The sequence below is a fragment of the Atlantibacter subterraneus genome, assembly GCF_007570865.1.
GTDB classification, from domain to species: Bacteria; Pseudomonadota; Gammaproteobacteria; order Enterobacterales; family Enterobacteriaceae; genus Atlantibacter; species Atlantibacter subterraneus.
Map to the genome: position 1 here is coordinate 173015 of NZ_VLPS01000009.1, position 226430 is coordinate 399444.

Sequence of the window (226430 nt, forward strand, 5' to 3'; positions counted from 1 at the left end):
AGGCGAAGCAACATGGAGCCGGCAATGTTGGCATTGCCCAGAACAGGGATATTGCCGCCTGCCACGCCCGTGTCGCGCGTTGCCACACTGCCGAGCTGAAGCCCTGTGCGCGCAGCTGCTGGCGTTGTGCCGCCCGTTCCGCCCTGCTCAACCGGTACCGCGCCGCCCACGCCGCGCTGCGCAAGTTTGCCGAGAGCCGGAATGCTGACAGCAACGCCATTAATTGTGACATTGACGGCCTGGTTGGCAGTTGTACCAGCAAAAGTCTCCCACGCATCGCTGCTCGCGTCGTAGTCCCGGACAAGCTGCGCAATACTTTGCGCCAGGCCATCAACAGACAGTGCGTCAGTAGTCAGGATGGCGTATTTCGTGCCAGCCGCGAGCCAGGGATTTGCTGCTGCGGTGAGGGTCAGTGCGGTCGGGCTGTTCACAGCTGCAATCTGGAAAATCTGGGGCGGACTGGTCAGCGCTATCAACGTCTGACCAGGCCGGATTTGGTTAGCAGCTGCTGTGAAGTTTGTACCGGTGCCTGTTACACCTGCACCTGCAATCGCAATAGTACCTGCGTTGTAAATCATAATTGCTCCAGTAAAAAAACCCGCCGGATGGCGGGTCAGTTGTTAGTTTGTCTGGTTAATACATGGCGGGTATGCATGGCACGGGGATGTTTGTCAGGCGCTGGCCAACGAGTGCGTATCTGTCAGTCCAGCGCCAGCGCACGCGACCGCGCCCACACCGGACGGCGTTTCCTGACCTGACGATGCCCGCCAGTTTCATATAGTCCCACCCGCCATTGGTGTTGCTGTCGTAGCCGTAGACGCCCAGCATAATCATGTTGTCGCCGATGTCCGTCCATGACCATGACGGCGTCCATGTCTTCCGGTTATAGATGAACGGCCGGCTCGTTGTTGAAAACACACACGCACCGTTTTTAACAAAGTTGAGGCCGCGCCCGGGTGATGGCGCAACACCAGACGCAAATATCGCGATTGTTATCGCCACTGTCGCCGGGACGTCCTCGCCGTTCCTGTCCTCAAATGCTGTAACAACGGTGCCGTCGCACTCAACCGTGGCGCTCGGGTGTGACCATTTTCCAAACACCATGTAGTTGGATTTTGGTGCAATAGTGTCAGGCAGAGCCCAGGTCCCGGTGAATGTTACAGAACCACGCCAGACGCAGAACCCGGCCATAGTATTTAAGGCAATGCTCATGAAATCGGTTGAGTCCTGAATCAGCATGCCGCTGCCCGAGCTCGCGGGCAGTATTTGCCAGACAGAAGCATCGAATCCCCTGACAAGCTTATCCCCCTTCGAATCCCAGTAGGTCTGGGTAACCGTCGAGCCTGACTGTGTGAACCCGGTTAAAACACCAACAGAGGGAACAAGTGAGGTCCCGACCGGCGGAGAATATGCAGCGCAGACACGGGGCAGCAAGATAACATCACTGCCGGGAACGTAATTCGCTATATCCAGCGACAGGGATGTCGATGCTGTTGTCCATTGCCCGCTAAATGTCGGGAATCGCAGACCAGATGTAATTTCCATCCGGGGTCCGCCATCGTTGAGATCTATCAGTAATCCTGCCGGCATCACCACATCCCCAGTCTGATCATGCCGCCACCAGGCAGATTAACGGTTACGCCGTTGCCATCGATGACCACAGTATTATTCGCGCCGTTAAAACTGAAATTGCCCGAAGTGGCGTAAAGATTGCCCCGCACCGTCACATTATTGAGCGTTGCAAATCCCGATTTATTGATATGCCAGCCCACATTACCGGTACCGTCCCAGTCTGCAGACTGGATATAGTTACCGATTTTGGTGTTGCTGATGGTGCCGTCCTGAATGAACGTATCGCGGATAAAAGTCTGCCCGTTCTGGATTACGAATGGCAGCGTAACAGCGGCGCCAGCCTGGCTCATCACAGCAAAGCGATCGGCCAGGAAAATCACCTGGCTCTGCATTCCGGATGGAGTATTTTGTACGCCCACGCCCATCCCCGCCGCGTACTGTACACCGTTCGAGTCGACAGCCACTTTAATGCTGTACATCGCGTTGAGATTGCCTGCCATATCTGCTGTTGCCTGAGTGTTGGTCGTAATGGCCGCGGACTGTCCATTTACTGTTACCGTCAGGGAGTTAATTTTCGTTGCCGAAGCCTGCGTGAAATTAGCCAGGGTCTCGGTCAGATCGGTCGCGTTTGAGATGTTGCCGCCAGCTGAAGCATCCAGCGTCACCAGTGCGCGAGCCACCGACTGACTGGCATCCGCAATGGTGGTATCGATACGGTCGATGCTGGCGCTGTTCCCGGCGTTCGTTGCTGTCTGCCGCCGCCGGCTGGTCACTTGAGCCAGGCTGTTCTGGATTACCGCGATGGCTGAGTTTTTAACGCCACCCGTCATGCCATCCAGCGCCGCTGACGTCTCGTCAATTTTCACCGCTGCCGCCGCCAGACCGTCGGTATTCTGCTGTATCGCCAGCGCCTGTTGTTCGAGGTCGTCAGCGTTCTGCTGCACATCTGCGACAATCCCGGCAATTTTTGCGCTGCTGTCAATCGCACTTTCAACGACATCCTTGAACAAGTCGGTCTGTTTCATGTCCTCCAGTATGGCTTCAGTGATGTCAGAAACATCAATGCTGGACTGCCCTCGAACAAAATCAGTCCAGCCACTCTGATTACCGATGCGATCCACCAGCCGCGCGCGGTACCAGAATTCCTGCCCCGCTTTGAGCCCCATTTGCTGATAGAGTTTCTGTGGGTACGGTACCGCCGCCAGCAGCATCGGATTCGAGCCGTCGGCTGCGAGACTGTATTGCAGCTCAGTACTCAGCGTGTCGCCGGTATCGGCGGGGAATGCCCAGGTTACGTTGATGCCGAATACTACATCGTCAGTTGCAGCGAGCCCGACGGGTTTTGGCACATCACCGATCCTGCCTTTGAGATGAGTTAGCGCCGACGTCGCCCAGAGGCTGGACGCCCCACCTGAATTGATGGCGCGTACGCGCACCAGGTAGTCGCCCTCGAAAATCCCAGGCACTTCGATATTGCGCAGGCCTGTCTCCGGCACGTTGATCCATTCGTTATCCCCGCGCTTCCACTGCACCCGGTAGGCGATAACATCCGCTTGCGGCTTGCCATTTTTATCCAGCGGCGCGTCCCATGTAGCGACCAGTGTCGCCACACGCTGACCCTGGCGTACCGCGTCGTAACTGGTGACAGCGACATTGCCTGGCTGCGCAACCAGTCCGGTCGGGATTAGGCTGATCGGCGGTATATCGAGGCGGGCGTTATTATCTACTGCATCATATTTTGATGAGTTGTACTCAGCACCGGTGATGGTGAACGTATTTTCAGCATCGTTAAACGTCAGATTCGTTACCCGGAAGTACTGCAGGCGCAACTGCCCGGCATCGATAACGAATATAGCGTTCGGTAACGGGGCGGCTATAAACGGCGTGGCCACTACCAGCTGCGTGCCGTTTACCGCCTGAATAACCCGACTTTCCACGGTGCCGTCCTGCGTGCGGATCATCAACGTGTCGCCCGCGACTGCGCTGGTCCCGCGGTCAGTGGTCACAGTTTTGAGTCCCGCGTCATACCCGGTAATGCGCCCGCCGTATATGCGTCCTGACAGGCGTTCGTCGGCAAACGCAAATACCGTGCCCGGCACGTAGACAAAACCATCGAGCCCGGTCTGCAGTGTGATGATGCGGTCAAGTGAGTTGGAATACACCGCCCAGCCGCCCCGCCGCTGCGCCTCGCTTTCGCGCGTACAGCCAATGGCAGTAATTTGCGTCTGCTTGAATTTGAACTGCTTCACCAGCTCAGGAAACATCACTGCCGTTGTGCGGTCCTGGTAGTGGTTGCCGGGGTCACTGAAATTAATCAGCGCAGAGCTGTAACGGTTTTTTTCGCTACCACTGGAATAGACCGGCTTCCCCACCACAGAAGCGCGGGTGAGGATCTGCAGTTTCGAGGTGTCTGCTGGCATGTCTGAGACAACGTTGAACATGTTGTTACCCCAGAACGTCATGCCGTTGAAGCCTGCCGCGATGTCTTTAATCACCTGCCAGGCGTCGGCCTGCGCCTGGATGTACACGTCAAACAAAAAACGCGGCTCGGTTCCGCTACCACCCAGGCCATCCGGGACCTGTTGATCGCATCGCTGTGCAATCCGGTACAGCTCCCACTTATCCAGCATATCCGGCGTAACGCGGCGACCAAGACCAAAGCGCGGCTCCGTCAGGATATCGAACCAGATCCACGCCGGATTGTTAGTCCATCCCCATTTGAATGTGCCATCCCACGTGCCGCCATATGTCCGGTTAATCGGGTCGTAATTTTGGGGAATACGGATTATGCGCCCCTGCGGTTTACAGGATATTTTCGGGATATTGCTGAATGCCTTGGCGCTGAATGACACATACAGCAGCGCTGTATGGGGGTAGCGCAGTCGGGCGTCGATCACTTCAGTAATAGCCTGGACCTGTGTTTTGTTCTGCAGCATCTGACTGGTGCTGTCGGCGGTATCGCGCACAACGCGGATCTGCCAGCCGGTATTAGCCTTAGGCAAGTTGATGCGGTGCGTTAGCTCGTACAGTGAGCTGAGTTTTTCCGTTACCGTTTTGGTAAGTACGGTACTGTATGCGCCGCCATCTACCGCAATGTCGATGTGGTATGCGACGGTCGTGCCGACGATATCGGCGTCATTCTCCTGCTGCTGCAGACCGGTAATGCCGATGCGCACCAGCACAGCGTCAATCTGGGTGTTGCTGATAGCGCGAGTCCAGGGAGTGGCCTTCGTTAGCGATACGCCGATGCTGGTCTCATTTTCCACAGCGGGAAAGCCGGGAATTGGGGACTGAGTTTGCGTGCCGGGGCGAAAATCCCAGGAGACATTCTCAAAGTTCATTGAGCCGTCGGCATTACCGAGCGGCGTGTTATCCAGGAAAATTTTGGTGACATCGAGCCCGCCTGCAAATTCCCCTTCACCCAGCGCCAGAAGCAGACGGCAGCGCGCCATGGACTGAGCTGAATCAGGTTGCTCAACGGGAGTATGTTGCTTCTGTTCGCCGCCCTTTGCTCCAATGATTGTTGCCATATTGCATCCATAAAAAAACCCGCCGTAGCGGGTTATAGGAATAGAGAATTTATAAAGAGATTATTTAAAGACCTTTTTCAGCTTGAGATTTTGAATCATTTTCCTGCTCATTAAGAACATTGCTGAACAAAACGGATTCATAGTCGATAGACAGGTATCCCTTACCTCTACGCTCCCCTTTCAAAGACACGGCAACATCTCCTCCGCCTACTGGCTTGAAGAACGAGCTGTAAGTACCACACCCTTGGTATGCAAGGCATTGATAAAACTCATCATTATCTTTATAGAGTTCTCTTCCAATATATTCATATTTTGAACTGGGCTTTCCATATTTCTTGGCTATCACTTCTTTGATTTTCTTATACTCTTCTAATCCCTTAGAGCCATATGCGTCACCGTCAATATTTTCAATAACGATGACTTTGACCAGGCCATATTTGTCATCAATAACACCATAAAACTCGTCAAATCCCGAAACTTTTATAGGAGGGTTACTTATCAAAAATAATTTTAAACGAGTGTCATTTTTCCCAGCCGGCGTGGCACCATAGTCCTTAGTAAGGGTCTCTTGACTTTGCCCCCATTTTAAACCAAGAGGAGCTGAAAAGCCCTCATCAGCCACTGCGCCAGAAGAACAAAACAAAAAAAACAATGAGGCAAAAAATCCAGTCAATTTCATATCCCTGTCTCCTGTAAAAAAAATTCAGACTAATCTTAACACCCCGATTTTTAAAGATCAGCAGTTCCCTCTGGTAGGGAAGATTAAATATCTTCAGCTACAATGCCTGCGCTGATAATGGCTCCGCCAATTTCGCGCTCGCCATAAAGCACCGCGACCGGATTGCCCATTGCCAGAGTGTTTACTGAACCGCCGAAAGCGTAGCTGGGTTTGTTGTCGGGATCATCACGGCCTTGCAGCCCTTTAGGCTGCGGTGAAAGCATCTGGTAAATGCCGCCAGCCATCATGCCGACACCGCCAGCGGCTAGACTGGCCCCGAATACAGACAGAGTCCCTGCACTGAAATACGAAATTGCGATACCGACAACAACCATGACAGCACCAAGGATCGTCTGGAACACTCCCGCCTTTTTCGCGCCCTCCATGATCGGCGCTATGCGGATATCACTGTCGCCAGCCAGTTCCCGGTAATCCTGCAGACCGATATTGCGCTTGCCGCGGAACACGGCGAAGGTCATCCCGTTTTTTTTGGCGTTCATGAGGTAATCTTCCATCCCATCGAAGTTAATGCACAAGGCTTTTACAGCTTCCGCTGATGTCTGAACCGCCAGTTTATGCGCACGCCCGAACTGCGCGCCCAGCGCGCCATACAGCCGAATAGTGGTTAAACGCGCCATGGTTTTATCTCCTTTTTTAGTTCTTTATGGCGGACGCAAATCATCGTCCGGTCTTTGAAATAGCCGCGGGCGTAAGGCGTGATGCAGGATGGCTGCCCGTAGAGGTGATGAAGTAGTTCGCCTTCTTCGGTGATGACTCCGGCGTGATTCCACTTAGCGGATTCGACCTGCATGATGACCATGCAACCGGGCACCGGATCGCATTCAACGAACCCTTCCCGCTCCCAGTTCTCAAAATAGAGGTTGTCCGGGTACTGGCTTTCCCACCATGGATAATCGACGCGAAAATCAGTCAGCGTTATACCCTGGGTGGCATGCCAGTCCATAATCAGTCCCCAGCAGTCGTGCGAGCCCAGAATGAACGGGCGGCCAATCAGCGGGATGGCATCCGGCGTGATTTCAGCGTATTCATCGCAGTCTGGCGCATAAATACCCCAGACCACACCAGACTGATTACACTGCTGGCGATCGAGGTCTGACGGAATAGGTCGCGCGCCATCACCCGGATGCGAGTGAACGACGCGGATAATCGTCCCTGCATCCTCAGCATTTGCCCAGTGCTCGCCGTCAATACGGAAATGCTCCGTCGGTTTTTCATGGCTGTTCGGCACCGGAATATAACGTTGACGCCGCCCTGACTGAATGACGAAGCCACAGCACTCGCGCGGGGATTCCTCCAGCGCATGCGCCCGGATCGCCGCCATAATTGTTTTGTTCATTGGTATGTCCGGTTATCGATTGAAAAGTACTGTGGCCGGAAAGCCCCCGAAATCGAGAACGGCAGTATTTGGCTCCGCCAGGCCAGCACCAAACCGCTTACGACAGTCGCTGAGGCATCCCCCGCACGCGTCCAAAGCCGGGTCGGTAACCTGGTTACCTTTTGCGTCGAAATAAGCCGTACCGTTGTAGGTGCACCCGTCGCCGCTGCGGTACTGGCCGCGCAGCGCCCACTCGCAGAGCGATGTGATTTGCCGGGTAGGAATAACCAGGCTCTGAAGGTCTGCCGGGCTGCTCATTGACCACGTCACAACCTCATCATCCTCCGATGTTTTGGTGTCCAGCCAGAATGTCTGGAGGGCAAACATTGTCGGATCTGCCGTTGGGTTGACCCCGCCCGGGAAGTTCGCCGCGTCCAGATAAATGGAGTAGGTGTCAATGATGCTTACCTTCGCGTTAACCATATCTTTGAACTGGAGGCAGAGCGCGGTAATGTGCCCGTCCAGATTCGATACGCTCAGCTTCGGCTCTGCCGCCTGGTCCGTTGAAAGGGAAAGGTCTGTCATCTGGAAGGGCCAGAATTCGTATGTTTTGCCACCCCAGATTATGGGCTTTGGCCCGAGCGCGTTTTCGTCGCCGTTCGCGGCATCTATCTCTGCCGGAGTATGTGGGAACGGGCTGTAATGGAAGCGATGTATACCCCCGCTGAACTCTGAGGCGTCCACTTCGACCAGGCGAATCCTGCCACCCGGTGCCAGCATCGCCGCCTGATCGACAAGTGCCATTATGCGTAAACTCCGTAAGCCCGTTTAATAGTGAAGGTAAGCTCCGCGAACTTGCTGTTTAGCTGATTCTTTCGCACTGAATCAGCAACGACCCGGTAAAGCCCCTTCTCTTCGCCCGGCGGTGTGATAATGAACGCCTTGACCACGTGAGCAAGAAGAAAAGCGCGCACCGCGTTTACCTCCGCCTCGCTGCCAACATGTTTCATTGGCACCTGAATTGCCGTTGAATTAATACCATTATCGGCAATCTGTTCGTAGCCATCACCGAACTGGGCTGCGCGCACTGTCTGGTTATATTCAACCGCACCCGCGCCAAGCTGCGATCTCCAGATGTAAGTTTCAACGGCCATATTTGCTCCATAAAAAAAGCCCCGCTGTTGCGAGGCTAGGTATTGGCTAAGGCTTGAAATTGGTTAAATTGTAATGCCTAGTTATTTAATTCTCCACATTCGATACTGCCCCCAAAATCCATTTTCAACGATGTATTCTTGATCTCCACCATCTGCAACAATTTCTAATGATTTACGCATCCCCATTGATGCGACATCACATTCATTGCTTACTCGCAAAAGATGCGTTCCATTATCAAGGTAGGCGGTTATAAATTGATTTTGACGCAGTTTAGCTATGTCTTTTCCGTCTATTTGAACCAAAAATCGACACATACCACCACTACCGCCACCAATAAACTGCTTGTTGCGCGTGACCGTAACCTTAGTTTGAGGAATATTCGGCTTTGGTTCGACAATCTGCTTATTTATGATCGTTTCGGCCGGACCATATGGGCGCGCGCAAGCAGTTAATAATATCGCGCCTGAAACTAACATCACTGTTTTGAACATCATCGTCCCCTACAAATATTGATTAATTGCCAATCATCTCTTCAACTTTATAATCAGCTTTGCCATCTTTATCTTCGATGCAAACCGCTCTGAACTTCTGCTCAAGACCAAATTTGTTTTTGGCGCTAAATTCTTGCGTTGCGTAAAACTTACCGTCATTGCCCTGCCATCTCTTTGCGCTAAACACCGACATATCCAGTGTGCTTTTATTAATGACCGATCTTTTGATGTAAGCCTCACACGAGCTCCGAAGCTTATCCAGTTTCTTGTTAGAAAGCTCCTTGACTTCTTTTTGTTTTTCCTCTGCCTCATTTGGCTTGTTCACTACGGCGGCTATACCTATCACCACAAAAAGAAGAAGCAACAATCCAATGGTTTTAAGCATCTTCATCAATATTTTTTTAAGCACCATCACCCCCTTGATTATCGTGGTTTTGAATATGATAACCAGGGGATGCATTGGTGTAACCAGTAGCAGATGATATTGTCATCTCAGAATTGCAACGTCAGACCATTATTTGGTCTGAAATTGTCTACCCAGCAACCCATCACTTCGGACTGCTCGCATCAGAATCTCTGTGACTTTGGCTTCAATTTCACTTCCCAGCGCTCTTGCCGCGGCGCTGCCATCTCCAGACGTATTAGAAGTCGCATTACCTTTGTTATCGACATAAATATCGATATTTACCTGAGGTGCAGACCCGCCCCCCTGAGCTCTTACGCCAAGCCTTCCAGCAGAATCGCGTGTGAGCGGCATAATAGCCTCTGGCCCCGCTTCGCCGAAAACGCCGCCTTTGGCAAACTTCGACGCACCCTGGAAGGTGAAGTATTTTGGTGAGTCGTATACGCCATTGGCATACTGGTGGAGACCAGCAGATTCATAAACATTGCCTTTGGCGCTGAAGGTCAGTCCTGCCGCAGCGTTATTATACGCTCCCGAAGGTGTGCTTCCGCCGCCTCCGCTTGCACTACCACTGACCCATCCCATAGCCGCCTGAATGGCGTAAGCCACCATCAACCGGTTTGTCACATCAATAATCATCTTCAGCATAGACTTGCCGAATTCTTTGATTGAAGCTTTACCAGTTGTCATGAGGCTCGTCAGCATGTCTGATAGGCCTGTTAAAGCCGACCCCGCAACGTTTTTCACCGCGCTATAAGTGTCAGTTGCCGCTTCCAGGTATTCATTCCACCCACTAAGCGCACCAGCCTTCCAGTCAGCCCGAAGCTTGTCCTCTTCATCGTAGTAGTTATGAAGCGCCGCCAGTTCCTTCTGGTAACCAGCGTCTTCCAGATCGCCACCGCCATTTAACCATCCCTGACGGAGTTGGGCCTCTTCACGCAAACGCTGTTGCTGGCGTGAACTAAGCCCAGCCCCTTCACGCAAGGCTGTGGTTTTTTCCACCATTTGCGTGGCATATTTATCCGCCTGCTCTGCCAGCGCATTGATTTTCTGCTGGGCCTCGACCTCCTTGTTTTTCTGATCCACCACCGCGGCGGCGTTCAGAATAGCTTCCCGGCCTGACAGTAGAGATTTCTCCTGCGCCGTCAGCGCGCGATGTTTAGCGGCTTCTTCGAGTACAGAAAACTGCGACTGCATTTTGCTGTATTCAGTGTTTTTGACCTGCACTTCACCAGTGCGGCGAAGGGTTTCAAGCGTGTCAGTGAGCGCTATGGCCTGTGCGCGGTAGTTTTCCAGGGTGCGATCGCCAGCATCAAGCGTGGTTTTCGCTTCTTTGGCTTTTTTAGAGGATTCACTGGCGAGTTTGGAAACTGCTTCTCTGGATTGCCGATCCGTTGCTCCAGTACCAGTTATTCCACCAGCGGGTCCGTTGCGTGCCTCTTCTTCATAATTAGCCTGGGCATTCGGGGCTGTAATGCGTTTCCAGAGTTCGTTATAACGCTTTTTATTTGCCTCAATCTCTTTATCTGCCTCTGCGCCAGCCTTTTTCATCGCCTCGACATCCATACCGAGGAAATTTACCAGCGCTCCGCCGCCGGGAATTTTTTCAGCCCACCCGGCAACAGTGCTCGTGAATTTGGCGTCAAGTGATGTGAGGTTTAGAAACAAATCACTGATGGATGCTTTCAGCAATTTAAAGATATCAATGATTTGATTACCCCAGGCGCGCACAGTAATGCCCATTTGACCAAAGGTATCGGAGGCAAAAGCTTTTAGCCCCTGCCATGCCTGGCCAATATTATCTGTGGCGTCAACTATCTGATTGCTGCGCTCCTCCATAGTGCTGGCAAATAATGTGATCGCTTCATTGGCAGCAGCTGTTTTTCCCTGGGTTTTCTCCAGCGTGATGATGTGCTTCATCATGGCTTCATCAACGAAACCATATTGCTGATTAAGGCTGGCTAGCGCCTTAACCGGGTCGTTAACTATCCGTGAAAAATCTGACAACGCGGCCTTCGTATCCAACCCGGCATCACCCATAGCCAGTATGGACCTGGCTATTTTCGACATTTGGTCAGCGGTATATTTTCCGGTGTCGTTTAGCTGAACCAGAATTTCAACCGAATCCGCCAATGATGCTCCGGCGTCATCCGCAACATCTTTTGCAGCATCGTTCAGTTGTTGCATTGACGAGAAGCCAGCACCACCCATAAGAATAAGGGATCTCGCTACACTGTCGAACTGCTGAGATGAGTTGTACGCTGCACCGGCGAGAACTGCCAGTAATGCAGCAGAGCCAGCCAGGGCAAGGTTGAACGTGTTTAACAGGCCGCCAGCCCTACCTAACTTTTCAGCCGCCTCGCTGGTATTGTTAAGTCCTTCAGCTGCTTCACTGATGCTCGCCGCAGATTCAGAAGTCTCGCGGCCCTCTTCGTTGAAGCCAAATAACGCATCTCTGAGCGCCTGCAGCATCGGACCGAGGCCGCCGAATGAATCCTTAATCTGCCCGCCCTGCTGGAGCATAATCAGGAAAGGTGATTGCCCGCCTGCCAGCTGTGTGGCGATGTCGGTAAACTGCGCCGGAAGTTGCCGTACGGCATTGCTGTATTGTCCAACTGAGATGCCCGCGCGCCGGGCGGCGGCCTCCTGCCGTGATAATGCTTCAGGCAGAACGTCCGCAACGCTGGAGAGACGCTGGCGGGTCTGGTTCAGAATATCATTAAAGTGCTCGAACTGAGCGCCATTGATGCGGCCCGCTTCGAAGTGCGCCACCAGCTGAGCATGCTGTTCATCCAGCGCGTTGAAGGCGCGGATATTCGGGTCGATAGAACCCAGCAGGTTTTTCAGCGCGGCTGATTGCTTCTCAGCGGCCTGAGTTGCTGCCAGTTCGGCCTGGGCGCGCGCTGCGGCCTCACCGGTATCTGTCAGCTTCAGCCGGGTGTCGTCGAGGATTTTGTTGTAGTGCTGAAAATCATTGGTATCCAGGAAGCCTTTGGCCTGAAAGTTACGCAACGCGGCTTGCTGTTCATCCAGGCGGTTCAGCGCCTTGTTTACTGGGTCGATATTCTCCAGCAATCCCTTGAGCGCGTTCTGCTGCTCCTTAATTCCCGCGCTGCCCTGCTTCGCGGACTCAGCACCAGCACGAAATACGCTGTTTAGATCATCGGCTTTGCCAACCGCACTGGCCGCTGCCTGGCCGAGTTTATCCAGTTCATTGCTGGCTGATTTCAGATCGGAAACATCGGCCCGCAAAGTAATCGAGGCGATCTGGTCAGTCATTATTTCGTCTCCTTATGCATTACCTTGAGAGCCTCGCTTTCCATAATCTGAATATCAGCCATGCAGGCCGCCGCATCCTCTACCCCATGTAACTTGAACACCCAGGGGAGAACGTTGTAATCGAGTCCGGTAGCCCCGCTCGCGCCGACGCGCCACTGGGTCGCCAGCGCAGAGAAGACGGTAAAGGCCTGCCAGATTGATGGCAGGATACTCACCTCTTCTTCCACGTCTTCAGGCGTCAAACCAAAAGCGCTCAGCTCCGCGAGCGTCGGCCCCGGCGTATACAACGCTGCGGCGACCTGCCTCAGTTTTTTTCGCGGATGCCCATCAGCTCTTTGGTGTAGGCCAGGCCGATGCTGTCGAACGCGCGCGGGTAATTATGCAGGAGGACGATCACGTTATCGCGGGTGAGCTCGTCCGGTAGCGCCCAGCCTTCGACGATTTTCATCAGATAGTCGGCCTGTGGCTCAACAGCGGACGTCTTGCCGTCAGCTTTTTTCTGAAGCTCGGTATCCATATCGCGCAGCTCTTCCAGCGTCTTGTGGCGGAAGGTGAGCGTCAGCTTACCGTCTTCAGCGCCAGCGCGCGGGATGCTGGCGGTTACAGAAAAGGTAGGGTTGGGGATCAGGGAGAATTTGGTCATTTCGGTTCCTTAGAAAAAAAGAAACCCGCCGGAGCGGGTTGAGTAATCGAGTGCATAAGGGGAATTTAGCGGCTGTACAACAGGCCGCCGGGCTTCAGCGCATTGCGGATTGCATCGTTTACCGCATCGTGCATCGCTTGTTGCAGACCGGCCGTGGGAGATTGGAACAGATCGCTTTCGCGCACGGCATCAATCACGGCCTGCTTCATTTCATCGCAGAGCACGGCCTTCGTTTTTATGTTGGTTGCCTCGGCGTTTTCGATGATGGATGAAGCAGCTTCATGCACCTTAAAGCGATCGGCTTTAAACTCTACCTTGCATTGCTCGCCCTCAGCGCCGATAACCATGCCGGATGTATATTGTTTTTCGCCGCAGTCCACGCCCATCTTCACGCTGTAATTCGCAGATGCTATGCCATCGCCAATCACCGCATCATTGATGAGCTCCTGACCGGATTTAGCGATAAACCAGCCATCATTAAGATCATTAAGTGCGCGGCTGTTACGGATCTCTTCCGTCAGCGCCTCAATCATTTCTCCGGCATCGACAGAAGATACCGCCTCGTTCCAGTCACTGGTTCGCCAATCTCGCGCTGAACCATCCGCAGCAATTGGACGCAGGCGCACCTGTAATCGCTCACCAGCTTTGAGGCCAGAAATCATGAGCTCAGTAACCGGCCAACTGATTACCTCTTTTACAAGACGTCCATCAGCAAGGAGATATTGCAGCTCAAGCCGGGAACCCCAGAAGCTTAAATCAGGCCATTTCCATTCGACGTTTACGCCAAAAGGTTTCGATGTCGTTGTTACATGAGGGATGCTTTTAGGTTCAGACATTTTATGTTCCTTTTAGGCGTGAGCCTGTCGCACGGCAAAGCCGCCGAAAGTAATCGGTTTGCCCAGGCTCACAGCTGAAAGACTTTCTTTGATGTGCGCGTGCGATGCGCAATAAAGAGCCCGGCGAACCGGGCTTAAAGGTTTAGCTGACAGTAACGGTGCACGCTGCAGAAGTAAGGGTCTTGCCTGCGGCGTCGGTGACTTCGCAGGTATAGACGCCAGCATCGCTGGATGCGACCGACGGAATGTTGAACGTTGAGGCGGTCTTACCAGGCTGAGCGGTGCTGCCTTTCTTCCACACATAGGTGTACGGCGCGGAACCACCCTGCATAACCACAGCCAGATCCAGTGCAGCGCCAGTTGCGAGTGCTTTAGTGGATGGCAGGTCAGTCAGGAACGCCAGCGGCAGCACGGATGAATCAGCGATCGGGTAAATCTGCATATCCGATTCGAAGTTCATACGCGCTTCGTTGCTCTCAACGGCGTTGATTTCGGTACGCGGCACGCGCTGGAAGGACACCTTGGCGGAATAGTAACGATCCGCTTTGCCGCGCGGGTTGTGGAACCATACCGCCGTGGTGTCGCTGGAGTCATCCAGGTCGATGAGGCGTTTGTAGATCGCCAGTTGAGGGTCATGCGCAAAGGTGTAGACCTGAACCACCGCGTTTTTGAAAGTTGGGATGGTGCGCGCTTTGTCATCTTCCAGGAACTGAACGCTAATGGTCTGCTGGTCACCGCCCTCAGTGGACAGCGTCATAACCTGCGGCATGGTGATCCACGAATCGACTTTGCGCAGCGTACCCGCGCCGGTGCCCGCCGGGAATTTCTTTGTGTCGGTGGTATCAAACGCTTCTAACACGATTTTGGTGCCGGTCACCGATTTAACGCGCAGCACCATATTATCGAGCTTCAGCCAGCCAGAGTTAACCTGGACAACATCGCCCGCGAGGATCCCGGCAGCCGAGGCAACGGTCAGTTCGCATTCCGTCGCGTTGGAGGCTGCAGTGAAGGTGATCGGAGCCTGATAGGCTTTGGCCACGTTCACACGCGAGCCGTTAGGGATTGCGAATGCCATAGCACTCTCCTGAATTTAGGTAATAAAAAAACCCGCCAGACGGCGGGTCAGTAATCAGCGCGGTATTGCATGCTGACGGGAGTTGTGAAAGTTATGGAGCCGCTACTGCCATTGGGTGCTGATGTGGGGCGATCCTGTATCGGCGTGCGCACCTGCGGCGGTCCGTTTATGTAAACCGTCAGATCGCCATCCACCAGCGGCAGACCTTCGGGGAAGGCATCAGCGACAGACTTAGCCAACCCTCTGGCCTGCGTCACGCCGCTGCCGGCAGGAGCGATGATATTGATCTGGAGAATGCCCTGGTAGGTTCGCATCTGACCTTCCAGATCCTGCCCAACGGTTTGCGCCGGCAGAACGTAAACACGCCCGTAAGGCGCATTTTCCGGTGGAGAAAATACGATGTTCGGCCAGGCCACTGGCAGACTGAGCGAAGAGCAGATAACCGCGACGCGACTTTCCAGCAGGTCAGCGATACGCATTGACTGATCACCGGCCATTGCGCACCTCGCTCATAGCCTCACGGAATAGTTGCGCGGCATCTAGCGCGGTGATGCCCACCATGCCGCCTGGGGCCTGGCCGGAATGCCCGTTCTCTAGTGCTGCCGCATATGGCAGGTTATTGGTGAAGAAAATCGAGCTGACCTGGCCCACCCTGAACACCTCGAGCACTGCCAGGCCGCGGGAGTTGGAACCCTGACCGGAAGCGTCCGGTGTATCGTTGGACTGGCTCGGCTGGCTATCGAACCCCACATACCAGTTGTTCTTGAAGCGCCCGCCGACATAGCCATCAGGCTTTTTGATGTCCATTGAGTCGTTGACGCGCAGCCCGCGCTTAAGCCGTCCGGACCTGGTCAGGTTGTCCGGATTATCACGCAGGGCAGCGTTATGATCCCGCACAGCATCGTTATATGCCGATGCCGTTTGGTTCACCCGCCAGATATCAGGGTTACCAACAGGAGACATCTCAACCAGTTGAGCGAGGATTTTAATTCCCGTCCGGCGCACCACCTCGTCCATCTCCTGCTTCGAGCTATCCACGAACAACTGAATGGCAGCCAGGAACGGCTGATTAGCAGAACTAGCCATACCTACGCCCTCAGTTGGATGTTGTAGGAGATCAACACATCGGCAGGCTTAACGGGATTCGGCTCTACCACGCGCCATTTCTTGCCGTCGATTTCGATGCGGTCATCAATGCGCACTTCCGTTTCGAACGTGGCCGCCAGCTTCTTATCGCCGGTGGCGATCAGGGAGCCGTCGATTTCTCGGGCGGAGTATTCAGTGACAACGCCAGTGACGGTCGCAGTGATAGCCGGGGTGGTTACCTCTTTGCCGAACTGATCGCGGGTAGTGCCGCCACCGCGGGTAAGCTGGTAGGTTTTGCCATTCTCAGTCAGCAACCGGGTCGCCGTGGCGCGCATACGTCGATAGTCGATTGGCATATCAGCGCGCCTCGATGTTGGTATGGATGAAGTCCGCTTTTAGTGCTTCGATAGCGCCGATCATGACATATGGCCTGCCGCCGCTATGCCAGCAATCAATCTCACATCCGTCATCGCTAAGCATGATAATCGCCAGGCTATGACAGTTGCCGTCGCGCGCCATTTGTAGCGCCTCTTCGAGTAGCCTTATCACCTCCTGGCTGTCATGCCCAGGTTGCGCTTTGCCGGAGAAGGGAACCACTTTCAGGTCAGACATATCACCCCCTTTCGATGCGGATCTGATTGCCGCCCACCACCAGCCCGCGCAGCGATGAATAGAACCAGGGGAATGACGGTGCAGCTTTGTTCGTGCCCGGCTCATACTGAACGGTTACCGCGCCCTCGACGCGCTCCATGACCACCGCCCCGCCACCAGCGACCGACGGCGTGAGGTCAATCTCCTGCGATTCGATAGCCAGGCGGCACTGCGCATCAACCAGGCGCTGTGGGATGGCGTCATCCGGCAGGTCAACGCCATCAAAGCGCACGCCGGAGCGCGGCCACGACAGCGGCTGCGATGTGCTGGAGCGCTGACCGCGCCAGGTCTTCCCTTCCAGATAGTCCATCGCCTGCATCAGCATCCGGCCGCACTCACCATCATCGGCAGGTACGGTGTAGCCGCGCCCCGACGCGAACGCGCGCAGGTCGACAACGCTGGCATAGCTGTTGAAATCGGGCGAATGGGGATCGGCAACCAGCATGGTTATTCCTCCAGACGCCAGTCCAGCGCCAGCCAGTTATCCACTTCGTCAGGATGAACGTCAGCACGCAGCGGGCCGTCAGGGAACTCTGGTTGGTCACGAACCATAATGACCAGGTCGCTCGTCTTTTTCTCGGCCTCACGCTGCGCGCGCTGCTCTTTGGTTAATCCGGCCATTGGGCCTCCTGAAAAACAAAGGGGCCGAAGCCCCAGTGGTTAGCCCATGATGATGGTTGAATGCTCAGGCTGCACGGATGCAACACCCCACGCCACACCAACTTCATAACGCACCTGGCGGTACTGGCGATACAGCGCGATCTGGAAGGTGATACCGGATACCGGGTCGGTCACGTTCATAACATCGTCGGCGGTGTCGCCGCCTTTTGGCATTGCCGGGGTGCGGCACGCCAGCAGGAATGCGTTGCGATCGAAAGCCATGTTTGGCGCAAACTCGCTAAGCACAGTGACGGCCGCCTGGTCTGCCAGATCCTGACGCAGGCCTGGCGCAGCAATAGTGATGCTGGAAGAGGTTGCCGCTACGACCAGATACTGATTGTCGTCACCGTCGAATTTCACTGCGGTACCGACAGCGATACCACCGGTACCCGCAGAGATAGCAACGATAATGTCGCCCTCTTTCTTCGCGCCGTTGACCTTGTAGCCAGCAGCAGTGCTCTTTGCGGTGCGCTTGATGTTGGCGGATTCATGCAGGTTGAAGCCCATTACGCGACCGATGATGCCTTCTCGCAATAGCTGGTCGGTACCGGCTTCATTCGCTTTGAACAGCACGGACTGCTTACCACGAATGGAGGCCATCGCCTCACCGCCCAGAACCATACGCAGGTCGGTAGTTGGCGCACCATTATCCACCAGAATCTGGCGGGCCAGCGCTGCATCAGACAGATCGTCTTTAATGCTGAATGGGGTGTCTTTAGGCGTACCGACAGCGCGAGATGATTTGTAGAACAGCGCTGCCAGGTCAGCGTCCATCTCATTGCTCAGCGCACGGAAGGCCTGAGAGAACTGGTCAGCCAGGATGACGTCGTAGTTACCTGATGGCCCGATAGCCAACTGCTCTTCACCGTTCCATTTGACCGGGGCCATTTTGGATTTGGTGATTTTGACATCCACGGTGCCAATGTTCTGATCGCCGTCGTTTGGTGCAGTTGCTGCAGGGGTGATATCAACGGTGGTGGTCGGCGGCGCAACCGGTGCGGTGACGGTCTGGTCTTTAGCCGCAGCATCAGCTTTCGCGTTGCGCGCCACAGCAGGGATGAAGCCGACCTGCTCGCGGGATACGCGGTTCAGTGCGGTGTACAGAGTAGGAATTAACCCAGTAAGCGTGTTGCTCATATTCTAAATATCCTTTCGATTAATCGACGATGCTGACGCCGTCGCTTAGCGCAGCCTGCTTGCCTGCACCATCCAGAGCGTCAAACGCACCGCGTTTCATGGTTTTTTGCCCGGCCTGATGCTGCGACTGGAGGAACCCACCGCCGCTGTTGCCGGACGCTTTGAGGATGTAGTCTTTCTGCGGATGTGACTCGACCAGGGATTCCAGCGCTTCATCGAAGCCAGCCAACTCGCCGGGCTTGGTGCGGGAGAACACCTTATTCCCCTGCCCGTCGTAAGCCACCACCTGGCCGTCTTCGATTTTGAAGTTCTGGCCGAAGTAGGAACGCACGAACTCTGTCGGGATTGCCATCTTCTCGGAGATAAACTTGGAGCCACCGAAGCGGCCGCCGATCATCTCGTCGTAGAGTTGGTTTTCCAGCTGTTTGGTTTTGCCGTTCGCTTCGTCCAGCTGCTGCTGGTAAACCTTGGTGATCTCGGCCTTTACCTGGTCAACCGCGCCCGCGTCGATCAGTTTTTTCTGGTCGATTTTGGTCATCATTTCCAGGGCTTCAAGTGCCTTGGTCGGGTCGCTGATGCCAGCGAATTTCGCGAGACTGGCTTCCGCCGCTTCCTTCGCCTCGCGGTGAGTTTTGGCTTCACCGTTCAGGGTGGTGATTTTTGTCATCGCTGCGACCGCGTCGAACGGGATTTCTTTGCCGTCGGCATGGACGTACACAGGCATACCGTTTTCAACGACCACATTGCCGTTAGCATCAAGTTTGAGTTTCATTGTTTAGCTCCAGCCTTCCGGCCATTGGTAATAGGTCATCCGACCCGGTCACCGCGTCGCATCCGCTCAGCGGCAGGCATAAAAAAGGCCGCCCGGAGGCAGCCTGATGTTGATGAGGTTTGTATTACTCGAACGCCGACGCATCCACGCGGCGCAGTTCGTCCAGGGTCAGAAACTCCCCGGCATCATTGAACATCTCCGGCACGGTGATTTTGCCGTCGCGAAGCATCATGGCGCGGGTGACGCCCAGTACTTGCTCCTGCCGCGCGTACGGTTGCCGGGTAAGCCAGTCAGCATAACTGGTATGAGCTGGCACCTGTCCGTCCATTGAGGCGCGTGTGGCGCTGCTCAGTTCGCCTGAGGCTATCTGCAACTCCTCCCACGATTTCGTGATCAGGATTTCACCAGAGCGGCAGCAGAAGTGGATTTTGCCGGGGCCGCGCAGGTACGGCACCACATGGCCCAGCGGCTTGCCGTCGAGGGTGTAGAGCTTGCGGTCGCGGATAATGCACCACTGGCTGGTATGCGTATCGAGCGTCGAAGACCACTGCTTGGCCTTCACGATATCGCTGTTGGCCTGGGCGAACTCCTGGCGCGCCGTGGCGGCCATATGGTTCACTGCAGTGCGGGTCACCACCGCCAGGTCGCGGCGGGATGCGTTGATAACCCCATCTTCACGGTTGAGTTTCGGCGTGCCGGCAACGCGCCGGACAATCTGCTCTACCGTTTCGCCCTGGAGGAAACCGGAGCGCACAGCGTTGGTGATTTTGTCCAGCCGGTCGGCTTCAAGCTTCTGTCCCCACTCTTTCAGCAAACGCCCCTGGAACGGCTGCGCCACTGCTGCGGCATAAACCTGCTCAGGTGCGATGCTCTGTAGCGGCACATGCTTAAGGATCTGTTTCGGAATGATGCTGCTGAACAGGTCCAGTTGATACCCGGCTTCATACTCAACGTAGCGCGTCAGCTCTCGCGCCAGCGCATCATTGACCGGTTCATAGGCCTGTTGGTTCAGGTCACGTACGCCAGCCAGCAGCGAAGCGAGGCGGCGGGCACTGTAGGTATCGGCACGCTTGCCGTCCAGCAGCACCAGCAGTTTGGCGGCCAGGTCATTATCCATTTTATTCAGCAGCGCCACCATGCGCCGGGCAACGCCATTACCGTAGCGGGTCACATACAGGCCATGCGCTATCGTCTCGTCCTGGAGCCTGGCATTGACGGAGCGGGCCATATCACACCTCGCCTGGTGGCGGTTCAGTCAGTGAGGCTGATTCAGCGAGCAGCTCGCTCAGCACCACATCGGGGTCTGCATCAGCATCAATGATGTTCAGCTTCTGTAATGACTTAATCGCATCCACCCGGCGAATATCACCGCCCTGGCGCAGCGACTGAATGGCCAGCGCCGCAGGAGGGTTGAACTCCTTCGACTCAACATCCAGTTCAGTGCGGACATCGACACTGCCGCCGTCTTTCTCGCCGATGTACTCGGCCATGATTTGCAGGATGTTGTCGATCGCGTCTTCCAGGCTGGTTGCCATCGTGTAGAGGGGCGACTGTTCCTGCATCTTCTCTTCCGAGGTCTGGTCAACAGACTTGGTCGAGGTGTTATCGGTACGCAGTAACTTAGCGCCCGCCTGGCGCATCTGTTCCACCAGGTCAGTCAGTGACTCTTTGCCGGCACCGATCGCTGCTCCAGAATGCTCGGTGTATTCCATTCCCTGTTTTTGACGATCGGAGAATGACGTGGCCGAGGAGGAGCCAATCACGAGTTCCTCTCCCTCCTCGAGTCCAAACACTGACAGGATTGGAACACGCACCACGTGCAAAATGTTGTCCTGCTCGCTCTGGCTCTGCCAGTGCTTGACGTTCAGCAGCGCCATATTCAGAAGCGGCGGAGAGCCGCACATAAAACCGGTGCGCTTGGTGTAGAGCGTGACCAGCGTTATGTCCTTGCGGGATGTGGTCCATTCGTCGTGCAGCGCCCAGTTCACCTGACCGTCGGCACCAGTGGCCTTGCGGTAAATCCGCACCTGCCCGGGCGTCAGCAGGCGAATCTGCTCGACCTTTGTCTGCCCAAAGTCGTCACCGTGCTCGACCACCACCTCTTTGATGCGCAGCTCGGTGAGCGTAACCTTGCCGCCGGTCATCTTCGACTTCCAGCCGATCACCTGGCGGGGATTCAGCATGGTGACGTATGGGCGTGCGCCGGTGGCCTTTTCGTCGGCTTTCGTCCTGACCTGCTCTGCATCCACCCGCGGATAGTCCACCAGCGCATGAGACAGGCCATATTGCATCGCCAGGCTGAAGAACGCCTGCGCCCATACATCGAGGCGACTGCCCTCCAGATCCACATTCTTTGCGAACTCACGAAGCTGGTCCGGGACGTTCTCGCCCAGTTGGATAGGCTCAGCGAATACGCGACCAACGTTCTGGTTGATGGTCTCTTCGTAGGCAGGAAGAAGCGTGGCCACAGCCAGGCGCTTTTTGTAATCCTCTTTATCCTCTTTCGGCCAGCGGGGCAGATAAGCCTCGCCAAGCTGGCGCATGTATAGCGTGCCCCCCATCAGGGCGTCGTTAATGTCCCACGCCTGCACCATGTTCCCATAGTCCAGATTGGGTGTTGAAATATCAGGCATGGGTTAAAGCCTCAGGCTGGTGACTTTGCCGACTTTCTTCGGCGGTGAATGCAGGACGGCGTATCGCGTGCCATCCCAGTCGTGATCTTCCTGCTGGGTGTCTACATCGTCAGGGTTCTTACTGTCGCGAACGAGCACCGGTACGCGGCTTATCCAGCCCCGGCAGTAGTCGAATACGTAGAATGCTGGCTTCTCAGGCATGCCTGATTCCAGCTTCTTACCTTCAATGACAGCCTCAAGCATGTCAGCAAACAGGGCCGCGCCGTTCACGCGCGATCCCGGTTTCTTGTTGGATGGAACCCACTTAACGCCCTGCGATTCCATTTTCTGGGCAATGGAGAGTTCTTCATCTCCAGTGTTGTAGATAGCCCCGTCAGCCGGGCCAGGTAGAACCTTCTTGCAGATGCCGGGCATGATGTTCAGTTGCCCCTGAGTTAGCCCGTTGAGTTTTATCTCCTCGGGCTCAGCAAGCTCTTCGCCCACCAGCCGCTTATCCACCCACGCTACGCCTTTGGCGACATTCGTGGATGACATGTTCAGGCCCTTGTTCAGCTCGTCAGGAGGGCAGCCATACCATTCGCCAATCAGGATCAGAGACCCGGCAGGCGGGCAGAACTGGCGACCATCCGGCAGCTCGGCGGCGGTGCCGTCGGCACGCGCCCACCAGAGGTTGGAGAACGGCTTCGATTCTCCCCAGTCATGCGAGCGGTCAACCGTCCAGCTATCCGGGATGCGGAACGGCTTGATGACATGCAGCGATGCGTTCCACAGATGGTCAAACCGCCCGCCGCTGGTAACGTCCCAGGAGCCCTCTACCCACGCCTTGCGCCGGTTCGGGTCTTTGATAGCCATCAGCGTCGCGATGTACTGCGGATCCAGATATGGGTTTTCTTTGAACGAGCCGTGAATCGCAACGCGGGTTAGCGTCACATCCTCTTCGCGCTCAGTCTGCGGGTTAAATACCTTCTGCGTTTCGCGAATGATGGTGCCGCGTGGCGCTGGCTCGATGAAACGCTTCTTCACCCAGGTATGGCCGATGCCGAACGGGTTGGTCGTGCTGAACGTTTCTAGGGGGATCGGCTTCAACAAACTGCCGTCCGGCAGCGGGTAGTTTTCCGGGCGGAACGACGAACGTCGGCAGGAGAACATCATTTCGTAGAACTCAGCCGACTGCTGCTTGGTCAGCTCGTTGAAGCCGATAAACGGGAACTCCTGACCGTGGTAGTCCCAGTAATCGCCTTCTTCTTTCCCGAAGCGAAACAGCAACTCTTCGCCGGTTGGCCACACCCAACGTAATTCACTGGCTGATGCCAGATAGCGCGCGCCGTCGTTAAACAGGCGGTACATACGCTTTGACTGCGTAATGATATCGGTGAGGTTTTTATACTCGGTATCGAATATTACGCCGCGCCAGAACGAGCCATAGCCCAGGCCGACCAGGCGACGGAAGCGCGCCAGCTGCGCGGCAGTTTTACCCGGCCCGCGCGTACCCTCATAGAGGATTTCGTTACACGGGCAGCTCAGGGATAGAGATTGCGACCCCGGCAAAGGTTTCCAGACGGCTTTGTAATTCATCCACCAAGAACCTCGCTCTGCTGTTTCTGTGCTGCCGCTTCCCAACTGTCCACGTTGTCGCTGGTCGGTACCAGCATGACGTTGTGAGTGACGTCCTTAACGGGCTCTTTCTCACCAATGTCATATGCCTGACGTTCAAGGCCCACAAGGTTTTTCATCGCGTCACTCAGCGCTTTCAGTGCTTTGACTCGTTCCGGCATGCTAATAATCGAGTGATAAATCTCGTTGAGCTTATCGCGTCCATTCTCGTCCGGTTCCAGCATCAGTTCGCCGAGCTTACGAAGAGAAGCTACGTCGGCACACTCAGCATCTAACTCATCAAACAATGCGTTGGTTATCTCCCTGGCCCGGCGGATATCACCGCGGTGCTCCATGCGTACCGTGGCGATAACCTCGGCAGTGGCCTCTATCAGTACGCGCTCAGAAAGCACTGTTTCGCTGCGTACCTGTTTGCGTACCTCTGCTTTGCGTACCAGATCGTCGGCGCGTTCTTTCACCTTTGCATTCAGATCGCGTGACCATTCATCACGTTTGGCACGCTTACGGATAGCGCCTTCGCTGATACCGTGTTGTGATGCTATCTCTCGGAGGGACATCACTCCGGCCCGGTAAGCCGATTCGATAGCCTCCCAGTCCGGTTTGCTCATTCGTTACTCCAGTGTTTGTTACGCCATTACGATGGGTCTGCCCATGATGATCGCAATAAAAAACCGCCCGGAGGCGGTTAGCTTTGTTATGGCTGTTTATCACCAGATTCAGGTGCTGAGCCAGTATCGTCTTTCTGGTCTCTACCGGCTTGCCCTGGCTGGTCGTTTTTAACGTTATCAGGAACAGGGCTGTAATCAGGATGGTCCCCTTCGACTGGGCGATCGGTCATACAAACCTCCTTTCTGGTTAGAAAGTCTTAAGTGTAGACAATCGGTGAGCCTTATCTGCAAGAAGGGAGATGATCTTCTTTAATCATATATAAAATAAGTGAAATTTATCACGGAAGCGCTTATGGGAGATATCTCATATCAGGGCAGCGGTCCATTGCTAAGTTTAAAAGGTAACGAAAATGCATTTGCATACCCTCTGAAGAATCTGGATTTCCTTCCGTCTGAGGGTTTTTTTTAAATTTCATGGCAATAAACCAGGATTCTTCTTAATCACCCTCGCTTACGCTTGTTAATGAAAGGTTAACGCCCATAATCAAAGTTCCTGCCACGACAGGAGCTGAAAAACCAACGTAAGATCTTTGCCATTAAGAAAACAATAACAGTACTAAGTACTGATAGCCCTACTCCGACTCGCCCCATGCACGGGGCTTTTTTTTGCCCGAAACACCGGTTAACGGTTCACGGCGTTATACCAGGCCTGCCAGCGGTACTTGTCGAGTCGCAGCTGGCGCAGGCATTCTGCCGTTTCGATATCCGCCTGCAGGTCTGCGTCGCTATTGGTACCCGCGTTACTTGCCCTGCACGGCTCCTGCATCAAATCCGCTGATGGAGTTGGCAGCGTCGATGGCACGCTGGCGCAGCTGCACAGCAGTATCGTCAAACTGGCACACAGTACGATCCGGAGACTGAACATATTTCACCACGTCGCGGGTTATGGTCCGGTAAATCACCTTCGCCCCGGCACTGGCCGCAGCGGCTTTCTTCTCTACCGGCTGGATGGTTTTCTCGGCCTTTTGCTTTTTGTCCGCCGCCAGCGCGTTAATGTGGTCAGCGTGAGCATTCCACCCGGAACGCCAGGCGATAAGTGCCGTGGCAGAGATGCTGACCACCAGCGCCAGCAGCACATATCGCCACTTCATACCAGCGCACTCCGCGCCCGGTTATAGCGCTGCCGGCGGTCTTCAATGCCGTTATGGCCACCATTGATAATCTGCGTGACGCGCGCCAGGTCGCCGGAGTAAAGCAAACAACCGCTGGTGGCGTAGAACCATGCCGCTGAACGCGCCGCGTTGCGGTCCTGCTCCAGCAGCTCGGGACTGGTGACCAGATCGAGTTTCAGCGCGGTACCGCATTTTGTGTAATTTGCCTGACCGGTGATCTGAATCAGGCCGCGTCCGCGATATTTCCAGCCATCACCCGGTGCTTTGTTGCCCAGGCGTTTGCTGTACACAAGATTTGCGATGGCACACTGGCGCTCCAGCGGTAACACCTTTTCATACGAGCGGCGGCCCAGCGCATTAGCCTGGTCTTGGGTGAGTCGCCCGGCGCGGACGAAATCGACGAGGCCTGCCACGCTGTAGTTCATGCTCTCCACCAGCCGGGAGAAACTCACGGACTCGTGTCCGGTCTGGGCGATAAACATCGCCTGATCAGTCGGTGCAGTGATGCCGAATTCTTTCATCGCCGCATCGATGTGCGGAAACCAGCGCGCAGCTAATCCGGCGCTTATACCAGCCGCCTGCTGAAATTGTGATTGTTTCATTCAGACCTCAGGACATAGAAGAGCCGCGCCACATTCCCCCGTGCCCTGAACACGGCAGCGCAGATAATCAGATTGATAGTCACGGTTGCCCAGTGGGTATGCAGGTAGGAGTCAAACAGATACCGGAACGGCACCGATGCATACGCAAGAATAATCAGGTAGGCCAGCCATGACGCCCACGGGTTATGGCGCCCGCCAGGCTTACGGAACATCATCAGGCGCAGAACAATGGCGGCACAGGCCACCACGTTTGTCAGCACCAGCGGATCGTTAGTTACCATTGGTTCCCCCTCTCCAGCGTGCCAGCAGCTTCAGCGGGTCCTGTTCACTGAAAAACGTCAGTGTTTTGATGGCCACGGCAGAAAGAATCACCGCGCCGAGCGCATCCAGCGGTTTGTCGGCATAGCCGGTTATGCTCGCCAGCCACGAACCCACCAGCCCGGAGCCATAGACACCAGCAAAATACGACACGACGAAATACGCGGAACGGCGGAAAATCGTCAGGTCGGCAGCGGTGGCCACGTAGAACACGGCCCCGGCAAACGCGCCGAACACCACGCCGTAATCAGTGCCGGTAAGCAGTCCATAAATACTCGCGCCGGTCAGCGCACTGCCGGCAGCCGCGGTACCGGAAAAAGGTTCGGACATTACGCCCCCTCGCTATTGATGAGTCCTCTCGAATGAGGGGAAATAAAAAAGGCCCACCGAAGTGAGCCTCAACTGAGAATGATTTTGAGATGTTAATGCAGCATATCGCGTTTAATAACCTCTTCCGGAAGAGGTGTTGCCGCAAGATTGGGAAGATCTGCTTGGGCAAACTCAAGCTGAATAAAACGTAATTCTGACATACGCACTTCAGCTCCATTCGGGTACCTTGCGTACCTGGTACCCTCAGAGTCTGTTACATCAGAGACCAGAACTGGATAAAGTTTTTCCAGTCCTGATGGCTGGATGTGCTTGATAAGCATCGGGATTGGATAGAAGGTACGGGAAGTTCGCATTGGAATGCCTGATAAAGGATAGGTACCTGAGCCTAGCACTTACCCCATGAATAGATAGTTTTTATCTATAAAAACTTATCAATTAATAAGAATTACCTAAATAAAAAATTTTTATCAAATTTTACGAAATTATGCTGCTCGAAAAGCAACCGAGCTGATAGTCATAAACGCTCGCGTGGATCAAAGCCCTGGATGCACTGCAGAAAAACCCCTCTCTGATATTTCTGCGCCATCAGCACATAAAAAAAGACCTGCTCGGACGAACAGGTCATATCAGGTAGAACATCTCTCGACGGCGCCAGGTGCCTCCCGGTGAAACGCTGACTGGATGCATCGTTTCGCATGCTTAATCAATTACAGGTTATCCAGTAATGCCCCTCCGCTCAGGGGGATTCGCCATCATTTTTTTATTTTAATGACTGTCAAAGAATGCTCTTTAATCATAGTGCCCGCTTCGATGATTTCAACTCTGACAGTTCATATTTAGCCACTCTGCAGACATGATCACAAACCGGCAATATGGGTTCCGCGTCACTCCCCGCACTTTGTCTTATTAGCGTAGGGAGTCGAGTCCATAAAGTAAAAAACCCCGCCGCAGCGAGGTTCTTAATCTGGTTAACGTCACGGGCGTAATATCCCATCGTTGAGACGAGATTAGCCAAATTCCGCCACGTTTGCAACATGCTAATTTAATGCGTCACCCTCCTTAAAACACTTTGTGCGAGCGATTCCTCAATGTGACACTGCTCAACGAGTCGATCGAACAACAATTTATAGTTTCGCCGCCAGGTGGTTTCTGTTACTCCGAGCGCCTTAAATACCTCCGTATCTTTAAGTCGGGGGAAGCCGCGCCCTTTGCATCTGGGGCACTGTTTGTAAACCGGCACCCCCTGTAGCTGTGATTTCTTTTTATCGAGCACTTCGCCACGTCCACGGCAACGGCATTCGTTCTTCACCTTTCCTTTCCCGTTACAGGGCTGGCAAATCACCCGCACCTGTTCGCGTACCGGTTTCCATTCTTCCCAGTCGGAAGGTGAGATCCCTTTTGTGGTCCTAACCCACTTCGGCGGTTTGCCGTCAGGCCAGGTAACCTTGTTGGTAAAGACCTCTGCATCAATAAACCCCTCCCCAGCACAGCTGTGGCATGTCACCAGACTTGCCGCGCTCAGTGAATAGTCGCGGAATACAAAACCAGCCAGAATTCGCAGGAAGTTTTCTCGCTCTGCTGCCGTCATTTTCTGAAGCGACTGGTTACGGCTGGCGCGCCGTTCTGCCAGTCGGGTTAAAAACGCAATGATGTTATCCGGTGCCAGCACCCCTGCTTTGGCGAGATACAGTTCGATACCGACAGATGCTTTTGAATTCGCCAGGCCCAGCGCGGCCATCACATCGGTTATTGAAAGTGCGTCGCCGCTCGTCCCACATGAAACGGTGCCGGGAACCATTGATTTTGGCGCAAAATACTTCGGTAATGACTCAAGCTTCATCCCGCAATCCTCATTGCTGTTTTAATGTAATTTCTCAATATTCGGTAATCCGTCAGCACCGATCCGCGAAAGCGGTAAATTCTCAGGCGCTGCCAGTGGAGGCGGATAACGTCTGTTTTGTAATTTTCTCTGTTCACCGCTTTCCCTCTCTCGTTGCGTACCAGTCACGTACGTACCCGAGCGCCAGCAGGGCGATCCAGCCAATCTGGTAATAATTTTCGGTAGTCATGAGGCCTCCTGCTGTTTGAGTTGTCTGAGCTTTGCGCGGTATTCATCGCGAATTCGGATGAAGTCTTCGCGGCGATAGTTGGTCATCGGGTGCGGGCCATTGAGCCAGTCGACAAAGGCCTGTCCGTACCGGGCCACCAGCCCGGCTTCATAGTTTTTCGCGACAGTGGCTTCTTTCGCCGTGTACTTCCCGGCACCGCCGTTGCAGCGCTTGCACTGCTTGTGGGCGTTACGCTCTTCAAAGCGAAGTTCAGGGTTTGCACCCACGGTTTTGTAATGACCGCAGTCCCACTGGCCGCCGTGCAGGTCAGGCGGGTTTAATTCCCCGCAACTGATGCAGGGCAGATGCCGGTCCCGGTACCGGATATAGGCATTGAAGGCCTGCTGAGCCTGAGCTTTGAAATAGGAAGCTGGCCTGAGTTCTTCGCGTTTCGCGCGGCGGCGCTGACGCCCGGCTTTCTCCTCGTCGCGCTGAAGCTTCAGGGCCTTGCGCTGTGCATCAGCCTGGTTCTTTGCGGTCTGCTCTTTGCCTACAGCGCTGGCGCATTCGAATGAGCAAACGACCTGCTCGTTCCGTACCGGGTGAAACCACTCCCTGCAGTGGATGCATTTTCGACGAGGTTTTTTAGCCATACTCACCCCGCAAAATTCATCAGCTGCGCAGCGGCGTTCTCGGCCTCACGCTGATCGCGAAACACGCGGGACAATATCCAGCGCCAGAGCACATCCAGTGCGGCACGGTAGAGCTGCTGGAACTCTGTCTCGTCCATGCTGGCGAAAGAAATGCTGCGGGGGTGTTTGCGGAGGGTGCCGTCAGGCAGTTGGATAGTGTCGAAATGCCCTGACTCGATGGTGACCCAGGCGCGATACGCATCGAAGGATTTGCACAGGCTGATGCCGTTGGTAATGCGGCGGCTGGCCACCTGTTCCAGATACTGCTCAGCGGCATCCAGCAGCGCGGTTTCGCTCCCGCCGAACGATGCCAGGTACTTCGCATAGCCGGTTACCAGCCTGCGTTCGTTGGATGAGATAGCGCCGCCGGTTGGCTCCCAGTATTCGAAGCCGAGATTCAGCAGAGCAAAGAAACGACGGTGAAAGGCCGGGTTACGGACCTGTTTGAAGTCGGCCACCAGCACGGCACCGAGCTTGATTTTTGATTGCAGAAAATCGCTGGTCTCCGGCGTAGCGGGGATCAGGATTCCTGAGGACTGCTTGATGAGTTGTAACTGCGCCATGGTGTTCACTCCGTGGCGCAGCAGGTTTACCGGCTGTTCAGACCGATGAGATCATATTATCAGATGGTCTTTGGATGCGGTAGCCGAGATCTGTGAGAAACTGCACAACAGCGGTTGGGGTGAAAATAATTTCTTCATCAAGTAAAGGTCGCATGGAAATAAGCCCCCCACTTTTATAAACAAGAAAACGATCACCTCCCGGAAAACTACATAGCACCGCGCCATCCGCCCTTCTGACAACGTCATACCAGTCAGGATCAGATGATTTTGAAACACATTTTCTCACAGCTTCCCCCTGTTCAGCTTCAGGATATAGTTCAACGTTCAATCAGTAGAACCACTCGTCAGCACTTTCCCAGGTTTCCTGCAGAATATTTGCGACCTCGTCTTTATCGCCTCCGATAACACTGAGCCCATCATTAGGTGCCCGGCGAACGGTGAGCTTGCACCCATCGAAGCGTTTGTTTAATCGTTTTAAAAGCTCGTTTTCTAACGCCGGGATCGCGCCATCAGGCAGTTTTTTTGTACGTTCGATAGTGACTTCAACCTTCATGATCATCCCTCTCATAAAAATACTGTATAAACAAACAGTACACCCATGCGTGAGAATTATCAATCCCAGAAAAGCATTTTTTGTGAAAGTTACACCGTTGTTTCTACAGCATTTTATATCAGCAACAAAAAACCCGCCGTAGCGGGTTTGATTTTATTAATGCTTAGTTCTTACAGGAAAAGACCAGCATTTGTAGCCGTATGCGTGAGCATCCAAAACTCGGCGCTCCGAGTCAGGAGTCCCCGCTTTAGCTCGCGCCTTGCGAAAACGACATTTTACCCAGCGGAAACCAGGTGGGAGCGGCTTTGTTGCAATTTCTTTTAATGCCATAAATAAACCCTGTCTCAGGTGAGCACTTCCCTGAAACTTGATAAAAATATGGGGATCCGCTAATGTACTGTTGTCTAGGCAGTACAGATTGCGGGTGCTCTAGCATCCCCAATCCGGGCCCTTCCTCGCCAAAGGAAGGGCTCAAATTCATTTTACGACCGCACATACGCCTTCAAAATTGATAGCACACGCTCGGCTTCTTCCATCGTAATATCAGTAGGTAAACCCTGAACTGTAATCATCGTTCCTGTTTCTGGTCGAACAACGATCGGCAAGTTAAAGGTTTGCACTTTCTCATTTCTTGCCCCTTTAGCTTTTTCAAGCTTCTGTTCTACCGCATCAAAGCCATCTAAATTTCCTTCGGTATCTGCCGTGTTGATTAAAGTCCCCACTCGCGTGTACTCCTCAAATTTATTGACAGCACTTTTGAATCGACTTCGATAGTTATGAATGGTGGATTCGCTGGGTTTGTTTGTCTGAGTTTCAGCATAATGAGTAATAAGCTCTTCAACATTCAAATCACGAACGTCATCACTATCACTCGTATCAATAACTGATAACAGCAGCAGCGCCGAATTCTTTAGATTGCGAGCGGTTGATTCGTTGATAAGCCCCAAATTAGGCAACTTCATCAAAAAATTGAAGAATGCTTGTGTTGAGTAATTATCGTTCATAAGCATCTCTCATAAGTGTTCATATGCGTAGTGTAGATTCAGAGGTTTTACCGATCAATGTTTTTTTATCGATCGATCAATCTTTTTTGCAATCTAACAAATCCCACACTTAAAAAAAGCATTATCATGCTTGTATCAACTCGTCCAAAAATTAAAAAAACAACTTATTTTCATTTACTTATACAGATCTACCATTCTGACAACCTTATTAAATAACATTTTAAGCACACTGAAATTAGATACAGCTCAGCATAGACCCCTCTCCACATGATCTGAGTTAAAAGCCATTAACTGCTTGCTTAAGCTACAAGAGACGCCTTACAAAATTCTGGTAGATTCGCCCGCACCAGAGCCTCGGCGAACGGCGGCGGTACCGCATTGCCGCATCTAGCTACCTGTTTATCTTTGGCATACTTCACGCCGCGATAGTCGCGGTCGATGATGTACCACTCCGGGAAGCCCTGCGCCCGGTATAGTTCGTGCGGTTGCAGCATGCGCATACCGATATCGACGATGCGGTAAGTGATGCCGTCAACGGTCACCAGACCGTCGCAATCCTCACCGCAGTATTCCCGCAGGAACGCCAGCACCTGCGCCGCGCGCTGCTCGTCATACCCTTCTGCTGCCAGTGTGGTTTTCACCTCCCCTACGTGCTGGCCACCAGCAGTGACCGTTGGCGTAGGTTCGTCTGTACGCTGCCCGTCCCGGCACGTGCCGCGTAACTTCACCAGATGTGATGTGACCAGACCATGGTGATCCGTGGTAGTGACCGTATGCGCTGGCTCATTCATAGCGGCGCCGGGCCCGGAATAATTGCCGCCGTAGTGTTTCGCCAGGAACGCGCTTACAGTGGCAAATTTATTGCCGCCGGCGGTAACGGTACCCAGTGGGTTGTCCAGTTGCAGCACGCGCGGTTCCTGCCCTGGGCGCTCTCCATATCCCATCTGAATGAGCGTCGGGGTCACCAGCTGAGATTTGCCGCCACCGCCCGCCGTGATAGTCGCGCTCGGCTCGTCGACGCGGTGTCCAATGCTGGCACCGAACTGGCGGGCGATCACCGGCGCAACGACGCATGCTCGTGACTCTTTCAGGATGGTGTGCATAGGTTTATCCAGCGGGCGAGGCTTTGCCTGGTACTCGCTGCCGCCGCTGCCAGCCAGGAACGGCGCAAGCGCGGCTTCCACCACACCCAATGCATGCCCATTGCCGCCCGGGCGCGTTGACGTACCGGCAGTGATTGTCGGTACCGGTTCACAAACCTCCTGCCCGGTTGCGCCGGTACGGAATTTTGTCAGGTGCGGTACCGCGACGGCATAGCCATGCGTTTTAGTGATCGTCTGCAGCGGTTCCGCCAGCGCCTGCCCACGGAAGCAGTCGTATTTTCCCTTCGTCGTGGTGTGGTTGCACTTCACGATAAACGGCGAGGCGCTATCAATCACGAACCGCTGAATGCCTCGAGCAATACGTTTGAGCGTGTTTTCTGCCAGCGGCTTTTTGCGATCGAAAATCGACGGCGCGGCGATTGACCAGTCGATACATTCCACCGCGGTGCGCCAGGCTTTCAGCTTGCCGCCCTGCACTGCTGGCGATTTTGGGTCTGCGTGCGTAGCCTGCGGCCAGGACACCGGCACGCCGTCGCACCGCATCACCATGAAAAAGCGTTTTCTGATTGTCGGCGCGCCGTAATCACACGCCCGCAGCTCGCGGTGATCAACAGCATATCCGAGCCCGTCCACCAACTGCTGCGCCTGTTCGCCATCGACGGCAATGCCCAGGAACTCACAGCATTCTGCCAGCGCCGGATGCCCGGCAGGTATCCCGCCGGACAGCATCCCGTAGAACGCCTCAAAGGTTTCGCCGGAGCGAGCCGGATCAGGACGCATCTCTGCAGCGAGCAGTGGCCCCCACGTGCGAAACTCCTCCACGTTCTCCAGCATCATCACGCGTGGCCGCACCGTTAGCGCCCAGCGGATAACGATCCACGCTAAACCGCGAATTGATTTTTCTACCGGCTTCGCGCCTTTTGCTTTCGAGAAGTGGCGGCAATCCGGGCTGAACCATGCCAGCCCCACCGGGCGACCTGCTGTTGCCGCCACCGGGTTAACATCAAATACCGATTCGCAGTAGTGCAACGTATCCGGGTGGTTGGTGGTATGCATCGCCACCGCGTTCGGGTCGTGGTTAATGGCAATATCCACGCTGCGGCCAGTCGCCAGCTCAATTCCGGTAGACGCCCCGCCGCCACCGGCAAAATTATCAACGATAATTTCTCTCACGCGTAGTTCTCCATGGCAGCGGCCAGCGAACGGGCCGCAGTGACTATCGCCGGTACCGGCATTTTTTCCAGCCACATGCGGTTGATGTGATGTTTTAGGCGACGCTGGTGGTGCGCCGGGAGATCCCCGGCGATTTCTACCTGCGAATAAACCATGCCGACTTCAGCGGGCCAGACGGTTTCCGCCACATCCACCAGCAGCAGGCTTTCCAGTTCAACAATGCGCTTTGTGGCGTAATGCATTAGGTGGTCTGGCTCGCCGCTTACGGCACCAGCACCGCTCTTAACGAAAATTAGCCAGTGCGTTTTGTCGTTTTTTCCCGTCTTCTGCCATACGGCGGGTTTCTCATCAGTGAGCGCTACGACCTGGCTCAACGGGATTTGCGTCTCGTTCCATTTAAAAATCAACACCCCGTTGGGCTTCAGAACGCGGAAAGCTTCCCTGAAGCCGGCGCGCAAATCCTCGCGCCATGTATCACGGTTAAGCTTCCCGTACTTTTTGCCCTGCCAGCCGTTGGGGCCAACACGTTCAAGATGCGGCGGATCGAACACCACCACCGGAAACGTAGCGTCGGCGAACGGCAGCGCGCGGAAATCAGCGATAACATCCGGGCTAATAACCAGACGGCGCTCATCGCACAGCACGTGCTCTTCGGCGCGAATATCGCAGAAGACGGCACGCGGGTCGGCTTTGTCGAGCCAGAACATGCGTGAACCGCAGCACATGTCGAGGATGACATGCTCAGTCATTCCAGGCCTCCAGCTCGTTCTGAATTTCTTCGTCGACTTCATCAGTGGTCGCATCTTCGTTCAGGTAATCACGAGCTTCTCTCAGATACTTCTCGCGGCGCTCGTCATACCAGGCTGAAAACTCTGGTGACCAGCCGAAGGTGTCGCCATCAAAATCAACTTTGGCGTTGTCTTCTGCCATTCGTTCAACCATGCAATACGCGGTGATTAATCCGCATTCCCGGATGTAACCGCGCAGATCACGCTTGCGCCACCACGGGTTTATTTTCGAATCGCATACATCGCGCATCTGCAATTCCCAGCGGCGGATGCAACGGGCGTTAAGTGATTTGCTCATACCCGCCCCTCCCGCAGTTGTGAGGCAAAACCGAAAAGCAGATGCTTAACCACGCCGGTTGATGCGACTGTATCCACGTTCAGTACGTTCTGGATTGCCAGTTCAACCCCGATTGCTCGCTGTTCTCCAGCTGCGGACTTCAGCGCTTCAATCGCGCTAACCACATCGCCAACGCCGTCTTCACCAACAGCCTGCATCATGGCTTTTTCCCACTCGATTTCGGCTCTGACAGAAGCGTCACGTTCCATGCAGGCAGTTCGGGCCGCTGCAAGTGCACCGTCCAGTCGCCCAGCCAGTTCAGTCAGCAGTTGCGCGGTCTGCGCGCTTTCATACTTTGCGGCCACGTAGGTGGCGCGAATTAACTGCTTATGGGTCATGTCTTTCATGCGCGGGCACTCCCGAAGATTTTATGTAGGTGATAGCCCTGCCAGTTCTGGCGGCATTCATCGCAGACGACGTTTACTGAGGCCGCTGGCTTTTCTGACTCGTTTGCTCTTGACTGAGCCTTTCGTGCTTCGCGGTATGCGATGCTGGTTGCCCTGCGCTTAGCATCACTGCGGCGGGCGCTTTCCTCGATATAGGCCTCGTAATCCTGAAAGGTCAGGAAGAAACCCTGCTTACCCTGTTTGAGAAACTCACCGTTCTTACAGGCCTCCTCAAGGAAAGCGCGGGTAATCCATTCGCTTTCGCGAAGCAGATTTTTCACCTCGGCGAAGGTTAGTCGATGCTGTTCTGCCAGCGCTGCCTGAACAGCTTTAACCCGGGCCTGGTAGATTTGCTCCGGAGTGCGGAAGTCCTGCGCCAGCCGATAAACGTATTTCCGCATGCGCCCAGAGCGAACCACGGTCCCGCTACGCAACAGGCCACCCAGCAATGTGGATGTCCGCCCCGGCTCCATATCGATCGCCGCTGCAATTTCATGGAGATGTCCTTCCCGGTTATCCAGGAAGTTGATAACGGCGTTCACTGAATTCGTTGTCATGATCACGCTCTCCCTGTTTTGAGCCCAAACTTCGCCCGGATTTCCTGAATTTTCGCCATCCCCTGCTCACGCGTAACTGGTTTGCTGCCCAGCACAGGCAAACGCGCAACCGGCTCAGGAATCACTTCACCAGCGCGAATGCGTTTCACCATTTTCGCCAGCTCCTCGCCAGCTTTGCGGTTAAGTTCCATGTCGGTGAGCCCGTATGAACGCATCTGCTGGTACAGGGTTGTGACCAGCCAGTAGCTGGCGCGGTATTTCACGGTGCGGGGGGTGATATCGTTGTCAGGCCACGGATAGGACTCCGCGTCGCTGTAACGGCTGCGGTTGCGGCAGTACTCGTAAACCAGCTTCACCAGCTCGTTCTGGTCAGGCAGACCCACGGCGGCGCTTTCCTCGGCGCGGCACCATGCCACGAACTGACCGGGCGACGGCATGAACGGTTTTTCCTGAGTGCGGGCAATGCGCATACCAGCGTCGACCTGGGCGAAGCTGGTGATCCCGTTTTCCGCAAAAGCCAGCAGCCACTGCCGACGGAACTCGTCGATATCAGCCTGGGTTTTAAAAACGGACATGCTGGCCGGGAACGCGGCGCGCAGCTGGCGAAACAAATCGTTGAATACCTGGGCGGCATGCTCCTGGCGGGGTTCGGATTGCTGCTCTGGCATACCCATAGCAACACGGCGCATCTGCTCACGATCGAAATTTCGCATCTCGGTACCAATGTTTTTCATGGCAGCAGACCCTCCGCCCAGTCGGTGTTATCGAAATCCAGCGGCGCTGCGCTGGCACGGGAGTTTTTCGGTTTACGTGCGCGTTGCGTGGTCAGCGTGTCCCAGTGCTTGCGAAGGCCGGACGGGCTCAGGATATTGCTGTCCCAGAAATCGTCCTCGCTGGCCCACACGAGCAGCTCACAAATCTCGCGGTGAGTCCGACGGTCAACCGTGCGCATCAGGCGAACAGTGTTTGCCCATTCAACCCATTTCGGTTCTGAAAGACTGGCATTGACCACCAGGAGTTTCTGGTAAATCCAGCGCGCGGCTTTGAGGTCGTCAGCCGTTCCCCAGGATTTGCCTGCCGGGGTGTAAATTCCGTCAGTGGCTTCGGGGTGACGGGAGAGAAATTTTTCAGTGGCGTCGTTACGGGATTCGTCAGAATTCCGAAACGAAGATCTTTTAATGTTTTTATTGTTGTTATTACCTTGTTGTTCATGATGCGCGGGTTTAAGCGCGGCTATTTGCTCGGGGTTATGCGCGGCATCAACCTCCAAACCCGCGCCGTTACTGGGTTCGCTATGCTCGGGGTAATGCTCGCCGTTATGCTCGGCTTTATGCGCGGGCAAATTGTCTATTTTTTGAGCGTAAAGCACATAATTTGTGATAGTGATCACCGTGCCTTTCCGACGTTCACCGGCGGTGGAAATCATCCCTTCTTTCTCAAAAAATGAGAGCATCCGATCCACCGCATGGCGGCTCGCTGGCTCTCCGTTCCGGTCGCATAGATTCAGCCCCAGATCGGCTGAGGTGGTCACCAGTTGTCCGGTTTGCAGTGGCCATTCACGCCCCTTAAAACTCGCTGTGTACGGCTGTCGGGCGGCGTTCAGCAGAAGGTTGTCCCACAGCGTTCGCAGGAAAACATCTTTAGACCAGGGTTGTTTAAGCACACTCCGGTACAACGGGATGAATCCGGTCTTCTGGTTTTCCATCCGGTTGCTCCTGGCGGCGGAATGCGCCGCGAAATTAGCGTAGGCGACATTCGACATAGCTATGCCTCCCGCGCCTGGTAATTTAAAATGGTGTTTGTCATAATGACCTCGCAATGACTACCCGTTTTTGCACCCGAAGGCCGTTGCTGTTCCACCAGCACGGTCTTCAACCTTTCAGAAAAGGCCTCGCTGTTCGGTGCGCTTAACGCGCTTTTCTTCAAACCTGTCGGCAGAAGTGGTTTGTTTCTCTGCCCACAATTTCGCGTGTCGTAAAACATCATCGAAAATTTTCCCCTTACGGCTTGCCTGAGACATGCGCCGGTATAAGTCCACAGCCTGGAATGCCCCCCCTGAGCCACCGGCACCGGAAAACCCAGGCGGATAAGCTCTTCGCGGACGTGCTTCTCGATAAACTGCTCATGGTTCATAAGCGTCCCCGGTTACATGACGCCCAGCATCGACGTGACCATTGTCATCAGCGGCCCGACCTGCTCGGGCATCAGGCGAAATAACGACGCGATCCCCTCGCTCACCTCTTTCAGCTTCTGATGTTCAGGCGCTTTCATCAGCACAGCCTGTTTGGCTTCCGCGCACTCTTTCATCGCCGTCGCTACGCGCGAAAGGACGTCTCCCTGTGGGATAAGACGTGTACGGAACTCGAGCGGGAGAACGTTAAGAATTGCCGGAGTTAACTCGCAGATGTTGTCGCGAGCGTAAGCGGTGTCGCCGTCCAGCCAGCGGAATAGCTTTTGGCGCTGGCGGTTGATTTCGGTCGGGAACTCCAGCCCACCGCCGCTGAGTTGATATTCCTCAACAATCAGTCCGGCTACCACGTCCTGGTTATCGATTGCAGCCGCCCATGCACGAACAGCCGCACGAAGCTGCTGGTGGGTAAACTCGGGCTTCGCCTGAGAACGATTTATCATCGCTACCTGAATTGTTCCGGTACTCTGTTGAAATTGAAGTGATTGCATGGTTACTCCTGTTTCGGAAGACCATCGGTTGGGTTGGGGTATAGATCGGGACGCAGTTCGTGTGGAGTGACTTTCCAGTCAATGGCACGTGCAACCTTCACAACTAACTCCCCGGGAACTTTGTTTTTGAACCAGCCATTGACCGTCTGAGCTCGGCGACCAAGGCGTCTCCCCAGCTCTGCCTGGCTGCAAACGGATAATAGTTTTCGTTGAATGCGTAACTTCATGGAGGTTTCTCTTGTAGTTAATTATGGCGACATAAAAGCAAATTAAATCGATAGTGTCAAATTATATCGATAATCATAACCTACAGAAAAAATCTGTATACTTGATTACTAGCCAGCAGATTTCCTTGTTGTGCAGACAGGTAAATGGGATGGGTAATGAACTTCGGAAAACGTCTTCAGCAGGCTATTAACGAACTTGGCATTTCACAGGCTGAACTTGGTCGACGAGTTGGCGCTAAAGCTCAATCCGTTAATGGTTGGTGTTCTGCAGGCATATTGCCGCGCGCAGAAATCTTGGAGCAGTTGCCAGCAGCAACAGGCCGACCGCTTTATTGGTTTTTCATGACCGATGAAGATGAGCTCGCGCTGAGTAAAGGATACTCAGCATTACCTGACCTCACTGAAGACCAAAAGCGAATGCTCATGCTGTATGACATGCTTCTGCCAAATGATCGCGAAAACATGCTCCGAATTTATCAAAACCGTATAGATGAGATGAAAGCTTGGGCTGAAAAACACGTAGTTGGAAAAATTTAGCGCCCCCACATTACCTTCCTGATCAACCCGCCTCGAGCGGGTTTTTTTACGTCTCAAAAACCCCTCTATATCGTTCACAGCAACCGATACAAATTTAAACATCAATTTAAATTGACAGCTATCGATTGAATCGATAATACTAACCACATCAAAACGCAGTAGCGACCACCAAGGCAGGACGCCCACGAAGTAGCGGCCCGGAGCATACGAATACCGGGATGAGGTGGAGTCATTAACACGCAGCAGGTTTACAAACGTTCCGCCAGCCGGGCGATAACGGCAGAGGATGAGATGGTTAATCAACACTACGGCACGATGCACATCATTCGCCAGTGTGTGGCACCGGGAATGCTGGCAAAGCACGACGGGCACACCTGGAGTGTGTCAGCGGTTCGCGGCAAATACGTTTACCTGCGCACCATGCGCGGCGCCACACGTATTAACGATTGTCTTGTGGAAGTTTTACTGAATGGCTGGGGTGATCCGATGATACACGGACAGGAAACTACCGGCGCGAAATGCGACTACTGCAAAAGCCCTCTTCAGCCTGGTGACGAAGTAAAAAGCACCCTGCTTTTACTGCGCGGCAATATGCTAGCCCGCGAAGAACGGCAGTACTGCTCCAGGCAGTGCGCCGAGCACGACCAGATGGCTCACGAGCCATAAACGCAAAAACCCGCCGAAGCGGGCCTTACGTCCGGTAACACCGACCAAAGCATACCGGAATTTTTCACCTAAACCGAAGGCGGCTCTTACAAGCGCCGGGGATCTTACAACCCAAAGGAGCTCAGACGCAATGAACACCTATGCGTTTCTCATTAAGGCAAAAGCGAAGTCAGGAGCAAAAAACCTGTTTTGCTGGCTCTCTGCAAAATCCGACTCACGCGCCCAGCGTGAAATCGAGAACATCCTGGAAGACTCCGAAATTGAAACTGGACGCGGCGCGAATTACCAGCTGCCGGTCCGTACAAACTGGCATGTTGTTGACGACCTGCCCGCCGAAGGCGTTCTGGATGATACCTGGTGCGATCGTTATGAACTCGGCGACGACGGTATTTCCTGGATCAAAATCATCAAAGAAGCTAAATCCGTGAATATCCAAGACGAGCGCGCGCAGCTGGAGGAAACAGCCGGAGGTAATGAATCAGGGCTTCAGGAACGCGCCGCTTCACACCAGTCATACACATTCGAACAGCGTGTACTGGGTACATGGCTTTTCGGCCTGTTTGATGAGCTGAGCGCTGAGCAAACAGGTGAAATTACTCGCCTAAGCATGGATAGGGACGCTACCTATCCCCAAAACGTATTGCTGGCCTGTCGCAGTCATGACCTTCGCCAGCTTCAGCATGTTTTCCCGGAAACCCTGGCTGACCTGCTCGCTGAGACAAAATCTGTCTGGCCTCTGGACGGCAAAGCTCCTCAGTTAGCGCATCTTGTCGCCTTTTTTGGCGAATGGATTAACGCTCATAACAACGCATGCGATACCGGCGGACATGGCAATCACCAGGTCCGTAGCGATGTAACAGCCAAATGGCAAAAGAAAAGCGGAACCGTAGTTACCCAACGCACTGACGTGGGAACAAACGCTGGCGGCGGCATCGTGACAGATCGCAACCCGGATTATGAGCACACTCTGGAAACACTGGATATTGAAATTGCAGCCGCGACGCTGCCGATGGATTTCGATATCTACAACATCCCGGGCGCTATACATCGTCGCGCCAAAGAAATCGTTCAGAAAAAAGAAAGCCCGTTCAAGGAATGGTCTGCCGCGCTGCGCAAAACAGCGGGCATCCTGGACTATTCACGCGCTGCTATTTTCGCCTTGATCCGTGGCGCCGCCGAGAACGTCCATCATTTCCCGGTCAGCCTACAAACCTACATCAGCGCGAACCTGAAAGAACACCAGCATGCCAAGCCAGATGCTGCAACTGTGGAGGCTGCGCAATTCAGCCGTGAATCCCTGGATAAACAACTTGCCGCTGACCGCGGCGAATATGTTGAGGGTATCAGCGACCCGGCGGATCCGAAATGGGATGAAACGCCACGTAAATCTTTCTGTACTCACGAAGAGAACTTACAGCGAGTCCGTGAAGAAGGGGCGCGCCGCCGGGCTGAAGAAGCGGCCGCACAGCCGAAGGTCGAAAACCTCGGCGCTGGAGTGTTCTCCATCGAAGGGCTGACTGGTAACACTCCGATTAATCCGGACAACGGCCCGGGAATGGGTGACGCCACTTATCAGGAAATGGCCGAAGGCCTGCGAGAAGAACTGGAGATTACCGAAGATGTGCAGATGGAAACGGCTGTCAGTAACGAAATCCCGGCTGGTACACCGATTTCAGCAGGCGAAAGCGCTGATGCAGATCATTCGCAGGCAGATGCCGTAACGCCGTCAGAAATTTTCGCGGCCGCAGCGCCGAGTCTGGCGAAACATGATCAGGAGAATGTGAAACAAAAACCGGAAAATTTTCATCAGAATGACGATCCTGCGCATCAAGAAGCCGAAAAAGTGAATCACATCGAGCAAGAAGAACATCAGGAGCCACCAGCGCCAGAATACCCTGCGTACTTCGAGCCGGGCCGCTATGAAGGCCTGCCGAATAACGTTTATCACGCAGCGAACGGGATCAGCAGCACCCAGGTGAAGGATGCGCGCGTCAGCCTGATGTTCTATCACGGTCGCCATGTAGCCAAGACTATCCGCCGCGAAAGCAGCGAGGCGCTGACGTTCGGTAGCCTGTCTCACACGATGGCACTGGAACCGGAGAAGCTTCACGAAGAGTTCGCGGTGTTTCCTGGCGTTCCAGAGGGAGCATTCACCACCACCGACTCCATGAAGGCGTTCATCCGCGAATTTAATGCGGATAAGCCAAAGGCCGAGCAGCTGAAGCTCACAGGCAAGAAAGAGGAACTGCAGGCGGCGATCCGCGCGGTGAATCCTGATGCCATTTTCGCTGATGAGTTCGAGCAGGAGTGGCGCGATAGCGTTGCCGGGAAAACCATCCTGTCAAATGAACAGCTGGCGCTGGCCACGGCAATTCAGCAAGCCCTGCTGAACCATGAATCGGCAGGAAAACTACTGCGACACCCTTCCCGCTCTGTCGAAACCAGTTACTTCGGCATGGACGACGAAACCGGTCTGGAAGTCCGTGTTCGCCCTGACCTTGAGGTTGAAATCAACGGTGTTCGCATCGGCGTTGACCTGAAGACGATCAGCATGGGCCGCGTTAAGCAGGACGGGCTGCGAGCCAGGTTGCACCGGGAAATCATCGACCGCGATTACCACCTCAGCGCGGGCATGTACTGCGCGGTTGCTGACTTTGACCAGTTCTTCTGGATCTTCGTCAACAAAGACGAGGGTTACCACTGGGTGGCGGTTATTGAGGCGTCGGATGATCTGTTGGCGCTGGGCACTCAGGAGTATCAGAAAACCATGCGCGCCCTGGCTCAGGCTTATGACACCAACTGCTGGCCAGCGCCAATCACAGAAGACTACACCGACGAACTGAACGACTTCGACCTGCGCCGCCTTGAAGCGCTGCGCACTCAGGCATAAGGGGAATGACGATGGAAAACATGAATATCGTGAACGCTGAGCAACAGACACCAAACACCATTTCAGCGAGCAATGCCATTTTCAATGTGCAGGCGTTAACCCAGCTGCAGGCCGTTGCCGGTTTGATGGCGCAGGCCGCCGTTACGGTTCCTGAACATCTTCGCGGTAACCCAGCCGACTGCATGGCCATCATCATGCAGGCTATGCAGTGGGGCATGAACCCTTACGCTGTGGCGCAGAAAACGCACCTGGTCAACGGCGTACTGGGTTACGAAGCGCAGCTGGTCAACGCGGTGATCTCGAGCTCAAACGCAATCGTGGGACGCTTTCACTATGAGTACGAGGGTGACTGGTCGAAATGCGCCAGCAGCCGTGAGGAGGTCGTTAAGAAGCCGGCGAAAGGCGGCGGGACATACGACAAAAAAGAAATGGTACGCGGCTGGACTAGTGCTGACGAGGAAGGCCTGTCGGTTCGTGTGGGTGCCGTCATTCGTGGCGAAAGCGAGATCACCTGGGGCGAGCCAGTCTTCCTTTCAAGCGTGATCACGCGTAACTCTCCACTGTGGATTTCTAACCCCAAGCAGCAGATCGCTTACCTGGCCCTTAAATACTGGGCGCGCTTGTACTGCCCTGCGGTCGTTCTCGGTGTGTATACGCCTGATGAGGTGGAGCAGCGCACCGAGAAAGAGATAAACCCGGCGCCAGCGCGGGTAAGTCTGGCTGAAATCTCAGATGACAGCGTAACAACCACAACCAGCGCGCGGGAATCCGCTGTAAATGTCGACTCGATCGCCGACGAATTCCGGGACCGCATTGAAGCAGCCGAAGACGTGGATGGTGCGAAAGCAGTACGTGTAGATATCGAATCCGCAAAAGCCACCCTAGGTACCGCTCTGTTTACTGAACTGAAAAATAAAGCCGTGAAGCGCTATTACCTTGTGGACGCGCGCAACAAAGTCGAAGCGGCGATCAACTCACTGCCACAGCCGGATGAGCCGGATGCCGCAGAAATATTCGCGAAGGCTGAGCAGACCCTGACGGTGGCGAAACGCCACCTGGGCGATGAGCTTTACGAGAAATTCAGCATCACGCTGCTGGATATGAAACCTGAGTATGTCGGCTAAGGGAGGCGGGAGGGTTCGCCTTCCCGGTTAACGATGAGACTAATTAACAGAGGCAGCAAACAATCTCCGGTGGCCCGACAGGCCTGCGCCGCAGCGCTTCAGGAACATTACGAGCGTTTCGGAGATTACGGCATAACAGGCAAAAGCGTGGATTACATGATCCGGGTTGACGGAACCAAACTTCGTGTCGAGATCAGAAACTGCCAGCACAGTTACATCGCGACGCCGATGGATAAACCGCGTCGGTTACGTGCACTGGCAAGCCCTGTGATGGGTTCAAGGGGAAAACCATGATCTGTTGTTTTAAAGAGGTACCGAAAGCGCAGTGGCCGGAAAAACTCCACGACCCCAGCCGAACCAGCGTCTGGATAAATCCGCGCTTTCTGGTGCAGGAGTTTCAGGAAAAAGGGGGCGTTATCCGCCTGACCGTTAACACAACCGGCATGGGGATGAACGGGCGCTGGAAGGATGGCATCACCTGGGATGCACTTCAGGAAATTAAAAACGCCGTTGGCTATGCAGACAGGGATGCGGTCGAGATTTACCCGGCTGAACGCGACGTGGTGAACGTGGCGAATATACGCCACCTGTGGATTTTACCTGAACCGTTGCCATATGCATGGCGTCGTGACAGTTGATAACGAATTATCAATGGCCCCGGCCCGGGCTACTGGAGAGAAGTATGCAGACAACAGTTAATATCCAACCCATTTTAGTAAATCGCGAGCGCGTTCAGGAAATGCTGGGAGGGATCTCGCGCACCACTTTTTACCGTAAACGTAAAGAGTGGGAAAAGGTCGGCACCCCTTTCCCGGAGGAAGTCAAAGAACTTCATCCGCCTAAAGGCGGCGCACTCTTTCGCTACGTTGAAGTAATTCAGTTTTGCAAAGATAAGGGGCTGCTGCCAGAGGCACACAACTGAATTTTCTCAGCCCACTTGTCTGCTGCTTCCTGCTGTTCGGGGATGTAATCGTACTGGTCGTAAATAGCCAGCATCCCCGTCAGTTTATGCCCCAGAATTTTTTCGGAAACATGGGGCGCAACACCCATCTCAGCCATTTTGGTTTTGCATGTTCGTCTGAAATCGTGGTTCGACCAGTGAGGGCATCCCATAATTTGTTCCACCTGCTCAGCAAACGATATCAGCGTACTTGCCGCCATTGGCCTGTCTTCCTGTATTTTGGCTGGAGGAAAAACGATTTGTAGATTCGGATAAAGGTTGAAAATCTGTTCCAGATACTCAGCAGCAAGCCTGGAGATCCCGCGAACGAATCGTTTTCTGGTCTTCGAATTTTCCTTTGGGATCACCCAGTATCGCTCTTTCAGATTGAAGTCGGCTTTGCGAGCAAGTCTTAACTCAACGCCGCGGCATCCGGTTAGAAAAATCAGCTTAATCATCAGCTGATTCTGCCAGGCCATTTTCGTTTTGCTCACTGAATTCCAGAACAGGCCGATCTCTTCATCGTTCAAATAGCGCTCGCCGTCCTCCGGGCGTTTCGCCACATCATTCAGTTCAAGAAGCATTAGTGCGTTTGAGGTGATCCGTTTTCTGCGCAGGGCGTACCGCACAACTTGTTTCATTTTTACCAGGACGTTACCAGCCTGTACCGGCGACCCTGCTTTGCTAATGGACAGAAAAATCTTTTCCCAGTGTGTGGGATCCATATCATCAACAATCATCCTTCCATATTTGTCTGTGACGTGAAGCTTAAGCATCCTTGTCCAGTACTCGTATTTGACCAACTCTTTCACAGACGGGCTTTCCAGCCATTCATCCACCAGCACACTAATGCTTGGCGAACTTGCCGCCTGCTCTTTCACCAGTTTGCGTTGAACGGCGGGATCTTTACCTTCTTCCAGCCATTTTTTGCATTGCTCCATTGCTTCACGGGCTTCTTTGATGGATAGCTTCCCGTACGTGCCAAGCTTAAGGCGCACAGGCTTTCCGTTAAAACGGTACCGGTACTGAAAAGTTATCAGGCCCTTCGGACTTATTCTCGCAGACAATCCTCCACCATCCGGGAGCTCGTCCGGACCATCGTAAGGCTTTCCGTCGATACGTCTTAGTTTAGTGTCGTTAAGGGGCATTCTGTTGCCTGTTAGCCGTTAGTTTTTGGTACACGATTTGGTACACAAATATTACGGCACGAACCTAATCAAGGTGAACTAATTTGAAACGGGTAATTTTGAAAAAGTGAGGCATGGCGCGGAAATAGTGAAACGGATGCAAACGGAAGTGAATAGATTGAAATAGCGGAAGTTACTTACACGAAAGATCACATACGAAACAGTAATATTTAATCATTATCAACAGGTTATGGGCAGATTCCCGCTGCACTCTGCGAAATATGGTCCTTACGCGTACGAAACGCTGTAAACACCTCGGCCCGCCAGTTGATAACACCGCTTGCAATATTACACATCATCAGCAAGGGGTTAAAGGCTCTATCGATTCATCGCGCATGATTAAGCCATAACCACGACGGTTAATCACAAAAATACGGCGTTGGTCAGGACTATTTTGACCAGATTGAAGGCATCAAGAGGGGTAAAGAAAGCAGGCCGGTATTAACCGGCCTGATAATCACATTTTATAGCCCAGCGTTACAGAAGTGCGGGTATCGGTGTGATCGGGCGCGCTGGCCGGCGGGTTGGAGTTCCAGGTGACGTTATAAGCGACTTTCAGTCCAAAGTGCTCGTTAATCGCAACGTTCAACGCGGTTTCGGAGTTCACGGTGGTGTCGTCCGCGCCGAACACGGAAACGCCCTGGGTGAATTTCGCGTTATCGGTGAACTGCCACGCGTAAGCGCCGGAGGCATAGCCCAGCGCCTGGGTTTTGTCAGTGCCGTCGGTGTATTCGTCGTAACGCACACCCGGACCGAATTCAAAACGCAGGCTGTGAACCGGCCCGTTGAGGAACTGGCGACCGTAACCGGCGGTGAGCACATCGCGCTCATGGTAACCGTTGTAACGATCCGTCAGCCAGCTGCCCTGCCCGAACAGATAGTCGACGTCAGTCATGTTGTAACGGCTACGACCGCCCAGCGCGTATTTCTCGGAGGAACGTTCGTCGTTGGAGGAGTTGTTGCTGGCATTTCCCCACAAAGACCACGCGGTGGTGCTGCCGTACCAGGTCAGCGCGCTATCTGCGGTCAGAGAGGAACTCTTGGTATTACCAGACTGCGCCAGATAACCACCGTTGAGATAGCCTTCGAAAGGCTTTTTCGCACTGGAAGGATCATCCATGACAGTAAAAACGGAATCATCAGCGGTTGCGAAATGACTGAACAACGCGCTCCCCGCCAGCATAACCACTGCGGGTACTGTCTTTAAAAGCTTCATTTAATTTTTAAGGTCCGCACAACAAAAAAAGAGACCATAACGGTCCCGGAAACTCTCCACGGGATCAACGAACCGGTCCACGGGAAAGGTAACAAATTATAAAAAGCCACGAATTACATAGCAATGAGTTCCTGAATCATTTTTTGTATAAGAGAGATCTGAAAATCGCTTTTATTTCATAATGATAAAGCGTCAGCCTTAAGTGCTATTCATATTAAAAATCATAGTGTTAATTGACACTTCCTCACGCCATGAGTGCTACGCTTAGGTCAGCCCATTCAAAAGGAGGTTATATGGTTCCGGTATTTACCCTGACGCTCGCCCCCTCACTGGACAGCGCGACAGTCACGCCGCAAATCTACCCTGAAGGGAAATTACGCTGTACCGCTCCGGTATTCGAACCCGGTGGCGGCGGAATTAACGTTGCCCGCGCCATCAGCCATTTAGGCGGGAGCGCCACGGCGCTGTTCCCCGCTGGCGGCGCTACCGGCGAGCATCTCACCGCCCTGCTTGAAGAAGAAAACGTCAGCGTTGACACCATCTCGTCTCATGACTGGACGCGCCAGAATCTGCACGTACACGTTGAAGCCAGCGGCGAACAGTACCGCTTTGTGATGCCCGGCGCGCACCTGTCGCAGGACGAGTTTCGGCAACTGGAAGAAAAAGTGCTGGCCATTGAATCCGGTGCGCTGCTGGTGGTGAGCGGCAGCCTGCCACCGGGCGTTGATCTGGCTGATTTTACGCAGTTGATCGCCTGCGCCCAGCAAAACGGCCTGCGCTGCATTATCGACAGCTCCGGCGAGGCGTTGGCCGCCGCGCTGGATATTGGCGGCATTGAGCTGGTGAAACCCAACCAGAAAGAGCTGGCCGCGCTGGTAGGCCGTGATTTAACCCAGCCTGACGATGTGCGCCAGGCAGCCCAGGAACTGGTGCGCAGCGGTAAAGCCAAACGCGTGGTGGTGTCGCTCGGGCCGCAGGGTGCGCTAGGCGTCGACGAGACAGATTGCGTGCAGGTGGTGCCGCCGCCGGTTAAAAGCCAGAGCACCGTCGGCGCAGGCGACAGCATGGTCGGCGCAATGACGCTGAAGCTCGCCCAGCAGGCTTCGCTGCTGGAAATGGTGCGCTACGGCGTGGCGGCCGGGAGCGCAGCAACGTTAAATCAGGGAACGCGTCTCTGTTCCCATGAGAATACGGAAAAGATTTATCAATATTTGCAAAGCTAACCGCAGCCTGGTCATTAATTGCGCGATTCATCAGCGCATCGGCTATGCTGACATCTTTCGGGTAAACAAAGAGGTGAATGATGGCTACTGGAGATATTAAGCGTTACGTTGTCACGTTTCGCTTTCATGAGGAAAACCTGACGGATATTAATGAGCTCAACAATCACCTGACCCGCGGCGGTTTCACGCTCACCATGAGTGACGACGACGGCAAAGTACATGAGCTGGGCATCAATACTTTTGGGTTGATCACCGCCCAGGATGAGCAGGAAGTCCGGGAGCTGGCGGAAGGCTTAGGCGAGTCGGCCCTCGGTAAGAAACCGGAAGTGGATATCACCACCTGGGAAGCCTGGCAGGCGGATGATTCCTGATATAAAGGCAGGTTGTCGCGTCGGGATGTGCGCCAGTTCCTGTTTTTAACCGGTAGTAATGCGCTAAGGTAATGAAATATCAGGCAACCTGGGGAGAGACATTATGTGGCAAGCCATCAGTCGTCTGTTAGCAGAGCAGTTCGGCGAGCAGGAACTCACGCAGCGCACCGAATTACCCGGCGGAGAAATCCACGCCGCGTGGCGGGTGCGTTATGGTACCCATGAGGTATTCGTAAAGTGTGACGATCGCGAGCTGTTGCCCATTTTCACCGCAGAGGCTGACCAACTCGCCCTGCTTGCCCGTAGTCAAACCGTTCGGGTGCCTGAAGTATGGGGCGTCGGCAGCGACCGGGATTACAGCTTTGTGCTGCTGGAATACCTCGAACCGCGCCCGCTCGATGCCCATAATGCCTTCCTGCTGGGCCAGCAACTGGCGCGCCTCCACCAGTGGAGCGACCAGCCGCAATTCGGCCTCGATTTTGACAACGATCTCTCCACCACCCCGCAGCCCAACGCCTGGCAACGCAAATGGTCGACCTTTTTCGCCGAGCAGCGTATCGGCTGGCAGCTGGAGCTGGCGGCGGAAAAAGGCCTGGAATTTGGCGATATCGATCTGATTGTCGATGTTGTGGCGGCGCAGCTGGCATCCCACCAGCCGCAGCCGTCGCTGCTGCATGGCGATTTGTGGTCAGGCAACTGCGCGCTGGGGCCGGATGGTCCCTATATCTTTGATCCGGCCTGCTATTGGGGCGACAGGGAGTGCGATCTGGCGATGCTGCCGCTCCACCCCGACCAGCCGCCGCAAATCTACGACGGCTACCAGTCCGTTTCTCCCCTGCCCGCTGGCTTCCTGCAGCGCCAGCCGCTGTATCAGCTGTATACCCTGTTGAACCGCGCCATTTTGTTTGGCGGTAATCATCTGGTGGCAGCGCAAAAGGCGCTGGAGAGGATCCTGGCGGCTTAACAATAACGCTCCCAACCGGGAGCGTTTTTTTACATAAAGCCCAGTAATGTAAAGAAGAAATACCCGGCAATAATCACGATCACCGGCAGGATATACAGCGGGAATATCTGAAGGAAAATAGTGTGGCGAGGGACCACAATGCGCTCCTCAAGCTGCGCTTTGGTCAGCCCGTCGGCCCCTTTCGCCTGTTCCAGAATCAGCTGATCCTGAATCCCCTCGCGCAGGAAACGCGCCTGGCGGCTCATTCGCGCGCCGGAAGCCTGCAGCGCCAGCCCGACAAAAATCAGAATAAAGATGATCCAAAAAGTGATATTAGCCTGATGCTGAAAATCAGGCAGCGGCGAGTTATACCAGAAAAAATTCAGAAACGGCGTATTGAAGCGCATCATATCAATCATGATATGGGCGAAATCCAGCATAACGGCATTGATGCCCGGCTGTTTTTCGCTGTGCTCATACATAAATTTCAGTACTGAAATCAGCGTTGAAATAACCGCCGGTATAAAGATAATCCACCCGGCAAGGCGTTTTACAACAGCAATGCGTCCAGCTTGTTGATACGTCATTTTTTCCCCTTGTAAGACGCTACATTCTCGAAACAAGTCTACCTGCTCAACCACTATTCCGCCTGAAGTTTACTGCGAAATTCACAAAGCGGTAGCGATAAGCTGATTTTCAGGCTATTGATAACACAACATGTTAACCACAGGAGTGATGACTGATGCCTGATTCGCGCCCGATCCTCGCCGCGATTTTCGATATGGATGGCCTGCTGATTGATTCAGAACCGCTTTGGGATAAAGCGGAGCTGGAGATCATGGCGACGCTTGGCGTGGATGTTTCCCGCCGCCATGAACTGCCTGATACATTAGGTTTACGCATCGATTTGGTGGTGGATCTCTGGTTTATCCACCAGCCCTGGAATGGCCCGTCGAAAGCGGAAGTGACCGACCGCATCATTACCCGGGCGATTACCCTCATTGAAGAGCAGCGCCCTGCCTTGCCTGGGGTAAACGAGGCGGTAGCGTTGTGCAAAGCGCACGGGCTTAAAGTCGGCCTGGCGTCGGCGTCCCCGCTGCGCATGCTGGAAAGCGTGCTGTCGATACTCGGTTTGCGCGACCAGTTCGATGCTGTCTCCTCGGCGGAAAAACTGCCTTACAGCAAGCCGCACCCGCAGGTCTATCTGGATGCCGCGGCTAAGCTGGGCGTCGACCCGCTGTGCTGCGTCACGCTGGAAGACTCGGTCAACGGGATGATTGCCACCAAAGCCGCGCGGATGCGCTCGATTGTGGTTCCCGCCGCCGAAAACCGCGCCGATCCACGCTGGGTATTAGCCGACGCCAAACTCGACTCGCTGGAGCAGCTCACCCTCAGCCATTTAATTGGCTAACTCCCCGCCATAAAGACGGCTCAGGCCGTCTTTTTTATACCCTCATCATATTTTTGAAACATTGTTTTATTTTTATCTGGTTATTTTCTTTTCCCCGCCTATGATCGTATCGATAACATCCAGCAGATAACGAGGACATTATGATTCTTGATGCATTTAACCTTGCGGGTAAGGTCGCGATTGTGACGGGTTGTGACACCGGGCTGGGCCAGGGAATGACGCTGGGGCTTGCTCAGGCGGGATGCGATATCGTTGGTGTGAACCGCAAAATCCCGCACGATACCGAGCAAAAAGTCACGGCGCTGGGGCGGCGCTTTACCGCTATCCAGGCTGATTTAAGTCGTCAGGATGATATCGGCGCTATTGTACAGACCGCCGTAGAACGCATGGGTCAGGTAGATATTCTGGTTAATAACGCTGGCACCATCCGCCGGGAAGACGCGTTGAATTTCAGCGAGCAGGACTGGGACGACGTGATGAACCTGAATCTCAAGTCGGTTTTCTTCTTATCCCAGGCGGTTGCCCGGCAGTTTATCGCCCAGGGCGGCGGCGGCAAAATCATTAATATCGCCTCGATGCTCTCTTTCCAGGGCGGCATCCGCGTCCCCTCCTATACCGCCTCGAAAAGCGGCGTGCTGGGTTTAACCAGGCTGCTGGCCAATGAGTGGGCAGCGCATCACATTAACGTTAACGCCATCGCGCCGGGCTATATGGCGACCAACAATACCCAACAGTTGCGCGAAGACGCCGTGCGCAACCAGGAAATCCTCGATCGCATCCCCGCTGCGCGTTGGGGCAAACCGGCGGATTTGCAGGGCCCGGTGGTGTTTTTAGCCTCCGAAGCGTCGGCCTATATCAACGGTTACACGATTGCCGTGGATGGCGGCTGGCTGGCGCGCTAACACAATGACGATTCGGTGACAAAGAGTTACACCGTCACCGCTTCCGTCTACTGTATAAAAACCCTATACTGGATGAATCGACAGTCAGCATTTTTCTGGGTTTTTAACATGACGGCGGAAGGCCACCTCTTTTTCTCCATTGCGTGTGCGGTGTTTGCCAAAAACGCCGAACTCACTCCTGTGCTGGCGCAGGGGGACTGGTGGCATATTATTCCGTCGGCAATTTTGACCTGTCTGCTGCCAGATATCGATCATCCTAAGTCGCTGCTCGGCCAGCGGTTGAAGTGGATTTCTAAACCCGTCGCCCGTGCCTTTGGCCATCGGGGCTTTACCCATAGCCTGCTTGCGGTGTTTATCGCCCTGACGCTGTTCTATCTGAAAGTGCCCGATAGCTGGATCATTCCGGCGGACGCCATTCAGGGCATGGTGCTGGGCTATCTGAGCCATATTCTGGCGGATATGCTGACGCCTGCGGGCGTGCCGCTGCTGTGGCCCTGTCGCTGGCGCTTTCGTCTGCCGATCCTGATGCCGCAAAAAGGCAACCAGCTGGAGCGGGTGCTGTGCATGGCGTTCTTTGTCTATGCGGTATGGATGCCCCAGGGCCTGCCAGAGAATAGCGCTATCCGCTGGTCTTCCCAGATGATTAATTCACTGCAAAACCAGTTCGATCGCTTTATTCATCACCAGACCGAGCGTTAAACCAGCGGAAAACCACTTTTGGATATAATCAATTCCATTTGATTATAAGAACGTTCCGCGTCTTCTGTTACCCTTTGCGCCATAAAGACGGGCCACTTCGAGCCTGTCAGTGAAACAGGAGAACGGGGATGAATTTTCCATTAATAGCGAACATTGTGGTGTTCGTTATCCTCTTGCTGTTGCTGGCGCAAACCCGCCACCGGCAGTGGAGTCTGGCAAAAAAAGTATTAGTAGGTCTGGTGATCGGCGTGGTATTTGGCTGCGTTCTGCATGCCATTTACGGCGCGGATAGCCCGGTCCTGAAAACCTCTATCCAGTGGTTTAACGTGGTCGGCAACGGCTATGTGCAACTGCTGCAAATGATCGTGATGCCGCTGGTGTTCGCCTCCATCCTGAGCGCGGTCGCCCGTCTGCATAACGCCTCTCAGCTCGGTAAAATCAGCCTGCTGACCATCGGCACTCTGCTGTTCACCACGCTGATTGCAGCGCTGGTGGGCGTGCTGGTGACCAACCTGTTCGGCCTGACCGCAGAAGGTCTGGTGCAGGGCACGGCGGAAACCGCCCGTCTGAGCGCCATTGAAACCAACTACGCCGGTAAAGTGGCCGACCTGAGCGTACCGCAGCTGCTGCTGTCGTTTATCCCGAAAAACCCGTTTGCCGATCTGACCGGCGCGAACCCGACCTCGATCATCAGCGTGGTGATTTTTGCGGCGTTCCTCGGCGTGGCGGCACTGAAACTGCTGAAAGACGATGCGCCGAAAGGCGAGCGCGTATTGATCGCCATCGACACCCTGCAAAGCTGGGTGATGAAACTGGTTCGCCTGGTAATGCAGTTAACCCCGTACGGCGTGATGGCGCTGATGACCAAAGTGGTCGCCAGCTCCAACCTGCAGGATATCATCAAGCTGGGCAGCTTCGTGGTCGCCTCGTACCTTGGCCTGGGCATTATGTTTGTGGTGCATGGCCTGCTGCTGGCGGTAAACGGCGTCAGCCCGCTGAAATACTTCCGTAAAGTGTGGCCGGTGCTGACCTTCGCGTTTACCAGCCGCTCCAGCGCCGCGTCGATTCCGCTGAACGTCGAAGCGCAAACCCGTCGTCTGGGCGTGCCGGAATCCATTGCCAGCTTTGCCGCCTCCTTTGGCGCGACCATCGGCCAGAACGGCTGTGCGGGCCTTTACCCGGCGATGCTGGCGGTGATGGTGGCCCCGACCGTGGGCATCAACCCGCTGGATCCGATGTGGATTGCCACCCTGGTGGGCATTGTGACCGTGAGCTCCGCAGGCGTTGCCGGCGTGGGCGGCGGTGCCACCTTCGCCGCGCTGATCGTGCTGCCGGCGATGGGTCTGCCGGTGACCCTGGTCGCGCTGCTGATCTCCGTTGAGCCGCTGATCGACATGGGTCGTACCGCGCTGAACGTGAGTGGTTCGATGACTGCCGGTACCCTGACCAGCCAGTGGCTGAAGCAAACCGATAAAGCGATCCTCAACAGCGACGAAGAAACCGAACTAGCACACCGTTAATCGCTTCCCAGAAGCAAAAAACCGCATTGAGAAATGCGGTTTTTTTTTATTTCAGAAATAGCCGAAAGCTAAACCATATCCTGCCTGACCTGTGACGCCCAGCGCTGCGCCGATTCAGGAACAGTGAACGTGGGTGAACGTAAAAAGCCGTCATTCACCAGCACAAAGGCCACATATTTCCCCCGCAGCAGCCAGACGTCTTTGAACCCTTCCATGCGTACCGCGTGCTCTGGCGGTGCGGGTTCAATCCGTGGCGTGTAAGTGATAACAGGACGATTTTGTTGGCGTAAAGGTTTCATCAGCAGCAATCAATATCAGACATTCAGATTCGTGCCTCTATGATAACGGATCTCTCGTCTCCCTGCAGCCCGACCTCTGGCACTGAAAAGCAGTACGGCGGCATTGTTCTATAGTTAGAAGGGTTTTGACCTTACAACAAGTCAATTTTCAGCAATGAAATCAGGAGACGAGTTCAATGTCGCATAACGATAAGCCCTCACACCAGGCGCCGATCCACGACGCCAGTGAATCACAACCCGGAATGGATTCTTTGGCTCCCGAAGACGGTTCGCACCGCCCTGCGCCGGTTCCCAGCGCGCCTGGCGAATACCCAACCGCCCCCGGTAGCCTGAAAGCCCCGGATACGTCGAATGAAAAACTCAAAGCGCTCGATAATTTCCGCAAAGGTAGCGAAGATTTCCCGCTAACCACCAACCAGGGCGTGCGCATCGCCGACGATCAAAATTCGCTGCGCGCCGGGACCCGTGGGCCAACCCTGTTAGAAGACTTCATCCTGCGCGAGAAGATCACCCACTTCGACCACGAGCGCATCCCGGAGCGCATCGTCCACGCGCGAGGTTCGGCAGCCCACGGCTATTTCCAACCCTATAAGAGCCTGAAAGACATTACTAAAGCGGATTTTCTGAGCGACCCGGAGAAAATCACGCCGGTGTTTGTGCGCTTCTCAACGGTGCAGGGCGGCGCGGGCTCGGGGGATACGGTGCGTGATATCCGCGGTTTCGCCACCAAGTTTTATACCGAAGAAGGGATTTTCGATCTGGTGGGCAACAACACGCCGGTGTTCTTTATTCAGGACGCCCATAAATTCCCGGACTTTGTTCACGCGGTCAAACCCGAGCCGCACTGGGCGATCCCGCAGGGTGCCAGCGCCCACGATACCTTCTGGGACTATGTTTCCCTGCAGCCGGAAACCCTGCATAACGTCATCTGGGCGATGTCGGATCGCGGCATTCCACGCAGCTATCGCACCATGGAAGGTTTCGGCATCCATACCTTCCGGCTGATCAACGCCGAGGGTAAAGCCACCTTTGTGCGCTTCCACTGGAAGCCGGTGGCGGGTAAAGCCTCGCTGGTGTGGGATGAGTCCCAGAAGCTGATTGGTCGCGACGGCGATTTCCACCGCCGCGAGCTGTGGGAATCCATTGAAGCCGGCGATTTCCCGGAATATGAACTGGGCCTGCAGTTGATCCCCGAAGAAGACGAGTTCAAATTCGATTTCGATCTGCTCGACCCGACCAAACTAATCCCCGAAGAGCTGGTGCCGGTGCAACTGGTGGGCAAAATGGTGCTCAACCGCAACCCGGATAACTTCTTCGCCGAGAATGAACAGGCGGCGTTCCATCCGGGCCATATTGTCCCCGGTCTGGACTTTACCAACGATCCGCTGTTACAGGGGCGTCTGTTCTCCTACACCGATACTCAAATCAGCCGTCTTGGTGGGCCAAACTTCCACGAGATCCCGATTAACCGCCCGGTCTGCCCGTATCACAACTTCCAGCGCGACGGCATGCACCGCATGGATATTGATACGAACCCGGCGAACTACGAGCCAAACTCCATCAACGACAACTGGCCGCGCGAAACCCCGCCCGGTCCGAAACGCGGTGGATTCGAATCTTATCAGGAGCGCATCGAGGGGCATAAAATCCGCGAGCGCAGCCCGTCGTTCGGCGAATACTACTCCCATCCGCGCCTGTTCTGGCAAAGCCAGACGCCGGTGGAACAGCAGCATATTATCGATGCCTTTAGCTTCGAACTGGGTAAAGTCGCCCGCGCCTATATTCGCGAGCGCGTAGTGGATCAGCTTTGCCATATCGACGTCTCCCTGGCCAGTGCGGTGGCGGAAAACCTGGGCATCACCCTCACCGATGAGCAGATCCATACCGCCCCACCGAAAGACGTCAACGGCCTGAAGAAAGACGCATCGCTTAGCCTGTATGCGGTGCCGAGCGGCACCATAAAAGGGCGTGTGGTGGCGATCCTGCTCAACGAGCAGGTCAACGCCGCGGATTTGCTGGCGGTTATGCAGGGGCTGAAGCGCGAAGGCGTCCACTGCAAACTGCTCTATTCGCGGATGGGTGAAGTGACGGCGGATGACGGCTCGCAAATCACCGTAATGGGCACCTTCGAGGGCGCGCCGTCGCTGACGGTGGATGCGGTGATTGTCCCCGGCGGCGCGGTGAGCGGCCTGCTTAATCGCGGCGATGCGCGCTACTACCTGCTGGAAGCCTATAAGCATCTCAAGCCGATTACCCTGCTGGGCGATGCCCGCCAGTTTAAATCGGTGTTGGGCGTGGATGCCCAGGGCGAGGAAGGCGTGATTGAAGCCGACGACGCGCAGGGCAACGCGGTGGATACACTGATCGCGCTGCTGCATAAACACCGCGTCTGGTCGCGCACCAACAAAATCCCGGCGATTCCGGCGTAAAAACTGCGCCACGGTGGCAGCACCGTGGCGTGTTTTTATTAACTGGCGACGTAAAAAAACCTGCCGGAGCAGGTTTTTTATGCGGGAAGCAAAACTTACTGTTTCGCCTTCGGTGCCTGTGGATCGGTGTCGTATTCAGCACAGGTCTGGTAGCCGGAGTTCATCACGTGACCGGTGTCATCCAGCGCGACGAAGTAAGTTTGCGCTTTACCATCGCGTTGACCCAGAATGTAGGTCTGGCAGGTCCCACGTGCGTGGATCATGCTCACTTCAGAAGAAGGCTGGCCGGCAACCTGGCGGACCTGCTCACGGCTCATGCCTTTTTTAACGTCTTTCACTACCGGTTCGGTAATTTGGTCTTTGGTACGATCGTACGCCGTACAACCAGCCAGCATTGTCATCACAGCTGCCGCACCCAGTAATCCTGCAAACTTGTTATTCATTATGTCTTCCTCTTGTTTCTGCGTGTGAAGTAAGCCTGGAAGAGAAATTAACATTTTTCAAGTCGTTAAAGCGTAACGGCTTTTTTTAGGACGATTCTACTGTTCGGCTAAATCGCTTTAATTTGCGCCATTCAGGCGTGGAAAGCGCCGTGCGCCTTGTCGTTTCCGGCACATCGGGTTAGTTTTAAGGATTAAACTTTACCGATATGAATTCAAATCAGACAGGTTGTGACTGGAGGGGTAAATGGCTCTACAACAAGACATTATTCAGGCACTCGGCGTGAAACCGCAGATCGACGTACAGCAGGAAATTCGCCGCAGCGTTGATTTCCTGAAAGCGTATCTACAGGCGCACCCGTTTATTAAAACACTGGTGCTGGGCATCAGCGGTGGTCAGGACTCCACGCTCGCTGGCAAGCTCAGCCAGCTCGCCATCAGCGAACTGCGCGATGAAACCGGCGACGCCAGCTACCAGTTTATTGCCGTGCGTCTGCCTTATGGCGTCCAGTTCGACGAGCAGGATTGCCAGGACGCGCTGGGGTTTATCCAGCCGGATCGGGTGTTAACCGTAAATATCAAAGCCGCCGTGCTGGCCAGCGAGCAGGCATTGCGCGACGCGGGCATTGAGCTTAGCGACTTTGTGCGCGGCAATGAAAAAGCGCGCGAGCGTATGAAAGCCCAGTACAGCATCGCCGGGATGACCAAAGGCGTGGTGGTGGGCACCGATCATGCGGCGGAAGCGGTCACCGGATTCTTCACCAAATACGGCGACGGCGGCACCGATATTAATCCGCTGTTTCGCCTCAATAAACGCCAGGGCAAACAGCTGCTGCGCGAATTAGGTTGCCCGGAGCACCTCTATACCAAACTGCCGACGGCGGATCTGGAAGACGATCGCCCTTCTCTGCCGGATGAAGTGGCGCTGGGCGTGACCTATGAAAACATCGATGACTATCTGGAAGGCAAAACGCTGGATGAGAGCATCAGCAAAACTATCGAAGGCTGGTATCTGAAAACCGAGCACAAGCGCCGTCCGCCGATCACCGTGTTTGATGATTTCTGGAAAAAATAACGCCAGCCGCTGTGCGTAAGTTTCACCTTTGGTCAGGCGGCGCTGCCGCCTTTTTCACGGATTGACTATGCAAACCCCCGTAGCACGCGCCACGCTGATTGGCCTGATCGCGATTTTACTCTGGAGTACCTCGGTTGGGCTGTTTCGCAGCATCGCTGAACATTTCGGCCCGGTGGGCGGCCCTGCCCTGATTTACACCCTCAGCGCCTGCTGTTTATGGCTGGCCCAGGGACGTCCGCGTCTCGAAGGCTTGCCGCTGCGCTATTTGCTGGTGGGCGGCGGGCTGTTTGTGGCCTATGAAATGTGCCTGGCGCTGTCCATCGGCTTTGCCCATAACCGCAGCCAGTCGCTGGAGCTGGGGATGATTAACTATCTGTGGCCGAGCTTAACGGTACTGTTCGCGCTGTGGATGAATAACCAGCGCAGCACCTGGCTTATCTGGCCAGGGCTGCTGCTAGCCATCGCGGGCGTGGCGCAGGTGATGAAAGGTAACGGCGACTGGTCGCCGGTGATGATGTGGCGCAACATTCTTGATAACCCGCTGGCCTACGGGCTGGCCTTTGCCGCCGCCATCACCTGGGCGCTGTATTGCAACCTCACCCGACGCTGGAGCAACGGAAAAAGCGGCGTCACGCTGTTTTTTTGCGCCACCGCGCTGGCGCTGTGGATCCACTACGCCTTATCCAGCGAAGGGCCGATTACCTTCACCCTTCCCGGCACCCTGCAACTGTGCTTTATGGGGGTTTCCACCGCCGTGGCCTACTCGGCCTGGAACCACGGGATCTCCCATGGAAACATGACGTTACTGGCAACTGCGTCGTACTTTACGCCGGTCTCTTCCGCGCTGCTGGCCAGCCTGTGGCTGGGGTTAACCCCGGGCATCAGTTTCTGGCAAGGGGTGGCGATGGTGGTGGCCGGATCGCTGCTTTGCTGGCTCGCCACGCGACGTTAACGGCGATTGCTGCTTTTTCAACCCATAATCCCTTGTTATACTGGATAAGCAACCAGTATCAGGAGTTATATGTGGTCCGACGCAGCATGAGCCCGCGCCTCGACTTTGAAGCCGAGGCGATTTATCAGTATCCCGAACATTTACGCCCGTCGCTGGCCGAGCTGCCACGCGCGCCCGGCGTGTATATTTTCCATGGCGAAAGCGAAACCCTGCCGCTGTATATCGGTAAAAGCATTAATCTGCGCGCCCGGGTGATGTCGCATCTGCGCACCCCCGGCGAAGCGGCGATGCTGCGCCAGGCGCGGCACATCACCTTTACCCGCACGGCGGGCGAACTAGGCGCGCTGTTGCTGGAAGCGCAGATGATCAAAGCCCAGCAGCCGCTGTTTAATAAGCGGCTGCGGCGCAATCGCCAGCTCTGTTCGCTGCTGCTCAGCGGTTCCCGTCCTGAAGTGGTGTATGCCAAAGAGGTCGATTTTTCCCACACGCCACATCTCTATGGCCTGTTTGCCAATCGCCGGGCGGCGCTGGAAAAGCTGAAAAGCATCGCCGATGAACAGCGGCTGTGTCACGGCCTGCTTGGGCTGGAAAAGCTCAGCGCGGGCCGCGCCTGTTTTCGCGCGGCGCTGAAACGCTGCGCCGGTGCCTGCTGCGGCCTGGAGCCGGTGGATGACCATAACGCGCGTCTGCTGGAGTCGCTGTCCCACCTTCAGGTGGTGTACTGGCCGTGGCGCGGGCCGGTGGCGGTAAAAGAGCAGACTGAGGATATGGTCCAGTATCTGATTATTGATAACTGGGTGTGGCTGGGTACGGTGGACAGTCTTGAGGATGCGGCGCGCTTAACCCGGGCCTCGCCGGGTTTCGATCATGACGGCTACAAGATACTGTGCCGCCCGCTGATCCGCGCCGAACAGGAGATTATCGAACTGTAGCGTTACAGATAGGTGATCTCGCTGAACAGCAGCCGCCCTTCCGCCTTGAGCAACCGCAGCGTATGGCGTCCCGCTTCCCACCATGCGCCCTGATCGCTGGTAAGCAGCTTATCGCCCAGCTGCCATGCGCCGCTCAGCACGTAGATAATGCCGCCGCGCGGCGCAAAGGTGGTGAAGGTGCGATCGGCAACGCGCACTTTTGCGCGGCAGCGATCCCGGTGGGTAATAATGTTGAAATCCATCGACATGCGCCCATCGCTCAGCTCGGCGCGTACCGGCTGTTCGCCGGAAAAACTGAACGGCTGGTAGTGTTTCAGCGTATGGCGAAAGGCGTTGCCGCCGTCCAGGGTCAGTTCACCGCCTTCCAGCAGCGTGACGGTGCGTTCCACCTGAGGGATTTGGCTGAATTCGCCGTTGGCGGAGAGTGAAGCGATACTGGCGCGCCAGTTAAAATCCCGGGTCGCGGGCGGGAAACAGCAAATTTCCCGGGTTTCCCCTGCGCCGTTTCGCCAGAGATTCACCTGCATTTTCTGTAAATCGAAATACTCCATCACCACTCCTGAGCGCGCTAAAAGAGCGAACGCCGCGCACGCAAAAAAATGTCACCCCTTCGTTATCGGCAATAAACGCGCGGGCTTCAGGCCTCGGCGTTCAGGTTAGTAAGATAGTGGGGTAACGTTCTGATTAGACATATGAAGTTATCATTACGCGCGACTGGAAGGAAGAGGAGTGGCGATAAGTCGTGACGGGAAAAGTAAAACCGCCGGTACTGTCCAGAGCACCATTTCTGCGCTATGGACAACACCGGCGGTCTTGTGTGGATTGGCTGAGCTGTTATTCAGCAGCCACTGGCATCTTACCCGGTTTAGCCGGACGTTCTGTCAGACGCTTCTCAAAATTGGCATTAAACTGTTTTTTCTGCTCAGGCGTCAGGATGTTGTAGATTTTGTTCTGGGTTTCCATGCGAGACAGCATCATCTCTTTATGCTGTTCTGCCATCTTGTTGACCGCCTCTTCCGCCTTCGCGCGGTCAAAGGTATCGGAAGCTACCAGCGAATGCATGGCGCGGCGCTCATCCAGGGTTGGGCGTTTCATTTTGTCGCGCTGCGCTTTCATGATTTCGCGAATTTGCTGCTTCTGCGCATCGGTCAGGTTGAGATCTTTAAACATCATGTCATGGTGCGGGCCACGCATACCTTTATGGTACGGCTGCGTGGTGGTGGTATCCGGCGCGGTGGCAGTGGTTGCGGTTTCTGCCGCATGCGCCAGATTCGCTGCGCCCAGCGCCAGAGAGGTAGCCATTACAATCGCAGTTAATTTACGCATATCACTATCCTTTATTTCAGTTTATTTTTCGGCACGTTTGCCGTGTTGACGAGAATAAGTGTACGTGGTGCAACGTCAAGTATTCAGAGCCTGGGTAAAGCATTGAAAGTGTAAAAAACAATAATTGTTCAATTATGGAGAAAATATGAAAAAAACAAGGAGAGTGGCAAGAAAATAATTCAACTGGCTGATAAAGCAGGAAATGTGCAGAGAGTATACGTATTGCCCGCTGATAAATAAAGCGCTTACCAGGATAAATCCGGATAAATTGACTCACCGTTGAAAATTAAAAATGTATTACGGCTGTACCGGTGCGTAATAGCCATCCGCACCGGCAGAAATAATCCCGTCAGGTTATCTCTTTGAGCATCAACCCGGCCCGCAGGCCGAGCGCCACATTAGGATTCGGGAACAGGACATACTCGGTGTCGTTTTCCACCCGATAAACCGTTGCGCCATCCTCCGCCAGCACCGTGCCTTTGGCAAAGGCGGTGAAGTTCTGGGTCTGGGCCGACATATGCAGCACAAACGCCTCGCTTTGCCGGGTAATTTGCTGGGCCACTTCATAACGCAGCGGCTGGGCATTCAGGTGCTCCGAGGCTTCCCCCGCCAGCAGCGCCCGCAGTGCCGCTTTGGTGACATCAAACTGGGTGAGATCGTTTTGCCCGAACGGCTGCGCTTTCCCCAGTTCCAGGGTGCAGCTTTGCGCGTCAAAATGATCGCTACTGAAGTGGGTAAAGGTGCCGCCGGGGGCGCGATGGAATACCAGCGCCTGCAATCCGGCATCGCCCATCCAGCCTAAGAACGCCTGCGCATAGGGCGTTTTGCGCGCCGGGAAGACGCCGAAGCGCGGATGATACGAACTGCGGATCGCGGTATGCATATCCAGATGCCAGGCCGGTCCGGCGCAGGTCAGGAAGCGTTCCACGCAGTGCTCCAGCACGCAGGCGCGTCGGGTTTCGCCGCTTTCCGGGAAATTCTGCCAGCGGCCGCTGAACATGCGGTTCATATCGTCCGTGAGATAGCGCTTGCCCGCGCGTAAGGCTGCCGGATTACCTAAAATCACCAGCAACGGGCGCACCAGGGGGATATCGCCGTGATGCAACGCCTCCATCAGCGCATCGAGCATTTCCACCGGAGCGGTTTCGTTGCCGTGAATACCCGCCGATAGCACCAGCGCGGGGAGCGTGGCGTGATGCGGCACCAGCTCGACGACCCCTTCGTCCCACCACGTCCAGCGAAACTGCGCCGTCTCGCCACACCGTCTGGCAGGGGTTTCCCCTGCCAGGGTGTATGCCAAAAACTCCTGCATAACTTCACCTTAGCGCTGGAACGGGTACACCGGCCCCAGCTTTAATATCTGCGTTAATTCATCGAGCGCCTCGCGCCCTTCACGTAACAGTTGCGGATCGATCAGGTCACTTTGCACTAACCGATCGCGATAGTGCTTATCGACCCACTGATTAAGGGTAGTAAAAAGCGCGTCATTCATCATTACGCCAGGATTAACCGCCGCCTGCTCGGCATTATTCAGCACCACCCGCAGCCGCAGGCAGGCCGGGCCGCCGCCGTTGGCCATACTTTCCCGCAGGTCGAAAACCTTAAGTTCGTTGATCGGATTATCCGGCGACTCTACCAGCTCGGTCAGATAGCCCCACACGCCGGCATGGTTGCGGGATTCATGGGGCAGTACCAGCATCATATCCCCCTGCTCGCGGCTCAGCAGTTGGCTGTTAAACAGATAGGTTTCCACCGCGTCCGCCACGCTGACCCGATCGTCCGGTACTTCGATGGCCTGAAAGCCGTCCAGCTTCTGCGCCAGGGTCTGGTACAAGCCCGCCTGGTTAACAAATGCCGACTGATGGGCGAACAGCACCTGACGGTTGGTCACCGCGATAACGTCGTTATGGAACACGCCCTGGTCGATCACCGCCGGGTTTTGCTGGGCGAACACGACCTGTTCAGGGTTGACCTGATTGAGGCGCGCCACGGCCTGAGAGGCTTGCAGCGTCTGGCGCGCCGGGTAGCGCTCGGGCGTATGTCCGCCCGTCGCATTACGGCCATAGACGAACAGCTGAATGCCCGGATCGCCGTAATCATGGGAGAGCCGGTTATGGTTGGCCGCGCCCTCATCGCCCAGCATCGCTACCTGCGGCAGCGCCTCGTGGACGCTGAAATAGCGCGAGTCATTAAAAATCGCGTTCAGCACCCGCTCGGTGGTAGCCGCCTCGCTGGCGCGGTGCAGTTTATTATTCAGGTTGGCAACGGTGAGATGCACCCGCCCGTCCAGCGCGTCGGCGGAGGGGCAGACCGTGGCGGCGTTGGCCACCCACATTGACGAGGCGGAACAGGCGGCGGACAGCAGGTCCGGGGCCAGTTTCCAGGCCTTTTCCACTACCTGCTGATCGGTGCCGTCAAAACCGAGCTGGCGCAGCAAGCCAACATTTGGCCGCTCCTGAGGCGGGATGATCCCCTGCGGGTAGCCCATATCCGCCAATGCTTTCATCTTCAACAGCCCCTGCTTCGCCGCCAGCTTAGGGTTGGAGACCTGAAAACGGTGTTTGGTGGAAGCTTCATTACCAAACGACAGCCCGGCGTAGTGGTGGGTCAGGCCCACCAGTCCGTCGAAATTCACTTCACGCGCGTTCATGCCTGCTCCTCACGACCAAAATCCAGCCCCGGGCTTAAGGTTTCCGGCAGGGCAAAGGTGGGGCTTTCCAGCGTCGCCATCGGCCAGGCGCAGTAATCCGCTGCGTACCAGGCACTGGGGCGATGGTTGCCGGATGCCCCCACGCCACCAAACGGCGCGGTGCTGGCGGCCCCGGTCAGCGGTTTGTTCCAGTTGACGATCCCGGCGCGCGCTTCCAGCAGCAACTGGTCAAAATGCTCGCGCTGGGGGGATATCAGCCCGCTCGCCAGTCCGTAGCGGGTATTGTTAGCCAGCGCGATGGCCTCGTCGAAATCATCGTAGCGGTAGACGCACAGCAGCGGGCCGAAGACTTCTTCATCCGGTACATCCGCCACGCCGGTCAGTTCGACGATGCCAGGCGTCAGCAGCGAGCTGCCGGGCTGCACCAGTGCCGGTGTTAACAGCGCTTTCCCGCCGCGCGCCAGGTGTTCCTGCCAGGCGGCGATCACCCGCTCGGCGGCCTGAGGCGATATCAGCCCGCCGATAAACGGCTGCGGTTCGGCATCCCACTGCGCCGGACGGATCCGCGCGGCAACCTCAACCAGGCGGGCCAGGAACAAATCCCCCTGCGCGCCGCGTTTGACCAGCAGACGGCGTGCGCAGGTGCAGCGCTGCCCGGCGGTAACAAACGCCGACTGAATGGTTAAATGCACCGCGCCGTCGATATCCGCCGGATCTTCGACGATCAGCGGGTTATTGCCGCCCATCTCCAGCGCCAGAATTTTTTCCGGCTGTCCGGCGAGCTGGCGATGGAGCTGATAACCCGTGTGGGCGCTGCCGGTAAACAGCAGCCCGTCAATGTCCGGAGACGCCGCCAGCGCCTGGCCGGTGTCGCGCGCGCCCTGCACCAGGTTCAGCACGCCGCGGGGCAAACCCGCTTCCTGCCACAGTTTGACCACGCGATCGGCGGTCATCGGCGTCAGTTCGCTGGGCTTGAATACAATGGTGTTGCCCGCCAGCAGGCCCGGCACGATATGGCCGTTAGGCAGATGGCCAGGGAAATTATACGGGCCGAAGACCGCCAGTACGCCGTGGGGCCGATGGCGCAGTGAGGCCGCGCCGTCCGCCATCGGCGTGATCTGTTCGCCGGTGCGCAGGTGATACGCCTTCACCGAAATGGCGATTTTGTTGATCATCGCCGCGACTTCGGTGGTGGCTTCCCAGCGCGGTTTGCCGGTTTCCCGGGCGATAATGTCGGTGAGTTCGCTTTTATGGCTTTCCAGCAGCCCGGCGAAGCGCTCGATAATCGCCTGACGGGCGCTAAACGGCTGGCGCGCCCAGGCCGGGAAGGCGTTGCGCGCCGCGTAGCAGGCCTGCTGGACCTGTTCACCGCTGGCGGCAGTACCCTGCCACAGAGGGTCGCCGGTGACCGGGTTGTGTTTTTCCAGCGTTTCGCCCTGGCCTTCAATCCATTCGCCATCAATCCACAGACTCATCATTTTTTCTCCTCGGCGCATAAACGCACCAGCCGCACGGTATCGCCGGGCTGGCATTTCAGGGCATCCAGCGTGGCGGCATCCAGCACCAGACGCGGGGTGTCCGGGTTGGCGCGGATCAGCATCACGCGGAACATGTCGTATTTTTCATTGGCGACCATGCAGGCGGGCAGATCCTCGCCCACGGCAGGCTGGCCTTCCGCCACTTCAACCAGGCGGCTTTTGCGGATCGCCCGCACCCGGTCGATATCGCACTCCAGGGTCGGGCCGCCGTCGAAGATGTCGATGTAGTCGCGATAGCGGAACCCCTCTTTCTCCAGCACCGCACGAGCGGGCGCGGTTTGCGGATGCACCTGGCCGATCACCGCCTGGGCCTCCGGCGTCAGAAAGTGGGTGTAAATGGGGTGCTTGGGCATCAGCTCGGCAATAAAGGCTTTTTGCCCGGTGCCGCACAGATAGTCGGCGCGGCTGAACGCCATCGAGAAAAAGCGCTGACCGAGGCTTTCCCAGAACGGCGAGTAGCCATCTTCGTCTATTACGCCGCGCATCTCAGCCACCACTTTGTCGTTAAAACGGTCACGAAACGCAGCCATAAACATAAAGCGCGATTTAGAGAGCAGGTAACCGTTGCCCTCTTTGCGCCAGTCCGGGTCGAGGAACAGCGAGCACAGTTCGCTGCTGCCGGTGTGGTCGTTGCTGAGAAACAGCGTCGGCAGCGCGTTATACACGTTAAGCTCTTTGGAGGCGTGTACCAGAGTGCCGACCCGATAGTTGTACCAGGGATCGTTCAGGCCGACCGCCACTTCAATGGCGCAGATGCCCACCACGCTGCCGGTGGCGACCTCTTCCAGCACGAATACGTAACCCTGATCGCCCTTCGGCAAACTGCCCTGCCAGGTGGCGAGGGAGCGCTCGATACGCGCGCTCAGGGTGGCTTCGTCCTCCGGCAGCGAGGTCAACCCGCCGCCGGTTTTCCCGGCCAGTTTCAGCAATGGCCCCAGGTCATTGCGTTCAATGGGGCGGATCACCATCATGTTGGCGTCTTCGCGATCAGGCGCTCGCAGGCGCGGGCAAAACGTTCCAGACCGGTACTGATTTCCTCAGCGCTGATAATCAGCGACGGCGCGAAACGCACCACGTTGGCCCCGGCAATCAGCACCATCGCGCCCTCTTCTGCCGCCAGTTGGGAAATCTCTTTGGCGCGACCGGCGTAGTTGTCGCTCAGCACGCAGCCAATCAGCAGACCAACGCCGCGCACCGCTTTAAACAGCCCGTGCTGACGGTTGATGGCCTCGATTTGCTCCACGACGGCGTCATGGCGCTGTTTGACGCCGTTCAGCACTTCCGGGGTGTTAACGATCTCCAGCACTTTCCCGGCTACCGCGCCCGCCAGCGGGTTGCCGCCGTAGGTGGTGCCGTGGGTGCCGACGGTCATCGAGCGGGAGAACTGTTCGCGGGTCAGCATCGCGCCAATCGGGAAACCGCCACCCAGCGCTTTAGCGGTGGACAGCACGTCCGGCGTCACGCCGTAGTGCATATAGGCGTACAGCGCGCCGGTGCGGCCCACGCCGGTTTGCACTTCGTCAAAAATCAGCAGCGCATTGTGGCGATCGCACAGCTCGCGCAGCCCCTTCAGGAAAGCCGGCTCTGCGGGTACCACCCCGCCCTCGCCCTGAATCGGCTCGACGATCACCGCGCAGGTGTTGTCGTCAATCAGCGCGGCGGCGGATTGCAGATCGTTGTATACCGCGTGGGAGATATCCGGCGGCAGCGGCGCAAAGTCCTGTGAATAAGCGGGCTGGCCGCCTGCGGTGACGGTAAACAGGGTGCGGCCATGGAAGGCGTTTTTAAACGCCACGATGCCGCTTTTCTGCGGGCCGTAGACGTCGTGGGCATACTTACGCGCCAGCTTGAGCGCCGCCTCGTTGGCTTCCGCGCCGGAGTTACAGAAGAAAACCCGGTCGGCAAAGGTGGCGTCAATCAACTGCTTCGCCAGCCGCAAAATCGGTTCGTTGGTGTAGCCGTTGCCGGTGTGCCACAGCTTCCCGGCCTGCTCGTCCAGCGCCTTGCGCAGTTCCGGGTTGGCGTGGCCCAGGGCGTTTACCGCGATGCCGCCGGCAAAATCAATGTAGGATTTGCCCTGCTGATCCCACAGCGTGGATCGCTCTGCCCGAACCGGCACAAAAGGCGCCGGTGCGTAAACCGGAATCATCCATTCATCAAAGTTCTGGCGGGTGATTGACGAAGACATAGCGACCTCACTGGTAAATTAATGGTTGTTTAAATGTTAATAAATATGATGTGTTTGCACCCTGAATGTAGATTGCAGGCTTCGTGCCAGCCAGCGGTAAAAATGCATAGCGAGGGATTTAAGAAGCAATATCAATAACTTAAAAACCAGCATTATTCACTTAAACTGCATAAATAGTGAATAAATATCTGATAAAGCGGCCTGCGCATCACGATTTGCCGAGATATTATTCATCGATAAAATATAATTCTGGATTTGTGATCGCAGATGGGATTTGCTCAGGTGGTAAGCGCTTTTTTAGGGCAATACGCGCCATTTTGGTGCTCTGCGCGCCCGAAAAAGGGCGTTGCACAACAGCAGGCATACGGCCTCGATTTCTGCTACCATCCAGCCACTTATTGCTCTTGTAACGGCAGCGACTATGAAATTCGTCTCTTTTAATATCAACGGCCTGCGCGCCCGTCCCCATCAACTTGAAGCGATTGTTGAAAAACACCAGCCCGATGTGATTGGTTTGCAGGAAACCAAAGTCCACGACGATATGTTCCCCCTCGAAGAGGTGGCGAAGCTGGGCTACAACGTGTTTTATCACGGCCAGAAAGGCCATTACGGCGTGGCGCTGCTGACCAAAGAGACCCCGATTGCGGTGCGTCGCGGCTTCCCGGATGACGACGAAGAAGCCCAGCGCCGGATTATTATTGCCGAAGTCCCCTCGCCGCTCGGCAATCTGACGGTGATTAACGGCTATTTCCCGCAGGGCGAAAGCCGCGACCACCCGACTAAATTCCCGGCCAAAGAGAAGTTTTACCAGAACCTGCAACAGGTGCTGGAAACCGAGCTAACCAAAGAGAATCCGGTGCTGATTATGGGCGATATGAATATCAGCCCCACGGATCGGGATATTGGCATCGGCGAAGACAGCCGCAAACGCTGGTTGCGTACCGGGAAGTGCTCCTTCCTGCCGGAAGAGCGCGAATGGCTGGGCCGCCTGTTAAACTGGGGTCTGGTGGACACCTTCCGTCACGCCAACCCGGAAACTCAGGATCGTTTCTCGTGGTTTGATTACCGCTCGCGCGGCTTTGATGACAATCGCGGGCTGCGTATCGACCTGCTGCTGGCGAGCCATCCGCTGGCCCAGCGCTGCGTGGAAACCGGCATCGACTACGATATCCGCAGTATGGAAAAGCCGTCCGATCATGCGCCGGTGTGGGCGACCTTCAAGTTTTAACGGCCCGGCGGAGTCACTAATGAAAGAAATCGATGTGGTGGCTGCCATTCTGGAGCGCAACGGGAAAATCCTGCTGGCCCAGCGCCCGCCCGAAGGCGACCAGCCTGGCCTGTGGGAATTTCCCGGCGGTAAAGTAGAAGCAGGCGAAAACCAGCGTGAGGCGTTAATCCGCGAACTGCGTGAAGAGCTGGCGATTGACGCCTCGCCCGCGCGCTACGTGGCAAGCTACAGCTGGCCGGTCAGCGGGCGAATGATTCATCTTCACGCCTGGCATGTGCCGCAATGGGAGGGGGAGTTGCAGCAGCTAAGCCACAGCGCTCTGGTATGGTGCTTGCCCAACGAAGCCAGCCGTTACCCGCTGGCCCCGGCGGATATCCCGCTGTTGAAGGCGTTTATGGCTTCACGCGCCGCCACACCAGCGGATGGGTGCTGATGGTTTTATCATCCCGCTGGCACTGCAACAGCACGCCCTCTGCTTTGATGACCGCCCCTTCGGAATAGTTTTGATCCTGATAGACGCAGCACTGATTGCAGTGCTGCGCCCGCTGCCCGCCGGAACTGAACACCTCGGCGGGCACGTTAACATCCACATCCGGGCGATAGCGATCTGCCGCCGCAGGCAGTGCCATAGTCAGCGCTAAGGCCGCCGCTAATACCATCTTCATAGTCTGTTCCTTTTTTACTGCCGGTTAACCCCGCGTTATTGCTAATAATATAGCCGCAGCGTCCCCGCCTCGTGGGTCGAAAAGCCGCGTTTTTTTCCATCATTTTTTCTAATGGCTGGCTGAAAAAAATCCCGTCCCGGGGTGAATTTTTGCTTGATTTAAGGCCGACCGTCGATGGTATAGTCTTTTGTGCTGCATTTTTATGCAGGAATATTACAAATAAAATCAATCCTTCATAGCAGGAGCTTATGGTTTATGGGACAGACTTTATCATTGGCGCAGTTTCTCAATACCGTTGCCGCACGCGATCCGCACCAGGTTGAATTTGCACAAGCCGTACGGGAAGTCATGACCACGCTGTGGCCGTTTATTGAACAGAACCCGCGCTATCGCAACAACGCGCTGCTGGAGCGTCTGGTAGAGCCGGAGCGCGTGATCCAGTTCCGCGTGGTGTGGGTGGATGACCGCAACCAGGTGCAGGTTAACCGCGCATGGCGCGTGCAGTTTAACTCCGCGATCGGCCCGTTCAAGGGCGGGATGCGTTTTCACCCGACGGTGAACCTGTCGATCCTCAAGTTCCTCGGCTTCGAGCAAACCTTTAAAAACGCCCTGACCACCCTGCCCATGGGCGGCGGCAAGGGCGGCAGCGATTTCGATCCGAAAGGCAAAAGCGACGGCGAAATCATGCGTTTCTGCCAGGCGCTGATGACTGAGCTGTATCGCCATCTGGGCGCGGATACCGATGTGCCTGCGGGCGATATCGGCGTCGGTGGCCGTGAAGTGGGCTATATGGCGGGGATGATGAAAAAGCTCTCCAACAACACCGCCTGCGTGTTTACCGGCAAAGGCCTGTCGTTCGGCGGCAGCCTGATTCGCCCGGAAGCCACCGGCTACGGATTAATTTATTTTGTCGATGCGATGCTCAAACAGCACGGTCTGGGGATGGAAGGGATGCGCGTAGCGGTCTCCGGCTCCGGCAACGTGGCGCAATATGCCATTGAGAAAGCGATGGCATTCGGCGCGCGGGTGATCACCGCGTCGGATTCCAACGGCACCGTGGTGGACGAAGCCGGTTTCACTCAGGAAAAACTCGACCGCCTGTGTGAAATCAAAGCCAGCCGCGATGGCCGCGTCGCCGATTACGCCCGCGAGTTTGGTTTGACCTATCTGGAAGGCAAGCAACCGTGGGGCGTGCCGGTGGATATCGCCCTGCCTTGCGCGACCCAGAACGAGCTGGATACCGATGCCGCGCGCACCCTGATCGCCAACGGCGTGAAAGTGGTAGCGGAAGGCGCGAACATGCCAACCACCATTGAAGCCACCGATCTGTTCCTCGAAGCGGGCGTGCTGTTTGCGCCGGGCAAAGCCGCTAACGCGGGCGGTGTGGCGACCTCTGGCCTGGAAATGGCGCAAAACGCCGCGCGCATGGGCTGGAAAGCGGAAAAAGTCGATGCCCGTCTGCACCACATCATGCTGGATATTCACCAGGCCTGCGTGGCGTGGGGCGAGCAGGATAAGCAGGTTAACTACGTGCGCGGCGCGAATATCGCCGGGTTTGTGAAAGTGGCCGACGCGATGTTCGCTCAGGGCGTGATTTAATCATAATGCCGCCTGCAACCCTGCAGGCGGCTCAACGCCGTCATGCCGCGGGCGATGGCGCGTCTGGTTTCTTTTTCCGTTTCGCGTAGCGCGGTTTCCCTTCCCCTTTTCCCTTAGTTCCCTGTGGCGCAATCAATCCCCGAAACTGTTTCACCGGCGTCACGCGCGCCTGGTCAATCAGCGAGTACAGGGTTTGCACCAGCGGCTCCATAAAGTCCTGGTAGCGACGCTGTTTTTCGCTGATCTGCGTCAGCACCGACTCCCAGTGCGCGGTCATATCCGGCCTGGCGGCCTGTTCCGGCAGGGAGTGGATCAGCGCGCGTCCCGCTTCGGTCGAGTGAATATAGCGGCCCTTTTTCACCAGAAAGCTGCGTTTAAACAGCAGTTCGATAATCCCGGCGCGCGTCGCTTCGGTGCCTAATCCATCGGTGGCGCGCAGGATCTTTTTCAGGTCTTTATCCTGCACAAAGCGCGCGATACCGGTCATGGCCGACAGCAGCGTGGCGTCGGTGAAGTGGCGCGGCGGCTGGGTTTGCCGCTCCACCACTTCGCCGTGCTCGCACAGCAGCTGGTCACCTTTCGCCACTACCGGCAGCAGCGTACCGTCGTTATCCTCATCGCGCTCTTTGGCTCCCAGCAGCGTGCGCCAGCCCGCTTCCGCCAGGAAACGCGCTTTGGCGATAAACTTGCCGCCTGCGATATCCAGCTCGATGGTGCATTTGCGGAACACCGCATCGGCGCAAAACTGCATCAGATACTGGCGGGCGATCAGGTTGTAGACCTTCGCCTCATCCTGGGACAGCGACACGTTAGAACTGCGCGCGGTCGGGATAATGGCATGGTGGGCATCGACTTTTTTATCGTCCCAGCAGCGGTTACGGATTTCGGTATCCACCGCAGGCTGCGGCAGTAAATCTTTCGCGTGAACGCTGATGGCGTTGATCACCGCGTGGCGTCCGGCAAAATGCTCTTCCGGCAGATAACGGCTGTCGGAGCGCGGATAGGTAATCAGCTTGTGGGTTTCGTACAGCTTCTGGCAGATATCCAGCACGTTCTGGGCGCTCAGGCCAAAGCGTTTGGCCGCCTCGATTTGCAGTGCCGAGAGTGAAAACGGCAGCGGCGCGGGTTCGCTTTCGCGCTTGTCGGCCCAGGACGTGACGTCCGCCGGCTGGCCTGCAATGCGCTTTACCACGTGCTCGGCCAGCGCCCGGTTGAGCAAACGCCCCTCTTCATCCTGATGCGGCTCGCAGGCTTCGCTGGGCTGCCACACCGCCACAAAGCGTTCCTCTTTCGGCGTGACGATATGCGCTTTCACTTCGAAGTAGTCTTTGGCGACAAAATTCTCAATCTCTTCATCGCGCCTTACCACCAGCCCTAACACCGGGGTTTGCACCCGACCCACCGACAATACGCCCTGATAGCCCGCGTTGCGGCCCAGCAGCGTCCAGGCGCGGGTCATATTGATGCCGTACAGCCAGTCGGCGCGGGCGCGGGCCAGCGCTGAGACGCACAGCGGCACAAACTCGCTGTTGGAACGCAAGCGGGAGATTGCCCGCTCCACCGCCTGAGGGTTGAGATCGTTAATCAGGCAGCGCTGCACCTGTTTACGTTTCTCCGGGGAGAGCGCCAGATAATCCAGCACTTCATCCACCAGCAGTTGCCCTTCGCGATCCGGGTCACCGGCGTGGATCACTTCGCTGGCATCGGAGAGCAGTTTCTTGATCACGTTAAGCTGTTTCGCCACCGACGGACGCGGCTGAAGCTGCCATTTCTGCGGGACGATAGGCAGATCGGCCAGATTCCAGCGGGCGTAGCGGCTGTCATACACGTCCGGCTGCGCCTGCTCCAGCAGGTGGCCCACGCACCAGGTCACCACCTGATCGTTGCCGCAGGCGATAAAGCCCTCGCCCCGTCGATGGGGTTTGGGCAGCACATCGGCTATGGCGCGGGCGAGGCTGGGTTTTTCGGCAATAAATAACCGCATTGTGTTAGCGGATCTCGATCATCGGACGGCCGCCACGGGCGGTTTTCAGTTCACCGATAGCGGTCAGGGTGATGCCGTGGCGGGCAGCGACTTCGGCGACGTCCCGTTCACAGCCCGGCTCTACTGCCAGCAGCAGCCCGCCGGAGGTCTGCGGATCGCACAGCAGATCGCGCCAGTGCGGCGGCATGTCGCCCATCAGATGACCGTAGCTGGCGAAGTTGCGGCTGCAACCGCCCGGCGCGCAGCCTTTAGCGATGTATTCTTCCACGCCCGGCAGCTTCGGCACGTCCTGATACCAGATTTCAGCTTGCAGGCCCGCGCCCTGGCAAACTTCGCTCAGGTGGCCCAGCAGGCCAAAGCCGGTGACGTCGGTCATGGCCTTAACGCCGTCGATTTCGGCGAAATCCGCGCCGGCCTTGTTCATCTGGCACATCACTTCCGTCGCCAGCCCGGCGTGCTCTTCGCGCAGCAGGTTCTTTTTCCCGGCGGTAGTCAACACGCCGATACCCAGCGGTTTGGTGAGATACAGTTTGCAGCCCGCCGTGGCGGTGCTGTTGCGCTTAACGCGCTCGGTGGGTACTACGCCGGTGACCGCCAGCCCGAAAATCGGTTCCGGCGCGTCGATGGAGTGACCGCCCGCCAGGGCAATCCCCGCCTGCTGGCAGGCGTGGCGACCACCTTCAATCACCTGGGCGGCGATTTCCGGGGCCAGTTTATCTACCGGCCAGCCGAGAATAGCGATCGCCATAATCGGCTTGCCGCCCATCGCGAAAATGTCGCTGATGGCGTTCGTGGCGGCGATGCGGCCAAAATCGAACGGGTCGTCAACGATCGGCATAAAGAAGTCGGTGGTGCTAATCACGCAGGTGCCATCCCCCAGATCGTACACCGCCGCGTCGTCGCGGGTTTCATTGCCCACTAAAAGTTGCGGATCAATAAATTTGGCCTGGTTGCTATGCAGAATGGTTTCCAGCACTTTCGGGGAAATTTTACAGCCGCACCCAGCGCCGTGGCTGTACTGGGTTAAGCGAATAGCCTGGTTCATGGACATCTCCTGTCGATAGTTGACGCTTCATGTCATACAGGGCGTCTATACCCTAAATAATTCATGTTACAGGAAGGCGGCGACGCAGCGAGACTCAGGAGCTTACATAAGTAAGTGACTGAGGCGAGTAAGGAAGCCAACGCGCCTGTAGCATGAAGTATGACGGGTATATGGTAGCGCCAGAAGTATCTGGAGGTAAGTAGCTCCGTCTGAATTGCGAGGCTTTCGCTCACAATCCAGACAGATTGGTCAAAACTGGCGGACGAACGGCGAGGTGTCGGGGATGCTGGTGGTGGTAGAGGCTTTCAACTGCGGCGTACCGAGATACAGGAAACCGACGATTTTATCCTGCTCGCGGCATTCAAAGGCTTCACGCACCTGCGGGTTGTCGGTCATCGGGCCGCTGCGCCAGATACCGTTAAAGCCCTGCGCCAGCGCCGCCATCTGCATCGCCATGACCGCGCAACCGGCAGACAGCAGTTGTTCCCACTGCGGCACTTTATGATGCTCTTCGCATTTGGCGACCACGGTGACGATCAGCGGCGCGCGAAACGGCCCGCTGCGCGCTTTTTCGATCGCTTTGTCGTCCAGCCCGCTGTCGCGCGCCGCTTTTTCCAGTAGCTGGCTGAAGCGCTCGCGGCCTTCGCCCTCGATCATAAAGAAGCGCCACGGCTGCAGCGTGCCGTGATCCGGTGCGCGCATCGCGGCGCGGATAATGTTTTCACGCTGCTCGCCCTGCGGGGCGGGTTCCGCCAGGCGGGAAGCGCTACGGCGGTTAACTAACAGGTCTAATGCATCCATTTTCCGGCTCCATCAGTGATTTTCTTACACAAAATTAACACACGCCCTTAGTTTGTTACAGCTTAGCGGGTGATTGCTGCTGACAAGCGCGATCTCAAAATTTAGGATACCCTTCTTGCTAAACGTTCCGCATAGTGCGAACCGAGATCTTGTTAATCACCTTCAGGGAGAATCCATGCGCACCCTTTGGCGTATTTTTGCCGGTTTTTTCAAGTGGACCTGGCGTCTGCTTAATTTCATCAGGGAACTGGTGCTCAATTTGTTCTTTATTTTGCTGGTGCTGGTGGGCGTCGGGATTTGGCTGCAAATGAGCAACTCCCCTGCCGAGCCGTCGCGCGGCGCGCTGCTGCTGGATATCAGCGGCGTGGTAGTGGATAAACCCTCGGTGAGCAATAAGCTCGGCGTGATTGGCCGCCAGCTTTTTGGTGCCTCCTCCGACCGGCTTCAGGAAAACTCGCTGTTCGATATCGTCGACGCCATTCGCCAGGCGAAAGACGACCGCAACATCACCGGCATTGTGCTCGATTTGCGTGATTTCGCCGGGGCCGATCAGCCTTCGATGCAGTATATCGGCAAGGCGCTGCGCGAATTCCGCGACAGCGGCAAGCCGGTGATCGCCACCGGCGACAGCTACAGCCAGGGGCAATACTACCTGGCGAGCTTCGCAAATAAAATCTGGCTCTCCCCGCAGGGCACCGTCGATTTGCACGGTTTCGCCACCAACGGCCTGTATTACAAATCGCTGCTGGACAAGCTGAAGGTCACTACTCACGTGTTCCGCGTCGGCACGTATAAATCGGCGGTGGAGCCGTTTATCCGTGACGATATGTCGCCGGAAGCCCGCGACGCCGACAGCCGCTGGATTGGCGAGCTGTGGCAGAACTATCTGGCGACCATCGCGGCAAACCGCCAGATCCAGCCGAATCAGGTGTTCCCGGGCGCGGCGGCGCTGCTGGCTGGCTTGCAGCAGAACGGCGGCGATACCGCCAAATATGCCCTCGACAATAAGCTGGTGGATGCGCTGGGCTCGAGCGCCGAGGTGGAAAAATCACTCACCAAACAGTTCGGCTGGAGCAAAAAGGACAAAAATTACAGCGCCACCAGCTTCTACGATTATCAGCTGAACAAGCGTTCCGAACAGGGCGATGCGATTGCCGTGGTGTTCGCAAACGGCGCAATCATGGACGGTGAAGAAACCCCGGGCAACGTGGGCGGCGATACCACCGCCTCGCAGATCCGCGAAGCGCGTCTCGATCCGAAAGTGAAAGCGATAGTGCTGCGGGTTAACAGCCCTGGCGGCAGCGTCTCGGCATCGGAAGTGATTCGCGAAGAGCTGGCGGCAGCGAAAGCGGCGGGCAAACCGGTGGTGGTTTCGATGGGCGGTATGGCGGCATCCGGCGGTTACTGGATCTCCACACCCGCCAACTACATTATGGCCAACCCGAGCACGCTTACCGGCTCCATCGGCATCTTCGGCGTGATTAACACCGTGGAAGACAGCCTGAGTTCCATCGGCGTACACACCGACGGCGTGGCAACGTCAGCGTTGGCGGACGTGTCGGTAACTAAAGCGCTGCCGCAGGAAGTGCAGCAGTTAATGCAACTGACTATCGAAAACGGCTATCAGCGCTTTATCAATCTGGTGGCCCAGTCGCGTAACAAAACGCCGCAGCAGATCGACAGCATCGCCCAGGGCCACGTGTGGACCGGCCAGGACGCGAAGGCCAACGGTCTGGTCGACAGTCTGGGGGATTTCGACGATGCGCTGCACAAAGCGGCGGAGCTGGCGAAACTCAAGCAGTGGCATGCGGATTTCTATCAGGACGAGCCGACCTTTATGGATACCGTGTTCGCCAGCATGACCGGCTCGGTGCGCGCCATGCTGCCTGAAGCGCTCCAGGCCTATATCCCTGCGCCGGTCGTGCAGGCGGCCAGCGCGGTGAAAACCGAAACCGATAAACTGGCGGCGTTTAACGACCCGCGCCACCGTTACGCGTTCTGCTTAACCTGCGGCGACGTCCGCTAACTTCATCCAGCCCGGCGATGCCGGGCTTTTTTTCACGTCCAATCCAGGGCGCGCATCGTATATACTTCGCGTGTTTATCCTTAACGAACTCAATACCATGTCCAAGAAATCGATTTACGTTGCCTATACCGGCGGCACCATCGGTATGCAGCGTTCCGAACAGGGCTACATTCCTGTTTCCGGCCATTTGCAGCGCCAACTGGCGCTGATGCCCGAGTTCCATCGCCCGGAAATGCCCGACTTCACTATCCATGAATATCAGCCGCTAATGGATTCGTCGGATATGACGCCGGAAGACTGGCAGCACATCGCCGATGACATCAAAGACCATTACGACCAGTACGACGGCTTTGTGATCCTGCACGGCACCGACACCATGGCGTTTACCGCCTCGGCACTGTCGTTTATGCTGGAAAATCTCAGCAAGCCGGTAATTGTCACCGGGTCGCAAATCCCGCTGGCGGAGCTGCGCTCTGACGGGCAGATTAACCTGCTGAACGCGCTGTACGTGGCGGCGAACTACCCGATCAACGAAGTGACGCTGTTCTTCAATAACTGCCTGTACCGCGGCAACCGCACCACCAAAGCCCACGCCGACGGATTTAATGCCTTTGCCTCCCCTAACCTGTCGCCGCTGCTGGAAGCGGGCATTCATATTCGCAAGCTGAACACGCCTGCCGCGCCGCACGGCGACGGGCCGCTGGTGGTTCACCCGATTACCCCGCAGCCGATTGGCGTGGTGACTATTTATCCGGGGATTTCCGCCGATGTAGTGCGCAACTTCCTGCGTCAGCCGGTAAAAGCATTAATTTTACGCTCCTATGGCGTCGGCAACGCGCCGCAGAATCAGGAGTTTTTAAAAGAGCTGCAGGAAGCCAGCGAGCGCGGGATCGTGGTGGTGAATCTCACCCAGTGCATGTCCGGTAAAGTGAATATGGGCGGCTACGCCACCGGTAACGCGCTGGCCCAGGCGGGAGTCATTGGCGGTTTTGATATGACCGTGGAAGCGACGCTGACCAAATTACATTTTTTATTAAGCCAGGGATTAAGCGCATCGGCTATTCGGCAAGCGATGATGCAAAACCTGCGAGGAGAACTCACGCCTGATGAATAACGTCACCATCATGACCCAGCGTGCTCTGCTGCTAGTGGATTTACAGAACGATTTCTGCGCGGGCGGCGCGCTGGCGGTCGCAGAAGGCGACAGCACGGTAGATATCGCTAATCGCCTGATCGAATGGAGCCGCACGCGCGGCGACGCGATTTTAGCCAGCCAGGACTGGCACCCGGCGGATCACGGCAGTTTCGCCAGCCAGCATGACGCCGAGCCGTTTACCCAGGGCGAGCTGGACGGTTTTCCGCAAACCTGGTGGCCGGATCACTGCGTACAGTTCACCGAGGGCGCGGAGCTGCATCCGCTGCTGAATCAGAAAGCCATTGACGCGGTATTTCACAAAGGCGAGAACCCGCTGATTGACAGCTACAGCGCCTTTTTTGATAACGAACATCGCCAGAAAACCGCTCTCGACGAGTGGCTGCGTCATCACGGCATCAAAGAGCTGATCATTATGGGGTTGGCGACAGATTACTGCGTGAAGTTCACGGTACTGGATGCGCTAAAGCTCGGGTATACCGTCAACGTGATTACTGACGGCTGCCGCGGGGTAAACCTGAATCCGCAGGACAGCGCCCACGCGTTTATGGAAATGGCGGCGGAAGGCGCGACGCTGTTTACGCTGGATGACTGGCTGGAAACGCAGGCTTGATCAATGGCCCCTGCGAGGGGCCATTTGTTATTCAGGGCGCATCTTCGCAATAGTCGGCGGAACAATCCCGAACTCTTCTTTGAACTGCTGCTTACTTTTCATCACAATCTGGCCGTCGGTGCCAATCGACATATGGTCCGGGTTGTGATTGTGGCGCGTCTGCCACAGCATCACCAGTTGCATACTGTTGGCTTTTTGCTCGTCGGTTAACGCCACGCCATCAGGCCATTTGCCCAGCTCCACGGCGGTGACCAGCCGCTGATACACTTCCGGCGTCATGCTGTTAATCAGGTCATCAATGTTCATTTTCGCGCTGCTCCACTGGAATAGTTTGCTGAATCGATTTTTCAGCCCTTTGTTTGTGCGCCGTTCTCATCATCGGTGAAGCTCAGCGAGGCGGAATTCACGCAGTAACGTTCGCCGGTGGGCTTCGGGCCATCCGGGAAAACGTGGCCTAAATGCGCATCACAGTTGCCGCAGCGGATTTCGGTGCGCTGCATACCGTGTGAGTAATCATTCAAATAGCGGATCGCGTTTTCGCTCACCGGTTCGAAAAAGCTCGGCCAGCCGCAGCCCGAATCATACTTGGTTTGCGAGTTAAACAGCGCCGCATCGCACACCAGGCAATGGTAAACGCCCTCGCGCTTATTATGCAGCAAACGCCCGGTAAATGGCGCTTCGGTGCCATGTTGCTGAGTAACGTAGAACTGAACGTCGGTCAGCGTTTTCTTCAGATCTTCCGGGGAGTTGTTGTTAGCCATAAGTTCACATCTCGGCAGGGTTAAACAGATCACATTATCTGCCAGATTCTAACAAAACATTAACAGTACGGTGCTAACTTTTGATCTAAACTTAGTGCCAGGTAAACGGCAGCGGGTTGTTTGTGACTCACATCACAATTTTCATCTCGCTGTTCTTTAAAATGTCCCGCGGCGTCCCCATGTGGGATGGCAGCACAAAAGGAAATGTTTGACGTGTTATTCGCGCAAAGGTTGTTCACCAGATTGATTTGTCGCAATGATTGACACGATTCCGCTTGACGCTGCGTAAGGTTTTTGTAATTTTACAACCAACCTTTTATTCACTAACAAATAGCTGGTGGAATATATGACTATCAAAGTAGGTATCAACGGTTTTGGCCGTATCGGTCGCATTGTTTTCCGTGCTGCTCAAACTCGTTCTGACATCGAAATCGTTGCAATCAACGATCTGTTAGACGCTGAGTACATGGCTTACATGCTGAAATATGACTCCACTCACGGTCGTTTCGACGGCACCGTTGAAGTGAAAGACGGTCACCTGGTCGTTAACGGCAAAAAAATCCGTGTTACCGCTGAAAAAGATCCGGCTAACCTGAAATGGAACGAAGTCGGTGTTGACGTTGTTGCTGAAGCAACCGGTATCTTCCTGACCGACGAAACCGCACGTAAACACATCACCGCTGGCGCGAAAAAAGTGGTTCTGACTGGCCCGTCCAAAGATGACACCCCGATGTTCGTTAAAGGTGCCAACTTCGAAAAATACGCTGGCCAGGACATCGTTTCCAACGCTTCCTGCACCACTAACTGCCTGGCTCCGCTGGCTAAAGTTATCAACGACAACTTCGGCATCATCGAAGGCCTGATGACTACCGTTCACGCGACCACCGCTACTCAGAAAACCGTTGACGGCCCGTCTCACAAAGACTGGCGCGGCGGCCGTGGCGCAGCTCAGAACATCATCCCGTCCTCTACCGGTGCTGCTAAAGCAGTAGGTAAAGTACTGCCGGAACTGAACGGCAAACTGACTGGTATGGCGTTCCGCGTTCCGACTCCGAACGTATCCGTGGTTGACCTGACCGTTCGTCTGGAAAAAGCCGCTTCTTACGAAGACATCAAGAAAGCCATCAAAGCCGCTTCTGAAGGCGAAATGAAAGGCGTTCTGGGCTACACCGAAGACGACGTTGTTTCTACCGATTTCAACGGCGAAATCTGCACTTCCGTGTTCGATGCTAAAGCAGGTATCGCACTGAACGACAACTTCGTGAAACTGGTTTCCTGGTACGACAACGAAACTGGCTACTCCAACAAAGTACTGGACCTGATCGCTCACATCTCCAAATAAGTTGAGATGAACGATTGATCCTGAGAGGGCGACGATGGTCGCCCTTTTTTTTGGTCTGAACAGAGGATGATGGACATGATAAATCGTATTTTCGCACTGCCGGTAGTAGAGCAAATCACGCCCGCGATTTCGCTGCGCAAGATGGACGAGCTGGATGTGGTGGTGATCGACCATCCCAAAGCCCGCGCATCGCTGACTCTTCAGGGCGCGCATCTGCTCTCCTGGAAACCGGCTGGCGAAGACGAAGTGCTGTGGTTAAGCGACAACACGCCGTTCAGCAAAGGCGTAGCCATCCGCGGCGGCGTGCCGATTTGCTGGCCGTGGTTCGGCCCGGCGGCGCAGAAAGATCTGCCTTCCCACGGCTTCGCCCGTAACCTGCCCTGGACGCTACAGGCCCATAACGAAGATGAAAACGGCGTTGTGGTCACCTTTGAACTGCAGAGCAGTGACGTTTCTAAGCAGTACTGGCCGCACGACTTCACCCTGTACGCGCGCTTTAAGCTGGGCGCAACCTGCGAGATGGAGCTGGAAGCTCACGGTGAGTTTGAAACTTACTCCGCACTGCACACTTACTTCAACGTGGGTGATATCAGCGCGGTGAAAGTGAGCGGCCTGGGCGATCGCTTCATTGATAAAGTGAACGACGCCAAGGAAGACGTACTGGCTGACGGCGTGCAAACTTTCCCGGATCGCACCGACCGCGTGTACCTGAACCCGGAAGCGTGCAGCGTAATCCACGATGGCGCGCTGAAACGCACCATTGACGTGCTCCATCATCACCACTGCAACGTTGTGGGCTGGAACCCGGGCCCGGCGCTGTCTAAAGCCATGGCAGATATGCCGGACGACGGCTACAAAACGTTTGTCTGTGTTGAAACCGCCTGCGCCACCGTGGCTCAGAAAGCCAGCGAAGAGAAACCGTCTCGCCTGGCGCAGTCTCTGCGCGTCGCCAAAAAAGCGTAAGTTCAACCCCCTCCCCTTGCCCGGCGGTAAGGGGAGCGGTGTTACACCACATCCAGCGGCATTTTTCTGCCCGGTGGCGGAAATGCGGCATCCAGTTGTTCAATATCCTGCGCGGTTAATTTCACATCCAGCGCGGCGGCATTCTCTTCTACATGTTCAATCGTCGAGGCTTTCGGAATGGCGAGTACGCCAGGACGACGGATCACCCATGCCAGCAGCACCTGCGCGGCGGTTACGCCTTTATCACGGGCAATGGCATTCACTACCGGGTCATTCATCAGGTCGTCACGCAGTCGCCCGGCCTGGGCCAGCGGGCAGTAAGCCATTACCGGCATATGGCGTTCGGCGCACCACGGCAGCAAATCGTATTCAATGCCCCGGGAACCGAGGTGGTACAGCACCTGATTGGTTGCGCACTCCTTGCCGCCTTGCAGCATCCACAGGGTTTGCATATCGTCGGCGTCGAGATTTGACACGCCCCAGCGGCCAATCTTGCCCTGCGCCATCAGCGATTCCATGGCGGCGATGGTGTCTTCAAAGGGGATATTGCCGCGCCAGTGCAGCAGATACAGGTCGAGATAATCGGTGCCGAGCCGTTTCAGGCTGGCCTCGCAGGCGGCCTGGGCTTTTTGCCCGCCGGCATTCCACGGGTAGACTTTCGAGACCAGATAAACTTCATCACGCCTGCCGCGAATCGCCTCGCCGACCACGTGTTCCGCGCCGCCTTCCGCGTACATTTCTGCGGTGTCGATCAGCGTCAGCCCCAGGTCGATGCCCCGTTGCAGCGCGGCGACTTCCTGACGGCGCTGGGCAGCGTTTTCACCCATATACCATGTGCCCTGCCCGATTGCCGGGATCGGCGAAGGATGAGAAAAGAAATAACGCAGTTGATGGCTGTTCATAAGCATCCTTATTTAGTGAGCATCTTCATTCAAGCCTAACCCACCCTGGTCATTGTCGCAGCCCATTTCTGCGCGCGCGGCATGGCGCGTAGCCTGTGTCACCGTCCCGCAATCACGCATTGTTCCCTGCAACAACAGGTTATAGACCGGTGCCTCAGGGCGGTTGAGCCGATTTTGCAGTACATGAACCGCTTCAACACCCAGTTCCCGACACGGCACCGCGATCCCACTGAAGCGGGTATCCAGAAGGTTCTCAAGATTCCAGGCAAAGTCGGTGGTGATCAGCGACATATCCTGCGGGATGCGCACGCGATGCTGTTCCAGAACGCGTATTACGCCTGCGGCCATCCCTACGCTGCCGGGAAAAATCACCTCCGGCCATTCGCTGGACGGGCGCTGATTCAGCCACGCACGTAGCGACTGTTGCGTTTCGTCGGCGGAAAATCCTTCCGTGACAATCAGCGCCTGTTGCGGGTTAAACGCGACGTGATGAAAGCGGTACGCGTCTTTAACGCCGTTTAACCGATCATAAAGCGTTTCCCGCCGCAGAGAGGTGATGGTTAATATTCGTCGGTGACCGCGTTCAAATACATTATTCAGCGCACTAAAACCAATAGCGTAATGATCGGGAGAAACGGCATCAAGCCGCATTTCACGATCGTGAGTATTAATTAATACGCAGGGTTTATTGAGCGTTGCGGCAAGATTAAGGATTGTCGGATCATCCGTACCGATAATAATGATGGCGTTAATATCTTTATGACGCGCCTTATCGAGAAAAACACTCACATCGGCGCGCTGTTCTTCCAGCCCGCACCAGGAAAGATAAATATTCCAGGGTGCCAGCGCATCGGCGATCCCTTTGGTCACTTCCCGATAGAAAATATCGCCGCGGGCATTAAAGGTTCGCGCCGGGGCAAATACCGCAATTCCTTTTATCAGCAATCGTCCAAAAGCCAGTTCATCCAGCACGCCCAGTTTGCGTGCGCATTGAATGATAGCGTTGCGCGCCCGATCGCTGGTGTAGGCTTTGCCACTGAGCACCCGCGATACGGTGCTCACGGAGTACCCGGTTAGCGCGGCGATATCATCCATTTTCAGCTTGCCGGACATAATGTGATCTCCCTCGCAATCACTTTCTGCAATTTTTTGCCGTTCCAGTTTGCTGATTTTTAGAATATTTATTTGCGGCTTAATGCTTTTCTTATTTTATTTGCGAGTCTTGTCAGAGATTCACTTTGCCGCAGTCGCCCCCTTTTTTTATTTTCTGCCTGACCGCTTCAGAAAATAATAAAGGTGAAAAATGGATAAAGTACGCTTTGGCATTATTGGAATCGGTAATATCGGTACCGTACATGCGCGCTATTTACTGGCGGGCGAAATAACGCAGGCTTGCCTTACCGCCGTCTGCGATAACAATCCGGATAAACATGCCGCGATACGCCAACTGGTGGGTAATGACGTGCCCATTTTCAGCGAGGCGCAGGCGCTGCTGGAAAGCGGCCTGATCGATGCCGTTATTGTGGCGACGCCCCATTACGATCACCCCGCTTTATCGATGATGGCGATGCGCCGCGGCATCCACACGCTGTGCGAAAAACCGGCTGGGGTCTATACCGCGCAAGTGGAAGAGATGAATGCCTGCGCGCGCGAGTGCGATGTGGTGTTCGGCATCATGTACAACCAGCGGCCCAATCCGCTGTACCAGAAAGTCAAAGATCTGATCGACAGCGGCGAGTTAGGCGAAATCCGCCGATCAAACTGGATTATCACCAACTGGTATCGCTCACAAAGCTATTACAACTCCGGCGGCTGGCGCGCTACCTGGAAGGGCGAAGGCGGCGGCGTGTTGCTCAATCAGGATCCGCACCAGTTAGATCTCTGGCAGTGGCTGGTCGGCATGCCGGTGCGGTTGCGCGCATTCTGCCAGTTCGGCAAACACCGGCAAATCGAAGTGGAAGACGAAGTCACCGCCTACGCCGAGTACGCTAACGGCGCAACCGGCGTCTTTATTACCACCGTCGCGGAAACGCCTGGCACCAACCGCCTGGAGATCGTTGGCGACCGGGGCAAAGTGGTGGTGGAAAACGGCACACTGCAATTCTGGCGGTTGCGCGAGTCGGAGCCAGCCTTTAACGCCCGTTGGGACCAGGGTTTCGGCGAACCGGAATGCTGGCAGGTCGACATTCCCACCGGTCCGGAGTGCAGCGATCATCAGAAAATTACCGCCAATTTTGCCGCCGCCATCCTGCATCACACCCCGCTGATTGCGCCAGGGCTGGAGGGGATCCGCGGACTCACGCTCTCCAACGCCATGCATCTTTCTACCTGGACTGACGACTGGGTAGCCCTCCCTTTCGATGCGCAACGCTATCTGGCGCTGCTACAGGCGCGTGTCGCCAGCTCGCAAGAAAAGCACGTGCAGAGCCGCACGCTCGACGCATCCGGCAGTTGGTAAACCCGGGCACGCCGCGTTGTGCGTAACAGGCTACTTCGCTTGCCAGGCCGATCGAAAGCGAAGCGACTCTCTCCACCATCCTTAGATAAGGAAATGAGCTTATGAATCACACTGACGGAATGAATTATGCGCCCAAAGGCAAACCGCATCCGGTAGTAAAACCAGGCGAATTCATCTTTGCTGCCGCCGCCCTCGATCACGGTCATATTTACGGCATGTGCAACGGGTTGATTGAAGCAGGTGCCACGCTGAAATGGGTCTGGGACCCCGATCCGCTGAAGCGTGACGCTTTTATCAGGCAATACCCCCAGGTACAGATCGCCGACTCGCTGGAGATTATTTTAGCCGACAGCCAGGTGCGGCTGGTTGCGGGTGCTGGTGTGCCTTCGCAGCGTTGCGCGCTGGGATTAAAAGTGATGGCGGCAAATAAAGATTACTTTGTTGATAAAGCCCCGCTCACCACCCTGGATCAACTGGCCGACGCCAGAGCCATGGTCAAAAAAACCGGGCGCAAATATGCGGTCTATTACAGCGAACGTTTGCATGTCGAAAGCGCGGTATTCGCCGGGCAACTGGTAGAACAAGGCGCGATTGGCCAGGTTATCCAAACGATGGGAACCGGGCCGCACCGCGAGGGAAAAAATCGCCCGGCATGGTTTTACCGGCATCGTGAATTCGGCGGGCTGTTATGCGATATCGGCAGCCACCAAATCGAGCAGTTCCTGTTTTTTACCGGGAATACCGATGCGCGCATCATCGCCAGCCAGACGCGGAACGTCGCCCATCCCCAGTATCCCGAGTTCGAGGATTATGGCGACGCGCTGCTGTGCGGTGAAAACGGTGCCAGAGGTTTTTTTCGCTGCGACTGGTTTACCCCTGACGGACTGCCAACCTGGGGAGATGGCCGACTGACGCTGTTAGGCACTCAGGGTTACATCGAAATCCGCAAATACATTGATTTGACACACGATGAACAGGATGTGGTCTATCTGGTGAATCAGGATGGCGTGTTCCGCTACCCGGTGGCCGGTAAAGTCGGCTTTCCGTGGTTCGGCCAGTTTATTCTGGATTGCCTGAACCGGAGTGAAAACGCCATGACCCAGGCCCACGCTTTCAAAGCCGCTGAACTGTGCATTAAGGCGCAGATGCTGGCCAATGCGGCGCACTAAGGGGGCGTGATGACAATCAATAGCGCCATTATCGGCTGCGGGGCCATTCATCACCGCCATGCGGCGGCTATCCACGCCCTGCCGGAAACCACCCTCAGGGCCGTGGTGGATACCGATCCCGCGCGCGGGCGACAGTGGGCATCACAGTATGGTTGCCATGGTTATCAGGACTATCGCGAGATGCTGCGCGATCCGGCAATTGATGTGGTTCACATCTGCACCCCGCATTATCTGCATAAATCCATGATCATTGCCGCGCTGAAGGCCGGCAAACACGTATTCTGCGAAAAACCGATTGCCCTGAATACCCATGAAGCTGCAGAAATCGCCCAGGCCGCCGCCAGCGCCCGGGGGCGACTCGCCGTCTGCTATCAAAATCGTTACAACCCCACCAGCCAGGCGATGGCCGAGTCGCTGCGCCACTCCTCTTGCGGAAAAATGTTGAGTATCAAAGCGGCGCTGACCTGGTCGCGCTCAGAAACCTATTACACCGCCAGCGGTTGGCGCGGGATCTTCAGCACCGAAGGCGGAAGTTTGTTAATCAATCAGGCAATTCACACTCTGGATTTGATCCAGTGGCTGGCGGGCGGTGTGGTCAGGGTTAAAGGCGTGACCGACAGCAGCTGGCTGGCAACGGCAATTGAAACGGAAGATAGCGCCATGGCGATGCTGGAACTGGCGAATGGCGCACGCGGCCTGTTTTACGCCACCAATTGCCACACCACCGATTCGCCGCTGGCGCTGGAGATTCATTGTGAACGGGGAACGCTGCAATTGCGGGATAACACCCTGTGGCGCATTACCGATAAAGGCCGCGAACAGTTAGCCAGCGACAGCGTGCCGGAAGACACGAAAAGCTACTGGGGCAGCAGCCACCAGTTGGCTATCAGCGATTTCTACCAGGCGATCCAACACCCCGGCACCGCGCAGTATTGCAATGTCAAACAGGCCTGCCAGTCCTTACAACTCGTCGAGGCGATTTATCGATCCTCGCAGTTACGGCAATGGATAACGGTTTCGGGTTAATTACCGGGCGCTGCCCGTCAGCGACAAATATGTTATCTCACCAGGGAATATGATTATGGTCAAACCAACGGAACGCAGAGTTGGCTATGGGATTGCCATAGGCTATGGCGTCACCGATCTGTTCGGCGGCGGCGCTTTTGCCATTATTGGTTCATGGTTACTCTATTTTTACACCACGTATTGCGGATTAACGGTATTAGAAGCCGGTTCAATATTCGCTATCGCCAGAGTGATTGACGCATTATTAAGTCCCATCATGGGATATATCACGGATAATTTCGGCGGCACCTGGCTCGGCAGGAAATTTGGCCGCCGCCGTTTCTTTTTATTGCTCAGTTCCCCCCTGATGCTGCTTTACGCCTTATTATGGGTGACCGGCATGAATTACGGTTATTATCTCGGCACCTATTTATCGATAGAATTACTGTCCGCCATGGTGCTGGTACCCTGGGAAACGCTGGCGGCGGAAATGACCAACCGCTATGAAGAGCGTAACCGGCTGTCAGGAATGCGGATGATCTGCTCGCAGCTCGGCGGGTTTCTGGCGGTATCGGTACCCGGCGTGATTATGCAATTTACCGGCAAGGATAATTCCCTGACCTATACGCTCAACGGCCTGATTTTCTCGATAGTGTTTTGTATCGCGGTGTTTATTACCTGGCGCTGTACCTGGGAGGCAAAAGATATTGAGCATCCCTCGTCGGCGCTGCCCTCTCCTGCCCGCCGCTCGGGTCTGCTCAACCATTTAAAATATCTGTTTCTCGATCTGCTCTCTTCATTTCGTATTCGCGCCTTTCGACTGCATATCATTATTTATATTTTTTCTTTCACCGCGATGGATGTTTTCGGCGCGGTCTTTGCCTGGTATGTGATTTATTGCCTGCATCAGGATGCCGCGTCAATTTCCGGTTGGTTAAGCGTCGCTGCGTTTGCCTCGGTACCCGGCACGTGGGGTTTTATGCAACTGTTGAATAAAACGGGCATGTCGCCCGCAGCGGCTTTACGCCTGGCCTATGGCTCGATTCTGGCGGTGCTCGTCTTTTTATTTGTGGTCTATTTCGCCGATATTACCGTACCCAGCCTGGCGTTCTCCGTGGTATTTATTGTGCTCGGCGCAGCCCGCGCCGGTCTTTATTATATTCCGTGGAATATTTACAGCTTTATTCCCGATATTGATGAAATGGTCACGCAACAACGCCGGGAAGGCATATTTGCCGGCGTGATGGTATTAACCCGCAAAAGCACCGTGGCCCTCGCCATATTACTGATCAGCATGGTTCTGGAAGCCAGCGGCTTTGTAAAAGGCAACGGCGTTCAGCCAGAAAGCGCGCTGCATGCGATTATCGGGTTAATGGTCTTCGCCACCGCCGCGCTGCTTATAGTGAGTTTTCTGGCTACCTGGCGCTTTGCGCTGAACCGCGATACCCATAAGTTGCTGATAAAAGAGATCGCCCGGCGGCGGATGGGCGGCCAGCCCGGCGACTGCGATACCCAGACCCGATGGGTAATAAAACAGCTCACGGGCTATGAGTATGACCAGGTCTGGGGGGGTAACGTCACGCGTCGCCGCGCCGGAGAAATAACATTTTCTGATGTGCCATAAGGACATCCCATGAGCAAAAAATGGAGCGGTGAAAAGGCGCGCGCCTGGTATCAACAACATCCCTGGGGATGCGGATTTAACTACCTGCCGCGTACGGCGGTGAACTGGACAGAGATGTGGCAGTCAGACACCTTTGACCTGACGACTATCGAACAGGAGCTTGGCTGGGCCAGAGAGTACGGCTACAACCAGTTGCGGACCAACCTTCCGCATATCATCTGGCTGAACGATCGCGACGGGTTAATTTACCGTATCGATCGGTTTCTACGCGTCGCCGACCGCTGCGGCATGCGGGTAGTGTTAACACTGCTGGATGACTGCGCATTTTCGGGGGATGAGCCCTTCGCCGGACCGCAAAAGCCGCCCATTCGCGGGCTACATAACAGCCAGGCGGCAGGCAGTCCAGGACGCGACCGGGTGGTCGACCCTGCCTGTTGGTCGGATATCGAGCGCTACATCAGCGATATTGTCGGCCACTTTGCCGCCGATACGCGGATTTTGCTGTGGGATCTTTACAACGAACCCGGCAACCGCGGGATATTTTGCCCTGACGGCGAATACCGCCAGTACGATGCAAAGCTGGAAATTTATGCATTAACGCTTATGAGCCACGCCTTTGGCTGGGCGCGCGCCCAAAACCCGTCGCAGCCATTGACGGTGGGTGCCTGGCATATCGAACCGGGAAGCGCCCCTTTTAGCCACCCTGTGGACCGCGTGGCGCTGCATCTTTCCGATGTGGTGAGCTATCACGCCTATGTCGATACCCCGACCCAGCTTGAGATCCTGACGGCGCTGTTGGCATTCAACCGTCCGGTGCTGTGCACCGAATGGCTGGCGCGGCATGTCGGCAGCGTGCTGGCGGAACAGTTGCCGCTGTTTAAAGCGTTGCGCGTCGGCGCATTTCACTGGGGGCTGGTGCAGGGGAAAACCCAGACCTGGCTCCCCTGGCCGGCAATCGCCAGCCGCCACGGCGATGATGCGCTCTGGTTTCACGACGTTTTGACGGCGCAAGGCCAGCCGTACAGCCGGGATGAGATGGAGAGAGTGCGGCGTTTGTGTCTGGCGGGATAAGCAAACGGGGCGTTGCGCCCCGTTTTCATTGATCAGAAGCTGTAGGTGATCCCGGTAGAGAATACACCGCTCCAGTTTTGCCCCACCATCGGGCTGTCGGTGACTTCGCTGTCCAGGCGGGTGTAGCGACCGGTGCCGTACACATTCCAGCTGTCGGTGAGTTTGTAGTTCACCGTCAGTTCCAGGTACGGGTTCCAGCCGCTGTCCGGATCGTAGGTTTTCAGCCCGCTGCGGCGGGATTCAGACTTGCTGACGCCGTAGTAGTATTCATTATGGTTGTCGCTGGCCCACTGTGCGCCGATGCCCGGCGTCAGGGTCAGTGCCCCATTAGTGTAGCGGTACAGCCATGCCATATCCCACAGCACGCCGTTGCTGTTATCCAGGGTGTCCCCGGTCAGCGCGGTACGCAGGAAGCCATACTGGGTGTGGTGCACGTAAGAAAGACCGGCCATCAGCGTCGCTTTACGTTTGTCGAGCTGGCGCAGCTGGTTATTGTCGCTGTTTTTCGGTTTGAAATACTGCGGAGAGTAATAGGCCATCACCGACAGCTTGTCGGATTCGTCGTTCCACAGGTAGTAACCAGCGCCCAATGCACGGACCCAGACATTTTCGCCTTCATAGCCAATCACCGGGATCGGTAAAACATTGTTGTCGTATTGCTTATACGGGCCTTCCACATAACCCGCACCCGCGCCCAGCGTCCAGGGCCCTTCGGCGTGAACAACCGATGCAGCAGAGGCCAACGCCATTCCCAATGCAAGAAGTTTGAATTTGGTCACAGTCCATTTCTTCCTTAATCAAATAATCAGCGCCACGAAGTGTAACCGTCTTTAACCATCACCCCAAATTTTTTACTTAAGTCTTACAAAGCAAACCATTTACCCTGGCGCGCTAACATGACGCCGGGTTTGCATTTTTATGGCGACGTGATGACACCCTGACAATCGCCTTGGGTAAAAAACGGGAAATTAAGGATGAGTGATTGATATGTCATTGAAATTCGCAATTTGCTTCAGCAAGTTTTCTAAATGCCATCTACGCTTAATTTTGAGAAGGCAAATACCCTGACCGCAGTAGCGCAGTGCAACGCGCGTTAACGCAAAAGTTGGCATAAGGGTTGCTGTATCAGAAATGTCTTCCGGGGGCCTCTACTACTCATATGAACGGCCCTTATCCTGTGCTAAAAAACGAAAGGACGGCATGCCATGAATATATTCGATCACTATCGCCAGCGTTATGAAGCTGCCAAGGACGAAGAGTTCACACTGCAGGAGTTTCTTGCTGTATGTAAGCAGGATCGCAGTGCCTATGCTAACGCGGCAGAACGGCTATTGACGGCCATTGGTGAGCCAGTGATGGTGGACACTGCCCAGGAGCCTCGGCTTTCCCGTCTCTTTTCGAATCGGGTGATATCCCGATATCCGGCATTTGAAGAGTTCTATGGTATGGAAGAAGCCATAGAGCAGATCGTCTCTTATTTAAAACACGCGGCCCAGGGGCTGGAAGAGAAGAAACAAATTCTCTATCTGCTGGGGCCGGTGGGCGGCGGTAAATCTTCACTGGCCGAGCGCCTGAAGTCTCTGATGCAGCGCGTACCGATTTATGTGCTGAGCGCCAACGGCGAACGCAGCCCGGTTAACGATCATCCGCTGTGCCTGTTCAACCCGCGTGAAGATGCCCAGATTCTGGAAAAAGAATACGGCATCCCGAACCGTTATCTCGGCACCATCATGTCGCCATGGGCGGCCAAACGGCTGCATGAATTTGGCGGTGACATCACCAAATTTAAAGTGGTGAAAGTATGGCCGTCGATCCTGGCGCAAATCGCCATCGCTAAAACCGAGCCGGGCGATGAAAACAACCAGGACATCTCCGCGCTGGTGGGTAAAGTGGATATCCGTAAACTGGAGCACCACGCGCAAAACGATCCGGACGCCTACGGTTATTCCGGCGCGCTGTGCCGCGCTAACCAGGGTATCATGGAATTCGTCGAGATGTTTAAAGCGCCGATTAAGGTGCTGCATCCGCTGCTGACCGCCACCCAGGAAGGTAACTATAACGGTACCGAAGGCATTTCTGCCCTGCCGTTTAACGGCATCATTCTGGCGCACTCTAACGAATCGGAATGGGTGCAGTTCCGTAACAACAAAAACAATGAGGCGTTCCTTGACCGTGTGTATATCGTCAAAGTGCCTTATTGCTTACGGATCTCCGAAGAGATCAAGATTTACGAAAAACTGCTTAACCACAGTGAGCTGACCCACGCGCCGTGCGCACCGGGTACTCTGGAAACCCTGGCCCGCTTCTCGATTCTCTCGCGCCTGAAAGAGCCGGAAAACTCCAGCATCTACTCAAAAATGCGCGTGTACGACGGGGAAAGCCTGAAAGACACTGACCCGAAAGCCAAGTCTTATCAGGAATACCGCGACTATGCCGGTGTGGACGAAGGGATGAACGGGCTGTCGACGCGCTTCGCGTTTAAGATCCTGTCCCGGGTGTTCAACTTTGACCACGCTGAAGTGGCGGCTAACCCGGTTCACCTGTTCTACGTGCTGGAGCAGCAAATAGAGCGCGAGCAGTTCCCGCAGGATCAGGCGGAGCGCTACCTGGAGCACCTCAAAGGCTATCTGATCCCGAAATACGCGGAGTTCATCGGCAAAGAGATCCAGACCGCGTATCTGGAGTCCTATTCGGAGTACGGGCAGAACATTTTCGACCGTTATGTCACCTACGCCGATTTCTGGATCCAGGATCAGGAGTACCGCGACCCGGATACCGGCCAGCTGTTTGACCGTGAATCCCTGAACGCAGAACTGGAGAAAATTGAAAAACCGGCGGGCATCAGCAACCCGAAAGATTTCCGTAACGAAATCGTCAACTTCGTGCTGCGCGCCCGGGCGCATAACAGCGGCCGTAACCCGAACTGGACCAGTTACGAGAAGCTGCGCACCGTGATCGAGAAGAAAATGTTCTCGAATACCGAGGAGCTGCTGCCGGTCATTTCGTTTAACGCCAAGACTTCAACCGACGAGCAGAAAAAGCACGACGATTTTGTCGATCGCATGATGGAAAAAGGATACACCCGCAAACAGGTGCGCCTGCTGTGCGAATGGTATCTGCGGGTACGGAAATCCTCATAACGATAACGCTGACGCCGCAGGTTCGCCTGCGGCCATTTCTGCGCGGCATCTATGCAGTCTGGGGGAAATATGGCCTATTTCATTGACCGGCGACTGAACGGTAAGAACAAGAGCACGGTGAACCGCCAGCGCTTCTTGCGCCGTTATAAATCGCAAATCAAGCAGTCGATTTCCGAGGCCATCAACAAGCGTTCGGTAACCGACGTGGAGAGCGGCGAGTCGGTCTCCATCCCAACGGAAGATATCAACGAACCGATGTTTCATCAGGGTCGCGGCGGCCTGCGCCATCGCGTCCATCCCGGCAACGACCACTTTGTGCAAAACGACCGCATTGAGCGTCCACAGGGCGGCGGTGGCGGAGATGGCAGCGGGCAAGGCCAGGCAAGCCAGGACGGAGAAGGCCAGGATGAATTTGTGTTCCAGATATCCAAAGATGAGTATCTCGACCTGCTGTTTGAAGACCTGGCGCTGCCCAACCTGAAGAAAAATCAGCACCGGCAGCTTAACGAATACAAAACCCATCGCGCGGGCTATACCGCCAACGGCGTTCCGGCCAATATCAGCGTGGTGCGTTCCCTGCAAAACTCGCTGGCGCGGCGTACCGCCATGACGGCGGGCAAGCGGCGTGCGCTGCACGAGCTGGAAGCGAGCCTGGATATCGTCGCCAAAAGCGAACCGGCACAGCTGCTGGAAGAGGAGCGGCTGCGCCGCGAAATCGCCGAGCTGCGCGCCAAAATCGAACGCGTGCCGTTTATCGACACCTTTGATTTACGCTACAAGAATTACGAAAAACGCCCTGAGCCTTCAAGCCAGGCAGTAATGTTCTGTCTGATGGACGTCTCCGGCTCGATGGACCAGGCTACCAAAGACATGGCAAAGCGCTTTTATATCCTGCTGTATCTGTTCCTCAGCCGGACCTATAAAAACGTTGAGGTGGTTTACATCCGTCACCACACCCAGGCCAGGGAAGTGGACGAGCATGAGTTCTTTTACTCGCAGGAAACTGGTGGGACCATTGTTTCCAGCGCCCTGAAGCTAATGGATGAGGTGGTTCAGGAACGCTATGACCCGGCGCAGTGGAACATTTATGCGGCGCAGGCGTCGGATGGCGATAACTGGGCAGATGACTCCCCACTGTGTCATGAAATACTGGCGAAGAAAATTTTGCCGGTGGTGCGTTATTACAGTTATATCGAGATTACTCGACGCGCCCATCAGACGCTATGGCGGGAATATGAAAATCTGCAGGCACGCTTTGATAATTTCGCCATGCAGCATATCCGCGATCAAGACGATATTTATCCGGTGTTCCGCGAACTGTTTCACAAACAGAATGCTGAATCACACGGTTAAACCGAATAATTCAGCCAGGTTTCCTGGCTGAATTTTTTGACGCAGACACTTTTTATTATAATGCCGAAATCGGTGTGGCATTCCTTTCTTACGCCTTAATCAAGGGGCTATTTCAATCTCTATTCTCCCCTGCCACTGCGTATTAACCTCAACAACTAAGCACGCTATTTTTTTCACCCGAAAGTTGTATTGTAAATATCCCCGCACATGCTTAACCATTTGATAACCTTTTCAATAAATTACACATTATTCGCTAGCTAACCATGCTTTAGGCGCAGAAAGTGCTTGAAAAAGAATGGAATTCAGACAAATAATTACCCATCGTCTTGCCAGTTTTGTCTCTCCTGTGCGCAATCTATCCGGGAAGATTTCACTTTTATTTCAACCAGGGCATTCCCTCTGAATAGCTCAGGTTAAACCGCACCCTAAATTCACCTGATATCCATCATTATTAATTTTAAAAATAGCGAAATGATTATAAAGGAGTGGCAGCTATGAAAAATCCCTGGCGGAGACTGTTAATTATCACCAGCGTGACGAGCGGAATAGGTGTACTTATGCCTTCCGCCGCCTATGCCGCCTGTAATCCAGACTCCGCTGCGGATGTCACAGTGACCTGTAGCGGACCTGAAAGTAATAATCTTGATTATTCCATCAACGATCGCCTTACTCTTATTCTGGATAATACCAGCCAGCTCTCTTCCGCAACGGCGGAAATACCGGCCGTGAATTTTCGTTCACTCAATGGACGATTAACGAATCAGGGGTCTATCACCACCAGCGGATTTTTCAATGACGGGATTTATATCTCTTCAACCGCCGGGATCCTGGTGGATAACCAGGGTTCAATTACCGCGTCATCCAGCCAGTCAAATGGCATTCATGTGACCGAGCTGCGAGACAGTTTGCTGTCGAACCGGGGTACCATTACCACTCAAGGCAGTCTGGGAAATGGCATTTTGATTGGCGCTGGCCGCGGCGTTTTTGTGGGAAATGAAGGTCTGATCACGACTTCAGGCCCGGAGTCACACGGTATTTCCGATGAGAACGGCGCCAATAATAGCTTTACCAATAGCGGCACGATTAATACCACGGGCGAGAACAGCGATGCTATTAATCTGGCAAGCTCAACTAACGCCACCATTATTAACAACGCTGGCGGGCAGCTCCTGTCCGAGGGCGGCAACGGTATTACATTATCCAGCGGCACCAGCGCAACCATTACTAACCAGGGCATTATCAGCACTGAAATCTATGGCGTTTACCTTGGTGATGAAGCCTCCGCACAGCAGATTCTGAACAGCGGTATTATCGTCGGCGGTCTTGGCGGTATTGTGGCTGACGGTAATAGTCAGATTTCTCAGCTTACTAACCAGGGCATTATTGGCTCCATCAGCGGCGACGCCATTGCCGTAAGCCCGACCAGCAGCGTCGTTAGCGGTATCGATAACCAGCGCATTATTATTGGCCGGGTTAACGCACCAGGCACTAGCATGAGCAACAGCGGCCTGTTCGATTTGCTTAACAGTAATCAGCCTTCGCAGGTGCGTGACTACGTGCAATCCAGCGGCGGCATTCTGGCACTCCAGGCCGATAACACCAGCAACTACGGGCAACTTCAGGCCTCAGGCACTGCCGTACTCAACGGCAATACGGTGGTAATGACACGAGGCAGCACCAGCTTCGCCAATGGCGATGTACTGAGCGATGTCGTGACCGCGTCCAGTATTGTCGGCCAACCCACTTCGGTGGTTGATGACTCCACACGCTATCAGTTTACTCAGGAACTGACCGGCACCAGTTACTCGCTGCGGATTATCGATACGGGCATTGATAATACCCGCGCCGCCGTGACCCAGACCGGGTCGCCCCACTTAACCGGCATCGCCACATCGCTGGATACCCTTATTGCCAATAACAATACTACTCCCCCGGATAGTGGCACTGGCGGTGGTACTGGTGGCGGCACTGGAGGTGGTACTGGTGGCGGTACTGGCGGTGGCACTGGCGGCGGCGACGCAGGCAATGGCCCGACGCTAATCACGCCATCCAGCAGCGCGCTACAGTGTAATACTGCGTTAACCAGCGCGCTCTGCGCCGTCACTTCCTCGGCTACCGCTGCCCAGATGACACGCACCATTAACCAGCTGTCGCCGCTGATGTTCGGCAGCATGGCATATATCGAGCTCAACAATCTGCAGGCATTTGGCGATATCGTCGGCTCACGTCAGGAGGCGATCCGCACCGTTGGTCAGTACAATGAATTCAACCCGGAGAAATATCTGTGGATCCGCCCGGTTGGGCGTTGGGATCACCAGACGCAGCGCGATGGTGTGACGGGTTACCAGGCCGATACCCGGGGCATCGCCATCGGGACCGATGTGCCGCTTCATGAGCAAATCCGCGCCGGTCTGGCGTTTGGCGTCAGTCGTACCGACGTGAATGACGATTCCAGCGATGTTCGCCATGATGCACAAATCGAAAGCTGGAACCTGCTGGCCTACGGCAGTTTCGATTTCACACCGGATACCGCCCTCACCTGGCAAACGGGGCTGGGCCGTAACAAAACCGAGGGCAACCGCTATCTGTCCATTACCAATCCGGCGACTGATGAGCAGACCTACAGCGGCGTAGTGCGTTCGGATTACGACAGCCATACCTTCCAGGCGGGTCTCGGGTTACAAAGCACCTTCTACCCGGCGGATAAATGGTCGCTGACCCCGATGCTGCGCACCGATTATTATCGCGTGAAAGATAAAGGCTATCGCGAAAGCGGTGCCGGTGACGCCAGTCTGAATGTCGACGGCAACACGCTGGACGCGCTGATCGTTTCGACCAAAGCCAAAGTAGGGTTACAGCTTTCGCAGGTGGTGAACGTCCATGCCCAGGCGGGCGTTGGGTATGACACCATTAACGATCGTTCGACCACGCGGGCGCACTTCGTTGGCACTCCGGATACGCCATTCACCTATCGCGGTATGGAGCAGAGCCCGTGGATTGCGACGGCAGGTGTGGGCGTCACGGCGAAGTTTACCGATGTGCTGGATGGCACCGTACAGTATGACGCCCAGCAGCGTTCCGACTTCACCAGCCAGAGCGTGAGTCTGAAAGTGCGTTACGCGTTTTAATCTAACTTGTCAGGCAAACCCACCCGCGTGGGTTTGCCTGTTTTATTACTGCTTCGGAATGATCAGCACCTGGCCGGGATAAATTTTATCCGGATGAGTGAGCATGGGCTTGTTAGCTTCGAAAATAGCGTTGTATTTATTCGGGTCGCCATAAACCTGTTTTGAAATGGCGCTCAGGGTATCGCCGGATTTCACCGTGTAATAGGTCGCCTCTTCACGAGTATCGTTGGCAGTCACGTTGTTTTCTACGCTGCCGATCCCTTTGACGTTACCGACCGCAACCTGGATTTTTTCTTTCTGCTCCTGGGTCAGGCCGTCGCCACTGACTATCGCCTTGCCGTTTTCTACTTTGACGCTAACTTTATCTGCACCCGGCACGCCGGTCTTTTTCAGATGTTCCTCTACCTTGCTACCCTGGTCGTGATCGTCCCCTTTCAGGGCATCCCAGAGTTTCTCACCTGCGTCTTTGACAAAATCAAATAAACCCATGGTTATTCCTCCTGTTGAGAAGTGCTCTGTAAGCCTGGCAAAGCGGGACCGAACTGACCAGGATAATCAGATTTCTCTCGTCGGTTCACGGGTTCCGGCGTTGCAAAGTCGCCCTGTCGTCAGTATCGTAAACTGCGCAACTATAAGGCTGTTTTATATCTGAAGGATCAAAGATGTCACAGACCAAAGGCCATGCCGTTCACCAGCAGCTCGTCGCCCTGCTGGATCAACAAAATGCGACGTTTCGGGTCATGGAGCACCAGGCGGTCGGCAAATGCGAGGCGGTGTCAGAAATTCGCGGCACGGCGCTGGGCCAGGGCGCGAAAGCGCTGGTGTGCCACGTTAAAGGCAACGGAGTGCGCCAGCACGTACTTGCCATTATCGCCGCAGATAAACAGGCAGATTTAACCAAACTCGCCGTCGCGCTGGGCGGATTGCGGGCCTCGCTGGCCAGCCCGGTAGAGGTGGATACGCTCACCGGCTGCGAATTTGGTGCCATCCCGCCGTTTAGCTTCCATCCCGATCTCAAACTGGTTGCCGATCCGCTGCTGTTCGAGCGCTTTGATGAAATTGCCTTTAACGCCGGGCTGCTCACCCATTCGGTCATTATGAATACTCAGGACTATTTACGGATCGCCGCCCCGACGCTGATTGATTTTCATCGTCAGGAATAACGGCACACCGATAACAATTAAAACGGCGCAGTACCGATACTTTCTGGCAAGGAGTTTTTGATGTTCGACATGACGTTGCTGATCTTGCTGGCGCTGGCCGCGCTGGGGTTTGTTAGCCATAACACCACGGTGGCGGTCTCTATCCTGGTGCTAATTATTGTGCGCGTTACCCCACTGAACCAGTTCTTTCCGTGGATTGAGAAACAGGGCCTGACCATCGGGATTATTATTTTAACCATCGGCGTGATGGCCCCGATTGCCAGCGGTACCCTGCCGCCCTCCACCCTGTTCCACTCATTTCTCAACTGGAAGTCGCTGGTCGCGATTGCGGTGGGGGTTTTTGTCTCCTGGCTGGGCGGGCGCGGCGTGACGCTAATGAGCAGCCAGCCGACGCTGGTCGCCGGGCTGCTGGTGGGCACGGTGCTGGGCGTGGCGCTGTTTCGCGGCGTACCGGTGGGGCCGCTGATCGCCGCCGGGCTGGTGTCGCTGCTGATCGGCAAACAGTAGCGCCGCTACAGCGACTCGAGATAGCGTCCAGGGGTCTGGCCCAGCCCCTTTTTGAACATGGTAATAAACGCGGTGGTAGAGTCGTAGCCCAACCCATGGGCCACTTGCTGAACGTTCATCCCATCCACCAGCATCTGCAATGCCTGAATAAGCTGGAGCTGCTGACGCCAGCGCCGGTAATTCAGGCCGGTTTCCCTGACGATCAGGCGCGATAAATTACGCTCGCTCATGGCTAACTGCGTGGCCCACTGCGCGAGGGTGCGGTTTTGCTGAGGGTGCGCGGCCATAAAGTCCACCATGGTGCGGATCTTCGGGTGCGCTGAAACCGGCAACCGCAGCGGTTCTACGTGCAGATCTGGCAGTTCGTCAAACAGCACCTGAACCAGCCGGTCGCGTCTGTCGCTACGTTCGCGGCACGCTGCCAGTTTTACAATCAGTTCACGGACAAACGGCGTTACCTTCAGCGTGCAGCACTGTTCCGGCATCGCCACCGCGCCAGGCTCGATAAATAAAAAGCACAGCCGGGCATTAGCCGTCGCGCGATTGTGATGCGGCATCGCACCGGGTATCCATACTGCGTACTGCGGCGGAACCATCCACACCGCTTCCGCCACCTCGCAGGTAATGCCGCCGTGCAGCGCCAGGATTAACTGGCCTTTGCGATGATGGTGCAGCGGGATTTCCTGTTCGTGGGCCGTGACGCGAACGTGAAAAGACACTGCGGCGTCATCATGGTCATCAGGATGATAGCCGTCGAGGTTTAAAGACTGTTCCATGATGTTGTCCGAATTTAGCGATAATTTGGCATTTTAGCTTGATTCATTGTCCCGGCATACCCGTTAATCTTTACGCCTCCTCAGGCTCTAAGAGATAACTATGACAATTTCCACACCATCACGCGGCCAGATGCTGCTGATGACTGGCGGTCTGCTGGCGATCGCCGCTACCCTGCGCGTCAGCTTTACCGGCGCGGCACCGCTGCTGGATATGATCCGCGCCAGCTACGCGCTCACCACGGCCCAGACCGGTCTGCTAACCACCCTGCCGCTGCTGGCGTTTGCGGTCGTTTCGCCGCTGGTGGCGGGCATCGCCCGGCGCTACGGCATGGAGAGAAGCCTTGCCGGGGCAATGCTGCTGATGTGCTTCGGCATCGCGTTACGCTCCGTGGAGGGCAGCGTGTGGCTGTTCAGCGGCACAGCGCTGATTGGCTGCGCCATCGCGCTGGGCAATGTGCTACTGCCGGGGCTGATTAAACGCGATTTTCCCGGCCAGGTGGCACGGCTGACGGGTGGCTATTCGTTAATCATGGGGACCGCAGCGGCGCTGGGTTCCGCGCTGGTGGTGCCGGTGGCCGATGCCGGTTTCGGCTGGCGCGGCGCGCTGTTAAGCGTGATGATTTTCCCGCTGCTCGCCCTGCTGGTGTGGTTACCTCAGTGTCGCCGTAGCGTAATGGCCAGCGTGACCGGCTCGGGCGCGTTGCGTCAGCAATCATTATGGAAATCGGCGCGGGCCTGGCAGGTGACGCTGTTTTTGGGGCTAAATTCGCTGGTCTATTACGTGGTCATCGGCTGGTTGCCGTCGATTCTTATCAGCCACGGCTACAGCGAAGCCCATGCCGGCTCTCTGCACGGCTTGCTCCAGTTAGCCACCGCCGCGCCGGGGATTTTAGTGCCGCTGTTGCTGCACCGGCTGAAGGATCAGCGGGGGATCGCGGTTCTGGTCTCATTGCTGTGCGCGTTGAGCGCGCTGGGGCTGTGGCTGATGCCGGGATTTGCCAGCCTGTGGGTAGTGATTTTTGGCCTCGGCTCGGGCGCGACGATGATACTGGGCCTGACGTTTATCGGTCTGCGATCGGGTTCAGCACATCAGGCTGCTGCGCTGTCCGGCATGGCTCAATCGGTGGGATATTTACTGGCCGCCTGCGGACCACCGGGAATCGGGAAAATACACGACATCACCGGCGGCTGGGGTTTACCGCTGCTGGCTGTGGCGCTGATCTCCCTGGCGATGGCGCTGGCGGGCGGATTGGCGGGCCGTAAAGGTGAAATCAGCCCGCATTAGGTCAGGGTTTCGCGGCGAGCAGCAGTGCCTGCACCAGCGGCGCGGGTTTACCTACCAGCGCTGCACGCTCATGCTGAAACAGCGTGGCGACGAAAAAGGGATGCGTTACCAGTTCCACTGCGCGGACGGCACCGTCGTCATCCCAGCCGGTCACTTTCAGCGGCTGGTCCGCCAGTGCCTGGGCGAATTCTTCAGCAATCCCATAGTTGCAGTGATAGCCTTCGACGATCTCTGTTTTGCCATAGGCTTTAGCAATCAGGGTGTGGGGACGCAATTCAATAGTGTCGGTTTTTTCCACCAGCGAGCAGGCCAACGGAGCGATAACCATTCTTCCCTGCTGCGCGGTTTCCGCATGGGCGGCATCGTCCCAGCCCATCACATTTCGTGCATACTCAACGATGGCATGCTGGAATCCGCCGCAGGTACCCAGAAACGGGATACTGTTTTCCCGGGCATAGCGAATGGTTAACAGTGCGCCCTGTTCGTTTTGGTAAGGGCTGGCTGGCACTAGCCAAATTGCGTCGTAACCCACCAGGTCTTCACTGCTTTTGACCTCAGTGGTGTGTAGCCAGTCATAATCGACATCAATGTTCAACACGGCGGCCGCATCGTCAATCGCTAAAGGAATGGCTTTATGCGCCAAAACCGAAGCGTTGTAATCGCCAACTAAAGCGATGCGCAGTGTGGTTGTGAGAGGGAAAGTGTCCATAAGAAATCCTGTGCAAGGAGGAGGAGAACTACACAAGGACCCTCACATTACAGATAGCTTATTGATTTTACAATACCAAATTATTGCAGTTGCCAGAATTGTGCCTTTCATCAACGCGCCATAAAATAGCCTAATGGAATCAAAATGATGGTCAGCAGCGGTGCGCTGAGAGTTAAGGCTTGCCCAGGCTTATCCCTAAACGCTTCGTTTACGCCGAAATAGCGAGGCGGGTTATTAAGCAGGAAAAGGAGAGTTCATGATTACCTGTAAACGCGTTTATGACGACGCCCTTAAGCAAGACGGCTACCGGATTCTGGTGGATCGGTTATGGCCCAGGGGGATTAAAAAAAGCGATTTAGTGCATGACGAATGGAACAAAACATTGGCTCCTTCCAATGAGTTGCGTAAGGCGTTTCACAGCGAGGCTATTGATTTCAGCGAGTTTACCCGCCAGTACCGCGAAGAATTAATGGCGCAACAGGATGCGCTGCATAGAGTGGCAGAGCGCGCCCGCGCGGGCAACGTCACCTTACTTTATGCCGCGAAGAACACTACACAGAACCATGCACGGGTATTGGCTGACGTATTAAATGAAATAGCGCGTTAATCTTTCAGACCATTTGCCCGGCGGTGAGGCCGGGCGGCTGGGAATGACGCTCAATGAGCGGTGATTTTTTCCAGGGGATAGCGCAGATCTTTGCTGGCATTATTGATTGCCACCGTTCGTAAATGCCGGTTGCAGATAAACCAAATCTCATTCCGATCGTTCGATAAAATATAGAACGCATCTGACGACTCTGACGCATTGAAGCAGCCAAGGGCACGGTAGGCGGTTTCAGCATTAAATCCACTTTGCAGCGGAAACGGTCGCGGGCCATTTTCTAACTCGTGAATACGCACATACAGCCCTTCTTCCATCCAAATCATTTTTATTCTCCTGAGGACATCGCCTGTTATAAGTATAAGCACAGGCTGGTTTTTTTGCTGTGCGGTAAAAAGATTTTTGGTTATCGAAGCGTAGAGGTTCAGATAAGGGGCAAGCGTAGCGTGGGCTTCAAAAGATGGGTTTAACGGACGAACGGGAAGCGAAGCGTCTTCCCGTAAGAGACCGTATTAAATGGCGATTTTTTGGAATTCGTTTTCTTCACAATGGTCGACATAGCGCTGCAGATCGTAAATCAGGCTTTTAGCCATAGAAGGCGTCATTGAAAAAAAAGGTGAATCAAAGGTCGTGGCATTCAGATTGTAGGATGAAGTGCAGTAGCCAATTTTAAATACCAAAACGTTTTGATCCGATTTTGGTCCTACCTGCCAACCGATGACGGGAAATACAGGAAAATCATTATCACTGTTCATTTTTATTCCCTTATGACTTGTATGTTTATCCGAGAATAGCACTGCTTATCCGTTCCCACTAGCCAATCCTTAGTTGTATTTTTTATTAGTATTCATAATTAGGATTTACCTGAAAGGCTTTTTAAAATATTCACTTAAACGAAATTTCAATGCCCGGCAGGTGCAGAATATATTTCATAATTAATAATAAGTTACCAACAAAATATATTCTTATAGCGCTTTAATTACTTTTCACATAATTGCTTTAAGAAACCATAATCTTAAAACAATGAAAATATATTTTGCAGAAATGTTAACGATATAAAGAGTGCGATTTGTGGCGCAGTTTTTGCGCTCAGGCCTGTTGTAACCCGCAGTTTTAACGGCTAACATACTGTACAAACACACAGTAATACAGAGGTAGTTATGTTCGTCGAACTGGTATATGACAAGCGCAACGTGGCGGGCTTACCTGGCGCGCAAGATATCATCCTCGCGGAGCTGACGCGGCGCGTGCAGAGAATTTTTCCTGATGCGGAAGTCAGAGTCAAACCCATGCAGGCGAATGGGCTTAACAGCGATGCCAGCAAAAATGACCGTGAGAAGTTAAACCGGATGCTGGAAGAGATGTTCGACGAATCGGATATGTGGCTGGTTGCCGAGTAATCGCGCCGTATAGCGGAGCTTAACCGGCCATCAGGCGGGAGCCTGTGGTTCCCGTTTTGTTATTATCAGAAAGATCGCACCTGCTCAATCAATGGATAAAATCGAACATTATTTGGCGGGAAGCAATCGACAGGCGCATTTATTAAATATCACTAATTTGCCTTATGTAAAAAATAAATAAACCAGCAGAGCAATAGCAGCAAAATATATCGGACCGGTAGCAAACGCCCATAAATTTTTATCTTGTTCGCCACGAATGTCATGAAAACGTTTTAGCGCGGCTTGCGGCGTTGCCGCCTCCACTTCCTCAAATTCTTTTTGATACCCCTGATTAAACCAGTCCGCAGCTGCAGACTGCTCAACGGCAATGACCTTGCCCGCTTTTGAAAAGAAATAGTAAACCGCCATCGCTAACCCCCTTATGTGGTATCTCCACTACTCTACTCCGCCGCTATGATTACGCTTAATGATAATTAGCAATAAAGATGCCTGGAATGAATAACATAACGCAAGAGCGATTAACGGCCCTGGCGGCAGGAGATACGGTGCATGTGGAGGAGAGTGTCTGTATGGCGCAAGAACTGCTGCAGGCCAGACGACAGATAGCTATGCTGGCTGAGCAACTATCGGCGCAAATCCATTTGCCCGCTTGCAGCGCCAGCCCGGTATGTGAAATCGAAGCGGGCTACGCGGCGGGCGTGAACGACTGTAAAGAGGCGATACGCCGGGCGGGTTATCCCATTGCAGGCGATGATTAAAAAAAACGGGAGCACTCAGGCTCCCGTTTATCCGCATCAGCGTTGACTGATTACATGTTCGCGATGATCGCGTCGCCAAACTCTGAACATTTCAGCAGCTTAGCGCCTTCCATCAGGCGTTCGAAATCGTAAGTCACGGTTTTAGCGTTAATCGCGCCTTCCATGCCTTTAACGATCAGGTCTGCGGCTTCGAACCATTCCATATGACGCAGCATCATTTCAGCGGACAGGATGATAGAACCTGGGTTCACTTTATCCTGGCCTGCGTATTTCGGTGCGGTGCCGTGGGTGGCTTCGAACAGTGCACACTCGTCGCCAATGTTCGCGCCAGGCGCGATACCGATACCGCCAACCTGCGCCGCCAGGGCGTCAGAAATGTAGTCGCCGTTCAGGTTCATACAGGCAATCACGTCGTACTCAGCCGGACGCAGCAGGATCTGCTGGAGGAACGCATCGGCAATCACGTCTTTAACGATGATTTCTTTACCGCTGTTCGGGTTCTTAATTTTCACCCACGGGCCGCCGTCGATCAGTTCGCCGCCGAACTCTTCGCGCGCCAGCTGGTAGCCCCAGTCTTTAAACGCGCCTTCGGTGAACTTCATGATGTTGCCTTTATGCACCAGAGTCACAGACTCACGGTCATTGGTGATCGCGTACTCGATAGCCGCGCGTACCAGGCGTTTGGTGCCTTCTTCAGAGCACGGCTTGATGCCGATACCGCAATGCTCAGGGAAGCGAATTTTCTTCACGCCCATCTCATCGCGCAGGAATTTGATCACTTTATCGGCTTCAGCGCTGTCGGCTTTCCACTCGATACCAGCATAGATGTCTTCAGAGTTTTCACGGAAGATCACCATGTCGGTCAGTTCCGGGTGTTTTACCGGGCTCGGGGTGCCCTGGTAGTAACGCACCGGGCGCAGGCACACGTACAGGTCCAGTTCCTGACGCAGAGCCACGTTCAGAGAACGGATGCCGCCGCCAACCGGCGTAGTCAGTGGGCCTTTAATTGCCACGCGGTAATCACGAATCAGATCGAGAGTTTCTTTCGGCAGCCACACGTCCTGACCATAAAGCTGGGTAGATTTCTCGCCCGTGTAGATTTCCATCCAGGAAATTTTTCGCTCGCCCTTGTAGGCTTTCTCAACAGCGGCATCAACCACTTTCAGCATCGCCGGGGTCACGTCAACACCGATACCGTCACCTTCAATGAACGGGATTACCGGATTGTTCGGCACAGTCAGTTTGCCGTTTTCTAACGTGATCTTTTTACCTTCAGCCGGAACTACTACTTTGCTTTCCATTCACCTCTCCTTCGAGCGCTCAGGGTGGATACGCATTTTTGTTAATGATTTGTAATAGGCGGGTCAATACTACCTGAATGTTTTGTCCCATGCTATGCCCTTATGATTACGTTATAATGCGTGAATCTGTCTCGTCTGAAAACACTATGCCAAAAACTTCTTTTAGAAATCACCAGCTTGAGCGATTCAGCCCGCGCAAGGCTCCACGCAAACCTAAATTCGCCGGGCCGAAGCAATTGATCCTGTTTAACAAACCTTACGATGTGCTGCCGCAGTTTACGGATGAAGCCGGTCGCAGCACGCTGAAGGACTATATTCCGGTGCAGGGCGTCTATGCCGCAGGCCGTCTTGACCGCGACAGCGAAGGCTTGCTGGTGCTGACCAACGATGGCGCGCTACAGGCGCAACTCACCCAGCCCGGTAAACGCACCGGGAAAATCTACTATGTGCAGGTGGAGGGTGAACCGGATGCCGCCGCGATTGACGCGCTGCGTCATGGCGTCACGCTAAACGACGGGCCGACGCTGCCCGCTGGCGTAGAGCGGGTCGATGAACCCGGCTGGCTGTGGCCGCGTAACCCACCCATCCGCGAGCGTAAATCGATCCCCACCTGCTGGTTAAAAATCACCCTTTATGAAGGCCGCAATCGCCAGGTGCGGCGCATGACCGCGCACGTCGGTCACCCTACTCTGCGCCTGATTCGCTATGCTATGGGCGAGTACACGCTTGAGAATCTTGCCAACGGCGAATGGCGCGCCGTTCCGCTTTAAGGAGTCAGAATGTTTAAACCGCATGTTACGGTCGCCTGTGTGGTACAGGCGCAGGGGAAGTTTTTGGTGGTTGAGGAAACGGTTCACGGCAAGGTGACGTGGAACCAGCCCGCCGGGCACCTGGAAGCGGATGAAACCCTGGTAGAAGCCGCCGCGCGCGAGCTGTGGGAAGAGACCGGCATCAGTGCGCAGCCGCAGACGTTTGTGCGTATGCATCAGTGGATTGCCCCGGATAAGACGCCGTTCCTGCGTTTCCTGTTCGCCATCGATCTGGATGAGCCACTGCCCACTGCCCCCCATGACAGCGATATTGAACGCTGTGTCTGGGTCACCGCTGAGGAAATCCTCAACGCCGCGCATTTGCGCTCGCCGCTGGTGGCGGAGAGCATTCGCAGCTACCAGACCGGGGTGCGCTACCCGCTTGAGGTGGTCGGCGAGTTTAACTGGCCGTTTACAAGGGATGCCTAAGCCGTAACTGCGTGCTAGAATACGCCGCCTTAGATTTTTGTCGTGAGTACTTCCATGTCTGAAAGCCCAAAAAAAGTGATCGTCGGGATGTCCGGCGGTGTCGATTCCTCGGTTTCTGCTTACCTGCTGCTGAAGCAGGGCTATCGCGTAGAAGGCCTGTTCATGAAGAACTGGGAAGAGGACGACGGCGAGGAGTACTGCACCGCAGCCGCCGATTTAGCGGATGCCCAGGCCGTGTGCGATAAGCTCGGCATTGTGCTGCATACCGTGAATTTCGCCGCGGAATACTGGGATAACGTGTTCGAGCACTTCCTCGCCGAATACAAAGCGGGCCGCACGCCAAACCCGGATATCCTGTGCAATAAAGAAATCAAATTTAAAGCCTTCCTGGAATTTGCCGCCGAAGACCTGGGCGCGGATTACATCGCCACCGGCCACTATGTGCGCCGCGCCGATATCGACGGCAAAAGCCGTTTGCTGCGCGGCATCGACGGCAATAAAGACCAGAGCTACTTCCTGTACACCCTGGGCCACGAGCAAATCGCCCAGAGCCTGTTCCCGGTGGGTGAACTGGAAAAACCGGAAGTGCGCCGCATCGCCGAAGAACTCGATCTGATCACCGCGAAGAAAAAAGACTCTACCGGCATCTGCTTTATCGGCGAGCGCAAATTCCGCGAGTTTTTAGGCCGCTATCTTCCTGCCCAGCCGGGTAAAATCATCACCGTTGACGGCGATGAGATTGGCGAACATCAGGGTCTGATGTACCACACCCTGGGCCAGCGCAAAGGCTTAGGCATCGGCGGCACCAAAGAGGGCAGCGAAGATCCGTGGTACGTGGTGGATAAAGACGTGGCCAATAATATTCTGATCGTCGCCCAGGGGCATGACCACCCGCGTCTGATGTCGGTTGGCCTGATCGCCCAGCAACTGCACTGGGTGGACCGCGAGCCGGTTCGCGAAACCGTGCGCTGCACGGTGAAAACCCGTTACCGCCAGACCGATATCTCCTGCACTATCGTCCCACTGGATGATGAACGCATCGAAGTGCGTTTTGACGAACCGGTCGCGGCGGTCACGCCGGGCCAGTCAGCGGTGTTTTACCAGGATGAAATCTGCCTTGGCGGCGGGATCATTGAGCAACGCTTGCCGTTGCCGGTTTAATCGGATGCAGCCGATAACGCTGCCAAATTGAAGACACAGGGTATACAAGGAGTGGTTTAACGTGGCGAAGAACTATTACGACATCACCCTGGCGCTGGCAGGCATCTGCCAGTCGGCGCGTCTGGTGCAGCAACTGGCGCATCAGGGGCACTGCGACAGCGACGCGATGCACGTGTCGCTGAACAGCGTTATCGACCTGAACCCGGATTCCACGCTGGGCGTCTTCGGCGGCAGCGAAGCGAACCTGAAGCTGGGGCTGGAAACCCTGTTGGGCGTACTGAACGCCAACAACCGCCAGGGACTTAACGCCGAGCTGACGCGTTATACCCTGAGCCTGATGGTGCTGGAGCGCAAACTCAACTCCGCCAAAGGGGCGCTGCAAACCCTAGGAGACCGTATCGACGGCCTGCAACGCCAGCTGGAGCATTTCGATCTCGAATCGGAGACGCTGCTCAGCGCCATGGCGGGCATTTATGTCGACGTGGTTAGCCCGTTAGGCCCGCGCATTCAGGTCACCGGCTCTCCTGCCGTGCTGCAAAGCCCGCAGGTGCAGGCCAAAGTGCGAGCCGCGCTGCTGGCCGGTATTCGCGCCGCAGTATTGTGGCACCAGGTCGGCGGTGGCCGCCTGCAACTAATGTTTTCTCGTAATCGTCTGACCAGTCAGGCGAAACAAATTCTTGCTCATTGTTAACCTCCCAGGAGTCACTGATGGAATTATCCTCCCTGACCGCCGTATCCCCGATTGATGGACGTTACGGCGATAAAGTCAGCGCTCTGCGCGCTATTTTCAGCGAGTTCGGTTTGCTGAAATTCCGCGTACAGGTCGAAGTACGTTGGCTGCAAAAATTGGCCGCGCACGCAGCGATCAAGGAAGTTCCTGCTTTTGACGCAGACGCAAACGATTTCCTTGATGCGATCGTGGCGCAGTTTAATGAAGCCGATGCCTCGCGCATTAAAACTATCGAACGCACCACCAATCACGATGTGAAAGCGGTGGAATATTTCCTGAAAGAGAAAGTGGCGGACGTCCCGGCGCTGCATGCGGTGTCTGAGTTTATCCACTTCGCCTGCACCTCGGAAGACATCAATAACCTGTCGCACGCGCTGATGCTGCAAACCGCCCGTCAGGACGTGCTGCTGCCGTACTGGCGCCAGGTGATCGATGCCGTGAAAGCGCTGGCGCACGAGTACCGCGATCTGCCGCTGCTGTCGCGCACCCACGGCCAGCCGGCAACCCCCTCCACCATGGGCAAAGAGATGGCTAACGTGGCGTACCGTATGGAGCGCCAGTACCGCCAGCTCGAGCAGGTGGAAATCCTCGGCAAAATCAACGGCGCGGTGGGCAACTACAACGCCCATATCGCCGCCTACCCGGAAGTGGACTGGCACCAGTTCAGCGAAGAGTTTGTCACCTCGCTGGGCATTCAGTGGAACCCGTACACCACCCAGATTGAGCCGCACGACTACATCGCGGAACTGTTCGACTGCGTGGCGCGTTTCAACACCATTCTGATCGACTTCGACCGCGACGTGTGGGGCTATATCGCCCTGAACCACTTCAAGCAGAAAACCATCGCCGGTGAAATCGGCTCGTCCACCATGCCGCATAAAGTGAACCCGATTGACTTCGAAAACTCCGAAGGCAACCTGGGCCTGTCCAACGCGGTATTGCAGCACCTGGCGAGCAAACTGCCGGTATCCCGCTGGCAGCGCGACCTCACCGATTCCACCGTGCTGCGCAACCTGGGCGTGGGGCTCGGCTATGCGTTGATCGCCTATCAGTCCACCCTGAAGGGCGTCAGCAAACTGGAAGTGAATGCGGATCGCCTGCTGGACGAACTGGATCACAACTGGGAAGTGCTGGCAGAGCCGATCCAGACCGTGATGCGCCGTTACGGCATCGAAAAGCCGTATGAAAAACTCAAAGAGCTGACCCGCGGCAAGCGCGTGGATGCCGAAGGCATGAAGCAGTTTATCGATGGGCTGGATCTGCCGGAACACGAGAAAACCCGCCTGAAGGCCATGACCCCGGCAAACTATATTGGCCGCGCGGTGGATATGGTAAACGAGCTGAAATAAGGCTTGTCAAAAAATCTGCGAGTTACGCCGCCTTCGGGCGGCGTTTTTTTTGCCTGCCATTCGCTGCTGGGGTAGCGTAAAGAAAACCACAGGAGAATAAAGATGAAACGTTATCTTGATTGCAGCGCCTCGGATCTGGCGAACATTGAAAAAGACGATCTGATTTACGCCATTCGCGCCAGTGAAGGCCGTATCCTGGTCAGCGAGTGTATCGGCGCGATCCCCCCGCTGTTGAACAACATCACCAATGCCGAACTCGCCGCCAGCCAGGGGGCGGATATCCTGCTGCTCAACCTGTTCGACGTCTCTGCGCCGGTGATTAACGGCCTGCCCGCCGGGATTGACCCGCAGGAGACATTGCGCGAGCTACAGCGCCTGACCGGGCGGGTCATTGGCGTGAACCTGGAGGCAGTGGATCCGGCCCATGCCAGCCAGCACGATGAATTCTGGCAGATGACGCCAGGCCGCGCGGCGACCGCCGATAACGCCCGCAAGCTGTATGAGATGGGCGCGCGGATCGTGGTGCTGACCGGCAACCCCAATAACGGCGTCAGCAATCAGGCGATTGCCGAATCACTGAATCTGATCCGTGCGCAAGTCGGCGATAAGCTGGTGCTGATCACCGGCAAAATGCACGGCGCGGGCATTGTGCGGGAAAGCGGCAGCGCCCTGCTGACCGAACAGGATATCGCGCTGTTTATCGATAACGGCGCGGACGTGGTGCTGGTCCCGGCCCCCGGCACCATTCCGGGCATGACCGTGGAGCGCGTTGCCGCGCTGATCGACTTCACCCACCAGCGCGGTGCGCTGGCGATGACCGCTATCGGCACCTCTCAGGAAGGCGCTGACCGCGAAACGATTCGCCAAATGGCGCTAATGAGTAAGATGGCCGGAGCCGATATTCATCATATTGGCGATACCGGCTATGCCGGGCTGGCGCTGCCGGAGAATATTTTCACCTACAGCGTCGCCATTCGCGGCGTTCGCCACACCTACAGCCGCATGGCACGCTCAATTAACCGTTAGCAATCAGGGTGTTTAAACCTGGTTTAACACCCGCTGCCGATAATTGGCGTTACACTATGAAACAGATTCCTGATGAGGGTTAAACATGCGCGTACTGGTTGTCGAAGATAATGCCCTGCTGCGTCACCATCTCAAGGTGCAGTTAACGGAACTGGGGCATCAGGTCGATGCCGCCGAGGATGCCAAAGAAGCGGACTATTTTCTTAATGAGCATGTGCCGGACATTGCCATTGTCGATCTCGGCCTGCCTGACGAAGATGGTTTATCGCTGATCCGTCGCTGGCGCGGCCATGACGTGACCATCCCGGTGCTGGTGCTGACGGCGCGCGAAGGCTGGCAGGACAAAGTCGAAGTGCTGGGCGCGGGTGCGGATGACTACGTCACCAAGCCCTTTCATATTGAAGAAGTGGTGGCGCGGATTCAGGTACTTCTCCGGCGCAACAGCGGCCTGGCCTCGCAGGTGATCACGATGCCGCCGTTTCAGCTCGACCTGTCGCGCCGGGAGTTTTCCATCAATGACACCCCGGTGAAGCTCACCGCATTTGAATACACCATCATGGAAACGCTTATCCGCAATAACGGCAAAGTGGTGAGCAAGGATTCGCTGATGCTGCAACTTTACCCCGACGCGGAGCTGCGCGAGAGCCACACGATTGATGTGCTGATGGGCCGTCTGCGCAAAAAAATCCTCGCCGAACATCCGGTTGATGTGATTACCACCGTGCGCGGCCAGGGTTACCGCTTCGATCTGCGTCCATGAAAAAACTCCTGAGGCACCTTTTCCCTCTCTCGCTGCGGGTGCGCTTCCTGCTGGCGACCGCCGCCGTGGTGCTGGTGCTGTCGCTGGCTTACGGCATGGTGGCGCTGGTGGGCTACAGCGTCAGTTTTGATAAGACCACCTTCCGGCTGCTGCGCGGCGAGAGCAATCTGTTCTACACCCTGGCAAAGTGGCAAAACGGCAAAATCAGCGTTGAGATCCCGGAAAACCTCAACCTGCAAAGCCCAACCATGGCGATGATTTATGACGAGCGCGGGCACCTGCTGTGGGTGCAGCGTGACGTGCCGCTGTTAGTCAAAGCGATCCGCCCGGAATGGCTGACGGCTAACGGCTTTCATGAGCTGGAAACCGATTTTTCCGCCAGTAGCGCGCTGCTGGGCACCGATTTAACCCTGCAAAAACAGCTGCGTGAATTTCGCGACGACGATGATAACTATGAGATGACCCATTCGGTGGCGGTGAATCAGTACCCGGCTACCGAACTGATGCCCGCGCTGACCATTGTGGTGGTGGATACCATTCCCATCGAACTCAAGCGTTCGTATATGGTGTGGAGCTGGTTTGTCTATGTACTGATCGCCAACCTGCTGCTGGTGATCCCGCTGCTGTGGCTGGCGGCGTGGTGGAGCCTGCGGCCTATTCAGTCGCTGGCCCGCGAGGTGCGCGAGCTGGAAGAACATCACCGTGAACATCTCAACCCTGAAACCACCCGCGAACTCACCAGCCTGGTAACCAACCTTAACCGCCTGTTAACCAGCGAGCGCGAGCGCTATGACAAATACCGCACCACGCTGACCGATCTCACCCACAGCCTGAAAACGCCGCTGGCGGTGCTGCAAAGCACCCTGCGATCGCTGCGTACCGATAAGATGACCGTCAGCCAGGCTGAGCCGGTAATGCTGGAGCAAATCAGCCGCATTTCCCAGCAGATCGGCTATTACCTGCACCGTGCCAGCATGCGCGGCGGCAACGTGCTGATGAGCCGCGAACTGCACTCCGTGGCCCCGCTGCTGGATAACCTGACATCGGCGTTGAATAAGGTTTATCAGCGCAAGGGGGTCACCATCACGCTGGATATCTCCCCGGAAACCATGTTTATGGGCGAGCAGAATGACTTTATGGAAGTCATGGGCAACGTGCTGGATAACGCCTGCAAATATTGCCTGGAGTTTGTCGAGATCACCACCCGGCAAACCGATGACGCGCTGCACCTGTTCGTCGACGACGACGGTCCCGGCATCCCGCTCAGCAAGCGCTCGCTGATCTTCGATCGCGGCCAGCGGGTAGACACGTTGCGTCCCGGTCAGGGAGTGGGGTTGTCGGTAGCGCGGGAGATCGTTGAGCAGTATGGCGGCCAGATTATTCCCGGCGAAAGCCTGCTCGGCGGCGCGCGCATGGAAGTGATTTTTGCCCGGCAGGACATAAATAGCGCAGAGAGCGGCGGTAACGCGCAAAAAACGTCATAAAGGTCATGCAGAGGGGATGCCCCGCGTTATACTCCGCTAAGGTTCTATGCCGACGGAAAATAATATGGACTATCAACTTGATTTAAACTGGCCCGATTTTATTCAGCACCACTGGCAGAAGCGCCCGGTGGTGTTAAAACGCGGCTTTAAAAACTTTATCGACCCCCTCTCCCCGGACGAACTGGCGGGTCTGGCCATGGAAAACGAAGTGGATAGCCGGCTGGTCAGCCATCTTGACGGCAAATGGCAGGTTAGCCACGGCCCATTTGAAAGCTACGATCACCTCGGTGAAAGTAACTGGTCGCTGCTGGTGCAGGCCGTCAACCACTGGCATGAACCCACCGCGGCGCTGATGCGCCCGTTCCGCGCCCTGCCCGACTGGCGCACCGACGATTTGATGATTTCTTTCTCAGTACCGGGCGGCGGCGTTGGCCCACACCTTGACCAGTACGATGTGTTTATTATCCAGGGTGTGGGCCGCCGCCGCTGGCGCGTGGGTGAAAAAACGCCGCTCAAGCAGCACTGCCCGCATCCGGATTTGCTGCAGGTCGATCCGTTCGAGGCGATCATTGATGAAGAGCTGGAGCCAGGCGACATTCTGTATATCCCGCCGGGATTCCCGCACGAAGGCTATTCGCTGGAAAACTCAATGAATTATTCGGTGGGGTTCCGCGCGCCGAGTGGCCGTGAATTGATCAGCGGTTTCGCTGATTACGTGCTGCAACGCGAACTGGGCAGCCAGCGCTATACCGATCCAGACGTACCGACGCGCCAGTACCCGGCGGATATTCAGCCGCAGGAGCTGGATAAACTGCGCGGTATGATGCTCGATCTGATCAACCAACCTGAGCACTTTAACCAGTGGTTTGGCGAGTTTATTACCCAGTCGCGCCACGAGCTGGACGTGGCCCCGGCGGAGCCGCCATACCAGCCGGACGAAGTATACGACGCGCTGAAACAGGGCGATTCGCTGGTGCGCCTCGGCGGCCTGCGGGTGCTGCGCATCGGCGAAGAGGTGTTCGTCAACGGTGAGAGGATCAACAGCCCTCACCGCCCGGCCCTGAACGCGCTGGCGAATAATATCGTGGTCAATGCCGACAAACTGGGCGACGCGCTGGAAGATCCGTCATTCCTGGCGATGCTGGCGGCGCTGGTCAACAGCGGCTATTGGTATTTTTCTGACTAAATTAAAAAGGCAGGTGATCGCCACCTGCCTTGCTATTTACCTGTCGTAATCAGCGCTGCGCGGTCAGCTCGGCAATACGCACAATCACCGCCACCGCCTTCTCCATTCCTTCCAGCGTCACGAACTCATGCTTGCCGTGATAGTTATACCCGCCGGTAAACAGGTTAGGACACGGCAATCCCTTGAACGACAGCTGTGCGCCGTCAGTGCCGCCGCGAATCGGCTTCATTAGCGGTTCGATATCGCAGTCCCGCATCGCCTGCTGGGCGATTTCGATGATATGCGGATGCTCCGCCACTTTGTCGCGCATATTGTAGTAGCTGTCTTCGATCACCAGTTCGATATAGCAATCCGGGTGCAGCCCTTTGCCGACCTTTTTGGCGATCTCCATCATCTTGCGTTTGCGCGCTTCAAACTTACTGCGGTCAAAATCGCGGATGATATAGTGCATTTCCGCTTTATCCACGCTGCCCTTCATGGTGTGCAGGTGATAAAAACCTTCCTGTCCTTCGGTCATTTCCGGGCTTTCGTCCGCAGGCACTTCAGCATGAATACGCGCCGCCAGCGACAGGGCATTGACCATCACGCCCTTAGCCGTGCCGGGATGCACGTTGTTACCGACGATTTTGATGGTCACCGATGCGGCGTTGAAGTTTTCAAACTCCAGCTCGCCTACCCCACCGCCGTCCACGGTATAGGCCCACTGCGCGTTAAACTGTTCGACATCGAAAAACTTCGCGCCCTTACCCACTTCTTCATCCGGCGTGAACGCCACGCGGATATCGCCATGGGGAATGTTTTTGGCTTTCAGCACCGCCATCGCGGTCATGATTTCCGCCACGCCCGCTTTATCATCCGCACCGAGCAGCGTTTTCCCGTCGGTAGTGATCAGCGTCTGGCCCAGCAGTTGGTGCAGCACCGGGAACATCACCGGCGAAAGCACTTCATCGCCAATACCCAGCGCGATATCGCCACCGCGATAGTTTTCAAGAATTTGTGGATTGACGTTTTTACCGCTGAAATCGGGAGAGGTATCGACATGGGAAATAAAGCCAATCGCCGGCACGGCTTTATCGACGTTGGAGGGCAGCGTGCCCATCAACGTGCCATGTTCGCTGAGAGTGACGTTTACCAGCCCCAGCTCTTCCATTTGCGTCTTGAGAATACGCAGCAGCTTCCACTGCCCTTCGGTACCTGGAACCTGACGGACGCCCGCTTTAGACTGCGTGTCCAGCGAGACATAGTGCAAAAAACGTTCAAGTAATTTATCCATGCAGCCACCCTCATTTTTGTGACAACATTATCAATAAGCCCGAAAACACAAATATTGCGCCACATCACTTTTAGCCTTTCGGGGGCGAAAAAAAGCCTTCTCGCGGGTTTGAGTTACAATTTGTCAGAGTTGTGGCAAAACCCTTGTCAAAGCGTAGTGTAAATCCATGTAAGCAGGAGTATGAATGCGGATGAAGCATTGGCGATTTCAATGCTTTGCCGTAGAATGCCTGCCCTTGTTAATTTATGTGTCAGCCCAGGTGGTAAATCACAAACCCCGCATCCGGCGATACCTGCCGATGCGTTAGTTATGGGACAGCGTAAAAAATTGAATAAACAATCCCGTTCGCTTTCGCCGCTGGTTCAACTGGCGGGAATTCAGAAAGGTTTTGATGGTAAAAATGTCATCACTGACTTATCCCTGACCATCAACAATGGTGAATTTCTCACACTGCTTGGCCCGTCGGGCTGCGGTAAAACCACCGTCCTGCGCCTGATTGCTGGCCTGGAAACGGTGGATTCCGGCCAGATAATTCTTGATGGCCAGGAGATTACCGACGTTCCCGCCGAGCATCGCCACGTCAATACCGTCTTCCAGAGCTATGCCCTTTTCCCGCACATGACCGTGTTTGAAAACGTGGCGTTTGGCCTGCGGATGCAAAAAACCCCGTCGAGCGAGATTACCCCGAGGGTAATGGACGCGCTAAAGATGGTGCAGCTTGACAGTTTTGCCACCCGAAAACCTCATCAGCTCTCCGGCGGCCAGCAGCAGCGCGTTGCCATCGCCCGCGCGGTGGTTAACAAACCGCGCCTGCTGTTACTGGATGAATCGCTCTCCGCGCTGGATTACAAACTGCGTAAACAGATGCAGAACGAGTTGAAAGCGCTCCAGCGTAAGCTCGGCATTACCTTTGTGTTCGTCACCCACGATCAGGAAGAGGCGCTGACCATGTCCGATCGCATCGTGGTAATGCGCGACGGGCGCATCGAGCAGGACGGCACGCCGCGCGAGATCTATGAAGAGCCGAAGAATCTGTTTGTCGCCAGCTTTATCGGCGAGATCAATATTTTCGACGCCACGGTGATTGAGCGGGTAGACGACCAGCGGGTTCGCGCCCGCGTGGAAGGCCGGGAATGCTTTATCTATGTGAATTTCCCGGTGACCGCCGGGCAGCAGTTAAACGTACTGCTGCGTCCGGAAGATTTGCGCGTCGAAGAGATCAACGACGCCAGCGAGGCCGAAGGGCTGATCGGCTTTGTGCGCGAGCGCAACTACAAAGGCATGACGCTGGAATCGGTGGTCGAGCTGGAAAACGGCAAAATGGTGATGGTCAGCGAGTTCTTTAACGAGGACGACCCGGACTTTGACCACTCGCTGGACCAGAAGATGGCGGTGAACTGGGTTGAGAGTTGGGAGGTTGTGCTGGCTGATGAAGAGCACGCGTAAATTCCAGAATGTGGTGATCGCCACTATCGTCGGTTGGCTGCTGATATTTGTCTTTTTGCCCAACCTGATGATCATCGGCACCAGCTTTTTGACCCGCGACGATGCTAACTTCGTCAGCCTGGTCTTTACGCTGGATAACTATGCGCGTCTGCTCGACCCGCTCTACTTCCAGGTGCTGCTGCACTCGCTGAATATGGCGCTGATCGCTACCGTAGCCTGTCTGGCGTTGGGCTATCCCTTCGCCTGGTTTCTGGCGCGACTGCCGGAAAAAGTGCGGCCGCTGCTGCTGTTTTTGCTGATTGTGCCTTTCTGGACCAATTCGCTGATCCGCATCTACGGCTTAAAGATTTTTCTCAGCACCAAGGGCTACCTTAATGAGTTCCTGCTGTGGCTGGGCGTCATCGATACACCGATGCGCATTATGTACACCCCCAGCGCGGTGATCATCGGGCTGGTGTATATCCTGCTGCCGTTTATGGTGATGCCGCTCTACTCCAGCATTGAGAAGCTCGATAAACCGCTGTTGGAAGCGGCGCGGGATCTCGGGGCCAGTAAACTTCAGACCTTTGTCCGTATTATTGTGCCGCTGACCATGCCGGGTATCATCGCCGGCTGCCTGCTGGTGATGCTACCGGCGATGGGCCTGTTTTACGTTTCTGACCTGATGGGCGGCGCGAAAAACCTGCTGATCGGTAACGTAATAAAGAGCCAGTTCCTGAATATCCGCGACTGGCCGTTCGGCTCGGCCACCAGCGTCACCCTGACAGTGGTGATGGGCCTGATGCTGCTGGTTTACTGGCGCGCCGCGCGGTTACTGAACAAGAAAGGGGATCTGGAATGATCGGCCGCCTCCTGCGTGGCGGCTTTATGACCGCCATTTACGCGTATCTGTATATCCCGATCATCATTTTGATCGTCAACTCCTTTAACAGCGCGCGCTTCGGGATCAACTGGCAGGGTTTTACCACCAACTGGTATAGCCTGCTGATGAATAACGACAGCCTGTTACAGGCGGCGAAACACTCCCTGACCATGGCGATTTTCTCGGCGACGTTTGCCACGCTGATCGGCTCCCTGACCGCCGTAGCGCTCTACCGCTACCGGTTCAGCGGCAAGCCGTTCGTCAGCGGAATGCTGTTTGTGGTGATGATGTCTCCGGATATTGTGATGGCGATTTCACTGCTGGTGCTGTTTATGCTGCTCGGCATCCAGCTCGGCTTCTGGTCGCTGCTGTTTTCCCATATCACCTTCTGCCTGCCGTTTGTGGTGGTGACGGTCTATTCGCGCCTGAAAGGCTTTGACGTGCGAATGCTGGAAGCCGCCCGGGATCTGGGTGCCGGGGAGATCACTATCCTGCGCAAAATAATTCTGCCGCTGGCGATGCCCGCCGTCGCCGCAGGATGGGTGCTGAGCTTTACCCTGTCGATGGATGACGTGGTCGTGTCGTCATTCGTTACCGGCCCAAGCTATGAAATTTTGCCGTTGAAGATCTACTCCATGGTGAAAGTCGGCGTTTCTCCGGAAGTTAACGCCCTGGCCACCATTCTGCTGATGCTGTCGCTGGTGTTGGTGATCGCCAGCCAGCTGATCGCACGCGATAAAACCAAAAGTCTGGCTCGTTCGTCAGGCTAAATAAAACAGGAGACGTAAGAGTGAAAAAATGGTCACGCCACCTGCTTGCCGCCGGTGCATTAGCCCTGGGAATGAGCGCCGCCCATGCGGATGACAGTAAAACCGTCTACTTCTATAACTGGACCGAGTATGTGCCGCCGGGCCTGCTGGAGCAGTTCACCAAAGAGACCGGCATAAAAGTGATTTATTCGACCTACGAGTCGAACGAAACCATGTACGCCAAGCTGAAAACCTATAAAGAAGGCGCTTACGATCTGGTGGTGCCGTCGACCTATTTTGTCGACAAAATGCGCAAGGAAGGCATGATCCAGAAGATCGACAAAAGCAAGCTGACCAACTTCCACAACCTCGATCCGGCAATGCTCAACAAGCCGTTCGACCCCAATAATGACTACTCCATCCCGTATATCTGGGGTGCCACGGCGATTGGCGTGAACAGCGAGAGTATCGATCCGAAAACCGTGACCCGCTGGGCGGATCTGTGGAAACCGGAATACAAAGGCAGCCTGCTGCTGACCGACGATGCCCGCGAAGTGTTCCAGATGGCGCTGCTGAAGCTGGGGCTGTCGGGTAACACCACCGATCGGAAAGAGATCGAACAGGCTTATCATGAACTGCAAAAACTGATGCCTAACGTGGCGGCCTTCAACTCCGACAACCCGGCCAACCCGTATATGGAAGGCGAAGTGAATCTGGGGATGGTGTGGAACGGCTCGGCGTGGGTAGCGCGCCAGGCGGGCACGCCGCTGGAAATCGTCTGGCCGGAAGAAGGCGGGATTTTCTGGATGGACAGCCTGTCGATTCCGTCTAACGCCAAAAACGTCGATGGCGCGATGCAGCTGATTAACTTCCTGCTGCGCCCGGATGTGGCGAAACAGGTAGCGGAAACCATCGGCTATCCGACGCCAAACCTTGAAGCACGCAAGCTGCTGAGCAAAGAGGTATCCGGCGATAAATCCCTGTATCCGGATCAGGCAACGATTGATAAAGGCGAATGGCAGAACGATGTCGGTGACGCCAGCGCCATTTATGAGGAGTATTATCAGAAACTGAAAGCAGGCCGTTAAACGCTTGCCAGGCGGAGCGCCCTGCTCCGCCTGATGTTTACAGCCCTTTCAGCAACCGCTCGACAAACTCCGGCACCACTTCACTCGCCAGCCCGTAGTGCTTCTCTTCAAATTCGCTGCCGACCTGGCTCGGCTCAAGATTTAACTCCACGGTATGCGCGCCGTGCAGCCGCGCTTCGTGCACGAATCCCGCCGCCGGATAAACGTGCCCGGAGGTGCCGATAGCAATAAACACATCCGCCATTGCCAGCGCCTGGTAAATCTCATCCATCCCTAATGGCATTTCGCCAAACCACACTACGTGCGGGCGCAGCGGCGCAGGGAACTGGCAGCAGTGGCATTTATCGTTGCCGGTGACGTCCTGGGTCCACGCCAGGATTTGCCCGCTTTGCGAACAGCGCACCTTCAGCAGCTCGCCATGCATATGAATAATATTGTGGTTGCCCGCCCGCTCATGGAGATTGTCGATATTCTGAGTGATCAGCATAAACCGGTCGCCCAGCGCCTGCTCCAGCTGCGCCAGCGCCAGATGGGCAGCATTGGGTTGGATCTCGGGCTGCTGTAACTGGCGACGGCGGGCGTTATAGAACGCCTGCACCAGCTGCGGATCGCGGGCGAAGCCTTCCGGCGTCGCCACGTCTTCGACCCGGTGCTCTTCCCATAGTCCATCGGTGGCGCGAAAGGTGCGGATCCCGGATTCCGCCGAGATCCCCGCGCCGGTTAATACCACGACTCTTGGTTTATCCATCGCTTCGGGTACTCCATTCTGGAAAAATAACCGCTGACGCAACCGCTCGCGCAGCCGACGCTTGTTTCTTTTAAACCGCAGTAAGCGGTGCTGACGACGCGATAGCATAGCAACCTCAGAAAGTTAGTCCGTTAAATGGAGGAACGCAGCGCCGCGCATTCCTCCGGCATCCCCGTGCCTCGCCGCTTCAATACGCGGCGTCCGGGCGACGGGAAGGAGCGAGCGGGGCAAACGCGCGCCCAGCGCTTCGGTCAGGTACGAAAAATTCGATAAACCGCCGCCAATTACCACCAGATGCGCATCAACAACCGTCAGCCAGTTGCCGAGACAGACAGCCAGCAGGTCGACAAAGCGTTCGACGTGGGCGCGCGCATTGTCGTCACCGGCATGCCAGCGGGCGATAATTTCCGGGGCCTCCAGTGATTCATGGTAGAAGTGATGATACAGCCATGCAAAGCCGCGCCCGGAAAGAAAGGTCTCCGCACAGCCGTGTTGGCCGCAGCCGCAGCGTTTGATGGGGATGTCCCAGCCCAGTAGTGCCACTGCATCGATGGGCAGCCGGGTGTGACCGAACTCGCCGGTAATATAGTTGCGGCCGGTGACCGCCTTGCCGTTAACCACCAGCCCGCCGCCGACGCCTGTACCGAGGATCAGCCCCATTACCACCGGATAGCGGCGAAATTCCTCATCCCAGGCTTCGGACAGCGCAAAGCAGTTGGCATCGTTGTCGATACGCACATCGCGGTCCAGCAACCGGCTTAAATCGGCGCGTACTGGATGGCCTGAGGCGGCGGGTAAATTGGCCGCGTACAGCAACCCTTCATCGGTTTCCGGCATACCGGGAATGCCGATGCCGACATGCCCTTTTACGCCGAACAGCGCATCGGCCTCGTTCACCAGCCCGGTAACCGCCGCGAGAAACGCCGGATAGCTATCGTGGGGCGTGGCGACACGTTTTTCAAACTGCAACTGCCGCGCCGCGTCATAGACACCCAGCGCGATTTTACTGCCGCCAATATCAAAACCGTAGTACATCCCTGCCCCCTGTGATTATTGCCCGCTCAGTACCCGTGCCGGGTCGATACGGCTGGCGCGCCGCGCCGGATACCAGCTTGCCACCAGGCTCAGCACCAGTGCGGTAATCAACACATATACCACATCCATGATGTGAAGTTCTGATGGCAAGAAGTCGATAAAGTAAATGTCGCCGGACAGGAAATGGTGGCCGATGAGCTTCTCAATCCACGCGATAATGTTGGTGAGCTGCCAGGAAGCCAGCACGCCGACCACCACGCCGCTGACGCTGCCCACCAGCCCGGCCAACAAACCGTACCACACGAAAATGGCGCGGATCAGCCCGTCTTTTGCGCCCAGGGTGCGCAATACCGCGATATCGCTGCTCTTGTCTTTCACCGCCATTACCAGCGTGGATACGATGTTGAAACAGGCGACGCCAATCACCAGTACCATCGCCAGATACATGATGGCGCGGATCATCTGGATATCGCGATACATATAGCCGTAGGTGCCGATCCAGCTCTTGATGTACACATAAGCGTTGGTCACTTCGCCCGCGTCGCGCACCAGCTTGTTGGCGTTAAATACGTCATTCACTTTGATGGCGATACCGGTGACGCTGTCACCCATGTCCAGATACTGCTGGGCATCCTGCATCGGCACCATCGCGAGGCTGTGATCGAGCTGGCCGCTGAGCTGTAAAATCCCGGCGATTTGCAGGCGCACCCGCTTGGGTTGCAGCAGTTTATTTTCGCCATCGGAGTTGGGGATCATGATCGAGATCCAGTCGCCCTGCTTCACCTTCAGCGCATCGGCCACGCCTTTGCCGATAATGATCTGCTGCTGCCCGGCCTTAAAGTTTTGCCAGGCGTTGTTCTGCACATACTTCGGCAACGCGCTGAGGTGGGTTTCCTGCTCGGGGTCGACGCCCTTCACCTGAATCGCCCGCAGGTTAACCCCGCTCTCAATCAGGCCGGTAAAGTTGATATACGGCGCGGCGGCTGCGATGCCGGGCACTTTTTCCACCCGCGCCAGCACCTCAGGCCAGCCTTTCCACGGCTGATCCACCGGCTCGATTTCACCGTGCGGCACCACCGCCAGAATGCGGTTATTGAGCTCGCGCTCGAAGCCGTTCATGGCGCTCAGACCCATGATCAGCACCGCCACGCCCAGCGCGATGCCCAACGTGGAGATAACGGAAATCAGCGATACCATGCCGCTGCGCCGCCGTCCCCGGCTAAAGCGCAGGCCAATCAGTAATGAAAGTGGGCTGGCCATTACTGCGCTCCCATCAGGGTCAGTTCGCTGCTGAGATGCCCGTCGCGCATTTCCAGCTGGCGGCTCATCCGGCGCGCCAGTTGCAGATCGTGGGTCACCACCAGAAACGCGGTGCCTTGCTGCTGATTCAGCTCGCCCAGCAACGCGAAGATGCTGTCGGCGTTGCGGGCGTCAAGGTTGCCGGTGGGTTCATCCGCCATCACCAGCCGCGGCTTGTTCACCAGCGCACGGGCAATCGCCACGCGCTGGCGCTCGCCGCCGGAAAGCTCGGAAGGACGATGGTTGCTGCGATGCCCCAGCCCGACGGCGTTCAGCATCTCCAGCGCCCGCGCCTGGGTTTCGTCGGTTTTTTTCTTGCCGATCAGCAGCGGCATCGCCACGTTTTCCAGCGCGGTGAAATCCGGCAGCAGGTGGTGGAACTGGTAGATAAAGCCCAGCTCGCGGTTACGCAACTCGGCCTTAGCCGCCGACGACATGCCGCTCATGGCTTTGCCGTTGAAAATCACGTCGCCGGAGGTCGGCGTATCTAACCCGCCGAGCAGATGCAACAGGGTACTTTTCCCTGAGCCGGAACTGCCGACAATCGCCATCATCTCGCCGCTCTGGATCGTGAAACTGACGTTATGCAACACGTCGGTCTGCACGTTCCCTTCCTGATAGCGTTTGCACAGGTTGTCGCACTGCAACAGGACAGAATTACTCATAACGTAAAGCCTCAGCGGGTTGAGTGGCGGCGGCGCGCCAGGACGGATACAGCGTGGATAACAGCGCGATAGCCATTGCGATTAACGCGATAGCCACCACTTGTAACGGTTCGATAGCGACCGGCAGCGCCGCGCCGTCGAGGAATGCGCCGATAATCGGCATTAAATTATTCAGCTGGCTGGCCAGCAGCGCGCCGAGCAATGCGCCCAACAGCGCGCCGATAACCCCTGCGCTGGCCCCCTGGACCATAAACACCGCCATGATCTGGCGCGGCGTCAGCCCCTGGGTTTGCAGGATCGCCACTTCGCCCTGCTTCTCCATCACCATCAGGCCGAGAGACGTGATGATATTAAACGCGGCGACGGCGACGATCAGGCTCAGCAGCAGCCCCATCATGTTTTTTTCCATGCGCACCGCCTGGAACAGCTCGCCCTTGCGCTCGCGCCAGTCTTTCCATTCGGTGCCCGGCGGCAGGGTTTGCTGGCTCAGCACGTCCACTTTCAGCGGCTCGTTGAGCCACAGACGCCAGCCGGTGATATTCCCCGCCGGATAGCGCATCAGGCGCGAGGCATCCTGGATATTCACCAGCATCTGGTAGCCGTCCACTTCGCTATTGGCGGCGAAGGTGCCGATCACGGTAAACAGCCGCTGGCTCGGCAGGCGACCCATCGGGGTGAACTGGCTGGCGGAAGGCACCATCAGGCGCAGCTGGTCGCCGCGCTTCACGGCCAGTTGACCGGCCAGCTGCTCGCCGAGGATCACGTTGTACTGCCCGGCGGTGAGATCGCTTTGCTTCACGTTCACCAGATACGGCGTAAGCGGGTCGTCTTTAGCCGGATCGATACCCAGCATCACGCCCACCGCCACGCTGCGCGGGCTTTGCAGCACCACATCGCCGGTGGTCAGCGGCGCAATACGCTTAACGCCCTGCAGCCTGAGGTCTTGCCCGGGAAGCTGTTGCGGATTAACTGAGCCCTTGGGCGTGGTGATCAGCGCCTGCGGCATCAGCCCAAGAATGTTGTTTTGCAGCTCGCGCTCGAAACCGTTCATCACCGACAGCACCGTGACCAGCGCCATTACGCCAAGGGTAATGCCAATGGTAGAGAGCCAGGAGACAAAGCGACCGAAGCGGTCTGCTGCGCGGCCCCGCATATAGCGCAGGCCGATAAATAAAGCGACAGGTTGGTACATGAAATCCATCTGATTGCTTTGCAAAGTAACCCGGGAGTATATAAGCCTGCCGGAATCAAGTAAATGAAATATAACGTCTTTTTGTTTCAGCTCTGATGATAAAAACAGAGCGAAATCAAACTGATAAACGAGACGGCGTATAAGCTTTGCGCTTTTCAGGTGATTTCACCCTGCGAATTATCCTGAAATCATCGCCGTTTTTAGCGATCAAAGTGACACCGTCACATAAATCCCGTGGCGAAGTTTGTGTTACGCTTTGCTAAAGCAGATCGATCGCGGATAATAATGACAGTTCGCATTCATCGCGATAACCCATTCTTGCGCCAGACTTTACCGGGTCGCGGGTCACAACGAGAAACGCTAATACACGCTATGTCTGAACAATATCGTTATTCCTTGCCCGCCAAACCGGGCGACCAACGCCTGCTGGGCGAACTCACTGGCGCGGCTTGCGCCACAGAAGTGGCGGAAATGGCTGAACGCCATGCCGGGCCGGTGGTGCTGATTGCCCCTGATATGCAAAATGCCCTGCGGCTGCACGATGAAATTCGCCAGTTTACCGACAGCATGGTAATGAATCTGGCGGACTGGGAAACCCTGCCATACGACAGTTTCTCGCCGCACCAGGACATTATCTCTTCACGCCTGTCAACCCTGTATCAACTGCCTGCCATGCAGCGCGGCGTGCTGATCATGCCGGTCAACACCCTGATGCAGCGCGTTTGCCCGCACAGTTTCCTGCACGGCCATGCGCTGGTGATGAAAAAAGGCCAGCGGCTGTCGCGCGACGCGCTGCGCGGCCAGCTGGAACAGGCGGGCTACCGCCATGTGGATCAGGTGATGGAGCATGGCGAATACGCCACGCGCGGCGCGTTGCTCGACCTGTATCCGATGGGCAGCGCCCAGCCCTATCGTCTCGACTTTTTCGATGACGAGATCGACAGCCTGCGGTTGTTTGACGTCGATACCCAGCGCACGCTGGAGGAAGTTGAGGCCATCAACCTGCTGCCGGCGCACGAATTCCCCACCGATAAAAACGCCATCGAACTGTTTCGCACCAACTGGCGCGACCGCTTCGAGGTGAAGCGCGACGCCGAACATATCTATCAGCAGGTGAGCAAAGGCACCCTGCCCGCCGGTATCGAGTACTGGCAGCCGCTGTTTTTCAGCGAGCCGCTGCCACCGCTGTTCAGCTATTTCCCGGCCAATACCCTGATGGTCAATACCGGCGATCTGGAAACCAGCGCCCAGCGTTTCTGGGCCGATACCGTGGCGCGTTTTGAGAATCGCGGCGTTGATCCGATGCGTCCGCTGTTGCCGCCGGAGCAGTTGTGGCTGCGCACCGACGAGCTGTTCAGCGAGCTAAAAAACTGGCCGCGCGTACAGCTTAAAACCGAGGCGCTGCCCGAAAAAGCCGCCAATACTAATCTCGGCTATCAGCCGCTGCCGGAGCTGTCGGTTAAAGCACAGCAAAAAGCGCCGTTAGACGATCTGCGTAAGTTCCTGGAATCCTTCGACGGCCCGGTGGTGTTTTCGGTCGAGAGCGAAGGCCGCCGCGAAGCCCTGTCTGAGCTGCTGGCGCGTATTAAAGTCGCCCCGAAAAAGCTCTATCGCTTTGACGAGGCCAGCGGTCAGGGCCGCTATGTCATTTTAGGCTCCGCCGAACGCGGATTTATCGATACCCGCCGCCAGCGGGCGCTGATTTGCGAAAGCGATCTGCTGGGCGAGCGCGTGGCGCGCCGCCGCCAGGACAATCGCCGCACCATTAACCCGGACACGCTGATCCGCAACCTGGCGGAACTGCATACCGGCCAGCCGGTGGTGCATCTGGAGCACGGCGTGGGCCGCTATGCCGGGATGACCACCCTGGAAGCGGGCGGTATCACTGGCGAATACCTGATTTTGACCTACGCCAACGACGCCAAACTGTACGTGCCGGTGTCGTCGCTGCATTTGATCAGCCGCTATGCCGGGGGCGCGGAAGAGAACGCGCCGCTGCACAAGCTGGGCAGCGACGCCTGGTCCCGGGCGCGGCAGAAAGCGGCAGAGAAAGTACGCGACGTGGCGGCGGAGCTGCTGGACATCTACTCCCAGCGCGCGGCGAAAACTGGCTTTGCGTTTAAGCACGATCGCGAGCAGTACCAGCTGTTCTGCGACAGCTTCCCGTTTGAAACCACACCGGATCAGGCCCAGGCCATTAACGCAGTGCTGAGCGATATGTGCCAGCCGCTGGCGATGGACCGGCTGGTATGCGGCGACGTCGGCTTCGGCAAAACTGAAGTGGCGATGCGCGCGGCATTCCTGGCGGTGGAGAACAACAAGCAGGTCGCCGTACTGGTGCCGACCACCCTGCTGGCCCAGCAGCATTTCGATAACTTCCGCGACCGTTTTGCCAACTGGCCGGTGCGCATTGAAATGCTGTCGCGTTTTCGCAGCGCCAAAGAACAGACTCAGGTGTTGGAACAGGCTGCCGAAGGCAAAATCGATATCCTGATCGGCACCCATAAGCTATTGCAAAGTGACGTGCAGTGGAAAGATTTGGGCCTGCTGATCGTCGATGAAGAGCACCGCTTTGGGGTGCGTCATAAAGAGCGCATCAAAGCGATGCGCGCCGACGTGGATATCCTGACGCTGACCGCTACGCCGATACCACGCACCCTGAATATGGCGATGAGCGGCATGCGCGATCTGTCGATAATCGCTACCCCGCCGGCGCGTCGTCTGGCGGTGAAAACCTTCGTGCGCGAATACGACAGCCTGGTGGTGCGCGAGGCCATCCTGCGTGAGATCCTGCGCGGCGGCCAGGTTTACTACCTGTATAACGATGTGGAAAACATCCAGAAAGCCGCCGACCGGCTGGCAACGCTGGTGCCGGAAGCGCGTATCGCCATCGGTCACGGCCAGATGCGCGAGCGCGAACTGGAACGGGTGATGAACGATTTCCACCACCAGCGTTTTAACGTGCTGGTGTGCACTACCATTATCGAAACCGGTATCGACATCCCCACCGCCAATACCATTATTATTGAGCGCGCCGACCATTTCGGCCTGGCGCAGCTGCACCAGCTGCGTGGCCGCGTGGGCCGTTCGCACCACCAGGCCTACGCCTGGCTGCTGACTCCGCATCAGAAAGCGATGACCACCGATGCGCAAAAACGCCTGGAGGCCATTGCGTCGCTGGAGGATTTGGGCGCAGGTTTCGCGCTGGCGACCCACGATCTGGAAATTCGCGGCGCGGGCGAACTGCTCGGCGAAGGCCAGAGCGGGCAGATGGAAACCATCGGCTTCTCGCTGTATATGGAGCTGCTGGAAAACGCGGTGGATGCGCTGAAGGAAGGCCGCGAGCCGTCGCTGGAAGACCTCACCAGCCAGCAAACCGAGGTGGAGCTGCGGATGCCGTCGCTGTTGCCGGAAGATTTCATCCCCGATGTGAATACCCGCCTGTCGTTCTATAAACGCATCGCCAGCGCCAAAAAGCCGGGTGAGCTGGACGAAATAAAAGTGGAGCTGATCGACCGTTTCGGCCTGCTGCCGGATGCGGCGCGCAATCTGCTGGATATCGCCCGACTGCGCCAGCTGGCGCAGAAAATGGGTATTCGCAAGATTGAGGCCCACGATAAGGGCGGCGTGATTGAGTTTGCCGAGAAAAACCATGTCGACCCGGTATGGCTGATCGGTTTACTGCAAAAATCGCCGCAGCATTTCCGGCTCGATGGCCCGACGCGCCTGAAGTTTTTCCAGGATCTCAACGAACGTAAAACCCGGATGGAGTGGGTGACGCAATTTATGACCCAGGTTCAGGAAAACGCGGTGGCATAACCGAAAGAAGCCCGGCGCAGCGCCGGGTTTTTACCTTCTGGCGAATAATTTACAAAATATTTCAATCCTCCAGGATTTCCCTGGACGGCGCTGGTCATACTTGCCTCTTCTACCCATTACAAAACCTTAACAATCATAGGGTTATTAATATGACTTCTTCATTGCGCATTTTTCGCTGGATCACCTGGTTTAGCGTTATCGCCACGCTGGCCGTCGCACTGCCCACGCGCGCCAATACCTACCCGCTACCGCCTGCGGGCAGCCGTTTGATAGGCGAAATCCAGTATCACGTGGTTGAGCCAGGCGGCGGCTCGCTGGAGGCTATCGCTAAACAGTACAACGTCGGTTTCCTGGCGCTGATGCAGGCCAACCCCGGCGTTGATCCGTATGTCCCGCGTGAAGGCAGCGTGCTGACCATCCCGCGCCAGATGCTGCTGCCGGATGCGCCGCGCGAAGGCATCCTGATCAACCTGGCGGAACTGCGTCTTTACTACTTCCCGCCGGGCACCAATAGCGTGACGGTGTACCCGATTGGCATCGGCCAACTGGATGGCGACACCCTGACGCCGACCATGAAAACCAGCGTCTCGCAAAAGCGCGCCAACCCGACCTGGACGCCGACCGCCAATATTCGCGCCCGCTATCTGAAGCAGGGCATTACCCTACCGGCGGTCGTGCCCGCCGGGCCGGATAACCCGATGGGGCATCACGCGATCCGCCTCGCGGCCTACGGCGGCGTTTATCTGCTGCACGGCACCAACGCCGATTTCGGCATCGGGATGCGCGTCAGCTCCGGCTGCATCCGCCTGCGTGATGATGATATCAAGCACCTGTTCAGCGTGGTGGATGTGGGCACGAAGGTGAACATCATTAACGAGCCACTGAAAATCTCCAGCGAGCCGGATGGCCGCCAGATTGTTGAGGTCCATCAGCCGCTGTCGAAGGATATCAACGACGATCCGCAAACCCTGCCGATCAACCTGAATGACGGTGCCCAGCGCTTCCGTACCCAGCCAACGGTCAATGGCGACGTAATGAACCACGCCATGGAGTTGCGCTCCGGGATGCCAGTAGACGTGACCCGCCATGGCGATGCCAGCACCCAGCAGGAAATCTAAAAAAATGGCCTCGCTTAGCGAGGCCATTTTGTTTTAAAGGGGATGGCGTTAGCGACCGGTCATGGTCAGGCCGCCTGGGATGGCTTTCTGCATGCGGTGCCAGATTTCACCACTCTCATGACCGTAGCGGCGCACGCTTTCATACACCTGGTCATGCAGACCTTCTTCACAGATCTTCGCCAGCCGATGGTAAAAACCTAACGCCAGGCTGCGCGCTTCCGGATTAGCAAAGTAGTGACGGCCAATGCGGGTATACAGCCCTTTCATCCCGTTGAGGATCAGGCCGTAAATCGGATTGCCCGAGGCAAACGCCAGCCCGCGAAAGATGTTGTAATCCAGGCTGGCAAACGCATCGGCGTGATCTTCCACTTCCGTCGCGGTAGCCAGCACTTCAAGCGCTTTATCCGGATGCTGGCGAAACGCGGTACGGATAAAAATGGTCGCGATATTGGTACGCACCGACAGCAGATTATCAATCAGCTGCGGGACACTTTCGTGATCGAGGCGCGCCAGCGTTTCAAGAATGTTCAGCCCGGACGTTTCCCAGAAGTTATTCACTTTGGTCGGTTTGCCGTGTTGAATGGTCAACCAGCCGTCACGCGCCAGACGCTGCAACACTTCACGTAGCGTGGTGCGGGTAACGCCGATTAACTCGGAGAGCTCACGTTCCGCCGGAAGGATCGTCCCCGGTGGGAAGCGATTATTCCAGATACTTTCAATGATGTACTCTTCAGCGAAACCCGCCGGGCTTTGCGCCTTTATAACCATAGTGAGATACCCATACACAGCATTTTACAAAATTCACTCATCATACCAGACGCATTTCCTGACAGATAGCGAAGTCTCAGGGGAAAAAGGGGATCGCGGTTTGCTTTTTATTAATTCCCGGCACGTTTAAAACCCTGTTTTAGCTTGCCTGGAACACACGTGAGCGCTAGGATTTTCCGTCGCCCCTACCCACACTTATTCTGAAGGAGTAAAAGCTTGACCATGGAAATGTCATTCGGACGCGCCCTTTACCGTAATTTTCTCGGTCAGTCTCCCGACTGGTACAAAGTGACACTGCTGTCATTTCTGGTACTTAATCCGATTCTCTTTTTCATCAGCCCGTTTGTTGCCGGGTGGTTTCTGGTCGCCGAATTCATTTTCACCCTGGCGATGGCGCTGAAATGCTATCCGCTACTGCCGGGCGGGCTGCTGGCTATTGAAGCGGTGATGATTGGCATGACCACGCCGGGCCATATCCGCGAAGAGATAAGCGCTAACCTCGAAGTGCTGTTACTGCTGATGTTTATGGTGGCAGGCATCTACTTTATGAAGCAGCTGCTGTTGCTGATTTTCACGAAACTGCTGCTGGGCATCCGTTCAAAGGTTTTGCTGTCGCTGGCATTCTGTTTCGCCGCCGCATTTTTATCTGCCTTCCTGGATGCGTTGACGGTGGTCGCGGTAGTGATCAGCGTTGCGGTAGGCTTTTACAGTATCTACCACCGCTACGCCAGCACCCGTCACGACAATGGCGATTTGCAGGATGACTCGACGCTCGAAGAAGACAGCCGCGCCAATCTGGAAAAATTCCGCGCATTTCTCCGCAGCCTGATGATGCATGCCGGGGTCGGCACCGCGCTCGGCGGCGTGATGACCATGGTGGGCGAGCCCCAGAACCTGATCATTGCCAAAGCCGCCGACTGGCACTTTGTCGATTTCTTGATTCGCGTTGCCCCGGTGAGCGTACCGGTGCTGTTCTGCGGCCTGGCAACCTGTTTTATCGTCGAGAAAATGCGCTGGTTTGGCTACGGCGAGTCGTTGCCGGAATCGGTACGCCAGGTACTGCGCGAGTTTGATGAAAAAAGCACCCGCGAGCGCACCCGCCAGGACAAAATGAAGCTGGTGGTTCAGGGGATTATCGCCGTCTGGCTGATCGTCGCGCTGGCCCTGCATCTGGCCGAGGTCGGCCTGATTGGCCTGTCGGTGATTGTTTTCGCTACCGCGCTGTGCGGCGTCACCGACGAGCATGCCATCGGCAAGGCCTTCACCGAAGCGCTGCCGTTTACCGCGCTGCTGACGGTATTTTTCGCCGTTGTGGCGGTGATAATCGACCAGAAACTGTTCTCGCCGATCATCACTTTTGTGCTGGAAGCCGCGCCGCATGCGCAGTTGTCGCTTTTCTACCTGTTTAACGGCCTGCTGTCGTCGATTTCCGATAACGTGTTCGTCGGCACAGTGTATATTAACGAAGCCAAAACGGCGCTGGAGCAAGGGCTTATCGATCGCAACCAGTTTGAACTGCTGGCGGTGGCGATTAACACCGGCACCAATTTACCGTCGGTGGCGACGCCTAACGGGCAGGCGGCGTTTCTGTTCCTGCTGACTTCGGCGCTGGCACCGCTGATTCGCCTGTCGTATGGCCGCATGGTGTGGATGGCGCTGCCTTATACTCTGGTGCTCACCTTAACGGGGCTGGCCTGTGTTGAATATATCTTGATGCCCGCCACAGAGTGGATGCTGGCGCATGGCTGGATCGCGACACTCTGATTATCATGGCCCGCGAAATGAATAAATATCAAAGCGCCTTCCTCAGCAGGCGCTTTTAAATGATGAATATCTGATTAATTTGTTATTTTTATTGTCCTTAGTGGCGTGCCAGGCGAATTCGTTTACACTGCCCTCTCGACGCATACAGCAGGGAATTTGATTATGTTGCGATATTTAAACCAGTGCTCCCACGGCCGCGGCGCATGGCTTCTGATGGCCCTTACGGCGTTTGCCCTTGAACTGGTTGCGCTGTGGTTTCAGCATGTGATGAAGCTGCAGCCGTGCGTGTTATGCATTTATGAGCGCTGCGCGTTGTTCGGTATTATGGGCGCGGGGCTCCTCGGCGCAATCGCACCCAAATCGCCCTTACGTTTAGTCGCGATTGGCGTGTGGATTTACAGTGCATGGCAGGGCGTGGCGCTGGCCTATGAACACACCATGATGCAATTGCACCCCTCGCCGTTTGTCACCTGCGATTTCGCGGCGCGTTTCCCGAGCTGGCTGCCGCTGGATAAATGGCTGCCGCAGGTTTTCGTCGCCAGTGGCGATTGCTCGGTACGTCAGTGGGAATTTTTATCGCTGGAGATGCCGCAGTGGCTGCTGGGGATTTTCGCGGCTTATCTGGTCATCGCGCTGCTGGTGCTGATCGCCCAGCCGTTTAAACCGCGCAAACGCGATCTGTTTGGGCGCTACTAATTAAGCGACATCGAATGCCCTGAAGCCTGGCTTCGGGGCATTTTTTTGCCCTGAACTCAGAACAGCGCAAACAACAGCGCCACAGGGAAACTCATCGGCCAGGTCGCGCCGATTAATGCCGCGCTCAGCAATTTAATCCGTACCCTATCTTTGGCAATGAAGAACGTCACCACGGCGGCGAGGCTCGCCATCACGATGTAAAACACCCACATTTTTTGATACAGCGTCATAGAAACTAGCGATCCGTTGAATAAACGGGCGGCACTATGCGCGGATTTATCTCTGACATCAAGTTGATTAACGTACCCGCAGCATTTCTACCACTAAATTTCCGGTTATATTCAACAAAAAACCGCCTGCTAAGAGGCGGTTGTATGTCGTTCCCGACATTTAGTGTGACGGTTCCGAAGCCTGTTGGCTCTGTTGTTGCAGGATCCTGAAGATCTGGTCTTTCAGGTGCAGTTTCTCTTTTTTGAGCCGGGCGACCTCCTCGCAATAACCCCTGCCATTTGCGCCTTCACGGCGGCTTATTTCCTGGTCCAGGGCATTATGCTTCTCGACGAGCGATTCGAAACGCGGATGTTCAGCTTTGAGGCGGGGAATTAAATCACGGTACTCTGGGAACATAGGCCTTCCTCTGTAAAGTGGATGACGGTGCCGCCTTTGCAGGCGACACGTTCACTCTACGACTTTTTGCTGAGACCGGGCAAAGAGAATGGCGGTTTTGTGAGCAGGGTCCGGCTGGTTAGCACATTGTGAATTTGCGTTAGGGTTACTGCGCCCAGTCAGGCTTATTAAGGATGTGATCCTGCCAGTCGCGCACCGTGGATTCTTTCACCGCGATATTACGCACGGAAATCCGTTCGGCATGCATCGCTGCTTTGGAGCCGGTACGCAGCGGGTGCCAGACCGGCAGATCTTTCCCTTCCGCCAGCAGGCGGTAGGCGCAGCTCGGCGGCAGCCACTCAAAGGTTGGCAGGTTTTCGCGGGTCAGCTTGATGCAGTCCGGCTCATACTCAAAGCGGCGCTCGTAGTTGCGGCACTGGCAGGTTTTGATATTGAGCTGCTTACAGGCGACGTTGGTGAAGTAGATTTCATCGGTATCTTCGTCCATCAGCTTGTGCAGGCAGCACTGGCCGCAGCCGTCGCACAGGGATTCCCATTCCGCGTCGCTCATTTCATCGAGAGTTTTTTGTTGCCAGAAAGGTATATCGCTCATGCCAGGGCCCGCCGCTAAAAGTAAGCGCACCTTATAAACACTATCGGCCCCGGATGCAAGTTTTGCCGCCCCGAACGAGGCGGCAGAAGGGTTACAGGACGCGTGTGGTCAGGGTGCGATCGTTAAAGGTAATTTCCAGTTCGTCGCCGCTCGCCAGCGGCCCGACGCCTTCTGGCGTGCCGGTCAGCACAATATCCCCGGCGCGCAGGGTAAAGTAGCGACTCATATAGGCAATCAATGGAATGATTTTATGGATCATGTCTTTGGTATTGCCGTTCTGCCGCACTTCGCCGTTGACCTTCAGGCCCAGCGCTACATTCTGCGGATCGCAGCCAAATTCCGCCGCCGGAATAAAGCCGGAAATCGGGCAGGCGTTATCAAAGCCTTTGGCTTTTTCCCACGGGTGACCGCCCTTTTTCATTTTCGACTGCACGTCACGCAGCGTCAGATCCAGCGCGACGCCATACCCGGCGATGGCTTTGCTGACGTGGTCTTCGGTTGCCTGTCGCAGGGTCGAGCCAATCAGTACCGCCAGCTCCACTTCATGGTGTACCGATCCCAGCCCCTGAGGCAGTACCAGCGGCTGGCGTATATCGCACAGCGCGGTTTCCGGTTTGATAAACAGTACCGGCTCATCAGGCGGCGTGCTACCCATCTCCTGAATATGTTTGCTGTAGTTGCTGCCCACGCAAACCACTTTATTCACCGGAAAATCCAGCAGCGCCCCTTGCCAGTTATGGTGTTGATACATGATGTTCCCTCTGCGTTGTACGGTATGATTATTTTTTGGCCGGTGCGTTATCGTCGTTGCGCATGATTGCGTCGGCCATCATGCCAATACTGATAGCAAAATAGTAAGAACGATTCCATGTCATCAGCGTACGGAAATTTTGCAACGCCATAAATCCCCTGTTCTGACCATCATCTGGAATGACGATCCAGGCGTTTTGCTGCCCATCGGGCTGGCGTGTGTTTTGTGGGAAGGTCACGCCAAGCGCCTGCCACTGGGCAACGGTTTTACGCTGTGCCGTTTTGGTCCCGGCTAACGCGGTATCGAAATCAGCAGGCAGTGTGACTTGCTGGCCCCACTCCCCGCCGCGCTTCCAGCCTTCGCTCGCCAGATAGTTGGCGCTGGAGGCGAACACGTCGTTAATGTTATTCCAGATATCCATTTTACCGTCACCGTCGCCATCAGCGCCGTAGCGTAAGTAAGAGCTCGGCATAAACTGGTTTTGCCCCATCGCACCCGCCCAGGAGCCTTTCATCTGGCTGGCTTCGATATGCCCTTCATCCACCATCTTCAACGCCGCGATCAGCTCCTTAGTAAAGAAAGCTTCGCGACGCCCTTCAAAAGCCAGGCTCGCCAGGGCAGAGAAAATATCTTCGTCACCCTGCACTTTGCCGAAACGGCTTTCCAGCGCCCAGAGCGCGACCAGATACTGCGGCTGAACGCCGTAACGTTGCTCGGTGCGGCGCAGGATTTGCTGATGGGTGCGCATCTGGGTACGCGCTTCCGCGACTTTTTCAGGAGTAATCACGCGATTGAGATAGTCATCCAGCAGCACTTTTTGCTCGGGCTGGTTTTGATCGGATTTCACCACATGCTCGACAAAGTGGATGGTGGCGAACGCCTGGTTAACCGTGGTTTCGCGAATGCCCTGCTGGCGCGCCTCGCGCTTGAGTTTCTCGACAAATTCCGAAAAGCCGTCGGGCTGGGCGGTTTGCGGTGCCTGCTGGGCGGCAGCGGCGGGCGACGAGGTTGCAGGGGTGGGGTCAGGCAACTGAGGGGTGGCGTGAAGATAACCCGCGAAAAGACAACTAAAAAGCGTTAACGCACTGACGGCAGATTTCATAGGATTTCCCGGCTCATTGATCACAGGTTATCGTGCTTAATGTAGCCAGGAAATCCTCATCGCGTGTTGCGAAACTTATTTTTTGCTTTGCATTTCACGGTGCTGCTTTAACAAATCCTCCGGCGGCGGCGGAATTTGTAAATAAAAGCCCTGCTCCGTTAATGCCTTTTTAACTTTTTCCAGATCGGCAAAGGCTAATTTCTTTCTTCCATCAAGGGGAAATAACATCGCCAGCACGGGTTGACCGAAACTCTGCATCAAATCTTCCGGTACACGTGAAAAATCGTCCTTTTTTTCTACATAAAGATAAGTTTGATCGCGTTTGGCACTTCGATAAATTGCACAAAACATAGTTTTTACTCTGATTTCGCCGGGTGGTGACTTGCCTGAATATAGCCAGGACTATAACATGCCTCGAGGGTTTCGGAATATCATCCCACCGTTGTGGGGATTATAACTGAATTGAGTAAGGCCAGGATGTCAAACACGCCCATCGAGCTTAAAGGCAGTAGTTTCACGTTATCAGTGGTTCATTTGCATGATGCGCACCCTGAGGTGATTCGCAAAGCACTGGAAGATAAAATTGCTCAGGCACCGGCCTTTTTAAAAAACGCGCCCGTGGTGGTCAATATTTCAAATCTGGAAGGCAAGCTTAACTGGCAGGCATTACATGATGTCGTGCTGGCAAGCGGCCTTCATCTGGTCGGCATTAGCGGCTGCAAAGATGACGCGCTCAAGGCTGAAATCAGCCGGGCCGGCATTGCGTTGCTGACCGAAGGCAAAGACAAACCCGCACGTCCCGTTTCTCCTCCCGCTCCCGAACCTGTTGCGACACCCATCACAAAAACGCGCTTAATTGATCTACCGGTACGTTCCGGGCAGCGAGTTTATGCGCCAAATTGTGATTTGATAGTCACTAACCACGTGAGCGCTGGCGCGGAGCTTATCGCCGATGGCAATATTCATGTCTACGGCATGATGCGCGGACGGGCACTGGCCGGAGCCAGTGGCGATCGGGATGCGCAAATATTTTGCACTAGCCTTGCGGCGGAGCTGGTCTCCATTGCGGGGGTTTACTGGCTGAGCGATCAAATCCCAGCCACTTATTCTGGCAAGGCGGCACGTCTGCAACTCGCGGAAAACGACTTGACCATTCAACCATTAAATTAAGCCCTTTTAACAAGGAATTCCTTTATGGCACGCATTATTGTTGTTACTTCGGGTAAAGGGGGCGTTGGGAAGACCACCTCCAGCGCGGCCATCGCTACGGGTTTGGCCCAGAAGGGAAGAAAAACCGTTGTTATCGATTTCGATATCGGCCTGCGTAATCTTGACCTGATCATGGGGTGTGAACGTCGTGTCGTATACGATTTTGTTAACGTCATTCAGGGCGATGCTACGCTGAATCAGGCGCTGATCAAAGATAAGCGCACCGAGAATCTCTATATTCTCCCCGCCTCGCAGACCCGCGATAAAGACGCGCTGACCCGCGACGGCGTAGGTAAAATTCTTGATGAACTCAAAAGCATGGACTTTGAGTTTGTGGTTTGCGACTCACCGGCAGGCATCGAAAGCGGCGCGCTGATGGCGCTCTATTTCGCCGATGAAGCGGTGATCACCACTAACCCGGAAGTCTCCTCAGTGCGCGACTCTGACCGCATTCTGGGCATTCTGGCGTCCAAATCCCGCCGCGCTGAGAACGGCGAAGCGCCGATTAAAGAGCATTTGCTGCTGACCCGTTACAACCCGGGCCGCGTTAATCGTGGCGACATGCTGAGCATGGAAGATGTGTTAGAGATCCTACGCATTCCTTTGGTAGGCGTGATCCCGGAAGATCAGTCAGTGTTGCGCGCATCTAACCAGGGCGAGCCGGTGATCCTCGATCAGGATTCCGACGCGGGTAAAGCGTATGCCGACACCATTGAGCGTCTGCTTGGAGAAGAACGTCCTTTCCGCTTCATTGAAGAAGAGAAGAAAGGTTTCCTCAAACGCCTGTTCGGAGGATGATTTATGGCATTACTCGACTTTTTTCTTTCGCGTAAAAAGAATACCGCCAGTATCGCGAAAGAACGTTTACAGATCATTGTCGCGGAGCGCCGCCGCAGTGATTCAGAACCGCATTATTTGCCGCAGTTGAAGCGCGATATTCTGGAAGTGATTTGCAAATATGTGCAGATCGATCCGGAAATGGTCACCGTGCAGCTGGATCAAAAAGGCGATGATATTTCGGTGCTGGAACTTAACGTAACGCTACCGGAAGCGGAAGAAACAAAATAGCCTTTAAGAGCACTCTTATTTCTTTTGGAAATTGCTCAATGCTGTTATTTATCTTTTGCCAGGCCAATATAAAAAAACCCTGTGAATATTCACAGGGTTTTTTGTTAATAACGACTTAATAGCTCTTTTAGTTGCACCGCTAATAATTCGCCACGCCAACCGCTAATTAATTCCGGCAGCATTGCTTTTGGTTTAAGCTGCCAGTGCCAGTTTAATAACTGATTTATTTGCCGACGCGATGCAAGCAGTTCCGCACTCACGCCTTTCGCTTCGCTGGTTGCCTGTACCAGTGCTTTGATCTCTTTAAATACTTTCCGATAACCGGGCATATCAACCAGATTGGCAATCGGCTCGGGGAGATCGGATTCCGGCAACGCCTGCGCCTGCGCCACTAAGGCCAGCAACGTTTTACCATGAAAGCGAATTTCACTGCCCGACAGCCCCAGGCTATCCAGTTCTCCGAGCGATGTCGGCATATAGCGCGCCACCTGCCAGAGATGCTCTTCGCGCACCACAAAGTTCAGCGCCAGATCGCGTTCGCGGGCTTTTTTCAGCCGCCATGCCGCCAGCAGCTTTAAACACGCCAGTTGGCGGGTGCGCAACTGCCAGGCGTTGCCGATATCGCGCCAGACTTCTTCCGGATCTGCTTGTTCGCTGCGGCGCGCCATCATCAGGCGGCACTCGTCCAGCGCCGCTTCCAGCCAGCCGGATTCACGCGTTTTCTCCACTAACTGAGTGGCGATCGGCAACAGATACCAGACGTCCGCCGCCGCGTAGTCACACTGACGTTCGGTCAGCGGGCGCGCCAGCCAGTCGGTGCGCGATTCACTTTTATCCAGCGCGATGCCGGTGAAACTCTCCACCAGCGCCGCAAACCCGCAAGACAGCGCATGGCCGGAGAAAGACGCCAGAATTTGGGTGTCGATAAACGGCTCCGGCATCATGCCAAATGCGTTCAGGAACACTTCAAGATCTTCGCTCCCGGCATGGAGGAATTTAGTGACGTTAACGTCCTGCAACAGTGCTTTGAAGGGTGCCCACTCGGTGATAGTCAACGGGTCGATCAGCGAAACCTGCTCGCCGTCATACAGCTGGATAAGCCCCAGTTGAGGATAATAGGTGCGGGTACGGACGAATTCGGTGTCCAGCGCCAGTGCCGGATGACGACGCGCCGCTTCGCAGCAGGCGGCCAGCGCGTCGTTGGTGGTGATCATCTGATAATTCAAATTACTTTCTCTTTGGTTTGCGCCAAAAAAAACGCCGGTTAACCGGCGTTTGGCGACTTTCTCGGAGCTCAGGCGTTATTGTTGCCTGGCTTGCGTGCTTCGTCACGCAGTTCTCGTCGTAAAATCTTCCCAACGTTGGATTTCGGGAGCTCATCGCGGAATTCTACCAGCTTCGGCACCTTGTATCCGGTCAGATGACGGCGGCAGAAGGTAATTAGCGACTCTTCACTCAGCGCCGGGTCTTTCTTCACCACGAAGATTTTCACGGTTTCGCCGCTGGCTCCGGACGGGACGCCCACCGCTGCCACTTCGCTGACGCCGGTATGTTGCATCACCACGTCTTCAATTTCATTAGGATAAACGTTAAATCCTGACACCAGGATCATATCTTTTTTGCGATCCACGATGCGCAGGAACCCTTCATCGTCCATTACCGCGATATCGCCGGTGGCCAGCCAGCCGTCCTTGATGATTTCATCGGTGGCGTCCGGGCGCTGCCAGTAGCCTAACATCACCTGCGGCCCGCGGATGCACAGCTCGCCCGGCTCGCCGTGCGGCACTTCGTTGCCCTCGTCGTCGATAAGCTTCGCTTCCGTAGAAGGCACCGGCAGGCCGATGCTGCCGCTGTGGTAATCGATGTCGTGCGGGTTAACGCTCACCAGCGGCGAGCACTCGGTCAGGCCGTAGCCCTCCAGCAAAAATTGCCCGGTGAGTTTTTCCCAGCGCTCCGCCACTGCCTGCTGAACCGGCATCCCGCCGCCCGCAGAGAGATGCAGTGTAGAAAAATCGAGCTGGTGGAATTCTTTGTTGTTCAGCAGCGCGTTAAACAGGGTATTAACGCCGGTCATGGCGGTGAACGGGTATTTCGCCATCTCTTTCACCAGCCCCGGAATATCGCGCGGGTTGGTGATCAGCAGGTTCTGGCCGCCGAGTTCGATAAACAGCAGGCAGTTCATGGTCAGCGCGAAGATGTGATACAGCGGCAGCGGCGTGATCACAAACTCTTTACCCTGGAACAGCAGCGGCCCGTAGGTGGCTTTCACCTGCTCGAGGTTGGCGAGCATATTGCGATGGGTCAGCATCGCGCCTTTGGCAACGCCGGTGGTGCCGCCGGTGTATTGCAGGAAGGCAAGATCGTTGCCGGTCACTTCCGGCTTGATGTACTGCATCCGATAGCCGTTGTGCAGCGCGCTGCGAAACGATATGGCATCCGGCAGATGGTATTTCGGCACCAGACGCTTGATGTATTTAACGACAAAGTTGACCAGCGTACCTTTGGCGGTGGAGAGCTGGTCGCCCATGCGGGTCAGGATCACGTGCTTAACCTGGGTGCGGTCAACCACTTTTTCCAGGGTATGGGCAAAGTTGGACACGATCACAATGGCGCTGGCACCGCTGTCGTTCAGCTGGTGTTCCAGTTCGCGCGGGGTGTACAGCGGGTTAACGTTCACCACGATCATCCCGGCGCGCAAAATGCCAAACAGCGCCACCGGATATTGCAGCAGGTTAGGCATCATCAGCGCGACGCGATCGCCCTTCTGCAATCCCAGCCCTTCCTGGAGATAGGCGGCGAACGCTCGGCTGCGCTCTTCCAGCTTACGGAAGGTCATCACCTCGCCCATATTAATAAACGCGGGCTGGTCGGCGTAACGCGTCACGGCCTGCTCAAACAGTTCTACCAGGGATTGATAACGATCGGGGTCGATTTCAGCCGGAACATCGGCCGGATAACGGTTAAGCCAAACCTTCTTCAATGCATCACCTCTGAAAGTAGTATTCGTCGTCATCGCAACCCCAATAATAAAAACATGCCGTTAACATAATATTAACTCAGCGTACCAGTTTATTAATTAGGCTGATTTAAGGATGCGAAGCGCGTCACTATTTATTTTTCTTATGTCCTGAAAACAAACAGACAGCGGACCTGCCGCTGTCTGTTATTACCGCAAAACAAAGGGTTACTCGGTCACAATGGTCTGGACCTGAGCCGGGCCGGGATTATACCAGCCCCATGGGCCATAACCATAGCGCCACGGGTACGGGCCGAACCAGGGATCGATGGGTTGCGGCGGCATCACCACCTGTTGAGTAATATGCCAGCGTTTATAACCCGTCACATCCATGGTCATAAATTTATACGGCGTTGCGCCGACTTTACCGTCTACTGCGCCGGTGATGGTACCGAGTACCGTCACCAGTTGCCCGCGAAAGTCCACCGGGTCGAGGAAGCCGTTCACGTCGGCAAAAATGCGTCCGCGAGAGGGTTCACCCAGCACCGGGCGCGCGCCGCTGTCGAGCGGCACGGTGGCGATTTCCAGCCGGGTTTTGCCCTGTTGATTCTGGATACTCACCACTTTGCCGCCAAAACGCGCTTCCTGACCAACGTACAGGCGCGGTGCGTCCATCACGGCAGCCAGATCCTGCTGGGGTATCTGGCTGGAGCCTTTGATGGCGTCCGGGATCGTGACGCATCCGGAGAGCGCCAGCGCGCCTATCGCCACCAGCCATATGCGAAACATCGTTTTTTGCATCGCCATTGTTGACTCCTTAACCCGACGCGCCGCGTCAGGCGATTACGCTCTGCCTGGCAATTTTTTCCAGGCGACTTCATTGCGCAGATAAACCGGTTCGGCCTGTTCAACCGGCACCGTTTTCTGTTGTTCAAAATCCCGTGCCGCCAGCGGCAGCATGTCTTCAGCGGCGGGCAGTTGAATGCCGCCGTCAACCAGGGTCACGCTGCTGCCGTTAGCCATTTCCGGCCAGGCCTGCCAGCCAGTACCGACCGTCGCCCATTCTCCGCTTAATTCCATCAACCGGGCGTTAACCGCTTCCGGCTTTAATACGGCTTCAGTGTGTTCGCCGTGCCAGACGCCGTGCTCATCGCGCTGGTACTCTGCCCAGTAGACTTCGCCCATGCGCGCATCGATGGCGGCCAGCACGCGCGTCGCGCCGGTTTTGCGGTACGCGCCCTGCGCCATGGTGGCGAGCGTCGACACGCCAATCATCGGCAGTTCTGCGCCCAGCGCCAGGCCCTGGGCGATGCCGATGCCAATGCGCACGCCGGTAAAACTCCCGGGGCCGCGGCCAAACGCCAGCGCGTCAATCTGAGACAAGGAAACGGCGCACTGGTTCAGAAGTGTCTGAACCAGCGGCAAAATTCGTTGGGTGTGCTCACGTTGGCATAGCTCGAAATGAGCATGAGTGGTGTCGTTATCCTGAAGCGCTACGGAACAGGCTTCGGTGGCGGTGTCTATGGCCAGAATTCGCATATCTTTTCGCACTCTCGCGAGGTGGGGTCATGTAAAAATGGCGCGCATCTTACCATAGTCTGGCACAAATTACTCCGTCACGGGGGTGGCGAGAAACGCGGCGGCACGAGTAATGTCGCGGGTGCGCGGCGCGGGCGGCAGGCTCGCCAGGAACACTGCGCCATACGGGCGCATCACCAGCCGGTTGTCGCAGATCACCAGCACGCCGCGGTCGTCGACGTCGCGGATCAAACGTCCGACGCCCTGCTTCAGGGTGATGACCGCATCCGGCAGTTGCACTTCGTCAAACGGATCGCCGCCGCGCAGGCGACAATCCTCCATGCGCGCTTTGAGCAGCGGATCGTCCGGCGAGGTAAACGGCAGTTTATCGATGATCACCAGCGACAGCGTATCGCCGCGTACGTCCACGCCTTCCCAGAAGCTGCTGGTCGCCACCAGCAGGGCATTGCCTGCCTCAACAAACTGTTGCAGCAGCTGGCCTTTGCTGGTTTCGCCCTGCAAGAGCACCGGCAGCGTCAGCATGGCGCGGAACTGCTCCGCCAGATCGCGCATCATGGCGTGGGAGGTGCAGAGCATAAAGCAGCGCCCGTTATTGGCCTCGATCATCGGTTTCAGCATTCTGGCCAGATGACGCGCTGCGCCGGGCTGGTTGGCCATCGGCAGGCCGCGCGGCACGCAGAGCAGCGCCTGCTTCTGGTAATCAAACGGGCTGGGCAACAGCAGAGTTTCCGCTTTGCTGATGCCTAAGCGATCGGTGAAGTGGTGCAAATCATCATTCACCGACAGCGTGGCGGAGGTGAAAACCCAGGTGCCGGATTTTTGCGCCATCACGTCGGTAAACTTATCCGCCACGTTCAGCGGGGTCAGCGCCAGGGTGAAGTGGCGCGAATTGCATTCGTACCAGTAGCTGAAGCCCGGCGTATTGATCTCTTTGAGCCGCTTCAGGCGAGCGCGATACAGAGTAGCGCGTTCGAATGCCGCATCCAGCAGCGCCGAGCGCCCCAACGACAGTTTCGCCACGTCGTAGCACAGCTCCAGCGCATCATCAAGCAGTACCAGCGCCCGCTGGATGGTGGGGTCGGCCAGCAGTTCGCGCAAATTACCGCGAAAGCCCGGCTCTCCCAGTTGCAGACGGAAATCCTGCGCGCGCTGGGCCAGCCGGTCGGCGCATTTTTGCAGCTGCTGGGTGTCTTTGACTTCAGTGCGGTAAGCGATAGTGATGTCTTTTGCCAGATCCTGAAGCTGGCGGCTGGACAGCGACTGGCCGAAATACTGGCTGGCGATATCCGGGATCTGGTGCGCTTCATCGAAAATGGTGACGTCCACTTCCGGGATCAGCTCGGCGAAGCCGCTCTCCTTTACCACCATATCGGCCATAAACAGATGATGGTTGACCACCACCACGTCGGCCTCCATGGCGTTTTTACGCGCTTTTACCACAAAGCAGTCTTTATACAGCGGGCAGTCGGCCCCGAGGCAGTTATCGTTGGTACTGGTGACCAGCGGCCAGACCGGGGCGTCTTCCGCCACGCTGGCGCAGGTGCTGATATCACCGTCATAGGTTTGATTGGCCCAACTGCGCAACAGGATCACGTCGCTCAGGGTTTGCACCGGCAGATCGCCCCCGGCCAGCGCCTGCTGTTCCAGACGCTCGAGGCACAAATAGTTAGAGCGCCCTTTGAGCAGCGCCAGTTTGCCTTTGTAGTCCAGGGCGCGGGCAACGGTGGGCAAGTCGCGGCTGTAGAGCTGATCCTGAAGGGCCTTTGAACCGGTAGAGATGATGACTTTTTTTTCCGAGCGCAGCGCAGGGGCAAGATAGGCGTAGGTTTTACCGGTGCCGGTTCCCGCTTCGACCACCAGCGGGGTTTGCGTCTCGATCGCTTTCGCCACGGCCTGCGCCATCAAACGCTGCGGTTCACGCGGTTTAAAGCCCGGTATCGCTTTTGCCAGTTGCCCGTCGGTTGCGAAATCGTCCGTCACATTTTCTTCAGCCACACTGATGTCCGTCACACTACCCCCTGGATAAATTGCCAGTGATTATGTCAGGGGCGCGCGGCTTTCGCCAGCCTAAGAGATGACGCGGCGCTCACGATATGGCAGTCTGGCACTCTTTCAAAACCATAAGGACATAACGATGACAATCCTTCGCATCAACCCGGAAGCCCGCTGGTCCGACGCCGTGATTTACAACCAGACCCTCTACTATACCGGCGTGCCGGAAAATACCGATGCCGATGCGCGTGCCCAGACCGCGGATATTCTGGCGCAGATTGATGAAATGCTGCAGGCCCAGGGCAGCGACAAAACCCGCATTCTCGACGCGACGATTTTTCTCGCCGATCGCGCCGATTTCGCGCAGATGAATGAAGCCTGGGACGCCTGGGTGGCAGCCGGTCACGCGCCGGTGCGTTGCACCGTCGAAGCAAAACTGATGAAGCCGCAATACAAGGTGGAAATTAAGATTATTGCGGCGGTGTAAAGCGCTTTGCAAGCGAGTATGCATTTACTCGCTTGCTACTCACTACAGCGCCGGCGACTATATGCATTTCCAGCCCGCACCATCAAAAATTATTTTTTTAACGCGCCGCGGTTTTTGCAAAATCGCAATTGCGCCCTGAGTATCAATACGTGCGACATATCTTTGCTGCAACGCATCGCGATTATAACAGCGGGTTATTTTGGGCTGGCGCGGTGTACACCAGTGCGGAATTGATAATACATCTCCGGCAACATCTACCGTACCATCGATCCAGACATCGCCACCAGCCCGGTTGATAGTACTTTCACCGCCCAGCGATTCACATATTTTGACATTAAAAACATTACCCGGCACAACTTTTTGCGAGTTAGTCATATTTGAATATGTCATTATGTCGCTATTTGATAAGCATGAGACTATATCAAGTGTAGTGAAATCCTCAGATGCTTGATCTTTTTTTAACAATTGATAATTGTTACTTTTATCAGAAATAATGTGAATATCAAATGAAATCCTGTCAACCTGCCCATTAACTCCGCAGACCACCAAAGTATTATAAAGTGCATTATCTACTGATAAAAACTCACTTTGGTAAATGAAATTATCGAACCAGACATTTCCGACAGTCCCATTCTCCAGATACAGAACGGCATTTTCTCCGCCGTTGTAATAACCGGGCGACGTTGTTAACAATCTGGATATTTTTGATTTAATAACAGACAACTGATTTACGTTTCCGGAAAACAAGTACACATCTGCACTTCCCGGATAAATCGTAGTGGCATGAAGATGAGTGATCTCCAGATTATCAATTCCCGTAGCGGAACTCATCGCCCAGTAATTGCCAAGGCGGATAATATGTTTAAGAAAACACCCTTCAACTCCTGCGATATCAATATTTCTGATTGTTTTATCATCTGAAAAATAAAGACCGATGCCAACCATACTCCATGTCTGATTTTGTTGTTCGCTGCGTAAATTTCTTACCGTTACGCTCTCAACATCACGACCCTGGCCTGGATTGAAAATACTATATTCCTGCACCGTGGCTCGTGAGGCAGAAATGCCGATCATATCATCATTAGTATAACCATGAAGATTCATGATTAAGATATCGCGCGTTGCGACACCCGTAATCCCATCGCCGTTGAGGCCAATACCGCTTTGGCTGATAATACTGATATTCGAAAAACTGGCTGTATCGCACAGGAAATGTGCAATCCCCCAACTTTCGGGATCAACAATTTTAACATTGTCGACAATTAACTCTTTTATTCGATCAAACATCAGACAGAAGCCGGGATAATTATCTTTATAATCATAAATATCACCCCAGACTTTATCTTTGGTTACGCGATCATAGCGTCTGGCTTGCCCTCCACGCTTATTGCCATCAAAAGTCGCATTTCTTATAACAACCCGCCCTGAAATAACATCGCTGGTTTTCTGGTTGGCGAGCAAATATTTGGACGCACCATTCTGAAGTTTAATTACATTATCGCAAAAATCGATTTCTGTATTGTCTGGTATCAGTAAACTCTCTTTGCCCACCAACAATAGGCCATTAACATATGGAACAATAACTCGCCCAGACCTGCTACCTTTGGCTTTGATGGTTTTATTAAACGCATCACTAATGTCTTTTTCCGGCCCGTAATCCCCACCGTGATCGCCAACAATCCATTCTTTGGGTTCGATTACTTGCATATGACTAAACGCAGATGATGCCGCAGCACCTACTAATCCTGCCCCACCAAAGGCTAACAGACCTCGCCTGGAAAATTCCATGTTTACTCCTGGGGTTAGCATATTAAAATGATACTAAATTATTTTAATTGTCTATATCACTTTGCCCTAATATTTTATTGTGTAAAAACGCACATAATAATCTCACATTTAAATCAATTAATATTGTACATTAGCCTACGCATAATTCTCACTCAATAAAAATATCAATGGTGATAGCAAAGCTATAGTCCACTAACATAAAACATACTATTGAATAATTCGTTGCATTTATTTGATATAGTTTATAAATTTAATCGGTATGCATAGGAAAAACATATGGAAAACGTGTATTATGTCACAGAAAGTAAAGAAATAAATTTAGATCAAACTCTTAAAACCATAAATCCACCTGATATATTTTCAACAAGTGTTAAAGGTGATGTATTCATGCTAACTCTTTCTTTGGGGGTTCTCAATTACAATATCGAGTCAGATACGCTATTAAAAATTGAGTTAATCAATAGTTATCATGACAACTCTGGCGGTTCTGCACAATACTTAACCATTAAACCAGCAGATGGAAACCTTCCTGTCCTTATTAATTTATCTCCTGTTGAATATTCCGTGTTACAGGATGGTATTAATCCTTTAGATCAAAAAGTAGTTCACATCGCTATCAATGTTGTCAGTGGTCATCTGACTAAAGCAACGATGACAACCCGTAGCGTATGGCAAAAGATTAACTGGATTAACATGAATAAATGACGCTGACGCGCCATTTAATGTGTTTCAGCTCATATAACCTGCTGTTGGCGTAGCATGTACTACTCGTCTTCATCCTCAAAACGGGCGACGATACGGTCGCCCTTATGAGTCGCGCGAATTTCTTCCGCCACCTGGGCGATAGCCTGGCCGCTGCTTAAACCCTGCGCCATCAGTTCCTGAATCCGCTCGACTGCCTGCTGCTGCTGTTCATGGGTGAGTGAAGGTAATCCTGCAAACATGGTTGACTCCTGTTACATTGCTGGCGGTTATTATTTCACGTTGCCCCGATTGCGCCAACCACGGCGCGCAGGCAACCCGTGTTGATGAGTTTAGCGATGCAAACAATCCACTGCTCCGGCCTGAAGTCGGTTACGCTGCCCTGGCAATCTGATGCGCTGTTGACCCGTTTTGCCCCCCTGCACCACCAGCCCTGGGCGATGCTGCTGCATTCCGGTTTTGCCGATCATGCCCATAACCGGTTTGATATTTTGGTGGCCGACCCGAAAATCACCCTGCAAACCGTCGGTTGCTCGACCGTTATTGATACCGGCGACAAGATTCAGACCTCTAATGAATGCCCGTTAGCGCTGTTGAAGTCGGCGCTGGCGTCGCTGAAGATTCATCCTGACGCTGCCTCTGACCTGCCTTTCCAGGGCGGCGCGCTGGGATTGTTCGGCTACGATCTCGGGCGACGCTTCGAAAAGCTGCCAGTGATAGCCGGGCAGGACGTTAACGCGCCCGATATGGCGGTGGGGATTTACGACTGGGCGCTGATTGCCGATCACCATCGCCAGACCCTGACGTTGCTGAGCTGGGATGACGCCGAAGCGCGCCTCGCCTGGCTGGAACAGCAGTGCGGGCCGCAGACTGCACCGTTTGAACGCACCTCCGACTGGTCCGTCAATATGAGCCGCGAGGAATACGGTGCCAAATTCCGTCAGATTCAGGCCTGGCTGCAAAGCGGCGACTGTTATCAGGTCAATCTGGCGCAGCGTTTTCAGGCGACCTATCAGGGGGATGAGTGGCAGGCGTTTTTGCAGCTCAATGCCGCCAATCGCGCGCCGTTCAGCGCCTTTTTGCGCTTGCCGGAACAGGCGATTCTCAGCCTGTCGCCGGAGCGCTTTATTTTGCTGCAAGGCGATCAAATCCAGACGCGGCCCATCAAAGGCACGCTGCCGCGCCTGGCCGATGCTGAGCAAGATGCCTTGCAGGCGCAAAAGCTGACCGCATCGCCCAAAGACCGGGCGGAAAATTTAATGATTGTCGATCTGCTGCGTAACGATATCGGACGCGTCGCGGTGCCGGGCAGCGTCAAAGTGCCGGAGCTTTTTGTGGTGGAGCCTTTCCCGGCGGTGCACCATCTGGTGAGCACGATTACCGCTACCCTGCCCGCGCATCTTCATGCCACCGATCTGCTGCGCGCCAGTTTCCCCGGTGGATCGATTACCGGCGCGCCGAAGGTGCGGGCGATGGAGATTATCGAAGAACTGGAGCCCCAGCGGCGTAACGCCTGGTGCGGCAGCATCGGCTACATCAGTTTCTGCGGCAATATGGATACCAGCATCACCATCCGCACCGTAACCGCGCAGGACGGGACGCTGTACTGCTCGGCGGGCGGCGGCATCGTGGCGGACAGCGACGAAGCGGCGGAATATCAGGAAACTTTTGATAAAGTTAATCGTATCCTTAATCACCTGTGAAGGAGCCCCATGAGCAATCCGCCGATGACGCTGGACAGTTTTTTAGCCCGTTTTCAGTTATTACGCCCGGAGATTAGCCGCCATTCGATTAATCAGCGCCAGGCCGCAGTGCTGGTGCCGATTGTGCGCCGCCCGGTTCCCGGTTTGCTGCTCACCCAGCGTTCAACGCGGATGCGTAAACACGCCGGACAAGTGGCGTTCCCCGGCGGCGCACGCGATCCCGAGGACAGTTCCCTGATTGCCGCTGCGCTGCGCGAAGCCCAGGAAGAAGTGGCGATCCCGCCGGAGTCGGTAGAAGTGATTGGCGTGCTGCCTACGGTGGACAGCGTCACCGGCTTCCAGGTCACACCGGTAGTGGGGATCATCCCGCCTGACCTGCCCTATCACGCCAGCGAAGAGGAAGTATCGGCGGTGTTTGAAATGCCGCTGGACGAGGCGCTGCGCCTTGGGCGCTACCATCCGCTGGATATCCACCGGCGCGGCAACGATCACCGCGTCTGGCTGTCGTGGTATGAGCACTACTTTGTCTGGGGCATGACGGCGGGCATTATTCGTGAACTGGCTCTGCAAATCGGCATGAAACCTTAACTATAATGACAGCATAATCCCTGTTTTTTGTGGGGTCTGGCGACACTTTATTAGGGAATATTGTCTGAGACATTAGTTTTATTCATGTGAATAATTAACTGTGCCGAACAATAAACTCTTAAAATAAGCGTTGTTCTAACATCGTCACCCAAAAGGGTGCCCCTGGCAGGAGTTTTTACTGTGATTAGTATATTCGACATGTTTAAGGTGGGCATTGGTCCCTCCTCTTCCCATACCGTTGGACCGATGAAGGCAGGGAAGCAGTTCGTCGATGATCTGGTCGAAAAAGGATTACTGGAAGACGTTACCCGCGTAGCGGTCGACGTTTACGGCTCGCTTTCTCTTACCGGCAAAGGCCATCATACTGATATCGCTATCATTATGGGTCTGGCGGGTAATCTACCTGATACCGTTGATATTGACAGCATCCCGGCGTTTATCCGCGATGTTGAAACCCGCGAGCGCCTGCTGCTGGCTCAGGGTCGCCATGAAGTGGATTTCCCGAAAGACAACGGCATGCGTTTTCAAAGCGACAACCTGCCGCTGCATGAAAACGCCATGCGTATTACCGCCTGGAGCGGCGACAAAGAGATCTACAGCAATACCTACTATTCCATCGGCGGCGGATTTATCGTCGATGAAGCCCATTTCGGTAAAGACGCCAGCGGCGACGTGAACGTCCCGTATCCGTTTAAATCCGCCCAGGCGCTGCTGGATTACTGCAATGACACCGGTTTGTCTGTCTCCGGTCTGGTGATGAAAAACGAATTGGCGCTGCATACGAAGCAGGAAATCGAAGACTATTTCGGCAACGTCTGGCGCACCATGCAGGCATGCATCGATCGCGGTATGAATACCGAAGGGGTACTGCCTGGCCCGCTGCGCGTGCCGCGTCGCGCCTCCGCGCTGCGCAGAATGCTGGTATCCAGTGATAAGAACAATAAAGACCCAATGACCGTGATCGACTGGGTCAATATGTTCGCGCTGGCGGTAAATGAAGAAAACGCCGCGGGGGGCCGCGTGGTGACCGCGCCGACCAACGGGGCATGCGGTATCGTTCCGGCGGTGCTGGCTTATTACGATCACTTTATCGAACCGGTGACGCCGGATGTGTATATCCGCTATTTCCTGGCCTCCGGAGCGATTGGCGCACTGTACAAAATGAACGCGTCAATTTCCGGTGCTGAAGTGGGTTGCCAGGGTGAAGTGGGCGTGGCCTGCTCCATGGCGGCAGCCGGCCTGGCGGAAATTCTCGGTGCCAGCCCGGAACAGGTTTGCGTGGCGGCAGAAATCGGCATGGAGCATAACCTCGGTCTGACCTGCGACCCGGTCGCCGGCCAGGTGCAGGTGCCGTGCATTGAGCGTAACGCTATCGCGTCGGTTAAGGCGATCAACGCCTCCCGTATGGCGATGCGCCGCACCAGCGCGCCGCGCGTTTCGCTGGATAAAGTCATCGAGACCATGTACGAAACCGGCAAAGATATGAACGCCAAATACCGCGAAACCTCGCGCGGCGGGCTGGCGATTAAAGTCCAGTGTAACTAAGCATCCAGCGCCGCATTCGCGGCGCTTTTTTTATCTGTCGCGGTTTCGTCATAAATAATCCCCACTACACTTTCAATGTTCACTTCTCCACCCTCGGGAGAGGTCTTGAGAGGCTACGGAGATGCAAACAGCCCAGCGCATCATTTACCACTACCGGCGTAGACGATTCATTCTTTGTATAGTACTTGCCATCCTGACCCTTATCGTGACGCTGGGCCTGCGTTATGTCACCGAACGCAGCGATAACCGGCATGAAATCGTCGAGTACAGTCAACGCGCGATTGCCTCGCTGGAAAAGGTGTTAGAGCCTATCGAGATAGCACGAAAATCGCTGGTGACGCTGCCCGGTATCCCCTGTGATATGACGCAGTATCAGCTACGCGAGCAGGCGGCACGCCTGCAAACGGTGCGCTCCATCGCGCTGGTAAAAGATGGCACCCTGTATTGCTCGAGTATTTTTGGTCAGCGCGATATTCCGATTAATCAGCTGCAGCCCAAACTGCCGTCGGTGTACCCGCTGATGACGCTTTCCACTGCCGGATCGCTGTTAAAGGGCTCGCCGATTTTGCTGCTGTGGGAGCCGTCGAGCCTGGACGGACAAAGCGGCGTGATGCAGGTGGTGAATATCGAACTGCTGGCAGGGCTGACGCTTCAGCCGCGTCCGCCGTTAATCACCCAGGCGGTGCTCAACGTGGCGAATCAATATCTGATCGGGCAGACCATTTACGATAACCAACTGCCGCTCGCCAGGGGCCACGCTGAACATCGTTATCACTCCAGCCGCTACCCGTTTGCGGTGATCGCCACCGGGCCGTCGCCGGAGAGAGTGGCGCTGCAAAGCCTGCCCGCCCAGCTACCGCTGGCGCTGATGCTTAGCCTGCTGATCGGCTATATCACCTGGCTTGCCAGCGCAACGCGGATGAGTTTTTCCTGGGAAATCAATCTGGGCATCGCCGCCCGTGAGTTTGAAGTTTTTTGCCAGCCGCTGGTACGGGCGCGCGATCGGCACTGCGTCGGCGTGGAGATCCTGCTGCGCTGGAACAATCCGCGCCAGGGATGGATCTCTCCGGACGTGTTTATCCCCCTCGCCGAGCAGCAGGGTCTAATCGCACCGCTCACCCGCTATGTGCTGGCAGAAACCGTACGCCAACGGCATCTCTTCCCGGGGTCGGAGCAGTTTCATATCGGCATCAACGTGGCGGCCAGCCATTTTCATAACGGGGTGATTATTGATGATTTACGCCGCGTCTGGTTCGCCAATCAGCCTGAACAACAGTTGATGCTGGAGTTAACGGAACGCGACGCGCTACCGGATATGGATTACCGCGTGGTGCGCGAGCTGCACCAGATGGGCGTGGAGCTGGCGATTGACGATTTTGGCACCGGGCAGAGCTCGCTGGCCTATCTGGAGCGCCTGCACCCCAATGTGCTGAAGATAGATAAAAGCTTTACCGCCGCGATTGGCACCGACGCGGTGAACTCCACGGTGACGGATATTATTATCGCGCTGGGTAAACGGCTGCGGATTAATCTGGTGGCGGAAGGGGTAGAAACAGAACAGCAGGAAGGCTATTTGCGCCGTCACGGCGTGGCGATATTGCAGGGATATTTATACGCGAAGCCAATGCCGATTGCTGATTTCCCGCGCTGGCTGGCAGGTGACTTACCGCCACCTGCCATTAACAACGATCGACATATGTCAGCGTTAACGCTGCGCTGATTACTCTTCTTCGTCGTGTTCGGGTTCATCCTTGACGACGCGAACCAAATCCACGCGGTAATCGTTGGCTTCAACGATGGTGATGCGCAGCGGCGCAACGTCCAGCACGTCGCCAACGCGTGGGATTTGGCCGTTAACCGCAATCACCAGACCCGCCACGGTGGCAATGTCGTCTTCATCATTGACCAGCGTAGAAACGTTCACATGCTGCTGCAAAGCGTGCAGGTCGGTACCGCCTTTGACCAGCCAGCCGTCGCCATCCGCCACGATTTCCGGGGTTTCGTCCGCGTCCGGGAATTCACCGGCAATCGCTTCCAGCACGTCCAGCGGCGTCACCAGGCCCTGCACCACGCCAAATTCGTTAGTCACGATAACGAAGCTGCCGCGAGCGCGACGCAGCACGCCTAGCAGGTTGATCGGATCCAGGGTTTCCGGCACCACAATCGCCGGGGACTGCGCCGCGATCGCCGCCACGTCCACGCCCTCTTCCAGCGCCACCAGCAATTCTTTAGCGCGCACAATGCCGATGACTTCATCCAGTTCGCCACGGCACACCGGGAACAAACTGTGCGGCGATGACAACAGCTGCTCGCGGATTTCATCCACGCTCAGTTCCGCGTCCACCCAGCTGATTTCGCCGCGCGGCGTCATGATGCTGCGCAGGGAACGCGACGCCAGGGTCAGAACGCCGTTAATCATGTAGCGTTCTTCGTGGGCGAAGGCTTCTTCCGGGATCGGCACCATGGCATTACCTTCCGCTTCCGGCTGGACGTTGCCTTTCTTATGGCCGCCCATCAGGCTCAGGATGGACTGCGCCGTTCTGGCGCGCAGCGGCAGCCGCGACTGATGCTTAACGAAGTTGCGACGGGCAATCTGGTTAAACAGTTCGATCAGGATCGAGAAGCCGATAGCCGCGTACAGGTAGCCTTTCGGAATATGGAAGCCGAAACCTTCCGCCACCAGGCTCAGACCGATCATCAGCAGGAAGCTCAGACAGAGCACCACCACCGTCGGATGCTGGTTCACAAAGCGCGTCAGCGGTTTGGACGCCAGCAGCATTACCGCCATGGCAATAATCACCGCCGCCATCATTACCGGCAGATGGTTCACCATCCCCACCGCGGTAATCACCGCATCGAGAGAGAACACCGCATCAAGGATCACAATCTGTACGACGACCACCCAGAAGCTGGCATAGCCTTTACCGTGGGCATCATCGTGCTGCTTGTTCTCCAGCCGTTCATGCAGTTCGGTGGTGGCCTTAAACAGCAGGAACAGGCCCCCGAGCAGCATAATCAGGTCGCGTCCAGAGAAGGTGAAATCCATCACGCTGAACAGCGGCCGCGTCAGCGTGACCATCCAGGAAATCAGCGACAGCAGGCCCAGACGCATAATCAGCGCCAGGGACAAGCCAATTAAACGGGCTTTGTCACGCTGCTTTGGCGGCAGTTTGTCCGCGAGGATGGCGATAAACACCAGGTTATCGATACCAAGAACGATTTCCAGTACCACAAGCGTCAGCAAACCCGCCCAAATCGAGGGGTCCATTAATAATTCCATAACAGGCTCCTGCTGAAGGAATGACTAAACGGCACCGCACAATTCGCGGGCGCAAGAACAGTAGCTAACATTAGGTGTGATGCGTCGGTATGACGAGTGGCCTGAGAACAGGCGGAAGTGAAATGACGTCGGTGACGGTCCATACGGTGGGCTGCTGCCCGCTACTCCTGATAATTAATAGGAAGCATACATTAGCAAAGGGAATCAGCCTTTTGCAAAGATTTACCAGAATTTGCAATTTTGCTGACACAGTCAGGGTTCATCATTTTTTGCAGCCTTTTTTACCGATCGGCTTAAGCTAAATTACGGATCTTCATCACATAAATTATTTTTTCACTATCTAAAATAAATCACGGATTAGGCATTTGTCTCAATAAACCCCTTATCTGAATCGATTCGGTAAGCCAGTCATGATTCGCGATGCTCTCGTTACGAGGGTGTTAATACAATAAAGGAGGTAGCACATGACTATTGCTATTGTCATAGGCACTCACGGTTGGGCCGCCGAGCAACTGCTCAAAACCGCCGAGATGCTGTTGGGCGAGCAAGAAAATGTGGGTTGGATTGATTTTGTTCCCGGTGAGAACGCGGAAACACTGATCGAAAAATACACTGCCCAGTTATCGAAACTCGATACCCGCCAGGGCGTGCTGTTTCTCGTCGATACCTGGGGCGGCAGCCCGTTTAACGCTGCCAGCCGTATTGTCGTCGATAAAGAGCACCATGAAGTGATTGCTGGGGTCAACATTCCGATGTTGGTCGAAACCTTAATGGCGCGCGACGATAACCCCTCATTCGATGAGCTGGTCGCGCTGGCGGTGGAAACCGGACGCGAAGGCGTGAAGGCGCTGAAGGCGAAACCGGTCGAAAAAGCCGCTCCTGCCGCTGCGCCCACTGCGGCTGCGGCTGCACCAAAAGCCGCAACGCCGGCAAAACCCATGGGTCCGGACGATTATATGGTGATCGGCCTTGCCCGTATCGATGACCGTTTAATCCACGGCCAGGTCGCCACCCGCTGGACAAAAGAAACTAACGTCTCACGCATCATCGTGGTCAGTGATGAAGTGGCTGCGGACACGGTGCGCAAAACCCTGCTTACCCAGGTCGCCCCGCCCGGCGTAACTGCCCACGTGGTGGATGTCGCCAAGATGATCCGCGTCTACAACAACCCGAAATACGCCCGTGAGCGCGTGATGTTGCTGTTTACCAACCCCACCGACGTTGAGCGCGTGGTGGAAGGCGGCGTGAATATTACCTCGGTAAATATTGGCGGTATGGCCTACCGTCAGGGTAAAACCCAGGTGAATAACGCGGTTTCCGTGGACAGCAACGATATCGACGCCTTCAACAAACTGAACGCGCGCGGCATTGAGCTTGAAGTCCGCAAAGTCTCCAACGATCAAAAACTGAAAATGATGGATTTACTCCGCAAAGTGACGCCATAACCGCGGAACCGGAACGACGTTTTTCAGCTTTCACACTTAAGTCTGTCAATGCTATAGGAGAAGTACAATGGAGATTACCACTCTTCAGATTGTGCTGGTGTTCATCGTTGCGTGTATCGCGGGTATGGAGTCGGTACTCGATGAATTTCAGTTTCACCGTCCACTTATCGCCTGTACCCTCGTCGGGGCCGTACTGGGCGATATGAAGACCGGTATCATTATCGGTGGTACCCTGGAAATGATCGCCCTCGGCTGGATGAACATCGGTGCGGCAGTCGCCCCTGATGCCGCCCTGGCGTCCATTATCTCAACCATCCTGGTTATTGCCGGTCATCAAAGCATCGGTGCCGGTATCGCGCTGGCGATCCCGCTGGCGGCGGCAGGCCAGGTACTGACCATTATCGTGCGTACCATCACTGTGGGCTTCCAGCACGCGGCGGACAGCGCGGCGGAAAAAGGCAATCTCACCGCCCTGTCGTGGATCCACGTTTCCTCGTTGTTCCTGCAGGCCATGCGTATCGCTATCCCGGCGGTGATCGTGGCAGTGTCCGTGGGCACCAGCGAAGTGCAGAATATGCTGAACGCCATTCCTGAAGTGGTGACCAGCGGTCTGAACATCGCGGGCGGTATGATCGTGGTGGTCGGTTATGCGATGGTCATCAACATGATGCGCGCCGGTTACCTGATGCCGTTCTTCTATCTCGGCTTCGTCACCGCCGCGTTCACCAACTTCAACCTGGTTGCCCTGGGTGTGATTGGCGCAGTAATGGCCATCCTCTACATCCAACTTAGCCCGAAATACAACCGTTCCGCCGCCGCGCCTGCACCGGCCGCTGGCGCTAACGATCTTGATAACGAACTGGACTAACAGGTGAGCGAAATGGTTGATATGACAAAAAGTACGGCGACTACCGGTGAGAAAAAGCTCACCCAAAGCGATATTCGCGGCGTGTTTATTCGTTCTAACCTGTTCCAGGGTTCATGGAACTTCGAACGTATGCAGGCGCTGGGTTTCTGCTTCTCAATGATCCCGGCGATTAAGCGCCTTTATCCGGAAAACAACGAGGCGCGCCGCCAGGCAATTAAACGCCATCTGGAGTTTTTCAACACCCACCCCTATGTGGCTGCGCCGGTTCTGGGCGTAACGCTGGCGATGGAAGAGCAACGCGCTAACGGTGCAGAAATTGACGATGGTGCGATTAACGGTATCAAAGTGGGTCTGATGGGGCCGCTGGCGGGCGTTGGCGACCCGATTTTCTGGGGTACGGTGCGTCCGGTATTTGCCGCATTGGGCGCGGGTATCGCCATGAGCGGTAGCCTGCTGGGGCCGCTGCTGTTCTTTATCCTGTTTAACGCGGTGCGCCTCGCGACGCGCTATTACGGCGTGGCTTACGGCTACCGTAAGGGGATCGATATCGTTAAGGATATGGGCGGCGGCTTCCTGCAAAAACTGACCGAGGGGGCGTCAATTCTCGGCCTGTTTGTTATGGGGGCGTTGGTCAACAAGTGGACGCACGTGAATATCCCGCTGGTGGTGTCGCGTATTACCGACCAGACCGGTGCGGAAAAAGTGACCACCGTGCAAACCATTCTCGATCAGCTAATGCCGGGCCTGGTACCGCTGCTGTTAACCTTCGCCTGTATGTGGCTGCTGCGTAAGAAAGTTAACCCGCTGTGGATTATCGTGGGCTTCTTCGTGATCGGTATCGTTGGCTATGCGATCGGGCTGCTTGGGCTGTAAGATACGGTTTTCCTGAGGTTTACAACCGGGAGCTTGCTCCCGGTTTTTTATTAGGGAGTTTGTATGACGCTGACGGACTGGGTACTGATCCTGTTTATTCTGGTGCTGCTGGCCTTTGCCATTTATGACGACGTCATAATGGCGAAACGCAAAGGCGCCACGCTGTTAACCATCCCCCTGCTGCGCCGCAGCCGCGTCGACGGCGCGATTTTCGTCGGGCTGGTTGCGATACTGATTTATAACAATATTGCCTCACACGGCGCGCCGTTAACGACCTGGCTATTAGGCGCGCTGGCGCTGATGGCGATTTATCTTTTTTGGTTTCGTCAGCCGAAAATTATTTTCAAAACTGATGGCTTTTTCTTCGCCAACGCATGGATAGAATATAACCGCATTAAAGCCATGAATTTATCTGAAGACGGCGTACTGGTGATGCAATTAGAGCAGCGCCGCCTGCTTATCCGGGTAAAGAATATTGACGACCTGGAAAAGATTTATAAACTTCTCGTTAATAGTCAATAGGTTGAATAATAGCCTTGTCTATATTTGTGGTGGTAATTTGAGCGCGAATATAGCCATGGCTATATTATTCACAGCAAATCTTAAAACTATTTATTAACCTTTTGATCACTAATGATATCAAATGAAAATCGTTATCAATTAGTTTGAAAAATAACAACTTTTGTGGGTTGTTTTATATTTCCTGAATATGATACTGTTGCGCCCGTCATTGGGGAGTAGCTAATTTCCGCAATTGCTGGAAATGTACGTGTCAACATACTCGTTGTAACAACGTGGCGCGTACGGACTGAGAGCCCTCTTAGTCAAGCGAGACCATAGGCACATTCACTGCTGTTTACCGGGGCAGTGGCTGTGTATATGGATATCCCGGTCAGGACGCTTTAATGAATCTTTCCGCAACCCTTCTTCTCGCATTCGGCATGTCGATGGACGCTTTCGCCGCATCGATTGGTAAAGGCGCAACCCTTCACAAACCCAGACTTTCGCAGGCGATACGCATCGGCCTGATTTTTGGCGTGATTGAAACCCTCACCCCGCTGATCGGCTGGGCATTGGGCCTGTTCGCCTCAAAATTTGTGCTTGAGTGGAATCACTGGATCGCCTTCGCCCTGCTGATGTTCCTCGGCGTGCGAATGGTTATTGAAGGCGTGCGCGGCGGTTCCGAAGAAGAGACAACGCAGCTGCGCCGCCACAGCGTCTGGTTATTAGTCACCACCGCATTTGCCACCAGCATCGACGCAATGGCCGTCGGCGTGGGTCTGGCGTTTCTGCAAGCCAATATCATCTATACTGCACTGGCGATTGGCTGCGCGACGCTGATTATGTCCACGCTGGGCATTATGCTGGGCCGCTTTATTGGCCCACTGCTGGGCAAGCGCGCTGAAATTCTCGGCGGGCTGGTACTGATGGGTATTGGCGCACAGATCCTCTGGAGCCACTTCGCTTAACTGGCGCGTTGCCAGACGCGGATACAGAAATCGGTTTCACAATCAAATGTTTCCACCGCGCTCAGCGCCGCCCACACCTCCGGGCGCGCCCGCCAGGCAAACGGCGTCATTTGCAACAGCGCTACGGCGTGCTCCGCCTTCAGGGCCATTGCGTAAGCAAGCTGAACTTCTTCCTTCAAGGTAAATCCGGCTAACGCTTCACCCTCAGTGGCGTGCAGTTTGATTTCATCGTAAATCAATCCCTTCAGCTGCATCAGATGACGCGGACCGGGAACTACGGTAATCACGCATCCCCCTGGCTTCACGGCTCTTGCCAGTTCTTGTGCGTTGCACGGGGCGTAAATACGAATTACCGCATCCAGCGAGGCGTCCGCGAACGGCAAACGGTGGCTGGAAGCAACGCAAAAGGTCACGTTGGGGTAGCGCTTAGCCGCGTAGCGAATCGCGATTTTTGATACGTCCAGCCCACAGGTTTTTGCCCCATGGGCCAATGCCACATCGGCGAACACCGCAGTGTAATACCCTTCCCCACAGCCAATATCCAGTACCGCGTTGGCTTGCTCAGGCAGGTATTTTTCAAGCAGCTCAGCAACCCGCTGGCGCAGCGCCTGATAATGCCCGGCATCAAGAAATGCGCGGCGCGCCTGCATCATCTCTGCATTATCGCCCGGCTGTTTTGAGTGTTTAAACTGCACCGGCAGTAAATTCACATACCCTTCTTTAGCCTTATCGAACTGGTGACCCTGCGGGCAGGCGTAACGGGTGGGATTTTCGCTCAGCGGGGCGTGGCAGAGGGGGCAGGTAAACATAACAACTCCGGGTGATTTAAAGCGCGCAAGTGTAGCCTGAATTGACGCGCAGCGGTAAGGGCCAGAAACAAAAAAGCCTCGCTAAGCGAGGCTTTTTAGAGAAACGATGCGCAAGGCACCGCATCAGAAATTCGATCAGATAGCAGTAACGTTAACGGCTGCCGGGCCTTTCTGGCCGTCCTGAATTTCGAACTCTACGTTCTGGCCTTCAGCCAGGGTTTTGAAGCCGTTACCCTGGATGGCAGAGAAGTGTACGAACACGTCTTTGCTGCCGTCAGCCGGAGTAATGAAACCAAAACCTTTAGACTCGTTGAACCACTTCACTTGACCTTTGATCTTTGCCATTTTGCAAATTCCTTAAATTGTATTCTTCGCCCGCAGGCTTCATTGAGATAAAACTGAGACATTACTGCATGAGGCACTAATTAAAGGTTCGGCAGAGAAGCAGTATTCAACGACAACGTGTTTACTCAGGACTTCTATACTGAAAATGCCACACATAAACAGAACTATACCTCGTTTGACCCAAAAAATGTTATCACACACAACGTATATAATGGCAAGCCATTTTTAAACGCGTATCGATCTGCCGCACAAATCAATAAGTGACTACGGGCTGTCCAGAGGGCAACACGTAACACGCTGATATGATAAGCCTTGAGCACAGGGTCCTTCGGCAACATGCAGCGAGCAGACAACCTTTTTAACATAGCTCAAACCTGGAATGCCGTCCACGTCACGGGGCAAAATTTGCCATAAAAAAGAAGAATCTTGCGATAGAGAGCCAATTAACGGGCATTGAACAACAGGTGTTGCCTATTCTGTGGGAATCATCACAACATTAGTCAGATTTGCATGACAATTAAATACAACGAAATACGTTAAATAATTGCACCAAAATAATGACAGGCTAATGACAATGCATGAGTAAAGTGCAGAAATAGTTTCCAGTTATTTTTTGCAGGATATATTTTCATTCGGGAAATAACTTAATAATTATTCCATATATGTCACGCTGCGTTAAAGGGCAAATATTGACCAATTTTAACCGGTGCGAATATACCTGGTTTCTCAGCGGATGCGTCTAACGCCGCCAGCAATTCTTGCGGCGGCTTGTCCTGAATGAAAGGAAAACTTAACGTTCCGCGACCAGACGAATAAATCCGTCGTCTTCGTCTTTCTGGGACTGTGCTGGCGCTTCTTCAGCTTGCTGTTCTGGCTCATTGGCTTCACAGATGCGGCGTAGCAGCACCGTCTGGCGCTTTTGCTGATCGAGCAACGCTTCCAGCAGGGCAATCTGCTCATTCGCCTTAACGCTGGCGCGGTTGACGAAAAACCACACCACTAACCCAACCACCAGAACCAGTAAAGAGAACGCCATCGATGCAACATTTAGCGCACCGGAATTGATCATGTCATTCATAAAAACCACCTCAGTAAAGCGCAGTAGTGTAGCACCGGACGACCGCGATCACATCGGCAATGCAAAAAACATTTACCACGGAATATATTTGTTAATCACACAAATCCCGCTGAAGAACTGAACATCCTGATCGCAGATCACATTCAGCATTTGCGCCCATAAAATCAGGCCCAACAGCAACGCAACGACCAGCAGTGCCCATTTCACTTTTTTCACTGACAACTCCAGTTTGACTCATATTCCCGTCAGATTAGCACGCGGATCTTAAACCAATCATCACGCTACTAATAACCCGGGCAATTAAGAAACATCAGATTGAGAATTACGCCTGAACTGGCATGCTGGATGCCGCACTCTAACAAGGAGAGGTGTATGCGATTGATTATCCGCTTGATCGCCGTGGCGGCAATCCTGTGGCTGGCGCTGTTGTTCAGCGGCTACGGGATTTTAATCGGCAGCCATAACAACGCGGCGGGTCTGGGGCTGCAATGCAAATATATGACGGCCAGGCAGATAGTGACTGCACAGTTTATTCATTCGGAAAGTGGAATTGTCGGGATTTCGCAGTGCCCGTTGCTGCGCAAAAGCGAAACCGTCATCGATAATTAACGAAACCGCAGCCTGGGCTGCGGTTCATCATCAGAACGGATAGTCGTTATAACCCAGCTGTTCGGAAATTTTCCGCGCCGCGCCGTGCAGCATGGCGACGTACTCGTGCAGACGCTCTTCAGAGAAGCGCAGCGTCGGGAAAGAGATACTCAGCCCAGCAATGACAAAACCAAAGCGGTCGAACACCGGCACTGCGATGCAGCGCAGCCCTTCTTCCTGCTCTTCGTTATCTTCGCCAAAACCCTGCTCGCGTACCATATCCAGCACCGGTAACAGCGCTTCAGTGCTGGTCACGGTGCGCGGAGTGCTCTGCTTATATTCCACTTCAGAGAGAATTTGCTTCACCTCTTCGCGGTCGCGCCATGCCAGCAATACTTTACCAATAGCGGTACTGTAAAGCGGGTTGCGACGGCCAACGCGGGAATACATGCGCAGGTTATACATCGAGTCGATTTTGTGGATGTAGACAATGCTGTCTTCATCCAGCGCGCCCAGGTGGATTGTCTCTTTTGTCAGATTAGACAGTTCACGCATCTGGATATCCGCGCTGCGAATCAGATCGACGTTCTGCAACGCTTTTGCGCCTAACTCAAACAGTTTCAGCGTGAGGGAATATTTTTCGGACTCCCCTTCCTGGGCCACATATCCTAAGGATTTCATGGTCTGCAAAAAGCGGTAAACCGTGCTTTTTGACATCATTACGCGTTGGGATAACTCGGTGATGCCAATTTCACGCTCTTCGCCCAACGCCTGTAAAATACCGAAAACTTTCAACACAGATGAAACAGAATCAGGCTGTTTATCCAAATCTGCGATTGCCATTCATCACCTCAGATCGCATTTGTTTTATAAAAATTAGAACCGGTTTTTATTATAAGGAGCTGGCCCCGCTGCCGCAATGTATCTATGAGCTGGCGTTATAAATCTGCGACGTAACACTTAATTATCCCTGACGCCGCTTTTCAGGCTAAAGTAGTCGGTTTACGGCTCCTGACTTTCTTTTTGAGCGGCACAGTTAATGGAAAAAACGGTTTCTGATGGATTACCCATCCCCCAGCGCTACGGCGCTATTCTGACCATCGCCATTGGGATAATGATGGCGGTGCTTGACGGCACAATCGCGAACGTGGCGCTGCCCACTATTGCCCATGAGTTAAACGCTTCGCCAGCCAGCAGTATCTGGATTATTAACGCTTATCAAATCGCCATCGTCACGTCGCTTTTGACGCTCTCTTTCCTGGGCGATATGTTTGGCTACCGCCGCATTTATCAGTACGGTCTGGTGGTTTTCACCCTCGCCTCGCTGCTGTGCGCGCTGTCGCGCACGCTGGAGATGCTCACCGTTATGCGCATCTTGCAAGGGTTTGGCGGCGCGGCGCTGATGAGCGTCAACACGGCATTGATCCGCATGATTTACCCGCAGCGCCATCTGGGCCGGGGAATGGGGATCAACTCGCTGATCGTCGCCGCCTCTGCTGCAGCCGGGCCCACTATTGCTGCCGCGATTTTATCCGTGGCAACCTGGCACTGGCTGTTCTTAATTAATATCCCGCTCGGCCTGATTGCGCTGGTGCTGGCGCTGCGCTATTTACCGGCTAATACCCATAAATCTCAGCAGCGTTTCGACCTGCCGAGCGCCGTGATGAACGCCCTCACCTTTGGCCTGCTGATTACCGCGCTGGGTAATTACGCCCAGGGCAATTTCAACTGGCTGCTGGCAGTGCAGCTTGTCGCACTGCTGGTGATTGGCACCGCCTTTGTTCGTCGTCAATTACGCTTGCCGGTTCCGCTGCTGCCGGTGGATTTACTGCGCATCCCGCTGTTTTCACTCTCTATTGGCACCTCGATTTGCTCGTTCACCGCACAGATGCTGGCGCTGGTGTCGCTGCCATTCTTTATGCAAACCACCCTCGGGCTGAGCGAAGTGCAAACCGGTCTGCTGCTGACGCCATGGCCGCTGGCAACCATGGTGGTCGCGCCGCTGTCCGGTTATCTGGTCGAGCGTATTCACGCCGGGCTGCTGGGCGGTATTGGCCTGGCGGTGATGGCAGTGGGCCTGTTTGGCCTGGCGTATTTACCGGCGAATCCGAGCGATCTGGATATCATCTGGCGCATGGTGCTGTGCGGTGCCGGGTTTGGCCTGTTTCAGTCGCCCAACAACCACACTATTATCTCCGCCGCGCCGCGCAACCGCAGCGGTGGTGCCAGCGGAATGCTTGGCACCGCTCGTCTGCTGGGCCAGAGCACCGGGGCGGCGCTGGTGGCGCTGATGTTTACCCACCTCAGCGGCAGCGGGGAGCACGCCTCATTAATGCTGGCCGGAATACTGGCGACGCTTGCCGCGCTGGTGAGTATGTTACGCATCTCGACGGGTAAATCCGCCGCATAAAAAAAGCGTGCCGCGGCACGCTTTTTTACTTTCAGAAAGATTAATTCAGATACTGCCCGCTACGCAGGGCTTCAATACGTTTATCCAGCGGCGGGTGGGTCATAAACAGCTCGCTCAGCGATTTTGATTTCCCGTTGATGCAAAACGCCATCATGCTGCTGGCCTCCTGCGGCTCGTAGCTGGTTTTCAGGCGCTGCAGCGCGGCGATCATTTTCTCGCGGCCCACCAGTTTCGCGGAGCCCGCGTCAGCGTGGAATTCACGGTAGCGGGAGAACCACATGGTGATAATGCTCGCCAGAATACCAAATACCAGTTCCAGCACGGTCGCTACCGCGAAATAGATCAGTGGGTTGCCGTTGCTTTGTTCGCCATCATCGCGGTTGCCGGACAAAAAGCCCGACGCAATTTGCGCGATGATACGTGAAATAAAGATCACAAAGGTGTTCACTACGCCCTGTATTAGCGTCATGGTCACCATATCGCCATTAGCGATGTGGCTGATTTCGTGGGCGATCACCGCTTCGGCTTCGTCACGGCTCATGTTTTGCAGCAGACCGGTGCTCACCGCCACCAGCGAAGCATCACGGCGCGCGCCGGTGGCAAAGGCGTTAATGTCCGGCGCGTGATAGATAGCCACCTGCGGCATTGCAATGCCCGCCTGGCGCGACTGTTGCGCGACGGTATCCATCAGCCAGCGCTCGGTGGCGTTACGGGGCTGCTCAATCACTTCCCCGCCTACTGCACGCAGCGCCATCCACTTCGACATCAACAAGGAAACAAACGACCCGCCAAAACCAAACAACAGCGCCATAATCAGCAGGCCCTGAACGCTGCTGGACTGGATCCCTGTCAGGCTGAGCACCAGGCCAAATACGACCATGACCGCCAGGTTAGTTAACAGGAAAAGCGCGATACGCATCATAATTTTCTTTTACCTCAGTTTTACAGTCGCGTTATGCGATTACTCACATCGTATGGCTAAACGTGCTGTTTTCAAGCGTGAATGCAGGGCAAGTTACTAAAAATACGTAACTTTACATTTTGTCGCATTTGTCTTACGGGAAACAGAGGCAGGTAAAAAAACAGGCACAATTTCTTGTGCCTGTTAGAGGACTACTTACTTGCGGCGGGCTGTTCAGCGGGTTTCGCTTTATCCAGTTTCGCCAGGTCCAGCGCGATATGGACGGTTTCATCAAGATACGGGTCCGGCTCCTGATAATCCTTCGGCAGGTCGTCCAGTTTCTTCAGCGGCGGTTTGCCTTCGCGCTTATAACGGTCGTTAATCCGCGCCAGGCGAGTCGCATCGTCTTCGTCGTTCTCTTTTTCACGCTGCAGCAGGTTCAAAGAGATGAAGTTACGCTTCTCCTTCAGGGCATTGTAGCGAGCAATATCCTTGATGATGTACTGGAACTCAGGATCTTTGGCGATGCGTTCATCATGCGCCTTCAGCAATTCCGGGCCAAATGGCGTTAGGTCACCGGATTTAACGTAGGTTGCCGCATCGACGCTATCCCAGGGCAGCGCATTATCTTCAAACTTCTCGCCGGTTTCGGTCTCTTCATTGCCGGTCGGCATGATGATATCCGGGGTCACACCCTTACGCTGGGTACTGCCGCCATTCACGCGGTAGAACTTCTGAATGGTGTACTGTACTGAGCCGAGAGCAGGCCATTCCGGACGCAGCATCTGATCGTAAATGCGGTTAAGCGAACGGAATTGCTGGACGGTGCCTTTCCCGAAGGTCGGCTCGCCGACAATCAGCGCACGGCCATAATCCTGCATCGCTGCGGCGAAAATTTCCGACGCCGAGGCGCTAAAGCGGTCAACCATGACAACCAGCGGGCCTTTGTAATACACCACGCCGTCGGTATCGCTGTCTTCGCGCACTTTGCCGTTGTTATCGCGCACCTGCACCACCGGGCCGCTCGGGATAAACAGACCGGAGAGCGAAACTGCTTCAGTCAGCGCCCCGCCGCCGTTTGTGCGCAGATCGATAATCACCGCGCTGACGTTCTGTTTCTCAAGCTTCTGCAGCTGGACCTTCACGTCATCCGTTAAGCCCACGTAGAAACCCGGAATATCCAGCACGCCGACTTTCTGCTTGCCGACGGTTTTCACGGTCATTTTCACCGCGCGATCTTCCAGGCGAATGCGTTCGCGGGTCAGCGTCACGGTGCGGGTTTTGGTGCCTTTACCCGCAGGTAAAATCTCCAGCCGCACCTTGCTGCCTTTCGGGCCTTTGATCAGCGCCACGACGTCATCAAGACGCCAGCCGATCACGTCCTGCATCGCCTGCCCGGTTTGGCCGACGCCGACAATGCGGTCGCCCACGGTAATGGCTTTGCTTTTCGCTGCCGGGCCGCCTGCCACCATGGAGTTAATCACGGTGTAGTCGTCGTCCATTTGCAGCACCGCGCCAATCCCTTCCAGAGACAGGCTCATTTCGGTATTGAACTGCTCGGTATTGCGCGGAGAAAGATAGTTAGTATGCGGATCGATTTCGTGCGCAAAGGCGGTCATCGCCAGCGAAAAGACGTCTTCGCTGTTGGTTTGCGCCAGGCGACGAATCGCGAATTTATAGCGTTTGGTCAGGGTTTCGCGGATCTCTTTGTCCGTTTTACCGGTCAGTTTCAGGCTCAGCTCGTCATATTTGACTTTGCTGTCCCATAACCTGTCGAGCTCCGCTTCGGTTTTCGGCCACGGCGCTTTGCTGCGATCCAGCTCATAAGTGTCGTTGCCGGTAAAATCCATCGGACGCTCAAGCACTTTCAGTGCGTACTGAAAGCGCTCGAAGCGGCGTTTTTGCGCCAGATTATACAGATCGTAAAAGACCGTGAGCTTGCCGGTGCGCAGCTCATCGCCCAGCACATTTTTCTGCTTCGCATACTCTTCGACGTCGCTGGCCAGCAGCACGTTATGGCTGTAATCCAGCAAATTCAAATAGCGGTCAAAGATTTTGGCGGAAAATGCGCCGTCCAGATCGAACTGACGATAATGGGAACGGGTGAAGCGCGAGGTGACGCGCTCGCTCACCGTCGCGTGCTGCGTCTCTTCCTTCAACACCGGAATTTGCGACGCTTTGGTGATGTCTTCAACAGCCACCGCATGGCCTGCTAACAATAACAGGCCCGCAGCGGTAAGCTTAAGAAATGTGTTCATGCCCGGGTTGGCCTCCGTATCAGAACAATAAATGTTCTGCGCGTACAAGCATCGACATACCAGAAGTCAACTGTACACGGACGCCATCTTTGGTGATTTCTTGTACAGTGGCATCCATCGCATTATTCCCCGCTTTGACTTTAATCGCCTGGCCTACGGACAGGGCGGTAATGTCTGAAACCGGAGTATGACGCTCTTCACGAACGGCCTGAGGCGCTTTAGCGGCCGGTTTTGCCGGACGCGGTTTGCGCTCTGCATTTTCAGCGCGACGCGGGGCCGGGCGCGGTTTGCGCTCACGGCGCGGGGCTTCAGGCTGCTCGCCGGCGGCAATCGCCGCTTCGCGTTTTTTGGCCTGCTGCTCGGCACGCTGTGCCTGGACGCGCGCTTTGGCTTCTTCAAGCTGTTTGCGCGCATGTTCGACGTGCTGTTCGTCAAGCTCGCCGCACGGATTGCCATCCAGATCGACGCGGGTCGCGCCAAGCTTGATGCCGTACAGGTAACGCCAGCTTGAGGTGTAAAGACGCAGGGCTGAACGCAGTTGGGTTTTGCTGAGATTCATCTCCCCTTCTACGCGCGCGACCAAATCCTGAAAAATGCCGATTTTCAGCGGACGCGCTTCGCCTTCAGCGCTAAAGCACTGGGGAAAACGTTCGGCCAGAAAGGCGATAACTTCTTTACTGCTGTTCAACTTAGGTTGATTTTCCATGAAATTTCCTGATTACAACGGACGTTGCCAACGTGGCGCAGGCATGAACAGGCGTCATTATAATGACGCCATCAGCAATTGCCACGTTATCCGTTGCTTATCCTGCACGAGTCGCAAATAATTTTGTGTAATCCGTCCCGGCGAGCACCGTCTCAAGGCGCTCCACCAGCTCACGCAAACCCTGCTCGTCTTCAGCCTGGAAGCGGCCAAACACGGTGCTGTCGATGTCCAGCACGCCTATGATTTGTTGATTAACGGTGATTGGCAATACGATTTCCGCATTACTCGCGGAATCGCAGGCGATGTGGCCGTCAAAGGCATGAACGTCTTCCACGCGCTGAACGCTGTTGGTGGCGACCGCCGTGCCGCAGACGCCTCTACCCACGGGGATGCGCACGCAGGCGATTTTCCCCTGGAACGGCCCGAGCACCAGCGTGTCGCCTTCCAGCAGATAAAATCCCGCCCAGTTTACGCCGTCTAACCGTTCGAACAGCAACGCGCTGGTATTGGAAAGCGTCGCCAACGCACTGGTTTCCCCTGTCATGAGAGCCTGAAAATCACGGTTAAGGTCCGCGTAGAATTGTGTTTTGTTCATTTAATAATCACTTAGCTGATAAATACAATAACCTGCCTGTTAAAATAAGCATTAAATGCGCTTATGCTCAAGATGAATCATTTCATGATTTAATATAAAGATATCTAAATATAACTCTGACCATTAAATGGCCCTGAAACCTAAAACGGCATTAAACAACGCAAAGCTCACGATTCATGCGATGGGGGAGCCTTTGCCGCAGGCACATTATCAGCGATGTCCGCAGTGCGACACGCTTTTTATGTTGCCGGTTGTGAAGTCCACACAAAGCGCTTACTGCCCGCGCTGCGATGCAAAACTACGCGATGGCCGCGACTGGTCGCTCACGCGTCTGGGCGCGATGGCGATCACCATGATCGTGCTGATGCCCTTCGCCTATAGCGAACCGCTGCTGCGTATTATTCTGCTCGGTACCCGCATCGACGCCAGTCTGTTACAGGGGATCTGGCAGATGGCCAGCCAGGGCGACCCGATTACCGCGGCGATGGTGTTCTTCTGCACCGTGGGTGCCCCCGGCACGCTGGTGGCCGCCATCGCCTATTTATGGTTTGGCAATATTCTCGGCATGAATTTACGCCCGGTCCTGCTGATGCTGGAGAGGCTGAAAGAGTGGGTGATGCTGGACATCTACCTGGTGGGCATTGGCGTGGCGTCGATTAAAGTCAGCGATTACGCTTATATGCAGCCCGGCATCGGGCTGGTGGCGTTTTTCCTGCTGATGCTGCTGAGCATTCTGACGATCATCCACCTTAACGTAGAGCAACTGTGGGAGCGATTCTATCCGACGCGCCCGCCGCGCACGCCCAAAGCCACGCTGCGCGTCTGTCTCGGCTGTCATTTTACCGGCGAAGCGGATGAGCGCGGCCGCTGTCAGCGTTGCCATATTCCGCTGCGCGAGCGCCGTCGCCATAGTCTGCAAAAAACCTGGGCAGCGCTGATAGCAGCAATGGTCTTCCTGCTCCCGGCGAATTTGCTGCCGATATCTATTATATATGTCAACGGCGGTCGTCAGGAGGACACCATCCTGTCGGGGATCGCCTCGCTGGCGAGCAGCAATATCGCGGTGGCCGCCATCGTGTTTATCGCCAGTATCGCGGTGCCGTTCGTAAAAGTGCTGGTGATGCTGACGCTGCTGATCAGCATCCATTTCAAATGCGAGCAAGGGCTGCGCACCCGTATTCTGCTGCTGCGCTTCGTTACCTGGATTGGCCGCTGGTCAATGCTGGATTTATTTGTGATTGCGTTAACCATGTCGCTGGTGAACCGCGATCAGCTTTTAGCTTTTACTATGGGACCTGCCGCGTTTTATTTCGGCGCAGCGGTAATATTGACTATTCTTGCTGTTGAATGGCTGGACAGCCGCTTACTTTGGGACGCACATGAGTCAGGAAACGCCCGCTTCGACGACTGAAGCGCGAATTAAAACGAAACGCCGCATTTCCCCGTTCTGGTTACTGCCGATCATCGCCCTGATGATCGCCGGATGGCTTATCTGGACCACGTACCAGGAACGAGGCACCACAGTGACTATCGATTTCGTGTCTGCCGACGGCATCGTTGCAGGCCGCACGCCCGTGCGCTATCAGGGCGTGGAAGTCGGTACGGTTCAGGATATTCGCCTGAGCGAAGACCTGAACAAAATCGCCGTGACGGTGAGCATCAAAAGCGATCTGAAAGACGCGCTGCGCACCGATACCCAGTTCTGGCTGGTGACGCCGAAAGCCTCGCTGGCCGGGATTTCCGGGCTGGATGCGTTGGTGGGCGGCAACTATATCGGCATGATGCCAGGCAAAGGCGAGCCGCAAGATCATTTCACCGCCCTCGACACCCAGCCCAAATATCGGCTGGATAACGGCGATTTGATGATCCACCTGAAAGCCCCGGATCTCGGCTCGCTCAATACCGGCTCGCTGGTCTACTTCCGTAAAATTCCGGTGGGTAAGGTGTATGACTACACCATCAACAACAACTCTCAGGGCGTCACGATTGATGTGCTGGTCGAGCGGCGCTTCACCCATCTGGTGAAAAAAGGCAGCCGCTTCTGGAACGTCTCCGGCGTGAAAACCGATATCAGCCTGAGCGGTGCGCAGGTCCAGCTGGAAAGCCTGGCGGCGCTGGTCAACGGGGCGATCGCCTTTGACTCGCCGGAGGGTTCCAAAGAGGCGGAGCAGGAGGACGAATACGGACTGTATGAAGATCTGGCCCACAGCCAGCGCGGCGTACTGGTCAAACTGGATTTGCCGAGCGGAGAAGGCTTAAAGGCCGACTCCACCAAACTGATGTACCAGGGCCTGGAAGTCGGGACGCTGACCAAACTCGATCTCAACCCCGGCGGTGCCGTCACCGGGGAAATGACCGTCGACCCGGGCGTGGTGAATTTACTGCGTGAAGGCACGCGCATTGAGCTGCGCAACCCGAAAATCTCCCTCGATAACCCCAGCATCAGTAGCCTGCTGACCGGCAGCACCTTTGAACTGGTGCCCGGAGAAGGTAAACCGCGTAACCACTTTGTGATCCTGCCGGGGGATAAAACGCCGTTGCAGCAGCCGGGCGTGGTCACGGTGGCGCTCACCGCGCCGGAAAGTTACGGCATCGACGCCGGGCAGCCGGTGATCCTGCACGGCATTAAAATCGGCCAGGTGCTGGAACGCAGCTTAACCGCAAAAGGCATCAACTTTGCGGTCGCCATCGACCCGCAATATCGCGAGCTGGTGAAGGGCGACAGTAAATTCGTGGTTAACAGCCGCATCGATGTGAAAGTCGGGCTGGATGGGGTGGAGTTTCTCGGTGCCAGCGCCGGTGAGTGGATCAGCGGCGGTATCCGCGTGCTGCCGGGCAGTAAAGGCGAGCTGAAAGAGAGCTATCCGCTGTTTGCCAATCTGGAAAAAGCGGTGGAAAACAGCCTGAGCGACTTGCCGACCACCACTATGACGCTCAGCGCCGACAGCCTGCCGGATATTCAGGCCGGTTCGGTGGTGCTTTATCGCAAATTCCAGGTAGGCGAAGTGATCTCGGTGCGCCCGCGCGCCAACGCGTTCGACATCGACGTTCACATCAAGCCGCAGTATCAAAATCTGGTGACCAAAAACAGCGTGTTCTGGGCCGAAGGCGGCGCGAAAGTGCAGCTGAACGGCAGCGGGCTTACCGTTCAGGCCTCGCCGCTGTCGCGGGCGTTAAAAGGCGCAATCAGCTTCGATAACATGAGCGGCGCGTCGGCCAATATGCAAAAAGGCGACAAGCGCGTGCTGTTCCAGTCGGAAACCGCGGCCCGCGCCGTGGGCAGCCAGGTGACCCTGCACGCGTTTGACGCCGGCAAACTGTCGGAAGGGATGCCGATCCGCTACCTCGGGATTGATATTGGCCAGATACAATCCCTGAAGCTGATCACTGAACGCAACGAAGTGCAGGCCACTGCGGTGCTGTATCCGGAATACGTGAAGACGTTTGCCCGCAACGGCACCCGCTTCTCGGTGATCACCCCGCAAATATCCGCCGCCGGGGTGGAGCATCTGGATACCATTCTGCAACCCTATATCAACGTGGAGCCGGGTAAAGGCAATCCGCGCCGTGACTTTGAGCTACAGGAAGCGACCATCACCGATTCTCGCTACCTTGACGGTCTGAGCATCGTGCTGGAAGTGCCGGACGCCGGGTCGCTGGCCATCGGTACGCCGGTGCTGTTCCGCGGAATGGAAGTGGGTATTGTCACCGGTATGGTGCTGGGTAATCTGTCCGATCGCGTGATGGTGGGCTTACGCATCAGCCAGCGCTATCAGCACCTGGTGCGCAATAACTCGGTATTCTGGCAGGCCTCCGGCTACAGTCTCGACTTCGGCATTATCGGCGGCGTCGTGAAAACCGGGACCTTCAACCAGTTTATCCGCGGCGGTATCGCCTTTGCCACGCCGCCGAGCACGCCGCTTTCGCCGAAAGCCCAGGCAGGGAAACACTTCCTGCTACAGGACAGCGAGCCGAAAGAGTGGCGTCAGTGGGGCACCGCCCTGCCGCGTTAATCTCCCCCTGCCCCGGTGCGATGCCGGGGCAGTTATGCTATACTGCGCGCCCTTAATTTTACCCGTGGGGCCAGGCTGTGGCGCAAATCCGTTCCGTTTATCTTCCCGATGAATTCCTTTCCGTGATGCGTGATGCCATGCCCGCCGCGCTGTCCATGGAGAGCTTTATCGCGTCCTGCCAGCGCCCGCTGCGCCGCAGTATCCGAATCAATACCCTGAAAATCAGCGTCAGCGATTTTTTGGCGTTAGTTGCGCCGTACGGCTGGCAGCTCAGCCCGATCCCCTGGTGTGAGGAAGGCTTCTGGATCGAGCGCGATGAAGAAGCGCTGCCGCTGGGCAGTACCGCCGAACATCTTGGCGGCCTGTTTTACATCCAGGAAGCCAGCTCGATGCTGCCGGTGGCCGCGCTGTTCGCGGATGACGCTGAGATAACCCGGGTGATGGACGTCGCCGCCGCGCCAGGCTCTAAAACCACCCAAATTGCGGCACGGATGGCGAATCAGGGCGCGATCCTCGCCAATGAGTATGCCGCCAGCCGGGTAAAAGTCCTGGCAGCGAATATCAGCCGCTGCGGCATTCAGAACGTGGCGCTGACCCACTTCGATGGCCGGGTGTTTGGCGCAGCGTTGCCGGAATGCTTTGACGCCATCCTGCTCGACGCTCCCTGCTCCGGCGAAGGCGTAGTGCGCAAAGATCCTGACGCTCTGCGCAACTGGTCCGTCGCCAGCAACCTGGAGATCGCCGCCACCCAGCGCGAGCTGATTGACAGCGCGTTTCACGCCCTGCGTCCCGGCGGCACGCTGGTTTACTCCACCTGCACCCTCAACCGTGAAGAGAACGAGCAGGTGTGCCAGTGGCTGCTGGCGCGCTACCCTGATGCGGTTTGCGTAGAGCCGCTGGGCGATCTGTTCAACGGCGCACAGCAGGCGCTAACTGAAGAAGGTTTCCTGCATGTGTTCCCGCAGATTTTCGATTGCGAAGGCTTCTTTGTGGCGCGCCTGCGCAAAACCGCCGCCGTCCCGGCCCTCGACGCGCCGGGCTATAAAACCGGTAAATTCCCCTTCACGCCGATGAAACCCAAAGAGGCGCAGGAAGTCGTGCGCGCCGCCGCAAGCGTTGGGCTTAGCTGGGATGAGCATCTACACTTATGGCTGCGCGATAAAGAGATCTGGCTGTTCCCGGCAGAAATCGAGGCGCTGATTGGCCAGGTACGATTCTCACGCATTGGCCTGAAACTGGCGGAAACCTTCAACAAAGGCTTCCGCTGGCAGCACGAGGCGGTAATCGCCCTGGGCGACGTTGATACTCACGGATTCGCATTGACCGCCCAGCAAGCCCAGGAGTGGTATCGCGGCCGGGATGTCTATCCGCAAACCGCGCCGCAGGCGAATGAAGTAATTGTGACGTATCAGGATCAACCGCTGGGTCTGGCGAAAAAAATCGGCTCACGCTTAAAGAACAGCTATCCGCGCGAACTGGTGCGCGATGGCAAACTGTTTGCCGATGAAATTTAATTCGCCCAAAAAATAATCGCGATAAACTTGCGCTTTTGCTGTTCCTTGTCCAGGCTAAAAAATGGCGACTTTACTGGTCGTACCACCTGCACTGTAATGATGATGGAGAGCACTATGACTAAGACCAGCGTTAAAATCGGCACCTTTGAGATCGATGATGCGGAGCTGAGCGGCGAGCAACCGGGTGAACGTACCTTAACAATTCCGTGTAAATCTGACCCGGATCTGTGCATGCAGCTTGATGCGTGGGATGCGGAAACCAGTATTCCGGCAGTACTTAACGGCGAACACTCTGTCCTTTATCGTAAACACTATGACGAAAATTCTGATGCCTGGGTGATGCGTTTTGCCTGATCCCGACATGAGCCCGTCGCCTGAGACGGGTTATTCTTCCCCGTTTGGTTTGCCCTTCGCGCCCTGTCCCCTACAATTACTCTAAACCTTCTAACATTGGGGATGCGATGTTCGCACTGGTTTTGTTTATTTGTTATCTGGACGGTGGCTGTAACGATATCGTCATTGACGTTTTTAATACTGAACAACAATGTATGCGCGCGATGGATGAACAACGGCTGCGGCACGGCGGCTGTTTCCCGGTGGAGGATTTTATCGATGGCTTCTGGACCCCGGCTCAGGAGTACAGCGATTTTTAGCTACTGGACCCGCAGTAAGGTCAACCGGTTGCCGAAAACGGCACCGGTATCGATATAGTGCAAGTTCCCGCAATCGAGGCAGTCATTTAACGGCGTATGCCCGAAGTAAAACGCATCCGCCCCGCTGATAGACTCATCACGTCCTTTGATACAACGCGATAGCCGATCGCGGCTCCAGAGCACCGGCGTGCGCTTCACCGGCTGCTGCCAGGCATAATGATCGCCCGGGTAGTCCGCGTGGGCGACCACGATGCGCTGTTCCGCGCGTTGCAACTCAATAATCAGCGGGAAATCGCGCAGATGCAGCAGTTGCCCTTCGACGCGCTTGCGCACCGCGCTATTAAGCGTGGTGAACCAGCTGCCGCCGTTGAGATACCACAATGCGTAATCTCCTGATTCCAGCGCGTCCAGCGCCATGGCCTCATGGTTGCCCAACACGCAGCGGAACCAGCGCCGCTCGGTTAACGCCAGGCAGCCGGGACTGTTATCCCCGCGGTCGATAAGATCGCCTACGCTGATGACCAAATCCTGCCACGGGTCGAAATGCGCCTCACGTAAAGCCTGGGCAAACTGTCGCAGGCAGCCGTGTAAATCGCCTACGATGTAGATGGCCCGCCATTCGCTGGCGTCGATTCGTTGATACATTTCTCCTCCTGTGAACAGCTAAAGTATAGTGTGCGGCACACATTATTACTGCGGTGACGGGCGAGGAGAGGGAGCGGCAAAAATATACTTTTCTAAGCGTTTTTGACGGTTACAGGAATTTATTAGAAATCATCGGGTAATTAAAAACGCACAGGCATAAAAAAGCCTGCATTATGCAGGCTTTTTTATGTCCCTTCCGGCGCTTATCTCCGGCGCTCATGGTGATGGCGTTAGCTCTGTAAGGGATAAATCGCACAATAGCCGATAAGATTTGTCTGATCAAGTTCGCGCCAAATGAAGTTTATTGTTATTTGATCCAGATTCCAGAAAACCGACGCATGACGACACGCTGACAGCATATTGAAACTTATTGGTATCATCTCACTTACAGATTCTTAAAGACGGCAAAAAAGCTCTGGACGCTGCCGGGGTTGTCTGTGGTATGGTTTAAGGCGTTCACAGGCAGCGACACTTGCCACGGAGTAAGGCGCAGTCGCAACAGGCTTATGAATCATAGGGATAAAAAAAGACCGAATACGATTCCTGTATTCGGTCCAGGGAAATGGCTCTTGGGAGAGAGCCGTGCGCTAAAAGTTGGCATTAATGCAGGCTGAAATCGCCTTGCCCTTTAAGAATAGATTACGATGTCAGGTTTTCCAGTCCGCGACAAAAGTGGTCCAAAAAAATTCCTCACGTAACGTAATCACTTAATAAAAAACCGCAGCCCGTATTCCACGGTACTGCGGTTTTTTTATGCCCGTGAACGTTTAACAAAGCGTTTTGGCTTTCTCGATAAACGGCACCAGGCTCTTTTTCTCGCCGGGCTTTGCCGGGTCGTCTACCTGAATCACGCTGATGGGCTGGCCCGTGGTTTTCCCGGCTTTAACCTGCGCCATGGCTTCGTCATTGATCGGATATTGCATCAGGGTAGCCGGATTAATCACAAACAGCGCGTTGCCCGGACGGCAGGTGAGCATGACTTCTTCGCGGTTAAACGCCCAGTTGTCTTTGCCCATTTCAAAACGGCTTACCGTAATAATCTGCGGCGCAGCGGCGGCCATTCCCGCGCACGCCAGTAATAGCAGTGAAAGTACTGTTTTTTTCATCGTAAACTCGCAAACATAATCACGGTTAAACTGGCTCCCAGGTTGCGAACAGGCTGACGCAGGCCACTACCAGTAAGCTCAATATCCATTCCACTTTGGTCAGAGTAATAAACTGACGTTGCGCCACGCCCGCGGTCTGGCTAAAACGCGGCACCAGCGCATAGCGGTTATACACGGCAATCGCCACCATTATCGCCACCAGCGCGGCCTTTACCCACAGCATGATGAGATAACGCGTATCTACAGGCCAGGGGATTCCGGCAATTAGCAGCGTATTGACGATCCCCGTCACGATCGCTAACGCGACGGCCAGATGACCGTAGCGCGAAAAACGCATCATGGCGCGGATGGCGCTCTCCCGCCAGCGCGGTTTGCGCGCCAGCCGCATACAGACCAGTAACGGCAGTAAGCCGCCCATCCACCACGCGGCGGAAAGCAGATGAATGGCGTGGTTAATTTGCTGGAACGCGCCGCGCGCGCCTTCCGCCATCACTGCATGCCCTACCCCAGCCAGCAGCGCCACCTGTCCCATCAACAGCACCATCAGCAGCGCGCCAACGCGGTAAGGTTTAAGCAGGAGCACCGCCAGCGAGATAACGCTGAGAACGATCTGCCACAGCCATACACCGCCAAACTGCGTGGTTAACACCGCCTGCCAGATAGCCGGGGAAACGACGTCTACCCAGCCGCCTGCCATCATTCCGCCCTGAATAGCGAGCATTAACGTTGCGCTGACCAGGTTGGCGACCAGCGCCATGCGCCACCACCGCCAGACGCGGCGCGCCAGCACAGGCTTAAACGCGTCCGGGGCCAGCCAGCAGGTGCTGATTGCACACCCCAGCGCCAGTATCAACGCGGCGAAATGAATAAACCGCAGCGTAACCCAGGTGGCAACCAGCATGTCATTTCACGCTAAAATGGTAGCTGCCTTTGGTTTTGTGGCCATCGACGGAAACCACATGCCAGTCGACCTGGTACTGCCCGGCAGGCAGCGGCGCGCTGAGCGGCACAATCAGCTGTTTATTATCATCTGCCGCCACTTTCGCTTTGCCGGTTTCCAGTTTTTGCTTCTCCGGGCCGACCAGCGTGATGCCGCTGAATGCCGGTTCGATTCCTTCAGAGAAATTCAGGGTCAGAGCCTGAGGCGCAGACTCCATCACGGCATCCGCCGCGGGGTATTGATGCTTAAGATGCGCATGGGCCCAGACGGCAGGTGCGGCGAACAGTGAAGCGGTAACGGTCAGGGTACAAAGAAGACGAGATGCGGTGAATGCCATATAAATCATTCCTTTTCGTTATGACTGTGGCGCAAAGAATAACCCCGGTGACTCCTCAAGTCGAGACAGCATGGCACATAGCGACACAGAAATACTTGTCATCCGGACGATGAGCAAGTACCTTTCCGCCAGTCATAACAGGAGTCATCTATGAAGCACAATCTTGCCCAACTTCCACAGGACGAAATGGACAAAGTGAACGTCGATTTGGCCGCCGCTGGCGTGGCGTTTAAAGAGCGCTACAACATGCCGATCATTGCGGAGGCCGTTGAACGCGAGCAGCCGGAAGCCCTGCGTGGCTACTTTCGTGAACGCCTGATCGCCCATCGTCTGGCCTCGGTGAATTTATCGCGCATGCCCTGGGAACCAAAATCAAAATAACGCTTACGGTCCGTTACGCTTCCTTACAATGAAAATGCTAATCTGTCTGCGCTAATCACTATATTCACCGACTCACTTAGCCAGATATAGCGATTTCATCTTCAAGGAGACCATTATGACAACATGGAATGTTGCCGCTGCGCAATACGCGCCGCGTCCTGATGACGTAGCCGCAAATGTTTCCCATCACCTGAAGTTTATCGCCACCGCTGCCCGCGAACAGATCGACGTTTTACTGTTTCCCGAGTTTTCCCTTACCGGTTTTCACTCCCCCGACTCATGCCAGGTCAGCCCTGATTCGACGTTGTTCGCCCCCATCACTCTGGCGGCGCAGCAGCATAAGATGACAATTATTGCTGGTCTATCCCTGCCCGCGCCTGGAGGGATGATGTCGGCGGGTTTGATTTTTCTTCCCGACGGGACGCGCCAGCTCTGCCTGCAAAACACGGCACAACATATATGTGAAATCAATGGATTACCGGTACTGCAGGATAAACTCATCGGCACCGGCTCGCAGCGAATTGCTCTTTCGGTAAGCCGTTCTCTGCCCGAGGATCTCTGGGCCCAGAAAGAGGCCAGCCTGTATATGTGCGGGCGGTTTATCTCTGAGCTGTCATGGACTGCCGAAGTGGTCGATATGCAGCACTGTGCCTTTGAAAATCATGTCGCGGTATTGCAGGTCAACCATGCCGTCGCGCCGGATAACCAAACCGCCGTGGGCCGCAGCGCCTGCTGGGATGAACAAGGCCAGCTCATCGTGCGCGCCGAAGCCGGTGAACTGCTGGTGGTGGCCCGCCGTAAAGACAACGGTTGGCACGGCGAGGTCATTCCATTACGCTAGCACTTTGGTTAAGAGAGTCTGACATGCTGCGAGTGATCGATACGGAAACCTGCGGGTTACAGGGCGGAGTGGTGGAAATCGCTTCGGTGGATATTGTTAACGGCCAGATCGTTAACCCTATGAGCGACCTGGTGCGTCCGGATCGTCCTATCAGCCATCAGGCCATGGCTATCCATCGCATTACCGAAGCAATGGTGGCTGACAAACCGGAGCTGGAAGTCGTTTTACCCAGCTACCTCGGCAGCCCGTTTTACGTGGCACATAACGCCGATTTTGATAGCCGGATGCTGCCCGACATGGGCGGCGAGTGGATTTGCACCATGAAGATGGCGCGCCGTCTGTGGAACTGGCCGGGCATCAAATACAGCAACATGGGATTGTACAAAGCGCGCAGCTTGCAGGTCGATACGCCGCCCGATTTGCACCATCACCGCGCGCTGTATGATTGCTATATCACTGCCGCGCTTTTGCTGGATATCATGCAGCAGACCCACTGGACGCCGGAAGAGATGGTCACCATTACCGGTCGCCCGACCTTGATGACCACCTTTAAATTCGGCAAATACCGTGGCGAAGCCGTTAGCGATATCGCGGAGCGCGATCCTGGCTATCTGCGCTGGATGCTGAAGAACATCAAAGAGATGACCCCACAGCTACGCCTGACGCTGAAACACTACCTCGGGGAGGATTAATGCCCCGCTTTTGCCCCCAGCGTCCCCTGGGTCAGGCCGATTAAAAAGGCAAATTCCAGCGCCACGCCTTCGTAAGATTTGAATCGGCCCGATTTCCCGCCGTGGCCGGAATCCATTTCGGTACACAGCAGCAGCAGGCTGTCATCAGTCTTGTATTCCCGCAGCTTAGCGACCCATTTTGCCGGCTCCCAGTACTGCACCTGGGAATCATGCAGCCCAGTGGTGACCAGCAGATGCGGGTAGTGTTGACGCGTAACCTGGTCGTAGGGGCTGTAGCTCTTCATATAGTGGTAATAGGTTTCGTCCTGCGGATTGCCCCACTCTTCAAACTCCCCGGTGGTGAGTGGGATCGACTCATCCAGCATGGTGGTGACCACATCAACAAATGGTACCTGCGCCACCACCCCGTGAAACAGCTCTGGACGCATATTGATTACCGCTCCCATCAGCATTCCGCCGGCACTGCCGCCCATGCCGAACAGGTAGCGCGGATCGCCATAGCCCTGCTTCAGCAGCGCTTCGCAGACGTCGATATAGTCGTTAAAGGTGTTTTTCTTGTGTAAGAATTTCCCCGCCTCATACCACTGCTGGCCCAGTTCGCCGCCGCCGCGGATATGGGCGATAGCGTAGACAAATCCACGATCCAGCAGGCTCAGGCGGCTGGAGCTGAAATCGGCATCCATACTGCTGCCGTAAGAGCCATAGCCATACACCAGCAGCGGATTCGCGCCGCGCTGGAAATATTTCTTGTGGTACACCAGCGAGACCGGCACCTCCACGCCATCGCGCGCCTTGATCCACACGTGTTCGCTGCGGTAATTGGCAGAATCAAAGCCGTCAATTTCCGTCTGTTTCAGCACCCGCCGCTCACCGGTATCCATATCCAGTTCGAACAGGGTATCCGGCGTGGTCATGGAGGAGTAGCCATAACGCAGCCTGGCGGTTTCCGGCTCAGGATTATAGGCAAGCCAGGTCACATAGGCCGGATCGTCAAAGGCGATGCCGGTCACTTCGCGCGTTTTGCGATTGATTTGCCGCAGGCTGGTCAATCCGCGCTGGCGCTCTTCCACCACCAGCCAGTCGGTGAACAGCGTAAAGCCCTCCAGCATGATGTGCTCGCGCGCGGGTATCAGCGTTTCCCATTTTTGCTCGTTGCGCACCGTGCTGCGATAAAGCCCGAAGTTTTTACCGTCGCGGTTAGAACGCATATAAAAACGGTGCTGGTAGTGATCCACCGAATATTCGTGATCTTTACGCCGTTTCAGGAAACAGCTGGGTTCGGCATCCGCCAGCTCCGCGTCCAGCAGCCATACCTCGCTGGTGGTGGCGCTGGAGAGAAAAATATTGATGAAGTGCTGGGAAGTGGTTTTGTACAGGCTGACGTAGAACGTTTCATCGCGCTCTTCGTAGATCAATTCATCTTCGCTGGCGGGCGAGCCTACGGTGTGCCGCCACACCTGATACGGCAGCAGGGTTTTGGCATGCTTTTTAACGTAGTAGAGGGTGCGGGAATCGTTAGCCCAGGCCACTTCAGGCGCGACATGTTCAATCAGCTCCGGATACCAGTTGCCGGTCTCCAGATTGCGAAAGCGCAGACCGTACTGGCGGCGCGACAGATAATCTTCCGCCAGCACCATCGTGGTGTTATCCGGGGTGATAGCCAGCGCACCGAGGGTATAAAACTCGCTGTGCGACGCGCGCTGGTTGGCATCCAGCAGCAGGTCCCAGTCATCCCACTCTGAGGACAACACCGACTGGCGCTGGTAAACCGGGTACTCGCAGCCGACGTCATAAACCTGACGGTAGCGATAGCCATTCTTAATGTAAGGGGCTGACGCATCGCGCTGCGGAATGCGCGCAATCATCTCTTTGAGTAACTGTTCCTCCAGCGCCTGCTGGCTCGCCATGACCCGCCGCCCGTAATCGTTCTCTTTATGGAGATAGTCAAGGACGTCGGGATCGGACCGGTCATCATCGCGCAACCAGTAATAGTTATCGGTGCGCGTATCGCCATGCAGGGTCATGGTGTGGGGTATTACTTTGGCTTTAGGTGGCATAACGCTCAACTTTTAGGTTAACACCCTTATAAGGTTGGCAAAAACCCAGCGCGTTGCAAGCGTAACGCCACCAAACCAGGCGTTATCCTGGTGAAATCTCCCGTTTGCTGACCGCGATATCGCGTTCCACGTCGGTGCGGACATCTTCAGGGATCCCCAGCGCATCCCCGAGCGCGTTCAGGTAACTACGCTCCATAAAGTGATCGGCATTGATAGCGGCGCAGCTCAGGAAATAGATCTCCAGCGCCTCTTCTTCATTCTGGATGCCGTCGGCAAGACGCGCCGGATCGAGTGGCAGTTCGAGTGCCTGCTCCACCAATGCGCGCCCTTCGTTTTCGATGCCGGCATCGCGCAGATGCTGGTCAATAGCCTGACGTTCCGCATCGTCAATATGCCCGTCGCTTTTGGCAGCGAACACCAGCGCGAGGATTAACCGCTCGGCGCGCTTGTCAATCGGCGATGCCTGTTGGCCATACTGCGGTTCGCCCTGATGGGCCGCGCGGATGCGGTCTTTGTACTTATTCCACAACACCGTTCCGGCCACCGCCCCACCGCCTGCCAGCAGCGCGCTGCCGCCGTATTTCGCCAGCAGCTTACGTGACGATTTATTCGCCACCAGCAGCCCCGCCAGGCCGCCCAGCGCGCCGGGACTAAGCAGTTTAGAGAGCCCCTGCCCCTGCGATAACCCTTTACCCTGATCCCCCAGCATTGACTGAAGTTGTTTAAGCCAGTTCGCCATATACGCTCCCACAGTAAAAGTCCGTGTTGTCAGCGTAAGCGAGGGGATGTCAAGAAGTGTGGAGACAGGCTAAGGAAAGGAAAATAATCGGCAAGGGCGATGCCCTTGCACGTAATTAAGGACGGTATTCCGCCGTCTGTTTTTTGCAGTCGACCTGGACGGTGTAATGAATGTCGGCCCGCATGCCGCGCACCGTCAGGGGGACGGTCCATTTATCATCGCCGCCTTTGACGGCTTCCGGGTTAACCCAGGCGACCGGATCGGCCTGGCCGAGTTTTTCCTGATCGTCCGCCCAGCGCGCAATACGATTCTGAAGATAGTCGCGTTTCACGCTGGCTGAAATGCCTTTGGCATCCAGTCCTTCACAGCCGGTAAATTTCACACTGCGCGATTCCTGGGGCGCGGCATGCAGCCCCACGGAAAATAGCGCGATAAGCGCCAGTAGCCCTTTTTTCATCAGATGCCCTCCGTTGTTAATACCACAGAAAGCCTGGTACAAAACAACCGAAGCGCAAGGGATTATCCGGCACGCGCGGGTGAAAACCCTGCTGAATCGACGGGCTTACGCTGCTTTAGGTTTACGCCCGCTGGCGATCGCTTCCACCTTCGGTTCGGCGTCTGGCTTTACGTCCGCCGCGCCTTCCTGCGGCATTTGCCCGGTGCGCAGCACCTGCGCGAGGGTATCTTTGTGTTCAGCCAGCCACAGCGACAGCGGCTCAAGCTGGGTTTCCTCAAGGTTGACCGGCGCACTTTGCAGCCAGGACTCAAGGGTCTGTGCTAAGTCGAGCATCTTATCGTATGCGTCGGCTTCTTTTTTGTTGGCAAAAGACATTTTCTCTTTCCCTTCCCTGACCACAACGTAGTGAATTTCAACAGCCATCATGATGCCTCTTTAACTGGATATGCATACAGTATATCAGAGCTAAAAAGAAAAATCAAAACGCCGCACCTGCCCGCGCAATCGTTTTCGTATATACTGGCGGCCTCTTTTTTGGTGCAGGAATCTCGTTATGTTGACAGTAGGAACCGCGCTTCGTCCGGCAGCCACCCGCGTGATGCTGCTCGGCTCAGGGGAATTAGGTAAGGAAGTGGCGATTGAATGCCAGAGGCTCGGTATTGAAGTGATTGCCGTAGACAGATATCCCGACGCCCCGGCGATGCACGTCGCCCATCGCAGCTACGCCATAAACATGCTGGACGGTGCGGCGTTGAAGGCGCTGGTCGAGCAGGAAAAACCCGACTTTATCGTGCCGGAAATCGAAGCCATCGCTACCGACACGCTGATTGAACTGGAACAGCACGGCCAGCGCGTAGTACCCTGCGCGCGCGCTACCCAACTCACCATGAACCGCGAAGGCATTCGCCGTCTGGCGGCGGAAGAGCTGGGTTTGCCGACATCGAGCTATCGCTTTGCCGACAGCGAAAGCGATTTCCTGGCGGCGGTGGAACAAATCGGCCTGCCCTGCATTGTGAAGCCAGTGATGAGTTCCTCCGGCAAGGGCCAGAGCTTTATCCGCCAGCGCGAGCAGTTGGCCGACGCCTGGCAGTACGCCCAACAGGGCGGCCGCGCTGGTGCGGGCAAAGTGATTGTCGAAGGCGTGGTCAATTTTGATTTCGAAATCACCCTGCTGACCGTAAGCGCCGTGGACGGCGTACATTTCTGCGCTCCGGTGGGCCACCGCCAGCAAGACGGCGACTATCGCGAATCCTGGCAGCCGCAGCAGATGAGCGAGCTGGCGCTGCAGCGCGCCCGGCAGGTCGTGGAAAAAGTGGTGCTGGCGCTGGGCGGCTACGGCCTGTTTGGGGTTGAGCTGTTTGTCTGCGGCGATGAGGTGGTGTTCAGCGAAGTGTCGCCGCGCCCGCACGATACCGGGATGGTGACGCTGATCAGCCAGGATCTGTCAGAATTTGCCCTGCATGTGCGCGCGTTTTTAGGCTTGCCCGTGGGCGGCATTCGTCAATACGGCCCCGCCGCATCGGCGGTGATCCTGCCGCAGCTGACCAGCGATAACGTGCGTTTCAGCAATATTGACGCCGCCGTGGGCGCCGGGATGCAGGTACGGTTATTCGGCAAGCCGGATATTCAGGGAACGCGCCGTCTGGGTGTGGCGCTGGCCTGCGCTGAAGACATTGAAACCGCTATCGAACGCGCGAAAGCTGCGGCGTCGGCGGTGCAGGTGGAAGGCTAAAACAAAAAAGGCAGGCTTGCGCCTGCCTTCACTTCACGTCAGTGGATTACTGCTGCGCGCCTTCGACTGCTTCGCGCGCCAGTTTGGTAATGCGATCCCAGTCGCCCGCTTCCATCGCGTCCGCCGGTACCAGCCAGGAGCCGCCGATGCACAGCACGCTTTTCAGTGCCAGATAATCGCGATAGTTAGCCGGGGTGATGCCGCCGGTCGGGCAGAAACGCACCTGAGAGAACGGGCCCGCAATCGCCTGCAGCGCTTTAGTGCCGCCGTTGGCTTCCGCCGGGAAGAATTTGAACTCTTTCAGGCCGTAGTCCATACCCAGCATCAGTTCTGATACAGTGCTGATGCCCGGGATCAACGGGATAGACCCTTCAGTTGCCGCTTTCAGCAACGGCTCGGTCAGACCCGGGCTGATCGCGAACTGCGCGCCCGCTTCGGTCACTTCTGCCAGTTGGGCCGCGTTGATGACGGTGCCCGCGCCGATGATCGCGTCCGGCACTTCTTTAGCGATAGCGCGGATAGCGTCCATGGCGCACGGGGTACGCAGGGTCACTTCCAGCACGCGCACGCCGCCTGCGATCAGCGCTTTCGCCAGCGGTACGGCATGTTCCAGTTTATTAATCACAATAACCGGTACAACCGGACCGGATTTCAGGATCTGTTCAGCACTTGTTTTCCAGCTTTTCATCAGAGCATCTCTCTCGCCATAGTGAATTCAGTGAAGCCTTTAAAAACGAATACAGGTTGCGCCCTGCTCGGCGCCGGACAAATTCTCGCGCAGCGCGCCGAACATCTCACGGCCGGTGCCCACACGTTGCGGGCTAAGATCCGGCTGGAACGGCGCGCGTTGGGCCAGTTCCGCCTCATCGACTAACAGCGTTAACTCGCCCGTCTGTCCGTTTACGCGAATCAGGTCGCCGTTGCGTACTTTCGCCAGCAAGCCGCCGTCGTAAGCTTCTGGGGTGACGTGGATGGCGGAAGGCACTTTGCCGGACGCGCCGGAGAGGCGGCCATCGGTCACTAACGCAATTTTGAAACGGCGGTCCAATAATACACCAAGCGGAGGCATAAGTTTATGTAATTCTGGCATCCCGTTCGCTTTTGGCCCCTGATGGCGCACAACCACCACGCAATCTTTGTCCAGCAGGCCCGCTTCAAACGCCGGAACCACATCATGCTGGCTTTCAAACACCACGGCAGGCGCTTCGATAATCTGGTTTTCCTGCGGAACGGCGGAGGTTTTCATCACCGCGCGGCCCAGATTGCCGCTCAGCACTTTGGTGCCGCCGTGAGCGGAGAACGGTTTGTCGATGCTGGCGATGACGTCGTTGTCCAGCGACGCCGCCGCGCCCTCGCGCCACTGCAGTTCGCCGTTGTTCAGCCAGGGTTCGAGGGTGTAGCGATGCAGACCGTGACCCACCACGGTTTCTACGTCCTCATGCAGCAAGCCGCCTTTCAGCAGTTCGCGCATCAGCACCGGCACGCCGCCCGCCGCCTGGAAGTGGTTGATATCCGCCGGGCCGTTAGGGTACAGACGCGCCAGCAGCGGCACCACGGCGGAGAGATCGGAGAAGTCATCCCAGTTAATGATAATGCCCGCCGCGCGCGCCATCGCCACCAGGTGCATGGTGTGGTTAGTGGAGCCGCCGGTTGCCAGCAGCGCGACGATACCGTTAACCACCACTTTTTCGTCGATCATTTTGCCAAGCGGCATCCAGCTGTTGCCGTTGCCGGTGAGGCGCGTGACCTGACGCGCCGCTGCGGCGGTGAGCGCTTCACGCAATGGCGCATCCGGCTGAACGAAGGAGGAGCCCGGCAACTGCATGCCCATAAATTCCACCACCATCTGGTTGGTGTTGGCGGTGCCGTAGAAAGTACAGGTACCCGGCGCGTGATAGGACGCCGCTTCCGATTCCAGCAGCGCCATCCGGTCCACTTTACCTTCGGCGTAAAGCTGGCGAATGCGCACTTTTTCTTTATTCGGCAAGCCGCTCGCCATCGGGCCTGACGGCACAAACACCGACGGCAGGTGACCGAACGACAGCGCCGCCATCGCCAGCCCGGGGACGATTTTATCGCACACGCCGAGGAACAGCGCGCCGTCGAACATGTTGTGCGACAGGCCCACCGCAGCAGACATGGCAATCACTTCGCGGCTCAGCAGGGAAAGCTCCATGCCGTCCTGCCCCTGCGTTACGCCATCACACATAGCCGGAACGCCGCCTGCCACCTGGCCAACAGCGTTAACCGAATGCAGCGCTTTGCGGATTTGGTCCGGGTAGGTTTCGTAAGGCTGATGGGCGGAAAGCATGTCGTTATAGGAGGTTATGATACCGATATTATTACGCAGCATGCTTTTGAGCGCGGCTTTATCTTCCGGCTGGCAGGCGGCAAAACCGTGGGCGAGGTTGCCGCAGGCCAGTTCGGCGCGATGGACGGTTTTGGCCTTCGCCGCCTCAATGCGCGCGAGGTAGGCTTCGCGGGTGGCTTTCGAGCGCGCAATAATGCGATTTGTTACCCGTAACATTTCGGAATTCATAAAAGGTCCTCATAATTTATTTGCATGGGGGCCTGTTTTATTTACCTTCGCGTTACCGTTGGTTAACGCGACACAGGCCTGGCAAGGGCATAATCGTTTCAGTCAGTGTAAATAAAAAAGCCCCGCGGGTGAATCCGCACGGGGCTTTAAAATGCAAAAAAGTATAAACCTACTGCCTCAGATCATGTTACCGGTAAAATAACCCTTAAGGATAAGCGATCCCGGTTATTCAAACTCGTTCCATGAACGGCCATCGCGGGTGATCATCGCGACTGAGGCAACCGGGCCCCAGGTGCCCGCCTGATACGGTTTCGGCGCGTCGTTATCCGCCGCCCAGGCTTCGGTAATGGAATCGACCCACTTCCACGCCTCTTCCACTTCATCGCGACGCACGAACAGCGCCTGGATACCGCGCATGGTTTCCAGCAGCAGGCGCTCGTAGGCGTCCGCCAGATGCGACTCGTTAAAGGTCTCGGAGTAGCTCAGGTCCAGCTTGGTGGTTTGCAGATTGTGCTTGTGATCCAGGCCTGGCACTTTATTGAGGATCTGGATATCCACGCCCTCATCCGGTTGCAGACGGATGGTCAGCTTGTTCTGCGGCAGGTCCTGCCAGGAGTCTTTAAACAGGTTCAGCGCCGGGTTTTTAAAGTACACCACCACTTCAGAGCATTTGGTCGGCAGACGCTTGCCGGTACGCAGATAGAACGGCACGCCCGCCCAGCGCCAGTTGTCGATATCAACACGGATAGCCACGAAGGTTTCGGTGCTGCTGGACTTGTTCGCGCCCTCTTCCTCCAGATAGCCCGGCACTTTCTGCCCCTGGGCAAAGCCCGCGGTGTACTGGCCGCGCACGGTTTTTTCGCGCACATTGCTGCGGTCGATGCGGCGCAGGGATTGCAGCACTTTGACTTTTTCATCGCGGATATGGTCAGCGGTGAGGTCGGACGGCGGCGACATCGCGATCATGCACAGGATTTGCAGCAGGTGGTTCTGGATCATATCGCGCATCTGGCCCGCCTGGTCGAAGTAACCCCAGCGTCCTTCAATGCCCACCTCTTCCGCCACGGTGATTTCCACGTGGTCGATGGTGCGGTTATCCCAGTTATTGGCGAACAGGGAGTTAGCGAAGCGCAGCGCCAGCAGGTTCAGTACCGTCTCTTTGCCCAGATAGTGGTCGATGCGGTACACCTGGCACTCTTCAAAGTACTCACCCACCTGGTCGTTGATTTCACGGGACGTTTCCAGCGAGGTGCCGAGCGGTTTTTCCATCACTACGCGCGCCGGTTTGGCGTTGAGTTTGGCCTCGCCCAGCCCCTTGCAGATTGCGCCAAAGGTGCTTGGCGGCATAGCGAAATAGTTGATGGTGACGCGGTTTTTCTGGTCAAGCAGTTTGCCGAGGCGGGTGAACGCGGCAGTATCGTTGACGTCAAGATTGCAGAAATCGAGGCGGCTGCTGAGTTTGTCCCACAGCCCTTCGTTTATCTTCTCTTTCATGAAGGTTTCTAACGCTTCACGAACGATACCGGTGTAGGTTTCTTTATCCCACTCCGCGCGGCCAACCCCAAGAATGCGGGTGTCTGGATGGATTTGGCCTGCTTTTTCCAACTGGTACAGGGAAGGCAGCAGTTTCCGACGCGCCAGATCGCCTTTTGCGCCGAAAATGACCAGGTCACATGCCTGGGCTGTTTGCGTTACCGCCATGTCATTCTCCTCGTTTGAATGATCCTGGTTCTGAGCCAGGTTATCTGTAATTTTCTTACACCGCACTCTACTTCTTTTAACCGGTTTCTGAAACCTTTGCGGTAATGACGTCACTATACCGGGATGTGGAGCAGGACTTTTTCCGTATGGTGCCCGCATCCCGGCCTGTTTTTACACAATGAAACCGCTTAACAAAATCAGACACGGATCAAGATATGAAAAAAAACAACGACATTTTTGGTCATTTGTCTCTTCACGTGACGGCTCAGGCGTATATTCTTGCTAATTCGCTTTCCGGTTTCATCACTTTTAGAAATCGCTTTTTTCCATGAGTTAATGATAAATCATGAATATGCTGGAAAAAATCCAGTCGCAACTGGAACAATTAAGCAAATCCGAACGCAAAGTCGCTGAAGTGATCCTCACCTCTCCCTCACGGGCCATTCACCTCAGTATCGCCCGTCTGGCGAACACCGCTGGCGTCAGCGAGCCAACGGTCAACCGTTTTTGCCGTAGCCTTGATACCAAAGGTTTCCCCGATTTCAAACTCCATCTGGCGCAAAGCCTGGCCAACGGCACCCCCTACGTAAACCGCAATGTGGATGAAGACGACAGCGTCGAAGCTTACACCGGTAAAATCTTCGAATCGGCAATGGCGAGCCTCGACCACGTGCGGCAATCGCTGGATATGAACGCGGTCAATCGCGCCGTGGATCTGCTCACCCAGGCAAAACGCATCGCCTTTTTCGGGCTCGGCTCGTCGGCGGCGGTGGCTCACGACGCCATGAACAAATTTTTTCGCTTCAACGTGCCGGTGATTTATTCCGATGACATCGTGGTACAGCGCATGAGCTGTATGAATTGTAGCGCTGACGATGTAGTGGTGCTGATTTCTCATACCGGTCGTACAAAAAATCTGGTGGAACTGGCGCAGCTGGCCCGTGAAAACGATGCCATGGTTTTAGCGATTACCTCCGCCGGCACGCCGCTGGCCCGGGAAGCGACACTTGCATTATTGCTGGATGTTCCAGAAGATACCGATATTTACATGCCGATGGTGTCCCGTTTAGCCCAGCTCACGCTGATTGACGTGCTTGCAACCGGTTTCACGTTGCGACGAGGGGCGAAATTCAGGGATAACTTGAAGCGAGTCAAGGAAGCGTTGAAAGAATCGCGGTTTGATAAGGAACTGAAAGTTCCTGACAATAAATAGCGTTATTGAGATTAGAAAGCTGTACTTATAAAACCATTCGGTTAGGGTTTTGGCTGCGCCACCTGGCGTGCCCGCCAGCCGAGTTTATGTTCACGCAACACCAAAGTTGTTTCAGTCAACGGAGTATTACATGTCCAGACGGCTTCGCAGAACCAAAATCGTTACCACGTTAGGCCCGGCAACGGATCGTGATAATAATCTGGAAAAGGTTATTACCGCAGGCGCTAACGTTGTACGAATGAATTTCTCCCACGGCACTCCTGAAGACCACAAATTACGTGCAGACAAAGTCCGCGAGATCGCGGCCAAACTGGGTCGTCATGTCGCCATCCTGGGTGACCTCCAGGGCCCGAAAATCCGGGTATCGACCTTCAAAGAAGGCAAAGTATTCCTTAATATCGGCGACAAATTCCTGCTCGACGCCAACCTGGGTAAAGGTGAAGGCGATAAAGAAAAAGTCGGTATCGACTATAAAGGCCTGCCCGCTGACGTGGTGCCGGGCGACATCCTGCTGCTTGACGACGGCCGCGTGCAGTTGAAAGTCCTGGAAGTCCAGGGCATGAAAGTGTTTACCGAAGTGACCGTGGGCGGCCCGCTATCCAACAATAAAGGTATTAACAAACTCGGCGGCGGCCTGTCGGCAGAAGCGCTGACCGAAAAAGACAAAGCCGATATCCTCACCGCCGCGCAAATCGGCGTGGATTACCTGGCGGTCTCCTTCCCGCGCTGCGGCGAAGACCTGAACTATGCGCGCCGCCTGGCGCGTGACGCGGGCTGTAACGCCAAGATCGTAGCCAAAGTGGAACGTGCCGAAGCGGTATGCGATCTGGACGCGATGGATGACATCATCAACGCCTCTGACGTGGTCATGGTTGCCCGTGGCGACCTCGGCGTTGAAATCGGCGACCCGGAGCTGGTGGGTATCCAGAAAACCCTGATCCGCCGCGCCCGCAAGCTGAACCGCGCGGTGATCACAGCGACCCAGATGATGGAGTCGATGATCACTAACCCAATGCCGACCCGTGCGGAAGTGATGGACGTGGCGAACGCCGTGCTGGACGGCACCGATGCGGTGATGCTGTCTGCGGAAACCGCTGCGGGCCAGTACCCGGCGGAAACCGTTGCGGCCATGGCGCGCGTGTGCCTCGGCGCAGAAAAGATCCCGAGCATCAACGTCTCCAAGCACCGTCTCGATGTGCAGTTCGATAATGTCGAAGAAGCCATCGCCATGTCCGCCATGTACGCGGCGAACCACCTGAAAGGCGTGACCGCGATCCTGACCATGACCGAATCTGGCCGTACCGCGCTGATGACCTCGCGCATCAGCTCCGGCCTGCCGATTTTCGCCATGTCCCGTCATGAGCACACTCTGAACCTGACGGCGCTGTACCGCGGCGTAACACCGGTGTACTTCGACAGCGAAAACGAAGGCGTGGCGGCAGCGCACGACGCGGTTACCCTGCTGCGCGACAAAGGTTACCTGGTCTCCGGCGACCTGGTGATCGTGACCCAGGGCGACGTGATGGGCACCATCGGCAGCACCAACACCACCCGTATCCTGACGGTTGAATAATCCCGCCGTTGGCTAAATAAAAGGGCTTCCTGACAAGGAGGCCCTTTTTAATAGTGTTTGTTCTACGGGCGTGGCAAACGGGTATTACTCATATTTAAAATCACAGTTTCCTCAGCTCACCCCTACTCCACAATATATCGCATTTTATTTCGTAACCTATTTTATCTCCCCTGCCCTGAGAGTTGGGTTAATAAATACCCTGCCGCTGTACATTGTGTAACAAAATTAAAACCAGACTTTTTGAATACATCGCCTATGCTTATCTCTGATGAGTTTGCTGTTTAAATAATAACCTGAAAGGTAACTTTAACCTTAAATTATTTTAATTAATCTACTGATTTATAATGAATAAATAATATGAATACGTGTTGTAGCAGGAAAAGAATATGCGAGTAAAAATGACGGCCAGTAAAATGGCAAAATTTCATCTGACGCTGGCGCTGGTATGGGCGGCGCTGACAATACCCACATTAATATGGTGGAAAGACAGTATTCTGTGGGTTTCCTTAATGAGTATTTACGCCATTGTGATAGGACATTTAGCCGCCTACAGCGCCGCACATGCTGAAAAAGCCGCCAGCAAAGCGTTGAACGAAAGCGGCGAGGCGAATAAAAGGATCGACCAGCAAAATAGTGAGATGGCGGGGTAAATATATTAATCAGCCGGTTAACGACTCAACCGGCCAGATTAAATATATTGTGCAGAAAAGTTAACCGATCGCTGAAAATGCCGGTGCCCAGAGCGCCCGGCATCAGATCAGACGCTATTTCTTCTTCGGCCACAGATCCTTGCGTTTGTAAGGCTCAATATCCCCTTCTTTACGCGTTTTCAGCAGTTTTAAAATCCAGGTATATTGCTCAGGATTAGGCCGAACAAATATTTCCACTTCCTCATTCATGCGCCGGGCAATGGTGCGATCGTCGGCGTCGTTAAGGTCATCCATCGGCGGGCGGATATACACGTCGAGACAGTGGGTTTTGGCGTTGTAAACCGGAAATAGCGGCACCACGCGCGCGCGGCATACTTTCATCATGCGACCAATGGCGGGCAACGTCGCTTTATAGGTCGCGAAAAAATCGACAAACTCGCTGTGCTCCGCGCCGTGATCCTGGTCGGGCAGATAATATCCCCAGTATCCTTTACGGATTGAAGTAATAAAGGGCTTGATGCCGTCATTACGGGCGTGGATACGACTACCGTCAAAACGACGACGCGCACGGTTCCAGAAGTAATCAATCAGTTGGTTTTTTTGATTATGAAACATGGCTGACATCTTCTGCCCCTGAGAGGCCAGCAGCATGGCCGGAATATCGACCCCCCAGCCATGGGGCACCAGAAAAATCACGTTTTCATTATTCTGGCGAAAAGTCTCAAGGATTTCCGCGCCGTGCCAGTTGACGCGCGACAGCACTTTTTTAGGATCGCGTAGCGCCAGCTCAGCCATCATCACCATCGCCTGCGGCGCGGTTTCAAACATGCCATTGACGATGGCTTCACGTTTTTCTTCAGAATATTCAGGGAAGCAGTAAAGCAGATTGATGCGTGCGCGACGGCGAGCGCTTTTACCAAAGCGGCCCCCAATGCGGCCCAGCTTCGCCAGCAAAGGATCGCGAATTGACGGCGGCGTTAACGCCATCGCGGAAATCGCGGCGACACCAAGCCATGCGCCCCAATAGCGGGGAAGCAAAAATTCGTTCTTAAATTCAGGGATAAATTCGTTAACAGGTTTTTTTTCCATGCCCTTTTCCGTCTGGCGCCCAACAGAATGGGCAAAATAATCCGTTATTTTAGCGTCTGATGGCGCATGAGACAAAAGAAAAGCCGACGCCCGGAGGGAGGTCGGCTTTGTCTTAAACAGCAGGATCAATCAAAACGCAGCTGCGGCACCACTTCTTTGACCTGCGCCAGGTAATCCGAACGGTCTTTACCGGTCAGGCCCTCAGAGCGCGGCAGTTTAGCCGTCAGCGGGTTTACCGCCTGTTGGTTGATCCACATTTCGAAATGCAGGTGCGGACCGGTGGAGCGCCCGGTATTGCCCGACAGCGCAATGCGATCGCCGCGTTTCACTTTCTGGCCCGGTTTCACCAGCAGCTTTTTCAGGTGCATATAGCGCGTGGTGTAGGTACGACCATGACGCACGGCGACGTAATACCCTGCCGCGCCGCTGCGTTTGGCGACCACAACTTCGCCGTCACCCACTGCCAGCACCGGCGTACCCTGCGGCATCGCAAAGTCCACGCCTCTGTGCGGCGCAACGCGGCCCGTCACCGGGTTGAGGCGACGCGGGTTAAAGTTGGAAGAGACGCGGAACTGTTTCACCGTTGGGAAACGCATAAAGCCTTTCGCCAGCCCGGAGCCGTTGCGGTCGTAGAATTTCCCGTCTTCAGCGCGCACCGCGTAGTAATCTTTGCCGCTGGAGCGTAAACGCACGCCCAGCAGCTGGCTCTGCTCGCGCTTGCCGTCGAGCATTTCGCGCGACATCAGCACCGAGAACTCATCGCCTTTTTTCAGCTTGCGGAAGTCCATCTGCCACTGCATGGCTTTGATCACCGCGCTGATTTCGCTGCTGGTTAATCCGGCGTCTTTGGCGCTGGCGACAAAGCTGCCGCCCACGGTGCCTTTCAGCACGTTGTTAACCCAGTCGCCTTCGGCAATTTCGCTGCTCATTTTAAACCCGCCGTCGACGCGGTCGTAGGTGCGGGTTTCACGGCGCGACATCTCCCAGGTCAGGCGTTGCAGTTCGCCTCCCGGGGTTAAGGTCCAGGAGATTTGCTGACCGATTTTCAAATTGCGCAGGTCTTTATCGACGTTTGCCAGGGTGCTGATATCACCCATATCAATGCCGTACTGGTTGAGTACGCTGCTCAGCGTATCGCCGGTAGAAACCACATATTCGTGAACCCCGGTTTCGCCTGCGGTTTTATCATCCAGCTCGTCCTGCGGGATGGATTCATCCTCTTCCGGCGGAGCCTGGTCGATAGGTTCACTCGCTTCCGGCAACAGGGAACGCACTTCGCTTTTTTCGAGCTCGATGGTTTTAACAATCGGCGTGGCTTCGGGGTGATAGATGTACGGCCGCCAGACGGCGACCGCAAGTGTAAGAAAAGTTAGTGACCCCAACATCACGCGATGGGGGCGTGGCAGGTTATTAAATGCCAGGGCGACAGAGCGGGCTATCTGTTGCACGTATTCACTTCCTCGTTAATCTCCTTTCAGGCAGCTCGCATACTGGTTTGCCAACTGGGTCAGGAAGTCGCTATAGCTGTCCTTGCCCAATTTCACCTCAGTTCCCAGCGGATCGAGTGTTCCCATACGAACAGACGTCCCCCTGGCAACGGCTTCGATTACCGCTGGCCTGAATTGTGGCTCAGCAAAAACGCAGGTTGCTTTTTGCTCAACCAACTGTGTTCTGATTTCATGTAAACGCTGGGCACCAGGCTGGATTTCAGGGTTAACGGTAAAGTGACCCAGGGGCGTAAGACCGTAGTGTTTTTCATAGTAACCGTAGGCGTCATGAAAAACGAAGTACCCCTTCCCTTTCAACGGTGCCAGCTCATCGCGAACCTGCTTATCGGTTTGGGCTAATTGTGCCTCAAAGTGCTGCAGATTGGCGTCTAGTTTGGCCTTACTTTGCGGCATAAGTTCCACTAATTTTCCATGGATTGCAACCGCTGAGGCCCGCGCAATCTCAGGCGAAAGCCAAATATGCATGTTATATTCACCGTGATGGTGATCGTGGTCACTGTTTTCTGCGCCGTGATCGTGTCCGTGCTCATCGTCATGGTCATGATCTTCACCTTTCATGAGCAGCGGTTTCACGTCAGGCAGTTCGCCCATAGTGACCTTTTTTTGCTCGGGGAACTGGCTGACCTGCTTTTGCATGAAGGCTTCCATGCCCGGGCCAATCCAGACAACTAAGTCTGCGTTTTGTAAGCGTTTTACATCAGACGGGCGCAGCGCATAATCATGCTCGGAGGCACCATCGGGAAGTAATACTTCTGTATCAGTCACCCCATCGGCTATGGCTGAAGCGATAAATCCCAGGGGTTTAAGCGAAGCGACGACCGCCGCCTGCGCATTTGCCACAACTCCACCCCATACGGCTGCTGAAAGTGCAGCGCAAAGAAACGTCTTTTTATGTAACATTATTTAACTATCCGTCGTTAATCGGCTCGGGAATGTGATATTATAACATTCGATAACTTCTGCAACGCTTAATTTCTCATGACGAATTTAGTTTCACTGGAAAATGTCTCCGTCTCGTTTGGACAGCGCCGCGTGCTGTCCGACGTGTCGCTCGGCCTGAAGCCGGGCCGGATCCTGACTCTGCTCGGCCCGAATGGCGCAGGTAAATCCACGCTGGTGCGCGTGGTATTAGGGCTGGTAGCACCCGACGAAGGGGTCATCAAGCGTGACCGCAACCTGCGCATCGGCTATGTGCCGCAAAAGCTGCACCTCGATGCCACCCTGCCGCTGACGGTCAGCCGCTTTATGCGTCTGCGCCCCGGCGCACGCAAGCAGGATATTTTGCCCGCGCTCAAGCGCGTGCAGGCCGGGCACCTGATCGATGCACCGATGCAAAAATTATCTGGCGGTGAAAACCAGCGAGTTTTACTGGCGCGGGCGTTGCTCAATCAGCCGCAACTGCTGGTGCTGGATGAGCCAACCCAGGGCGTGGACGTCAATGGCCAGGTGGCGCTGTACGATCTGATCGACAAACTGCGCTGCGAGCTGGATTGCGCGGTGCTGATGGTATCCCACGACTTGCATCTGGTGATGGCGAAAACCGACGACGTGCTGTGCCTGAACCACCATATCTGCTGCTCCGGCACGCCGGAAGTGGTGTCGATGCACCCGGAATTTATTTCGATGTTCGGCCCGCGCGGCGCGGAACAACTGGGCATCTATCGCCACCATCATAATCATCGCCACGACCTCCAGGGTCGGATTGTCCTGCGTCGGGGAAATGGTCACTCATGATTGAATTATTACTGCCCGGCTGGTTTGCCGGGATGCTGCTGGCATGCGCCGCGGGTCCGCTCGGTTCGTTTGTGGTCTGGCGTCGCATGTCCTATTTTGGCGATACCCTCGCCCACGCCTCGCTGCTGGGCGTTGCCTTTGGTCTGCTGCTGAACGTCAATCCGTTTTACGCGGTGATCGCCGTGACGCTGCTGCTGGCGGTGGGGTTAGTGATTCTGGAAAAACGCCCGCACCTGGCAATTGATACCCTGCTGGGGATCATGGCACACAGCGCACTGTCGCTGGGCCTGGTGGTGGTGAGCCTGATGTCCAATATCCGGGTGGATTTGATGGCCTATCTGTTTGGCGATCTGCTGTCGGTCACCCCGGCGGATATTATTTCCATCGCTATCGGCGTGGCGGTTGTAATCGCGGTGCTGGCGTGGCAGTGGCGCAGCCTGCTGGCGATGACCATCAGCCCGGATCTGGCTTTTGTCGACGGCGTTAAGCTCCAGCGCGTAAAAATGCTGCTGATGCTGGTCACGGCGTTAACGATTGGCGTAGCGATGAAGTTTGTCGGGGCGCTGATTATCACGTCGCTGCTGATTATTCCGGCGGCCACCGCGCGGCGTTTTGCCCGCACCCCGGAGCAGATGGCGGGTATTGCCGTGGTGATCGGCATGATCGCCGTGACCGGCGGGCTGACCTTCTCGGCATTTTACGATACACCCGCAGGCCCGTCGGTGGTGCTGGCGGCGGCGCTGATGTTTATTCTCACCATGATGAAGAAAAGCGCGGCGTAATAAAAAGGGCGGAAATTTCCGCCCTGTTTACCTCACGGCATCGCCGGAGGCGTGATCCCGAAATGCTGCCAGGCGCGCACCGTCGCCATTCGGCCACGCGGCGTGCGCTGTAAAAAACCCTGCTGGATCAGGAAGGGTTCCAGCACATCTTCGATGGTTTCCCGCTCTTCGCCGATTGCTGCCGCCAGGTTATCCAGGCCCACCGGCCCGCCGAAAAACTTATCAATAATCGCCAGCAGCAGCTTGCGGTCCATATAGTCGAAGCCTTCGGCGTCAACGTTAAGCATATCCAGCGCCTGGGACGCCACGTCCTGGGAAATCACCCCGTTATGGCGCACCTCCGCGAAATCCCGCACCCGGCGCAGCAGGCGGTTGGCAATACGCGGCGTGCCGCGCGCGCGCTTCGCCACTTCCAGCGCCCCCTCGTTGCTCATATCAAGGCCCATATGCTGAGCGCTGCGATTAACGATGTGCTGCAAATCCGCGACCTGATAAAACTCCAGCCGCTGCACAATGCCGAAACGATCGCGCAGCGGCGACGTCAGCGACCCGGCGCGGGTGGTCGCACCAATCAGGGTAAACGGCGGCAGGTCGATTTTGATGGAACGGGCCGCCGGGCCTTCGCCAATCATAATATCCAGCTGGTAATCTTCCATCGCCGGATACAGCACCTCTTCCACCACTGGCGACAGGCGGTGGATCTCGTCGATAAACAGCACGTCGTGCGGTTCAAGATTGGTGAGCATGGCGGCGAGATCGCCTGCTTTTTCCAGCACCGGGCCGGAGGTGGTGCGCAGATTAACGCCCAGCTCATTGGCGACGATACCGGCCAGGGTGGTTTTACCTAACCCCGGCGGGCCGAAAATCAGCAAGTGATCCAGCGCATCGCCGCGCAGCCTGGCCGCCTGGATAAAGATTTCCATCTGCGAACGCACCTGCGGCTGGCCGATATACTCTTCCAGCAGCTTCGGGCGGATGGCCCGGTCTATGATCTCTTCCTGGGTTATGTTCGCAGCGGAAACCAGGCGGTCTGCTTCTATCATCCGTTACCTCACAATGCCGCGCGTAATGCTTCGCGGATAAGGGTTTCGCTGTCCGCATCAGGACGCGCCAGTTTGCTCACCATACGGCTCGCTTCCTGCGGTTTATAACCCAACGCCACCAGCGCGGCAACGGCTTCCGCTTCGGCATCGTCTTTGGCCGGGCTGGCAGGCGACGTGAGCACCAGATCGGCAGCCGGGGTAAACAGGTCGCCATGCAGGCCTTTGAAGCGGTCTTTCATTTCCACCACCAGACGTTCGGCGGTTTTCTTGCCGATGCCCGGCAGCTTTACCAGCGCCGCAGGCTCTTCGCGCTCGACGGCGTTAACGAACTGCTGGGCCGACATGCCGGAAAGGATCGCCAGCGCCAGTTTCGGGCCAACACCATTCACTTTGATTAATTCGCGGAACAGGGTGCGCTCCTGCTTATTATTGAAGCCGAACAGCAGTTGCGCGTCTTCGCGCACCACGAAATGGGTAAACACCACCGCTTCCTGGCCCGTCTCCGGGAGCTCATAAAAGCAGGTCATCGGCATATGCACTTCATAACCGACACCGCCCGCTTCCAGTAATACCAGCGGGGGTTGTTTTTCCAGAACGATGCCTCTGAGTCTGCCTATCACAATACGCTCCTGCGGTTAGCGGCTAAAAATGTTTCCTGAGGTTCACGCGAAGGATGCGTGAGGAAGATAGGCTATCATATAAAAAAGGCTGGATAGATATCCAGCCTGATTTATCTTAACCGCCCTCTTGCCAGATTAAGCCGCGACTCGCTCATCTGGGTCGCGTTCTGGCTGATGTGGCAATGGGTGATGGCGATGGCCAGCGCATCCGCCGCATCCGCCTGCGGGTTGGCGGGCAGTTTCAGCAGGGTGCGCACCATATGCTGCACCTGGCTTTTTTCCGCGCTGCCGATGCCGACCACCGTCTGCTTAACCTGACGGGCGGCGTATTCGAAGACCGGCAGATCGTGATTCACCGCCGCGACAATCGCCACGCCGCGCGCCTGGCCGAGCTTCAGCGCCGAGTCGGCGTTTTTCGCCATAAAGACCTGCTCGATAGCGAAATAGTCCGGCTGGAACTGGGTAATGATTTCACTCACCCCGGCGTAGATGAGCTTCAGGCGCGAGGGTAAATCGTCCACTTTGGTGCGGATGCAGCCGCTGCCGAGATAGCTTAGCTGCCTGCCGACCTGGCGGATCACACCATAGCCGGTAACGCGTGACCCCGGATCAATCCCGAGAATAATCGCCATCACGCGCCTCCGGTTTGGCTACGGCAATAATCACAGAGTGGCGGCGACTTCGTCGGAGATCTCACCGTTGTGATAAACCTCCTGCACATCGTCGCAGTCTTCCAGCATGTCGATCAAACGCAGCAGTTTCGGCGCGGTTTCCGCGTCCATATCGGCTTTGGTTGACGGGATCATGGAGACCTCGGCGTTGTCGGCTTTCAGGCCAGCAGCTTCCAGCGCATCACGCACCGCGCCCATCTCTTCCCATGCGGTATAAACGTCAATCGCGCCGTCGTCGAAGGTCACCACGTCTTCTGCACCGGCTTCCAGCGCCGCTTCCATGATGGCGTCTTCATCGCCCGCTTCGAAAGAGATCACGCCTTTCTTGCTGAACAGATAGGCGACGGAACCGTCGGTGCCCAGGTTACCACCGCATTTGCTGAAGGCATGGCGCACTTCCGCCACGGTGCGGTTGCGGTTATCGGACAGGCATTCCACCATTACCGCCGTGCCGCCAGGACCGTAACCTTCATAAATGATGGTTTCCATGTTCGCGTCATCATCGCCGCCCACGCCGCGCGCGATGGCACGGTTCAGGGTGTCGCGGGTCATGTTGTTCGACAGCGCTTTATCAATCGCCGCACGCAGACGTGGGTTAGAGCCGGCATCGCCGCCGCCCAGACGCGCTGCGGTAACCAGCTCGCGAATAATTTTGGTGAAGATTTTACCGCGTTTGGCATCCTGTGCCGCTTTGCGGTGTTTGGTGTTGGCCCATTTACTATGACCTGCCATAAATTTTTCCTCAAAGAGCGCGCCTTTTCAGGCTACGTTAATAACAAATTCTTCAATCGCTTGCCGGTTGCTCCACGATTTGGTGAGCGCTGCGGCTTGCGCAGCATCCACCCAGCGGTAGGTTAAGTGTTCGGTGAACACAATCTCCCGCTCGCTCGGCAGCCCCAGGCAAAACCAGGATTCGGTATTTCGCTCGATTCCCGGCGCGTAGCGATGACGTAAATGACTAAAAATTTCAAACTCCACCGTGCGTTGACAGTCCATCAAGGTCAGTTGCTCAGCGGCAACGTCAATCGAGACCTCTTCCTTTACTTCACGCGCGGCGGCCTGCGGTGCGGTTTCCCCTTCTTCTACGCTGCCGGTAACCGACTGCCAGAATTCCGGGTCATCGCGCCGCTGCAACATCAGCACCCGCTTCGTATCTCTCGCAAAAATGACTACCAGGACAGAAACGGGACGCTTATATGCCATATCAGTTTTTCTCTTCCTTCTTCACCACCGCGATGCCCAGCTCTTCCAGCGCCGCCTGGTTGGCGAAGCTCGGCGCTTCGGTCATCAGACAGGCCGCTGCAGTGGTTTTCGGGAAGGCGATCACGTCGCGAATGTTGTCGGTGCCGGTGAGCAGCATGGTCAGACGATCCAGACCGAACGCCAGGCCGGCGTGCGGCGGAGTACCGAATTTCAGGGCGTCGAGCAGGAAGCCGAATTTCTCGCGCTGTTCCTGTTCGTTAATGCCCAGAATGCCGAACACGGTTTGCTGCATTTCGCCGCTGTAGATACGCACCGAACCGCCGCCCACTTCGTAACCGTTGATCACCATATCGTAGGCGTTGGCCACGGCATTTTCCGGCGCGGCTTTCAGCTCGGCAGCGGTCATGTCTTTCGGTGAGGTGAACGGGTGGTGCATCGCGGTCAGGCCGCCTTCGCCGTCTTCTTCAAACATCGGGAAGTCGATGACCCACAGCGGTGCCCAGGCGTTTTCGTCGGTGATTTTCAGATCTTTGCCCAGCTTCAGGCGCAGCGCGCCCAGCGCGTCGGCAACGACTTTTTTGTTGTCCGCGCCGAAGAAAATCATGTCGCCATCCTGTGCGCCGGTGCGCTCAAGGATTGCGTTGATGATGTCGGCGTTGAGGAATTTGGCGATCGGGCTGTTGATGCCGTCAATACCGGCGCTGCGCTGGTTAACTTTAATGTACGCCAGGCCTTTCGCGCCATAAATGGTCACGAATTTGCCGTATTCGTCGATCTGCTTACGGGTCAGCTCAGCGCCGCCCGGTACGCGCAGGGCAGCCACGCGGCCTTTAGCGTCGTTGGCAGGACCAGCGAAGACGCTGAATTCCACCTCTTTCACCAGATCGGCGACGTCCACCAGCTCCATCGGGTTACGCAGGTCTGGTTTATCGGAACCGTAGCGGCGTTCGGCTTCGGCAAAGGTCATCACCGGGAATGCGCCCAGGTCAACGCCTTTCACGTCGAGCCACAGATCGTGAACCAGCTGTTCCATCACTTCACGCACCTGCGGTGCGGTCATGAACGAAGTTTCCACATCGATCTGGGTAAATTCCGGCTGGCGATCGGCGCGCAGGTCTTCGTCGCGGAAGCACTTCACAATCTGATAGTAACGGTCAAAGCCGGACATCATCAGCAGCTGTTTAAACAGCTGAGGCGACTGCGGCAGCGCGTAGAATTTGCCTTTATGAACGCGAGACGGCACCAGATAGTCGCGCGCGCCTTCCGGCGTGGCTTTGGTGAGCATCGGGGTTTCGATATCGAGGAAACCGTGGTCGTCCATAAAGCGGCGCACGAAGCTGGTGATTTTCGCGCGAGTTTTCAGGCGCTGAGCCATTTCCGGACGACGCAGATCCAGGTAGCGGTACTTAAGACGCGCTTCTTCGGTGTTCACCTGATTGGAGTCCAGCGGCAGCGGCTCGGCGCGGTTAATGATGTTCAGTTCGGTGGCGAACACTTCCACTTCGCCGGTCGCCATGTCGCGGTTAATATTGCGTTCATCGCGCGCGCGCACCAGGCCTTTGATTTGAATGCAGAACTCATTACGCAACTCGGAAGCCAGCTTGAACGCCGCATCGCGGTCGGGATCAAAGAACACCTGAACAATGCCTTCACGGTCACGCATGTCGATAAAAATAAGGCTACCGAGATCGCGACGACGATTAACCCAACCACACAGCGTCACTTCTTGTCCCACATGGGACTTATTGAGCTGCCCGCAATATTCTGTACGCATGAGATATCCCTTAATTTTGCCGCAGGCCGTTTGTCACCTGCCCCGCAGGCACCACTGTCGCAGCTTTACACTGGATGAAAAAAGGCGGCTATTATACTGGAATTTCCGCACTACGATAAGCCCGAACCCGTCTGGTCGCGCGATTGCTATGCGCCGAACGGTCGATTCTCACAAAAATTAACAAAATTTGCGGCCCGATCCGCCCTCAGGTGCAGGTAAGGTAACGAAAATTTCCCATAATGAAGAGATGACTATGCTGACGTTAAACACCGCTTCCACCGCCCTGGTAATTATCGATTTGCAGGAAGGTATTCTGCCGTTCGCCGGTGGCCCGCACACCGCCGACCAAGTGGTGGCCCGCAGTGCGCAGCTGGCAGAGCACTTTCGCGCCAGCGGCGCGCCGGTGGTAATGGTGCGCGTGGGCTGGTCGCCCGATTTCGCCGAAGCGCTGAAACAGCCGGTGGATGCCGCCGCCCCTGCCCAGGCGCTGCCGCAGGAATGGTGGCACTATCCGGTGGCGCTGGGCAAGCGCGACAGCGATATTGAAGTGACTAAACGCCAGTGGGGCGCATTCTACGGCACCGACCTGGAGTTGCAGCTACGCCGCCGCGGTATCGACACCATCGTGCTGTGCGGGATCTCCACCAATATCGGTGTGGAATCCACCGCCCGCAACGCCTGGGAACTGGGCTTCTCGCTGGTACTGGCGGAAGATGCCTGCAGCGCAGCCAGCACCGAGCAGCACCAGAACAGTTTCAACCATATTTTCCCCCGCATCGCCCGCGTGCGTTCGGTGGAGGAGATTATCGCCGCCCTATGATTTATATCGGCCTGCCGCAGTGGTCGCACCCCAAATGGGGGCGGCTCGGTATCAGTACGCTGGAGGATTACGCCCGCCACTTCAACTGCGTGGAGGGCAATACCACGCTGTACGCGCTGCCGAAAGCAGAGATTGTCGAACGCTGGCACGCCCAGACCACCGACGATTTCCGCTTCTGTTTTAAATTCCCGGCGACCATTTCCCACCAGGCCGCGCTGCGCCAGTGCGAAGATCTCAAGCAGGAGTTTTTCACCCGCTTAGCGCCGCTCGCCGGGCGCATCGGCCAGTACTGGCTACAGCTTCCGGCGGCGTTTGGCCCGCAGGATCTCCCGGCGCTGTGGGCGTTTCTCGACGGGCTGCCCGGCGAATTCACCTACGGTGTGGAAGTGCGTCACCCGGCGTTTTTCGCCAAAGGCGACGCGGAGCAGGCGCTCAATCGCGGCCTGCACCAGCGCGGCGTTAACCGGGTGATGTTAGACAGCCGTCCAGTACATTCGGCGATCCCTGGTACTCAGGAAATTATCGACGCCCAGCGTAAAAAACCTAAAGTGCCAGTGCATGCGCTGGTGACGGCTGGAAATCCTATGGTGCGGTTTATTGGCAGTGACGATATGGCGCGTAACGCCGAATTTTTCGAGGTGTGGCTGGGCAAACTCGCCCACTGGCAACAGACCACTACGCCGTACCTGTTTTTACATACCCCGGATATCGCCCAGGCTCCGGAACTGGTGCATACCCTGTGGCCAAAAATGCAGGACGCGTTAACCGGCATCGGACGCGAGCCCGCCATCCCCCATCAAAACTCACTCCTTTAGGCGGTGGAGAGTTCCCATGACTCCAGGCTATGATACGTAAAGCCATTATTGGTTCTAAAGGGAGTTTGTATGGTCAGCGCGCTGTATGCCGTGTTGGGAGCGTTGTTACTGCTTAAGTTTTCTCTGGACGTGGTGCGAATGCGCATGCAATACCGCGTTTCTTACGGCGATGGCGGCTTTAGCGAACTGCAAAGCGTGATCCGTATTCACGGTAACGCGGTTGAAAATATTCCCGTGGCGCTGCTCCTGCTGCTGTTTATGGAAATGAACGGCGCAGAAACCTGGATGGTGCACGTTTGCGGCATTTTGATGATTATCGGACGCCTGCTGCACTACTACGGCTATCACCACCGGCTGATTCGCTGGCGGCGCTCCGGGGCCAGTGCCACCTGGGTTTCGATGTTGCTGATGGTGCTGGCTAACGTCTGGTATATGCCGTGGGAGTTGGTTTTCTCGATTCATTAGCGCAAAATACGCGCCTTTCGTTATTCCCGGAATTTTTGTATGTCTGACCGCGACACCCTTTTCTCTGCGCCGGTAGCTAAACTCGGCGACTGGACCTTTGATGAACGCGTGGCTGAAGTCTTCCCCGACATGATCCAGCGTTCGGTCCCTGGCTATTCAAACATTATCTCGATGATCGGTATGCTGGCGGGCCGCTTCGTGAAGCCGAATACTCAGGTTTACGATTTGGGCTGTTCGCTGGGCGCGGCGACGCTGTCGGTGCGCCGCAATATTTCCCATGAAGGCTGCCAGATTATCGCCGTCGATAACTCCGCCGCGATGGTGGAACGCTGCCGCCGCCATATCGACGCCTTTAAAGCCCAGACGCCGGTGCAGGTGGTTGAGGACGATATCCAGAATATCGCCATCGAAAACGCCTCGATGGTGGTGCTTAACTTCACCCTCCAGTTCCTCAATCCGGTCGATCGCCAGACGCTGCTGAATAAAATTTATCAGGGGTTGATCCCCGGCGGCGCGCTGGTGCTATCGGAAAAATTCAGTTTTGAAGACAGCGAAGTGGGCGATTTGCTGTTCAACATGCACCACGATTTTAAACGCGCCAACGGCTACAGCGAGCTGGAAATCAGCCAGAAGCGCAGCATGCTGGAAAACGTGATGCTTACCGATTCGGTGGAAACCCACAAGGCACGCCTGCATCAGGCCGGTTTTGAGCACTGCGAGCTGTGGTTCCAGTGCTTTAACTTCGGCTCGCTGGTGGCCCTGAAAGCGGGTGGCCGCCATGATTGATTTCGGTAAATTTTACCAGCGCATCGCCTGCACACCGCTGGCGCCGTGGCTGGAAACCCTGCCGGCGCAGATCGCCCAGTGGCAGCGCGAGTCGCTGCACGGCCAGTTTAAACTCTGGCACAGCAGCGTTGAGCACCTGCCGACCCTGACCCCGCATCATCTCGATCTGCTGCACAGCGTCACCGCGCAGGCGGAACAGCCGCTGAGCGACGGGCATCGCCAGCGCATCGAAACCCTGCTGCGCAATCTGATGCCGTGGCGCAAAGGGCCGTTTTCGCTTTATGGCGTGGATATTGATACCGAATGGCGCTCCGACTGGAAATGGGAACGCGTGCTGCCGCACCTGTCGCCGCTGGAAGGCCGCACCATCCTCGACGTAGGCTGCGGCAGCGGCTATCACCTGTGGCGGATGATCGGCGCGGGCGCGCATCTGGCGGTGGGCATCGATCCGATGCAGCTGTTCCTGTGCCAGTTCGAAGCGGTGCGTAAACTGCTGGGCGACGACCAGCGCGCGCATCTGCTGCCGCTGGGCATCGAGCAGCTTCCGGCCTTAAAAGCCTTTGATACCGTATTCTCAATGGGCGTGCTGTATCACCGCCGCTCGCCGCTGGATCATCTGTGGCAGTTAAAAGATCAGCTGGTCTCTGAAGGCGAACTGGTGCTGGAAACCCTGGTGGTGGAAGGCGATGAAAATACCGTGCTGGTGCCGGGCGATCGCTACGCGCAGATGCGCAACGTTTATTTTATCCCGTCCGCGCTGGCGCTGAAAAACTGGCTGGAAAAATGCGGGTTCGTTGATGTGCGCATCGTCGATCACTGTGTAACTTCGCTGGAAGAGCAGCGCCGTACCGACTGGATGACCACCGATTCGCTGGAGGCGTTCCTGTCGCCGGACGACCACAGCAAAACTATTGAAGGCTACCCTGCCCCGCTGCGCGCGGTGCTGGTCGCGCGTAAACCCTGATGCTGAGGCCGCCGGTTACCCGGCGGCCACGGTTTTACATCCCTGCGCCCACGCGTTTCAGGCGTGACGCCACTTTCTCCGCCGCTTTTTTGCCCGCCAGGAAAGCGTGATCTGAATTGTAGTACTCCCACTCGCTGTAACGCCCCGCCAGGATAACGTCATATTTCAGCAGCCACTGGCGCACCGTCTCGACGTTCGCCGCCCGCGCGTGGTCATAAATCACGTAGGCGTAGGGGATATCCACCAGGTTGGCGGTGAGAACCTCATCATCGGCGTTGATCATGCCCACTCTGATGCACTCTTCGATACAACGATCGATCAGCGCCTGCCCGTCTACCGGCAGCGGCACGTCCTGGGAATAGGTGATTTCACAGGTCAGGCCGCATCCGCCCGGCGGATTACAATATGGGCTGGCGTTACCCTGCACAAAGATGCGGTGGAAGATGGTCTCTTCCGGGTAATAAACCCAGTGCTTCTCGGTAAGATCGCTACGCCCGATACCCAGATTGACGCAGCGCACCGAGGTATGGCGCAACCCCCTGGCGGCGTTGAGCACTTCCGCCGGCACGTCGCCGTCGAGCATATTGACCAGTACCGGTAGCGGCATGGTGCTGATCAGCTGTTCATAGCGATAGCGCCGCCCATCCGCCAGCACCGCGATATGCTCGCGCGGCAGCAGTTTGATGATTTTGGCGTTGGTTTCCAGCTTGCCCTTCAGCAGCGGCAGGAAACCGGACATCAGCGCCTGGAAGCCGCCGCGCAATGGGTAGCCAAAGCGGGCGTTAGGGCCGACGGGCTTGGTGCTGGGAGCCAACGCGCCATCGATGATCTGCCCGATATCAGGCAGCGGCACCCGCCCACCCAGCCAGGAGGTTTCCATTTCTGACAGCGGGACTTTCCACAATTTTTGGTTGTAGGGAACGGCGAAATACTTAGCAATTCCGGCCCCCCAGGTCTGATAGATAAACTGCTCGAAGTTGGCGGCGCGTTTATCCCGCGCGGTTAGCGTGCAATCGTCCTGCGGCACGGCCCCGTCGCCGCAGCAATCGTCCATTTTCAGCGCGGACGCGTTTGCCGGTTGCAGGCGGTTAGCGGCGTTATATTGCGCCTCTACCGCGCCAAGAATGCACTCTTTGATCACCGGCGCGGGCAATCCGTACAGCGCGCCCTGGAACGGGTAGCGGGTGTAGGTGTTCTGGCTATAAACCCAGGCTTCCCGATCCTGCCAGTGCAGATTGTCTTTCAACAGCAGCTCATACATTTCCAGTACGTAAGGATCGGCGGAAAACATAATGTGGCCCGCGTAATCGAAGGTGAATCCCTGGTCTTCCACCGAGCGGCACCAGCCGCCGACCGTGGCGTTTTTCTCCAGCAGCACCGCTTCATTACCGATATGCAGCGCGGCGCTCAGGCCGGTAGGCCCCGCGCCGAGGATCAGGCAGCGGGCGAAATGCGCATCCTGTTTGCTGATGCCAGCAATACGGCTGACCAGCGGCGCGGCGGGCGACTGGCGAGCTTCGACCGCCGCGTCGTCGCGGGTTTCGCTTTCCCGTAATGCCTCGGCGATCAGTTTATGCATGGCGTCGACCGTCGAATCCCAGGAGGTGGCGTTAATGATCGATTTCATCCGCTGCGCCTGGTCCTGGCGTTGGCTATCGCTCAGGGCCAACGCCTGCTGGCAGCCGTGGATAAACGCCGCCTGGTCATCCGCTACGCAGACGATATCGCCATACGGCACTTTCACGTCGGTAATCGCGGTACTGACGATGGGCAACGACGCCGCCATATATTCCAGCACTTTGGTCGGGCTGATATAGCGGGTCGAGGCGTTGAGGGCGAACGGCATCAGGCAGACGTCCCACCCGGCTAAAAACTGCGGCAGCGCCTGATAGGGCTGCTGGCCGAAATAGTGAATATTGGCGCGTTGCGGCAGGCTGGCGGGGTCGATTTTCACCACCGGCCCGACCATCACGATTTGCCACGCTGGATTAGCATCCGCCAGCGCGGCAATCAATCCGCAGTCGATACGCTCGTCGATAACCCCGTAATAACCGAGCCGGGGACGCGGCACCTCATCCTGCAGCGGATGGGCGTTTTGCCGATCCAGCGCCTGCTCGAAATGCACCGCATCGACGCTGCTGGGGAAGCACCAGACATTGTTATGACGATTCTGCTTCGCCGCATACAGGCTCGGCCCGCCGGTAAACACCAGGTCGGCGCGGGTTAACAGCGCCGATTCACGCTGCAACAGCTGGCGCGGCGCATTTTTAAAGGCCGAAAGCTCATCCATACAGTCATAAATCATCAGGGTTGGATGAAAAGGTTCTGCCAGCGGCAGCGCCATGGGGGTATAAAACCAGATTATCGGTTCGGGAAATTCACTGCTGAGGGCGGTCATTAACGGCTGCAATTGCGCGATTTGCTCATCGTGGAAACCCGGCGCGTGGACGGGGCTATGGGGACGAATAACGGTGACGTTCGGCGCGGGCGTGGCGCGGTGTAATCCCGCCGCGCCCTCTTCAAATACCGGTTCTTCAATAAACACCACTGGGTAGTGTTGCGCGAGGCGCGTTAATAAATGCTGTGGTCGCTGCCAGACAAAATCCCAACGTAAATGACTAAAAACAATAAGCGTCTTGGTATTCACTGTTTGCCCCTTACCAGCCTGTCGCAAGCGATGCTGGCCCTGAAAATGTGCAAGAGAACGTTGCGCGCGACGTAGTGCGTGCGCGTAGGGGAAATCTATTTTTCGCAATAGCGGATCGGCGCCCTCATGCAGCGGTTCCCACAAACCGCTGCGATGCCAGACCTGCGCATCTTCCCAGTCGGGTCGATCGAGGATCGGATAAACACAGATGCCGAGGATATCCGCTCCCGCCAGCTGCGCGTGCGCCACTTCCGTTGCAATGTGATTTATCCAGGCTCCACGCCCGCTGCCGACATGGCTGGTTTCCGCCAACAGCAGCGGTCGTTGGTATCGCTGGTGCAGTTCTGCAAGCATTTCAAATAGCGGCTTGCGCCGCGCGTCGCCTAAATGCCAGGGCAGAGGTTGCCGGTTATCAACCTGCCACTGGTTGTTGTGGTAATAATTCGCGCCAATGATGTCGAGGTAGCGCGGCGCGCCGCCTAATTCCGGCGCTTCTTTGCCGCACAGCATGTTCCAGGCCTGATACTGGGCGTGGGTCTCTGCGGCGGCGAGCCGTTGCGACACGTCATCCTGCGGGTTCGCCAGCAGATGGATAATCGGATCGCAGTGTAAAATTCGCGCCCGGCTGTCGGCCTGCCAGATGGCATCGCAGGCGGCGATGGCGGCGCGCACCAACTGGCGTTTGCAGGCGTGGCCGGTCTCCTCCCCCGGCGGCTCCGACGAGGGGATAAATCCCACCGACAGCGCCCAACTGGTAAACGAGATCTCATTAACGGGCGAATACACCGGCGCATCGCGATACCAGGGCTTAAGAAAGCGCGCCAGTGCGCCGCAAAACTGGGCAAAGCGCGGCACGAAATCCTCATCCAGAATTGATAACTCCGTCGGCCAGCCGTAATGGCAAACGGTCCAGCTCACCTGGATGTGATGTTCACGGGCAGCGATCATGCGCTTCGCCACCGATGAGAAATCGTACTGGCCCTGACGGTCCGCCAGCCGCCAGCCTACGCTTTCCCGCACCGTGGCAATATCAAACCGCTTAAGCCTGCCGTAATCTTCCGCCGCGCGTTCCAGGTGACCAGTGGCATCATTCATAGAAAGCGGCACGCCCAGCCGGTTGATATGATCGGCACCCTCATAACCCGCCTGCCAGAAACTGCTGAACAGCACCATCTCCCTCTCTTAACAGCCAAAAGCTGCCTGGGTAAGGAATCGTGGGAGGGTTATCTCAGGGTATCGGGTCGACATGGGCTATAAAAAAGACATAGCCATCCTGTACCTTGAGATAAGGCTCGTTAATAGTCATGACAATGAAGGAAAATAATCGCCAGAGCGGGAACAGTTATTAGACGCTATTTTCGCCCGGTGTTTAATTCTGGCTCATGCTTTAACATAACGCCAATTCAGACAATAAAATAAATGGCTAATGGAATAACTTTTCGTTTTACGCGTCAGGTTTAAGCGAAACAAAAAATGCCCCCGGCATAGCGACTCATACAAATGTTTCGCGCCAGAAATATTTATTATAAATTCACTTGCTACGGATAATGTTAATTAACATGAGATTACGCAAATTTTTCTCTTAAGCGCGCTCTGCGCCTGTCTGGAGGCATTAATAATTGGACTTTATTTGAATTATTTATTTACTTTTCAGTAATACATTTACGTAGCGCAAATGCTCATTTACGCCATACGATGCGGAAGATTTTATGTAAAACCCATTACCGATATAAAATATATTCCGCTTAAGCGAAGCGCAATAAAACTCAGCAATCTCACTTTTCCAAAAATAACACTCCCAGCACGTTTCACATTATTTTGTTATTAACACGTTCATTTCACACTCTATTTAACAACCGTCTGAGGCGGTATTTTTTTGCCGTTGCGTTTACCGGCATAAAAAAAGCCCCAGCAAAATGCCGGGGCCTGGTACGAGCAAACATCATATTGGGCGACATGATGCGCGGTAAAAAAACGGTTCACATTACGAGGCGGTTGCCAGTGCCGCTTTCATGGCAGCGACGGCTTCACCGTCCACGCAATAGCGGGAATATTCATCGGCATCTGCGTCGGCAGACATCGACACTCCCGGATTGCGGTAGCGCATGGCGGACGGGACTTGCTTGCCCGCCGAGCTATGAAGCTCTTTCACGCCCTGCGCGATAAATTTGTCCAGATTGCTAAGCCGAACGCCAGCACCGGCCATAATGATTGGAGCATCAGAGTGTGCGATTAGTTCCGCAATTTTTGAAATACCTTTTTCGGCACTGGCCTGCTGGCCCGAGGTGAGCACCCGCGCCACGCCCAGCTCGCGTAATTTATCCATCGCATTGAACGGGTTAGCGCACATATCAAATGCGCGGTGGAAAGTCACCGCCATGCCCTGGGCCGCAGCCATAATTTGGCGCATTCTCGGCATATCCACCTCGCCATCCTCGGTGAGGATGCCCGTCACCAGTCCGGAATAGCCCAGATCGCGGATTAGCGCGATATCCTCAAGCATGATAGCGAACTCGCTGGCGCTGTAACAAAAGTCGCCACCGCGTGGACGCACGATAGGATGTACCGGTATAGAAACCTGGGCGCGAACCGCCTTTAAGGTGCCCGCCGAGGGGGTTAACCCGCCTTCCGCCGGCGCGCTGCATAATTCGATACGATCCGCTCCGGCGGATTGGGCCGTTACCGCGCACGCCAGCGAGTAACAGCAAATTTCCAGTAAAGCCATTGAATCCCCTACGAACTGTGAAAAACGTTGTGTCATCCTTGCCGAATGCCAGTCTGAAGGAACCGATCAATCAGGGCAACGTATCATGGCATTCAATTTCAACTAACAATCGGACCGCCGTCACAGCCACCGCGTTAGAAAGCAAATAGCGCAGAAGCCGCCCGGTAAATTATTCCCGTTCGCTCGCCACGATGGTTTCAATCGACCAGGGATGGAATTTGATGGTCACCGCGCCATCGGTCACGGCGAGGGTTGGGTTAGGCAGGCGTTCGCGTTCGCCTTTCGGAGCGCTGGTTTTCACCGCAATCCCTTTCTGGCACAGCCCTTCGTCGCTCAGCAGCGCTACGGCGCGGGCGTTAAGCGTTTCCGGCTCGCCCGGCAGCACGATTTCGATATGCTCCCAGCCTTCATGTGGGTAGCGTTTCTCGCCCGGCCAGGGCAGTTCGACCACGCTGAACGCCCAGTGCGCCACCTTAACCGGCTGGGCGAGTTTAAACAGGCAGATGGGCCGACCGTTAATGATATTTTCCGACAGCAGCGCGCCGCACTGTTCAAAACCTTTACGCCAGCGTTCGGCGGTGGCGTTCTGGTGGCAGCGCAGGGAAATATGGTCGGCATCCAGCGGTGCGATGTCGAGGCCCAGGCGCGCGGCCAGCCCGGTTAATGCGTCGGTAAAACGCGGCAAATCCGCCACGATATCCTGTAATTCTTCAATTGATTGCCAGTCTTGCATCTCGGTTTCCGGTTTTTGCTACATCGCCGTTAATCTACCCTGAAGCGGCTGCTCCACCAAGTTTTAACCGGCTTTTCAGCCGCACCGCGCCATTGCTGACGCTGCAATCCAAATGCAGTATACTTCCGCCTTATTTTTCCATAGACATGACGCGGTTCCGCTGCGGGCCGCGTGTTTAACGTAAGGTATTCCGGTGAATATTCAGGCTCTTCTTTCCGATAAAGTCAGTCAGGCATTGATTGCCGCAGGCGCACCTGCCGATTGTGAACCTCAGGTTCGCCAGTCGGCCAAAGCACAGTTTGGCGACTATCAGGCTAATGGCGTGATGTCCGTTGCTAAAAAACTGGGCATGCCGCCGCGACAGTTAGCGGAACAAGTGCTGACCCATCTCGATCTCGCCGGGATTGCTAATAAAGTTGAAATTGCGGGACCGGGTTTTATCAATATCTTCCTCGATCCGACGTATCTGTCGAGCCTGGTGGACAGCGCGGTACTGAGCGAGCGTATCGGCGTGCCGAAAGCGGCGGCGCAAACCATCGTGGTGGACTACTCCGCGCCGAACGTAGCGAAAGAGATGCACGTCGGCCATCTGCGTTCCACCATCATCGGCGACGCGGCGGTGCGCACGCTGGAATTCCTCGGCCATAACGTGATCCGCGCCAACCACGTGGGCGACTGGGGCACCCAGTTCGGGATGCTGATTGCGTATCTGGAGAAGCAGCAGAACGAAAACGCCGGTGAAATGGCGCTGGCCGATCTGGAAGGCTTCTACCGCGAAGCCAAAAAGCACTACGACGAAGACGAAGCCTTTGCAGAGCGCGCCCGTAACTACGTGGTGAAGCTACAGGGCGGCGACGAGTACTGCCGTGAGATGTGGCGCAAGCTGGTCGATATCACCATGACCCAGAACCAGATCACCTATGAACGCCTGAACGTAACCTTAACCCGCGACGATGTGATGGGTGAAAGCCTGTACAACCCGATGCTGGCCGGTATCGTTGCCGATCTGAAAGCCAAAGGGCTGGCGGTAGAGAGCGAAGGCGCGACGGTGGTGTTCCTCGACGAATACAAGAATAAAGAAGGCGAGCCGATGGGTGTGATCATCCAGAAGAAGGATGGCGGCTTCCTGTACACCACTACTGATATCGCCTGCGCCAAATACCGTTATGAAACGCTGCATGCCGACCGCGTGCTGTATTACATCGATTCCCGTCAGCACCAGCACCTGATGCAGGCGTGGACTATCGTGCGCAAAGCGGGCTACGTGCCGGATTCGGTGCCGCTGGAGCACCATATGTTCGGCATGATGCTGGGCAAAGACGGCAAACCGTTTAAAACCCGCGCTGGCGGCACCGTGAAGCTGTCCGATCTGCTGGATGAAGCGCTGGAGCGCGCGCGTCGTCTGGTGGCGGAGAAGAACCCGGACATGCCTGCCGACGAGCTGGAAAGCCTGGCGAACGCCGTGGGGATTGGCGCAGTGAAATATGCCGATCTGTCGAAAAACCGCACCACCGATTACATTTTCGACTGGGACAATATGCTGGCGTTTGAAGGCAATACCGCGCCTTACATGCAGTATGCCTATACCCGCGTGCTGTCGATTTTCCGTAAAGCGGGCATTGAAGAGAGCATGCTGACCGCGCCGGTGAATATCACCGAAGAGCGTGAAGCCGCGCTGGCGGCGCGTCTGTTGCAGTTCGAAGAGACGCTAACCACCGTGGCCCGCGAGGGTACGCCGCACGTGATGTGCGCCTATCTGTACGATGTGGCGGGTTTGTTCTCTGGCTTCTACGAGCACTGCCCTATCCTCACGGCAGAAACCGAAGGCGTGCGTCAGAGCCGCCTGAAGCTGGCTCTGCTGACGGCGAAAACGCTGAAGATTGGCCTTGAAACGCTGGGTATTCAGACCGTCGAACGGATGTAATCCAGCCTGATTGAAAGCGCGTCGAGTACGCGCTTTTTTATTGGGCGTTTGCGGCTGGCGGGCAATTTTTATTCGCAACGCGTGAATATGTTCAACCCTTAACCGAACGCGCGCGAAAGGTTAAATTCCGCTTGACCGTTTTAGCCTGACTCCCTATAGTAGCGCCCCGTTGCACTACGCAGTGGGGCAGCAAAAACAATATGGTGAGGTGTCCGAGTGGCTGAAGGAGCACGCCTGGAAAGTGTGTATACGGCAACGTATCGGGGGTTCGAATCCCCCCCTCACCGCCATATTTTGAAAAAAGCTCATACGAAAGTATGAGCTTTTTTCTTTTCAACTCCGTGCCGGGGGGGATGAGAACCCCCGACCGGGGTTCGACCACTGGCGCAGCCAGTGGGACAGACTGAGAGCGCAGCGAACAGGCTGCCCGAAGGGCGAGCGAAGCGAGTCAATCCCCCCCTCACCGCCATATTCCTGAAAAAGGCCCGTACAAAGTACGGGCCTTTTTCTTTTCAACGCCGCGCCCCCGACGTTTCCACCGAGACGTCCACGCGCTCCATCGCAATCGGAATGCTTTTGTACGCCGGGACACCGCTGCGCGTATCATGGCTGTCCAGCGGCACCAGCACGTTAGCCTCCGGGTAATAAGCACCCACCGACCCCTGCGCCATATCAATCACCACAATAGTGAGATTATTCATCCTTCGCGACGTCGGGTTGCCGTCAGGATCGAGGGCCACAATATTGACCTGGTCGCCCACCCGCAGCTGGCGTTTTTCCGCCTCATCCGGATTGATAAACAGCACGTCACGGCGTCCCGTTACGCCGCGATAGCGATCGTTCAAGCCATACAGCGTGGTGTTGTACTGATCGTGGCTGCGCAGCGTAGTGAGTACCAGATCGTGGCATTTCAGCGAGCGCGGATCTTCATTAATCCCCTGCATGACCCTGAACTGCGCTTTACCGGAGGGCGTATTCCAGACGCGCTCAGACGCAGCGTTATACAGCCGAAAACCGCCCGGCTTTTTCACCCGTTGGTTATAGTCGGCAAAGGCCGGAAACACCGCCTCGATCTTTTCGCGGATAAAACTGTAATCCCCGACCAGCCGGTCCCAGTTGACCACCGTATTGGGCAGTGTCGCTTTGGCAATCCCCGCCACCAGCGCCGGTTCTGATTTCAGGTGCGGCGAAGCGGGTTGCAGGGATCCGCGCGACGCATGCACCATTGACATCGAATCCTCTACCGTGATGCTTTGCGCCCCAGAGGCCTGTTGATCAATTTCCGTGCGGCCAATCACCGGCAGCAGATAGTTGTGCTTGCCCAGCAGCAGATGCGAACGGTTAAGTTTGGTGGCCATATGCACTACCAAATCGAGCTTGCGCATCGCCGGGAAGGTCACCTGCGGGTCGGATATCGCTTCCGCCAGGTTGCCTCCCAGGCAGAGCAGCGCTTTGGCCTTGCCGTCGCGCATCGCCTGAATCGCCGCAACCGCGCCGTGGCCATGTTTCTGCGGCGGCTTGAAGCCAAACACCCGCTCGATGCTATCGAGCAATGCCTGCGACGGAATTTCCGTGATCCCCACGGTGCGATCGCCCTGAACGTTGGAATGGCCGCGCAGCGGACAGATACCCGCGCCTTTTTTGCCAATGTTGCCGCGCAACAGCAGCAGGTTGGCGATCTGCTGGACGTTCTGGGTTCCATACTGATGCTGGGTGATCCCCATGCCGTAACAAACGATGGTGCGTTGCGCGCTGGCGTAAAGGCGCGCCACGTGCTGGATTTCCTCGCGCTCCATACCGGAAACTTCCAGGATATGCGCCCACTCGGTGGCGTCCAGATCGTCTTTCAGCGCCGCAAATCCCTCGGTATGCTCGCGGATAAAGGTTTCATCCAGTACGCCCGGCTGGCCGTTATCCACTCGCTCTTCATGCATCGACAGCAATATTTTCATGACGCCTTTCAGCATCGCCGCATCGCCGCCAACCCGCACTTTGTAGTAGGTCGAGGCCAGTTCAGTCGAGCTGAGCGAAAGCATCTCAATAGGGCTTTGCGGCGAGGTGAAGCGCTCAAGACCGCGCTCGCGCAGCGGGTTAATGGCGACAATCGTTGCGCCGCGTTTGGAGACTTCACGTAGCGTGCCAAGCATACGGGGATGGTTAGTGCCAGGATTGTGGCCGATACACAGCACCAGATCACAGTGATCGAAATCGTCCAGCTCAACGGTGCCTTTACCCACGCCGATGGATTCCGGCAGGCCGACGCTGGTCGGTTCGTGGCACATATTCGAGCAGTCCGGGAAGTTATTGGTGCCGTATTCACGGGCAAACAGCTGCCAGAGGAAAGCCGCTTCATTGGAGGCGCGCCCCGAGGTGTAAAACTCCACGCTGTCAGGATCGTCGTAGCTGCGTAAATGCTCGCCTATTTCCTTAAAGGCGGTTTGCCACTCAATGGGCTGGTATGTATCGGTTGCCGGGTCGTATTTCATCGGGTGCGTCAGACGCCCCTCGCCTTCCAGTTCAAGCGCGTTACGTTCCCAGAGTTCGCTCACCGTGTGCGCGGCAAAAAATTCCGGCGTGGTGCGTTTGCTGGTTGCTTCCCAGGAAACGGCTTTAGCGCCGTTTTCACAAAATTCAAACGATGAGGCATGTTGTGGATCGGGCCAGGCACAGCCCGGGCAGTCAAAACCCTGCGGCTGGTTAACTTTGAACAGGGCAATCACGTCCTGCTTCATCGACATTTGGCCGCGAATAGCGTCAGCAACCGCCTTCAACGCCCCCCATCCGCCTGCCGATCCTCCATAAGGCGCGATGCCGATAGTACGATTTTGCTCTTTCATAGTGCTCCACAGGGTCTGGCAAATAATTTGGCCTTTAAGCCTGGTACAAAAAAACGGGATATGCGAAGCGCAGACCGCTTTCCAGCGTCGATTTAGCCGCTGCCAGACTGACTACAGCTTCGAAGCCGCAGCGGGGAAACATGAGGCACCCGTAAGTATGTTGTAACTAATTGCCGCTCGGTTATCTCCTTCTCCCACAAAATAAAAAGCCCGCATTCAGGTGCGAGCTTTTGGTCACTTTACGGGTGATTAATGCGCTTCATTCTGCGGCGTGAATTTCAGTTCAATCAGCGCGATGGCTTTTTGCACCGCCCGCACCGTCACCGGGTCAGCTGCGGCATTGGCCCCAACGTTGATGGATTTGAGCTGGCTGGCCATTTTTTCACGCACTTCAACAGGCGCGATTACGTCAATCACGTCGAGGATCTGTTTGATGACCAGCTGGCAGGCGACGATATCCGAGACCAGTTCGTCTTCAGGGGTTAAGGGTTGCGACATCTTGTTCTCCTTGGTTAAGCAGCGCAGCGTAACGGCAAACGCAATAAAACGCGAGCTTGCGCATCATGGGGAATGATATCGTTAACCGATAAGTTGGGTGAATACCCGTAGCGGGGACGAAAAAAAACCTGCCGCAGCAGGTTTTTTATGCAGAACTTAGAACATCGCGCCCGGCGGGACGTCTTTGAAAGTGCTGCAGTAATTTTTGAACATGCTTTTCAGGATAGCGCGCAGTTTCATGGTGTGCTCCGTTGTTATACGTTTGTTATGTGCAGGTGATTTCGCAATGGCCTAATAATATGACTACCATCACAAAAATCAATCATTTTGTGATGGGCATCACATCATATTACTCATGCTCAAACGGTTTGGTCGCAAATAATTAATAAAAATCATCACATTACAGCAACAAAATAAATATTAAATTTTATAAAATCTTTTTAATCAGGTAAGGAAAAGATGGCTGAAGTCTCCTCGTCGCAACGCGGCCTTTCCCCCACGGCGCTGCTGGTTGCGGGCGCTTTCTTTATGGAGTTTCTCGACGGAACGGTGATTGCCACCGCTCTGCCAGAAATGGCACGCACTTTTGGCGTCGAGGCCGTGGATCTTAATATCGGTATCAGCGCCTATTTACTGACCCTCGCGGTGTTTATCCCTGCCAGCGGCTGGATAGCCGACCGGTTCGGCGCGCGTTCGGTATTCACCCTTGCGCTGGCGATATTCACGCTGTCATCGGTATTTTGCGGGATGGCGCAAAGCCTCGAAGCCTTTGTGGCCATGCGGGTGATTCAGGGGATCGGCGGCGCGCTGATGGTGCCGGTAGGCAGGCTGGCGGTATTGCGTACCACGCCCAAAAATCAGTTGATCAAAGCGATTGCTACCCTGACGTGGCCTGCGCTGGTTGCGCCGATTATCGGGCCGCCGCTCGGCGGGTTTATTACCAGCTATGCCGACTGGCGCTGGATTTTCTATATCAATCTACCGCTCGGGCTGATCGCCATGGCGCTGGCGTGGCGGCTTATTCCCACGCTAACGGATAGCGAGCGTCGCCCTTTCGACGGCGTGGGTTTTATCAGCACCGGCGTGGCAATGATAAGCCTGGTGTATGGGATGGAAATACTCGGCGCGCAGCAGCCGGACGTGTGGTTAGCCGTTGGGTTAATGGCGATCGGCATCGCGGCGCTGGGCTTTTCCCTGCGGCATTTCCGCCGTAGCGCCTGGCCGATGATCCGCATGGATGCGCTGAAGATAAAGACTTTCGCCGTGACGATGTATGGGGGTTCGCTATTCCGCGCCTCCATCAGCGCAGTGCCTTTTATGCTACCGCTGATGTTCCAGGTGGGTTTCGGTATGGACGCGTTTCATTCCGGGCTGCTGGTGCTGGCGGTGTTTGTCGGAAACCTCACCATTAAACCCGCCACCACGCCGCTGATCCGCTGGCTGGGGTTTAAAAAGCTGCTGCTGATTAACGGCCTGCTGAATGTGCTGTCGTTAATCGCCTGCGCGCTGCTCACGCCGCACACGCCGGTGTGGCTGATCCTGCTGATCCTGTATCTCGGCGGTGTGTTCCGTTCGATTCAGTTTACCGGCGTCAGCACCCTCGCCTTCGCAGACGTGCCGCCTAAAGAGATGAGTTACGCCAACACGCTGTTCAGTACCGCATCGCAGCTGGCGGTAGGGTTAGGGATCACGCTTGGAGCGATTAGTATTCGGCTGGGAGATAAGCTGGCGCAATGGTTGGATATGACTAACGTGCAGGGAATGGGTTTTCGGCTGGCGTTTGTGTTTATCGCCCTGATTTGTCTGGCTGGTATGGTGGATACGCTGCGGTTATCGGCGAAGGCCGGTAGCCAGGTTTCTTCAAAGGGGTAAATAAACGGCGTCGCCTGAACGACGCCGTAACGCGATTAGCCCAGGATCTCGCGCACGAAAGCGACGATCTCTTTATCCTGGCCATTTTCGAACAGGCACTGCTGGAAGCGCTCGCCGGAAACCGCGGTTTTCACCAGTTCCGGGTCGATAGCGCGCAGCGTATCGAGATAATTCTCTTTTACCACGGCAGCTTTTACCTGGTTCAGAATGCCTGCGTTGCGAACCTGCGGCTCTTTACGCTCCGGCGGATAGCCTTCCCCTTTGCGGCCAGTAAAGGCTTTTTCAAAAATGAAGCGCACGTTGAGTTCTGCGCCCCAGCCAAAACCTTTGGCGAACGGCAGCGCCAGCGCGTTACCGTTGTTGATCTGGGAGAACAAAAATGCGTCCGCCGGATCGATGCAGTAGCCGCAGACCACGCCCGGATGAATGTTCAATGACATCAGCGCGCCCTGACCGGTGCCGCAACCGGTCACCACAAAATCCACCGCTTTGGCATTCAGCAGGATGCTGGCCATGATGCCCAGGTGGATATAGGTCAGATGGTGATCGTTTTCGCCGTTCATCCCTACGTTAAAGACCGAATACCCTTTCTCATCGGCCACTGCGTTCAGTTCGTTGAGAATGATGGGGTTTTTCGCCGCCTGGCTGTTTTCCATCATCAGTGCAATTTTCATCGGTTTTCTCCAGCTTATGTCTTAAGTTGCTTATGATAGCGGCACAATACTTTCTGGCAAACACACTTTCAGAATAAATGAAAAAATGTTTTATAAATTAATACTGGTTCACATTTTCGTCTGCCCATGTCGGGCGATAAGCACAGATAAGCGTGGCAACGGGCGCTATTTAACCCATTGAATGACAGACGCTGTGCGATGATGGCGGTATGTTACTCTGATGGAAATCGCCATGTTTCGACCGCTAGCGGCACTATTTTTTCTGAGCCTCGCCGGCTGCACTATCACTAAGAATCCAGAGGTGACCGGCGGCAATCAAATGATGGGGCTGGTACAGCTGGGTTTTGACGTCCCCGCGCTGCAACGGGCCAGAATAGACGATTATCTGGCACTCTCTACCGCCACAAAACAGTGCCAGAACTGGGGATACGATCGCGCGGTACGCTATGGCGACCCGATTTATACCTGTAGCGTGATTAGCGGAACCCAGTGTCTGAACGAAAGCGTGACCCTGAATTATCAGTGCCAGGGCGTGGCGTTACCCGCCACCCAGCCTGTTTATTAATATAAAGCAGCACCGTAGCGTGCTGCTTTTTCACTTAGCAAGACGACAATTATCTCCCGCTAATTTCGCTTAATACTTCATTGTTATTTGTCGATATTGCCGCGGCTTTTTTATTTAATGATTTTAATTACCATTTGCATTTTTACTTATTAATTTCTTTTGCTTTACTTTTTGCAAATGAATTAATAACAAATTATAGTAGCCAAAAATGACGCCCTGCCCTTTGATTCGGAGCACGTATGCTTAAACCTGAAATGTTTGAAAAATTAAATGAGCAAATGAATCTGGAATTATTTTCATCTCTGCTCTATCAACAAATGAGCGCCTGGTGCAGCTATCACAGCTTTGAAGGCGCAGCGGCATTTTTACGTCGTCACGCGCAGGAAGAGATGGGCCATATGCAGCGTCTGTTCGATTATCTGACCGATACCGGTAGCCTGCCGCAAATCAAGCAGATAGCCAGCCCGTTTGCGGAATACGCTTCTCTTGACGAGTTATTTAACGCCACTTATGAACACGAGCAGTTAATTACCCGCCAGATTAATGAACTGGCCCACACGGCGATGGTCAGCCAGGATTATCCAACCTTTAATTTCCTGCAATGGTACGTTGCCGAACAGCATGAAGAAGAAAAACTGTTTAAATCGGTAATTGATAAATTACGCCTGGTAGGCAAAAGCAACGAAGGGCTTTATTTCGTTGATAAAGAGCTGGCAACTCTGGATGCGCAGGCATAAATAATTAAGCGGGCCTTTGCGCCCGCTTTGTTAATGATTGCAGATTTTGCTTTTATGGGTCACGAACCCTTCATCTGCCGGAATAAATTTTCCGCGCGCCGCCAGAAACTCCACTAATTCTCCCGCCGTCATTCCTTCTGCGGAGCAGGTATAAAAGCGCGCCGCCTGACCGAATTTTTCTTCAATCGCAGCGACCAGGCGTTCCGTTGTCCAGGACTGGCCGTCCGCCAGCATCATCGTTAACACTTCATGACCGTGAATGGATGTCATCGTTTTCTCTCCGCTAAAAAAACGCAGGATACGCCCTCTTTACCAGGCGGATCTTGTCACGCCGCAAGAAACGGCATTTATAATACATCTTTCAATGTGTAAATATTACGTTACGCTAACCGTAACTCAAATTTGACGAGATACTATTTTTCACATACCCTGCGCCGCATAATTCAATATGGAATTTATTTCTCTCAGAGGGAAGCGTGAAGAATCGCACTCTTGGCAGTACTTTCATCGTCGCAGGCACCACAATTGGCGCGGGAATGTTGGCGATGCCGCTGGCGGCGGCTGGCGTGGGTTTTGGTGTAACGTTTATCTTACTGGTCGGTTTATGGGCGCTGATGTGCTATACCGCGCTGCTGCTGGTAGAGGTGTATCAACATGTACCAGCCGATACGGGCCTCGGCTCGCTGGCGCGCCGCTATCTGGGCAAGTACGGCCAGTGGCTGACCGGCTTCAGTATGCTGTTTCTGATGTATGCCCTGACCGCTGCCTATATCAGCGGCGCGGGAGAACTGCTGGCCTCCAGCCTGTCGCAGTGGCTATCAACGTCAATCACTCCCACCAGCGGCGTGCTGATGTTTACCCTCGTGGCGGGCGGTATTGTCTGTATCGGCACCCATATGGTGGATATGTTTAACCGCCTGCTGTTCAGCGCAAAAATTGTTCTGTTGGTGGTGATGCTGGCGCTGATGATGCCGCATATTCACCAGGCTAACCTGCTGACGATGCCGCTGGAAAAAGGCCTGGCGCTGTCGGCGATCCCGGTTATTTTCACCTCGTTTGGCTTTCACGGCAGCGTGCCGAGCGTGGTCAGCTATCTGAAAGGCGATTTGCGCAAGCTGCGGCTGGTATTTATCACCGGGAGCGCGATCCCGCTGGTGGCCTACATCTTCTGGCAGCTGGCGACGCTGGGCGCCATTGATTCCGCTACCTTCAGCGGGCTTATCGCCAGTCACAGCGGATTAAACGGCCTGTTGCAGGCGGTACGTGAAGTGGTTGCCAGCCCGCACGTAGAGCTGGCGGTGCATCTGTTTGCCGATCTGGCGCTGGCGACGTCGTTTCTCGGCGTGTCGTTAGGGCTGTTCGATTATCTCAGCGATCTGTTCCAGCGCAGCCGCAAAGCCTCCGGGCGCATTCAGAGCGGATTAATCACCTTCGCGCCGCCGCTGGTTTTCGCGCTGTTTTATCCGCAGGGATTTGTGATGGCGCTGGGCTATGCCGGTGTGGCGCTGGCGATCCTGGCGCTGATTATTCCCTCGCTGCTGGTGTGGAAAAGCCGTCAACAGCACAGTGGGGCCGGGTATCGGGTGATGGGCGGGACGCCGCTACTGGCGCTGATATTCGCCTGCGGCATCGGGATTATTGTGATTCAGGCATTGATTGCCACCGGGCTGTTGCCGGAAGCGGGATAAAAAAAGGGCGGAAACTGAAGTTTCCGCCCTTTTTAGTTACGCGATTACGCGCCCATCGGCGGGGTAAACGCGGTCAGCTCCAGCGCTGGACCGGTGTATTTCTCCGCCATCACCAGCGCGGTGTTACCCGCGCAGCCGTTCGCCAGACGCGAGGTCGGGATGTCTTTGGTGAGCACGTTGGCCCCACCGTTTTTACAAATCCCGGTGCCTGCGTAATCCAGATCCGGCCATGCGCCTTCATGGATACACACCACGCCCTGCTTGATGCCGTCGGTAACTTTCGCACCGGTCAACACCTGGCCGCGAGCGTTCCAGACGCGTACCAGATCGCCATCGGCAATGCCGCGTTTTTTGGCATCTTCCGGATGGATGTAGATCGGCTCGCGGTTGGCCACCGCATACTCTTTACGCAGCGCGGCGTAGTTGAGCTGGCTGTGCAAGCGGTGCGCCGGGTGCGCGGTCAGCAGCTGCAGTTCGCCCTCTTTGGCGTTGCCTGCCCACTCGTCCGGCTCCAGCCAGGTCGGGTGCGCCGGGCAATCCTTATAGTTAAAGCCTTCAATGGTTTTCGAGTAGATCTCGATTTTGCCGCTCGGGGTGCCCAGCGGGTTCATCACCGGATCTTTACGGAAATCGGCATAGCGTACAAAGGCTTCTTCTTTCGGGTTCTTACGCATTTCGATCAGCTTGTTGGCTTCCCAGAATGCGGTGAACTGCGGCATGTTGACGCGCTGCTGACGCGCGCCTTTCTGCGCCACCTCGTAGAACTCGCGCAGCCAGTCCATTTCGCTCTTGCCTTCGGTGTAGGCCGCTTTGCCGCCAGGCTTCAGCAGTTCCGCCATGTCCGCGAACACGTCGAAATCGTTACGCGCTTCGAACTGCGGTTCGATAACCTGCTTCATCGGTACCAGATGCTGGTTACTGTAGTCGCCGGTCATGGTCAGGTCGTTACGCTCGAACGAAGTGGTGATCGGCAGAACGATATCGGCATGCTTGGCCGCCGCCGTCCAGTAGCACTCGGAGATCA

Annotated in this window: 235 protein-coding genes, 1 tRNA gene, 1 other RNA gene, 1 pseudogene and 1 riboswitch (2 of these 239 running past the window's edge); of the genes and pseudogenes, 99 read left to right on the forward strand and 139 right to left on the reverse strand. The window is 55.6% G+C overall.

Features of this window, described 5'->3' with window-relative positions; genetic code table 11:
- The 51 genes and pseudogenes from FND52_RS17830 to FND52_RS18065 form a co-directional block, all read right to left on the reverse strand.
- Window positions 1-578 carry the 5' end (the start) of a phage tail fiber protein gene (locus tag FND52_RS17830; protein WP_208737517.1) on the reverse strand. The gene continues 739 nt to the left of window position 1, outside the view, so the window shows 578 of its 1317 coding nt (coding positions 1-578); its start codon is at window positions 576-578; its stop codon lies off the left edge, out of view.
- Window positions 579-633: 55 nt separating this feature from the next.
- Window positions 634-1590: a DUF6453 family protein gene (locus FND52_RS17835; protein WP_144132347.1), complete on the reverse strand. Its 957-nt coding sequence runs from the start codon at window positions 1588-1590 to the stop codon at window positions 634-636.
- Window positions 1590-5102: a TipJ family phage tail tip protein gene (locus tag FND52_RS17840; protein ID WP_144132353.1), complete on the reverse strand. Its 3513-nt coding sequence runs from the start codon at window positions 5100-5102 to the stop codon at window positions 1590-1592. Before FND52_RS17840 ends, FND52_RS17835 begins: the two co-directional genes overlap by 1 nt.
- Before the next feature lie 64 nt (window positions 5103-5166).
- Window positions 5167-5781, reverse strand: a complete 615-nt coding sequence (locus tag FND52_RS17845; protein WP_144132360.1) for a hypothetical protein — start codon at window positions 5779-5781, stop codon at window positions 5167-5169.
- 83 nt (window positions 5782-5864) lie between these two features.
- The gene (locus tag FND52_RS17850) at window positions 5865-6458 is read right to left on the reverse strand and encodes a tail assembly protein (RefSeq protein ID WP_144132366.1); all 594 of its coding nucleotides are present in this window, start codon (window positions 6456-6458) and stop codon (window positions 5865-5867) included.
- Window positions 6446-7177 carry a C40 family peptidase gene (locus tag FND52_RS17855; RefSeq protein WP_144132371.1) on the reverse strand — a complete coding sequence of 244 codons (732 nt, stop codon included), beginning with the start codon at window positions 7175-7177 and terminating at the stop codon, window positions 6446-6448. Before FND52_RS17855 ends, FND52_RS17850 begins: the two co-directional genes overlap by 13 nt.
- A gap of 12 nt (window positions 7178-7189) precedes the next feature.
- Window positions 7190-7960 (reverse strand): phage minor tail protein L, encoded by a 771-nt coding sequence (locus FND52_RS17860; protein WP_167509377.1) that lies wholly within the window; start codon window positions 7958-7960, stop codon window positions 7190-7192.
- A complete protein-coding gene (locus FND52_RS17865; protein WP_144132378.1) occupies window positions 7960-8310 on the reverse strand; it encodes a phage tail protein in 351 nt (116 codons plus the stop codon). Before FND52_RS17865 ends, FND52_RS17860 begins: the two co-directional genes overlap by 1 nt.
- An 81-nt stretch (window positions 8311-8391) precedes the next feature.
- Entirely contained in the window at window positions 8392-8802 is a 411-nt protein-coding gene (locus tag FND52_RS17870; RefSeq protein ID WP_244290581.1) for a hypothetical protein, read from the reverse strand.
- 22 nt (window positions 8803-8824) lie between these two features.
- Entirely contained in the window at window positions 8825-9262 is a 438-nt protein-coding gene (locus tag FND52_RS17875) for a hypothetical protein (protein WP_144132382.1), read from the reverse strand.
- A gap of 54 nt (window positions 9263-9316) precedes the next feature.
- Window positions 9317-12484, reverse strand: a complete 3168-nt coding sequence (locus tag FND52_RS17880; RefSeq protein WP_144132386.1) for a phage tail tape measure protein — start codon at window positions 12482-12484, stop codon at window positions 9317-9319.
- Complete coding sequence (locus FND52_RS17885; protein ID WP_244290582.1) at window positions 12484-12726, reverse strand: DUF1799 domain-containing protein; 243 nt, start codon at window positions 12724-12726, stop codon at window positions 12484-12486. The genes FND52_RS17880 and FND52_RS17885 overlap by 1 nt, the downstream gene beginning before the upstream one ends.
- A 62-nt stretch (window positions 12727-12788) precedes the next feature.
- Window positions 12789-13127: a phage tail assembly chaperone gene (locus FND52_RS17890; protein ID WP_144132392.1), complete on the reverse strand. Its 339-nt coding sequence runs from the start codon at window positions 13125-13127 to the stop codon at window positions 12789-12791.
- A 65-nt stretch (window positions 13128-13192) separates the two neighbouring features.
- Window positions 13193-13963, reverse strand: coding sequence for a phage tail tip fiber protein (locus tag FND52_RS21970; protein WP_244290583.1), 771 nt, complete (start codon window positions 13961-13963; stop codon window positions 13193-13195).
- Between the two features lie 142 nt (window positions 13964-14105).
- A complete protein-coding gene (locus FND52_RS17900; protein WP_144132395.1) occupies window positions 14106-15038 on the reverse strand; it encodes a phage tail tube protein in 933 nt (310 codons plus the stop codon).
- Between the two features lie 47 nt (window positions 15039-15085).
- Window positions 15086-15517, reverse strand: a complete 432-nt coding sequence (locus FND52_RS17905) for a phage tail terminator-like protein (RefSeq protein WP_244290584.1) — start codon at window positions 15515-15517, stop codon at window positions 15086-15088.
- A gap of 7 nt (window positions 15518-15524) precedes the next feature.
- A complete protein-coding gene (locus tag FND52_RS17910) occupies window positions 15525-16124 on the reverse strand; it encodes a hypothetical protein (RefSeq protein ID WP_144132410.1) in 600 nt (199 codons plus the stop codon).
- A gap of 2 nt (window positions 16125-16126) precedes the next feature.
- On the reverse strand, window positions 16127-16480 hold the full coding sequence (locus FND52_RS17915; RefSeq protein WP_144132412.1) for a hypothetical protein: 354 nt from the start codon (window positions 16478-16480) through the stop codon (window positions 16127-16129).
- A 1-nt stretch (window position 16481) separates the two neighbouring features.
- Complete coding sequence (locus FND52_RS17920; RefSeq protein ID WP_144132414.1) at window positions 16482-16736, reverse strand: hypothetical protein; 255 nt, start codon at window positions 16734-16736, stop codon at window positions 16482-16484.
- A gap of 1 nt (window position 16737) precedes the next feature.
- Window positions 16738-17220: a DnaT-like ssDNA-binding protein gene (locus FND52_RS17925; RefSeq protein ID WP_144132416.1), complete on the reverse strand. Its 483-nt coding sequence runs from the start codon at window positions 17218-17220 to the stop codon at window positions 16738-16740.
- Between the two features lie 2 nt (window positions 17221-17222).
- A complete protein-coding gene (locus FND52_RS21845) occupies window positions 17223-17396 on the reverse strand; it encodes a hypothetical protein (RefSeq protein WP_167509378.1) in 174 nt (57 codons plus the stop codon).
- Window positions 17397-17435: 39 nt separating this feature from the next.
- Window positions 17436-18572: a major capsid protein gene (locus FND52_RS17930; RefSeq protein ID WP_144132418.1), complete on the reverse strand. Its 1137-nt coding sequence runs from the start codon at window positions 18570-18572 to the stop codon at window positions 17436-17438.
- A gap of 19 nt (window positions 18573-18591) precedes the next feature.
- Window positions 18592-19344 (reverse strand): DUF6651 domain-containing protein, encoded by a 753-nt coding sequence (locus tag FND52_RS17935; protein ID WP_144132420.1) that lies wholly within the window; start codon window positions 19342-19344, stop codon window positions 18592-18594.
- A gap of 124 nt (window positions 19345-19468) precedes the next feature.
- Window positions 19469-20572: a phage minor head protein gene (locus FND52_RS17940; RefSeq protein ID WP_144132422.1), complete on the reverse strand. Its 1104-nt coding sequence runs from the start codon at window positions 20570-20572 to the stop codon at window positions 19469-19471.
- 1 nt (window position 20573) lies between these two features.
- Window positions 20574-21977 (reverse strand): DUF4055 domain-containing protein, encoded by a 1404-nt coding sequence (locus tag FND52_RS17945; RefSeq protein WP_144132424.1) that lies wholly within the window; start codon window positions 21975-21977, stop codon window positions 20574-20576.
- 3 nt (window positions 21978-21980) lie between these two features.
- Window positions 21981-23552 carry a terminase gene (locus tag FND52_RS17950; protein WP_144132426.1) on the reverse strand — a complete coding sequence of 524 codons (1572 nt, stop codon included), beginning with the start codon at window positions 23550-23552 and terminating at the stop codon, window positions 21981-21983.
- Window positions 23549-24199 carry a hypothetical protein gene (locus tag FND52_RS17955; protein ID WP_144132428.1) on the reverse strand — a complete coding sequence of 217 codons (651 nt, stop codon included), beginning with the start codon at window positions 24197-24199 and terminating at the stop codon, window positions 23549-23551. The genes FND52_RS17950 and FND52_RS17955 overlap by 4 nt, the downstream gene beginning before the upstream one ends.
- 86 nt (window positions 24200-24285) lie before the next feature.
- The gene (locus FND52_RS21850) at window positions 24286-24429 is read right to left on the reverse strand and encodes a hypothetical protein (protein ID WP_167509379.1); all 144 of its coding nucleotides are present in this window, start codon (window positions 24427-24429) and stop codon (window positions 24286-24288) included.
- Window positions 24430-24881: 452 nt separating this feature from the next.
- Window positions 24882-25025: a hypothetical protein gene (locus FND52_RS21855; protein ID WP_167509380.1), complete on the reverse strand. Its 144-nt coding sequence runs from the start codon at window positions 25023-25025 to the stop codon at window positions 24882-24884.
- A complete protein-coding gene (locus FND52_RS17960) occupies window positions 25000-25350 on the reverse strand; it encodes a hypothetical protein (protein WP_144132430.1) in 351 nt (116 codons plus the stop codon). The genes FND52_RS21855 and FND52_RS17960 overlap by 26 nt, the downstream gene beginning before the upstream one ends.
- Window positions 25347-25973, reverse strand: a complete 627-nt coding sequence (locus FND52_RS17965; RefSeq protein ID WP_144132432.1) for a glycoside hydrolase family 19 protein — start codon at window positions 25971-25973, stop codon at window positions 25347-25349. The genes FND52_RS17960 and FND52_RS17965 overlap by 4 nt, the downstream gene beginning before the upstream one ends.
- Entirely contained in the window at window positions 25970-26254 is a 285-nt protein-coding gene (locus FND52_RS17970; protein ID WP_002433793.1) for a phage holin family protein, read from the reverse strand. The genes FND52_RS17965 and FND52_RS17970 overlap by 4 nt, the downstream gene beginning before the upstream one ends.
- Window positions 26244-26621 carry a phage holin family protein gene (locus tag FND52_RS17975; RefSeq protein ID WP_125292274.1) on the reverse strand — a complete coding sequence of 126 codons (378 nt, stop codon included), beginning with the start codon at window positions 26619-26621 and terminating at the stop codon, window positions 26244-26246. Before FND52_RS17975 ends, FND52_RS17970 begins: the two co-directional genes overlap by 11 nt.
- A 92-nt stretch (window positions 26622-26713) precedes the next feature.
- On the reverse strand, window positions 26714-26974 hold the full coding sequence (locus tag FND52_RS17980) for a hypothetical protein (RefSeq protein WP_144132434.1): 261 nt from the start codon (window positions 26972-26974) through the stop codon (window positions 26714-26716).
- Window positions 26975-27663: 689 nt separating this feature from the next.
- Window positions 27664-28461, reverse strand: a complete 798-nt coding sequence (locus FND52_RS17990) for an antitermination protein Q (protein WP_144132438.1) — start codon at window positions 28459-28461, stop codon at window positions 27664-27666.
- On the reverse strand, window positions 28458-28568 hold the full coding sequence (locus FND52_RS17995) for a YlcG family protein (protein WP_425277915.1): 111 nt from the start codon (window positions 28566-28568) through the stop codon (window positions 28458-28460). Before FND52_RS17995 ends, FND52_RS17990 begins: the two co-directional genes overlap by 4 nt.
- A gap of 118 nt (window positions 28569-28686) precedes the next feature.
- Window positions 28687-29322 (reverse strand): recombination protein NinG, encoded by a 636-nt coding sequence (locus FND52_RS18000; protein WP_144132442.1) that lies wholly within the window; start codon window positions 29320-29322, stop codon window positions 28687-28689.
- A gap of 2 nt (window positions 29323-29324) precedes the next feature.
- On the reverse strand, window positions 29325-29924 hold the full coding sequence (locus FND52_RS18005; protein WP_144132444.1) for a DUF1367 family protein: 600 nt from the start codon (window positions 29922-29924) through the stop codon (window positions 29325-29327).
- A gap of 37 nt (window positions 29925-29961) precedes the next feature.
- Window positions 29962-30252: a hypothetical protein gene (locus FND52_RS18010; protein ID WP_244290586.1), complete on the reverse strand. Its 291-nt coding sequence runs from the start codon at window positions 30250-30252 to the stop codon at window positions 29962-29964.
- Window positions 30253-30477, reverse strand: a complete 225-nt coding sequence (locus FND52_RS18015; protein ID WP_144132446.1) for a DinI-like family protein — start codon at window positions 30475-30477, stop codon at window positions 30253-30255.
- 482 nt (window positions 30478-30959) lie between these two features.
- Window positions 30960-31481, reverse strand: a complete 522-nt coding sequence (locus FND52_RS18020) for a hypothetical protein (protein WP_244290587.1) — start codon at window positions 31479-31481, stop codon at window positions 30960-30962.
- Between the two features lie 299 nt (window positions 31482-31780).
- A complete protein-coding gene (locus FND52_RS18025; RefSeq protein WP_144132450.1) occupies window positions 31781-33757 on the reverse strand; it encodes a DNA cytosine methyltransferase in 1977 nt (658 codons plus the stop codon).
- Window positions 33758-34032: 275 nt separating this feature from the next.
- Window positions 34033-34506: pseudogene (locus FND52_RS21975) on the reverse strand (class I SAM-dependent methyltransferase); the annotation flags it as partial.
- Window positions 34499-34843, reverse strand: coding sequence for a hypothetical protein (locus tag FND52_RS18035; RefSeq protein WP_144132454.1), 345 nt, complete (start codon window positions 34841-34843; stop codon window positions 34499-34501). The gene FND52_RS18035 and the pseudogene FND52_RS21975, both read right to left, overlap by 8 nt.
- A complete protein-coding gene (locus FND52_RS18040) occupies window positions 34840-35229 on the reverse strand; it encodes a hypothetical protein (RefSeq protein WP_144132456.1) in 390 nt (129 codons plus the stop codon). The genes FND52_RS18035 and FND52_RS18040 overlap by 4 nt, the downstream gene beginning before the upstream one ends.
- Window positions 35226-35825 (reverse strand): hypothetical protein, encoded by a 600-nt coding sequence (locus tag FND52_RS18045; RefSeq protein WP_144132458.1) that lies wholly within the window; start codon window positions 35823-35825, stop codon window positions 35226-35228. The genes FND52_RS18040 and FND52_RS18045 overlap by 4 nt, the downstream gene beginning before the upstream one ends.
- A gap of 2 nt (window positions 35826-35827) precedes the next feature.
- Complete coding sequence (locus FND52_RS18050) at window positions 35828-36559, reverse strand: replication protein P (protein WP_144132460.1); 732 nt, start codon at window positions 36557-36559, stop codon at window positions 35828-35830.
- On the reverse strand, window positions 36556-37530 hold the full coding sequence (locus FND52_RS18055) for a replication protein (protein WP_144132690.1): 975 nt from the start codon (window positions 37528-37530) through the stop codon (window positions 36556-36558). Before FND52_RS18055 ends, FND52_RS18050 begins: the two co-directional genes overlap by 4 nt.
- 59 nt (window positions 37531-37589) lie before the next feature.
- A complete protein-coding gene (locus tag FND52_RS21860) occupies window positions 37590-37958 on the reverse strand; it encodes a hypothetical protein (protein WP_167509373.1) in 369 nt (122 codons plus the stop codon).
- Between the two features lie 12 nt (window positions 37959-37970).
- Window positions 37971-38504, reverse strand: coding sequence for a toxin YdaT domain-containing protein (locus FND52_RS18060; protein WP_144132462.1), 534 nt, complete (start codon window positions 38502-38504; stop codon window positions 37971-37973).
- 2 nt (window positions 38505-38506) lie between these two features.
- Window positions 38507-38731, reverse strand: a complete 225-nt coding sequence (locus tag FND52_RS18065; protein WP_144132464.1) for a transcriptional regulator — start codon at window positions 38729-38731, stop codon at window positions 38507-38509.
- A gap of 156 nt (window positions 38732-38887) precedes the next feature.
- On the opposite strand from FND52_RS18065, the gene FND52_RS18070 reads away from it, so the two are divergent.
- From FND52_RS18070 to FND52_RS18100, 7 genes are all read left to right on the forward strand, one after another.
- Complete coding sequence (locus tag FND52_RS18070) at window positions 38888-39268, forward strand: helix-turn-helix domain-containing protein (RefSeq protein ID WP_144132466.1); 381 nt, start codon at window positions 38888-38890, stop codon at window positions 39266-39268.
- 486 nt (window positions 39269-39754) lie between these two features.
- On the forward strand, window positions 39755-39934 hold the full coding sequence (locus tag FND52_RS21895) for a YdaE family protein (RefSeq protein WP_208737521.1): 180 nt from the start codon (window positions 39755-39757) through the stop codon (window positions 39932-39934).
- Window positions 39935-40064: 130 nt separating this feature from the next.
- Entirely contained in the window at window positions 40065-42824 is a 2760-nt protein-coding gene (locus FND52_RS18080; RefSeq protein ID WP_144132468.1) for a PD-(D/E)XK nuclease-like domain-containing protein, read from the forward strand.
- Between the two features lie 11 nt (window positions 42825-42835).
- Window positions 42836-43948 carry a RecT family recombinase gene (locus FND52_RS18085; RefSeq protein ID WP_144132691.1) on the forward strand — a complete coding sequence of 371 codons (1113 nt, stop codon included), beginning with the start codon at window positions 42836-42838 and terminating at the stop codon, window positions 43946-43948.
- 33 nt (window positions 43949-43981) lie between these two features.
- Complete coding sequence (locus FND52_RS18090; RefSeq protein WP_125293544.1) at window positions 43982-44242, forward strand: DUF4060 family protein; 261 nt, start codon at window positions 43982-43984, stop codon at window positions 44240-44242.
- Entirely contained in the window at window positions 44239-44586 is a 348-nt protein-coding gene (locus tag FND52_RS18095; protein ID WP_144132470.1) for a DUF7694 domain-containing protein, read from the forward strand. Before FND52_RS18090 ends, FND52_RS18095 begins: the two co-directional genes overlap by 4 nt.
- 44 nt (window positions 44587-44630) lie before the next feature.
- Complete coding sequence (locus FND52_RS18100) at window positions 44631-44870, forward strand: helix-turn-helix domain-containing protein (RefSeq protein WP_125293546.1); 240 nt, start codon at window positions 44631-44633, stop codon at window positions 44868-44870.
- Here the strand turns inward: FND52_RS18100 and FND52_RS18105 are convergent.
- Both FND52_RS18105 and FND52_RS18110 read right to left on the reverse strand, forming a co-directional pair.
- On the reverse strand, window positions 44825-46036 hold the full coding sequence (locus FND52_RS18105; protein WP_144132472.1) for a tyrosine-type recombinase/integrase: 1212 nt from the start codon (window positions 46034-46036) through the stop codon (window positions 44825-44827). The two genes, FND52_RS18100 and FND52_RS18105, sit on opposite strands and share 46 nt — an antisense overlap.
- 496 nt (window positions 46037-46532) lie before the next feature.
- Complete coding sequence (locus FND52_RS18110) at window positions 46533-47291, reverse strand: DUF481 domain-containing protein (protein WP_125293548.1); 759 nt, start codon at window positions 47289-47291, stop codon at window positions 46533-46535.
- Window positions 47292-47584: 293 nt separating this feature from the next.
- Between FND52_RS18110 and pfkB the strand changes: the two genes are divergently transcribed.
- From pfkB to FND52_RS18125, 3 genes are all read left to right on the forward strand, one after another.
- Window positions 47585-48514 carry a 6-phosphofructokinase II gene (gene pfkB, locus FND52_RS18115; RefSeq protein WP_144132474.1) on the forward strand — a complete coding sequence of 310 codons (930 nt, stop codon included), beginning with the start codon at window positions 47585-47587 and terminating at the stop codon, window positions 48512-48514.
- A gap of 80 nt (window positions 48515-48594) precedes the next feature.
- Window positions 48595-48885, forward strand: a complete 291-nt coding sequence (gene ghoS / locus FND52_RS18120; protein ID WP_125293550.1) for a type V toxin-antitoxin system endoribonuclease antitoxin GhoS — start codon at window positions 48595-48597, stop codon at window positions 48883-48885.
- Window positions 48886-48988: 103 nt separating this feature from the next.
- Window positions 48989-49849 carry a fructosamine kinase family protein gene (locus FND52_RS18125; protein ID WP_144132476.1) on the forward strand — a complete coding sequence of 287 codons (861 nt, stop codon included), beginning with the start codon at window positions 48989-48991 and terminating at the stop codon, window positions 49847-49849.
- Window positions 49850-49878: 29 nt separating this feature from the next.
- Here FND52_RS18125 and FND52_RS18130 read toward each other — a convergent pair whose 3' ends face one another.
- Window positions 49879-50415 (reverse strand): YniB family protein, encoded by a 537-nt coding sequence (locus FND52_RS18130; RefSeq protein WP_125293552.1) that lies wholly within the window; start codon window positions 50413-50415, stop codon window positions 49879-49881.
- Window positions 50416-50570: 155 nt separating this feature from the next.
- On the opposite strand from FND52_RS18130, the gene hxpB reads away from it, so the two are divergent.
- The 4 genes from hxpB (at window position 50571) to FND52_RS18150 (ending at window position 54360) form a co-directional block, all read left to right on the forward strand.
- The gene (gene hxpB, locus FND52_RS18135) at window positions 50571-51239 is read left to right on the forward strand and encodes a hexitol phosphatase HxpB (RefSeq protein ID WP_144132478.1); all 669 of its coding nucleotides are present in this window, start codon (window positions 50571-50573) and stop codon (window positions 51237-51239) included.
- 140 nt (window positions 51240-51379) lie between these two features.
- Window positions 51380-52141, forward strand: coding sequence for a 2-dehydro-3-deoxy-D-gluconate 5-dehydrogenase KduD (gene kduD, locus FND52_RS18140; protein ID WP_144132480.1), 762 nt, complete (start codon window positions 51380-51382; stop codon window positions 52139-52141).
- Window positions 52142-52249: 108 nt separating this feature from the next.
- Window positions 52250-52840 (forward strand): metal-dependent hydrolase, encoded by a 591-nt coding sequence (locus tag FND52_RS18145; RefSeq protein ID WP_125293555.1) that lies wholly within the window; start codon window positions 52250-52252, stop codon window positions 52838-52840.
- 128 nt (window positions 52841-52968) lie between these two features.
- On the forward strand, window positions 52969-54360 hold the full coding sequence (locus FND52_RS18150; RefSeq protein ID WP_144132482.1) for an L-cystine transporter: 1392 nt from the start codon (window positions 52969-52971) through the stop codon (window positions 54358-54360).
- Window positions 54361-54428: 68 nt separating this feature from the next.
- Here FND52_RS18150 and cedA read toward each other — a convergent pair whose 3' ends face one another.
- A complete protein-coding gene (gene cedA, locus FND52_RS18155) occupies window positions 54429-54659 on the reverse strand; it encodes a cell division activator CedA (protein WP_125293557.1) in 231 nt (76 codons plus the stop codon).
- 176 nt (window positions 54660-54835) lie between these two features.
- Here cedA and katE point away from each other — a divergent pair, with 176 nt between their 5' ends.
- Complete coding sequence (gene katE / locus FND52_RS18160) at window positions 54836-57088, forward strand: catalase HPII (protein ID WP_144132484.1); 2253 nt, start codon at window positions 54836-54838, stop codon at window positions 57086-57088.
- A gap of 95 nt (window positions 57089-57183) precedes the next feature.
- Here katE and osmE read toward each other — a convergent pair whose 3' ends face one another.
- Window positions 57184-57531, reverse strand: coding sequence for an osmotically-inducible lipoprotein OsmE (gene osmE, locus FND52_RS18165; protein WP_125292043.1), 348 nt, complete (start codon window positions 57529-57531; stop codon window positions 57184-57186).
- A gap of 244 nt (window positions 57532-57775) precedes the next feature.
- Between osmE and nadE the strand changes: the two genes are divergently transcribed.
- From nadE to cho, 3 genes are all read left to right on the forward strand, one after another.
- Window positions 57776-58603 carry an ammonia-dependent NAD(+) synthetase gene (gene nadE / locus FND52_RS18170; protein ID WP_144132486.1) on the forward strand — a complete coding sequence of 276 codons (828 nt, stop codon included), beginning with the start codon at window positions 57776-57778 and terminating at the stop codon, window positions 58601-58603.
- 67 nt (window positions 58604-58670) lie between these two features.
- Window positions 58671-59555, forward strand: coding sequence for an aromatic amino acid DMT transporter YddG (gene yddG, locus FND52_RS18175; protein ID WP_125292041.1), 885 nt, complete (start codon window positions 58671-58673; stop codon window positions 59553-59555).
- Between the two features lie 71 nt (window positions 59556-59626).
- The gene (gene cho / locus FND52_RS18180) at window positions 59627-60487 is read left to right on the forward strand and encodes an excinuclease Cho (RefSeq protein WP_144132488.1); all 861 of its coding nucleotides are present in this window, start codon (window positions 59627-59629) and stop codon (window positions 60485-60487) included.
- A gap of 2 nt (window positions 60488-60489) precedes the next feature.
- Here cho and ves read toward each other — a convergent pair whose 3' ends face one another.
- From ves to FND52_RS18215, 7 genes are all read right to left on the reverse strand, one after another.
- Complete coding sequence (ves, locus tag FND52_RS18185) at window positions 60490-61038, reverse strand: environmental stress-induced protein Ves (RefSeq protein ID WP_125292039.1); 549 nt, start codon at window positions 61036-61038, stop codon at window positions 60490-60492.
- Between the two features lie 283 nt (window positions 61039-61321).
- The gene (spy, locus tag FND52_RS18190) at window positions 61322-61813 is read right to left on the reverse strand and encodes an ATP-independent periplasmic protein-refolding chaperone Spy (protein WP_125292038.1); all 492 of its coding nucleotides are present in this window, start codon (window positions 61811-61813) and stop codon (window positions 61322-61324) included.
- A 349-nt stretch (window positions 61814-62162) separates the two neighbouring features.
- Window positions 62163-63125, reverse strand: coding sequence for a succinylglutamate desuccinylase (gene astE / locus FND52_RS18195; RefSeq protein ID WP_144132491.1), 963 nt, complete (start codon window positions 63123-63125; stop codon window positions 62163-62165).
- Between the two features lie 9 nt (window positions 63126-63134).
- Window positions 63135-64463, reverse strand: a complete 1329-nt coding sequence (astB, locus tag FND52_RS18200) for an N-succinylarginine dihydrolase (protein WP_144132493.1) — start codon at window positions 64461-64463, stop codon at window positions 63135-63137.
- Window positions 64460-65938 (reverse strand): succinylglutamate-semialdehyde dehydrogenase, encoded by a 1479-nt coding sequence (gene astD / locus FND52_RS18205; protein WP_144132692.1) that lies wholly within the window; start codon window positions 65936-65938, stop codon window positions 64460-64462. The genes astB and astD overlap by 4 nt, the downstream gene beginning before the upstream one ends.
- The gene (gene astA, locus FND52_RS18210; protein ID WP_144132495.1) at window positions 65938-66972 is read right to left on the reverse strand and encodes an arginine N-succinyltransferase; all 1035 of its coding nucleotides are present in this window, start codon (window positions 66970-66972) and stop codon (window positions 65938-65940) included. The genes astD and astA overlap by 1 nt, the downstream gene beginning before the upstream one ends.
- Window positions 66969-68189 carry an aspartate aminotransferase family protein gene (locus FND52_RS18215; RefSeq protein WP_144132497.1) on the reverse strand — a complete coding sequence of 407 codons (1221 nt, stop codon included), beginning with the start codon at window positions 68187-68189 and terminating at the stop codon, window positions 66969-66971. The genes astA and FND52_RS18215 overlap by 4 nt, the downstream gene beginning before the upstream one ends.
- Before the next feature lie 421 nt (window positions 68190-68610).
- Here FND52_RS18215 and xthA point away from each other — a divergent pair, with 421 nt between their 5' ends.
- Both xthA and FND52_RS18225 read left to right on the forward strand, forming a co-directional pair.
- A complete protein-coding gene (gene xthA / locus FND52_RS18220; RefSeq protein ID WP_144132499.1) occupies window positions 68611-69417 on the forward strand; it encodes an exodeoxyribonuclease III in 807 nt (268 codons plus the stop codon).
- A gap of 19 nt (window positions 69418-69436) precedes the next feature.
- Window positions 69437-69850 (forward strand): pyrimidine (deoxy)nucleoside triphosphate diphosphatase, encoded by a 414-nt coding sequence (locus FND52_RS18225; protein ID WP_144132500.1) that lies wholly within the window; start codon window positions 69437-69439, stop codon window positions 69848-69850.
- Here FND52_RS18225 and FND52_RS18230 read toward each other — a convergent pair.
- A complete protein-coding gene (locus FND52_RS18230) occupies window positions 69810-70082 on the reverse strand; it encodes a YnjH family protein (protein WP_144132502.1) in 273 nt (90 codons plus the stop codon). The two genes, FND52_RS18225 and FND52_RS18230, sit on opposite strands and share 41 nt — an antisense overlap.
- Window positions 70083-70337: 255 nt before the next feature.
- Between FND52_RS18230 and gdhA the strand changes: the two genes are divergently transcribed.
- Entirely contained in the window at window positions 70338-71681 is a 1344-nt protein-coding gene (gdhA, locus tag FND52_RS18235) for an NADP-specific glutamate dehydrogenase (RefSeq protein WP_125292030.1), read from the forward strand.
- Between the two features lie 40 nt (window positions 71682-71721).
- Here gdhA and FND52_RS18240 read toward each other — a convergent pair whose 3' ends face one another.
- The 3 genes from FND52_RS18240 to FND52_RS18250 all read right to left on the reverse strand — a co-directional run bounded on the left by FND52_RS18240 (window position 71722) and on the right by FND52_RS18250 (window position 75511).
- Window positions 71722-73665, reverse strand: coding sequence for a DNA topoisomerase III (locus FND52_RS18240; protein ID WP_144132504.1), 1944 nt, complete (start codon window positions 73663-73665; stop codon window positions 71722-71724).
- A gap of 4 nt (window positions 73666-73669) precedes the next feature.
- Complete coding sequence (gene selD, locus FND52_RS18245) at window positions 73670-74710, reverse strand: selenide, water dikinase SelD (protein ID WP_208737519.1); 1041 nt, start codon at window positions 74708-74710, stop codon at window positions 73670-73672.
- Window positions 74711-74959: 249 nt separating this feature from the next.
- Entirely contained in the window at window positions 74960-75511 is a 552-nt protein-coding gene (locus FND52_RS18250) for an NAD(P)H nitroreductase (RefSeq protein ID WP_125292027.1), read from the reverse strand.
- 175 nt (window positions 75512-75686) lie between these two features.
- Between FND52_RS18250 and sppA the strand changes: the two genes are divergently transcribed.
- From sppA to pncA, 3 genes are all read left to right on the forward strand, one after another.
- Window positions 75687-77537, forward strand: a complete 1851-nt coding sequence (gene sppA / locus FND52_RS18255) for a signal peptide peptidase SppA (protein ID WP_144132508.1) — start codon at window positions 75687-75689, stop codon at window positions 77535-77537.
- A 97-nt stretch (window positions 77538-77634) separates the two neighbouring features.
- Window positions 77635-78651: an asparaginase gene (gene ansA, locus FND52_RS18260; protein ID WP_125292025.1), complete on the forward strand. Its 1017-nt coding sequence runs from the start codon at window positions 77635-77637 to the stop codon at window positions 78649-78651.
- A 10-nt stretch (window positions 78652-78661) separates the two neighbouring features.
- Window positions 78662-79303, forward strand: a complete 642-nt coding sequence (gene pncA, locus FND52_RS18265) for a bifunctional nicotinamidase/pyrazinamidase (RefSeq protein ID WP_125292065.1) — start codon at window positions 78662-78664, stop codon at window positions 79301-79303.
- 27 nt (window positions 79304-79330) lie between these two features.
- Here the strand turns inward: pncA and FND52_RS18270 are convergent, their stop codons facing one another.
- On the reverse strand, window positions 79331-79609 hold the full coding sequence (locus FND52_RS18270; protein WP_125292024.1) for a YeaC family protein: 279 nt from the start codon (window positions 79607-79609) through the stop codon (window positions 79331-79333).
- A gap of 41 nt (window positions 79610-79650) precedes the next feature.
- A complete protein-coding gene (gene msrB / locus FND52_RS18275) occupies window positions 79651-80064 on the reverse strand; it encodes a peptide-methionine (R)-S-oxide reductase MsrB (protein ID WP_125292023.1) in 414 nt (137 codons plus the stop codon).
- Window positions 80065-80410: 346 nt separating this feature from the next.
- On the opposite strand from msrB, the gene gapA reads away from it, so the two are divergent.
- Both gapA and FND52_RS18285 read left to right on the forward strand, forming a co-directional pair.
- The gene (gapA, locus tag FND52_RS18280; protein ID WP_125292022.1) at window positions 80411-81406 is read left to right on the forward strand and encodes a glyceraldehyde-3-phosphate dehydrogenase; all 996 of its coding nucleotides are present in this window, start codon (window positions 80411-80413) and stop codon (window positions 81404-81406) included.
- A gap of 75 nt (window positions 81407-81481) precedes the next feature.
- Entirely contained in the window at window positions 81482-82369 is an 888-nt protein-coding gene (locus FND52_RS18285) for a D-hexose-6-phosphate mutarotase (protein ID WP_144132510.1), read from the forward strand.
- Window positions 82370-82410: 41 nt separating this feature from the next.
- On the opposite strand, the gene FND52_RS18290 is transcribed toward FND52_RS18285, so the two are convergent.
- The gene (locus FND52_RS18290) at window positions 82411-83271 is read right to left on the reverse strand and encodes an aldo/keto reductase (protein WP_125292020.1); all 861 of its coding nucleotides are present in this window, start codon (window positions 83269-83271) and stop codon (window positions 82411-82413) included.
- 12 nt (window positions 83272-83283) lie between these two features.
- Complete coding sequence (locus tag FND52_RS18295) at window positions 83284-84384, reverse strand: LacI family DNA-binding transcriptional regulator (RefSeq protein WP_144132512.1); 1101 nt, start codon at window positions 84382-84384, stop codon at window positions 83284-83286.
- 190 nt (window positions 84385-84574) lie between these two features.
- Between FND52_RS18295 and FND52_RS18300 the strand changes: the two genes are divergently transcribed.
- The 5 genes from FND52_RS18300 to FND52_RS18320 all read left to right on the forward strand — a co-directional run bounded on the left by FND52_RS18300 (window position 84575) and on the right by FND52_RS18320 (window position 90598).
- Window positions 84575-85729, forward strand: a complete 1155-nt coding sequence (locus tag FND52_RS18300) for a Gfo/Idh/MocA family protein (RefSeq protein ID WP_144132514.1) — start codon at window positions 84575-84577, stop codon at window positions 85727-85729.
- A gap of 101 nt (window positions 85730-85830) precedes the next feature.
- The gene (locus FND52_RS18305) at window positions 85831-86898 is read left to right on the forward strand and encodes a Gfo/Idh/MocA family protein (protein WP_144132515.1); all 1068 of its coding nucleotides are present in this window, start codon (window positions 85831-85833) and stop codon (window positions 86896-86898) included.
- Window positions 86899-86904: 6 nt separating this feature from the next.
- Window positions 86905-87924 carry a Gfo/Idh/MocA family protein gene (locus FND52_RS18310; protein ID WP_144132517.1) on the forward strand — a complete coding sequence of 340 codons (1020 nt, stop codon included), beginning with the start codon at window positions 86905-86907 and terminating at the stop codon, window positions 87922-87924.
- A 55-nt stretch (window positions 87925-87979) separates the two neighbouring features.
- Entirely contained in the window at window positions 87980-89527 is a 1548-nt protein-coding gene (locus FND52_RS18315) for an MFS transporter (protein ID WP_144132519.1), read from the forward strand.
- 9 nt (window positions 89528-89536) lie between these two features.
- On the forward strand, window positions 89537-90598 hold the full coding sequence (locus FND52_RS18320; protein ID WP_144132521.1) for a glycoside hydrolase 5 family protein: 1062 nt from the start codon (window positions 89537-89539) through the stop codon (window positions 90596-90598).
- Window positions 90599-90630: 32 nt separating this feature from the next.
- Here FND52_RS18320 and FND52_RS18325 read toward each other — a convergent pair whose 3' ends face one another.
- Window positions 90631-91377 carry a MipA/OmpV family protein gene (locus FND52_RS18325; RefSeq protein WP_144132523.1) on the reverse strand — a complete coding sequence of 249 codons (747 nt, stop codon included), beginning with the start codon at window positions 91375-91377 and terminating at the stop codon, window positions 90631-90633.
- A 426-nt stretch (window positions 91378-91803) separates the two neighbouring features.
- Here FND52_RS18325 and yeaG point away from each other — a divergent pair, with 426 nt between their 5' ends.
- The 3 genes from yeaG to FND52_RS18340 all read left to right on the forward strand — a co-directional run bounded on the left by yeaG (window position 91804) and on the right by FND52_RS18340 (window position 98219).
- On the forward strand, window positions 91804-93738 hold the full coding sequence (gene yeaG / locus FND52_RS18330) for a protein kinase YeaG (RefSeq protein ID WP_125292012.1): 1935 nt from the start codon (window positions 91804-91806) through the stop codon (window positions 93736-93738).
- Between the two features lie 51 nt (window positions 93739-93789).
- Window positions 93790-95091: a YeaH/YhbH family protein gene (locus tag FND52_RS18335; protein WP_144132525.1), complete on the forward strand. Its 1302-nt coding sequence runs from the start codon at window positions 93790-93792 to the stop codon at window positions 95089-95091.
- Window positions 95092-95585: 494 nt separating this feature from the next.
- Window positions 95586-98219 (forward strand): autotransporter family protein, encoded by a 2634-nt coding sequence (locus tag FND52_RS18340; RefSeq protein WP_144132527.1) that lies wholly within the window; start codon window positions 95586-95588, stop codon window positions 98217-98219.
- A gap of 45 nt (window positions 98220-98264) precedes the next feature.
- Here the strand turns inward: FND52_RS18340 and lysM are convergent, their stop codons facing one another.
- The gene (gene lysM / locus FND52_RS18345; RefSeq protein WP_125292009.1) at window positions 98265-98708 is read right to left on the reverse strand and encodes a peptidoglycan-binding protein LysM; all 444 of its coding nucleotides are present in this window, start codon (window positions 98706-98708) and stop codon (window positions 98265-98267) included.
- 173 nt (window positions 98709-98881) lie between these two features.
- Here lysM and FND52_RS18350 point away from each other — a divergent pair, with 173 nt between their 5' ends.
- Window positions 98882-99382 (forward strand): YbaK/prolyl-tRNA synthetase associated domain-containing protein, encoded by a 501-nt coding sequence (locus tag FND52_RS18350; RefSeq protein WP_144132529.1) that lies wholly within the window; start codon window positions 98882-98884, stop codon window positions 99380-99382.
- 60 nt (window positions 99383-99442) lie between these two features.
- A complete protein-coding gene (locus FND52_RS18355; RefSeq protein ID WP_002433851.1) occupies window positions 99443-99889 on the forward strand; it encodes a DUF441 domain-containing protein in 447 nt (148 codons plus the stop codon).
- Between the two features lie 5 nt (window positions 99890-99894).
- Here FND52_RS18355 and FND52_RS18360 read toward each other — a convergent pair whose 3' ends face one another.
- Window positions 99895-100665, reverse strand: coding sequence for an AraC family transcriptional regulator (locus FND52_RS18360; RefSeq protein ID WP_125292007.1), 771 nt, complete (start codon window positions 100663-100665; stop codon window positions 99895-99897).
- Between the two features lie 100 nt (window positions 100666-100765).
- Here FND52_RS18360 and FND52_RS18365 point away from each other — a divergent pair, with 100 nt between their 5' ends.
- Entirely contained in the window at window positions 100766-101950 is a 1185-nt protein-coding gene (locus FND52_RS18365; protein WP_144132531.1) for an MFS transporter, read from the forward strand.
- Window position 101951: 1 nt separating this feature from the next.
- Here the strand turns inward: FND52_RS18365 and FND52_RS18370 are convergent, their stop codons facing one another.
- Window positions 101952-102659, reverse strand: coding sequence for a CTP synthase C-terminal region-related (seleno)protein (locus FND52_RS18370; protein WP_125292005.1), 708 nt, complete (start codon window positions 102657-102659; stop codon window positions 101952-101954).
- Between the two features lie 256 nt (window positions 102660-102915).
- Here FND52_RS18370 and FND52_RS18375 point away from each other — a divergent pair, with 256 nt between their 5' ends.
- Window positions 102916-103266, forward strand: coding sequence for a DUF488 domain-containing protein (locus FND52_RS18375; RefSeq protein WP_144132533.1), 351 nt, complete (start codon window positions 102916-102918; stop codon window positions 103264-103266).
- Between the two features lie 50 nt (window positions 103267-103316).
- Here FND52_RS18375 and FND52_RS18380 read toward each other — a convergent pair whose 3' ends face one another.
- Window positions 103317-103586, reverse strand: a complete 270-nt coding sequence (locus FND52_RS18380) for a hypothetical protein (protein WP_125292003.1) — start codon at window positions 103584-103586, stop codon at window positions 103317-103319.
- Window positions 103587-103772: 186 nt separating this feature from the next.
- Window positions 103773-104015, reverse strand: a complete 243-nt coding sequence (locus FND52_RS18385; RefSeq protein WP_125292002.1) for a hypothetical protein — start codon at window positions 104013-104015, stop codon at window positions 103773-103775.
- A 405-nt stretch (window positions 104016-104420) separates the two neighbouring features.
- On the opposite strand from FND52_RS18385, the gene FND52_RS18390 reads away from it, so the two are divergent.
- Window positions 104421-104660 (forward strand): DinI family protein, encoded by a 240-nt coding sequence (locus FND52_RS18390; RefSeq protein ID WP_125292001.1) that lies wholly within the window; start codon window positions 104421-104423, stop codon window positions 104658-104660.
- A gap of 162 nt (window positions 104661-104822) precedes the next feature.
- Here the strand turns inward: FND52_RS18390 and FND52_RS18395 are convergent, their stop codons facing one another.
- Window positions 104823-105068 carry a hypothetical protein gene (locus tag FND52_RS18395; protein WP_125292000.1) on the reverse strand — a complete coding sequence of 82 codons (246 nt, stop codon included), beginning with the start codon at window positions 105066-105068 and terminating at the stop codon, window positions 104823-104825.
- Between the two features lie 161 nt (window positions 105069-105229).
- Between FND52_RS18395 and FND52_RS18400 the strand changes: the two genes are divergently transcribed.
- The gene (locus tag FND52_RS18400; protein ID WP_244290589.1) at window positions 105230-105418 is read left to right on the forward strand and encodes a hypothetical protein; all 189 of its coding nucleotides are present in this window, start codon (window positions 105230-105232) and stop codon (window positions 105416-105418) included.
- Window positions 105419-105468: 50 nt separating this feature from the next.
- Here the strand turns inward: FND52_RS18400 and icd are convergent, their stop codons facing one another.
- Window positions 105469-106719 (reverse strand): NADP-dependent isocitrate dehydrogenase, encoded by a 1251-nt coding sequence (gene icd / locus FND52_RS18405; protein WP_125291998.1) that lies wholly within the window; start codon window positions 106717-106719, stop codon window positions 105469-105471.
- A gap of 116 nt (window positions 106720-106835) precedes the next feature.
- Between icd and rluE the strand changes: the two genes are divergently transcribed.
- The 9 genes from rluE to FND52_RS18450 all read left to right on the forward strand — a co-directional run bounded on the left by rluE (window position 106836) and on the right by FND52_RS18450 (window position 115653).
- A complete protein-coding gene (gene rluE / locus FND52_RS18410; RefSeq protein WP_125291997.1) occupies window positions 106836-107489 on the forward strand; it encodes a 23S rRNA pseudouridine(2457) synthase RluE in 654 nt (217 codons plus the stop codon).
- Window positions 107490-107498: 9 nt separating this feature from the next.
- Entirely contained in the window at window positions 107499-107957 is a 459-nt protein-coding gene (locus FND52_RS18415; protein WP_144132537.1) for an NUDIX hydrolase, read from the forward strand.
- Window positions 107958-108011: 54 nt separating this feature from the next.
- On the forward strand, window positions 108012-109118 hold the full coding sequence (mnmA, locus tag FND52_RS18420) for a tRNA 2-thiouridine(34) synthase MnmA (protein WP_144132539.1): 1107 nt from the start codon (window positions 108012-108014) through the stop codon (window positions 109116-109118).
- A 61-nt stretch (window positions 109119-109179) separates the two neighbouring features.
- Complete coding sequence (gene hflD, locus FND52_RS18425; protein ID WP_144132541.1) at window positions 109180-109809, forward strand: high frequency lysogenization protein HflD; 630 nt, start codon at window positions 109180-109182, stop codon at window positions 109807-109809.
- 17 nt (window positions 109810-109826) lie between these two features.
- Window positions 109827-111197 carry an adenylosuccinate lyase gene (gene purB, locus FND52_RS18430; RefSeq protein ID WP_144132543.1) on the forward strand — a complete coding sequence of 457 codons (1371 nt, stop codon included), beginning with the start codon at window positions 109827-109829 and terminating at the stop codon, window positions 111195-111197.
- A 102-nt stretch (window positions 111198-111299) separates the two neighbouring features.
- Window positions 111300-112223: a DUF7916 family protein gene (locus FND52_RS18435; protein WP_125291992.1), complete on the forward strand. Its 924-nt coding sequence runs from the start codon at window positions 111300-111302 to the stop codon at window positions 112221-112223.
- An 85-nt stretch (window positions 112224-112308) separates the two neighbouring features.
- The gene (gene phoP / locus FND52_RS18440) at window positions 112309-112983 is read left to right on the forward strand and encodes a two-component system response regulator PhoP (protein WP_125291991.1); all 675 of its coding nucleotides are present in this window, start codon (window positions 112309-112311) and stop codon (window positions 112981-112983) included.
- A complete protein-coding gene (gene phoQ, locus FND52_RS18445) occupies window positions 112980-114467 on the forward strand; it encodes a two-component system sensor histidine kinase PhoQ (protein WP_144132545.1) in 1488 nt (495 codons plus the stop codon). Before phoP ends, phoQ begins: the two co-directional genes overlap by 4 nt.
- Before the next feature lie 64 nt (window positions 114468-114531).
- On the forward strand, window positions 114532-115653 hold the full coding sequence (locus tag FND52_RS18450; protein ID WP_125291989.1) for a ribosomal protein uL16 3-hydroxylase: 1122 nt from the start codon (window positions 114532-114534) through the stop codon (window positions 115651-115653).
- Window positions 115654-115702: 49 nt separating this feature from the next.
- Here FND52_RS18450 and pepT read toward each other — a convergent pair whose 3' ends face one another.
- Window positions 115703-116926 (reverse strand): peptidase T, encoded by a 1224-nt coding sequence (gene pepT, locus FND52_RS18455; RefSeq protein ID WP_125291988.1) that lies wholly within the window; start codon window positions 116924-116926, stop codon window positions 115703-115705.
- Window positions 116927-117235: 309 nt separating this feature from the next.
- Here pepT and potA point away from each other — a divergent pair, with 309 nt between their 5' ends.
- From potA to potD, 4 genes are read left to right on the forward strand one after another with little or no spacing between them, the layout of a single operon-like run.
- Window positions 117236-118372, forward strand: a complete 1137-nt coding sequence (gene potA / locus FND52_RS18460; RefSeq protein ID WP_125291987.1) for a spermidine/putrescine ABC transporter ATP-binding protein PotA — start codon at window positions 117236-117238, stop codon at window positions 118370-118372.
- Window positions 118356-119213, forward strand: a complete 858-nt coding sequence (potB, locus tag FND52_RS18465; RefSeq protein WP_125291986.1) for a spermidine/putrescine ABC transporter permease PotB — start codon at window positions 118356-118358, stop codon at window positions 119211-119213. Before potA ends, potB begins: the two co-directional genes overlap by 17 nt.
- Window positions 119210-120004 carry a spermidine/putrescine ABC transporter permease PotC gene (gene potC, locus FND52_RS18470; protein ID WP_144132547.1) on the forward strand — a complete coding sequence of 265 codons (795 nt, stop codon included), beginning with the start codon at window positions 119210-119212 and terminating at the stop codon, window positions 120002-120004. The genes potB and potC overlap by 4 nt, the downstream gene beginning before the upstream one ends.
- Before the next feature lie 20 nt (window positions 120005-120024).
- Window positions 120025-121071 (forward strand): spermidine/putrescine ABC transporter substrate-binding protein PotD, encoded by a 1047-nt coding sequence (gene potD, locus FND52_RS18475; RefSeq protein WP_144132549.1) that lies wholly within the window; start codon window positions 120025-120027, stop codon window positions 121069-121071.
- Between the two features lie 37 nt (window positions 121072-121108).
- On the opposite strand, the gene cobB is transcribed toward potD, so the two are convergent.
- Genes cobB through lolC form a run of 5 tightly spaced genes read right to left on the reverse strand, consistent with a single transcriptional unit; the run spans window position 121109 to window position 126010 of the window.
- The gene (cobB, locus tag FND52_RS18480) at window positions 121109-121927 is read right to left on the reverse strand and encodes a Sir2 family NAD+-dependent deacetylase (RefSeq protein WP_125291983.1); all 819 of its coding nucleotides are present in this window, start codon (window positions 121925-121927) and stop codon (window positions 121109-121111) included.
- 15 nt (window positions 121928-121942) lie between these two features.
- On the reverse strand, window positions 121943-122854 hold the full coding sequence (nagK, locus tag FND52_RS18485) for an N-acetylglucosamine kinase (protein ID WP_144132550.1): 912 nt from the start codon (window positions 122852-122854) through the stop codon (window positions 121943-121945).
- A 15-nt stretch (window positions 122855-122869) separates the two neighbouring features.
- Window positions 122870-124114: a lipoprotein-releasing ABC transporter permease subunit LolE gene (gene lolE, locus FND52_RS18490; protein ID WP_125291981.1), complete on the reverse strand. Its 1245-nt coding sequence runs from the start codon at window positions 124112-124114 to the stop codon at window positions 122870-122872.
- Complete coding sequence (gene lolD / locus FND52_RS18495; protein WP_125291980.1) at window positions 124114-124818, reverse strand: lipoprotein-releasing ABC transporter ATP-binding protein LolD; 705 nt, start codon at window positions 124816-124818, stop codon at window positions 124114-124116. The genes lolE and lolD overlap by 1 nt, the downstream gene beginning before the upstream one ends.
- A complete protein-coding gene (gene lolC / locus FND52_RS18500; RefSeq protein WP_144132552.1) occupies window positions 124811-126010 on the reverse strand; it encodes a lipoprotein-releasing ABC transporter permease subunit LolC in 1200 nt (399 codons plus the stop codon). The genes lolD and lolC overlap by 8 nt, the downstream gene beginning before the upstream one ends.
- Window positions 126011-126382: 372 nt before the next feature.
- On the opposite strand from lolC, the gene mfd reads away from it, so the two are divergent.
- Both mfd and ldtC read left to right on the forward strand, forming a co-directional pair.
- Window positions 126383-129829 (forward strand): transcription-repair coupling factor, encoded by a 3447-nt coding sequence (gene mfd, locus FND52_RS18505; RefSeq protein WP_144132554.1) that lies wholly within the window; start codon window positions 126383-126385, stop codon window positions 129827-129829.
- Window positions 129830-129978: 149 nt separating this feature from the next.
- Window positions 129979-130947, forward strand: a complete 969-nt coding sequence (ldtC, locus tag FND52_RS18510; protein WP_144132556.1) for a L,D-transpeptidase LdtC — start codon at window positions 129979-129981, stop codon at window positions 130945-130947.
- Between the two features lie 48 nt (window positions 130948-130995).
- On the opposite strand, the gene fadR is transcribed toward ldtC, so the two are convergent.
- Window positions 130996-131715 carry a fatty acid metabolism transcriptional regulator FadR gene (fadR, locus tag FND52_RS18515; protein WP_125291976.1) on the reverse strand — a complete coding sequence of 240 codons (720 nt, stop codon included), beginning with the start codon at window positions 131713-131715 and terminating at the stop codon, window positions 130996-130998.
- Window positions 131716-131937: 222 nt separating this feature from the next.
- Here fadR and nhaB point away from each other — a divergent pair, with 222 nt between their 5' ends.
- Both nhaB and dsbB read left to right on the forward strand, forming a co-directional pair.
- Window positions 131938-133479, forward strand: coding sequence for a Na(+)/H(+) antiporter NhaB (gene nhaB, locus FND52_RS18520; RefSeq protein WP_144132558.1), 1542 nt, complete (start codon window positions 131938-131940; stop codon window positions 133477-133479).
- A 162-nt stretch (window positions 133480-133641) separates the two neighbouring features.
- A complete protein-coding gene (gene dsbB, locus FND52_RS18525; protein WP_144132560.1) occupies window positions 133642-134175 on the forward strand; it encodes a disulfide bond formation protein DsbB in 534 nt (177 codons plus the stop codon).
- 56 nt (window positions 134176-134231) lie between these two features.
- On the opposite strand, the gene FND52_RS18530 is transcribed toward dsbB, so the two are convergent.
- The 6 genes from FND52_RS18530 to FND52_RS18555 form a co-directional block, all read right to left on the reverse strand.
- Entirely contained in the window at window positions 134232-134405 is a 174-nt protein-coding gene (locus tag FND52_RS18530; RefSeq protein WP_125291973.1) for a GhoT/OrtT family toxin, read from the reverse strand.
- 160 nt (window positions 134406-134565) lie between these two features.
- Window positions 134566-134802: an HP1242/YdcH family protein gene (locus tag FND52_RS18535; RefSeq protein ID WP_125291972.1), complete on the reverse strand. Its 237-nt coding sequence runs from the start codon at window positions 134800-134802 to the stop codon at window positions 134566-134568.
- A 145-nt stretch (window positions 134803-134947) separates the two neighbouring features.
- Window positions 134948-135394 (reverse strand): YcgN family cysteine cluster protein, encoded by a 447-nt coding sequence (locus FND52_RS18540; RefSeq protein ID WP_125291971.1) that lies wholly within the window; start codon window positions 135392-135394, stop codon window positions 134948-134950.
- Between the two features lie 91 nt (window positions 135395-135485).
- A complete protein-coding gene (locus FND52_RS18545) occupies window positions 135486-136145 on the reverse strand; it encodes a fumarylacetoacetate hydrolase family protein (RefSeq protein WP_125291970.1) in 660 nt (219 codons plus the stop codon).
- A 28-nt stretch (window positions 136146-136173) separates the two neighbouring features.
- Window positions 136174-137247 (reverse strand): lytic murein transglycosylase, encoded by a 1074-nt coding sequence (locus FND52_RS18550; RefSeq protein ID WP_144132562.1) that lies wholly within the window; start codon window positions 137245-137247, stop codon window positions 136174-136176.
- A gap of 75 nt (window positions 137248-137322) precedes the next feature.
- Window positions 137323-137598: a YcgL domain-containing protein gene (locus tag FND52_RS18555; protein WP_125291968.1), complete on the reverse strand. Its 276-nt coding sequence runs from the start codon at window positions 137596-137598 to the stop codon at window positions 137323-137325.
- Window positions 137599-137724: 126 nt separating this feature from the next.
- On the opposite strand from FND52_RS18555, the gene minC reads away from it, so the two are divergent.
- Genes minC through minE form a run of 3 tightly spaced genes read left to right on the forward strand, consistent with a single transcriptional unit; the run spans window position 137725 to window position 139524 of the window.
- A complete protein-coding gene (gene minC / locus FND52_RS18560) occupies window positions 137725-138417 on the forward strand; it encodes a septum site-determining protein MinC (protein ID WP_125291967.1) in 693 nt (230 codons plus the stop codon).
- A gap of 24 nt (window positions 138418-138441) precedes the next feature.
- The gene (gene minD, locus FND52_RS18565; RefSeq protein ID WP_125291966.1) at window positions 138442-139254 is read left to right on the forward strand and encodes a septum site-determining protein MinD; all 813 of its coding nucleotides are present in this window, start codon (window positions 138442-138444) and stop codon (window positions 139252-139254) included.
- Window positions 139255-139257: 3 nt separating this feature from the next.
- The gene (gene minE, locus FND52_RS18570) at window positions 139258-139524 is read left to right on the forward strand and encodes a cell division topological specificity factor MinE (RefSeq protein WP_125291965.1); all 267 of its coding nucleotides are present in this window, start codon (window positions 139258-139260) and stop codon (window positions 139522-139524) included.
- A 104-nt stretch (window positions 139525-139628) separates the two neighbouring features.
- Here the strand turns inward: minE and rnd are convergent, their stop codons facing one another.
- The 5 genes from rnd to yoaA form a co-directional block, all read right to left on the reverse strand.
- Complete coding sequence (gene rnd, locus FND52_RS18575) at window positions 139629-140750, reverse strand: ribonuclease D (protein ID WP_144132564.1); 1122 nt, start codon at window positions 140748-140750, stop codon at window positions 139629-139631.
- Between the two features lie 68 nt (window positions 140751-140818).
- On the reverse strand, window positions 140819-142504 hold the full coding sequence (fadD, locus tag FND52_RS18580) for a long-chain-fatty-acid--CoA ligase FadD (RefSeq protein ID WP_125291963.1): 1686 nt from the start codon (window positions 142502-142504) through the stop codon (window positions 140819-140821).
- Window positions 142505-142708: 204 nt separating this feature from the next.
- The gene (locus FND52_RS18585) at window positions 142709-143287 is read right to left on the reverse strand and encodes a Slp family lipoprotein (protein WP_144132566.1); all 579 of its coding nucleotides are present in this window, start codon (window positions 143285-143287) and stop codon (window positions 142709-142711) included.
- 36 nt (window positions 143288-143323) lie between these two features.
- Window positions 143324-144019, reverse strand: coding sequence for a tRNA (adenosine(37)-N6)-threonylcarbamoyltransferase complex dimerization subunit type 1 TsaB (gene tsaB, locus FND52_RS18590; protein WP_144132568.1), 696 nt, complete (start codon window positions 144017-144019; stop codon window positions 143324-143326).
- A 69-nt stretch (window positions 144020-144088) separates the two neighbouring features.
- The gene (gene yoaA / locus FND52_RS18595) at window positions 144089-145999 is read right to left on the reverse strand and encodes a DNA repair helicase YoaA (protein ID WP_144132693.1); all 1911 of its coding nucleotides are present in this window, start codon (window positions 145997-145999) and stop codon (window positions 144089-144091) included.
- A 154-nt stretch (window positions 146000-146153) separates the two neighbouring features.
- Here yoaA and FND52_RS18600 point away from each other — a divergent pair, with 154 nt between their 5' ends.
- Entirely contained in the window at window positions 146154-146498 is a 345-nt protein-coding gene (locus FND52_RS18600) for a RidA family protein (protein WP_125291960.1), read from the forward strand.
- 57 nt (window positions 146499-146555) lie between these two features.
- On the opposite strand, the gene FND52_RS18605 is transcribed toward FND52_RS18600, so the two are convergent.
- The gene (locus FND52_RS18605; protein WP_167509381.1) at window positions 146556-148286 is read right to left on the reverse strand and encodes a glycoside hydrolase family protein; all 1731 of its coding nucleotides are present in this window, start codon (window positions 148284-148286) and stop codon (window positions 146556-146558) included.
- 276 nt (window positions 148287-148562) lie between these two features.
- Between FND52_RS18605 and FND52_RS18610 the strand changes: the two genes are divergently transcribed.
- A complete protein-coding gene (locus FND52_RS18610; protein ID WP_144132572.1) occupies window positions 148563-148991 on the forward strand; it encodes a hypothetical protein in 429 nt (142 codons plus the stop codon).
- Between the two features lie 59 nt (window positions 148992-149050).
- On the opposite strand, the gene FND52_RS18615 is transcribed toward FND52_RS18610, so the two are convergent.
- On the reverse strand, window positions 149051-149230 hold the full coding sequence (locus FND52_RS18615) for a YoaH family protein (protein WP_125291957.1): 180 nt from the start codon (window positions 149228-149230) through the stop codon (window positions 149051-149053).
- A 96-nt stretch (window positions 149231-149326) separates the two neighbouring features.
- Here FND52_RS18615 and pabB point away from each other — a divergent pair, with 96 nt between their 5' ends.
- From pabB to FND52_RS18635, 4 genes are all read left to right on the forward strand, one after another.
- The gene (gene pabB, locus FND52_RS18620) at window positions 149327-150691 is read left to right on the forward strand and encodes an aminodeoxychorismate synthase component 1 (RefSeq protein ID WP_144132574.1); all 1365 of its coding nucleotides are present in this window, start codon (window positions 149327-149329) and stop codon (window positions 150689-150691) included.
- Window positions 150692-150700: 9 nt separating this feature from the next.
- The gene (locus FND52_RS18625; protein ID WP_125291955.1) at window positions 150701-151279 is read left to right on the forward strand and encodes a CoA pyrophosphatase; all 579 of its coding nucleotides are present in this window, start codon (window positions 150701-150703) and stop codon (window positions 151277-151279) included.
- 180 nt (window positions 151280-151459) lie between these two features.
- Entirely contained in the window at window positions 151460-152824 is a 1365-nt protein-coding gene (gene sdaA / locus FND52_RS18630) for an L-serine ammonia-lyase (protein ID WP_144132576.1), read from the forward strand.
- A 121-nt stretch (window positions 152825-152945) separates the two neighbouring features.
- The gene (locus FND52_RS18635) at window positions 152946-154544 is read left to right on the forward strand and encodes an EAL domain-containing protein (protein ID WP_144132578.1); all 1599 of its coding nucleotides are present in this window, start codon (window positions 152946-152948) and stop codon (window positions 154542-154544) included.
- On the opposite strand, the gene yoaE is transcribed toward FND52_RS18635, so the two are convergent.
- Complete coding sequence (gene yoaE / locus FND52_RS18640) at window positions 154545-156104, reverse strand: CNNM family cation transport protein YoaE (protein WP_125291952.1); 1560 nt, start codon at window positions 156102-156104, stop codon at window positions 154545-154547.
- Between the two features lie 464 nt (window positions 156105-156568).
- Here yoaE and manX point away from each other — a divergent pair, with 464 nt between their 5' ends.
- From manX to mntP, 5 genes are all read left to right on the forward strand, one after another.
- Window positions 156569-157549 carry a PTS mannose transporter subunit IIAB gene (gene manX / locus FND52_RS18645; protein WP_144132580.1) on the forward strand — a complete coding sequence of 327 codons (981 nt, stop codon included), beginning with the start codon at window positions 156569-156571 and terminating at the stop codon, window positions 157547-157549.
- A 67-nt stretch (window positions 157550-157616) separates the two neighbouring features.
- The gene (locus FND52_RS18650) at window positions 157617-158417 is read left to right on the forward strand and encodes a PTS mannose/fructose/sorbose transporter subunit IIC (RefSeq protein WP_125291950.1); all 801 of its coding nucleotides are present in this window, start codon (window positions 157617-157619) and stop codon (window positions 158415-158417) included.
- 12 nt (window positions 158418-158429) lie between these two features.
- Window positions 158430-159290, forward strand: a complete 861-nt coding sequence (locus FND52_RS18655) for a PTS mannose transporter subunit IID (RefSeq protein ID WP_167509382.1) — start codon at window positions 158430-158432, stop codon at window positions 159288-159290.
- 63 nt (window positions 159291-159353) lie between these two features.
- Window positions 159354-159812: a DUF986 family protein gene (locus tag FND52_RS18660; RefSeq protein WP_144132582.1), complete on the forward strand. Its 459-nt coding sequence runs from the start codon at window positions 159354-159356 to the stop codon at window positions 159810-159812.
- Window positions 159813-160010: 198 nt separating this feature from the next.
- Window positions 160011-160194, forward strand: a riboswitch (yybP-ykoY riboswitch).
- A gap of 1 nt (window position 160195) precedes the next feature.
- Window positions 160196-160759 carry a manganese efflux pump MntP gene (gene mntP, locus FND52_RS18665; RefSeq protein WP_125291947.1) on the forward strand — a complete coding sequence of 188 codons (564 nt, stop codon included), beginning with the start codon at window positions 160196-160198 and terminating at the stop codon, window positions 160757-160759.
- Here mntP and rlmA read toward each other — a convergent pair.
- From rlmA to mgrB, 5 genes are all read right to left on the reverse strand, one after another.
- Window positions 160756-161568 (reverse strand): 23S rRNA (guanine(745)-N(1))-methyltransferase, encoded by an 813-nt coding sequence (gene rlmA / locus FND52_RS18670; protein WP_144132584.1) that lies wholly within the window; start codon window positions 161566-161568, stop codon window positions 160756-160758. The two genes, mntP and rlmA, sit on opposite strands and share 4 nt — an antisense overlap.
- 135 nt (window positions 161569-161703) lie before the next feature.
- Window positions 161704-161913, reverse strand: coding sequence for a transcription antiterminator/RNA stability regulator CspE (gene cspE / locus FND52_RS18675; protein ID WP_001062678.1), 210 nt, complete (start codon window positions 161911-161913; stop codon window positions 161704-161706).
- Window positions 161914-161952: 39 nt separating this feature from the next.
- On the reverse strand, window positions 161953-162069 hold the full coding sequence (locus FND52_RS18680; RefSeq protein ID WP_125291945.1) for a DUF2627 domain-containing protein: 117 nt from the start codon (window positions 162067-162069) through the stop codon (window positions 161953-161955).
- A 634-nt stretch (window positions 162070-162703) separates the two neighbouring features.
- The gene (locus FND52_RS18685) at window positions 162704-162991 is read right to left on the reverse strand and encodes a YebO family protein (RefSeq protein ID WP_144132586.1); all 288 of its coding nucleotides are present in this window, start codon (window positions 162989-162991) and stop codon (window positions 162704-162706) included.
- A 72-nt stretch (window positions 162992-163063) separates the two neighbouring features.
- Window positions 163064-163207 (reverse strand): PhoP/PhoQ regulatory lipoprotein MgrB, encoded by a 144-nt coding sequence (gene mgrB, locus FND52_RS18690; RefSeq protein ID WP_125291943.1) that lies wholly within the window; start codon window positions 163205-163207, stop codon window positions 163064-163066.
- A 156-nt stretch (window positions 163208-163363) separates the two neighbouring features.
- Between mgrB and FND52_RS18695 the strand changes: the two genes are divergently transcribed.
- Window positions 163364-163600 (forward strand): YobH family protein, encoded by a 237-nt coding sequence (locus FND52_RS18695; protein WP_125291942.1) that lies wholly within the window; start codon window positions 163364-163366, stop codon window positions 163598-163600.
- A 30-nt stretch (window positions 163601-163630) separates the two neighbouring features.
- Here the strand turns inward: FND52_RS18695 and kdgR are convergent, their stop codons facing one another.
- Window positions 163631-164422 (reverse strand): DNA-binding transcriptional regulator KdgR, encoded by a 792-nt coding sequence (kdgR, locus tag FND52_RS18700; protein ID WP_125291941.1) that lies wholly within the window; start codon window positions 164420-164422, stop codon window positions 163631-163633.
- A 196-nt stretch (window positions 164423-164618) separates the two neighbouring features.
- Here kdgR and FND52_RS18705 point away from each other — a divergent pair, with 196 nt between their 5' ends.
- Window positions 164619-165989 (forward strand): MFS transporter, encoded by a 1371-nt coding sequence (locus FND52_RS18705; protein ID WP_144132588.1) that lies wholly within the window; start codon window positions 164619-164621, stop codon window positions 165987-165989.
- A gap of 40 nt (window positions 165990-166029) precedes the next feature.
- On the opposite strand, the gene htpX is transcribed toward FND52_RS18705, so the two are convergent.
- From htpX to FND52_RS18725, 4 genes are all read right to left on the reverse strand, one after another.
- On the reverse strand, window positions 166030-166911 hold the full coding sequence (gene htpX / locus FND52_RS18710; protein ID WP_125291939.1) for a protease HtpX: 882 nt from the start codon (window positions 166909-166911) through the stop codon (window positions 166030-166032).
- Window positions 166912-167102: 191 nt separating this feature from the next.
- Entirely contained in the window at window positions 167103-169148 is a 2046-nt protein-coding gene (prc, locus tag FND52_RS18715) for a carboxy terminal-processing peptidase (RefSeq protein WP_125291938.1), read from the reverse strand.
- A 19-nt stretch (window positions 169149-169167) separates the two neighbouring features.
- A complete protein-coding gene (gene proQ, locus FND52_RS18720) occupies window positions 169168-169854 on the reverse strand; it encodes an RNA chaperone ProQ (protein WP_125291937.1) in 687 nt (228 codons plus the stop codon).
- A gap of 97 nt (window positions 169855-169951) precedes the next feature.
- Window positions 169952-170449 (reverse strand): GAF domain-containing protein, encoded by a 498-nt coding sequence (locus tag FND52_RS18725; RefSeq protein ID WP_125291936.1) that lies wholly within the window; start codon window positions 170447-170449, stop codon window positions 169952-169954.
- 127 nt (window positions 170450-170576) lie between these two features.
- Here FND52_RS18725 and yebS point away from each other — a divergent pair, with 127 nt between their 5' ends.
- From yebS to FND52_RS18750, 5 genes are all read left to right on the forward strand, one after another.
- Complete coding sequence (gene yebS, locus FND52_RS18730; protein WP_144132590.1) at window positions 170577-171860, forward strand: membrane integrity lipid transport subunit YebS; 1284 nt, start codon at window positions 170577-170579, stop codon at window positions 171858-171860.
- The gene (locus FND52_RS18735; protein WP_144132592.1) at window positions 171829-174462 is read left to right on the forward strand and encodes a PqiB family protein; all 2634 of its coding nucleotides are present in this window, start codon (window positions 171829-171831) and stop codon (window positions 174460-174462) included. The genes yebS and FND52_RS18735 overlap by 32 nt, the downstream gene beginning before the upstream one ends.
- A 77-nt stretch (window positions 174463-174539) precedes the next feature.
- Entirely contained in the window at window positions 174540-175976 is a 1437-nt protein-coding gene (gene rsmF / locus FND52_RS18740; RefSeq protein WP_144132594.1) for a 16S rRNA (cytosine(1407)-C(5))-methyltransferase RsmF, read from the forward strand.
- A gap of 114 nt (window positions 175977-176090) precedes the next feature.
- The gene (locus FND52_RS18745) at window positions 176091-176330 is read left to right on the forward strand and encodes a YebV family protein (RefSeq protein WP_125291932.1); all 240 of its coding nucleotides are present in this window, start codon (window positions 176091-176093) and stop codon (window positions 176328-176330) included.
- Window positions 176331-176437: 107 nt separating this feature from the next.
- The gene (locus FND52_RS18750) at window positions 176438-176629 is read left to right on the forward strand and encodes a YdfD/YebW family protein (protein WP_125291931.1); all 192 of its coding nucleotides are present in this window, start codon (window positions 176438-176440) and stop codon (window positions 176627-176629) included.
- Here the strand turns inward: FND52_RS18750 and FND52_RS18755 are convergent, their stop codons facing one another.
- From FND52_RS18755 to yobA, 4 genes are all read right to left on the reverse strand, one after another.
- A complete protein-coding gene (locus FND52_RS18755) occupies window positions 176630-177274 on the reverse strand; it encodes a metallophosphoesterase (protein WP_144132596.1) in 645 nt (214 codons plus the stop codon).
- A 767-nt stretch (window positions 177275-178041) separates the two neighbouring features.
- Window positions 178042-178380 (reverse strand): YebY family protein, encoded by a 339-nt coding sequence (locus FND52_RS18760; RefSeq protein ID WP_144132598.1) that lies wholly within the window; start codon window positions 178378-178380, stop codon window positions 178042-178044.
- A 25-nt stretch (window positions 178381-178405) separates the two neighbouring features.
- Window positions 178406-179281 carry a copper homeostasis membrane protein CopD gene (gene copD / locus FND52_RS18765; protein WP_144132600.1) on the reverse strand — a complete coding sequence of 292 codons (876 nt, stop codon included), beginning with the start codon at window positions 179279-179281 and terminating at the stop codon, window positions 178406-178408.
- Window position 179282: 1 nt separating this feature from the next.
- Window positions 179283-179657, reverse strand: a complete 375-nt coding sequence (gene yobA, locus FND52_RS18770) for a CopC domain-containing protein YobA (protein ID WP_144132602.1) — start codon at window positions 179655-179657, stop codon at window positions 179283-179285.
- A 150-nt stretch (window positions 179658-179807) separates the two neighbouring features.
- On the opposite strand from yobA, the gene FND52_RS18775 reads away from it, so the two are divergent.
- From FND52_RS18775 to exoX, 3 genes are all read left to right on the forward strand, one after another.
- Window positions 179808-180038: a DNA polymerase III subunit theta gene (locus FND52_RS18775; protein WP_125291926.1), complete on the forward strand. Its 231-nt coding sequence runs from the start codon at window positions 179808-179810 to the stop codon at window positions 180036-180038.
- A 115-nt stretch (window positions 180039-180153) separates the two neighbouring features.
- Entirely contained in the window at window positions 180154-180879 is a 726-nt protein-coding gene (locus tag FND52_RS18780; protein ID WP_144132604.1) for a carbon-nitrogen hydrolase family protein, read from the forward strand.
- Between the two features lie 23 nt (window positions 180880-180902).
- On the forward strand, window positions 180903-181571 hold the full coding sequence (gene exoX, locus FND52_RS18785) for an exodeoxyribonuclease X (RefSeq protein WP_144132606.1): 669 nt from the start codon (window positions 180903-180905) through the stop codon (window positions 181569-181571).
- Here exoX and ptrB read toward each other — a convergent pair.
- The 4 genes from ptrB to FND52_RS18805 form a co-directional block, all read right to left on the reverse strand.
- Entirely contained in the window at window positions 181568-183628 is a 2061-nt protein-coding gene (gene ptrB / locus FND52_RS18790; RefSeq protein ID WP_144132608.1) for an oligopeptidase B, read from the reverse strand. The genes exoX and ptrB overlap by 4 nt on opposite strands.
- An 82-nt stretch (window positions 183629-183710) precedes the next feature.
- Window positions 183711-184367, reverse strand: coding sequence for a tellurite resistance TerB family protein (locus FND52_RS18795; RefSeq protein ID WP_144132610.1), 657 nt, complete (start codon window positions 184365-184367; stop codon window positions 183711-183713).
- Between the two features lie 115 nt (window positions 184368-184482).
- A complete protein-coding gene (gene yebF, locus FND52_RS18800) occupies window positions 184483-184827 on the reverse strand; it encodes a protein YebF (protein WP_269772325.1) in 345 nt (114 codons plus the stop codon).
- A 102-nt stretch (window positions 184828-184929) separates the two neighbouring features.
- Window positions 184930-185247 (reverse strand): YebG family protein, encoded by a 318-nt coding sequence (locus FND52_RS18805; RefSeq protein WP_125292063.1) that lies wholly within the window; start codon window positions 185245-185247, stop codon window positions 184930-184932.
- Between the two features lie 130 nt (window positions 185248-185377).
- Here FND52_RS18805 and purT point away from each other — a divergent pair, with 130 nt between their 5' ends.
- Complete coding sequence (gene purT / locus FND52_RS18810) at window positions 185378-186556, forward strand: formate-dependent phosphoribosylglycinamide formyltransferase (protein WP_144132612.1); 1179 nt, start codon at window positions 185378-185380, stop codon at window positions 186554-186556.
- Window positions 186557-186602: 46 nt separating this feature from the next.
- Here the strand turns inward: purT and FND52_RS18815 are convergent, their stop codons facing one another.
- The 3 genes from FND52_RS18815 to zwf form a co-directional block, all read right to left on the reverse strand.
- Window positions 186603-187244, reverse strand: coding sequence for a bifunctional 4-hydroxy-2-oxoglutarate aldolase/2-dehydro-3-deoxy-phosphogluconate aldolase (locus FND52_RS18815; RefSeq protein ID WP_002462902.1), 642 nt, complete (start codon window positions 187242-187244; stop codon window positions 186603-186605).
- 39 nt (window positions 187245-187283) lie between these two features.
- The gene (edd, locus tag FND52_RS18820; protein WP_144132614.1) at window positions 187284-189095 is read right to left on the reverse strand and encodes a phosphogluconate dehydratase; all 1812 of its coding nucleotides are present in this window, start codon (window positions 189093-189095) and stop codon (window positions 187284-187286) included.
- Window positions 189096-189320: 225 nt separating this feature from the next.
- Window positions 189321-190796, reverse strand: a complete 1476-nt coding sequence (zwf, locus tag FND52_RS18825) for a glucose-6-phosphate dehydrogenase (protein ID WP_125291918.1) — start codon at window positions 190794-190796, stop codon at window positions 189321-189323.
- Window positions 190797-191142: 346 nt separating this feature from the next.
- Here zwf and FND52_RS18830 point away from each other — a divergent pair, with 346 nt between their 5' ends.
- From FND52_RS18830 to FND52_RS18840, 3 genes are all read left to right on the forward strand, one after another.
- Window positions 191143-192009, forward strand: a complete 867-nt coding sequence (locus tag FND52_RS18830) for a MurR/RpiR family transcriptional regulator (RefSeq protein ID WP_125291917.1) — start codon at window positions 191143-191145, stop codon at window positions 192007-192009.
- Window positions 192010-192139: 130 nt separating this feature from the next.
- Window positions 192140-193582, forward strand: a complete 1443-nt coding sequence (pyk, locus tag FND52_RS18835) for a pyruvate kinase (RefSeq protein WP_125291916.1) — start codon at window positions 192140-192142, stop codon at window positions 193580-193582.
- A gap of 386 nt (window positions 193583-193968) precedes the next feature.
- Window positions 193969-194232: a monooxygenase gene (locus FND52_RS18840; protein WP_125291915.1), complete on the forward strand. Its 264-nt coding sequence runs from the start codon at window positions 193969-193971 to the stop codon at window positions 194230-194232.
- Between the two features lie 114 nt (window positions 194233-194346).
- On the opposite strand, the gene lpxM is transcribed toward FND52_RS18840, so the two are convergent.
- The 3 genes from lpxM to znuA all read right to left on the reverse strand — a co-directional run bounded on the left by lpxM (window position 194347) and on the right by znuA (window position 197729).
- Window positions 194347-195321: a lauroyl-Kdo(2)-lipid IV(A) myristoyltransferase gene (lpxM, locus tag FND52_RS18845; protein WP_144132616.1), complete on the reverse strand. Its 975-nt coding sequence runs from the start codon at window positions 195319-195321 to the stop codon at window positions 194347-194349.
- 125 nt (window positions 195322-195446) lie between these two features.
- The gene (gene mepM / locus FND52_RS18850) at window positions 195447-196769 is read right to left on the reverse strand and encodes a murein DD-endopeptidase MepM (protein ID WP_144132618.1); all 1323 of its coding nucleotides are present in this window, start codon (window positions 196767-196769) and stop codon (window positions 195447-195449) included.
- A 15-nt stretch (window positions 196770-196784) separates the two neighbouring features.
- Window positions 196785-197729 (reverse strand): zinc ABC transporter substrate-binding protein ZnuA, encoded by a 945-nt coding sequence (gene znuA / locus FND52_RS18855; RefSeq protein WP_144132620.1) that lies wholly within the window; start codon window positions 197727-197729, stop codon window positions 196785-196787.
- Between the two features lie 78 nt (window positions 197730-197807).
- Here znuA and znuC point away from each other — a divergent pair, with 78 nt between their 5' ends.
- Complete coding sequence (gene znuC / locus FND52_RS18860; protein WP_125291911.1) at window positions 197808-198563, forward strand: zinc ABC transporter ATP-binding protein ZnuC; 756 nt, start codon at window positions 197808-197810, stop codon at window positions 198561-198563.
- Window positions 198560-199345 (forward strand): zinc ABC transporter permease subunit ZnuB, encoded by a 786-nt coding sequence (gene znuB, locus FND52_RS18865; protein ID WP_144132622.1) that lies wholly within the window; start codon window positions 198560-198562, stop codon window positions 199343-199345. Before znuC ends, znuB begins: the two co-directional genes overlap by 4 nt.
- Window positions 199346-199377: 32 nt before the next feature.
- Here the strand turns inward: znuB and ruvB are convergent, their stop codons facing one another.
- The 6 genes from ruvB to aspS all read right to left on the reverse strand — a co-directional run bounded on the left by ruvB (window position 199378) and on the right by aspS (window position 204656).
- Window positions 199378-200388, reverse strand: coding sequence for a Holliday junction branch migration DNA helicase RuvB (gene ruvB, locus FND52_RS18870; RefSeq protein ID WP_125291909.1), 1011 nt, complete (start codon window positions 200386-200388; stop codon window positions 199378-199380).
- Window positions 200389-200396: 8 nt separating this feature from the next.
- Entirely contained in the window at window positions 200397-201008 is a 612-nt protein-coding gene (gene ruvA / locus FND52_RS18875; protein ID WP_125291908.1) for a Holliday junction branch migration protein RuvA, read from the reverse strand.
- A 110-nt stretch (window positions 201009-201118) separates the two neighbouring features.
- On the reverse strand, window positions 201119-201640 hold the full coding sequence (ruvC, locus tag FND52_RS18880; protein ID WP_125291907.1) for a crossover junction endodeoxyribonuclease RuvC: 522 nt from the start codon (window positions 201638-201640) through the stop codon (window positions 201119-201121).
- A gap of 30 nt (window positions 201641-201670) precedes the next feature.
- Window positions 201671-202411, reverse strand: coding sequence for a YebC/PmpR family DNA-binding transcriptional regulator (locus FND52_RS18885; RefSeq protein ID WP_002462916.1), 741 nt, complete (start codon window positions 202409-202411; stop codon window positions 201671-201673).
- 27 nt (window positions 202412-202438) lie between these two features.
- Window positions 202439-202882 carry a dihydroneopterin triphosphate diphosphatase gene (nudB, locus tag FND52_RS18890; protein ID WP_125291906.1) on the reverse strand — a complete coding sequence of 148 codons (444 nt, stop codon included), beginning with the start codon at window positions 202880-202882 and terminating at the stop codon, window positions 202439-202441.
- 1 nt (window position 202883) lies between these two features.
- Window positions 202884-204656 carry an aspartate--tRNA ligase gene (gene aspS, locus FND52_RS18895; RefSeq protein ID WP_144132624.1) on the reverse strand — a complete coding sequence of 591 codons (1773 nt, stop codon included), beginning with the start codon at window positions 204654-204656 and terminating at the stop codon, window positions 202884-202886.
- A 253-nt stretch (window positions 204657-204909) separates the two neighbouring features.
- Between aspS and FND52_RS18905 the strand changes: the two genes are divergently transcribed.
- From FND52_RS18905 to cmoB, 5 genes are all read left to right on the forward strand, one after another.
- Window positions 204910-205476 (forward strand): hydrolase, encoded by a 567-nt coding sequence (locus FND52_RS18905; RefSeq protein WP_144132629.1) that lies wholly within the window; start codon window positions 204910-204912, stop codon window positions 205474-205476.
- Entirely contained in the window at window positions 205473-206291 is an 819-nt protein-coding gene (locus FND52_RS18910; protein ID WP_144132631.1) for a DUF72 domain-containing protein, read from the forward strand. Before FND52_RS18905 ends, FND52_RS18910 begins: the two co-directional genes overlap by 4 nt.
- Window positions 206292-206360: 69 nt before the next feature.
- The gene (locus FND52_RS18915) at window positions 206361-206756 is read left to right on the forward strand and encodes an MAPEG family protein (protein ID WP_125291902.1); all 396 of its coding nucleotides are present in this window, start codon (window positions 206361-206363) and stop codon (window positions 206754-206756) included.
- A 39-nt stretch (window positions 206757-206795) separates the two neighbouring features.
- Window positions 206796-207542: a carboxy-S-adenosyl-L-methionine synthase CmoA gene (cmoA, locus tag FND52_RS18920; protein ID WP_125291901.1), complete on the forward strand. Its 747-nt coding sequence runs from the start codon at window positions 206796-206798 to the stop codon at window positions 207540-207542.
- Window positions 207535-208506 (forward strand): tRNA 5-methoxyuridine(34)/uridine 5-oxyacetic acid(34) synthase CmoB, encoded by a 972-nt coding sequence (cmoB, locus tag FND52_RS18925; RefSeq protein WP_144132633.1) that lies wholly within the window; start codon window positions 207535-207537, stop codon window positions 208504-208506. The genes cmoA and cmoB overlap by 8 nt, the downstream gene beginning before the upstream one ends.
- Window positions 208507-208540: 34 nt before the next feature.
- On the opposite strand, the gene FND52_RS18930 is transcribed toward cmoB, so the two are convergent.
- From FND52_RS18930 to FND52_RS18940, 3 genes are all read right to left on the reverse strand, one after another.
- Window positions 208541-212326 carry an FAD-dependent oxidoreductase gene (locus FND52_RS18930; RefSeq protein ID WP_144132635.1) on the reverse strand — a complete coding sequence of 1262 codons (3786 nt, stop codon included), beginning with the start codon at window positions 212324-212326 and terminating at the stop codon, window positions 208541-208543.
- An 811-nt stretch (window positions 212327-213137) separates the two neighbouring features.
- Complete coding sequence (gene cutC / locus FND52_RS18935; protein WP_144132637.1) at window positions 213138-213878, reverse strand: copper homeostasis protein CutC; 741 nt, start codon at window positions 213876-213878, stop codon at window positions 213138-213140.
- 169 nt (window positions 213879-214047) lie between these two features.
- Window positions 214048-214611: a VOC family protein gene (locus FND52_RS18940; protein ID WP_125291897.1), complete on the reverse strand. Its 564-nt coding sequence runs from the start codon at window positions 214609-214611 to the stop codon at window positions 214048-214050.
- 193 nt (window positions 214612-214804) lie between these two features.
- Here FND52_RS18940 and argS point away from each other — a divergent pair, with 193 nt between their 5' ends.
- The 3 genes from argS to FND52_RS18955 all read left to right on the forward strand — a co-directional run bounded on the left by argS (window position 214805) and on the right by FND52_RS18955 (window position 217004).
- The gene (argS, locus tag FND52_RS18945) at window positions 214805-216535 is read left to right on the forward strand and encodes an arginine--tRNA ligase (RefSeq protein WP_144132639.1); all 1731 of its coding nucleotides are present in this window, start codon (window positions 214805-214807) and stop codon (window positions 216533-216535) included.
- A gap of 202 nt (window positions 216536-216737) precedes the next feature.
- A tRNA-Ser gene (locus tag FND52_RS18950) sits at window positions 216738-216825 on the forward strand.
- A 42-nt stretch (window positions 216826-216867) separates the two neighbouring features.
- Window positions 216868-217004: non-coding RNA, RtT sRNA (locus tag FND52_RS18955), on the forward strand.
- A gap of 43 nt (window positions 217005-217047) precedes the next feature.
- On the opposite strand, the gene FND52_RS18960 is transcribed toward FND52_RS18955, so the two are convergent.
- The 3 genes from FND52_RS18960 to azuC form a co-directional block, all read right to left on the reverse strand.
- Window positions 217048-219372, reverse strand: a complete 2325-nt coding sequence (locus FND52_RS18960; protein WP_144132641.1) for an FdhF/YdeP family oxidoreductase — start codon at window positions 219370-219372, stop codon at window positions 217048-217050.
- A 249-nt stretch (window positions 219373-219621) separates the two neighbouring features.
- Window positions 219622-219870 (reverse strand): DUF2766 family protein, encoded by a 249-nt coding sequence (locus tag FND52_RS18965; RefSeq protein WP_125291894.1) that lies wholly within the window; start codon window positions 219868-219870, stop codon window positions 219622-219624.
- Window positions 219871-220026: 156 nt separating this feature from the next.
- On the reverse strand, window positions 220027-220110 hold the full coding sequence (gene azuC / locus FND52_RS18970; protein ID WP_085949471.1) for a stress response protein AzuC: 84 nt from the start codon (window positions 220108-220110) through the stop codon (window positions 220027-220029).
- A gap of 219 nt (window positions 220111-220329) precedes the next feature.
- Between azuC and FND52_RS18975 the strand changes: the two genes are divergently transcribed.
- The gene (locus FND52_RS18975) at window positions 220330-221742 is read left to right on the forward strand and encodes an MFS transporter (protein ID WP_144132643.1); all 1413 of its coding nucleotides are present in this window, start codon (window positions 220330-220332) and stop codon (window positions 221740-221742) included.
- A 35-nt stretch (window positions 221743-221777) separates the two neighbouring features.
- Here FND52_RS18975 and FND52_RS18980 read toward each other — a convergent pair whose 3' ends face one another.
- Window positions 221778-222416: an RpiB/LacA/LacB family sugar-phosphate isomerase gene (locus FND52_RS18980; protein WP_125291892.1), complete on the reverse strand. Its 639-nt coding sequence runs from the start codon at window positions 222414-222416 to the stop codon at window positions 221778-221780.
- 232 nt (window positions 222417-222648) lie between these two features.
- Between FND52_RS18980 and yecR the strand changes: the two genes are divergently transcribed.
- Together yecR and ftnA are read left to right on the forward strand one after the other, a co-directional pair.
- On the forward strand, window positions 222649-222981 hold the full coding sequence (gene yecR, locus FND52_RS18985; RefSeq protein ID WP_144132645.1) for a YecR family lipoprotein: 333 nt from the start codon (window positions 222649-222651) through the stop codon (window positions 222979-222981).
- 239 nt (window positions 222982-223220) lie between these two features.
- Complete coding sequence (ftnA, locus tag FND52_RS18990; RefSeq protein ID WP_125291890.1) at window positions 223221-223718, forward strand: non-heme ferritin; 498 nt, start codon at window positions 223221-223223, stop codon at window positions 223716-223718.
- A gap of 30 nt (window positions 223719-223748) precedes the next feature.
- Here the strand turns inward: ftnA and FND52_RS18995 are convergent, their stop codons facing one another.
- Complete coding sequence (locus FND52_RS18995) at window positions 223749-223988, reverse strand: YecH family metal-binding protein (RefSeq protein ID WP_144132647.1); 240 nt, start codon at window positions 223986-223988, stop codon at window positions 223749-223751.
- Between the two features lie 206 nt (window positions 223989-224194).
- Here FND52_RS18995 and tyrP point away from each other — a divergent pair, with 206 nt between their 5' ends.
- Window positions 224195-225406, forward strand: a complete 1212-nt coding sequence (tyrP, locus tag FND52_RS19000) for a tyrosine transporter TyrP (RefSeq protein WP_144132649.1) — start codon at window positions 224195-224197, stop codon at window positions 225404-225406.
- A gap of 44 nt (window positions 225407-225450) precedes the next feature.
- Here tyrP and FND52_RS19005 read toward each other — a convergent pair whose 3' ends face one another.
- Window positions 225451-226430 carry the 3' portion of a molybdopterin guanine dinucleotide-containing S/N-oxide reductase gene (locus FND52_RS19005; protein WP_125291887.1) on the reverse strand. It continues 1468 nt past the right edge of the window, so only the last 980 of its 2448 coding nucleotides appear in the window; its start codon lies off the right edge, out of view — the gene reads right to left on this strand; its stop codon occupies window positions 225451-225453.

Excerpts from the sequence above, each read along its gene's own strand:
- FND52_RS17835 (WP_144132347.1), bottom strand. The coding sequence starts at position 1,590 with ATGCCGGCAGGATTACTGATAGATCTCAACGATGGCGGACCCCGGATG.
- FND52_RS17840 (WP_144132353.1), bottom strand. The coding sequence starts at position 5,102 with ATGGCAACAATCATTGGAGCAAAGGGCGGCGAACAGAAGCAACATACT.
- FND52_RS17845 (WP_144132360.1), bottom strand. The coding sequence starts at position 5,781 with ATGAAATTGACTGGATTTTTTGCCTCATTGTTTTTTTTGTTTTGTTCT.
- FND52_RS17850 (WP_144132366.1), bottom strand. The coding sequence starts at position 6,458 with ATGGCGCGTTTAACCACTATTCGGCTGTATGGCGCGCTGGGCGCGCAG.
- FND52_RS17855 (WP_144132371.1), bottom strand. The coding sequence starts at position 7,177 with ATGAACAAAACAATTATGGCGGCGATCCGGGCGCATGCGCTGGAGGAA.
- FND52_RS17860 (WP_167509377.1), bottom strand. The coding sequence starts at position 7,960 with ATGGCACTTGTCGATCAGGCGGCGATGCTGGCACCGGGTGGCAGGATT.
- FND52_RS17865 (WP_144132378.1), bottom strand. The coding sequence starts at position 8,310 with ATGGCCGTTGAAACTTACATCTGGAGATCGCAGCTTGGCGCGGGTGCG.
- FND52_RS17870 (WP_244290581.1), bottom strand. The coding sequence starts at position 8,802 with ATGTTCAAAACAGTGATGTTAGTTTCAGGCGCGATATTATTAACTGCT.
- FND52_RS17875 (WP_144132382.1), bottom strand. The coding sequence starts at position 9,262 with ATGCATCCCCTGGTTATCATATTCAAAACCACGATAATCAAGGGGGTG.
- FND52_RS17880 (WP_144132386.1), bottom strand. The coding sequence starts at position 12,484 with ATGACTGACCAGATCGCCTCGATTACTTTGCGGGCCGATGTTTCCGAT.
- FND52_RS17890 (WP_144132392.1), bottom strand. The coding sequence starts at position 13,127 with ATGACCAAATTCTCCCTGATCCCCAACCCTACCTTTTCTGTAACCGCC.
- FND52_RS21970 (WP_244290583.1), bottom strand. The coding sequence starts at position 13,963 with ATGTCTGAACCTAAAAGCATCCCTCATGTAACAACGACATCGAAACCT.
- FND52_RS17900 (WP_144132395.1), bottom strand. The coding sequence starts at position 15,038 with ATGGCATTCGCAATCCCTAACGGCTCGCGTGTGAACGTGGCCAAAGCC.
- FND52_RS17905 (WP_244290584.1), bottom strand. The coding sequence starts at position 15,517 with ATGCGTATCGCTGACCTGCTGGAAAGTCGCGTCGCGGTTATCTGCTCT.
- FND52_RS17910 (WP_144132410.1), bottom strand. The coding sequence starts at position 16,124 with ATGGCTAGTTCTGCTAATCAGCCGTTCCTGGCTGCCATTCAGTTGTTC.
- FND52_RS17915 (WP_144132412.1), bottom strand. The coding sequence starts at position 16,480 with ATGCCAATCGACTATCGACGTATGCGCGCCACGGCGACCCGGTTGCTG.
- FND52_RS17920 (WP_144132414.1), bottom strand. The coding sequence starts at position 16,736 with ATGTCTGACCTGAAAGTGGTTCCCTTCTCCGGCAAAGCGCAACCTGGG.
- FND52_RS17925 (WP_144132416.1), bottom strand. The coding sequence starts at position 17,220 with ATGCTGGTTGCCGATCCCCATTCGCCCGATTTCAACAGCTATGCCAGC.
- FND52_RS21845 (WP_167509378.1), bottom strand. The coding sequence starts at position 17,396 with ATGGCCGGATTAACCAAAGAGCAGCGCGCGCAGCGTGAGGCCGAGAAA.
- FND52_RS17930 (WP_144132418.1), bottom strand. The coding sequence starts at position 18,572 with ATGAGCAACACGCTTACTGGGTTAATTCCTACTCTGTACACCGCACTG.
- FND52_RS17935 (WP_144132420.1), bottom strand. The coding sequence starts at position 19,344 with ATGAAACTCAAACTTGATGCTAACGGCAATGTGGTCGTTGAAAACGGT.
- FND52_RS17940 (WP_144132422.1), bottom strand. The coding sequence starts at position 20,572 with ATGGCCCGCTCCGTCAATGCCAGGCTCCAGGACGAGACGATAGCGCAT.
- FND52_RS17945 (WP_144132424.1), bottom strand. The coding sequence starts at position 21,977 with ATGCCTGATATTTCAACACCCAATCTGGACTATGGGAACATGGTGCAG.
- FND52_RS17950 (WP_144132426.1), bottom strand. The coding sequence starts at position 23,552 with ATGAATTACAAAGCCGTCTGGAAACCTTTGCCGGGGTCGCAATCTCTA.
- FND52_RS17955 (WP_144132428.1), bottom strand. The coding sequence starts at position 24,199 with ATGAGCAAACCGGACTGGGAGGCTATCGAATCGGCTTACCGGGCCGGA.
- FND52_RS21850 (WP_167509379.1), bottom strand. The coding sequence starts at position 24,429 with ATGACCGATCGCCCAGTCGAAGGGGACCATCCTGATTACAGCCCTGTT.
- FND52_RS21855 (WP_167509380.1), bottom strand. The coding sequence starts at position 25,025 with ATGCAGGAGCCGTGCAGGGCAAGTAACGCGGGTACCAATAGCGACGCA.
- FND52_RS17960 (WP_144132430.1), bottom strand. The coding sequence starts at position 25,350 with ATGAAGTGGCGATATGTGCTGCTGGCGCTGGTGGTCAGCATCTCTGCC.
- FND52_RS17965 (WP_144132432.1), bottom strand. The coding sequence starts at position 25,973 with ATGAAACAATCACAATTTCAGCAGGCGGCTGGTATAAGCGCCGGATTA.
- FND52_RS17970 (WP_002433793.1), bottom strand. The coding sequence starts at position 26,254 with ATGGTAACTAACGATCCGCTGGTGCTGACAAACGTGGTGGCCTGTGCC.
- FND52_RS17975 (WP_125292274.1), bottom strand. The coding sequence starts at position 26,621 with ATGTCCGAACCTTTTTCCGGTACCGCGGCTGCCGGCAGTGCGCTGACC.
- FND52_RS17980 (WP_144132434.1), bottom strand. The coding sequence starts at position 26,974 with ATGCGAACTTCCCGTACCTTCTATCCAATCCCGATGCTTATCAAGCAC.
- FND52_RS17990 (WP_144132438.1), bottom strand. The coding sequence starts at position 28,461 with ATGAAGCTTGAGTCATTACCGAAGTATTTTGCGCCAAAATCAATGGTT.
- FND52_RS18000 (WP_144132442.1), bottom strand. The coding sequence starts at position 29,322 with ATGGCTAAAAAACCTCGTCGAAAATGCATCCACTGCAGGGAGTGGTTT.
- FND52_RS18005 (WP_144132444.1), bottom strand. The coding sequence starts at position 29,924 with ATGGCGCAGTTACAACTCATCAAGCAGTCCTCAGGAATCCTGATCCCC.
- FND52_RS18015 (WP_144132446.1), bottom strand. The coding sequence starts at position 30,477 with ATGAAGGTTGAAGTCACTATCGAACGTACAAAAAAACTGCCTGATGGC.
- FND52_RS18020 (WP_244290587.1), bottom strand. The coding sequence starts at position 31,481 with ATGAACGATAATTACTCAACACAAGCATTCTTCAATTTTTTGATGAAG.
- FND52_RS18035 (WP_144132454.1), bottom strand. The coding sequence starts at position 34,843 with ATGAGCAAATCACTTAACGCCCGTTGCATCCGCCGCTGGGAATTGCAG.
- FND52_RS18040 (WP_144132456.1), bottom strand. The coding sequence starts at position 35,229 with ATGAAAGACATGACCCATAAGCAGTTAATTCGCGCCACCTACGTGGCC.
- FND52_RS18045 (WP_144132458.1), bottom strand. The coding sequence starts at position 35,825 with ATGACAACGAATTCAGTGAACGCCGTTATCAACTTCCTGGATAACCGG.
- FND52_RS18050 (WP_144132460.1), bottom strand. The coding sequence starts at position 36,559 with ATGAAAAACATTGGTACCGAGATGCGAAATTTCGATCGTGAGCAGATG.
- FND52_RS18055 (WP_144132690.1), bottom strand. The coding sequence starts at position 37,530 with ATGGAAAACCAGAAGACCGGATTCATCCCGTTGTACCGGAGTGTGCTT.
- FND52_RS21860 (WP_167509373.1), bottom strand. The coding sequence starts at position 37,958 with ATGAACCATGAGCAGTTTATCGAGAAGCACGTCCGCGAAGAGCTTATC.
- FND52_RS18060 (WP_144132462.1), bottom strand. The coding sequence starts at position 38,504 with ATGCAATCACTTCAATTTCAACAGAGTACCGGAACAATTCAGGTAGCG.
- FND52_RS18065 (WP_144132464.1), bottom strand. The coding sequence starts at position 38,731 with ATGAAGTTACGCATTCAACGAAAACTATTATCCGTTTGCAGCCAGGCA.
- FND52_RS18070 (WP_144132466.1), top strand. The coding sequence starts at position 38,888 with ATGAACTTCGGAAAACGTCTTCAGCAGGCTATTAACGAACTTGGCATT.
- FND52_RS21895 (WP_208737521.1), top strand. The coding sequence starts at position 39,755 with ATGATACACGGACAGGAAACTACCGGCGCGAAATGCGACTACTGCAAA.
- FND52_RS18080 (WP_144132468.1), top strand. The coding sequence starts at position 40,065 with ATGAACACCTATGCGTTTCTCATTAAGGCAAAAGCGAAGTCAGGAGCA.
- FND52_RS18085 (WP_144132691.1), top strand. The coding sequence starts at position 42,836 with ATGGAAAACATGAATATCGTGAACGCTGAGCAACAGACACCAAACACC.
- FND52_RS18090 (WP_125293544.1), top strand. The coding sequence starts at position 43,982 with ATGAGACTAATTAACAGAGGCAGCAAACAATCTCCGGTGGCCCGACAG.
- FND52_RS18095 (WP_144132470.1), top strand. The coding sequence starts at position 44,239 with ATGATCTGTTGTTTTAAAGAGGTACCGAAAGCGCAGTGGCCGGAAAAA.
- FND52_RS18100 (WP_125293546.1), top strand. The coding sequence starts at position 44,631 with ATGCAGACAACAGTTAATATCCAACCCATTTTAGTAAATCGCGAGCGC.
- FND52_RS18105 (WP_144132472.1), bottom strand. The coding sequence starts at position 46,036 with ATGCCCCTTAACGACACTAAACTAAGACGTATCGACGGAAAGCCTTAC.
- FND52_RS18110 (WP_125293548.1), bottom strand. The coding sequence starts at position 47,291 with ATGAAGCTTTTAAAGACAGTACCCGCAGTGGTTATGCTGGCGGGGAGC.
- pfkB (WP_144132474.1), top strand. The coding sequence starts at position 47,585 with ATGGTTCCGGTATTTACCCTGACGCTCGCCCCCTCACTGGACAGCGCG.
- ghoS (WP_125293550.1), top strand. The coding sequence starts at position 48,595 with ATGGCTACTGGAGATATTAAGCGTTACGTTGTCACGTTTCGCTTTCAT.
- FND52_RS18125 (WP_144132476.1), top strand. The coding sequence starts at position 48,989 with ATGTGGCAAGCCATCAGTCGTCTGTTAGCAGAGCAGTTCGGCGAGCAG.
- FND52_RS18130 (WP_125293552.1), bottom strand. The coding sequence starts at position 50,415 with ATGACGTATCAACAAGCTGGACGCATTGCTGTTGTAAAACGCCTTGCC.
- hxpB (WP_144132478.1), top strand. The coding sequence starts at position 50,571 with ATGCCTGATTCGCGCCCGATCCTCGCCGCGATTTTCGATATGGATGGC.
- kduD (WP_144132480.1), top strand. The coding sequence starts at position 51,380 with ATGATTCTTGATGCATTTAACCTTGCGGGTAAGGTCGCGATTGTGACG.
- FND52_RS18145 (WP_125293555.1), top strand. The coding sequence starts at position 52,250 with ATGACGGCGGAAGGCCACCTCTTTTTCTCCATTGCGTGTGCGGTGTTT.
- FND52_RS18150 (WP_144132482.1), top strand. The coding sequence starts at position 52,969 with ATGAATTTTCCATTAATAGCGAACATTGTGGTGTTCGTTATCCTCTTG.
- cedA (WP_125293557.1), bottom strand. The coding sequence starts at position 54,659 with ATGAAACCTTTACGCCAACAAAATCGTCCTGTTATCACTTACACGCCA.
- katE (WP_144132484.1), top strand. The coding sequence starts at position 54,836 with ATGTCGCATAACGATAAGCCCTCACACCAGGCGCCGATCCACGACGCC.
- osmE (WP_125292043.1), bottom strand. The coding sequence starts at position 57,531 with ATGAATAACAAGTTTGCAGGATTACTGGGTGCGGCAGCTGTGATGACA.
- nadE (WP_144132486.1), top strand. The coding sequence starts at position 57,776 with ATGGCTCTACAACAAGACATTATTCAGGCACTCGGCGTGAAACCGCAG.
- yddG (WP_125292041.1), top strand. The coding sequence starts at position 58,671 with ATGCAAACCCCCGTAGCACGCGCCACGCTGATTGGCCTGATCGCGATT.
- ves (WP_125292039.1), bottom strand. The coding sequence starts at position 61,038 with ATGGAGTATTTCGATTTACAGAAAATGCAGGTGAATCTCTGGCGAAAC.
- spy (WP_125292038.1), bottom strand. The coding sequence starts at position 61,813 with ATGCGTAAATTAACTGCGATTGTAATGGCTACCTCTCTGGCGCTGGGC.
- astE (WP_144132491.1), bottom strand. The coding sequence starts at position 63,125 with ATGCAGGAGTTTTTGGCATACACCCTGGCAGGGGAAACCCCTGCCAGA.
- astB (WP_144132493.1), bottom strand. The coding sequence starts at position 64,463 with ATGAACGCGCGTGAAGTGAATTTCGACGGACTGGTGGGCCTGACCCAC.
- astD (WP_144132692.1), bottom strand. The coding sequence starts at position 65,938 with ATGAGTCTGTGGATTGATGGCGAATGGATTGAAGGCCAGGGCGAAACG.
- astA (WP_144132495.1), bottom strand. The coding sequence starts at position 66,972 with ATGATGGTGATCCGCCCCATTGAACGCAATGACCTGGGGCCATTGCTG.
- FND52_RS18215 (WP_144132497.1), bottom strand. The coding sequence starts at position 68,189 with ATGTCTTCGTCAATCACCCGCCAGAACTTTGATGAATGGATGATTCCG.
- xthA (WP_144132499.1), top strand. The coding sequence starts at position 68,611 with ATGAAATTCGTCTCTTTTAATATCAACGGCCTGCGCGCCCGTCCCCAT.
- FND52_RS18225 (WP_144132500.1), top strand. The coding sequence starts at position 69,437 with ATGAAAGAAATCGATGTGGTGGCTGCCATTCTGGAGCGCAACGGGAAA.
- FND52_RS18230 (WP_144132502.1), bottom strand. The coding sequence starts at position 70,082 with ATGAAGATGGTATTAGCGGCGGCCTTAGCGCTGACTATGGCACTGCCT.
- gdhA (WP_125292030.1), top strand. The coding sequence starts at position 70,338 with ATGGGACAGACTTTATCATTGGCGCAGTTTCTCAATACCGTTGCCGCA.
- FND52_RS18240 (WP_144132504.1), bottom strand. The coding sequence starts at position 73,665 with ATGCGGTTATTTATTGCCGAAAAACCCAGCCTCGCCCGCGCCATAGCC.
- selD (WP_208737519.1), bottom strand. The coding sequence starts at position 74,710 with ATGAACCAGGCTATTCGCTTAACCCAGTACAGCCACGGCGCTGGGTGC.
- FND52_RS18250 (WP_125292027.1), bottom strand. The coding sequence starts at position 75,511 with ATGGATGCATTAGACCTGTTAGTTAACCGCCGTAGCGCTTCCCGCCTG.
- sppA (WP_144132508.1), top strand. The coding sequence starts at position 75,687 with ATGCGCACCCTTTGGCGTATTTTTGCCGGTTTTTTCAAGTGGACCTGG.
- ansA (WP_125292025.1), top strand. The coding sequence starts at position 77,635 with ATGTCCAAGAAATCGATTTACGTTGCCTATACCGGCGGCACCATCGGT.
- pncA (WP_125292065.1), top strand. The coding sequence starts at position 78,662 with ATGACCCAGCGTGCTCTGCTGCTAGTGGATTTACAGAACGATTTCTGC.
- FND52_RS18270 (WP_125292024.1), bottom strand. The coding sequence starts at position 79,609 with ATGAACATTGATGACCTGATTAACAGCATGACGCCGGAAGTGTATCAG.
- msrB (WP_125292023.1), bottom strand. The coding sequence starts at position 80,064 with ATGGCTAACAACAACTCCCCGGAAGATCTGAAGAAAACGCTGACCGAC.
- gapA (WP_125292022.1), top strand. The coding sequence starts at position 80,411 with ATGACTATCAAAGTAGGTATCAACGGTTTTGGCCGTATCGGTCGCATT.
- FND52_RS18285 (WP_144132510.1), top strand. The coding sequence starts at position 81,482 with ATGATAAATCGTATTTTCGCACTGCCGGTAGTAGAGCAAATCACGCCC.
- FND52_RS18290 (WP_125292020.1), bottom strand. The coding sequence starts at position 83,271 with ATGAACAGCCATCAACTGCGTTATTTCTTTTCTCATCCTTCGCCGATC.
- FND52_RS18295 (WP_144132512.1), bottom strand. The coding sequence starts at position 84,384 with ATGTCCGGCAAGCTGAAAATGGATGATATCGCCGCGCTAACCGGGTAC.
- FND52_RS18300 (WP_144132514.1), top strand. The coding sequence starts at position 84,575 with ATGGATAAAGTACGCTTTGGCATTATTGGAATCGGTAATATCGGTACC.
- FND52_RS18305 (WP_144132515.1), top strand. The coding sequence starts at position 85,831 with ATGAATCACACTGACGGAATGAATTATGCGCCCAAAGGCAAACCGCAT.
- FND52_RS18315 (WP_144132519.1), top strand. The coding sequence starts at position 87,980 with ATGGTCAAACCAACGGAACGCAGAGTTGGCTATGGGATTGCCATAGGC.
- FND52_RS18320 (WP_144132521.1), top strand. The coding sequence starts at position 89,537 with ATGAGCAAAAAATGGAGCGGTGAAAAGGCGCGCGCCTGGTATCAACAA.
- yeaG (WP_125292012.1), top strand. The coding sequence starts at position 91,804 with ATGAATATATTCGATCACTATCGCCAGCGTTATGAAGCTGCCAAGGAC.
- FND52_RS18335 (WP_144132525.1), top strand. The coding sequence starts at position 93,790 with ATGCAGTCTGGGGGAAATATGGCCTATTTCATTGACCGGCGACTGAAC.
- FND52_RS18340 (WP_144132527.1), top strand. The coding sequence starts at position 95,586 with ATGAAAAATCCCTGGCGGAGACTGTTAATTATCACCAGCGTGACGAGC.
- lysM (WP_125292009.1), bottom strand. The coding sequence starts at position 98,708 with ATGGGTTTATTTGATTTTGTCAAAGACGCAGGTGAGAAACTCTGGGAT.
- FND52_RS18350 (WP_144132529.1), top strand. The coding sequence starts at position 98,882 with ATGTCACAGACCAAAGGCCATGCCGTTCACCAGCAGCTCGTCGCCCTG.
- FND52_RS18355 (WP_002433851.1), top strand. The coding sequence starts at position 99,443 with ATGTTCGACATGACGTTGCTGATCTTGCTGGCGCTGGCCGCGCTGGGG.
- FND52_RS18360 (WP_125292007.1), bottom strand. The coding sequence starts at position 100,665 with ATGGAACAGTCTTTAAACCTCGACGGCTATCATCCTGATGACCATGAT.
- FND52_RS18365 (WP_144132531.1), top strand. The coding sequence starts at position 100,766 with ATGACAATTTCCACACCATCACGCGGCCAGATGCTGCTGATGACTGGC.
- FND52_RS18370 (WP_125292005.1), bottom strand. The coding sequence starts at position 102,659 with ATGGACACTTTCCCTCTCACAACCACACTGCGCATCGCTTTAGTTGGC.
- FND52_RS18375 (WP_144132533.1), top strand. The coding sequence starts at position 102,916 with ATGATTACCTGTAAACGCGTTTATGACGACGCCCTTAAGCAAGACGGC.
- FND52_RS18380 (WP_125292003.1), bottom strand. The coding sequence starts at position 103,586 with ATGATTTGGATGGAAGAAGGGCTGTATGTGCGTATTCACGAGTTAGAA.
- FND52_RS18385 (WP_125292002.1), bottom strand. The coding sequence starts at position 104,015 with ATGAACAGTGATAATGATTTTCCTGTATTTCCCGTCATCGGTTGGCAG.
- FND52_RS18390 (WP_125292001.1), top strand. The coding sequence starts at position 104,421 with ATGTTCGTCGAACTGGTATATGACAAGCGCAACGTGGCGGGCTTACCT.
- FND52_RS18395 (WP_125292000.1), bottom strand. The coding sequence starts at position 105,068 with ATGGCGGTTTACTATTTCTTTTCAAAAGCGGGCAAGGTCATTGCCGTT.
- FND52_RS18400 (WP_244290589.1), top strand. The coding sequence starts at position 105,230 with ATGGCGCAAGAACTGCTGCAGGCCAGACGACAGATAGCTATGCTGGCT.
- icd (WP_125291998.1), bottom strand. The coding sequence starts at position 106,719 with ATGGAAAGCAAAGTAGTAGTTCCGGCTGAAGGTAAAAAGATCACGTTA.
- rluE (WP_125291997.1), top strand. The coding sequence starts at position 106,836 with ATGCGTGAATCTGTCTCGTCTGAAAACACTATGCCAAAAACTTCTTTT.
- FND52_RS18415 (WP_144132537.1), top strand. The coding sequence starts at position 107,499 with ATGTTTAAACCGCATGTTACGGTCGCCTGTGTGGTACAGGCGCAGGGG.
- mnmA (WP_144132539.1), top strand. The coding sequence starts at position 108,012 with ATGTCTGAAAGCCCAAAAAAAGTGATCGTCGGGATGTCCGGCGGTGTC.
- purB (WP_144132543.1), top strand. The coding sequence starts at position 109,827 with ATGGAATTATCCTCCCTGACCGCCGTATCCCCGATTGATGGACGTTAC.
- FND52_RS18435 (WP_125291992.1), top strand. The coding sequence starts at position 111,300 with ATGAAACGTTATCTTGATTGCAGCGCCTCGGATCTGGCGAACATTGAA.
- phoP (WP_125291991.1), top strand. The coding sequence starts at position 112,309 with ATGCGCGTACTGGTTGTCGAAGATAATGCCCTGCTGCGTCACCATCTC.
- phoQ (WP_144132545.1), top strand. The coding sequence starts at position 112,980 with ATGAAAAAACTCCTGAGGCACCTTTTCCCTCTCTCGCTGCGGGTGCGC.
- FND52_RS18450 (WP_125291989.1), top strand. The coding sequence starts at position 114,532 with ATGGACTATCAACTTGATTTAAACTGGCCCGATTTTATTCAGCACCAC.
- pepT (WP_125291988.1), bottom strand. The coding sequence starts at position 116,926 with ATGGATAAATTACTTGAACGTTTTTTGCACTATGTCTCGCTGGACACG.
- potA (WP_125291987.1), top strand. The coding sequence starts at position 117,236 with ATGGGACAGCGTAAAAAATTGAATAAACAATCCCGTTCGCTTTCGCCG.
- potB (WP_125291986.1), top strand. The coding sequence starts at position 118,356 with ATGAAGAGCACGCGTAAATTCCAGAATGTGGTGATCGCCACTATCGTC.
- potC (WP_144132547.1), top strand. The coding sequence starts at position 119,210 with ATGATCGGCCGCCTCCTGCGTGGCGGCTTTATGACCGCCATTTACGCG.
- cobB (WP_125291983.1), bottom strand. The coding sequence starts at position 121,927 with ATGCTATCGCGTCGTCAGCACCGCTTACTGCGGTTTAAAAGAAACAAG.
- nagK (WP_144132550.1), bottom strand. The coding sequence starts at position 122,854 with ATGTACTACGGTTTTGATATTGGCGGCAGTAAAATCGCGCTGGGTGTC.
- lolE (WP_125291981.1), bottom strand. The coding sequence starts at position 124,114 with ATGGCCAGCCCACTTTCATTACTGATTGGCCTGCGCTTTAGCCGGGGA.
- lolD (WP_125291980.1), bottom strand. The coding sequence starts at position 124,818 with ATGAGTAATTCTGTCCTGTTGCAGTGCGACAACCTGTGCAAACGCTAT.
- lolC (WP_144132552.1), bottom strand. The coding sequence starts at position 126,010 with ATGTACCAACCTGTCGCTTTATTTATCGGCCTGCGCTATATGCGGGGC.
- mfd (WP_144132554.1), top strand. The coding sequence starts at position 126,383 with ATGTCTGAACAATATCGTTATTCCTTGCCCGCCAAACCGGGCGACCAA.
- ldtC (WP_144132556.1), top strand. The coding sequence starts at position 129,979 with ATGACTTCTTCATTGCGCATTTTTCGCTGGATCACCTGGTTTAGCGTT.
- fadR (WP_125291976.1), bottom strand. The coding sequence starts at position 131,715 with ATGGTTATAAAGGCGCAAAGCCCGGCGGGTTTCGCTGAAGAGTACATC.
- nhaB (WP_144132558.1), top strand. The coding sequence starts at position 131,938 with ATGGAAATGTCATTCGGACGCGCCCTTTACCGTAATTTTCTCGGTCAG.
- dsbB (WP_144132560.1), top strand. The coding sequence starts at position 133,642 with ATGTTGCGATATTTAAACCAGTGCTCCCACGGCCGCGGCGCATGGCTT.
- FND52_RS18530 (WP_125291973.1), bottom strand. The coding sequence starts at position 134,405 with ATGACGCTGTATCAAAAAATGTGGGTGTTTTACATCGTGATGGCGAGC.
- FND52_RS18535 (WP_125291972.1), bottom strand. The coding sequence starts at position 134,802 with ATGTTCCCAGAGTACCGTGATTTAATTCCCCGCCTCAAAGCTGAACAT.
- FND52_RS18540 (WP_125291971.1), bottom strand. The coding sequence starts at position 135,394 with ATGAGCGATATACCTTTCTGGCAACAAAAAACTCTCGATGAAATGAGC.
- FND52_RS18545 (WP_125291970.1), bottom strand. The coding sequence starts at position 136,145 with ATGTATCAACACCATAACTGGCAAGGGGCGCTGCTGGATTTTCCGGTG.
- FND52_RS18550 (WP_144132562.1), bottom strand. The coding sequence starts at position 137,247 with ATGAAATCTGCCGTCAGTGCGTTAACGCTTTTTAGTTGTCTTTTCGCG.
- FND52_RS18555 (WP_125291968.1), bottom strand. The coding sequence starts at position 137,598 with ATGTTTTGTGCAATTTATCGAAGTGCCAAACGCGATCAAACTTATCTT.
- minC (WP_125291967.1), top strand. The coding sequence starts at position 137,725 with ATGTCAAACACGCCCATCGAGCTTAAAGGCAGTAGTTTCACGTTATCA.
- minD (WP_125291966.1), top strand. The coding sequence starts at position 138,442 with ATGGCACGCATTATTGTTGTTACTTCGGGTAAAGGGGGCGTTGGGAAG.
- minE (WP_125291965.1), top strand. The coding sequence starts at position 139,258 with ATGGCATTACTCGACTTTTTTCTTTCGCGTAAAAAGAATACCGCCAGT.
- FND52_RS18585 (WP_144132566.1), bottom strand. The coding sequence starts at position 143,287 with ATGGCGATGCAAAAAACGATGTTTCGCATATGGCTGGTGGCGATAGGC.
- tsaB (WP_144132568.1), bottom strand. The coding sequence starts at position 144,019 with ATGCGAATTCTGGCCATAGACACCGCCACCGAAGCCTGTTCCGTAGCG.
- FND52_RS18600 (WP_125291960.1), top strand. The coding sequence starts at position 146,154 with ATGACAATCCTTCGCATCAACCCGGAAGCCCGCTGGTCCGACGCCGTG.
- FND52_RS18605 (WP_167509381.1), bottom strand. The coding sequence starts at position 148,286 with ATGGAATTTTCCAGGCGAGGTCTGTTAGCCTTTGGTGGGGCAGGATTA.
- FND52_RS18610 (WP_144132572.1), top strand. The coding sequence starts at position 148,563 with ATGGAAAACGTGTATTATGTCACAGAAAGTAAAGAAATAAATTTAGAT.
- FND52_RS18615 (WP_125291957.1), bottom strand. The coding sequence starts at position 149,230 with ATGTTTGCAGGATTACCTTCACTCACCCATGAACAGCAGCAGCAGGCA.
- pabB (WP_144132574.1), top strand. The coding sequence starts at position 149,327 with ATGCAAACAATCCACTGCTCCGGCCTGAAGTCGGTTACGCTGCCCTGG.
- FND52_RS18625 (WP_125291955.1), top strand. The coding sequence starts at position 150,701 with ATGAGCAATCCGCCGATGACGCTGGACAGTTTTTTAGCCCGTTTTCAG.
- FND52_RS18635 (WP_144132578.1), top strand. The coding sequence starts at position 152,946 with ATGCAAACAGCCCAGCGCATCATTTACCACTACCGGCGTAGACGATTC.
- yoaE (WP_125291952.1), bottom strand. The coding sequence starts at position 156,104 with ATGGAATTATTAATGGACCCCTCGATTTGGGCGGGTTTGCTGACGCTT.
- manX (WP_144132580.1), top strand. The coding sequence starts at position 156,569 with ATGACTATTGCTATTGTCATAGGCACTCACGGTTGGGCCGCCGAGCAA.
- FND52_RS18650 (WP_125291950.1), top strand. The coding sequence starts at position 157,617 with ATGGAGATTACCACTCTTCAGATTGTGCTGGTGTTCATCGTTGCGTGT.
- FND52_RS18655 (WP_167509382.1), top strand. The coding sequence starts at position 158,430 with ATGGTTGATATGACAAAAAGTACGGCGACTACCGGTGAGAAAAAGCTC.
- FND52_RS18660 (WP_144132582.1), top strand. The coding sequence starts at position 159,354 with ATGACGCTGACGGACTGGGTACTGATCCTGTTTATTCTGGTGCTGCTG.
- mntP (WP_125291947.1), top strand. The coding sequence starts at position 160,196 with ATGAATCTTTCCGCAACCCTTCTTCTCGCATTCGGCATGTCGATGGAC.
- rlmA (WP_144132584.1), bottom strand. The coding sequence starts at position 161,568 with ATGTTTACCTGCCCCCTCTGCCACGCCCCGCTGAGCGAAAATCCCACC.
- cspE (WP_001062678.1), bottom strand. The coding sequence starts at position 161,913 with ATGGCAAAGATCAAAGGTCAAGTGAAGTGGTTCAACGAGTCTAAAGGT.
- FND52_RS18680 (WP_125291945.1), bottom strand. The coding sequence starts at position 162,069 with ATGTGTGGCATTTTCAGTATAGAAGTCCTGAGTAAACACGTTGTCGTT.
- FND52_RS18685 (WP_144132586.1), bottom strand. The coding sequence starts at position 162,991 with ATGAATGACATGATCAATTCCGGTGCGCTAAATGTTGCATCGATGGCG.
- FND52_RS18695 (WP_125291942.1), top strand. The coding sequence starts at position 163,364 with ATGCGATTGATTATCCGCTTGATCGCCGTGGCGGCAATCCTGTGGCTG.
- kdgR (WP_125291941.1), bottom strand. The coding sequence starts at position 164,422 with ATGGCAATCGCAGATTTGGATAAACAGCCTGATTCTGTTTCATCTGTG.
- FND52_RS18705 (WP_144132588.1), top strand. The coding sequence starts at position 164,619 with ATGGAAAAAACGGTTTCTGATGGATTACCCATCCCCCAGCGCTACGGC.
- htpX (WP_125291939.1), bottom strand. The coding sequence starts at position 166,911 with ATGATGCGTATCGCGCTTTTCCTGTTAACTAACCTGGCGGTCATGGTC.
- prc (WP_125291938.1), bottom strand. The coding sequence starts at position 169,148 with ATGAACACATTTCTTAAGCTTACCGCTGCGGGCCTGTTATTGTTAGCA.
- proQ (WP_125291937.1), bottom strand. The coding sequence starts at position 169,854 with ATGGAAAATCAACCTAAGTTGAACAGCAGTAAAGAAGTTATCGCCTTT.
- FND52_RS18725 (WP_125291936.1), bottom strand. The coding sequence starts at position 170,449 with ATGAACAAAACACAATTCTACGCGGACCTTAACCGTGATTTTCAGGCT.
- yebS (WP_144132590.1), top strand. The coding sequence starts at position 170,577 with ATGGCCCTGAAACCTAAAACGGCATTAAACAACGCAAAGCTCACGATT.
- FND52_RS18735 (WP_144132592.1), top strand. The coding sequence starts at position 171,829 with ATGAGTCAGGAAACGCCCGCTTCGACGACTGAAGCGCGAATTAAAACG.
- FND52_RS18745 (WP_125291932.1), top strand. The coding sequence starts at position 176,091 with ATGACTAAGACCAGCGTTAAAATCGGCACCTTTGAGATCGATGATGCG.
- FND52_RS18750 (WP_125291931.1), top strand. The coding sequence starts at position 176,438 with ATGTTCGCACTGGTTTTGTTTATTTGTTATCTGGACGGTGGCTGTAAC.
- FND52_RS18755 (WP_144132596.1), bottom strand. The coding sequence starts at position 177,274 with ATGTATCAACGAATCGACGCCAGCGAATGGCGGGCCATCTACATCGTA.
- FND52_RS18760 (WP_144132598.1), bottom strand. The coding sequence starts at position 178,380 with ATGAAAAAAACAGTACTTTCACTGCTATTACTGGCGTGCGCGGGAATG.
- copD (WP_144132600.1), bottom strand. The coding sequence starts at position 179,281 with ATGCTGGTTGCCACCTGGGTTACGCTGCGGTTTATTCATTTCGCCGCG.
- yobA (WP_144132602.1), bottom strand. The coding sequence starts at position 179,657 with ATGGCATTCACCGCATCTCGTCTTCTTTGTACCCTGACCGTTACCGCT.
- FND52_RS18775 (WP_125291926.1), top strand. The coding sequence starts at position 179,808 with ATGAAGCACAATCTTGCCCAACTTCCACAGGACGAAATGGACAAAGTG.
- FND52_RS18780 (WP_144132604.1), top strand. The coding sequence starts at position 180,154 with ATGACAACATGGAATGTTGCCGCTGCGCAATACGCGCCGCGTCCTGAT.
- exoX (WP_144132606.1), top strand. The coding sequence starts at position 180,903 with ATGCTGCGAGTGATCGATACGGAAACCTGCGGGTTACAGGGCGGAGTG.
- ptrB (WP_144132608.1), bottom strand. The coding sequence starts at position 183,628 with ATGCCACCTAAAGCCAAAGTAATACCCCACACCATGACCCTGCATGGC.
- FND52_RS18795 (WP_144132610.1), bottom strand. The coding sequence starts at position 184,367 with ATGGCGAACTGGCTTAAACAACTTCAGTCAATGCTGGGGGATCAGGGT.
- FND52_RS18805 (WP_125292063.1), bottom strand. The coding sequence starts at position 185,247 with ATGGCTGTTGAAATTCACTACGTTGTGGTCAGGGAAGGGAAAGAGAAA.
- purT (WP_144132612.1), top strand. The coding sequence starts at position 185,378 with ATGTTGACAGTAGGAACCGCGCTTCGTCCGGCAGCCACCCGCGTGATG.
- FND52_RS18815 (WP_002462902.1), bottom strand. The coding sequence starts at position 187,244 with ATGAAAAGCTGGAAAACAAGTGCTGAACAGATCCTGAAATCCGGTCCG.
- edd (WP_144132614.1), bottom strand. The coding sequence starts at position 189,095 with ATGAATTCCGAAATGTTACGGGTAACAAATCGCATTATTGCGCGCTCG.
- zwf (WP_125291918.1), bottom strand. The coding sequence starts at position 190,796 with ATGGCGGTAACGCAAACAGCCCAGGCATGTGACCTGGTCATTTTCGGC.
- FND52_RS18830 (WP_125291917.1), top strand. The coding sequence starts at position 191,143 with ATGAATATGCTGGAAAAAATCCAGTCGCAACTGGAACAATTAAGCAAA.
- pyk (WP_125291916.1), top strand. The coding sequence starts at position 192,140 with ATGTCCAGACGGCTTCGCAGAACCAAAATCGTTACCACGTTAGGCCCG.
- FND52_RS18840 (WP_125291915.1), top strand. The coding sequence starts at position 193,969 with ATGCGAGTAAAAATGACGGCCAGTAAAATGGCAAAATTTCATCTGACG.
- lpxM (WP_144132616.1), bottom strand. The coding sequence starts at position 195,321 with ATGGAAAAAAAACCTGTTAACGAATTTATCCCTGAATTTAAGAACGAA.
- znuA (WP_144132620.1), bottom strand. The coding sequence starts at position 197,729 with ATGTTACATAAAAAGACGTTTCTTTGCGCTGCACTTTCAGCAGCCGTA.
- znuC (WP_125291911.1), top strand. The coding sequence starts at position 197,808 with ATGACGAATTTAGTTTCACTGGAAAATGTCTCCGTCTCGTTTGGACAG.
- znuB (WP_144132622.1), top strand. The coding sequence starts at position 198,560 with ATGATTGAATTATTACTGCCCGGCTGGTTTGCCGGGATGCTGCTGGCA.
- ruvB (WP_125291909.1), bottom strand. The coding sequence starts at position 200,388 with ATGATAGAAGCAGACCGCCTGGTTTCCGCTGCGAACATAACCCAGGAA.
- ruvC (WP_125291907.1), bottom strand. The coding sequence starts at position 201,640 with ATGGCGATTATTCTCGGGATTGATCCGGGGTCACGCGTTACCGGCTAT.
- FND52_RS18885 (WP_002462916.1), bottom strand. The coding sequence starts at position 202,411 with ATGGCAGGTCATAGTAAATGGGCCAACACCAAACACCGCAAAGCGGCA.
- nudB (WP_125291906.1), bottom strand. The coding sequence starts at position 202,882 with ATGGCATATAAGCGTCCCGTTTCTGTCCTGGTAGTCATTTTTGCGAGA.
- aspS (WP_144132624.1), bottom strand. The coding sequence starts at position 204,656 with ATGCGTACAGAATATTGCGGGCAGCTCAATAAGTCCCATGTGGGACAA.
- FND52_RS18905 (WP_144132629.1), top strand. The coding sequence starts at position 204,910 with ATGCTGACGTTAAACACCGCTTCCACCGCCCTGGTAATTATCGATTTG.
- FND52_RS18910 (WP_144132631.1), top strand. The coding sequence starts at position 205,473 with ATGATTTATATCGGCCTGCCGCAGTGGTCGCACCCCAAATGGGGGCGG.
- FND52_RS18915 (WP_125291902.1), top strand. The coding sequence starts at position 206,361 with ATGGTCAGCGCGCTGTATGCCGTGTTGGGAGCGTTGTTACTGCTTAAG.
- cmoA (WP_125291901.1), top strand. The coding sequence starts at position 206,796 with ATGTCTGACCGCGACACCCTTTTCTCTGCGCCGGTAGCTAAACTCGGC.
- cmoB (WP_144132633.1), top strand. The coding sequence starts at position 207,535 with ATGATTGATTTCGGTAAATTTTACCAGCGCATCGCCTGCACACCGCTG.
- FND52_RS18930 (WP_144132635.1), bottom strand. The coding sequence starts at position 212,326 with ATGGTGCTGTTCAGCAGTTTCTGGCAGGCGGGTTATGAGGGTGCCGAT.
- cutC (WP_144132637.1), bottom strand. The coding sequence starts at position 213,878 with ATGGCTTTACTGGAAATTTGCTGTTACTCGCTGGCGTGCGCGGTAACG.
- FND52_RS18940 (WP_125291897.1), bottom strand. The coding sequence starts at position 214,611 with ATGCAAGACTGGCAATCAATTGAAGAATTACAGGATATCGTGGCGGAT.
- FND52_RS18960 (WP_144132641.1), bottom strand. The coding sequence starts at position 219,372 with ATGAAAGAGCAAAATCGTACTATCGGCATCGCGCCTTATGGAGGATCG.
- FND52_RS18965 (WP_125291894.1), bottom strand. The coding sequence starts at position 219,870 with ATGTCGCAACCCTTAACCCCTGAAGACGAACTGGTCTCGGATATCGTC.
- azuC (WP_085949471.1), bottom strand. The coding sequence starts at position 220,110 with ATGAAACTGCGCGCTATCCTGAAAAGCATGTTCAAAAATTACTGCAGC.
- FND52_RS18975 (WP_144132643.1), top strand. The coding sequence starts at position 220,330 with ATGGCTGAAGTCTCCTCGTCGCAACGCGGCCTTTCCCCCACGGCGCTG.
- FND52_RS18980 (WP_125291892.1), bottom strand. The coding sequence starts at position 222,416 with ATGAAAATTGCACTGATGATGGAAAACAGCCAGGCGGCGAAAAACCCC.
- yecR (WP_144132645.1), top strand. The coding sequence starts at position 222,649 with ATGTTTCGACCGCTAGCGGCACTATTTTTTCTGAGCCTCGCCGGCTGC.
- ftnA (WP_125291890.1), top strand. The coding sequence starts at position 223,221 with ATGCTTAAACCTGAAATGTTTGAAAAATTAAATGAGCAAATGAATCTG.
- FND52_RS18995 (WP_144132647.1), bottom strand. The coding sequence starts at position 223,988 with ATGACATCCATTCACGGTCATGAAGTGTTAACGATGATGCTGGCGGAC.